Raw genomic sequence first — 222,487 nt, forward strand, 5'->3', positions numbered from 1 at the left:
TGGCAGAAGGTTGGGTAGCAGAGCAAAACGACGAAAAACTCTGGCCCTCAGTGGCAGAAGGTTGGGTAGCAGAGCAACTAAATTCGTTGAGTCATCCAAATCGGCATATAGGATCGTCGCGCTCAACTTCTTCCCGTGGTTGCCTAACCCAATACTCTTAGTTTCAGGGACGACCCGCGCTTCCGCATAACTCCATTGAGAAGAGAGAACACTTCTGACCCGATCTTCCAATTGTTCTTTAAGTGTCAATTTAGAACTCCAGCGCGACGCTTAGAAGCCACAACGGAGTTGCACATGCCAACCAGAAAATCGACAGTCTTATATTCCTATGCTTTTGTTGCGCAATCAGTGCATTTCGGTGAACTTGCTTCAAGATATCTTGGCGGAACGACGCTTCATCTGTTTCCATTACCTGCTTGGCAAAGTCCTCAGCAGTAGACTCTGCAATTCGACCAAAAAATATCACTGATGCTTCTGGGCCGTCCAGCTTGGGAGACAACGCCCACTTTGCAAAAAGCAAACTCACGGAAAGGAGAATAGTCGACATAAAGACAGGAACGTCCATCCAACTGAAATTTCCAAAATCTACCGACGCGCCCGACAATGAAATAGCAAGCATTGCTAATGGAAGTGGTCCTAGCACTGATAGTTTGCTATCAGCTTGTGAAATCCATGAAAGCTGCCTTTCCAACAACCATTCAAAATTCATAAGAATGTATCCATCTAAAGCCAAAAACTCCAAACGAGCGTGGCCGCAATTGGCGGCGCCAACAACTTGCCCGAACGCGCTCTAAAAATGGGCGGCTTTAGCTGTCCATTTTTAGAGCTGAAATAAATGCCTCCTGAGGTATATCAACTTTTCCGAACTGGCGCATCTTCTTTTTCCCGGCCTTCTGCTTGTCCAGCAGCTTGCGTTTCCGTGTCGCGTCGCCGCCGTAGCATTTGGCGGTCACGTCCTTGCGGAGGGCGGAGAGTGTCTCGCGGGCGATGACCTTGCCGCCGATGGCCGCCTGAATCGGGATCTTGAACATGTGGCGCGGGATCAGGTCCTTGAGCTTTTCGACCATGGCCCGCCCGCGCATCTCCGCCCGGTCGCGGTGGACCATCATCGACAGTGCATCGACGGGTTCATCATTCACCAGCACGGACATTTTCACAAGGTTATCCTGCTGGTAACCGGTCATCTGGTAGTCAAAGCTCGCGTAGCCTTTGGTTACCGATTTCAGCCGGTCGTAGAAATCAAACACCACCTCGTTCAGTGGCAGATCGTAGACCACCATCGCGCGGCTGCCCGCATAGGTCAGATCCTGCTGCACGCCGCGCCGGTCCTGGCAGAGCTTTAGCACGTCGCCCAGATATTCGTCCGGGACCAGAATCGTCGCCTTGATCCGCGGCTCTTCGATATGATCCACATGGGTCAGATCGGGCATATCTGCCGGGTTGTGCAGGTCGATCATTTCGCCGTCACGCATATAGACGTGATACACAACCGACGGTGCGGTGGTGATCAAATCAATATTATATTCCCGCTCGATCCGGTCGCGGATGACTTCCAAGTGCAACAGTCCCAAGAAGCCGCAGCGAAAGCCAAAGCCAAGTGCGGCGGATGTTTCCATCTCGTGGCTGAAACTTGCGTCATTCAGGGCAAGCTTTTCAATCGCATCGCGCAGGTCTTCGAATTCGGAACTGTCGACGGGGAACAATCCGCAAAACACCACAGGCTGCGCGGGTTTAAAGCCCGGCAAGGCCACGTCGGTCCCTTTGCGTTCGGATGTAATCGTATCACCCACCCGCGTATCGCGCACCTGTTTGATGGATCCGGTGATAAAGCCGATCTCGCCCGGGCCGAGTTCCGCGACATCCTGCATCTTCGGCCGGAACACCCCGATCTTGTCGATCCCGTGGATGGTGCCGTTGGACATGAATTTAACCCGGTCGCCCTTTTTCATCACCCCGTCGATGATGCGCACCAGCACGATGACGCCAAGGTAGCTGTCATACCAGCTATCCACCAGCATCGCCTTCAGCGGTGCGTCACGGTCGCCGGTGGGGGCGGGTAGCAGGTTAACGATGGCTTCCAGTGTTTCATGGATGCCGATGCCGGTTTTTGCGCTGACCTGAATTGCGCCGGATGCGTCGATGCCGATCACATCCTCGATCTGTTCGGCAACCCGGTCACATTCCGCCGCCGGCAGGTCGATCTTGTTCAGGACGGGTACGATTTCGTGATCCGCGTCAATGGCTTGATAGACATTGGCCAGTGTCTGCGCCTCGACCCCTTGGGTGCTGTCCACGACCAAAAGCGAGCCTTCGACCGCGCGCATGGAGCGGGAGACCTCATAGGCGAAATCCACATGGCCGGGGGTGTCGATCAGGTTGAGCACGTAATTTTTGCCGTTATCTGCAAGGTAGTCAATGCGCACCGTATTGGCCTTGATCGTGATCCCGCGCTCGCGCTCGATATCCATCGCGTCGAGCAGCTGTTCCTTCATCTCGCGGTCTGACACGGTGTTCGTGGACTGGATCAGCCGGTCGGCCAGCGTCGATTTCCCATGGTCGATATGGGCAACGATAGAGAAGTTACGGATATGCGAAAGGTCTGTCATGTGGTGTCACTGGCCTATGCGAGAGTAGTGTCTGTCAATGGCGCGATAGCAGAGCTTTTGCAAGGGGAACGATGCGGATTGCGTAGCGTATCCGGACCCGGCCCTGCATCAATTGCGTGCCATTTCGCTCGCAGACCCACTCCCTAAAAAAGCAAAAGCGCACCACGGTTTCCCGTGATGCGCTTCCCGTCACCATCCGCTATTATTTTACGGTGATACGTCCGTCTGTATATGGCGCGAACGGGCTGTTGGCCGCGATGTATTCTGCCAAAACATCGGCCACATCCGGGCCGAAATCATAGGCATTATTCGCATCAACAAACATTGCATAGCCGTCGCCGCCGTTCCGGACATAGTTGTTCGACACAACACCATAGACCTTTGCAGGATCAATTGGCGCATCGCCGACCATCACGTCGGAAATCCGCGATCCGGCCTCGGCTGCTGGGTCGATTGCGAATGTCATCCCAGCGACCTGCGGGAAGCGGCCTGCGCCCTCTTCCAATTGGCTGACCCCGTTTTCGAGGGCGGCGACGATAGCTTCACCGGTTACTTCGAATGTGGACAGCGTGTTCTGGAACGGCAGCACGGTCAGTACTTCGCCCATTGTGACCTCGCCCGCGTCGATGGAGGCGCGTACACCCCCGCCGTTCTGGATTGCGATTTCAACGCCTTGGTCTTTGACCCGCGCCAGCATCGCGTCGGCCACAAGCGTCCCCATCTGACATTCGCCTGCACGGCAAACCGTGCGGTCCCCTTCGATCGGGGCGGTGGTTTCGGCAACGATGCGGGTCTTCATCTCTTCGATGGGCCCGGCCAGTTCAGCGACCCGTGCCACCGTGTCTGCGTCTTCCTCAACGCTGGCATCCAGCAAAATCGTGTCGCCCGTGGCCGAGGTCACATTGCCGTCGTCGTCAAAGACCAGCGTCAGGTGGCCCACATATTTCGAATAGGCATAGGCCTGCACCACAGGCACATCCCCAACCATCGTGGGATAGGCCATCGCACCTTCTTCGGTGTTGGAAAAACGGGTGTGCGAGTGGCCACCAACAACCGCATCCAGCCCGTCAACCGCCGCGGCGATCTGTTGGTCTTTGGTTACCCCTACATGGGTCAGCGCGATGATCTTGTTCACGCCTTCTGCTTCAAGCGTGGCCACATCCGCGCTGAGGCTTTCGATCTCATCCGTAAAGATAACCGCCGCCGATGGGCTGGAGGTTTCGACCGTATCCACCGCCAGAGCTGAGACGATAGCGATCTTTTCGCCGCCCACTTCAAGCACCGTATGGTTTTCCACCTGACCCGCCAGCTCGTTTGAGCTGGAAACATCAAGATTGCCCGAGATTACCGGGAAAGATACATTGTCAGTCAGCTTGCGCAGACCTGCATCGCCATCGTCAAATTCATGGTTGCCCACGGCCATTACATCGAAACCGATTTGTTCCATGAACTCGGCTTCGACATCGCCTTTGTAGGTCGTGTAGATCAGGCTGCCCTGATATTGGTCGCCCGCGTCCAGAACGATCACGTTTTCGCCGTCCAGTTCTTCGCGCAGCGCGTTGATCTGTGTCACCACACGCGCGATGCCGCCAAAGCATTCGCCAGCGGCGTTATCTTCGGCGCTACAGGTCGAATCATATTTGCTGACCGGTTCGATCCGGCTGTGAAGGTCGTTGATATGGATAATGTGCAAGGTGTAGTCAGCCGCAGCCGTCCCTGCCGTCAGTGCAAGAGCACAGGTTGTAGTCAAAACACGCGAAATCATTGGATCAGTCCCCCAGTGTTGGAATATCGACAGATTGGCAACGCGCTTGGGCAGAGTCAAACGCGCAACGGGCATTCCCCCCTACGCTGACCTAATGTCACTTTGCCAGTGCCCATTGCTTGACCATCTTTCGTGAAACATCCATGACGCTGCCATGCTGATCTACAAAATTTTTCGTGCCGACGAATGGGCGGACCTGCAAGCCGAGGGCGAAACCGATGGCGCGCCTATCGACTTGACCGATGGCTATATCCATTTTTCGACCGCTGAAACGGTGGCAGAGACGGCGGCGAAGTATTTCACCGATATCGAAGGGCTTGTTTTGCTGGCTGTCGAAACCGATGGGCTGGACCCGCTGAAATGGGAACCAGCGCGTGCGGGTGTCCTGTTTCCGCATCTCTATCGCAAGCTGCGGCTGGCGGATATCGTCTGGGACGCACCCCTGCCGCTAATTGATGGCCACCATCAGTTTCCAGATCTGACATGAGCCTGATCGAACAACTGGGCCTGACTGCGCTGCGCCGTATCGATCCGGAAGTGGCGCATGGGCTGGCGCTGAAAGCGCTGAAAGCCGGTTGCGCCCCCCGTGGCGGGCCTTTTGCCAATGACAGGCTGCGCACGACGCTTGCCGGGTTAGACCTGCCCAATCCCATTGGTCTTGCCGCCGGGTTCGATAAAAACGCCACAGCGTTGCACGCGCTGTCTCGTACGGGGTTCGGGTTTGTTGAGGTTGGTGCCGCCACACCCCGCCCGCAGCCGGGCAATCCAAAACCACGGTTGTTTCGCCTGACCGAGGACCGCGCGGCGATCAACCGCTTTGGTTTCAACAATGATGGAATGGATGCCATCGGGCAAAGGCTGGCCGCTGGTCCGAAAAACCGGGTGATTGGCCTTAATCTGGGCGCCAACAAAGACAGTGCCGACCGTGCCGCCGATTTCGCCCGTGTGCTTGCCCATTGTGGTCCGCATATTGCTTTTGCTACCGTGAATGTGTCTTCCCCCAATACTGAGAAGCTGCGGGATTTGCAGGGTAAGGCAGCGCTTGGCGCATTGCTGGCCGGTGTGATGGAAGCAAAAGCGGCTCTGCCGATCCCGGTTTTTCTGAAGATCGCACCGGATCTGCGCGGCGATGAAATTGCTGAGGTGGCCGAGGTCGCCAATGCATCTGGCATTTCCGGCATTATTGCGACCAATACGACGCTCGACCGCGACAACCTGCACGGTTCCCATGCGAATGAGGCGGGCGGGTTGTCGGGTCAGCCGCTGTTCGAGAAATCCACCCGCGTGCTGGCGCAACTGGCCGGGCTGACAGATTTACCGCTGGTCGGGGTTGGCGGTGTCGGCAGTGCTGAACAGGCTTATCAAAAGATCCGCGCCGGGGCATCTGCCGTGCAGCTTTATACCGCGCTGGTCTATGGCGGACTGTCGCTGGTCGATGATATTGCAAAGGGTCTGGATGCCTTACTGGCCCGCGATGGTTTTGCGACCGTCGCTGATGCGGTCGGCACGGGCCGGGGCGACTGGACCTGAGGCTGCGGCCTCTAACCCCGGATATTTCCATGCCAGCGTCGCCCCACGCACGATGAAGCTGAACAACAGCCCCAGCCAGAGCCCGTGGTTACCGAAGGCTGCCATCAGCGGAATAACCGCGACGAAATAGGCGACGGACGAAATTACCATCATGTTGCGCATGTCTTTGGTGCGGGTCGCCCCAATGAATATGCCATCAAACATCCATGCCGCCACGCCAACAATCGGGGCCGCGACCATATAGGGCAGGTAAACGCGGGCGGTATCCTGCACCGCCTCTGCCTTGGCCATGACATCAATGATTGGCCCGCCAAAGACGGCAAAGCAAATCGCCAGAACAACGCAAATCCCCGCGCCCCAAGCAGAGCTGAGCAAGGCACTTCGGCGCAGGGTATCGCGCGCCTGTGCGCCCAGCGCGCGGCCAACCAGCGCCTCGGCCGCGAAAGCAAAGCCGTCGAGCGCGTAGGCGGTGACATTCAGGAATTGCATCAGGATCTGATTGGCCGCCAGTTGCACATCGCCAAAGTCCGACCCGAAGAACAGAAAGCTGACAAAGATCGCCTGCAATAAAACCGACCGGATCAGGATATCGGTGTTCACCAACGCCATATGGGTCAATCGGACCCTGTCAAAGACCAACGCTGCGGTCCGCCATGCCCTGCCGGCAAAGGCATCGCGGCAAAGCCACAGCCCAAGCGCAAGTCCCGCCCATTCAGCCATAAAGGTGGCCCAGGCCACACCCTGCACACCCCAATCGAGCCCCAGCACGAACCAGACGTCCAGACCGATATTTGCGCCATTCATCAGCACCTGAATGGCAAGGACAGCGCGGGTGCGCTCTTGTGCGATCAGCCAGCCCGTCACACCGTATAGCGCGATGGTTGCAGGGGCGGACCAGACACGGATGGCCATATACTGGCGCGCCAAGCTCTCGACCTCTTCACTTGCGGGCGACAGCCGGAAGGCCACGTCGAACAGCAAGACCTGTGCCGCGATGATGACGGCCCCTGCCCCTAGGCCGATCAACAATGCGCGTGATAGCAGCGCCTGCACCTCATCGGTGTCATCGGCGCCGCTGGCCTGCGCGGTCAGCCCTGTGGTGCCCATGCGCAGAAAACCGAAAATCCAGTAGATCGCAGACAGAATGATTGCCCCGATCCCGACCGCCCCAATCGGCGCGGCCTGCCCCAGCTGTCCCACCACCCCTGTATCGACAATCCCCAGGATCGGTACCGTCGCGTTGGACAGCACAATGGGTAATGCGATGGTCAGGACCCGCCGGTGGGTCAGTGGCACTTGGTCAGCCATCGCGTTGCGGCATCAGGAAATGGCCGGTTGCCTGCGCAAAGAGACGGCTGCGGTTATCCTGCCACGCCTCTACATGCACCGATGCATAGCGTCGGCCTGATCGGTTGACCCGTGCGCGCGCATAGGCATCGCGCGGCAGGCCAGAGCGCAGGTAATCCACGGTAAAATCAATCGTCTTCGGCAAGGCGATCCGCGGCGCGTCGTCTGACATCGTGCCGCTTTCCATATCTTCCCAGATCATGGCCCAGCTCAGTTCCATGATCGCCGTGACCTCAAGAAAGGCTGCAGTTACCCCGCCGTGCAGCGCAGGCAGTGTCGGGTTGCCGATCAGCTTGTCATCGTAAGGTAGGATCGCGGTCAATTCATCGCCGCGCCGATCGATCTGGATGCCCAGAAACTGGATGTAGGGTACACCTGAGACCAATTTTTGCAGTGTCGCGTCGCGGCGTTGTTTCACGACCTGTACGGGTTCGGGACGACGGTTCATTGCTTTGCCCTTTCGATGGTAAAGGCCCCGGTCGCTGTGGCAACCGGCCTGTCTGGATCGCCATCAATGGCCGTGGCCCGGATAAAGGCGACAGAGCGGGTGACGTGATAACATTCCGCTTTGGCGATGATCTTGTTGCCGGGCGTGGCGGGGCGCATATAGTCTATCCGCAGATCCAGCGTGGCTGTCGCAATGGGGGCTGCGGGATGCGACATGACTGCCGCGCCGCTGCATGTATCCATCAGCGCCGACACAGCCCCACCGTGGATCACACCGGTTTCGGGATCGCCTACCAGACGTGCATCATAGTCCATTTCGATCACTGCCATGCCATCACCGATTTCGGTCAACATCATGCCCAGCGCCTGAGCATGTGGAATAGCCTCGATGAATTTTCGGGCAATTTGATCAAGGCGCACCTTCTGCTCTGCGGACATCATCACTCCTTCGTGCGTAATTCAGGTCGGCTGCAAGTTGTCACTTGCCGTCAGGACTTCAAGTGCTATATGTGCAATTGAGAACCATTTGCAATAAGGAACACCCCCCGATGGCGACCGCCGCAAATACAGCCAGTTATGATATCCCCAAGCTGGTCGGCCCATTTCGTATGAATCGCTTGATTATCGCGTTGGTGATGCTGGCACTGGCCGTGGCCCCCGGAATATTGGGTGAGCTGACACGCGGCTTGATGACGGATGCCTATGTGCAGGTGTCTTCCTTTGTCGCGGCGACGCTGCTGCTGTTCTATGGGGCAGAACGGGTTTTCAATTTTGACATCGGTACATCGCTGAAAAACGCCAAGGGCTGGCAAGTTCCCCTGTCTGCATTGCTGGGTGCCACGCCAGGCTGTGGCGGTGCTGTCGTTGTGGTTGCGGCCTATTCGTCAGGGAATGTTGGTTTCGGCGCAGTGGTTGCTGCATTGACTGCGACCATGGGTGATGCGGCGTTTCTTTTGATCGCGACCCGCCCCGATGCGGCCATCGTTGTGCTGCCCTTGTCCTTTGCGGTCGGGATTATCTCTGGCTGGATTGTCGATGCAGTGTCGGGTCTGAATATGCCAGCAACAAATACGGGACAATGCGAACTGGCCCCGCTGATCGGGGAAACCCGGATCAAGGATTACCTGTTTCTGGCCTTTGCCATTCCGGGACTTGCCATCGGGGTCACGCAGCTTGCGGGTTATGATGTGGAACAAATCTACGGGTCGGTGCTGCCCGTAGTGGGGCTTGCCGGGACGGCGGTGGGACTGTTCATCTGGTCCACATCAACGCTACAAGCGATGACCAACGGCAATGACAGCCCGGTCACGCGGATGGCCGAGGAGACCGCTTTCATTTCGGTCTGGGTGATCGGGGCCTATCTTGCCTATGACTATCTGGTCGCTTTCACAGGTCTGGATCTTGAGACGACCTTTTCAGCGGTCGCGCCCCTGCTGCCCCTGATTGGCATCCTGATCGGGCTGGTGCCGGGCTGTGGGCCGCAGGTTCTGGTGACAACGCTTTATGTGAATGGGCTCATTCCATTTGCGGCCTTGGTCGGGAACGCGATTTCCAATGATGGTGATGCGCTTTTCCCCGCGATTGCCCTGAACCCCAAAGCGGCGCTGTGGGCGACGGTCTATTCAACCATACCTGCCCTAATTGTCGGCTACGGTTTCTACTTTTTGGCACCGGGTTTCATGAACTAAACCCTCTCTGTGACGTTGCCCCTCTGATACCGAAACGTTACGGTAGTCACCAAGGAGGGTCGCAATGTCCGAAAACCGTTTGTCGTTTAAAGAGATGTGCGCGAAATTCGACGTCACGCCGCGCACGCTCCGCTATTATGAGTATATCGAACTGCTGTCGCCCGACAAAGAAGGCCGTGCGCGTTTTTACGGCCCGAAGGAAGCGGCGCGTATGACATTGATCCTGCGTGGTCGGCGGTTTGGCTTTGCACTGGAAGACATCCGCCAGTGGCTGATGATCTACGAGCACCAAGGCAACGAAGCGCAGATGCGCGAATGGATCACCATGGCCGACAAGCAGATGATCGAACTGGCTGAGCAGAAAAAGCAGTTGGAAGACACGATGGCAGAGCTTCAGTCGTTGCGCGATGAAACCTTGGAAACGCTCGGGTAACTCCACATCATGGCGGCGTGGGTCAAGCGCGACTTCTGCGATTTCAGGCCCTATTCTGCGCTAATCTGAAATCTTGCCCCGTTTTTTTATTATTCCTTACCTTGCGTCATCTTTACTGACCTTTCGTCAACCGCAAAATGACGCCACGTTCCGTTTACGTTAACGTCAGCTTTGCTTGTAAGGTAGTATCTGACTCCGCAAATGCGTGCTTATCGAAACACGCATGAGGAATGAATTGATGACTGCCAACACAATGAATATCCGCGAAATGTGCGACGCCTTTGACGTGACCCCCCGGACGCTTCGTTTCTACGAAGCCAAGGAACTGTTGTTCCCGATCCGCGAGGGCCAGAAGCGTTTGTTCACGAAACGCGACCGGGCCCGTCTGAAACTGATCCTGCGCGGCAAGCGCTTTGGGTTCAGTCTTGAAGAAATTCGCCAGCTTTTGGATCTCTATCACATGAATGATGGGCAAGAGACGCAGTTGGCCAAAAGCTATGAGCTTGCCGAAAAGCACCTTGCCGACATGGAGGCCCAAAAGGCCGAACTGGAAGAGGCGATTGGCGAGTTGAAAGAACAAATGGCCTGGGGCGCGCAGAAACTCGCAGCGCTGGCCAAGGAGAAAACGGTCGCCGCCTGAAAAGCCGCGACCTTATATACAGGACCTGAGGGAGAGAAGCATGCCGATCTATAACGCACCAACCAAGGATATCCAGTTCGTTCTGCATGATCTTTTGCGGGTGAGTGAGCAGGATATCCCCGGCTTTGAAGATCTGGACCGCGAATTCACTGGCGCGGTTGTTGAAGAAGCCGGCAAAGTCGCAACCGAGGTCCTGCACCCGCTGAACGTCGTGGGTGACAAAGAAGGCTGTGTGCTGGAAAACGGCGTCGTGCGCACCCCAAAGGGGTTCAAAGACGCGTTCGAGCAGATGAAAACGGGCGGCTGGACCTCGATGGATTGCGATCCTGAATACGGGGGTCAAGGCCTGCCCTATGTGATGTATACTGCCGCGCAGGAACCGTTTGTATCATCAAACATGGCGTTCAATATGTATCAGGGCCTGACACATGGGGCCTATTCAGCGATCCATGCCCACGGCACTGATGCACAAAAGCAAAAATTCCTGCCCAAAATGGTCGAATGCGAATGGACAGGTACGATGAACCTGACTGAACCGCATTGCGGCACCGATCTGGGCCTGATGCGCACCAAGGCTGCCCCGCAGGAAGATGGCAGCTATAAAATCACTGGCCAGAAAATTTTCATCTCAGCGGGTGAACATGACCTGTCCGACAACATTATCCACCTTGTCCTTGCCAAAATCGAAGGCGGGCCAGAAGGGATCAAAGGCGTATCCCTGTTCATCGTTCCCAAATTCATCGTGAATGATGACGGCTCGCTTGGCGCACGCAATGGGGTTTCTGTCGGCAGCATCGAAGAAAAGATGGGCATCCACGGGAACTCTACCTGTGTGATGAATTATGACGAGGCGACTGGTTACCTGCTGGGCAGCGAGCATAAAGGCATGCGCGCCATGTTCACCATGATGAACGAGGCCCGTTTGGGTGTAGGTCTGCAAGGGTTCGCGCAGGCTGAGAGCGCCTATCAAAATGCGGTTGCCTATGCCAATGACCGCCTGCAAGGCCGCGCCGTGACCGGCGCAGAAAACCCAAATGGTCCTGCTGATCCGCTGATCGTGCACCCCGATATTCGTCGCAATCTGATGGATCAGAAATCCTTCGTCGAAGGCGCGCGCGCATTTACCTACTGGGGGGCTTATCTGATCGACCGCGCCCACCGGAACGATGACAAAGACGCCGACGGGCTGATTTCATTGATGACGCCCGTGTTGAAAGGCTTTCTGACCGACAAGGGTTTCGAATATGCCACTGCTGCGCAGCAGGTTTACGGTGGGCATGGCTACATCGAAGAATGGGGCATGTCCCAATATGCCCGCGACGCCCGGATCGCTATGATCTACGAAGGCGCAAACGGTGTGCAAGCGCTTGATCTTGTGGGCCGTAAGCTGGCGCAGGATGGCGGCAAACATGTGATGGCGTTCTTTGACATGGTGAAAACCTTCATCAAGGAAAACGAAGATAACGAAGCGCTGAAGACTGATTTTCTTGATCCGCTGAAAGCTGCATCAAAGGACCTGCAAGCTGCTGGGATGTATTTCATGCAAAACGGCATGAAGAACCCGAATAATGCGCTGTCCGGCTCCTATGACTTTATGCACATGATGGGCCACGTCTGTCTGGGCCTGATGTGGGCACGAATGGCCAAGGCCGCGATGGAGGCGTTGGAGGGCGGCGCGTCGGACACCGCGTTCTACGAGACGAAGATTGCGACAGGTCGCTATTACATGGCGCGCCAACTACCCGCGACGGCTATGCATTTGGCGCGAATCAACACCGGTGCCGACACTGTGATGGCGCTGGACGCCGCAAACTTCTAAGCTGATCAGAGGGCGCGGAAAACGCGCCCTCTTTCGACGCAAGCGGCGTCATCCGATTGGGTTGGGAGGCCTGTCATATGTCCATGAAACTGCATTGCTTTGCTGAAAGCGGAAACGCTTACAAGGTCGCACTGACCCTGACCTTGGCCGAAGAGCCATGGGAGCCTGTTTTTGTGGACTTCGCCAAGGGTGCCACCCGCAGTCCCGCGTTCCGCGCCCTTAATGTCATGGGTGAAGTGCCTGTTTTGGAAGACGGCGACACGGTGCTCAGCCAGTCCGGCGTCATGCAGGATTACATCAGCTCAAAAACCGGCAAACTGGGTGGCAAATCCGCGGCCGAACGGCGCGAAGTGCTGCGCTGGATGTTTTTTGACAATCACAAAGTCAGTGGCATTGCCGGCCCCTTGCGTTTCAATATGAACTTCCTACCGGAAGAGAAGCGGAATGCGGATGTGAACGCCTTTATGGCGATGCGCCTCGCCTCGGCGCTCAAGGTGATGGAGGCACATCTGGAGGGCCGTAACTGGCTGGCAGGAGACGAGATCACGATCGCCGACATCGCCTGCTGCGGGTATCTGTTCTATACAGAAGACTTCACCTTTGACCGTGCCGACTACCCCAATATCAACCGCTGGCTTGACGGCATTGCTGCGCAGCCCGGTTGGAAACACCCCTATGATTTGATGCAGCCCGCCTTAGGCGCGCCTGCGTAAACGGAGGAAACCATGACCGAAGCTTATATCTATGACGCAGTGCGCACACCGCGTGGCAAAGGCCGCAAGGATGGCAGCCTGCATGAGGTGACATCAACGCGCCTGTCTGCTGGCGTGTTGAACGCGTTGAAAGAGCGTAACAACCTTGACGGTCACGCGGTTGAGGATGTGATCTGGGGCAATGTCACCCAGGTGGGCGAACAGGGCGGCTGCCTTGCACGGACTGCTGTGCTCGCCTCTGATCTTGATCAATCAATCCCCGGCCTTGCCATCAACCGCTTTTGTGCTTCCGGCATGGAAGCCGTGAACCTTGCAGCAAACCAAGTGCGCGGCGGGGCTGGCAGCGCCTATATCGCGGGCGGCGTTGAAATGATGGGCCGCGTGGCGATGGGCAGTGACGGGGCGGCGATTGCCGTTGATCCTTCTATCGCGATGGACAGCTATTTTGTTCCTCAAGGGATTTCGGCTGATATCATCGCCACCGAATACGGGTTCACCCGCGATCAAGCCGACCAACTGGCGATGGAAAGTCAGAAGCGCGCTGCTGCTGCGTGGGAAGACAACCGCTTTGCCAAATCCATCGTGCCGGTGACCGATATCAACGGTCTGACCATTCTGGACCGCGATGAGTACATGCGCCCCGGCACTGATATGCAATCACTTGGCGGGCTGAACCCTGCGTTTCAGCAAATGGGCGAGGTGATGCCCGGCTTTGATAAAGTCGCGCTGATGAAATATCCGCATCTGGAAAAGATCAACCATATCCACCACGCCGGGAACTCTTCGGGGATCGTTGATGGCGCCGCCGGTGTCCTGATCGGGTCTAAGGAATATGGCGAGGCGATGGGCATCAAACCCCGCGCCGTGATCCGGGCGACGGCTAAAATCGGAACCGATCCAACCATCATGCTGACAGGCCCCGTGCCGGTTACGGAAAAGATACTTGCCGATAGCGGCATGGCGATTTCCGATCTGGACCTGTTTGAGGTGAACGAAGCCTTTGCGTCAGTCGTGCTGCGCTTCATGCAGGCTTTCGATGTCGATGACAGCAAGGTTAACGTCAATGGTGGGTCTATCGCGATGGGGCACCCGCTGGGTGCAACTGGCGCAATTATCATCGGAACCCTTCTTGATGAGCTGGAGCGCACCGGCAAAGGCACAGGACTCGCGACTTTGTGCATCGCATCTGGTATGGGGGCGGCAACGATCATCGAACGGGTGTAGGATGGGATGCGGCAGCCAAAATTAACGACGGCGCAGGAGATTTCAGAATACCTGTTGAAAGTAACGGCAGACGCCCTCTTGCAACAGGATTTCGAAAGCCTCGCCGCCGTCTTTGCTCTGCCGCATGTCATGACCACCGCAAGCTCGGAAATCCGGCTTTATACGCGCGATGATCTACGGACGACATTTGACCAGATGTGCCAGCATTACCAATCCCTTGATGTGACCGACTTGCAGCGCGTCTGCGAGGCGGCCGCATTCTACGGCCCGGACGAGGTGCGTGCGACCCATACGTCGCATGTGATTTCGCACGGGCGCGAGGTGACACCGGCCTTTCCGGTTTACTCTGTGCTGCGACGACATGACGGAAATTGGAAAATCATGTCTTCTGATTACGCATTGGGCAGCACTGATCCGATGGCTTCTGCACTGACACCGGCAACCAACCGCAACACCGAAGCGCGCTTGATCTACCAGCGCCATCTTGACCGGGCGACGGATGCAATGATGCGCAAGGATTTTGAAGCGTTTCGCAGGGTTATCGCTTTGCCACAAGATGCAGACCGAAACCGGTGTGCAAATCACGCGCGACATTGATGCCATGCGAAATACTTTTCAGAAATTCGCACGGAAATACGAAGGCATCGGCTTGACGGATTTTGTCAGGGTCGCAACAGAGGCGCATTTCGAAAGCGAAACCGAAATTCGCGGCGTACATGAAAGCCATCTGATCCGTCACGGCAAACGGATCATCGCACCCTACCCCAACCGCATCCGTCTGGTGCTTTGTGATGACGGGCTTTGGCGTGAAACCCATAGCGCCAACGCCATGCTGAACACATCAGACACCATTCATCTTTGGGCCAAGGTGGCCGCGCAACCGCGCCTGCCAGACCTTGACCTCGACTTAGATACAGATCCTGAAAGGACATCCAAATGACTGACTTTACGATGGACAAAGGCGCCGATGGCGTCGCAATCATCACTTGGGACGTGACGGGAAAATCCATGAACGTCATGTCGATGGACGCATGGCCGGAATTGGAGGCATTGGTCGACGATGCGCTGGCCGACGATGCGGTCAAAGGCGTTGTCATTACCTCTGGCAAGGACACGTTTGCCGGCGGAATGGACCTGAACGTTATTGCCAAGATGAAGGAAAGCGCAGGCGATGATCCGGCCCGTGGCTTGTTCGAAGGGCTGATGGGCGCCCATATGATCCTGCGCAAGATCGAACGCGCCGGCATGGACCCCAAAACCAACAAAGGCGGCAAGCCAATCGCCGCCGCCCTGCCCGGCACCGCGCTTGGCATCGGGCTGGAAATCCCGCTGGCCTGTCACCGCATTTTCTGCGCCGACAATCCCAAGGCCAAAATCGGCCTGCCGGAAATCATGGTCGGCATTTTCCCCGGCATGGGCGGCACCACACGCCTGTCCCGCAAACTGGGCGCGATGGGCGCATCGCCCCTGCTACTAGAGGGCAAACTGAACGACCCCAAGAAAGCCAAAGCCGCTGGCGTGATCGACGAAGTTGTCGCAGACCCGCTGGCCGCAGCCAAGGAATGGGTGTTGTCCGAACCGAAGATCGTCAAACCCTGGGATGAAAAGGGCTATAAAATGCCCGGCGGCGCGCCGTATCACCCTGCTGGTTTCATGACATTTGTGGGCGCGTCTGCCATGGTTAACGGCAAGACCCAAGGTGCCTTCCCCGCCGCCAAAGCCTTGCTGTCTGCCGTCTACGAAGGTGCACTCGTCCCCTTTGATACCGCCCTGAAGATTGAGGCGCGCTGGTTCACCAATGTTCTGATGAACCCCTCGTCCACCGCGATGATCCGCAGCCTGTTCATCAACAAGGAAGCCCTAGAAAAAGGCGCCAACCGACCCGAAGCCCCTGACCAGAAGGTCAAGAAGGTCGGCGTGATTGGCGCAGGCATGATGGGCGCAGGCATCGCGCTGGTCTCTGCCCTTGCGGGTATTCAGGTCGTGTTGATCGACAGCACGCAAGAGGCCGCGGATAAGGGCAAGGCCTACACCACGGCGCATCTCGACAAAGGGATCGCGCGCAAGAAAACAACGCCCGAAAAAAAGGACGCGGTGCTTGGCCTGATCAACGCAACGACAGATTACGCTGCGCTTGAAGGCTGCGATCTAATTGTTGAGGCCGTCTTCGAAGATGTGGGCGTTAAAGCTGAGGTCACGCAAAAGGTACAGGCGGTCACCGGGGCTGACTGTATTTTCGCCACCAACACCTCGACCCTGCCGATCACCGAATTGGCCAAAGCCTCGCAAGACGCTGAGAAATTCATCGGCATCCACTTCTTTAGCCCCGTCGACAAAATGCTTCTGGTGGAAATCATCAAGGGCAAGCAGACCGGGGATGTGGCCGTAGCCAAAGCGCTCGATTTCGTGCGCCAGATCCGCAAGACGCCGATTGTGGTCAATGATGAACGGTTCTTCTACGCCAACCGCTGCATCATCCCATACATCAACGAAGGCATTCGGATGGTGAAAGAAGGCGTGGAACCCGCGCTGATCGAAAACGCTGCAAAACTACTGGGGATGCCACTGGGGCCGCTGCAACTGGTTGATGAAACCTCTGTTGATCTGGGCGTGAAAATTGCCAAGGCGACCAAAGCCGCGATGGGCGATGCCTACCCCGATGGTGAGGTCGATGAGGTGCTGTTTTGGATGTATGACCAGAAACGTCTTGGCCGCAAATCCAACAGCGGGTTTTACAGCTATGACGACAAGGGCAAGCGCACGGGCCTTTGGGATGGGCTTGCCGCGCAATACCCGGTGGCAGATGAGCAGCCCGAACTGCACACAGTGCAGCATCGTTTGATGTTCGCACAGGTGCTGGAAGCGGTACGCGCGCTGGAAGAAAACGTATTGGAAGACATCCGCGAAGGTGACGTAGGTGCGATCCTCGGCTGGGGCTTTGCCCCATGGTCAGGCGGCCCGTTCAGCTGGCTCGATATCATCGGCACACCTTATGCGGCAGAACGATGCGACCAGCTAACGGCCGCGTTCGGCCCTCGGTTCACCACCCCCGCCCTGCTGCGCGAGATGGCGGAGAAAAACCAATCCTTCTACAAACGCTTCGGCGAAGACGCCAAAGCAGCGTAATCAATGCGGCGCACCCCGAGCATGGGGTGCGCCGTGATCCGCGCATATGTTGCGACAGCCCGTGAACTTCAATAAAATTACTCAAGTAAAGTATTCAGTGCGGCCTTAAGGGAGCACGGCGATCCCATCAATTTCAATCAATGCGTCTGGATGAAAGAGCGATGCAACCCCGATCAAGGCTGACGCGGGCGGCACATCGGTTATGATCCATTTGTCACGCAACTCCCTCATGACCTCCAACTGTGCTGGGTCGTAGTCCTTGATGTAGAATGTCACACGCGCCACATTGCGCCAGTCTGCGCCTGCGGCCTCGAGCGTTGCCGAGAAATTCGCAAAGGCCTGATCCGCTTGCGCCAAAAGACCGCCTTCGACAAGGCCTTCAGCACCCAAGGGCACCTGACCGGAAATATACAATGTACGGCCACCTTCGACGAGCACAGCTTGTGAAACGCCGGGGATATTCACGAATGGGGGATTGATCGGTGTCATCACTGTCTCTGCGATTAATGTGTGAGGGAAAAAGGAAAGGCCAAGAGCCAAAACAAGGTGTTTCATGCGGTCAGCTCCTCTTGCGACAGCAGCAGGGATTTTAGGTCTGCGTTGGACACGGCTTTGCCAAACTGAGGCACAACATCCGAAAGCACATGCGCGCGCTGCGCTGCGTTGAATGCAGCCGAAGCATCCTTGGCTAAATAGCTGTAATACCCAAGATCATGGGCTGCGCGCAGCGAACTTTCTACGCAGACATGCAAGGCAAACCCGGCAAGGATGACCGTGTCGATTCCGTTATTACGCAACCATATATCCAGGTTGGACCCGGCAAAAGCCGAGCCACCGACGCGACCACTGACGACGAACTCATCATGATGTGGTTCAAAGCCCGGTGCAAACTTACTGGCGTCAGAACCTTCCGGAAATGTGCCAAACTGCTTGATCGCACCGCGAAGCCCAAAGCCACCTGCCCCCATTTCCGGATACCCAGAACGAAACTGCAACCCAACATGCGCGACAGGGATCTGCGCTTTGCGCGCAATGCCCAAAAGTGCCAAGGCACCTTTCGCAGCGCTCTCAAACTGCGTGGGATCTTCAATCACCGCCTGTAGCTTGCCATTGGGCGCAAGCCATTCGTTTTGACACTCGATCAACACCAGCGCGGTGCGCTTGGCGTCAAAATCATGGATAAATTGATGCGTGGTCATACCATCTCCTTTCAATGAGATGGCTTATTAATGTAATACAAAAATCTATAAATCAAGATTTTTGTATTACATTTCCGAATCCATATAGGCAGTCACAAATTCACCGGCTGATTGGACATGGATCAGGGCGGCCTGCGCCGCGCGATCACCATCATGCGCCGCGATTGCATCGATAAGATCGGTAAAATGGTGGATGCCTTGATCGTTTGCCGGAAAATCTGCCAGTATCGTAGACGGCCAAATGATCGCGGTTCGACCCAAGAGTTTGCGCACAACCAAAGCTGTCTCAGCATTATCAGAAAGACGTATAAGCCACTCATAAAATTCAGTCTTGGCCTCAACAAGCGACATACGGTCGCCTTCTGTCATCGCCGCCGTAACCCGACCAGCAACGTCGCGCAACGCGATCAGATCATGCCCTGTCGCCGCCTGCGCCGCCTGTCGCGCCAGATCGGCCTCCAAGACGCCGCGCAGGTGATAGATGTCCTGCGCCTGCTTGCGCGTCAGTTTCGGCACGATAGGACCACGATTGGGGATAATCTCAATCAACCCTTCCGCTTCTAGCTGACGCAACCCTTCGCGAAGCGCGGTGCGCGAGGCACCCGTCATTTCACAAAGCCGCCGTTCCACGAGCTTCTCCCCCGGTGCAAACCGAAGCGAGAGAATTTCAGCGCGCAGAACTGCGACAACATGCTGTCGAACTGGCAGAGTGTCGTCCATATGCGGTATCCAGATGAAAGGCCCGCAGTGTATTACATTTCCGTACCTCTCCATCAAGTTTCATAGGTCATGTGGAACCATTCAGCCCGCATGACCTCGCCGCCATTGGAAACGTCCGCGTCCCTGAATTGCAAACGCTCTCAGATCAAAGAGCACCGGGTCAAGGCCAGTAGCTTTGCAGCAAACATCAACACCAAGTGCCACACAGTCCCGGACTCGATCCGGGACCTCCACCACGCGCTGTTTACAATTTCGTACTTGCCAGCGGCCTGCATCCTCTTGTCAGATGGATGTGTCGGGGAGGGACAGATCATGGGCCAAATGCGTGACGAAACCGGGCTGGGCAAATGCGCAGCGAATTATGTGCCCCTGACGCCCTTATCGCATCTCAAGCGGGCGGCGCGTGTCTTTGCCGGGCGCGAGGCATTGGTCTACGGGACGTTGCGCCGCACCTACGCCGACTACCACATGCGCGTCTCGCAGCTTGCCTCTGCTTTAGTCAAGGCAGGTGTCACGCCCGGCGACGTGGTCGCGACCGTACTGCCGAATATACCCGCCCAGTCAGAGGCCGCCTTTGCCGTGCCTGCCTGCGGTGCAGTCCTGAATACGATCAACACGCGGCTCGACCCCGCTACGGTGGCCTATATCCTAGACCACGGCGAAGCAAAGCTGGCGCTGGTCGATAGCCAGTTTCTACCTATGGTCATGAAAGCGGTCGATCTGATGGACGGCCCTGCCCCGCTGATCATCGAAGTGCCGGACGATCAGGCAGGCGTGCCGGGGCTAGGCGCACAGCAAGATTACGAAGATTTCTTGACCAGCGGCGATCCGGATTTCACATGGATCATGCCAGAGGATGAATGGGAAAGCCTTGCGCTGAACTATACCTCTGGCACCACGGGGAAGCCAAAGGGCGCCGTCTATCACCACCGGGGGGCCTATTTGATGACAATGGGCACGCCGATCAGCTGGGAACTCCCGCTCTTCCTGCGCTATCTGCAAATCGTGCCCTTGTTTCACTGCAACGGCTGGAACCACACTTGGATGCTGCCCGCCCTTGGCGGCACTGCGATCTGCTGTCGCGATATCACCGCTGCGAACATTTATGACGCCATCGCTGATGAAAGCGTGACCCATTTTGGCGGCGCGCCCATCGTGCTGAACATGATCGTGAACGCGAAAAAGCGGCGCGATTTCAGCCATGTGGTTAAACTCTTTACCGCAGGCGCGCCCCCCGCCCCCGCCACGCTAACCGCCATTGGCAAGCTAGGCTTCGACGTCAAACAGGTCTACGGGCTGACCGAAACCTATGGCCATGTGACCGAATGCATCTGGGACCCTGACTGGAACGATCTGTCCGGCGATGAACAGGCAACAATCAAGGCACGGCAGGGTGTCGCCTTTCCGATGGTTGAAGATGTGACCGTCGTGGATGAGCAGATGGAACAGGTCCCGATGGATGGCACGACGCAGGGCGAAATTGTGATGCGCGGCAACCCGGTGATGAAAGGGTATCTCAAGAATCCTGCAGCCACGGAACAGGCGTTCAAAGGGGGATATTTCCATTCAGAGGATCTGGCCGTGCAACACGCGGACGGGATGATGCAAATCTCTGATCGGGCAAAGGACATCATCATTTCCGGTGGTGAGAATATAAGCTCGGTCGAGGTGGAAGGCGCATTGATGCATCACCCCGCAGTCAATCTCTGCGCAGTTGTGGCCAAACCGGATGAAACATGGGGCGAAGTGCCCTGCGCCTTTGTCGAGTTAAAAGAAGGCGCGCAGGCGAATGAGGCAGAGATAATCGCATTCCTGCGCAACCGGTTGGCGGGGTTCAAGACCCCCAAGGCCGTTGTGTTTCAGGAGCTGCCGAAAACATCGACCGGGAAAATTCAGAAATTCGAACTGCGCAATCTGGCAAAACTGCCGTCCCGGACCTGATCCGGGACCTCTTACCGCAAAGAACAAAGCAGTATTCGGCCCGCGACCACGCTTCGTCTAATACCGACATGACAAGCCCGCCTCTGCGCGATACTCTGGCAAAAAAGGGCGGTTGGGGCAATGACGGCACTCGATAAATATGTGCGGCTAGAAAGCGGCGGGCTGTGGCGTGCAGACGCGCAGGCGCAACGCAAAGATGTCGCCGTGTCGTTCGGCGACGCCACTTTGGTTATTGCAGACGGGGCGGGCCGCCCGGTTGCCCATTGGTCCCTGCCCGCGATCCTGCGCCAAAACCCCGGCGTGCGCCCTGCAGTCTTCGCCCCGGACACCGACGCCGAAGAAACGCTCGAAATCGCCGACGATCTCATGATCGACGCGATCGAAGAGGTGCGCAAAGCGCTGGACAAAGCCCGCCCCAAGCCGGGCAAGCTGCGCCATTGGATTACCGCCGGGATCGTGATGGCGCTTCTCGCGCTCGCGATATTCTGGCTGCCCGGCGCGCTGACGCGGCAAACCCTCGCCGTCGTGCCCCAAACCAAACGGGTTGAAATCGGCGCGGCGATGCTGGGCTATATCCAGACAGAAAACGGCAGTCTCTGCCGGGAGCCGCGCGCGACGGCGGCCGCGGCGCAGCTGGCACAACGGCTGTTCGGGGCAGAGACGGACACCCAGATCATCGTGGTGCCCGATCTGGCGCAAGGTTCTGTCGCGATCCCCGGACGCATCATCCTGTTGGACAGTGGCGTGCTGACACTGTCTGACGATCCCGCCGTCGCTGCCGGCTATATTCTGGCAGCGCGTGCGACAGCACAGGATCATGACCCGCTGGATGCGCTGTTACAGCGTGCCGGTCTGCGCACAACATTTCGCCTGCTGACCACAGGCGAGGTTCCGGCAGAGATATTGCAGGAAAACGCGCAGGCGATTGTCGCAGCGGCACCCCCAATTGCGGACCCTGCAAGCATGGATCGGGTATTTGCCGCAGCCCGTGTGCCGATGGGTCCCTACCTTGCGACCCGCATGGCCCCGGGCGAAACTGTGCCCCGTGCAGCGGCAGCACCGGACGCCCCAGCGATCCTCAACGACAGTGACTGGGTGCGACTGCAAAATATTTGCAATCGCTGACGCCGGAAAGATCCGACGCTACTTCGTGCCAAACATCCGGTCGCCCGCATCACCAAGACCCGGCACGATATAGCCTTTTTCATTCAGCTTTTTGTCAATCGCGGCGGTAACAATCGGCACATCCGGGTGGGCCTCTTTCATCCGCGCGATCCCTTCGGGGGCTGCCAGCAGGCAAAGGAACCGAATATTGGTCGCCCCAGCCTTCTTCAGCAGGTCGATAGCAGCGGCCGAGGAATTACCGGTCGCCAACATCGGATCAACGGCGATCACCAGCCGGTCTTCAAGTTCGGTCGGAACCTTGAAGTAATACTGCACCGGCTGAAGCGTTTCCTCGTCCCGATAAAGGCCGACAAAGCCGACACGGGCCGAAGGCACCAATTCCAAAATCCCGTCCAGCAGACCGTTCCCCGCCCGCAAGATCGACACCAGAGCGAGCTTTTTACCATCCAGCACTGGCGCATCCATTGGCTGCAACGGCGTATCGATCCGCCTTGTCGTCATCGGCAATTCGCGCGTCACCTCATAGGCCAGCAACTGGCTGATTTCGCGCAGAAGCTGCCGAAAGACTGCCGTGGAAGTATCCTGCTGCCGCATCAGGGTCAGCTTGTGCTGCACCAGCGGGTGGGTAACATGGGTGACGTGTTCGGTCATGGGGCAGGCTCCAGTCGTTTGGCCACGCGGGCCCGTGTTTTATCATCACAGAATGCGGCGGCAAGAGCGGTGTTGTTCAGCGCCGTGAAATCATCCACGTCCCAGCCAAACGTCTTATGCAGCATGTCGTATTCTGCGGTCATGGTTGTGTGAAAAAAGGGCGGGTCATCGGTCGAAACCGTCACCTTCACCCCGGCATCCCGCAGCTTTGCAATGGGATGGCTTGCCCAGCCACCCACCGCTTTCAGCACAACGTTAGAGCCAGGGCACACCTCTAGCACGATCTCTTTTTCGGCGATTTCCGCCATCAGCGCCGGATCATCTGCCGCGCTGATCCCGTGGCCGATCCGTTCAACGCCCAGATCGCGGATTGTGTCGGCCACCATATCAGGACCGCCCCATTCGCCCGCATGGCAGGTCAGCCGCAATCCGGCCTCGCGCGCCATGTCAAAGCTGTAGGCGTAGTCACCGGGCCGTCCGACCATCTCACCCCCGGCCATGCCGTAGCCGGTGATGAATGATCCTTTGGTTTCTGCCGCGCAACGCGCCGCTGGCTTGGATGCATCCGGCCCAAAATGACGAATACCCGTGACAATACCTTTCAGCGTGATGCCCAGCTTCTCTTCTGCTTCAAGCGCGGCATCCTCCATCGCAGCAAGGTAATCCCGCCACGCGCTCAGATCGCCACCGCCGCAAAAATCGGGCGAGACGAAGGTCTCCATATAAACAACGCCATGGCTGGCGGTTTCTTCCAGCACGGCCATGGTCAGGCGCCGGAAATCCTCGGGGTTTTGCAACGTGGTGCAGGCCGCCTCGTAAACCTGAAGAAAGTGGTCGAAATCGCGGAAGGCATAGCCACCGTCCGGCGCAAAGATCTTGCTGATGTCGATCTTCTTTTCTGCGGCCAGACCTTTGATAAAGGATGGCGGCGCGCAGCCCTCCAGATGGGTATGCAGTTCAGCCTTGGGGATTGCGCGAAAGGTCATAGAAAACTGGTTCCTTCACCATTGTAAGGCACATCAAGATGATCGGCGATGCTGGCGGCCACATCGGTAAACGCCACCTGCCCCAATGTCCGCGCCCCGATCCCATACACCAGCACCGGAACCCGTTCGCGGGTGTGATCCGTGCCAATCCATGTCGGGTCATTGCCATGATCAGCCGTTACGATCAACAGATCATCCGCGCGCAATTTGGGCAGCAGCTTTCCTAATGCGCCGTCGAACCATTGCAGATGATCCGCATAGCCCTTTGGGTCGCGCCGGTGGCCGTATTCGCTGTCAAATTCCACCAGATTGGCAAAGACCAGCGCCCTATCAGCCGCCGTATCCACCAGATCATTCACATGGTCCATCAGCACCGCGTCGCGCCCTTTGCGCAGATCATCAATCCCGCGCATGGAAAAAATATCGCCGATCTTGCCCACAGCATAAACCTTGCACCCGGCGTCGTGCACATAGTCGCAGATGGTCGGTGATGGAGGCGCGATAGCGAAATCCTTGCGATTGCCGGTGCGGCTGAAACTGCCAACATCGCCCACAAAGGGCCGCGCGATGACCCGGCCGACCTTCATTGCGTGCAGCGTGGGGGCAAGGTCTTTGCAAAGCTGCAATAACCGGTCCAGCCCAAATGCCTCTTCATGTGCCGCAATCTGAAGCACGCTATCGGCAGAAGTATAGCAGATCGGCCAGCCAGTTTTCAGGTGTGCTTCGCCCTCATCCTCGATGACCTTAGTGCCAGAGGCGTGGCGATTGCCCAGAATGCCGTCGATGCCTGCTTTCGCGCATATTTCAGCGGTCAGATCGGGCGGAAAGGCCGGATCAGTGTCCGGAAAAACCTGCCATTCCCACGGCACCGGCACGCCCGCCAGTTCCCAATGGCCCGATGGGGTATCCTTACCGGGCGAGATTTCCGTGGCCGCCCCCCATGCGCCAGTGGGTGTGCCCCCCAGCCCCGGCGCATCCAATCCAGAGGCAAGCTGCACCGCAGCCCCCAACCCCAAGGCATCCAAAACAGGCACGTTCAACCCGGCGGTCTGCGCGATATGCCCCACTGTGTTCGCACCCGTATCAGGGACGTCGCCGTTAAAGAACATCTGCGCATCGGGCGCACCACCGATGCCGACGCTGTCGATCACGATTAGAAAGGCGCGGGGCATCAGGTGATCCTTTCGATGATCAGCGGGCCGGTTTCAGGCGCATCGCCAATCCTAATGGCAGCCTGCACAGCGCGGGCGGCTTTGTCTGCAGCGTCTTTGGTCGCAGCATGTACGGTGCAAAGGCGCGCGCCTTGGTCGATTTTCTCGCCAAGGCCAACCATATCGGTGAAACCCACGGCAGGGTCAATCCGGTCGGTTTCCACCCGGCGGCCACCGCCAAGGGCAACCACGGCAAGGCCCAATGCCTCTCCATCAATCGCGCTGATATGCCCTGCCTCTGGCGCGGCGACTGCGTTGACAACAGGCGCTTTGGGTAGATGTGTGTGCCAATCCTCGGCCATGTCAGGCGGGCCACCAAGGGCAGCGACCATCTTTGCAAAACGCTCCATCGCCGCACCAGAGCTGATCGCCTCTTCCACCTGTCCGGTCGCGGATGCATCATCCGCGCCCTGCATCACCAGCAACCGCGCGCCGAGGGCCACGGTCAGATCGTGCAACCGCGGCGCGGCCAGCTTGTTGCCCGACAGGATTTCCATACAGACCGCCACCTCAACCGCGTTGCCCAGTGCTGGGGCCAGCGGTTCGTTCATATCGGTGATCAGCGCCTCTGTGCGGCAGCCTGCACCGTTTGCCGTATCGACCAGCGCCCGAGCCAGCGCGCGCGCCTCCTGCGGTGTTTTCATGAACGCACCAGACCCGCATTTGACATCAAGGATCAGGCTCTCTAACCCTGCGGCAAGCTTTTTTGACAGGATTGAGGCAGTAATCAGATCCGCGCTTTCGACTGTGGCGGTCACATCCCGGATCGCATATAGCCGCTTATCGGCAGGGGCAATCTGCCCCGTCGCCCCGACAATCGCGCAGCCCACATCACGCGTGATGCGACGCAGCTGATCCTCAGTTACGTTGATATTCAGCCCCGGAATGGCTTCCAGCTTGTCCAGCGTGCCGCCGGTGTGACCTAACCCACGGCCAGAGATCATCGGGACAAAAACACCACAAGCCGCCAAGGCAGGTGCAAGGATCAGTGACACGCAATCGCCCACGCCCCCGGTCGAATGCTTATCCAGCACAGGGCCCGGCAGATCCCAGCGCAGCACATCACCGCTGTCGCGCATCCCTTGGGTCAGGGCAACGCGTCCCTCGTCGCTTAGGCCGTTCAAACACACAGCCATCGCAAAGGCACCCGCCTGCGCATCACTGATTGCGCCATCGGCCAACCCCTTGGCGAACCACGTCAGTTCGGCACGATCAGGGGTTTGATGCTTGCGCAGCTTGGCAATGATCGCGCGGGCATCCATTGATCAAACCCGGCTCATATGGTCGGCGTCAAAAACCCCCGGCAGCAACGCGGCAACCGTGGTTTCCTGCGTGACGCCATCAAGCGTCGTCAAAATGACCTTCACTTCGCCCTTTGCGAATTCAGCGATCTTTTGACGGCAACCACCACAGGGGCTGATCGGTTTCGGGCAATCCGCAATCACAGCGATTTCGGCAATCTCGTTGTCCCCAGCTGCGACCATGGCGGCAATCGCCCCGGCTTCGGCGCAAGTACCTTCGGGATAGGCGATATTTTCCACGTTGCAGCCTGCATAGACGGCACCCGATGTGGCCCGCAGCGCGGCACCCACCTTGAAATTCGAATAAGGCGCATGGGCGTTTTCACGCACTTCGCGGGCAGTGTCGATCAGGGACATGAAACCTCCGGCAAATTCAGGTCTCGCCAGAGTGCTGATTTGGAAACCGGTTTGCAAGAGCCCGCAGAACCTTAGCGCGAGCCCTCGAAAATAGCGGCACAGTGGCAGACACAGCCTTAGTTACGACTGGTCCAAATTTCGAACTGGTGATCCGATGCTGGATTGAATCCTGCATCAGACAAGTCCCTTACCTTCAATGCACCGACATCTGTCCAATCCACATGTCCAGCGAATTGCCGCGCCAGTTCCAGCGCAACTGTTTCGTCAGCCTCGTTGAAATAGCGGACCTCGTTCAACCCCGCCGCAATCGCAAGGCGTTCGCCGCCCCGATCGGAGCCTTTCACTTGCCAGCCGGCCTCATTAAGAAGCTCGGCCGCAGCGACCACTTTTTCTCTCTCGATAGCACCGGCAAAGTGGATATAAACCGCATTCGCCGCAGGTGGCGTGTAGGGCGTTTCTGGAAGGATAACGTCTTCAGTCACAATCGCACCACCGGGCAAGGCGCGCGGGCGGCTCACCACCTGCGGCTCCACTGGCGCAGCCAGCGCGACGTTAATGAGCTCCGCCTCCTCCACCGCCTGCCGACCATATTCTGCGCTCAACCCGCAGCCCTGCTGAAACGGATTTGCGAGGCAGGCCGCCCGCGCAACAGGCGGGGTGAAGCGATCAGCGAGTACAAGCTGGGTTACACCCAGCAGGCAATACACTGTCGCCACGCCACCTAAAACTTTGCCCGCGACGCGCCCAATATAAGATCCACGCAAGGCACCGAGCAGGATGATCGCCACTGCCGCGCCCAGCACAACCTTTCCGATCAGCCAGACAAAGGCCTGAAGCCCATCAGCTGAAACCCCCGTCTTTGTCGCCATGATGGCGGAAAAAAGCACTGCCAGCCCAGCAGCAATGTACAGCCCGATATCCCTATCAGCATTGAAAATCTGCACCATGATCCACTTCAGCCAACCAATGGGCTGATCGTCGTTTGCATCAACGTTTGACATAATAGCATCCTATCGAAATGTAGTGGGATTATGCCACAAAGCCCTAGGTTGCGCAAAGTAAGGCTAGCCTTACCGCCACGACGACGGCCCGGTTAGAACACCGGCGATTGCAATCGGAACCAGTAACGACGACTTGCGTTATCACACCAAAGGAGACCGATCATGGCCACACCCCCCAAAACTGTTCTGGATGAACCCGCAGCCTCTACCCCGCACGATCCGGATGCACCGATGACCGGCGATCAGGCCGATCTGCTGCGCGTGCTGTGTGAAAATGCGGGCGAGCCTTATAATGCCTCCTTAACCCAAGGTCATGCGCTGGAACGGATTGAAGCGCTGCGGCGGCACCTGAATCGGAATCAGAACCTCTGATCAACTGTAAGGAATTCAAAAATTCCTATCGCATAGCGGCACCTATTGATAAATGTTGTGTAAACGGCCCGTATAGCGCCCGCTCAACGTAAGGTTCTGCGCATGCATCTTGCTTTCTTGCACACAGGCGATGTTCATGTGGCACGGTTCGATGCGGTGCTGGATACGCTTGCACCGCAGACGACACGCCGACACCATGTGGCGCCTGAACTGCTGGAACGCGCCCGACGGAATGGGATTGATGCGTCTCGCGCCGAAACCATTGCGATCCTGCAAGGATTGGCCAGCGCAGACGCGGTCATCTGCAGCTGTTCAACCTTGGGACCGCTGACAGATGAAGCGGCGGCGCATCATCCGCATATTATCCGGATAGATCGGCCAATGATGGATGCGGCTTGCGCCCACGGAGCGCGCGTTCTCGTCGCGCTTTGTCTGGAAAGCACCCGCGAAGCCACCATGGCTGTGCTTGACGAATGTGCCGCCCGGCAGGGCATAACTATCAGCCCGCAGGTGGTGATCGCCTCAAATGCCTGGACCGCGTTCGAGGCTGGGAATATGGCAGACTATGCCGATGAAATCGCCGCTGCCATCCGGCAATCTATCGCGCAGCAACCCGCAGATTGCATCGTTCTCGCGCAGGCCTCAATGGATGTGGCGGCAGAGAAACTGACCGATCTGGGGGTGCCCGTGCTGACGTCACCGCGCGCAGCGGTCCAGCACGCGCTCGCAATCGCCGCAGAGTGAGCCAATTGCAACGCAACCCGATCCGTGCTTAATCACATGCACAGCTTCCCGCACGAAGAAATGGTTTAACGTTAAACCATATTGAGAGGACCGGATGACAGACGACGCCAAGAAAGGGCTGCGGCAGGCCGCGCTCGACTATCACCAGTTCCCAAAACCCGGCAAACTCGAAATTCGTGCGACTAAGCCACTGGCCAACGGACGTGATCTTGCCCGCGCTTATTCTCCCGGCGTGGCCGAGGCATGTTTGGAGATTAAGTCAGACGCCAAAACCGCCCGCGACTATACTGCACGGGGCAATTTGGTGGCGGTGGTCACGAATGGCTCTGCCGTGCTGGGGCTTGGCAATATTGGCGCGTTGGCGTCCAAGCCGGTGATGGAAGGCAAAGCCGTCCTGTTCAAGAAATTCGCCAATATTGACTGTTTCGACATCGAATTGAACGAACCGGACCCCGAAAAGCTGGCCGATATCGTCTGCGCGCTGGAACCAACCTTTGGCGCGATCAACCTCGAAGATATTAAAGCGCCTGACTGTTTCATCGTGGAAAAGCTTTGCCGGGAACGGATGAACATCCCGGTCTTCCACGATGACCAGCACGGCACGGCCATCGTCGTCGGCGCGGCGGCCACCAATGCGCTGCGCGTGGCGGGTAAGGCGTTCGCGGATATCAAAATCGTCTCAACCGGCGGTGGTGCGGCGGGCATCGCCTGCCTGAACATGCTGCTCAAACTTGGCGTGAAACGCGAAAATGTCTGGCTCTGCGATATCGAAGGGCTGGTCTATGAAGGCCGTGAAACGGATATGACCCCGCAAAAGGCCGAATATGCGCAAGGCACGACACCGGCGACATTGGATGATGTCATCGCCGACGCTGATCTGTTCCTTGGCCTTTCCGGCCCCGGCGTTCTGAAACCCGAAATGGTTGCCAAAATGGCCGCCCGCCCGATCATCTTTGCCCTTGCCAACCCCAATCCGGAAATCGACCCGGAGGAGGCGCGCGCCGTGAACCCTGATGCGATCATCGCCACAGGCCGCAGCGATTTTCCCAATCAGGTCAATAACGTGCTGTGTTTCCCATTCATTTTTCGTGGCGCACTCGATGCTGGCGCGACAGAGATCAATGACGAGATGAAAATTGCCTGCGTCGAAGGCATCGCCGCCCTCGCCCGTGCGACCACCAGCGCCGAAGCCGCCGCCGCCTATCAGGGCGAGCAAATGACATTCGGCGCGGACTACCTGATCCCAAAACCCTTTGACCCGCGCCTGATGGGTGTTGTTGCCAGCGCCGTGGCCGGGGCGGCCTGTACCACCGGCGTCGCCACCCGTCCGATTGACGACATGCCCGCCTATAAGGCGCGGCTTGATCGCTCTGTCTTTAAATCGGCCATGATCATGCGGCCCGTCTTTGACGCCGCGCGCACTGCTGAACGCACAATTGTCTTTGCCGAAGGCGAGGATGAGCGCGTGCTGCGGGCCAGCCAAGCCATCATGGAAGAAACCACCGACACACCGATCCTGATCGGGCGGCCAGAGGTGATCGAACGGCGCTGCGAACGTGCAGGGCTGAAAATCCGCCCCGGCATTGATTTCAGCATCGTGAACCCGGAAAACGACCCGCGTTACCGCGACTACTGGGAAACCTATCACAAGCTGATGGCGCGGCGCGGCGTGACTCCCGATCTGGCCAAAGCGATCATGCGCACCAATACCACCGCCATTGGCGCGGTGATGGTCCATCGGGGCGAGGCTGACAGCCTGATTTGCGGCACGTTCGGCCAGTATCTGTGGCACTTGAAATACGTGAACCAGATTCTGGGAACAGAGCAATATCACCCGGTTGGCGCGCTTTCACTGATGATCCTCGAAGACGGGCCGCTCTTCATTGCCGACACGCAGGTGCATCCGGAACCGACACCGGAACAGATCGCCGAAACGGTGATCGGCGCGGCGCGGCACGTGCGTCGCTTCGGGATGGACCCGAAGATCGCGCTTTGCTCTCATAGTCAGTTTGGCAACCTTGATTGCGACACGGGCCGCCGGATGCGGGCAGCGATGGAGATCCTCGACAGCGCGCCGCGTGACTTTGCCTATGAGGGCGAAATGCATGTGGATTCCGCGCTTGATGTGGAACTGCGCAACCGAGTCTTTCCCGAAGCGCACCTGCCCGGAGCGGCCAACACGCTGGTCTTTGCCAACACCGACGCGGCCTCAGCCGTGCGCAATGCGCTCAAGATGAAGGCGGGCGGACTAGAGGTCGGCCCGATCCTGATGGGCATGGGGAACCGCTGCCATATCGTGACACCGTCGATCACGGCACGCGGGTTGCTCAATATGTCCGCGCTGGCGGGCACACCTGTCGCGCATTACGGCTGAACAAAACGGGGTGGCCTTACGGCGACCCCGCCCTTTCGCTTTCAGGTAGGGAGACAGGGGTAAGAACCCCTATTTTTTCGACGCTGATTTGATCGAAACCGCCGACGGCGCTGGTGTGGGCGCAGCCGGTTGCTTTTTCTTCTTGGGGGATTTGCCTTGCTTATCCATGGCATGTTGTCCTGTGAGTCGGAGGCGGCACAATGCCACCTCACAGCAGTCACCTTATTCGCAATGGAAACAATGGCAAATCAAATCTTCGTTTCATAGCATTTGAAAAATCCGTCTGTCTGGGCTTGAAAAACAACCAACACAACACCTCGCAAATCTGTCAATTTCTTTGCAGCGCAAACCAACCGAAAGCACTCATGTCTTGCCCACCGCCCGCCGCGCGCTTATCCCTTGAGCATTGTTTGTTTTGGGAGGAGCAGCATGACATATGCGGAGGTATATGCCACCTGGCAGAACGACCCGGAAGGGTATTGGATGGACCAGGCCAAGGCGATCGACTGGGTCACTGCCCCGACCAAGGCGCTGGATGATAGCAAAGCCCCGCTTTACCGCTGGTTCACGGATGCAGAGGTTAACACCTGCTACAACGCCGTTGACCGCCACGTCGCGAATGGCTGCGGCGACCAGCCTGCCATCATCTATGACAGCCCCGTCACAGACACCAAGCAAACGATCACCTATGCCGCACTACTGACCCGCGTATCGTCGCTCGCCGGGGCCTTGCGGGCCAAGGGCGTGGGCAAAGGCGACCGGGTCATTATCTACATGCCAATGGTGCCAGAGGCGCTGGAGGCAATGCTCGCCTGCGCCCGTCTGGGGGCTATCCATTCGGTCGTCTTTGGCGGTTTCGCCGCCCATGAGCTGGCCGTGCGGATCGACGACGCAACCCCCAAAGCAATCATCGCCGGGTCCTGCGGGATCGAACCGGGCCGGATTGTGCACTACAAACCCCTACTGGACGGCGCGATTGAGGCGGCAACTCACAAGCCGGATTTCTGCGTGATCTTTCAACGCGATCAGGAACGTGCAACGCTGATCGAAGGGCGCGATTATGACTGGCACACCTTCCAGCAAGGCGTGGAACCTGCGGAATGCGTGCCTGTAAAAGGCGACCATCCTGCCTATATCCTTTATACCTCAGGCACCACAGGCGCGCCTAAGGGTGTCGTGCGGCCCACTGCGGGCCATCTGGTAGCGCTGAACTGGACCATGAAATCCATCTATAATGTCGATCCGGGTGATGTATTCTGGGCGGCTTCGGATGTGGGCTGGGTCGTGGGCCATTCCTATATTTGCTACGCCCCCCTGATCCACGGCAACACCACCGTGGTGTTCGAGGGTAAACCAGTGGGCACCCCCGATGCGGGCACCTTCTGGCGGGTGATCGAAGAACACAACGTGCGCTCTTTCTTCACAGCCCCGACCGCGTTCCGCGCGATCAAACGCGAAGACCCGCAAGGCGACATGATCAAGGATTACGATATTTCGTGCCTCCGCGCGCTTTACCTCGCGGGGGAACGGGCGGACCCGGACACGATCCAATGGGCCCAGCGGGTCATGGGCGTGCCCGTATATGACCACTGGTGGCAGACAGAAACCGGCTACACCATCGCAGGAAACCCCGCAGGGATTGAGCCGCTCCCGGTCAAGATCGGCTCCCCCACTGTGGCGATGCCCGGCTTTGACGTGCAGATCCTTGATGAAGGTGGCAACCCGGTAAAGGCCGGAGAGTTGGGCGCAATAGCAGTAAAACTCCCCCTGCCCCCTGGCACGCTGCCCACGCTCTGGAATGCCGAAGACCGTTTCGTGAAAAGCTACCTGACAACTTTCCCCGGCTACTATGAAACCGGCGATGCAGGGATGATCGACGAAGACGGTTACCTTTACATCATGGCCCGCACCGATGACGTGATCAACGTGGCCGGGCACCGCCTGTCCACCGGCGGTCTGGAAGAGGTGCTGGCCAACCATCCGGACGTCGCCGAATGCGCGGTGATCGGGGTAAGCGATGCGCTCAAGGGCCAGTTGCCGCTGGGCTTTATCTGCCTGAACAAGGGCTGCGAACGGTCGCACGCAGAGATCGCAGCAGAGGTGGTCAAATCCGTGCGCGACACCATCGGGCCGGTGGCTGCATTCAAACTCCTTGCCGTGGTGAACCGACTGCCCAAGACACGGTCCGGCAAGATTTTGCGGGCAACCATGGTCAAGATCGCAGACGGGGAACCGTTCAAAATGCCCGCCACGATTGACGACCCCGCAGTCCTAGACGAAATCAAAGAGGCGCTGGTTCCGCTCGGCTATGGCAGGAGCTAATCGTGCAGGCTATCAGTTAATTGCTGCAACCAAGCTTGCATTTGCTTGGCATCCTCAACGCTTTCGAACAATGCCGGGATCACTCCGACTGCGCGTCCAATGGGCCAGCCTGGATGTGTCAGGCCGAAACCGAACGGTTGGACTGTGTTATCGTCAAGAAGCGAACCAATTTGGACAGCATCATACTTGCGCCCCGGATACAGCAAAAACGCATATCTTGCCTCGAACGGAAACGATAAAAGGTATCTGCGTGACGCAGTTCTATAATTTCCGCCGCGCCGCACGATGTAGGCGCAATTTTCTGTAACCGCATAAAAAAGATTACTCATCACATAGGCGCGCGATGACGCTTTGAACCAGAAGAACGCGAAGCCTGCTGTAGTCAAGATAAACAAGCATGAATAAGCGAGAATTGCGTTTGCGACCGAAGCGTGGTCGGCAAGCAAACCCGCCGTCCAGACGATTACACCGCCAACGAGCATACTGCGGTAATAGACGAGTTCCTGCCCCTCGAATTCCCAGAAGTCACGGCCGTGATCCGGTCGCCCAACCCAGAGCACCTTTTCATCGCCCGCGAAGACGTCGTCCCAAATGGGATCAAGTTCCCTGTGTGGAATCGGTGGACCTATCACGCTGGTCGGACCCGATGAATTGAACGTACAAAGGACAATGACATAGCATGCCTCACGCAAATTGTTCCCTGATCAACCTTTCCTCCAGCCCATGGCCCGGATCAAACAAGATCCGATGGGCCACTTCCGGCGCAGAATGTATCTCGACGCTGGCCACATTGCGCACCGACTTGCCGTCCGCCTCTGCCATCACCGGGCGCTTGGCCGGGTCGATCACATCCAGCCGCACCACAGCGCCCTTGGGCAGCAGCGCCCCACGCCAACGGCGGGGACGAAAGGCAGAAACCGCCGTCAGCGCCAAAACATCCGACCCGATGGGCAGGATCGGACCATGCGCAGAGTAGTTATAGGCGGTTGACCCGGCAGGCGTTGATACCAGCGCCCCGTCGCAAACCAGTTCATTCATCCGCAGTTTGCCATCCACCGTGATCCGCAGCTTGGCCGCCTGCGGGCCACCGCGCAGCAGGCTAACCTCATTGATGGCCAGCGCTTCGTACATTTCACCATCGACGGTCAGCGCCGCCATGAAAAGCGGGTTGATGATCTCTTCCTCGGCAGCATCTAAACGCGCGCGCAGGTCGTCTTCTCCATATTCATTCATCAAAAAACCGACCGTGCCCCGGTTCATCCCATAGACCGGCACATCCAGCCCTTCTGTCGCATGCAGGGTCTGCAACATGAACCCGTCGCCCCCCAGCGCCACAATCACATCCGCATCCGCCGGCGAGACATCACCATACCGTTCGGACAGCAAGACAAGCGCTGCTTGGGCATTCGGCACAGGGCTGGCGGTAAAGGCAATCCGGGGGCGCAGCATCAAAGGTTTTCCTCAGGTTCCGATGATTTGTGCGGTGATCGCACCCGAAACGCAAGCCGCCGATACGAAACCTTCATGACGCGCTCATAAACATCTTGGTCGTTTTGACACTTCTGAACCCCCGCCCATTGCGCTATCAGGGCGCAAACACAGCGCTTTCCAAGGGGATTTATCCATGAATGTCACCGTACGCGACAGCGGCTTTTTCACCGAAAAGCTCGACACCCGCGATCCTGAAATCCACGCTGCCATGCAGGCAGAACTGAAACGTCAGCGCAAAGAGATTGAGCTGATCGCCTCGGAAAACATCGTTTCTGCCGCTGTAATGGAAGCGCAGGGCGGCGTGATGACCAATAAATACGCCGAAGGCTACCCGGGGCGCCGCTACTACGGCGGGTGCGAACATGTGGACGTAGCCGAAAATCTGGCAATCGACCGCGCCAAGCAGCTTTTCGGCTGTGATTTCGCCAACGTGCAGCCCAATTCAGGATCGCAAGCCAACCAAGGCGTGTTTCAGGCGCTGCTACAGCCTGGCGACACGATCCTTGGCATGTCGTTGGATGCAGGCGGCCACCTGACCCACGGGGCGAAGCCCAACCAGTCGGGCAAATGGTTCAATGCCGTACAATATGGCGTACGCCAACAAGACAGCCTGCTGGATTACGATGAAGTTGCGCGACTCGCGACCGAATATCAGCCAAAAATGATCATCGCCGGTGGGTCCGCCATTCCGCGCATCATCGATTTTGCCCGGATGCGCGAGATTGCCGATAGCGTCGGGGCTTACCTGCTGGTCGACATGGCGCATTTCGCAGGACTGGTTGCCGCAGGGCTCTACCCCTCGCCGTTTCCGCATGCGCATGTGGCCACGACCACGACACACAAAACGCTGCGCGGGCCGCGCGGCGGCATGATCCTGACCAATGACGAAGCGATGGCAAAGAAATTCAACTCTGCCATCTTCCCCGGCATTCAGGGCGGGCCGCTAATGCATGTGATCGCCGGTAAGGCCGTAGCCTTTGGCGAGGCGCTGCGCCCCGAATTCAAAAGCTACCAAGAACAGGTGGTCAAGAACGCTCAGGCCTTGGCTGATCAGCTGATGAAAGGCGGGCTTGATATCGTCACCGGCGGCACCGACAGCCATGTCATGCTGGTCGATCTGCGCCCCAAAGGCGTGAAGGGCGACGCGACCGAAAAGGCATTGGGCCGCGCCCATATCACTTGCAACAAAAACGGCATCCCCTTTGACCCCGAAAAACCGACCGTCACCTCTGGCGTGCGTCTTGGGTCGCCCGCAGGTACGACTCGCGGCTTCGGAGAGCCCGAATTCCGCCAGATCGCAGATTGGATCGTCGAAGTGACCGATGGGCTGGCGGCGAATGGGGAAGAGGGCAATGCCGCGGTCGAGGCAAAGGTCAAAGCCGAGGTTGAGGCGCTTTGCGACAAGTTCCCGATCTATTCGGAAATGTAAGGCACGATAACGCCCAATTCTAAGTTCCGCGCATCGTAAGCATCTGAGAGTGCACGATTTCTGCACAAACCGCGCTTTAAATCTGATGGTCTGGTTCATATACCGCAGGTTATGAACCAGACCAGACTATATGAACGGCGCATGGGGCGATGGTTGCGCAGGCGCGTGCCCGCAGCGCTTGCCGAATTCATCCTTTTTACCGCCAAACAAGCTTGGGCCTGCCTGTTCGGGGCCAGTTTGCTGGCGGCGATTATCGGCACGAAACTGTTTTGGCAAAGCGACTGGCCATTGGCACGCTATGACGCACTGTTTCTCTTCGCACTTGCCCTGCAGGCGATCTTTTTGCGGTTCAATCTGGAAACCTGGGCCGAGGCACGTGCGATCCTGATCTTTCACCTGACCGGCACGGCGATGGAGTGGTTCAAAGTCAGCGCGGGATCATGGGTCTATCCCGAAGCCGCATTCTTTAAAATCTACGGCGTGCCGCTGTTTTCGGGGTTCATGTATGCCTCTGTCGGCAGCTATATGGCGCGGGTCATTCGGCTGTTTGACATGCAGTTCGCACCCTTCCCGCCGATGGCGGTGCACTTCGGTCTGGCCATATGCGTCTATGTCAATTTTTTCGCACATCACTTCATCTGGGATGCGCGGTACATCCTCTTTGCGGCGACGCTTGTTTTTTATGTGCGGACGCGCATCTGGTTTCGCATCGGGCAAAGCTGGTATTGGATGCCACTGCCGGTCGCCGCTGGGTTTTCCAGTATTTTCCTATGGTTGGCCGAGAATATCGGCACGCTCACCGGGACATGGATTTACAGCGGGCAAAGCCTGACCGAATTGGTTAGCATGGCCAAGCTTGGCTCGTGGTATCTGCTGCTTTACGTGGCATTTGCGACTGTAACGCTCGTGGATCGCAGCCCGGTCAGATATAGCCCCGTTGCACCAGCACGTAAGCCACCAGCACGACGGTCACGATCAGCACGATTGCGATCGAGGCAAGCATGTTCAACGCCTGGGTGATCCGACGCTCGCGCGGGTCGATATCTTCGAGATATAACTTGATGTTACGATAGGCCGTCTCTGTCTTGGTGGGGTCGACCATGCGCGCGAGTTTGGGGTTCTGCGTGATCTTGGCGCTTTCGATCAAATGCTTCGCATCACGCCGAATTCGGCGCGGCAAAAGACGCCCTGCGCGGCGTACCTGCGCAGGGAAATTGCGGCCCTTGATCCGTAGTTGGCTGATCATGAGGGCGCTGAGTTCGTCGAAGTGATCTTGCGGCAGAGTGCTCATGCCGTCCCGTTAGAATGCTTTGCAGAGTCGCTCAATCCTTCTGGTCATTTCGGCTTGCGAAGGGTTAGAACAGATGCATGTTGAACACGGTTTCTTATGACGGCCCCGACACCACGCCGCTGCTGATCGCCCATGGGCTTTATGGCTCTGCCCGTAATTGGGGTGTGATCGCGAAACGCCTGTCTGCGACCCGCCCGGTGGTCGCTGTCGATATGCGCAACCACGGTACAAGCCCTTGGTTTGAAACGCATTCTTATCCCGATATGGCGGCGGATTTGGCTGAGGTTATTGGCCAGCCGATGGATGTTTTGGGCCATTCGATGGGCGGCAAGGCCGCGATGGTGCTGGCTTTGCAGCACCCCGAAAAGGTCAACAGACTGGTCGTCGTCGATATTGCCCCGGTGACCTACACGCATACGCAAATGGGACCGCTAGAGGCGATGCGCGGGGTCGATCTGTCGTCGCTTACCAGCCGCGCTGATGCAAAGGAACAGCTGGGTGATCTGGAACCCGGCGTTTCGGATTTCCTATTGCAAAGCCTTGATATAAAAGAAAAATGCTGGCGCTTGAACCTTGATGTTCTCGCTAATGAAATGGACAAGATTATCGGCTTTCCCGAAATCTCAGGCCAGTTCGACGGGCCGGTACTGTTTTTATCCGGTGCTGATTCCGACTATGTACAGCGCGAACATCGCGACCGGATCAAGACGCTTTTCCCGCAGGCGAAATTTGCGAAAATTCCAGGGGCCGGTCATTGGCTGCATGCGGAAAAACCCCGCGAATGCGAAGCGGCTATCGCGACCTTTTTAAGCTAAAATCGCCGACCTGAAACGCGTCGGACTTCCATCGGACCAGCGTGCACGCATGATTGATGCATTCTTCATCACTTGGTCGATCCCGAAGCACGGCAATCTACCCAATGCTTGACAGAGGTACGTCGCCAGCGTGATGCTGATCACATTGGAGCATTCGATTAAAGCGTAATACGAAGAATCTGCATCAGCTAGTGCTGTCTGACATAAATGATTTCAAGATGTTAGCAGATACATCATGTCTCAGGTCTTTCGTCAAACGCCATAGACAAAAGGAAACTGCCATGTTGAACCCATTTGAGGTCTGGTCACCCGCGTTCTATGCGCCCTTTTCCGGCGATGTGACCCAAGAAATCACCCCGCGCATTCTGTCCCCTGATATCAAGGGCAGCCCCGTGATTGAACATCGGGTCCAGACCGAAGTTGCCAGTTACGGCAGACAGCTCGGCAAGGTGCTGGACGCGTTGATGCTGCTGGCGGCAAAGACTGAAACTCCTCTGCCTGAGATTTCGCAGCTTCTGACGGAAATCGAAGCGGTCAAACTGGATGCGAAAGAGGCACTACACGACGAAGCGCATGATGCGCTTTCCCGGTTGAAGGCGGTAGATGCTGATGCCCATGCCAAGCTGATCGCAGATCTTAAGGCCCATAATGCGAGTTAGCGGATTCTGTCAGTCACTGATGCAATGTGGTGTCCACAGATGTTGCGTTATACCAGCCATCCCCATGCAGATGCGCGGCGCGATTTTTTACCCTTGTCTGGCGCCGTGATTACACCTAATTTCGCCGCAACATGACGGGAGAACCGGCGACGCCGGTGCCGAAGGAGCAACCGCCCCGGAAACTCTCAGGCCCACGGACCGCCATGTAAGCGAAGACTCTGGAGAGTGGTGCAGCGCACCCGCCGAAGGGATAACGATCTCAGGCGAAAGGACAGAGGGGGCATCACGCGCATGGCTGCATGCGCCAAAGTGGTGCCGATTCTTGTTCCCTTGGGACATTCGGCCTGACAGCAAAGGGTCGAAAGATGTCTGATCTATTGGAAACACCGCTACATGATTTGCATGTGGAACTGGGGGCCAAGATGGTTCCCTTTGCCGGTTATGCCATGCCTGTCCAATACGGGCTTGGTGTGATGAAGGAACACCTGCACACCCGCGAAAAGGCCGGGCTGTTTGATGTCAGTCATATGGGTCAGGTGATTTTGCGCGGTGAAGACCCTGCCACAGCGCTGGAGCGTTTGATTCCGGTCGATATCGTCGGCTTGGCCGAGAACCGACAGCGATACGGGTTTTTTACCAATGACAGTGGCGGGATCATGGATGATCTGATGATCGCCAATCGCGGGGATCACCTGTTTGTGGTGGTCAACGCCGCCTGTAAAGGCGCGGATATCGCCCATATGAAGGCCAATCTTGAACCCGGCGTGACCGTGACCGAAATCACCGACCGTGCGCTGCTGGCCTTGCAAGGCCCTGCGTCAGAGGCGGTGCTGGCCGCATTGAATCCTACCGTCGCCGGTATGGCATTTATGGATGTGGCCACGGTGACCCTGAACGGCGCTGAGTGCTGGGTGTCCCGGTCCGGCTATACCGGCGAGGATGGATTTGAAATTTCCGTGCCTGCGGGCGATGCGGCCGCACTTGCCCGTGCCTTGCTGGCCCATGAAGACGTGGCACCGATTGGGCTGGGCGCGCGCGATTCGCTGCGGCTCGAAGCCGGGTTGTGCCTCTATGGGCATGACATTGATACTGACACCACGCCTGTGCAGGCCGCGCTGACATGGGCCATGCAAAAGGTGCGCCGACCTGGCGGTGCCCGCGCTTGCGGCTTTCCGGGGGCTGCGGCGATTGCGTCAGAGCTGGCCAAAGGTGTCGCCCGCAAACGTGTCGGCCTGCTGCCCGAAGGCCGCGCGCCCATGCGCGAAGGTGTCCCGATTTATGCTGATGCGGACGGCGACGCCCAGATCGGGGTGATCACCTCAGGCGGGTTTGGCCCGACTGTCGGCGGCCCTGTCGCGATGGGCTATGTCGCTAGTGCGCAAGCCCAACCGGGCACCGTGCTTTATGGTGAATTGCGGGGCAAGCGCCTGCCCCTGACCGTAACCAAACTGCCGTTCACACCGGCCAATTTTAAACGCTAGAACAGGAAGTACCCATGAAATTCACTGAAGAGCACGAGTGGCTGCGCCCCGAAGACGATCTGATCGTGGTCGGCATCACCGAACATGCCACCACACAGCTGGGCGATATTGTGTTTATCGAACTGCCCGAAGTCGGCACAACGGTCTCCAAGGATGACGAGGTCGTCGTGATCGAAAGCGTCAAGGCGGCGTCAGACATTCTGGCCCCGCTGGACGGTGAAATTATCGAGGTGAATGACACCCTTGCCGACAATCCCGCCCGCGCCAATGAGGATGCGATGGGCGATGGCTGGTTCTTTAAAATCCGGCCCTCTGATCCGTCGCAGATGGACGAGTACATGGATGAAGCCACCTATAACAAGCTGATCGCATAAGGACCCGCGTCATGCCGTTTACCCCCACCGATTATCTCCCCTACGATTTCGCCAATCGCCGTCATATCGGCCCCTCGCCCGCTGAGATGGCCGAGATGCTCAAGGTGGTGGGGGCGGCAGACCTGAACGCCCTGATCGACGATACCCTACCCAAAGGTATCCGCCAAAAAGAGCCGCTGGATTTCGGCAAGCCCAAATCAGAGCGTGAATTGCTGCATCATATGCAGGTGACGGCCCGCAAGAACAAGGTTCTGACCTCGCTCATCGGTCAAGGCTATCATGGCACCGTCACCCCGCCTGCGATCCAGCGCAATATTCTGGAAAATCCCGCCTGGTACACGGCCTATACCCCCTATCAGCCTGAAATTTCCCAAGGTCGTCTTGAGGCGCTGCTGAACTTTCAGACGATGGTGTCTGATCTGACAGGGCTTGAGATCGCCAATGCGTCTCTGCTGGATGAGGCCACCGCCTGCGCCGAGGCGATGACCATGGCGCAGCGCGTGTCGAAATCGAAGGTGAAGGGTTTCTTTGTCGACGAAAACTGCCATCCGCAGAATATCGCGGTGATGAAAACCCGCGCCGCCCCGCTGGGGATCGAGATTACCGTGGGCAACCCCGATGATCTGGACGCGGATGCGGTCTTTGGCGCGATCTTTCAGTATCCGGGCACCCACGGTCATCTGCGTGACTTCACCCCCGAAATCGCCGCCCTGCATGGTGCCAAGGCGATTGGGATTATCGCCGCGGACCCGATGGCACTGACCCTCCTGAAAGAGCCCGGCGCAATGGGGGCAGATATCGCTGTCGGTTCTACCCAGCGCTTTGGTGTGCCGGTGGGCTATGGCGGCCCACATGCGGCTTATATGGCGACGAAACAGGCCTATGCCCGGTCGATGCCCGGCCGTATTGTCGGCGTTTCCATTGATAGCCACGGCAACCGCGCTTACCGTCTGTCGCTGCAAACCCGCGAACAGCATATCCGACGGGAAAAGGCGACGTCAAATGTCTGTACAGCGCAGGCGCTATTGGCGGTGATGGCGGGCTTTTATGCGGTGTTTCACGGCCCCGATGGGCTGCGCGCCATTGCCCAGCGCATTCACCGCAAGACTGCACGCCTCGCCGAAGGCCTGAAAGAACGCGGGTTTGAGGTCCGCCCAGCGGCGTTTTTCGACACGATCACGGTTGAGGTGGGCTTGCTCCAACGCGGTGTCCTGCAAGCGGCGGTGAACGAAGGCATCAACCTGCGCCCCGTGGGCACGACCAAGATCGGCATCACGCTCGACGAGCGTACCCGCCCCGCCACGATCGAGGCGGTTTGGCGCGCCTTTGGTATCGAACGCGCCGACAAGGATTACACCCCGCATTACAGCATGCCCGAAAAGCTGATCCGCACCAGCGCGTTTCTGACCCATCCGGTGTTCCACATGAACCGGGCGGAGACCGAGATGATGCGCTATATGCGCCGCTTGGCCGACCGTGATCTGGCGCTGGACCGGGCGATGATCCCGCTGGGGTCCTGTACGATGAAACTGAACGCAGCGGCTGAAATGATGCCTGTCACATGGGATGAGTTTTCGCTGCTCCACCCCTATTGCCCTGCCGATCAGGCGGCCGGCTATCACGAGATGATTGATGATCTGTCGGCAAAGCTATGCGATATCACCGGCTATGCCGCGATTTCCATGCAGCCCAATTCGGGGGCGCAGGGGGAATATGCGGGGCTCTTGACCATTGCCGCCTATCACCGGGCCAATGGCGAAGGGCATCGTAATGTCTGCCTGATCCCGATGTCCGCGCATGGCACCAACCCGGCCAGCGCTCAGATGGTGGGCTGGAAAGTCGTGCCGGTCAAATCCGCCGCCAATGGTGATATTGATCTGGATGATTTCCGCGCCAAGGCCACGGCCCATGCCGACACGCTGGCGGGCTGTATGATCACCTATCCGTCCACCCACGGTGTGTTCGAGGAAACGGTGACAGAGGTCTGCCAGATCACCCATGACCACGGCGGGCAGGTCTATATTGATGGGGCCAATATGAACGCGATGGTGGGTCTGTCCCGTCCCGGCGATCTGGGCGGGGACGTCAGCCACCTGAACCTGCACAAGACGTTCTGCATCCCGCATGGCGGCGGTGGCCCCGGCATGGGACCGATTGGTGTGAAAGAACATCTGGTGCCACATTTGCCGGGTGATCCAAATACCGGCACAGGGGCTGTGTCGGCGGCAGCCTTTGGGTCCCCTTCCCTGTTGCCGATTTCATGGGCCTATTGCCTGATGATGGGAGGCGACGGGCTGACGCAAGCGACGCGGGTGGCCATCCTGAATGCGAACTACATCGCAACGCGGCTGCAAGGTGCGTTTGACGTGCTTTACAAAGGGCCGTCAGGTCGTGTGGCCCATGAATGCATCATCGACACCCGCCCCTTTGCCGATAGCGCAGGGGTCACCGTCGATGATATCGCCAAGCGGCTGATTGATTGCGGATTTCACGCCCCGACCATGAGCTGGCCAGTCGCGGGCACTTTGATGATTGAACCCACCGAAAGTGAAACCAAGGCCGAGCTGGATCGGTTCTGCGATGCGATGCTGGCGATCCGGGCTGAGATTGCGCAGATCGAAGAAGGCGAGATCGACACGGCAAACAACCCGCTGAAGAACGCACCACATACGATGGAAGATCTGGTCAAGGATTGGGACCGGCCCTATAGCCGCGAGATAGGTTGCTTCCCCCCCGGCGCATTCCGCGTGGATAAGTATTGGCCACCGGTCAACCGGGTGGACAATGTCTGGGGCGACCGGAACCTGACCTGCACCTGCCCGCCAATGACGGATTACGCCGAAGCGGCAGAGTGATTGCAAGGGTGCGCATGAACGCGCACCCTACGGGCCCTGTGCAACGCAGTCCCGGACTTGATCCGGGACCTCTTGCTGCGCCATATTTACGGGGCCAATTTTGAAAGATTATATCTGATGCCCGTCTTCACGCCCGACACCGTCAAAATTGATGAAAGCGAGGGTGCGGGTAATCCTTGCGGTCCTTATCGCGCGCAGCTTTTCAGTGACAGCGGCGGGCTGACCCAGTTCGGGGCTTTTGTCGAAATCCTGCCGCCGGGATCGTCATCGTCGATCAAGCACTGGCATGTGGGCGAGGATGAGATGGTTTATGTGCTGGCCGGTGAAGTCACCCTGCATGAAGGCAACAGCAGTGTCGTGATGCGTGCTGGTGACGCGGCGACGTTCAAGGCGGGTGATCCCGTCGGGCATTGTCTGGAAAACCGCAGCGCAGCCGAGGTGCGCTATCTTGTCATCGGCACGCGGTCCCCCGGCGATGTGGTCACCTATCCTGATCATGACCGGATGCTACATTGGGATCGCCCCACAAAGAGCCGGCGCTGGACGGATCATGCCGGTGTGCCCAGAGATAGCCCTTATGAGACCCGTTAAAGCGTCAGCATAGCCGCCAGCACCAAAACATAAGGCCGCGGGAATTCCACGGCCTTTGCAAAACATTAAGGGGCGATCAATTACTTGATCTTGCCTTCCTTGTATTCCACGTGCTTGCGCGCAACGGGGTCATACTTTTTGACCAGCATCTTTTCGGTCATGGTCCGTGCGTTTTTCTTGGTCACGTAGAAGTGCCCGGTCCCCGCAGTGGAGTTCAGGCGGATCTTGATGGTGGTCGGCTTCGCCATATCTCATCTCTCCTGGTTGCGGGCCACATCGGGCACTGCGCATAAATCTGGTTGAAGCCGCCTTTTACGCCTGCCTGCGTCCGAGTCAACCGCAAACGCAGTTTTTCCTTATTGCCCCGTCACGTCACGCGACACGGCAAGCACGGATGTGATTGTACCATCCCCGTTATGCACCGGTGTGATCCGCACATCCCAGTCTTTCGGCACGCCCCGCGCAGTCGGGCAATGGCCCATAAATGTTACGTTTTGACCTGCAAGCCCCTGCTGGAAAGCGGTCTTAAGTTGCGCGCGCGCGTCTTCGGGCCAAAGGTCCCACCAGCATTTGCCGGCGACATCCTTATGGTCCGCGATATCCATGGCGCAAAGGCCGTTTTCGCTCATGAAACTGACGCGCCCGGATGCATTCAGCAATTTGACACAATCAGGGCTGTTCCGCAGCATCGCAAGGCTGAGTGTGTCGCCTGCAACAGCGCCGCTGTCGAATACGGTCGCGTCGTGATGGTTCACCATTCGTCTTTTCCTTTAGAGGACTTATTTTTGTTTATAATAGCGTTTGGCATAGTCAAGAATATACGCGGATGGCCTGTAAGCCGGATTCTGTCTAGGTGGCGTAAACCACCCGAGATGACCATTCATCTGGAACGCCTGTTACCAAACGCTCTCTAGCTGCCAACCCGGACCTCCTTGGGCTCAAGCCGCCCAGCCGCAAGCGGCGCGGGGTCCCTATTTGGCATTGCTCCCGGTGGGGCTTGCCGTGCCGCTTTGGTTACCCATCGCGCGGTGAGCTCTTACCCCACCGTTTCACCTTTCCCCTCGTATAGAGGGTAGTTTGTTCTCTGTGGCGCTTTCCCTGGGGTTGCCCCCGCCGGGCGTTACCCGGCACCGTGCTTTGTGGAGTCCGGACTTTCCTCGAACCCGAAGGCCCGCAGCCATCCAGCCATCCGCGCAGGTGCGCAATTAGGCCCAGGCGGCGTTCACGTCAACGGGGAAACGGCGGGCAAGGTCGCAGATCATGCCTGCATCTGTTCCATCCAGCGGACCGGTGGCTTGCGGCCGGAACCGCAGGCGGAAGGTTTTGAGCAGCAGATCAGCATCATCCGTGGCCGTATAGCCAAAGCCGCGCATCGCAGCCGCAAAGCCTGCTGGATCGTCAGAGGACCAGTCTGTCGGCCAAACGCCCAGCCCTTCCAGCGCCAGCCTTCGCCAGTCAAATCGCGCGCCGGGATCAACCTTGCGCCCCGGTGCCATGTCGGAATGGCCAATGACCCGTTCCGGCCTGATCTGCCAGCGCGCGTTGATCCCGCGCAGCAGGTCGGTCAGCGCGTCCATCTGTGCCGCCGCAAAGGGGCTGAACCCGTCATTGGCCAGCTCTATCCCGATGGATCGGCTGTTCACGTCTGTCACGCTGCCCCAGCGCCCCGCACCCGCATGCCACGCGCGCAAATCCTCTGCTACCAGCGAAAGCACCTCCCCATCGGGGGCAATCAGGTAATGCGCTGATACTTCATTTTCTGGATTGCAGAGCGTGTTCAACGCGGCTGTGGCGCTGTTCATGGCGGTATAATGGATCACCACCATATCAGGCCGCGCGCCATTACGCCGCGGCCCGCAATTGGGGGATTTATGCGTGGTCAGTCTCAGTTGCCAAAGGCCTGTCTGAAGGGCGCTGGATCCCAGCCGCAGGCGAACCCATCGCCATCAGGGTCGATGCCCAGCCGATCCCGTTCCGGCCCGCCGCGCGAGAGAAAGTCGCGCTGTGCGTCATCAGGTGTGTTATAGCCTGCGCAGTTGCGCTGGAACCGGCCCTGACCGGACAGCAGCGACCGGCTGTACCATTCCTGACCTTTGACATTCGGCGCGTTGATTGCGTATTCGACAATATTCGGCCCGGTGTTTCCGGGGCGCTGCGGCACCGCAGTGGGCGTGATCTGTTCGCGCGCTGCGGCCTGTGCCGCCCGTCGCTGTGCATCGCTTTCGATGGTTTCGCGCCCGCTGACGGCGTCAAAGTTCTGCTCGTCCGAAATGCCGGGATTATTGGCCAAAGACGGCGCTGCGTTCGCAGGTGACGCATCCAGCCCGTTCCGGCGCAGCGGATCATTGGCGGAGTTCGCTCCTGCCCGCTGCCCGATCCCGGCACGGGCCAGATCGCCGGAAGAGACACCCGATTCACCCTCGATACGCATTGGGGGCACGATACTGTCGCGCGGGGCAGAGAGCGCCGATTCGCGTTGCGCCCGTTCAATTTCGAAAGCGGCGTAATCGTCAAACCCGATACCGCGCGGCATGGGTTGCTGTGTGCATCCCGCCAAGCCAAGGGCCATTACCCCGATCACTAGACCCTTGTTCATCTTTATCTACCCGTCAGACCGCAATCGCGTTTTGCAGCAAGTTACCACCACTTCACCGGCTTGGCTACAAAACCCGCCGCCTGTTCAAGCGCATAACCAGTGTTGAGCAATTCCGCCTCTTCCCAAGGCCGCCCGATCAATTGCAGGCCCAACGGCAGACCCTGCGCATTGGTTCCGGTCGGCACCGCGATCCCCGGCAGACCGGCCAGATTGACCGTGACCGTGAAGACATCGTTAAGATACATCTGGATCGGGTCAGCCTCGGCCATTTCGCCCAGACCAAATGCGGCAGAGGGCGTGGCCGGGGTCAGAATTGCATCCACACCTGCGGCAAAGACAGTTTCGAAATCCTGCTTGATCAGCGTGCGCACTTTGCGCGCGCGGTTGTAATAGGCATCATAGAACCCGGCAGAGAGCACATAGGTGCCGACCATCACCCGGCGTTGCACCTCTGGTCCGAAGCCTTCTGCGCGGGTTTTTTCGTACATTTCAGTGATGCCGTCGCCCTGTGCCAGCTTGGCCCGATGCCCGAAGCGCACACCGTCATAGCGGGCAAGGTTCGATGAGGCCTCAGCCGGGGCGATCACATAATAGGCGGGCAGTGCGTATTTTGTGTGCGGCAGGGTAATCTCGCGGATTTCGGCGCCTGCGTCTTTCAGCATTGCGGTGCCGTCGTCCCAAAGCTTGACGATATCGGCGGGCATGTCATCCATGCGGTATTCCTTGGGAATACCGATCACCTTGCCTTTGATATCGCCGGTCAGTGCGGCCTCAAAATCCGGCACAGCCAGATCGGCGCTGGTGCTGTCTTTGGGGTCATGGCCAGACATGGCTTGCAGCATGATCGCCGCATCGCGCACATCTTTGGTCATCGGCCCCGCCTGATCGAGCGAGGACGCAAAGGCCACAACACCCCAGCGTGACACGCGGCCATAGGTGGGCTTCAAGCCGGTGATGCCGGTAAAAGCGGCGGGCTGGCGGATCGACCCGCCCGTGTCGGTCCCTGTCGCCGCAAGGCAAAGATCAGCAGCGACGGCAGAAGCCGAGCCACCCGATGACCCGCCCGGCGTCAGTTCCCGATCATCCGCTTTCCATGGGTTGACCGCATTACCATAGGTAGAGGTTTCATTGGACGAGCCCATGGCGAATTCATCCATGTTCAGCTTGCCCAACATGACCGCACCCGCATCGAATAGCTGGCTGGTCACAGTGGATTCATATTCCGGCTTGAAGCCTTCCAGAATGCGCGAAGCGGCCTGCGATGGCACGCCCTTGGTGCAGAACAGATCCTTGATGCCCAAGGGGATACCACACATGTCGGGCGCATCACCGGCCTTGATCCGCGTATCAGCGGCGGCGGCCTGCTGGCTGGCGATTTCGGGCGTGTGATGGACAAAGGCATTCAGCGCCCCGGCGCCGTCGATGGCGGTCAGGCAGGCCTGCGTGATTTCGGCGCTGGTCGTGTCGCCCTTACGCATTGCGTCGCGCGCCCCGGCGATGGTTAGTTTGGTCAGATCGGACATTATTCAACCACCTTCGGTACGGCAAAGAACCCTTCACGGGCATCGGGGGCGTTTTTCAACACGGCCTTTTGCTGGCTGCCATCAGTGACAACATCGTCGCGCCGTTTCAAACGTTGCGGTGTGACCGAGGTCATCGGTTCAACGCCGTCAACATCGACCTCGTTCAACTGTTCGATAAACCCAAGGATCGCGTTGAATTCGCCCGCCAGTGCGGGCAGGGCATCGTCTTCCACCTTGATCCGGGCCAGCTTGGCCACGCGGCGGGCGGTTTCGGTGTCAATGGACATGGAACGCGTCTCCGGTAAATTGCTTGCCTGCGTTTATCGCTAGTCCCTGCGGGTCGCAAGCGCATGGCGGCTTGTTTGCGCAATGCAAGGGCTTAAAGCGTTTCAACTTGCGACATCGCGCATCACCAATTGCGTGCGACCAAGAGGGGGATGCAGCGATTGGTATGCCGTTATGAACGAAATGCTCTAAGGTTGCGGAAAATGGATGGAGGGTATCATGAAGATCATATGGCTTGGGCATTCCAGTTTCCGGATCGAAATCGGCGGGCAGGTCCTGCTGGTTGATCCGTGGTTCGATGGCAATCCCGCTTTTCCCGCTGCGCGCCGGGAAGAGGCGGTGAAGGAGGCCACGCATATCCTGATCACCCACGGACATGGCGATCATGCCTCTGGCACTGTCGGCCTTGCAAAAGAATTGGGTATTCCGGTGCTGTGCATTCACGAACTGTCAGAAATCTGGAGCGCCGGCGAAGGATTAGAAACGATGGGGTTTGGGAAAGGTGGCACGCTGACCCTCGGCGATGTCAAAGTGACCATGGTGAATGCGGTGCATTCGTCCAGCCTTGATTCGCAAGGGTTGCCGTTGTTGCTGGCCGGGTCAGAGGCGGGCTTCATGATCAAGGGCGAAGGCCATGTGATCTATGTGTCCGGTGATACGGATATCACGGCCGATATGGACTGGATGGGCGATTATCATAAACCTGATATCGGCATCCTGTGCTGCGGTGGGCATTATACGATGGATATGGCAGGGGCTGCTTATGCGGCAAAGCGCTATTTCAACTTCAAAACCATCATTCCCTGTCATTACAAGACTTTCCCGATTTTGGAGCAATCGGCGCAACCACTGGTCGATGCCCTGCCGGATGTGGATGTAAAAACGCCCGAGGTGATGGAGGTTATTGAAATCTGAGCGGGCAAGTTTTCGCAGAAAGTTTGAAGGCAATTCCTGTGCCAAGAATTGTCAGCGCCGCGCGGCGAAGAAGCGTTTGAGCAGATCCTGCGCTGGTCCTGCGCCGATCCCGTCATAAATTTCAGGCACATGGTGACATTGCGCATGGCTGAAAATGCGCGGCCCCTGCCCGACCCCGCCGGATTTCGGGTCCGCCGCCCCATAATACAGCCGCCCGATCCGCGCGTTGCTGATCGCAGCGGCACACATGGGGCAAGGTTCCAGCGTGACGTAAAGATCGCAGTCATTCAGCCGTTCCTGCCCCAGAGTCGTGCAGGCGGCGCGGATCACCAGCATTTCCGCATGTGCCGTGGGGTCGTTAAGCTCGCGTGTTCGGTTACCCGCCTGCGCGATGACAGACCCGTCGTGGATCAGCACCGCACCAACAGGGATTTCGCCCCGCGCGGCGGCGGCCTCTGCCTCTGCCAAGGCGATATCCATATAGCTGCGAAAAACCACTAGCTGCCGCGATAGGTAGAAAAGCTGAACGGCGAGACCAGAAGCGGCACGTGATAATGCGCTGCCGCATCATTGATGCCGAATCGGATCGGGATATCGTCGAGGAACGGCGTCTCTTCCCCGCGATCAAAATAAGCGCCCACCTGAAAAACCAGCTCATACCGCCCAACGGCGAAATCTTCGGCAGGCAGGATCGGGCTGTCGGTGCGCCCGTCGTCGTTTGTGACCATGGTGACCAGATGCGCGCGGCTGTCGCCTTCGCGCCGGTAAAGGTCGATGGTCATACCAGCTGCCGGCTGCCCGCTGGCCGTGTCGAGCACATGGGTTGTCAGAAATCCGGTCATCGCGCTCTTCTCCTGTTATAGTCCGTATAGAACCTATGCCCGAACGAAGGGGAAAGTCACAGGGGTTGCGCTACTTTAGAATAATTCCAAACGCCGCGATTTGGTGTCGCACCCCGGTGCCGCCACAGTGAATCGGCGTATATAAAAAGCGAGCGGACATGACCGCTTTAGAATCGAGGGCCTTATGGAAACGCTTTTGCTGTCGCGCATCCAGTTTGCGGCGAATATTTCATTCCACATCCTGTTTCCCACAATCACCATCGCGCTGGGCTGGGCGCTGTTGTTTTTCAAATTGCGCTACAACGCCACCGGTGATGACCGCTGGATGGAGGCCTACCGGTTCTGGGTCAAGATTTTTGCCCTGTCCTTTGCCATGGGTGTCGTATCAGGCATCACCATGTCTTTCCAGTTCGGCACCAATTGGCCGGGCTTTATGGAAACCGTGGGCAATATTGCAGGGCCGCTGCTGGCCTATGAGGTGCTGACGGCATTTTTCCTAGAGGCTGTCTTTCTTGGCATCATGCTGTTCGGGTTCAGCCGCGTGCCCAATTGGGTGCATACGATGGCGACGTTTCTGGTGGCCTTCGGTACGATGATGTCTGCCTTCTGGATCATCATCCTGAACAGCTGGATGCACACCCCACAAGGCTACGAGATGATTGACGGTGTCGCCCATGCGACAGACTGGTGGGCGATTATCTTTAATCCCTCCATGCCATATCGTCTGGCCCATATGGTGCTGGCGAGCTTTTTGACGGTCAGCTTCCTGATCGCCGGTGTCAGCGCTTTCCGCTGGCTGATCGGTGGTCGGACCGAAGGCGTGCGGGTGGCGATGAAAAGCGCGATCTTTACTGCCGCACTGCTGATTCCTGTGCAGATTTATGTCGGCGACATGCACGGGTTGAACACCAAGGAATATCAGCCTGCCAAAGTCGCGGCGATGGAAGGTCACTGGGAAACCGGGGGCAATGTGCCACTGTTGCTGTTTGCTCTGCCAGACCAAGAGGCACGGGAAAACCACTATGAAATCGGCATCCCCAATCTGGCGTCTTTTATTCTGACCCATCATTGGGACGGAGAAATTCAAGGGCTGAATGACTTTGTGGCCGAGGATGGCACTGTACTGCATCCCCGCGTCGCCCCGGTTTTCTGGTCGTTCCGCATCATGGTTGCGACGGGCATGCTGATGCTGCTTGTCAGCTGGGGTGCCAGCGCTCTGATGCTGCGCAAACGGCGCGGGGTCGAGGGTCTGCCCAAACCGGTGCTTTATGGTCTTGTCGGGATGAGCTTTAGCGGCTGGCTGGCCACACTGGCGGGCTGGTACACGACAGAGATCGGCCGCCAGCCTTGGCTGGTACAGGGTGTGCTGACGACCGAGCAGGCGGTGGCCGATGTGCCCGCTCCGATGGTCCTGTCGACACTGCTCGCCTATCTGGCGGTCTATGCAGCATTGCTGGCTGCCTATATCTTTGTAATCTTCTATCTGGCGCGCAAAATGTCCGCCGGGGAAGATATTGGAACCACTGTGGCGCCATCACCGGCGGCGCAGCCCAAAGCAATCTCGGAGGCATAGACTATGGATTATTTTGGTGACCCGGCCGTCTGGCTGCCTTTCGTTTTTGCAGGTCTGATGGGGATTTCGATCCTGATCTATGTGGTTTTGGACGGATTTGATCTGGGCGTCGGCCTGTTGTTTCCCTTTGCGGATGACGATGAAAAGGATCGGATGATCGCCGCAATCGGACCGTTTTGGGATGCGAACGAAACTTGGCTGGTCTTGGCCGTGGGACTACTGCTGGTCGCTTTTCCCGCAGCTCATGGGGCGATTCTGACCGCGCTTTACCTGCCGGTCGCAATCATGCTGATCGGATTGATCCTGCGCGGCGTGGCGTTTGAATTCCGGGTCAAGGCCCCTGCGCCGCATAAGCACCTGTGGAACACTGCATTCTTTGCCGGATCGCTGATGACCTCGCTGAGCCAGGGGTTCATGCTGGGCATGTATATCATGGGGCTAACTTGGACCTGGATGCATGCGGGCTTTGCCGTGCTGACAGCGCTTTTCCTGAGTGTTGGTTACAGTTTTATCGGGGCAACATGGGTGATCCATAAGACCGACGAGTTTTTGCAGCGCAAGGCGGTTGGCTGGGCCAAAGGCGGTATCTGGGGCTTGGTTCTGGGGATCGGGGCGATTTCGCTGGCGACCCCATTTGTAAGCGCGCGGATCTTTGACAAATGGTTCAGCTTTCCTGAAATGCTGTATCTGTCGCCGCTGCCGATCCTGTCCGGCATTCTTGTGATCTGGCTCTGGTGGATGCTTCGCCGGATGCCGTTTTATGAAGATCGCCGGTCATGGCTGCCCTTTGCAGCGGCCACCATGTTGTGGGTGCTGGCCTTTGCCGGGATGGCCTATAGTTTTTATCCTTTCGTGGTGCCCGAACAGCTGACGATCTACGAAGCGGCCAGCGCGCCCGAAAGCCTGTTCATCATCCTGATTGGCACAAGTATCGTTTTACCAACTATTCTGGGCTATACGGTGTTGGCTTATACAATCTTTCGCGGCAAGGCGACCGAGCTGCGTTATGATTGACAGGGGCCAAGCCGAAATCCCGCGTCATAGGGGCAGAATCGGTTTGACACCCCTGCCCCCTTTGCGTAATCGGACGCTCGTGGTCCGGCGCGGTAGCTCAGTTGGTTAGAGCGATCGACTCATAATCGATAGGTCGGGAGTTCAAGTCTCCCCCACGCCACCACCACTCATCGTATGTTCAGGTTTCGACGGGCCACATCACGGATGGCCCGACTTACGGGCGTTTGCTGCGCAAGCCACCCTGATTGCACGAGATCGTCCTCGCGCCCTTTCACACAGGCAGATTTGCCGCTAGCGTCCGCCACAACAGCGACGGGGGGTATTATGTCTGATCTTGACGAAATTGCGGCCATCATCGGCGAAACACGTGTATTGACCGGCGCGGATGCTGCCCCTTACGCAACCGATTGGACCGGTGCCTATACCGGCGCGCCGCTCGCCGTTCTCCGCCCGAAGGATACAGCGGAAGTGGCTGCGATCCTCAAGATTGCCAATGCCGCTGGCACGCCGGTGGTGCCGGTCTCGGGCCATACGGGGCTGACCGGGGCGACCATGGGGCAGGATGCGCTGATGCTGTCGCTTGACCGGCTGAACACGATCTACGCAATCGACCCGGAGGCGCGCACCGCCCGTATTGGCGCCGGGGTGATTCTGAGCAGCCTGCATGATGCCGCTGACGCCCATGATCTTATCTTTCCGCTGACCTTTGGCGCGCGCGGCTCTGCCATGATCGGCGGGGTGCTGTCGACCAATGCGGGCGGGTCGAACGTGCTGCGTTACGGCAATACGCGCGATTTGTGTTTGGGGTTGGAGGTGGTGATGGCCGATGGCCGCATCATGAACCTGATGAGCGCGCTGCATAAGGATAATTCCGGCCTGAACCTGCGCCAGTTGTTGATCGGTGCGGAAGGTACGCTGGGGATTATCACTGCGGCAGTGATGAAGCTGAAACCCAAGCCCCGCGCCTATGCGACGGCAATGGTCGCTGTGCCCGCCCTGTCGGACGCGCTCGGTCTGCTCAATACCTTACAGGACGCGACAGGTGGCGCGGTCGAAGCGTTCGAATACATGCCCCGCAGCTATATCGACCGGCATATTGCGCTGATCTCAGGGGCTCGCCCGCCATTTGAAGACGCCTATGATGTGAATATCCTTGTTGAGGTCGGTGCGACCGCACCGCGCGATGCGACCCCCGGCCCGGATGGGCAGGTGCCCATCACCGCGATGCTCGAGGACACTTTGGGCGCGATGATGGAAGAAGGCCGCTTGCTGGATGCGGTGATCGCCCAGAATGACGCGCAGCGGGCCGAGATGTGGGCGCGGCGCGAGGCGGCAGGTGAAATTCTTGTTCAGGGCGGGAATTTCGTGAACACAGATGTCGCAGTACCATTGGATAAAGTAGCCACATTCCTAACCCGCGTGACGCCACGGCTCAAAGCGATTGACCCGGACGCGCATGAGGTAGTCGTGTCGCATCTTGGCGACGGGAACATCCACCATACGACACTATTGAAACGCAACGATCCCGACGTCATGGCCGCACTGGTAGAGGCGGTCGAGGACGTGGTGCAAGAATTGGGCGGCTCATTCAGCGCCGAACATGGCGTCGGCCTGTCAAAGCTGGACACAATGCGCCGCCGCAAGGACCCGGTGGCACTGGACACGATGCGCGCGATCAAGACAGCATTGGACCCGAAGGGCATCCTGAACCCCGGCAAGGTGATCCCTGACTGATGCAAGTTCTGGGCTTGATCTGGCGAGACCCGGTCTTGCGGATGATCGGTGCGGCGACGCTGCTTTACGGCGCATTCTCGGCCACGTTCACGCCCTATCTGTCGCTGATCGGGATCGGGGTGTTCGGCCTGTCCGATTTTGCCTTTGCGGTGCTGATGACTGTCACATTGGTGATATCAGTCACGGCGGCGCTGGGTGTTGGCATCGTCACTGATCAGCGCGCGACGCGCAAACCGCTCGCGCTGGCAGGTGCCGGATGCATGGCGGTTGGGATGGCCTTGGTCTGGCTGGGGAACAGCACCGCGACCTTTGTGATCGCGCACGCCTTGGTGCTGCCGTTCAGCGCGACGGTGGTCGGGCAGATTTACGCGGTGATGCGGCTTTACACAGTGTCGCATCACGCGCCAGAGCTGCGCGACGGCATTACATCAGCGATCCGCGCGCTGTTCGCCGTGCCCTTCGCCATTCTGCTGCCGCTCTGGGCGATTGCATTTGACGCGGGCCTGCCGCTATTGCGGATCTATCCGGCGATGCTGGGGCTGTCGCTGCTGTTTCTTTGGCTGATCTGGCGTCACTGGCCCGCCGATGCGACCGCACCTTGGGTGGAAGAGAAATCCGCTCTGTCACTGCGCGCTTCCTTGGCAGAGGTGCTGGCCTCTTCCATCGTCTGGCGCCTTGTCGCGATGGGGGCCGTGCATTCAGGGTCGGTTCTGATGGGCGTACTGCTGGCCCTGCTTTTCGACACGGCCAGCGGGCGCGGTCCGGGAGATGTCGGGCTGTTTTTTGGCGCATTCGTCTTTTTTGAAGTGCTGGTGATGCTGGGTGTCGGCAGCCTTGGCCGCTATCTGCGCCGCCTGCATATCATTTGCATTGGTGCGGTGTTTTACGCGCTGTTCCTCGGGTTGCTGCCGGTCCTTGCCCCTTTCACCAGCGTCTGGTTCCTGATCCTGCCTGCGGCTCTTGGCGGTGGGATGATCTATGGGCTCTCAATCAGCTATTTGCAGGATTTACTGAGCAGCCGGGCCGGGGCCGGATCGTCACTTGTCGCGTTGCAGCGGCTGGTGTCAGAGGGGATGGCCGCGCTGATTTTTGCCATCGGCACGGCGCTGGCCGGTTACGCGCTGACGGCATTCATCGGCGCGGTATTGATTTTATGCGGGGCTGTGGCGCTGCTATTGCTTGACCGCAATCAGTGATCGAAAAAATCAGGCCCCGCCCGTTCCAGCAGGCGAAGAGCCATCGCGCGCCCCATCTCGGCCCCGTCTTCGATTGCGCCGCTGTCATCGTCTTGGAAAAAGGCCGATCCGTCAGTGCGCAGGATTTCACCGCGCAGCCGTAGCGTGCCGCCGTCGAGTTCGGCTAATCCGCCGATGGGCGTTTCGCAAGACCCGTCAAGCGTGGCCAGAAACGCCCGCTCTGCCGCCAGTCTTTGCCCGGTGGGACCGTCATGGATCGCGGCCAGCATTTCCGCCGCGCGTATATCATCGCCCCGCCGTTCGATCCCGATGGCCCCCTGCGCAACGGCAGGCAGCATGTCGTCAGGCGACAGGGCCGTATGCGGCACATCCCCCATCCCCAGCCGGTTCAGCCCCGCCATGGCAAGGAACGTCGCCTCGGCCACCCCATCGCGCAGTTTCGACAGCCGGGTCTGCACATTGCCCCGGAATTCGACCACATTCAGATCGGGCCGCCGCACCAAAAGCTGTGACCGGCGGCGCAGGGATGAAGTGCCGACCGTGGCCCCGTTTGCCAGATCCGCCAGCCCGGAAGCGTGCAGCGAAACGAAAGCGTCACGCACGTCTTCGCGCGGCAGATAGGTGTCAAGCAACAGGCCAGCCGGCTGCTCCACCGGCATGTCTTTCATCGAGTGCACAGCAATGTCGATGGACCCGTCCAGCAGCGCCTCTTCAATCTCGCGGGTGAAAAGCCCCTTGCCACCGATCTCCTTCAGCGCACGATCCTGCACCATGTCGCCGGTCACTTTGATCACCTGAATGGCAAAGGCTTCGGCAGGCAAATCGAACGCGGCCATCAGCCGGTCGCGGGTTTCATGTGCTTGCGCCAGCGCAAGCGGTGAACCACGGGTGCCGATGGTAAACGGGCTGTCGGGGGTCGGTTTGGTCATTGTCATGTGGCCACTGTTAGCTATGTCAAACTGGCAGGACAACTGTCTTGACATCACCTGTCCCAGTTGGGACCACGCTGACAACCAAAAGGACCGCCCCATGACGCAGAACAAAACGATCCTTCGCGCCCTGCGGGGCGAGACATTGCCCACCCCGCCGATCTGGATGATGCGCCAGGCGGGTCGCTATCTACCTGAATACAAGGCCACGCGGGCCAAGGCCGGGGATTTTCTGTCGCTCTGCTACAATCCGGAACTGGCGGCAGAGGTCACGCTGCAACCGATCCGCCGTTTTGAGTTTGATGCCGCGATCCTGTTTGCTGATATTTTGCTGATCCCGCAGGCGCTTGGCGCGGATCTGTGGTTCGTCACCGGCGAAGGCCCGCGCCTGTCGACAATTACCACGGCAGACGAATTGGCCAAGCTGAAGCCGGTCGAGGACATCCATGAAACCCTGCGCCCGATCTATGAGACAGTGCAGATCCTGTCGCGCGAGCTGCCGTCTGAAACAGCGCTGATTGGATTTGCCGGAGCCCCATGGACAGTCGCCACCTATATGATCGCCGGTCAGGGCACCCCTGATCAAGGGCCAGCCCATGCGCTGAAAGCTGAAAACCGCCCTGTCTTCGAAGGCATGATCCATCGCCTGACAGAGGCCACCATCGAGTATCTGTCGATGCAAATTCAGGCGGGGGCCGAAGTGGTCAAGCTTTTCGACAGCTGGGCCGGGTCGCTAGAAGATGATGATTTCACCGAATTCTCGATCCGTCCGATGCAGAAAATCACGCAAGCGCTGAACGAACGCCATCCGGGCGTGCCCGTGATCGTGTTCGCGCGCGGGGCTGGTTCCCGCTTTGCCGGGGTGCATCAGGCCACCAGGGCGGATTGCGTCGCATTGGATGATGGGGTGGACCCGGTTTGGGCCGCTGAACATGTGCAGATCGACGGTTGCGTGCAGGGCAATCTGGCGTCCGCGCATATGGTGACGGGCGGTCAGGCGTTGGTGGATGACACCCGCCGTATCTGCGATGCTTTTGCCAAGGGCCCGCATATCTTTAACCTTGGTCATGGGATCACGCCTGATGCGGACCCCGACAATGTGCAGCTGATGATCGACACCGTGCGCGGGTCATAGTTTCGGCAAATTCACGCGGCAAAAGAAACTATACGCTGAACCGGGGGTGCCGATGCCACTGACATTTCGCTTGATTTTTCACGGGGTGCGGTCCGTCTCTGTCGCGTCGTTGATAGCCTTGATTGCGTGGCTGGTCTTTGTTCCCGCCTCACCCACAGAGCAAGCAGCACTGGCGCGCGGTCCTTTGGGGGACCAGCGCCACGGGCTCGCGCAGTTACGCTTTGCCCGCACCATGTTACATTTCGCGCCAGAGCGCGCCGCCCGCACTATGAGCCGCGCCACAGATGGGGAAATCTCGCCCGAACTGGCGGGCTTGTTGTTGCGTCAGATGGCGGGGCAAGCACCCGCGACGGCACCATTCGCGACCGGACCCGCGCCCCAACCAGAGTCGGCACAGGATGGTGCGAAATTCATTCGTGTACCGCAGACGCCGCCATCGGGTTCTGCGAACGAATAACCGGTTTCGGTAAGAACCACGCCAGACAGGCCAGCGCACCAAAGGATAGCACCGGATAGGCAATCCCGGTTTGATAGGCATGCACATAGGCCGCATGCATTTCCGCAGCGCTACCTGACGCGGCAAGTCGCGAAAAGAATAGCTGTCCGACAATCGCCACGCCCAATGCGCCCCCGACCTGCTGGAACGCCTGCAACGCGCCAGAGGCCGCGCCGGAGTTTTCACCCGTAACAGAGGCAAGCACCGTGTTGAACAGGGGCGAAATCGCAGTGGCCAAGCCCAGCCCGCAAAACAGCAGCGATGGGAGGAAATGCCAGCTGACGACCGTTTCGCCGACCATGGCCGTGACGATCCAAAGCGACGCCATCCCGCTTGCGATCATCCCGGCCCCGACGCTGATCCGCAGGCGCAGCCAGCGGTTCCCCAACCGACCCGCGACAAAAGACGCCCCAAGCACGCCCAGCGAAAATGGCACCGTTGTCAGCCCCGATTGCAGCGGTGTCAGCCCGAAACCGTTCTGCAAGAACAGCGCGGTGATCAGAAAGAAACCGGGCATGCCTGAAAACAGCAGCGCCGTCAGGAAGATACCCAGCACATAGGCCCGGTTTTCCAATAGATCCGCCGACAATAGCTGTGGCCGCCCTGCTGCCGCCTGCCGCCATTGCCAGCGCACGAACAGAACAGCGACCGGGACAGAGGCAACCATCATCGCAAAGCACCAGAACGGCCAGCCCAACAGCCGCCCTTCGATCAACGGGAAGATCACCAACAGCAATGCGCCCCCGGCCAGCAACACGCCAATCGGGTCATGCTTGGCCCCATCGCTTGGCGGCACCTGTGGCACAAAGCGTAGCGCGAGCAGCACAGCAATGATCCCAACCGGAATATTCACCAGAAAGATTGGTCGCCAGTCCAGCCCCCAAAGATCGGCCCCGATCAGAACCCCGCCCAAAAGCGGCCCCGCGACAGAGGCGAGACCGGCAGACAGGCCGAACAACGCAAAGACCGCGCCACGTTCCGCAGGCGGAAACAAGGCGGGCACCAGCGCCAGCGTCTGCGGGATCATCATCGCCCCGCCAATGGCCTGAATGATCCGCGCCAGCACCAGCATATCAATGCTTTGCGCCAGCCCACAGAATGCGGAGCCGGCGGTAAAGACAGTCACGCCCACCATAAAGACATTGCGGCGCCCATAGCTGTCCCCGGCGCGTCCGGCAGGCAGCAAGCATAGCGCAAAGACAAGGATATAGGCCGCAACGACCCATTCGATCTGCGCCTCGGTCGCGTTGAACGCTGCCTCCATGCTGGGCAAGGCCACATTGACGATAGTTACGTCGATCAGGTTCATAAAGCTGGCAACAAGCAGGACAAGCACGGCGATCCAGCGGTCGCGCTTGGCGACGGTTTCAGCAGGTGTCGGTTCAGCGGCGACGGTGCACGTACTAACGGTCATGGATATATTATTCCTTACGGGGCGGTTGCGCCCCTGCCTTACCTAGCAGTTTTGATTTTCGCGCCAAGGAGCAGAGCCGCTTTAACTCTGTGCGGTGATGCACAGGCCTGCCGCCGTCATATGGCCGTATCCCACACGAACCAAATCGCAACGCAGGCCAAGGCGACGGCCAAAGCACGGCGGATGATCCGGCTGCGCTGCGGATTTTGCAGCAGGGTTGATGCGGTTCCTGCCAGCACAACGATAGTGGAATGGATCACCGTGGCGATGATGACAAAGCTCAGCGATAGCAGGATGGTTTGGGGCACCACAGGGGCTGTCGGAGTCACAAAGCTGGGCAATACGGCCACATAAAACACCGCCGCTTTAGGGTTCAGCAGATTGGTGATCAACCCACGGCGGAAATAGCGCAGCCCGACACGGTCGGTCGGCGCCTCTGCCACAGGCGCATCCGCATCCCGCCAACCATCCCACGCCAGCCAGAGCAAATAGCAGACCCCGGCCACCCGCAGCGCCTGATAAAGCAAGGATGACGCGTTGATCACAGCCGCCAGACCCAGCGCCGTTGCCATGCCGACAATCAGCAATCCCAGCGCCACGCCGCAGACCGTGTAAAAGGCCAGCTTGCGCCCCCGGCTTGCGGCCACAACGGCCAGATAGATCATGTTTGGCCCCGGCGTCAGTTCGATCAACAGGCAGGTGCCGACAAAAGCCAGCAACATGCCCGGATTGATCCCTGTCAGATCCACTTGGCCAGCGGTGGCAGGCTCATCAGGACCGCATTAGCATCATGTCCTGTGGCCAGCCCGAATTTGGTGCCCCGGTCGTAGACAAGGTTATATTCAGCATAAAGCCCGCGATAGATCAGCTGTGTATCCTTGTCTGCCTCTGACCACGGGGTATCGCGCCGCTTTTCGACCAGCGGCAGATAAGCAGGTAAAAACGCCCGCCCGATATCCTGCGTCAATGCGAAATCTGCCTGCCAGTCGCCGGTGCAGTGGTCATCCATAAAGATGCCCCCCACCCCGCGCGCCCGGTTGCGGTGCGGGATATAGAAATATTCGTCCGCCCATGCCTTGAGCTTGGGATAGTGGTCCGCCCCATGCGGATCGAGATGGGCCTTTTGGACTGCATGGAAATGCGCGGTGTCGTCATCGTATTCGATGCAGGGGTTCAGGTCCGATCCGCCGCCGAACCACCAGGCATGAGGGGTCCAGAACATCCGGGTGTTCATATGCACAGCGGGCGCGTGGGGGTTCTGCATATGGGCCACCAGCGAAATGCCCGACGCCCAGAAACGCGGATCATCTGCCATGCCGGGCACACCCCGTGCGGCCATCGCCGCCTGCGCGGGGGCACCCAATGCGCCGTAAACGGTGGACACATTCACGCCGACCTTTTCGAACACCCGTCCATTTCGCATGACCGACATCAACCCGCCGCCTGCGTCCGATCCGTCATCGGTCGCGCGTGTTGTTTCACTCACCTCAAACCGACCTGCGGGGGTATCGGCTTTATCGCTGTCTTCCAGCCCTTCGAACGCCGCGACGATCTGATCCCGCAGGGTCCGAAACCATCCAGAGGCCTGCGCTTTTTGCTGTTCAAACCCGTTTGACATTCCCGTCCCTTGCACCCTGATATTGCATAACAATCTATGCTAGCCTTTGAGCAACATAACGATCACGTCACAATGATCCAGATCAAACCCCGGAGTCAGCCATGCGCGCCGCCCTTGTTTTTCTTCCTATTCTTGCCCTTACGGCATGCGCCACCCCCCGCGAGCAATGTATCAGCGGGGCCACCCGCGATGTGCGTATCCTGCGCATGCTGATCACCGAGGTCGAAGGCAATATCGCCCGTGGCTACGCGCTGGCAGAAGAGCAGGAAATCCGGACCCGCCCCCGCATGTGTCGCGACGAAGAAGCGGACGGCTCGGTGGATCGCTATATTTGCAATGCGGTCGATACTGTGACGGTGACCCGGCCTCAGGCAATTGATTTGCAGGCGGAACAAGCCAAGCTTGATTCATTGCGCGAACGGCTAGCAACGGCTGAGCCCGCCGCGAACCAGACCGTGGCGCAATGCATCGCCACCCATCCCGAATAATTCCAACGCAAACTTACGGAGCCTCATATGCGTTTTATCCTCGTACTCCCCGCCCTGGCGGCACTAACTGCCTGCGCAACCCCACGCGAAAGCTGCCTTTATCAGGCGAATAACCAGCTGCGCAGCCTTGAGGCCCGGATGGCCGAAACACAGGGCAATATCGACCGGGGGTACGCGATATTCGAAAGCTCTGAGACAGTGACAGTCGAACGGACCTGCCGCGACCGCCTGCCCGACGGGACCACGCGCAGCTATGAATGCGACAGGACCGAAACCGTCAACCGGACCGATCCGGTGGCCGTTGATGTCGCTTACGAGCGTCAGAAACTGGCCGAGATGGAAACCCAACTGGCTGCGCTACAGGCAGCAACCCTGTCAGCGGAACGGCAATGCATCATGATGCATCCTGAATAATCAATGCATCGATACGGCGGCCGGATCAATCAGGGTCCGTCCGCCATCGACGGTGATGATCTGTCCCGTCACAAATGCCGATGCATCAGAGGCAAGGTATTGCACCGCGTCTGATACTTCTCCGGGGCTGGCGATGCGGTGCAGTGGTGTATTCTGCACGATGGCCTCGCGGGTTTCGTCGTGATCTTTCAGCGATCCCTTCAGGCTCGCGCTCATCACACTACCAAAAGATACCGCGTTGACCCGGATCCGGTGACTGGCAAACGCCACGGCAAGTGAGCGGGTCATCTGGTCAAGCGCCGCGCTGCTAATGGAATAGCCGAGCAAATCAGGATGCGTACGCCGGGCGGCGATGGAACTGATATTGACGATGGACCCAATGGGGCCGTCCTGGTCATCCCTGGCTTGCTTGATCATGCGGCGGGCCACGGCCTGGCTCATCCGCAGTGCCGTCATCGTATTCTGTTGCAGCAATTCCTCGACCGTATTGTCATCTGGGTCAAGCGGATCGGTTGTGATGCATTGGCGTGAGGCATTGACCAAAATATCCACACGTTCAAAGGCGTCGATCGTGGCCGAAAGCAGATTTGCGATTGTCAGCTTCTTGCGCAGATCGCCTGAAAAGACCCGAACATTTTCCTCTTCATCCGCCTTTTCACCCATCTGCTGGGTGAGCGTCTTTTCATCCATATCGGCAAAGACGACATTGGCACCTTTCTGCGCGAAATGACGACCAATGGCGAGGCCCACGCCATTGGCGGCCCCGGTCACGATTGCGGTTTTACCCGCGATGGAAAATGACATCCCTAGCTCCTTAGGTCCGGCCTAATTGCAGCGGCCGGTTGGCATGAAAAACCTTGAATGCACCATTGCCCCCAATCATGTCCACATTGCGGAAACATTCCGACAAGGTCGTTTCATAGGGAAGGTGTCGATTTGCCACCATCCATAGCTTGCCCTGCGGCGTCAACAGTCGCGCCGCCGCCTGAATAAAGGCGCGGCCAAGCGCGGTATCCGGCGCGCGGCTTGTGTGAAAGGGCGGATTCATGACGATCCCATCATAGCGTGACCCCGATGTGAACTGCGTGGCGTCGGCCCAATGGAACTGCACCCGTGGGTCGGTGACGTTCAACTTTGCACAATCAAGCGATAAGGCTTCTGCCTCGATCAGATCAAGCGTGTTTACCCCGGCGCGCGCCAGAACCGGCGCCGCCAGATAGCCCCAGCCAGCGCCCAGATCGGCCATGCGCGCGGGCAATTTGGGGGGCAATGCGTCAGCCAGCAAGGCCGATCCGGCGTCCACAGTCCCATCCGAGAATACCCCGGCGCTGGTGTAAAACCCATGCGCGCCCATTGCTGGTGGCGGGGCCGCCCAGTCAGCGAAAGCATCACGCGCATCGAACCAAAAGATCCGTCCATGCCCTTTGGTCATCGAAGGCAGATCGCCGATCCGCTTGCGACATTCCTTGAACAGGCTGTCGATGCCATCTGTCTTTTGCCCGTCGACAATCACCAGCTGCGCCTTTGCGCAAGCCTCGGCCACCAGCGCGCGGGCCAGCGCCTTGGACCGGGGCACAACAGCGATAGCTGTCGCCACCTGCCCCATCTCGCGGCTGGTCTGGTATCCTGCATTCTGCCAAGCGGTGAAGTCGGGAAAGAAGCCATGCACAATCTGCACCGAATCACGCGGCAAGGCGGTGACATCATAGGTCGCAGCGGGGCGCAAAATTGCGATATCGCCCTGAGGCAATGTAAATAGCCCGTCAGTCAGGGCCGTGCTTAAGCGGGATCGGGGCATCCGGGATGAATAGCAGCGGGCCGCTATTCCTTCTCCATCGTGCATTGCAGCGGGTGCTGATGGCGTTGGGCGAAATCCATCACCTGCGCCACTTTGGTTTCAGCGATTTCATGGCTGAACACGCCAACAACGGCCACGCCCTTTTTGTGAACGGTCAACATCACCTCAAACGCCTGTGCATGCGACAGGCCGAAGAAACGTTCCAGCACATGGACCACAAACTCCATCGGGGTGAAATCATCATTCAAAATCAGGACCTTATAAAGCGGCGGACGCTTCGTCTTGGGCTTTGTTTCCAGTACAACGCCGACGTCACCGTCGTCGTCGCCCTTTTTATCAGCCATCATGTAAACGTCTGCCAGCATCACTACGTCCCGTTTGATAGGCGTTATATATATGGCACAGGGGGCGCATGAAAACCCCGCTTGAACATTAACATCACATCGCATTTCGGCGGTTTATTGCCTTCATCTTGGGGTGCCAGCGCGCATGATCACTAGATTTGCTAAAAAGTGGTTAATGAACGGCCTAAAAGTGTTTGAATTTAGGGTATTTTATGAAAATTTAAGTTATGTTAGCGTATTGTCACAATAATAAGATCACCGGAAAAATTCGGGATCACTGAGGCAGAAAAAGAGGCAACGACGTGGCAAGTCGTACGGGACAGCAGGCCCTTCGCGGGCTTATTCTATTCGCATTGATGATCACAATCCTGGTTGCGCCGATCCGCGCGACTGCGGCCCCCTATGCGGCCATGGTGATGGACGCCCGCACGGGCGAGGTTCTGCATTCACGGAATGCTGACACCCGCCTGCATCCGGCATCCCTGACCAAGATGATGACACTTTATATCGCATTTCAGGCCATCCAGCGAGGTGAGATCACGCTCGACACGCCCGTCCGGGTCAGCAGGCTGGCCGCGTCAGAGCCGCCGTCAAAGCTGGGGCTGCGCGAAGGTCAGACCATCCGCCTGCGCTATCTGCTGCGCGCCGCTGCCGTGAAATCGGCCAATGACGCGGCCACTGCCATCGGCGAAGCGATTGCCGGTTCGGAAGAGGCGTTTGCCACACGCATGACCCGTACCGCCGCTGCGATGGGGATGCGCAACACAACCTTCCGCAACGCACATGGGCTGACCCAAACCGGCCATATGTCCACCGCGCGGGACATGTCGGTCCTTGGCCGGCACGTAATCTATGACTTTCCGCAGTATTATAACCTGTTCTCGCGCCGCAGCGCAGATGCGGGCATCGCACGGGTGAACCACACTAATCGCCGCTGGCTGGACAGCTATGAAGGTGGTGACGGGATCAAAACGGGCTACACACGGGCCGCCGGGTTCAACCTTGTGGCCTCGGCCCAGCGCGGGCAGGAACGGATTATCGCCACGGTTTTTGGTGGATCCTCGACCGCTTCGCGCAATGCACGGATCACCGAACTGATGGATATGGGCTTTAACCGCGCGCCAGCACGGGCCAGCATCCGGCGGCCAAATCCGCCTGCGGCAATGCCGACCGGCACCCCTGCCAGCCGCGCGACAAGCGCTGGCACAAGTGGGGGCAAGATCATTCGCGTGAACGGGCGCATCGCATCAAGCATTCGCCCGGTTGCCCGCCCCGTGCCTGACGCCACCCCCGATACAGAGCTTCTGATCTCGACGGTGGATAGCGACGCGATCAACGCCGCCCTTGCCAGCGCGGTTGACGGCGCCTTGGCAGAGGCGCTGGCCGAAGACGATGAAGCAGTACCGGTTGTGGTCGCAGCAGCGGCCCCTGCCGTGGTGCCCCGTGTCCGGCCAGCTGATGAGGCAACCGCCACAGCGTCTAGCGCCCCAAGTGCCCCGGCCACTGACATCGTGACTGCCTCCGCCGCCGAAGCCGCACCAGAGGTCGTGACCCGTATCTCAACCTCGGGCGGGCATCACTGGGGCGTCAATGTGGGCCGCTACAACACACGGTATGAGGCAGAGCGCGTTCTTCTACAGGTCGCCCTGAATGAGATGAGCAGCCTCGACGGTGCCCTGCGCCGCGTGGTGCAGCGCGCTGGAGGGTTTGACGCCAACTTCATGGGGCTGTCCCGCGAAGGGGCGGACCTTGCGTGCCGCCGCTTGCAGGCGCGCAATACGACCTGTTTCATGATCGGGTCCGACAGCTAAACACGGCGCGCGCCTATGATGGGCGCGCCCGATCCGGTGGGGCTCAAAAACCTAACGGCTGCTGTCCGATACTCGGACCAGCATCCTAGCTGTTCGTCTGCGCCGCCCGCTTTCGCGATGACAATCCCCCCTACAAGGGCGACATTACATACCGTGAAAACGACAATCCCAATTGCATCCTGTTCTGCGCCCAGCCATACTTGCAACAGGGCAGAAACGGTACGGACCACCTGCACAGACAGGGGCCGGGCAGAGGTGATAACGATGCGGATTTTGTTGGTTTTGGGCGCGATGGTCAGTCTTGGCTCTTGCGGTGGTGGTGGCGCTGTATCCGGCGATATCGGACAGGCCTGTCAGGATGGTGGACGCCGCGATGCGTCGCCGCAGCTTTGCACCTGCGTGCAGCAGGTCGCAAACCAGACCTTGTCAAAGCGCGAGCAATCCCGCGCCGTCGCCTTCTTTGACGATCCGCAATTGGCGCAAGACACAAGACAGTCCGACCGCAGCAGCGACGAGGCTTTCTGGCAGCGCTACAAATCCTTTACCGAACTGGCGTCAGAGATCTGTCAGCCCATAGAAATCTAAAGCGTTATGCGAAAAACCTGAATCAGTTAACGCTGCCTGAAATCATAGATTTCAACGCGTTAACTGATAAGTCATGTCGGGGGTATTTCGTCAAACGCTATAGTGAACTGCTGAGATCGCCCTATCAGCGCAGCACGCCGCGTTTTCGCATCGCGCGGGCATAAAGCCAAAGCGCGATCAGGATCAGCGGAATAGCGATGGTAAATGCGATGGCCGCCGGGCCAGCCACGGCAAGCATGCTGCCCCCGTCGGCGATCCCATAGGTGTAAACGGATGATCCGATCAGCCCCAGCAGGGACACGGCAAAGGCCGCAGCAGCCAAGCGGGGCCGCAAAAGCAACAGCAGCGACCCAAGCACAGCGCCCCACACGCCCAAGGCCCATGTAACGGCAAACCAAAGCGGCGCACTCCCCAGCATCTCTAACCGCTCTGTCGGCATCTGCGCCAGATAACCCGTATCATCGGTCTGCGTCATGACGTAATCAAACGCACCGCCCGCATTCCACAGCAGCGCAAACACGCCGACGACCCAAAGATGGACTGGCGTTTTCATCAATCATCCCCCCCGCGGGAGCGTAACAGATTGTCGCGCGTCAGGCCAGTTGGCCGCGCGCCATCCGATAATGCGCCGGGATAGAGGGAAGAAAGAACAGGATCCAGCCGTAATCCATATAGACCACGATCGCCGCCGGAATCCATAAGATCGACAGCACCAGCCCGACTCGCCCGGCCACCCGAAGCGCGGCGTCCCGCTCTAGCACCCGTAGCAGTATGAGATGCAAGAGCTTTCCCCCGTCAAGAGGCTGTACCGGGATCAAGTTAAAGATGAAGAATGCGAGGTTAAGGAACGCAAAAGTATTCAGCGCCATGTAAATCTGGATCATCATCATGCTTGGCACCGTCGTCATCGACGACAGCATCGCCCATTGCGCCAAAGAGGCCAGCGCCCAAAGCGCCAGATTGACGATGGGGCCCATCGCAACGATCAGCTCTTGTTGATATGCATTGGCAGAGCGCACTCTTTCACAAAAACCGCCGCCGCCATGCAGCATGATCCGCCGGACCGGAATGCGTTGCACCTGGCACCCCCAGGCGTGCCCAAGTTCATGCAAAAAGATCGCAAGAAATAGCAATGCTGCGAAAATTGCGCTTTGCACGATGTCCCCGCCGGAAAAAATCACAATGAATCCAAGTAGAAACACAATGGATTGCCCGATTTCCACCCGTACACCCATCGGGCCGGTGAACTGAAAAACAACGGTATCGTCACGCAACATAGTCAAAAAATTCCGGTGGTTGATGCTGGCTGTGTCAGACCATGATCTGGCGATGGGGCACAAGTATGGCAGGCCGCCAAAGATGCGTTTCCGGTGCTTTGTTCTTTCGGTGCCAGTTGCACCCGCGCCCGCCCTGCCGCATCGTTCGGCGACAGGAGGTGCAGGATGGAGATCGTGGTTTTGACTGGCGCCGGGATATCGACAGAGAGCGGGCTGGGGACGTTTCGCGATGCGGACGGGCTGTGGACCCACTATGATCTGAATGATGTCGCCACCGCCGAAGGCTTTGGCCGCGATCCCGCATTGGTGCATGATTTCTATAATGCCCGGCGCGCCAATTGCGCCGATGCCGCGCCGAACGCTGCACATAACGCATTGGCGAACCTTGAAAAATCCGCAACGCATAATCTGACCATCGTCACCCAGAATGTCGACGACCTTCACGAACGCGCGGGATCGCGCACCGTCATCCATATGCATGGCACGCTGACCGGCGCACTTTGCGCAGCCTGCCAACACCGTTGGCGCGCACCGCTGGTGATGGACCCCACCGACCTCTGCCCTCGCTGCGCGACCCCGGCCACGCGGCCCGATGTGGTTTGGTTCGGCGAGATCCCCTATCAGATGGACCGCATTTCAGAGCTTGTCGCGGCGTCCGACATCTTTGCCGCGATCGGCACCAGCGCAGAGGTTTACCCCGCCGCAGGGCTGGTGGAACTGGCGGGTGGCGAAACACTGGAACTGAACCTTGAACCCTCGGCCCGGACGAACAGTTTTGATCGGCGGCGCTTTGGTCCGGCGACAGAGATTGTTCCTGAATGGGTCGTGGAACTGACGGGCTGAGGCAACATGCGGTGGGGAAAGCGAGGCCGCACAACACCCCGATCACCGCGAATCGCGTCCATCCGGTTAAGACCGGGTTTTGGGAGAAATCAGCGATCAGAAATGCAACGGGTCCGATGATAGTCCGATGCCATTCCGATAGCACCAATCGCCCCTATACTCAGGTGTTCGCAGGCATTTTGCACCCCGGCACCCCACCGTGCCGGGCAGCTCAATTTTATTTTTTCGGCTTCAGATTAGCGATGAGCGCCGCCACAGCAGCCCCCATAAGAAGCAGCCAAAACAGTCCCCACAGAAACAGCAGGCCACCGATAATTTGCATGATCCGCAACAACCAGCGCCCTGATTTCAGCATCTTGTCACTGCGCATCTCGCCCGTTTCCGCGTTGTGGCGCCCGTCAACAACCTCCCCCGCGCGGTGCGGCTGCGGGCTAGACCACATGTTTCCGGCATATTCAGCACGTGGCTCTGGCGCGGCTTCTAAAGCAAAGACCGGGCGATAAAGCCGGTCGCCGTCTGAATCCCGCTTCGTGTCCACCTCCACCACGATCAGCCGCGCAGGTTCCGAATTGGCCACAAACCGTTTGGCAGACCCAATAAAAAACGTCGAAACACCGAAAAAAATCAAACCGACAAATAAGAGTATGATTGCACGCATGAAAAGTCCTTCCTGGTATTGTCTTAATTACTTGCACCTTACGAAATACCCAAGAAACACCTACAATCAGGCACTTTGAAATCACAGGTTTCATATGATGCCTGTTCAAGATGGGCATCCGCCCTGCCGGTGTCACCGGGGAAAAACAGCAGGCTCTTCACCCCAAACGGCGTGTCTCCCGGTCAAAAATACCACCTGCGCACAGGTGTCACCTGCTGCGCGTGATCGGAGACATACCCCCTGCCCACTGGACAGCGCGCCTCTGCCGGATATGAAAGGCTGATGAAGAAGGTGACTGATATCGCCGATCTGGCAGAGAAGCTGCGCGGGGGGAACCGTCGCGCGCTGGCGCGGGCGATTACGCTGGTGGAAAGCGGGCGCGCCGATCATCGGGCCGAGGCTTTGTCGCTGTTAGAGGCTGTTGGCACGGATCGTCAGGCGCTGCGCATTGGGATGTCGGGCACGCCGGGCGTGGGCAAATCGACCTTTATCGAAAGTTTTGGTCTGATGCTGACCGGTCTGGGGCGGCGGGTGGCGGTTCTGGCGGTTGATCCGTCCTCGGCTCGGTCGGGCGGCTCGATTTTAGGTGACAAGACCCGGATGGATCATCTCGCCCGCGATCCAAACGCTTTTATTCGCCCCTCCCCCAGCCAGACCCAGTTGGGCGGTGTCGCCCGCCGCAGCCGCGAAGCTGTTGCATTGTGTGAAGCGGCCGGGTTCGATGTGGTGCTGATCGAAACCGTCGGCGTCGGCCAGTCCGAAACGATGGTGGCGCAGATGGCCGATCTGTTTGTACTGCTGCTTGCCCCGGCAGGCGGGGACGAATTGCAGGGCGTTAAGCGCGGGATCATGGAAATGGCCGATCTGATCCTTGTGAACAAGGCCGATGGCAACCTGCGTGAACAGGCGCTGCGCACCTGTGCCGATTACGCCGGTGCCCTGCGTTTGCTACGCAAGCGCGCGCAGGACCCTGCCGGGTTTCCCAAGGCCCTGACCGTCTCGGCCATAGAAACGCAAGGGTTGGATACAGCCTGGGCCGACATGCAGGCGCTGGCAGACTGGCGGCGCGAGACAGGGGTTTGGGACCAGACCCGCGCAGATCAGGCGGGGTTTTGGTTTGCCGAGGATGTGCGCCAAGGTGTACTGCAATGGCTGCAGGAAGATGAGGCGACCCGCACCCGGATGCAGGCGGCAGAGGCGAGGTTGCGGGCTGGGGAAATATCCCCTGCTGTTGCGGCGGCAGAGGTGCTGGCACCCTTGCGTGGGGAGAAGCCATAGATGCGCGACCCAGATGGGTTGAGCAGGTTTTTCACAAAACCTGCCTAAAAGTTTGAAAAACTTTTGTTCAAATCCTTGTAAGGATTTGGGACGTCAGGCGAGAACCTCGCTCTTACAGGCCTTGCCCGGAACAAATTGATCATGCCAGCCGGGCCAAATCGGGTTGACGGGCGTTCGGAATCCTCCTATCTGGCGCTGATCTTATTCAGGCCCTGTCATGTGCGGGGCAGAACCCCGTATCACAGGATGTCCCGCCCACTGGCGCTGATGTCCCAAAAGACAAGGAACACGCCCATGTCGCGCCGTTGCGATCTGACCGGAAAAGGCCCGATGTCGGGCAACAATGTAAGCCACGCCAAAAACAGAACGCGCCGCCGCTTTTTACCGAATCTGCAGGATGTCACCCTGCAGTCGGACGTGCTGGGCCGCTCTTTCAAGTTCCGAATCTCTAACGCTGCCCTGCGCACTGTTGATCACCGTGGTGGTCTGGATGCCTTCATGGCCCGCGCCAAGGAAGCCGAGCTTTCCGCAGACGCGCTGAAAGTGAAAAAAGAGATCGCAAAGGCGACTGCGGCCTAAACGGTTGGCATTATTGATGTTTTAAGGACCCGGTTGCATTGCGCAGCCGGGTTTTTTCGTGTCGCAGGCGCATCGCCTCTTGAGAAAACGCCACATTTCAATCACAATATTGCCCAATAGACTTTAAAACGGCAAATTTCTGCTCATATTTATAAATGAGATCGTAATGATCTGTATTTTTACGGCTGCCTGGGGGCGTAATGATGACATATTTTGTGAAAGCAATAGCTGCTGCGCTACTGACTGGACTGTCCGGCCCGCTTCCGGCGCTGGCCCAAAGCGCTGTTGATCCTAACGTCCAGCATGTTCTTGACCATATCAACGCCCATGGCGTGTCGGTCGTCCGGACCAGCGATGGCGGGGCGATGGTGATTCTGGAAACCGACTTTGCGACCCGCGGCTTGCCTGAACTGCGGGTCAGCCTTGGCCGCGATGGTGTGTTCATGCCCGATACAGATCTGGGCACGCTGCGTAAAATCACCGGGCTACAGGTTTTCACGGCCCCTTCTTCGATCAATATTGAAGAATATGACACGCTGTTCATCTGGGACCCCCGCGCGGCGACCCCCGTCGGACTGGCCCCGCTTGGCTGATCCACGCGCGCGAGGTTGCCGCCTGTAAGGTGGTGTCTTGACCCACCTTATGGCAAAGCATCACCCATGACTGCCTTGCCGATTGATCCCGTCCTGCCCGAATTGATGGCGGCGCTGCGCACCAATGGCCGCGCTGTGTTGCAGGCCCCACCGGGGGCGGGCAAGACGACCCGCGTGCCGCTCGCCATGTTAGATGCCGGGCTAACCAAAGGTCGCATCATTATGCTGGAACCACGCCGTCTGGCCGCCCGCGCGGCGGCGGCCCGTTTGGCCGAAGGGTTGGGTGAGCAGACTGGTAAGACGGTCGGTTACCGTATGCGCGGCGAAAGCCAGCCGGGCCGCCGTATTGAGGTTGTCACCGAAGGTATCCTGACTCGCATGATCCAGTCGGACCCGGAATTGACGGATGTCGGCGCGGTGATCTTTGACGAATTCCACGAACGCTCTCTGAATGCCGATCTGGGCCTTGCGCTGGTGCATGAATTGCGCAGCGTATTGCGCCCTGATTTGCTGCTGCTGGTCATGTCCGCCACGCTGGACGCCGCCCCGGTTGCCGCCATGTTGCAGGACGCGCCGGTGATCACGTCCGAGGGCCGCTCTTTTCCCGTTGTCACACATTATCTGGATCGCGCAGTTCCCAAAGGCGTGCGGTTGGAACAGGCGACCGCTGATCTGGTGGTGCAGGCTGTTTCAGCGACGACAGGCGGTGTGCTGGTGTTCCTGCCCGGTGAGGGTGAGATCAGGCGTGTCGCGGCGGCGCTGAAAAGCCGCCTGCCTGCGGATTGCGAGGTTCGCCCGCTTTATGGCGCCTTGCCCTTCAAGGATCAGCGCGCGGCGATTGCGCCGACGGCCAGCGGTCGCAAGGTGGTGCTGTCCACCTCGATCGCTGAAACATCGTTGACGATTGAGGATATCCGCGTTGTGGTTGATGCGGGCCGTGCCCGCCGTGCGAAATTCGATCCCGGCTCGGGCATGTCCCGGCTGGTGACCGAGCGCGTCAGCCGGGCAGAGGCGACACAGCGCGCGGGCCGTGCGGGCCGGGTGGCACCGGGCGATGCCTACAAGCTCTGGACGAAGGGAGAGGATGGCGCCCTGCCCGCCTTTGCCCCTGCGGAAATCGAAGTGGCTGATCTGGCCGGGCTTGCGCTGGAATTCGCGCTTTGGGGCGGTGATAATCTGGCATTTCTGACCCCGCCTCCTCCCGGTGCACTGGCAGAGGCGCGCGCGTTGTTGCAAGGGCTGGGCGCGCTGGATGCAGGATTGCGGATCACGGCGCATGGCCGTGCGCTGGCGGCCCTGCCGATCCATCCGCGTCTCGGCCACATGTTGCAAATCGCGGGCGCGCAGGCGGCCCCGGTCGCTGCACTGCTGGCCGGGCGTGACCCGCTGCGCGGTGCGCCGGTGGACCTGTCGCTGCGCGTGGCGGCGATCAAAACCCATTATAACGGGCCGGGTGTGGTGAACCATGCAGCCCTTGGCCCGATCCGGGTTGAGGCAAAGCGGCTTGCAAAGGGTCTGCCCAAGGGGGACCCCATGCCGCTGGCCCAGCAAGTGGCGCTGGCCTATCCCGACCGTATCGGATTGCGCCGCAAAGGCGATGATCCCCGCTATGTGCTGTCCGGCGGCAAGGGTGCTGTGATGAATGCTGCCGACCCACTGGCGGGGCAGCGTTTGATCGTGGCCACTGATCTGGACGGCGACACGCGCGAGGCGCGGGTTCGGCAAGCGGTGCCGATTTCGGAACGTGATCTGCGGGCGGTCTTTCCCGATCAGATCGGCTGGGCGGACGTCTGTGAATGGTCCCGCCGCGAAAGTAAGGTGCTGACCCGCAGGCAAGAGCGTTTCGGCGCGCTGGTGCTCGATGACCGGCAATGGCCGGATGCGCCGGATGATGCTGTTGCCGTAGCGATGCTGGAGGGCGTGCGCCAGCTAGGGTTGCGTCCGTCTGATGCGGCGAACCGATTTCGCGCCCGGGTCGCGCTGGTGGATGACCTGCCCGCAATGGATGATGACAGCCTGATGGCTGATCTGGAAACCTGGCTGCTGCCGCATTTGCAGGGCGTACGCTCGGCTGCGGATTGGAAGCGATTTGATCTGCTGCCCGCCTTGCGCGCCATGCTGGACTGGGACCAAAAGCAGCGGCTGGACCGTGCGGCCCCCGCCCATTTCGCAACGCCGCTGGGACGCAAGATCCCAATTGATTATGCGGGTGAGGCACCGGGGATCACGCTGCGCTTGCAGGAAATGTTTGGCGTGACCACGCACCCGCTAGTGGGGCGCACCCCCTTACGGGTCACACTGCTGTCACCGGGGCAAAAGCCGGTGCAGGTCACCCAAGATATCGTTGGGTTCTGGGCCAGTTCCTATGCGGATGTGCGCCGCGATATGCGCGGCCGCTATCCGCGCCATCCCTGGCCAGAGGACCCAACCCAGGCCGATCCGACATTGCGCGCAAAACCGCGCGGCACCTGACGCAAAAACAGGCAAGCCGCCGCCGAACGGCTGTTGCCACAATCATAGATTGCCGCCAAATTTGCATCCCGACTCAGCCCATGCTAATAAAAACGCAATAAAATAAGTCTATTGGCAGGTTCGCAAATGACATCAATGTTCCAGTCCTTTTGGGCGGGTGCCCTGCGCCCGTTCTTTCAACGTCCTCCGGCGCTCCAAGTGGCCGCACTTTGCCATCGTCATGGCAAGGACGGGGTCGAGGTTTTGTTGGTCACCAGTTCATCCGGTCGCTGGATCCTGCCCAAAGGCTGGCCCATTGATGGGCTAAGCGCGGCAGAGGCCGCCAAACAGGAAGCCTGGGAAGAAGGCGGGATCAAAAAGGGCACCACCGAAGAAACAGCCATTGGCAGTTTTCTGGCGGAAAAGCATTTTGACAGCGGCGCGGTGATCCCTTGTGAAACCCGTGTTTATGCCATCGACACCGCCAAGGTGGTGGCCGATTACCCCGAGGCGGATCGCCGTGATCGGATTTGGGTCAGCCCTGCCAAGGCGGCCACAATGGTGACAGAGCCCGGATTGCAGGACATTCTGACAGGCTTTATAGCGGATTGATTCATCTAGATTGATCGCGACGGCCCGGGCGACCCTCGGCCCATGTCGAGGGGGAGACACCACTTGCCTGACAGCAAACCGACATATCAGTGGAAAACGCTTGATCGCGATCTGGGTCGCATCAACGCGATGGAATTCGCGACGCAATATGTATCGCAGCCACTGGTGGGGCTGGGCATCGCGATGGCGTTTATCGTCGTTGCGGCATTGGCGAGCACAGTGTTCTTTGGCGGTGCATCCACATCCTACATCGTGATCGCGGCCGCCGCATTTGGTGCCTATATGGCAGTCAATATCGGCGCGAATGATGTGGCCAACAACATGGGTCCTGCCGTGGGGGCCAATGCGCTGACCATGACCGGTGCCATCGTGATCGCCGCCCTGTTTGAAAGTGCGGGCGCGCTGCTGGCGGGGGGCGATGTTGTATCGACCATTTCCAAAGGCATTATCGACCCGGCCAGCGTTGCAAGCGACAGCGTCTTTATCTGGGCGATGATGGCGGCGCTGATATCCTCTGCGCTTTGGGTGAACCTTGCCACATGGATCGGCGCGCCTGTTTCGACCACCCATGCGGTGGTGGGCGGCGTGATGGGTGCGGGCATCGCTGCGGCGGGCTTTGCTGCTGTGAGCTGGCCGACCATGGGTGCGATTGCGGCCAGTTGGGTGATCTCACCGGTGTTGGGCGGCGTGATCGCCGCGCTGTTTCTGGCCTTTATCAAACAATTCATCATCTACAAAGATGACAAGATCGCCGCCGCCCGCCGCTGGGTGCCCGCGCTAATCGGGATCATGGCGGGGGTTTTTGCGGTCTACCTCGCGATGAAAGGGCTGAAAAAGATCGTGACGGTCAGCCCACCTATGGCGCTGCTTGTTGGCGCTATATTGGGGCTGGCGGTCTATGCCATCGCCCGGCCGCTGGTCCGCCGCCAGTCCGAAGGCTTGGAAAACCGCAACAGGTCTCTGAAGGTGCTGTTCAACATCCCGCTGATCCTGTCGGCAGCGCTGCTGTCCTTTGCGCATGGGGCCAATGATGTGGCCAATGCCATCGGCCCGCTGGCCGCCATCGTGCATACCGAACAATTCGGCGATGTGGCGGGCAAGGTGGATATTCCCAGTTGGGTGATGGTCATCGGCGCGCTGGGGATTTCATTTGGGCTGGTCCTGTTCGGCCCCAAACTGATCCGTATGGTGGGCAGCCAGATCACAAAGCTGAACCCGATGCGCGCCTATTGCGTGGCCCTGTCGGCAGCGATCACCGTGATCCTAGCAAGCTGGCTGGGGCTGCCGGTGTCTTCGACCCATATCGCCGTAGGCGGTGTCTTTGGCGTCGGATTTTTCCGCGAATGGGAAGCAGAGCGGCTTGCCCGCAAATCTGCGGCCAAACGCCCCGAGGCCAAGCGCATCGCCCCCGAAGAACGCCGCCGCCGCAAGCTGGTGCGCCGGTCGCATTTCATGACGATTATCGCCGCATGGGTCGTGACCGTCCCTGCCGCCGCCCTTATGTCAGGGCTGATCTTCTGGGTGTTGCATGGGATCTTTGTCTGAGGGGGCTTATTTCCCCAAGCAGTACCGCATGATCGCTTTTTGCGCATGCAGCCGGTTTTCGGCCTCGTCGAAGATCACTGAATGCGGGCCGTCCATGACGGAACTTGTTGCCTCATCGTCCCGGTGTGCCGGTAGGCAATGCATGAACAGCGCGTCATCCTTTGCCTTGGCCATCAGCGCATCATTCACCTGATAGCCGCGCAGCTGGTTGTGCCGCCGTTCGCGCGCGGATTGCGGATCGTGCATGCTGACCCATGTATCCGTCACCACCAGATCGGCCCCCTGCACTGCCTCGTCGGGATTACGTACAGTGGTATAAAGGCCCGCCAGTTCCGGTTCTGGGTCAAGCGGTGGCGGACCGGTGAAGACCAGATCAAAATCAAACTGTTTGGCCGCATGGGCGAAACTGGCAAAGACGTTGTTGCCATCGCCGGACCAGACGACCTTTTTGCCTTTGATCGGGCCGTTATGTTCTTCGAACGTCATGATATCAGCCATGATCTGGCAGGGGTGGGTCCGGTTGGTCAGCCCGTTGATCACCGGCACTGTGGCATGTTCTGCCATATCCAGCAGGGTTTGCTCCTCGAACGTGCGGATCATGATCAGATCCACATAGCGCGACAGCACCCGCGCTGTGTCTGCGATAGTTTCGCCGTGGCCCAGTTGCATGTCTGCCCCTGACAGTACCATCGTCTGCCCGCCCATCTGGCGCACGCCCACATCAAAGGACACGCGCGTCCGGGTCGATGGTTTTTCAAAGATCAGGGCCACCATATGCCCGGCCAGCGGCTGGTCCGCATCGGGTGTGCCCTTGGGCTGTCCGGCGCGGGCATCTTTGATGGTCCGCGCATCCTGAATGATCTGATGCAGATCATCGGCGGGGGTCACGTTGATATCAAGAAAATGTTTCATAAGCGTCGCTTTGTTGTTGGGCCTTGTCCGGGCCAGAATATCTTATTTGTAGGTCATCACCTGAATGTGCTTGCCCGTGCGAGAAGTCGCAAGTCGTCGTCGCTGAAACCCCGCTTGCGTAAACGTCGCAATCAACCGTTGGTCATGCGAGCGCGGTCCGACAGCGACCAACGGGCATGAACGGCGAAGTTCGGCAATCCGGTCCTTGAGGTAGCCCACAGAATGGCCCGGCCCCATGAATTCGGCTTCACCCACAAACGTGGTGATCACACGCGACCCGCGCGGCAGATCGGCATATTGCGGCATGCCGAAGGTTTCAGCATCATGATCGTGGATATAGGCGAAAGGCCTTTCCCGAAGGCAGACCTTTCGCATGTCGATCAGGTCATCTTCCATGTCATGTTTCATCAGCTCCAATTCCATTTCTGTATCGGGCAGCCATGAGCGCACATGCGGCATCATCAGCCACTTCCGTATCAAGGGAAGGTCGGCATAGGTCAGCGTATGAAAGATGTAGTTTTGCATAGGATTTCTAAAATTGTCGTGCTGCGGCATCAAGCTTGTCGACTGCGGCACCTATATCTGCGTCAGGGATGTTCAGCGCGGGCAACAGCCGGATCACATTATCGGCGGCGGGCACGGTCAGCAGCCCCTGATCGAACCCTGCCTTGACCAGATCGCTGTTGGCCACTTTGCATTTCAGCCCCAGCATCAGCCCTGCGCCGCGCACCTCTTCGAACACCTCCGGATGGCTGGCCACCAAGCCTTCGAGCTTTTGCCGGAAGAGACCCGCCTTACGCCCCACCTCTGCCAGAAAAACCTCGTCCGCGATGATTTCCATCACTTTGGCCCCGACTGCACAGGCCAGCGGGTTGCCCCCGTAGGTGGAGCCATGCGTGCCAGCGGTCATGCCGGACGCGGCATCTTCGGTCGCCAGCACGGCCCCCAGCGGAAAGCCCCCGCCGATGCCCTTGGCAACCATCATGATATTAGGCGTGACCCCGGCCCATTCATGGGCGAATAGCTTGCCCGTCCGACCCATGCCGCATTGCACCTCGTCTAGGATCAGCAGGACACCGTGTGTGTCGCAGAGCGCGCGCAACGCCCGCAGGTCATCATCGGATACCGAGCGGATGCCGCCTTCGCCCTGGATCGGCTCAATCAGCACAGCGGCGACACTGTCATCCATCGCAGCCTCGGTCGCCGTCAGGTCGCCGAATTCCAGATGGATAAATCCAGGCAGCAGTGGCCCGAAACCTTTGGTCATCTTCTCGGACCCGGCGGCAGCGATCCCGGCGCTGGAGCGCCCGTGAAAAGAGTTGGAATAGGTGATGATACCGGTCCGGTCAGGCTGGCCTTTGTCGTACCAGTATTTCCGGGCCATCTTGACCGCCAATTCGCAGGATTCGGTCCCTGAATTGGTGAAAAAGACCGTGTCGGCAAAGGTCTTGTCCACCAGCATTTCCGCCAATCTCTGCTGGGCAGGAATGTTGTAAAGGTTCGACACATGCCACAGCGCATTCGCCTGTCCGGTCAAAGCGGCCACCAGTGCCGGATGCGCATGGCCCAGCGCATTCACCGCGATGCCTGCACCGAGGTCAAGGAAGCGTCGCCCGTCAGCCTCTACCAGCCAAGAGCCTTCACCCGATGTAAATGTCAGGGGGGCACGGTTATAGGTCGGCAAAATAGGTGCGATCATGGTGATCTTCCTTGTGGATAAGCCCGATTGGTGCAGGACCAAAAGGCAGGTGTCAACGATTTAAGGGGTTTAGGATGGATATGACAACGGGCGACGCAAATTAGCGTCGGCGTCGGTTCAAAGCTGTCATACGGATCATCATGCGCAATTGATAACAGAGCTTTTTTGATCAGGGAAGCCAGAACCGCAATAATCGGTTTTTGACCACAGCGGGGCCCTGTTCGCATCTGCGACTTGGGCGTGTTGCCGTGTGACAGAGCCATATAGGTGCGCCGCCCGCTTCATGCTAATCTGCCCCATATTTCAGGAGGATTCTGATGGCTTTGGATGGCGTGAAAGTGCTTGTTGGCACAACAAAGGGCGCGTTTCTGGTGTCCGGCGATGCGCAGCGCACCGGCTGGACGGTTAAGGGGCCGTTTTGTGATGGCTGGCCGATCAACCATGTGGTGGGCGATGTCGCAAGCGGCCAGATTTGGGCCGGAGGCGGTGGTGACTGGCATGGTGCGGGTGTCTGGTGTTCTGACGACGGGGGCGAAAGCTGGCAGGTGACCCGCCTGACCAAGGGCACGATGGATGACTGGGCCGCCGAAGATCCCGATTTCGCCGCGATGATCGGCTGGACCGATACGCCGCTGCCCTTTAAGGGGTTTTCACAGATCTGGTCCCTCGCCCACGCCCATGGCGCGCTTTACGCGGGTACGAAACCGGCGAGCCTGCTGAAGAGCGCCGATCACGGCAAGACGTGGGACAAGGTAGAGGGGCTGACCAGCCACCCTTCAGCTGACAGCTGGCAACCGGGCGGCGCAGGCCTTGTGTTGCATACGATTGTGCCTGCGCCGGATGATCCCAAAAAGCTTTGGGTCGGGATTTCGGCGGCGGGCGTTTTTGCGACCGAGGATGGCGGCACCACATGGGACCGCCGCAACCGGTTGTCCAACGCCGAAAGCTGTGCGGCGCATGACCACCCTGCCGCCCCCTCTGACGGTGAGCTGGGCCACTGTGTGCATAATATGGTGCGCGCGCCGGGCGATGCGGATGTCATGTATCAGCAAAACCATCACGGGGTGTGGCGGTCGACGGATGGTGGCCGCAGTTGGGATGATATCAATGGGGGTCTGCCTTCGACATTCGGATTTCCGATCCGGGTCCATCCGCGTGATCCCGATACCATCTGGACCCTGCCCCTGAACGGTGACAGTGCGGGGCGCTATCCGCCGGATGCTGCTGCGGCTGTCTGGCGATCCCGCGATGGCGGGCAAAACTGGCAAGCACTGCGCGACGGGCTGCCGCAAGACAGTTGTTTCTTTACCGTTTTGCGGCAAGCCATGGGCGGGGATACCTGCGATCCTGCCGGGGTCTATTTCGGCAGCAATAGCGGATCGGTCTTTGCCAGTTTCAACGAAGGCGACAGCTGGCATGAAATCGCACGCCATCTGCCCACTATTTTGGCGGTAGAGGTGCTGGGTTAAACACCGCGCCGGGTGGTGGCGTTTTCGCGATTGTCATTGCTGCGGGCAGCGCGCAAAAGCGCGCGATGACAACGCGAACGCCGAACCCAACCATTGCGATACTCTTCATGCTGGCCGCAACCACGTTCATCGCAGGCACCATGCTGCTGGCCAAGATGTTGGGCAGCGATCTGCTGGGGCCGCCCTTGCATCCGTTGCAGATCAGCCATGGCCGGTTCCTGTTTGCCTTTCTCGCTATCAGCAGCGCTGTTGCAGTATTACGCCCGCGCTTTACCCGCCCACATCTGCCACTGCATATCGGGCGCAGCGCCTTGGGCTGGTGCGGTGTAACGCTGATGTTCGCGGCAGTGGCGTTCATCCCGCTGGCAGATGCCACCGCGATCAGCTTTGTGAACCCTGTGTTCGGTATGCTGCTGGCGATCCCATTATTGGGAGAGCGGGTCGGCCCGTGGCGCTGGCTGGCGGCCCTCATGGCCTTTTGCGGAACACTGATCCTGCTGCGCCCCGGTGCTGATACGTTTCAGATCACCGCTTTGCTGCCCCTTGGCGCGGCTGTACTGTTGGGGTTGGAATCGATTTTCATCAAGAAACTGGCCGACCGCGAAGCCCCCTTGCAGATCCTGCTGATCAATAATGCCATCGGACTGACCATTGCAACCTGCGCTGTGGTGCCGGTCTGGATGCCCCCGACCCCGGCGCAATGGGCAGGGCTTGGCGCGCTTGGCATCATCGTGGCCGCGGCGCAGGCTTGCTATGTCAATGCTATGGCGCGGGCAGATGCCAGTTTTGTGACCCCGTTCAGCTACCTGACGCTTGTCTTTGCCGCTACCTACGACGCTGTGCTGTTTGATGTGATCCCGGATCGTATCAGCGTGACCGGTGCTGCGGTGATCCTGACGGGTGCAAGCCTGCTGGCTTGGCGCGAAAGGCGGTTACAGGTCTGAGTTTATGAGTGTTCCGTCCTGCAGTCTTTGTTTAGATTGCAGCTACGGTCTTGGTTTATGTGTGCAAATATGGACGAAGTTTACGAGTATCGGAGGGAGCCCGGTAAGGGAGTGATATGGTTGTCGGCCATCACCTTGGTGTTGCTGATCACATTCGTGTCGCTCACCGATGCGCATCAGTTTGACTGGCTGATCTGGGCTCTTGGTGCGGTAACGCTATTTTGGATGCTGGTGCCGAAGCCAGTGTCAGGCATGCGCGTGACCAAATCCCACCTGATTCTGTCAGCATGGCGCGACCCTTATGTCATCCTTCTGGATGACATCGCCTATCTGCGTGCAACCGAAGCCAGCGCAGAAACCAACATGGCCCTCGTCTTCAAAAACGGGATAGAGGCCGGCGTTTTTGTCGGTGACCTGCCGGATGTGGAAACCCTTGTGATGGTGATGGCTGCACGGGGTATCCCCGTGCGCGATGTTTATTAGGGTCAGGCCTTGAGCCTGTAGCCGGTGCGCATCCACCGCCAGCAGATCATCAACACAACCAGACAGGCGAAAGACACCACGGCAAGCCCCAGCCACGGGCTGCTGTCGCTGACCCCGATCATCCCGAACCGCACCCCGTCGATGATATAGAAAAACGGGTTGGCATGGCTGAGCGCCTGCATCACCGGCGGCAGCGCGTCGATGGAATAGAAAGTGCCCGACAGAAAGGTGAGCGGTGTCACCAGAAAATTCGAAATCGCGGCAAGCTGGTCGAATTTATTGGCGAAAATCCCCGCGATCATGCCCAGTGCGCCCATCAGGACAGACCCCAGCAGCACGAACACAAGCGTCCAAAGCGGATGCACCAGCCCGGTGCCCAAAAAGATTGCGGCCCCCACGGAAATCACTACGGCAACCAGTGCGCCACGTGCTACGGCCCCACTGATATAACCGGCCACCAGCTCTGACGCTGACAGCGGTGGCATCAGCGTGTCCACGATATTGCCCTGCACCTTGGCCGACGCAAGGCTGGAGGATGTATTGGCAAAGGCGTTCTGGATCACAGTCATCGTCAGGATCCCCGGCACGAGGAAAGTCATGAAGGGCACGCCCATCACATCACCACGTTGCCCGCCGATGGCGATGGTGAAAATCATCAGAAACAGCCCGGCGTTGATCAGGGGCGCCATGATCGTCTGCGACCAGACATTCATGAACCGCCGCACCTCGCGCCGGGTCAATGTCCATGTCCCCAGCCAGTTCACGCGCCCGAAGCGACGCACACCCATCGTGGCTTGCTCTGCCATTGCCATCGTCCTTCTTTTTCCTGTGCGTTGGACATAACCGATTGTTCGGATTTGGCCAGTGCCAGGCGTTTGCTTTTTAGCGCTATCGGGATAGCCTTGCGGCGTAACATGCGGGACGTTCCGATGCGTTTTATCCTGATCACCCTTGCTTTTCTCTGGTCCGGGCTTGCCCACGCCGATGAACTGCGGCCCGCGCTGCCAGCCCTTTACCGGGTGATTGGGGTTACCATCGATGATGTGTTGAACATTCGCGCCGCACCGGATGCGAGTGCGTCGACGGTCGGTGAATTTGCCAGTGACGCAAAGGATATTGAGGTCACCGCGCTCAGCCTCAGCGGCAGTTGGGCGCGGGTGAACACAGGCGAAAACACGGGCTGGGTCGCTTTTCGCTATCTCGCCCGCCAACCCATGGTGATCGGTTTTGCGGGGCTGCCGGACAGTCTGTCCTGCTTTGGGGCAGAACCTTTCTGGAACCTGCGCCTGACAGCGGAAGGCCTGCAATTAAACCGCCCCGACGGCAGCAGGACCTTTCCCATGAGTGTGATCGGGACATCCGCCCCGGTGTCGCTCGGTATCACGGGCTTTCACTTCACCTGGATGGCAGATGACGTGCACGTGCGGGCCTGGATTCTGCCCGGTCAGTGCAGTGACGGGATGAGCGACGCGATCTATGCGCTTCATTATGTTGACACCTACTTGGGGCATCATGGCTGTTGTCACCTGTGATCGCGCAACAGAAGGCCAAAAAGACCGGACCCGGCCTTCACATCAGCGCCCACAAGGACTAATATCATAGGCTGATAAAGAATGATGGCACGGATGCAGCGCATCCCACCGACCGATAACCAGAGGAACGCATATGTCCTGGACTGACGAGCGCGTCGAGACGCTCAAGAAGATGTGGAGCGAGGGCCAGTCGGCTAGCCAGATCGCCAAAGAGCTGGGCGGGGTAACCCGCAATGCAGTGATTGGCAAAGTGCACCGGCTGGGCCTGTCGAACCGGGCCGGATCCGGGACCGCGACGCCCACCAAAGCGCCCGCCAAGGAAAAACCGGCAGCACCCGCAGCCGCGACAAAACCTGCTGTGGCAAAGCCGGCCCCAAAGGCCATGCCGGACCCGGTGCCTGCCATTAAAGAAGAACCCGAAGTGGATGAAAACGGTATTCCGATTTCGGCCGCACGCCGTGCGATCATCCCTGCCGGGCAGCCCCTGCCCCCGCAGCCATCCGCGAATGAGATCAGCCCCGAAGCACTGGCCAAGGTGAGTGAGGTCGAAAAGACCGCCAAGCGGCTGACGTTGATGGAACTGACCGAAAAGACCTGCAAATGGCCTGTGGGTGACCCGGCCACCGATGATTTCTGGTTCTGCGGTCTGGCGGTACAGCAAGGCAAACCCTATTGCGAAGCACATGTAGGCGTGGCGTTCCAACCAATGTCATCGCGGCGTGATCGCAGGCGCTGACAGACTCCACACCGTAAGGTGGGTCTTGACCCACCCACGCAAGGTCGCCCACGGGCGGCCTTTCTTTTGACGCGTTAAGGTTGGTTGCTGATCCAGCGGCACTGATAAGGTGCAAGGGTGATGTCAGACGCCATGCTATCGATCCGTTCCCCGGTCAGCAGATCCACCCAAGCTTCATCATCAATCAGATTGACCGAAACCGCCGGGATGCTGACCGTTTCGTCGCTGACGTTGTGCAAGGCAAAGATCGACTGTCCGCGATCAAGGCTCTGTCGCCAGAGTCCGAAAACCCTGTCTTCCAGCGCCATGGTGAATTGGGTGGCATTGGGATGGAAGGCCGGTTGTTGGGCCCGGATGCGCAACCGCGCCGATAGATCGGCCAGTACCGATGCTTGCGGGCTGTTCGGGTCAGCCAACAGATCACGCAGCGTGGGATAATCCCATCGGTGGCGGTTGATTGCGCGGCTCATGCCCCGCCGGGTCACGTCCTCATGATCATTCGGCGTGGCCAGTAGTGCGTGAATGTAAAACGCAGGGATCCCTTCCATCGACATCACGATGGTTTGCGAACAGATGAACCGGTCATGGTGATGATCATCCGCGCCTTTGAACGTGCGGCTGGTCGCGGCATAAAAGGTCGTGTTCAGCTCATAGGGGGACTGGCTGCCATCGGGCATTGTCCGCATCGACACCAGCCCGCCCAGATCGCGCACGGTTTGGATCATCTGCTCTTTTTCATCCTCAGGCAGCAGACCTTCGGCGGGGCGCATACCGATCCCGTCATGGCTGGCAGTGAAATTCAGATAGGCGCAGCCCAATTGTGCCGGGGGCATCCCGCTTTGCCAGCGCCGCAAATGCCGGGCGGACCCTGCCATCATCGCGTGCAGGATCAATGGCGGCAGGGGAAAGTTATAGATCGCATGCGCCTCGTTCCGATTGCCGAAATAGCTGAGGTTTTCAGCCTTGGGCACATTGGTTTCGGTCAGCAGAATGATCGTTTCGGCCGCATAGTCGCAAAGCGCCCGCATCAGCCGGATCACCGCATGGGTCTGGGGCAGATGGATCGACGGCGTGCCGATTTCTTTCCACAAAAACGCCACTGCATCCAGCCGGATGATCCGCACCCCATTATCCACATGCAGCCGGATGATCCGCAAGAATTCCAGCAGCACCTCTGGGTTGCGGAAATCAAGGTCGATCTGATCATGGCTGAAGGTACACCAGACATGGCGCGGCCCGTTGGAGGTCTCTACCTTGCGCAACAAGGGGGTCGTGCGTGGCCGGACAACGGCAGACAGATCAGCCTCGGGTGAGGCTTCAAAGAAATATTTGTCGTAAGGCGCCTGCCCCTGCCGGTACGCATTGAACCAAGTCCCTTGGCTGGACACATGGTTCAGCACCAGATCAGACATCAGGTGAAACTTGTCACCAATCCGGTTGATATCGGCCCAATCCCCCAATTGCGGGTTCACCGACCGGAAATCAGAGACCGCAAACCCATCATCCGACGTATAGGGAAAAAACGGCAGGATATGCACACCGTTGATCACGCCCTTAAGGTAGCGCAGCAGGAAATCATGCAGCAGATCCAGCGGCTTATGCACACCGTCCACGACCGAATTACCATAGGTGATCAGCACCGCGTCAGCTTGGCTCCAGAGTGAATTGCCGGGCATGCGGCTGCGCTTGCGCGGATGCGTCCCCTCCGGCCAGAACGCGTCGATCACCGCGCGGGTCAAGGCGCGGGTATCCTGGTCCGGGTAGATCTGAGAGATAAGCGCAGTCAGACGTCGGTGTAATGAGATCGGGCTTGCCTTCATGTCACTTAATTCTGCTGCCGTGATTGCCTTACGTCCATGTCCTGAGACCCAGAAAACAGGTTTAAGCGCATTTTCCCAGCCAAAACCCGTCTCGCAGCGCTAGTAATGGGCAGATATGCCGCATGTGGTCAAAACTTCAGCAGTCCGCCGGTCAAAAAGCGCGCCTCGACGCCCAGCACCTACGCTCCGTTGCGTCGTTTCTCGGCGCTGCGGAGCATTTCGATAAAGGTGCTGACTTTGGCGGGGCGGAATTTTGCGGCCGGCAGCACGGCGAATATACCGCCATCCGCAAGCGACCAACCGGGCAGAACCTGTGTCAGCACACCGTTCTGCACATCCTCATGAACCAAAAAATCGGGAAGCACGGCAAGCCCTGCCCCATCTTTCACTGCGCGCAAGATGGCGGGCGCACTGTCGATGGCCAAATTGCTGTCAAGTTTGACCGAAGCCGCCTGTTGGGAACTGTGTGTAAAGTCCCAGTTGTAAGGATCAGAAAGCGCGCCGTTGGCAATAAAATCAACGCCGCGCAGGTCGTTCGGATGGGTGATCGGGCCAATCTGGGCGATCTTGTCAGCCCGCCCCACCAGCAACTGTTGAAAACTGCCAATCTTGCGCGCCCGCAGGCCAGAATCACGTAGCCACCCGACACGTATCGCCAGATCAAGCTCCCCTGCCATCAGATCGCTATGGGTATCGTTCAGATATAAGGCGACGTCGCACGCAGGGTATGCACGCTGAAACGCAGCAGCAACGGGGGTCACGACGGTAATGCCATAATCGTTCGGCGCGGTCATACGCAATGTGCCTACAGGTTTTTGCGTCAACTGCGAGATTTCGTTAAAGGCATCCTCGGCCTCGTGCAGGATAGCGGCGCAGCTGCTGTAAAAGCCAAGCCCCGCCTCGGTCGTGCTGACTTTGCGCGTGTTGCGCACCAGAAGCGTTGTCTTCAACTCCTGCTCCAGCTGCGTCACCTGCGAACTGACCACAGCTTTGGTCACGCCCAGACGGTCCGCGGCCTTCGTGAATGACCCGGTTTCCACCACGGCGGTGAAATAAGCCAATCTGTTCAGATTACGTGCTTTTGACATAGGTTCACTGTTAGCTTCTAGCAAACAATGTGTCAAAAATGTTTGTCTTATCAAAGGTAATGAAAGCCCACATATAGGGGCCAAGGAGACACAACATGACACAGACCGTTAAATTGCAATATCTCTTTGATCCACTATGTGGCTGGTGCTACGGCGCATCCGGCACGATCAAAAGCCTTGCAAAACATCCCTCTATTGATCTGCAACCGATGGCCACAGGGTTGTTTTCCGGCACCGGCGCGCGCCCGATGAGCGGCTTTGCCGCCCAAGCTTGGGCCAATGATCAACGCATCGCCGCGCTGAGCGGGCAGGTCTTTAGCGAAGATTACCGCCGTGATGTGCTTGGTGACAAAGATGCCTCTTTGGATTCAACCGTCACAACACTTGCCGTCACCGCCGTGAATGAGACCACACCAGACCGCACGATTGATGCGCTCGCGGCGTTGCAGGCCGCGCGTTACGTGGACGGGAAAGATGTGACCTCGGCCACAGTCGTTGCCACCATCCTGAGCAATATGGGGCTGGCAAATGCCGGTGCGCGTGTTGTGGCCGCAGACGACAGCTTGCTGCAAGCAGCCAGCGCCCGCATGAGCGCCGCACGCGATCTGATGTCCACCTTTGGGCTGCAAGGCGTTCCGGCCATGATCGCAACAATTGACGGCGCACAAAGCGTTCTGGACGCAAGCGCACTCTATGCAGGAACTGACGACATTCTGGCCGCCCTGAAGCGCGCCTAACCCCACATAAACAAGGACTTACATAATGGACCGCCGTACCCTACTCAAACTGACCGCCGCCGCTGGGGCAACAACTCTGTTGGCCCCTCACATGTCATTGGCAGATACCAATGGCCTAAGCTGGACCCACTTTCCAGCGGGTGAAAATGGCTTCTTCCGCGCACCTGTTCTGCTTTCCGGCCCGACCGAGGCCGTCTTGATCGACGGCGGCTTTACCCTGCCCGATGGCCAAGCGCTGGCCGCAGCGATCAAAGCCACCGGCAAAACGCTGACCACCATCTATATCAGCCAAAGTGATCCCGATTTCTATTTCAGCCTGCGCCCTATCACAGAGGCATTCCCAGAGGCACGGGTGATTGCCGCCAGCGAAACTGTAGACGCGATCTACGCAAATGTTGCCAAGAAAGTTGAAACATGGGGCCCTCAACTGGGTGAAAACGGCCCGCAATCGGTCGCAGACGTCATCTTTGCAGAAGCCGATGACAGCGCGACCCTTACCATTGACGGCCATGTTATCGACATCATTGCCGCAGAGGGTCTAGCCAATCGCCGCTATCTCTGGAGCGAAGACCTGCAAGCCGTCTTCGGTGGCGTGATGGTGTTTTCCGGCACACATGTTTGGACCGCCGATACCGCAACCAAAGAACAGCGCGCCGCATGGGTCGCCAATCTGGACGCCATTATCGCCCGCGCCCCCAAAGTTGTCGTTCCTGGCCACATGACATCTGACGCGCCATTAGGTCTTGAGGCTGTCGCCTTCACCAAAGCCTATCTGCTGGCAATTGATGAAGAGCTTGAAAAAGCCAACGGTTCGGACGAACTGATCGCAGCAATCCAAGCCCGTTACCCCGATTTGGGGATGGGCATCGCGCTGAATATCGGCGCGAAGGTTCTGACCGGCGAGATGGAATGGGGCTGACCTGAACAAGCGTGCCGCTGCAAACGGGATCATCGCGACGGATAGCGCGGTGATCTCTCGGTCGTAAGCAATAAACGCCCTGAAACGCGGGGCGTTTTTCATTGTAAATCCATGCATTTGCACCGGTTATTTGCGCATTAATCTTTCGCCGATATCACGGATCGCAAGGGGTGTACCATTATACCGTAAGCGTCCCTTTTTGCTTCGCGTTTCGCAAAGAAAAGGTGTCCTGCATGCGTATATGGTCGATTGTCGGTCTCTTGGTCGGGTTCACCATGCTTGCAATCGCGGTCGGGCTGACGGCGCAGGACCCGATGATGTTTGTGAATATTCCGGGCTTTGCACTTGTTCTTGGCGGGACCTTTGCGGCGACATTGACCAGTTATTCATTGCAGGAAATCTGGGCGGCTATCCGTGCCTTGGCCATGCACAATGGCTCTGACGGGAATCTGGAACACGCGGGGCTGCGCGATATCATGCATATCGCCAAGGTGATGGATGCCAAAGGCGCACGCGCCGCCGAGGTCGCGATCAAACGCGTCCGCTCACCCTTTCTGCAAACCGGGCTGCAACTGGTCATTGATGAGGTCCCAAGCCGCCAACTGATCGAGGTGACGGATTGGCGCATCGCACGCATCCGCGCCCATGGCCGGGCGCAGGCCGATGTCTTTAATGTCATGTCAATCTATGCCCCCGCTTTTGGCATGGTCGGCACGCTTCTGGGGTTGGTGAATATGCTGCGCGGGATCGGCGGGGACATCACAGAGATCGGCATCAGCCTGTCGCTTGCACTGGTCACAACCTTTTACGGTATCGTCATGGCCAACGCGGTCTTCAAACCCTTCGCGGTCACCTTGCAGCGCCAGGTCGAAGATCGCATGGCTGTGCTATCCGTGGCGCAGGAAGCTTTGGTGCTGCTGGCGGATCATCACAGTCCGGTACAGCTGAAATACAGCATCAGTTCTTATGTCGATCCACAGGACGTTGATCTGATCGAACAGCCATCAGGGGGAGAGCCAAAAGATGCCCCGCGCGCCTGATGCGATGGAACCGGAAGAAGTACCACCAACAGATGCTGTGTCGCCGCCGCTTCATCTCTGGCGGCGCCACGCTGTGACGGTCCACCCGTCATCTGTCGTGGGCGAACAGGACAGGTCAGCATGGGCCGTCCCCTATACCGATCTGACCATGTTGTTGATGGTTTTCTTCGTGATCATGCTATCGCAGGCCGGGCAGCAGATCGGGCGCGCCGAAAGCACTGTGCGCGATCGGACGGATTATTCTTATCTTTTCGCCGCGACAAGCGGATCAGAACGGCCCGCACGCAGCACACTGCTTCTCGGTGGTCAGGGTATTATGAATGGTCAAAACGGGCTTTTGCCCGGTGGCGACAGTCTGGTCGCACAGGCGGGCAGCACGGTATCGCGCAATCAAGTGGAGGATTCGAATGATCGCATCGCTGCCGATCAGGATAATTTCGCCGTCGAATGGGCGCGGCGGGTTCGCGAGCTTGAAAATACGGCAGCTGCGTTCCTTGCTGACAGCGTGTCTGACGATCAGGTGACGCTGGTGACTAATGCACGTGGGATTGAGTTGCGTATGGCAGAGGACGTGCTGTTTGCCAGCGGATCGGACACGCTGCAAAACAGCGGCGAAGCCCTGATTTCCAGCCTCGCGCCGCTGCTGCGCCGCATTGATGGCGATATCGAGATTTCAGGACATACCGACAACATACCGATCAACACGCTGCGGTTTCCATCCAACTGGGCGCTTTCATCCGCAAGAAGCATCGCTGTTGTGCGTCTTTTACGTGATCTCGGCGTGCCCGAACGGGACATGCAGGCGGTCGGGCATGGTGACAACAGGCCAATTGCGTCAAACAGTACCGCAAGCGGTCGTGCGGCGAACCGACGTGTGACAATCGATATTACGCCCCGCCCGGACGCGCAGCCAGACAACCCATCCCCGCCGTAAGCACCTGTATAAATTGCGCGCATATAACTATCGCCCGCGCAACAGCCCATCGCAGATAGGACCCTGTCCGATGGGTTAAATTTCACATGCCCACCAATCCAACAACCGCAAGGATATGATGCAAAAGACTGCCGCCACCCGCAGATGACGTATCCGCGCCTTGCGCCCTGCCACTGCCTTGCCTTACATGGGAACCAACAAATGCAAGGGAGGCCATATGCGCCGCGTCGTCATCACTGGACTGGGGATCGTGTCCCCCATCGGGAACAATGCCACAGAAGTCGCCGCCGCGCTGAAGGCTGGTAAATCCGGGATTGAGGCTAGCCCGGAGATGGCTGAGCATGGCTTTCGCAGCCAGATTGCCGGCACGCTCAAGATTGATGTGGCCGAACATGTGGACAAGCGCACGTTGCGGTTCATGGGGCCGGGTGCCGCCTATGCGCATATCGCGATGCAGCAGGCGATTGCGGATGCCGGGCTGGGCGAAGACGTGGTTTCTAACCCGCGCACCGGGCTGGTTGCCGGGTCCGGCGGGCCGTCCACATCGGCCATGCTGACCGCGCATGAGGTGGTGAAAAACACTGGCGCGACCAAGCGGATCGGGCCGTTTGCGGTGCCGAAATGCATGTCTTCGACCGTATCGGCGAACCTGTCGACAGCCTTTAAAATCAAGGGCATCAACTATTCGATCACCTCGGCCTGTTCGACCAGCCTGCATTGCATCGGCAATGCGGCGGAACAGATCATGATGGGCAAGCAGGATGTGATGTTTGCAGGCGGCGGGGAAGAGCTGGACTGGACCTTGTCTTGCCTCTTTGACGCGATGGGCGCGATGTCCAGCAAGTATAATGACACGCCCGAAAAAGCCTCGCGCGCGTTTGATGCTAACCGCGACGGGTTTGTGATCGCAGGCGGCGGCGGGATCGTTGTGCTTGAAAGCCTTGAGCACGCGCAGGCGCGCGGTGCCAAGATCTATGCCGAGGTGACAGGCTTTGCAGCCACATCCGACGGGCACGATATGGTCGCGCCTTCTGGTGAGGGCGGCGAACGGGCGATGCGTCTGGCCTTGCAGGACCTGCCCGAAGGCAGAAAAGTCAGCTATATCAATGCCCACGGCACATCGACGCCGGTTGGCGATGTGGGTGAAGTACAGGCCGTGCGCCGTGTCTTTGGCGAGGGCAGCACGCCGCCAATCAGCTCCACCAAATCAATGACGGGCCACAGCCAAGGTGCCACCGGCGCGCAAGAGGCGATCTATTGTCTGCTGATGTTGCAGGATGATTTCATTGCACCGTCAATCAATGTGGAAACGCTCGATCCGGCGCTCGCGCCGGAAGAGATCGCCACCCAATATGTTGAAAATGCAGGGCTGGATACGGTGATGACAAACTCTTTCGGGTTTGGCGGCACCAATGGATCCATGCTTCTGTCGAAATTCCGGGAATAGAATATGACCCTTTCACTACAGGGCAAACGTGGCCTGATCATGGGCGTCGCGAATGAACGTTCTATCGCGTGGGGCATCGCCAAGGCGATGGCCGAGGCCGGGGCCGAGCTGGCCTTTACCTATCAGGGCGAAGCCTTTGGCAAACGCCTGCAGCCGCTGGCGGAAAGCCTTGGCTCGGACATCATGGTCGACACCGATGTGACCGATGACGCCAGCATGGACGCGGCTTTTGCCACGCTGAAAGACCGCTGGGGCACGCTGGATTTTCTGGTTCATGCCATTGCTTTTTCAGATAAAAATGAGCTGTCAGGCGGCATCGCCAGCACGACGCGGGGCAACTTTAAAACCTCGCTCGAAATCTCATGCTATTCCTTCATCGATGTGGCGCGCCGCGCATCCGAAATGATGCCAGAGGGCGGGACGCTGTTGACGCTGACCTATCAGGGCAGCAACCGGGTGACCCCTTATTACAACGTGATGGGCGTGGCCAAAGCGGCGCTGGAAAGCGCAACGCGCTATCTGGCAAATGATCTGGGGCCAAAGGGCATCCGGGTGAACGCGATCAGCCCCGGCCCGATGAAAACCCTTGCAGGGGCAGCGATTGCCGGTGCCCGCCGCACCTATCGCCACACAGAAAATAACGCCCCCCTGCGCAGCAATGCCACGCTGGAGGCGGTGGGCGGCACGGCTGTCTATCTTGCCTCGGACGCAGGTGCCTTCACCAGTGGTGAAATCATCCATGTTGATGGTGGCTATCACGTGCTGGGGATGCCGCAGCCTGACAATCTGGCCTGAGGTCACGCAACGCGCGCTGCGGTGATCCGGGGCGCGCAACACCAACCCCATCCGAATCGCCCTGATATGGTTAATGGCACGTGATTTGCCGAAAATCAGGGGGTGCATGCGCGTCGGACAATCGTCGGACTTGCATCGGACCTTTGCACCCGCACAGGCGGGATTAACGCGGCGCGCGCTACAAAGCTAAACGCCGCGTTAAGGATCGCCGGTCAGAGCGGAAAGAAGAACTGGATCGCCGTGATCGAGCTGAGCCCGACGAAAATGTTCATCGGCACACCGATCTTGAGGAAATCCAGAAAGGTGTAGTTCCCCGCCCCATAGACCAGCGTGTTCGTCTGGTAGCCGATGGGTGTCGCAAAGCTGGCGCTGGCCGAAAACATCACCGCCACCACAAAGGGCCGCGGGTCCACCTGTAGCTGTTCAGCCAGTGAAATGACGACAGGGGTAAAGATCACAGCCACCGCGTTATTTGTGACCAGTTCGGTCAGCAGCGACCCCAGAAAATAGATCGCGGCCAGCATCAGGATCGGGGGCAGCATGCCCAGAAATGGCGAAACCGTTTCAGCAATTAGCGCAACCGCCCCGGTATGGTCCAACCCTGCCCCAACGATCAGCATCGCAAAGATCAGGATCAGGATAGAGCCATCAATGGATTCCCAAGCCTCGTCATTGTCGATGCAGCGCAGAAGCAGGATTGCAGCGACCCCGATCAGGGCAAGGATGCCGATTGGCATCACATTGAATGCGGCCAGCACCACAATGCCGATCAGCGCAAGGATGGCGACAGGCGCCTGACGCCGCCGATAGGCCCGCCCGATGGGGGCCGTGACTGACACCACATCCCCTCCCCGCGTCAGTTCCTGAAACCCTTCTGCGGTGCCTTCCAGCAGCAGCTTGTCTGCGGGGCGCAGTCGTACGCTGGACAGGTCTGGCCCGGCCACATGCCCCGGTCGGAACGCGCCCAGCACGCGCATCCCGGCCCGCCGCCCCAGCGCCAGATCGGAAATTGAAATGCCAGAGCTGCGCCGCGAGGGTGTGACGATGGCCTCGGCCACGCGAATTTCAGCCTCTGGGTCAAGCTCTACACTGCGCCGCAGTCCCAGACGCAGCCCCGCCTGTTCGGCAAAGGTCAGCAATTCCGATGTGGCGGCCACGACGATCAGCGCGTCACCTTTTTGCAAGATCATTTCGTCCAGGTCAGCCCGTTCAATCCGCCCGCCCCGGCGGATGCCGGTCACCCGAACGCCGGAGCGTTGAAAATCACCGATCTGTGCAAGTGGCTGACCGATTTGCGCGTAATCGGCCTGCACCGTGACCTCTGACAGAAACGCGGTTTCGCGCGGTTCCCCCGCCCCGTCTTTGGGCGCGCGCGCGGGCAAAAGCCGTGGCCCCAGTACTAGCATCACCAGCCCGCCCACAAGGGCCGCGCAGATGCCAACCGGTGCGATCTCAAAAATGGAAAACCCTGCGATCCCGTTTTCCCGCGCAACCCCATCGACGAGCAGATTGGTCGAGGTGCCGATCAGCGTGCAGGTCCCGCCAAGGATCGCCGCATAGGACAGCGGGATCAGCAGCCGTGTCGGCGCGAGCCCCAGACTGGTGGCAAGCCGGATCACAATCGGGATCAGCACCAGCACGACAGGCGTGTTGTTCATAAAGGCGGATGCGGCAATGGTGGCAAAGACAAAGACCCCGATGGCCAGCACAGGCCGCTGTTCAGCCCGCCCGATCACCAGATCCGCCAGTGCGTCCAGCACACCGGTTCGGACCAGCGCGCCCGAGACCACGAACATTGCCGCGATAGTGATCGGTGCTGAATTGGAAAAGACCGCCATCACATCATCCTGCGGCACAAGCCCCAACACGATAAACAACGCCGCCGCGCCGGTGGCCGTGACCTCTGGCGGGTATTTTTCGATGGCAAATGCCGCAAAAAGAAGGATCAGGATGATGATCGCAAGAACGGGTTCGCTAACCCCTGTAAGCGCCGTCATCATGACATGTCCTTTGACCTGAATGCTGTGGCACCGGAAATTCCGCCGGAGCAGTGGGGAAACTGTGCAGCATGTAAATAGTTCCGTGGAATCACGATCCCGACCTACTCAACGGCGTGACCGATTCCATTGCCAGCGTGAGAGAATCCTTTACGGAACAGTTCAGTGCGGCAATCATCAGCGCAGACATTTGGAAAGGACAGTCATTGGACCAGCACGCCCCCTATCGGATCGACGGTATTTTCGACGCCGCGTTATATCGCCAACGCACGCAACGCAGCGAGGTGTTCCTTGGGTTGGACCGGGCGCAGATGCAGGTTTCACAGGGAAAGATCGCGCAGGCGACCGTGGGCATTGCCGGGTTGGGTGGCGTGGGCGGCGGCGTTGCGATGTTGCTGGCGCGTCTGGGGGTGCGCCATTTGAAAATAGCCGACCCGGATGCATTCGATATCTCGAATATAAACCGTCAGCTTGGGGCGTCAGCTGCGACTGTCGGCCAAAGCAAGGCCCGCGTGATCGCAGAGATGATCCATGAAACCACCCCAGATGTGACGCTTGACGTTTACCCGGCAGGTCTGTCTGTCGCGAATGCACCGGACTTCGTGGCCGATTGCGATTTACTGATCGATTGTATTGATTTTTATACCATCGCAGAGCGCTACGCCCTGCATAAGGCGTTTCGCACCAATGGGCGCTGCAAGGGCTGCCTGTCATCCAAGATGGTTGGCTACGGGGCGAACCTATATTTGTTCACACCCGACGGGCTGACACTGGAAGACTTCTATGGGATCGCCCCGGACGCCGAAATTGACGCCGCCCTGAGCGACCGATTGGTCCGTTTGCAGGCTGCCGTATTGCCCCGCTTTCCCGATTTGCCGGTGATTTATGAATGGATGCAAGAGAATGACGCCGCCCCGATGATGGCGGTTGCCCCCCCGCTGACCCATTATCTGATCGGGTCACGTGCCGCACTGATGCTTGCCGGGCTGGATCACCCGCCCTTTTGCGCAGAATTGCCGCCGATGCCGCATTATCTTTGGATCGACGCAACCCGGATGCAATGCGAAGTGTATCAGTTTGATGGCAATTTCGCGAACCAAGGTGAATTCGAACGCCACTTTGGCGACGCCCAACCCGGTTGATACTGCTCCGTTGATGCGGGCGCTGTGTCAGCGCCTGTGTCAGGCCGCATCGATCCCCATGATCTCAATCGCGAAGATCAGGTCTTGGTCGGCCAGCGGGTGGTTCGCGTCGAGTGTGACGCTTTCCTCGGTCACTTCGGCCACGGTGACCTGTATCACTTGGCCTTGCGGGGTCTGCATCTGGAGCTGGGTGCCAAGTTCCAGCGGGATGTTGTCGGGGATTTCCGAACGGGGCACGGATTGCCGCGCATCGGGGTTGCTGCTGCCATAGGCCTGCGCGCAGGGGACTTCGACCGTTTTCTTGTCGCCGACGGCCATGCCGGGGATCGCCGTATCAAGCCCGGGGATGATCTGACCAGAGCCGACCACGAATTCCAGTGGGTCGCGCCCTTCGGAACTGTCGAAAGTGTCCCCGGTTTTCAGTGTCCCCACATAGTTGATCCGTACCGTATCGCCTGCTTTTGCCTGGCTCATCTGGGCCCTCTTTCTCTTCCATCCTTGGTTGCGGCGCACGCTATGCGCCATGCCTTTCCATTGCAATCGCCTTTGCCTCTTTTCCCTGCCGTTTTCGCATGACACGATGCAACAGCAAGCGGAGGGGCAAATGCCGATCACCACATGTGTTTTTGATGCCTATGGGACCTTGTTCGATGTGAATGCAGCGGCAGCACAAGCCGCGCAGGAGCCGGCCCATGCGGCGCTGGCCAAGGTCTGGCCTGCCCTAGCCCGTGACTGGCGGTTAAAGCAGCTGCAATATACGTGGCTGCGCGCAGTGGCCGGGCGGCACTGCGATTTCTGGCGGGTCACGCAGGACGGGCTGGATTGGGCGATGGAAGCGCAAGGAATTGCGGATGAGCCGACCCGCGCCCGATTGCTGGAATTATATTGGGAATTGGCCGCTTATCCAGAGGTCCCTGCGATGTTGCAGGCGCTGAAAGCCCGCGGGTTGGCGACCGCGATCCTGTCGAACGGATCGCCGGATATGCTGGATGGCGCGGTCCGCTCTGCCGGGATCACTGATCGGCTGGATGCGGTTTTATCGGTTGAAGACGTGGGTATCTTCAAGCCTGATGATCGGGTTTATGATCTGGTTGGCGCGCGGTTTGGCTGCGCCCGGTCCGAGGTGTTGTTCGTGTCCTCCAATGGTTGGGATGCAGCGGGCGCAGCCGGGTATGGGTTTGAAACGGTCTGGGTGAACCGTGGCGGCGAGCCGGTGGATCGGCTTTATGCGACCCCGACCCATGTGCTGCCTGACCTGACCAAAATACCGGAGCTTGTCTGATGCCCGATTATACCGCCGGTGACGGCACCCGTTTGCACTATGTGGATCAAGGCGACGGTCTGCCCGTGATCGCGCTGGCGGGGTTGACCCGGAATGCCGCTGATTTCGATCACGTGGCCCCGCATTTGCCTGTCCGCCTGATCCGCCCCGATTACCGGGGGCGCGGCCAATCGGATTGGGCCGATTATCGCACCTATACCATCCCGGTTGAGGCGCAGGATGTGCTGGCGTTGATGGATCATCTGGGTTTGGACAAGGCCGCGATCCTTGGCACCTCGCGCGGTGGGTTGATTGCGATGATGCTGGCCGCCACGGCCAAGGACCGCCTGCTGGGCGTGGCGTTGAACGATATCGGACCTGAGATTGCCCCGGAAGGTCTTGAGATCATCAAGAATTACATTGGCCGCAAACCAGCACAGGATACCTATGCCGAAGCTGCCGCGTTCCGGGATCGCAACTGGGTGCATTTCAAAGGCGTGCCGATGGACCGCTGGCTGGCAGAGGTCGCCGCCCATTATGAGGAAACCCCGGAGGGGCTGATTGTGCGGTACGATCCCAAGCTGCGCGATGCGGTGCTGGAAGCGGGCGCGCAGCCTGCCCCTGATCTATGGCCCCTGTTTGATGCGTTGCACGGGCTGCCGCTGGCGCTGATCCGGGGGGCGAATTCCGATCTGCTGAGCGTGGCGACTGCCGACAAGATGGCCGAACGCCGCCCGGATATGATCCGTGTGGACGTGCCGGGCCGTGGCCATGTGCCGTTTCTGGATGAACCGCAGGCGCTGGACGCGCTGCATCAATGGCTGGAGAGACTAAAATGAATATCGAGATGATCCGCGCGGCGGCGAAACGGCTGGAAGGCCATGCAAGGCGCACGCCGATCCTGACCTCGCCCTTTCTGGACGAGATCGCTGGCCGCCGGGTCTTTGTGAAACCCGAATGCCTGCAACATACCGGATCGTTCAAGTTTCGCGGCGGCTGGTCGGCGGTGTCTGCGCTGGAGCCGGAGGCGCGCAAGGCCGGTGTGATCGCCTTTTCCAGCGGCAACCACGCGCAGGGTGTGGCGCTGGCGGCCCGCGAGCATGGCGCGCCTGCCGTCATCGTGATGCCCGCCGACGCCCCGGCGATTAAGATCGCCAACACTCGCGCACTGGGGGCAGAGGTTGTGCTGTATGACCGCGCGACAGAGGATCGCGATGAGATCGGTGCGCGTCTGGCCACCGCGCGCGGCCTGACGCTGATCAAGCCGTTTGATGAGCCGCAGGTGATTGCCGGGCAAGGCACATGTGGTCTGGAAATCGCCGCCGATATGCAGGCGACTGGCGTCACACAGGCCGATGTGGCCGTGTGCTGTGGTGGTGGCGGTCTGACCTCTGGCATTGCGCTTGCTTTGGCTGCGGATGCGCCGGGTCTGCGTGTCCGCCCTGTGGAACCGGAAGGGTTTGACGATGTCACCCGGTCGCTGGCCAGCGGCCAGATCATGCGCAATGACCGCCTGTCCGGGTCGCTTTGCGATGCCATCATCACACCGCAACCCGGTGACATCACCTTTCCGATTATGCAGGAACACTGCGGACCGGGTGTGGTGGTCAGCGAAGATGACTGCCTGCGCGCGGTCAGGCTGGCGTTTGAGCGGCTGAAAATCGTGGTGGAACCCGGCGGGGCGGCAGCGCTGGCCGCAGCGCTGTTTCACCCCGACGCATTTGCAGGTGACGCTGTGATCGCGGTTGCGACCGGCGGCAATGTGGACCCGGAGGTTTTCATCAAAGCACTGGAGACAACAGATTGACCCGTTTCACGATTGCCAGTTTCAACGTTAAAAATCTGATCGAGGCGGATCAGGAATATTATAAATTCGAACACTACACGCCGGAAGAATACGCGTGGAAACGTGCTTGGCTGGCTGATCAGCTGCTGACAATGAACGCCGATATTGTCTGTTTTCAGGAAATCTTCAGCGAAGCCGCCCTGCGTGATGTAGTGATCGAAACCGATGAATTGGGACAGGCCGCGAATGAGGCGAATATCCCGCATCGGTCCAAAGGCTATGCCCGCAAGGCGATTTTCCGCAAGCTGGCCTATGAGCCTTATACCGAATCCGCGCTGGCCTATGCGCCGAACCTGTTTGACGGGGGGCCGGGTGATCGCCGCCCCGGTGTCGCGATCCTGTCCCGCTTTGGTTTCGCGGGTGCCCCGGAAATCATTCAGGAATTGCCCAAACCGCTCGCCATTCCCTTTACCGATCTGGATGGCGATGAGGGCGGGCATTATCGGATCAAACGCCTGAGCCGTCCGATCCTGAAGGTCCGTGTCCCGATTGGCGATACGGTCGTCACGGTGTTCAATTGCCACCTGAAATCCAAGCTGGGCGAGCTCCCCCGGCCTGAGGGTGCCGCCTTTCCGCCTGCGGCTGATCTGGTGAATTACGATCCTGCCGCCCGCGCCATGGGTTCGCTGCGCGCCGGGCTGCGCCGCATGGCAGAGGCTTGGGTGTTGCGTCAGGCGGTTTTGGAAGAGCTGGAGGCAGGCAAGCCGGTGATGGTACTGGGGGATTTCAACGATAGCGAACATGCTGTCAGCTCTGAAATTATCAGTGGCGAGACACCGTTTCGCAACTATGCTTGGATGCGCCGCCACGACGCCGAAACACGGCGGGATCGCTACACGGACGCCGAAAATGAGATCATTCAGGAAAAGATCGACCGGGTCCGTCTGCATTCTGCCGAAAAGCTGTTCGTGCGCAAATCACTGCGCGACATGGTCTATACATCGGCCTTTGGCGGCGTGTTCGAAAGCATCGACCAGATCCTGATGTCGCGCCATTTCCACCCGGATTATGCCAGAAAAATCGGGGAGATGGAGTATTTCAGCGTGTTGAATGATCACCTGACTGATGGGTCACATCCAGAGGCCCCTTATAACAAGCTTGCCTCGGATCATGGGCAGATCGTGGCGCATATGGCCATTGGTGAACCGGATGCGTGAACCTGTCCAAAAGGATAGGTTGAAGGGAATCGCTAATATTACCTTTCTATCACGCGGGAGGGTTGTCTGCGATTGCTTCGGTTTGATCGCGACAACAAGTGAGAGCCGCGCGGGGGAACGCCCCCTTAGCGCGGCTTGATCTTTGTACAGGGAAAGACATCATGAAAATTCAAAACAACGGAATTGATCTGCATATGCAGGTCGATGGGCCAGACGACGCGCCTGCGGTGGTGTTTTCCAACTCTTTGGGGACAACCCTGCATCTGTGGGACCCGATCCTGCCGTATCTGCCAGAGGGGCTGCGGATTATCCGCTATGATATGCGCGGCCATGGGGTATCTGACGTGCCGGAACCGCCCTATACGATGGGTCAGCTGGTCAGCGATGCCGAGGCGGTTTGCGATGCAGCCGGTGTCCGCGATGCGATGTTTGTGGGCCTGTCGGTTGGCGGGATGATCGCGCAGGGGCTGGCCGTCAAACGCCCTGACCTGATCCGCGCGCTAGTCCTGTCCAACACTGCGGCCAAAATCGGCAACCCCGCCCTATGGGACGACCGGATCAACGCGGTCAAGACACATGGGCTGGCCGGGATCGCTGATGCGGTGCTGGAACGCTGGTTCGGCAGCGATTTCCGCGCCTCTTCCGCGTTGCCGCACTGGCGTCAGATGCTGATCGACACGCCGCAGGCAGGTTATATCGGGGTGTGTGCGGCGATTGCAGGCACGGATTTCTACACCCCCACCAGCGGGCTGCGCATTCCGACCCTGGGCATCGCCGGATCAGAGGATGGGTCCACCCCGCCAGATCTTGTGCGCGAAACCGTCGACCTGATCCCGGGATCGCAGTTCACGCTGATGCGCCGTGCTGGCCATTTGCCCTGCGTCGAGGACCCACAGGCGTTTGCCGCCCTGCTGAACCGCTTTCTGACAGATACCGGCCATGTCTGAATTCCTGCTGGTCCACGGATCGTGCCACGGGGCATGGTGCTGGGATGATCTGACCCCGCATTTACAAGCCGCAGGCCACACCGCCCGCGCCATTGATCTGCCCGGCCACGGGCAGGATCAGACCCCGCCGCAGGATGTGACGCTGGATCTTTATGCCCGTGCCATTGTCGACGCGATCACTGATCCGGTGGTGCTGGTCGGCCATTCCATGGCGGGCTACCCGATCACCGCAGCGGCCAATCTGGCACCCGAAAAGATCAGCAAGCTGATCTATCTGTGTGCTTATGTACCGATGGCCGGAAAATCACTGGCTGACATGCGCCGGATGGCCCCATCGCAGCCCTTGCTAGAGGCGGTGGTGGTTGACGACGACCGGGTGACATTTCACGTCGATCCATCCAAAGCGGTGGACAAATTCTATCACGATGTGGCCCCGGACCGGGCGGCATGGGCGGTCTCGAACCTCTGCCCGCAACCGATCCTGCCGCAGGAAACCGCGATGACGCCCGCCCATGACCTGCCCCGCCATTATATCCGGTGCAGCGACGACCGGACGATCCCGCCCGCCTTTCAGGTCACCATGACGGAAAACTGGACCGCTGGCAGTGTCACCACACTGCCCACATCGCATTCGCCGTTTCTGAGCGATCCGAGGGGACTGGCGGCAGAACTGATCGCCGCGGCCCAATAAGGGACTGGTCCCGTCACGCGGGTCAGTCTAACCCTATGCGAATGAACAACCGCCTGCCTGTGATCTTTATTCTTGTGACGGTGGTGCTTGATGCCATGGGGGTCGGGCTGATCCTGCCTGTGATGCCCGATCTGATCCAGCAGGTCGAAGGTCAGGGGCTGGCGGATGCGGCACTCTGGGGCGGGATGCTCGCCACGATCTTTGCCGCGATGCAGTTCCTATTCGGGCCGACGGTGGGCAATCTGTCAGACCGATTTGGCCGCCGCCCTGTGCTGCTGATCTCACTGGTGATCATGGCGTTTGACTATGTGCTGATGGCACTGGCGCATACGATCTGGCTGTTGATCATCGGGCGGGTGATCGGCGGCATTACGGCGGCGACGCAATCGACCTCGGCCGCTTATATGGCCGATATTTCCAAGCCAGAGGAGAAAGCCGCAAACTTTGGGCTGATTGGCGCAGCCTTTGGCGTGGGCTTTGTATTGGGGCCGCTCTTGGGCGGGGTGCTGGCCGAATATGGCACCCGCGCGCCATTCTGGGCCGCCGCAGGACTGGCCGCAGCCAATGCGGTGTTCGGATATTACGTGCTGCCCGAAACGGTCACCGACCGTATCCGCCGACCGTTCGCGTGGCGACGGGCCAACCCGCTGGGTGCGTTTCGCAATATTGGCGCCTTGCCGGGACTGAAGCGGCTGATGGTGATCACTTTCGTCTACAGCGTCGCGTTTTTCGTCTATCCCGGTGTCTGGGCCTATTTCGGGGCGGAACGGTTTGGGTGGAGCCCGCGGATGATTGGCCTGTCGCTCGGCCTTTTCGGGATTTCGATTGCGGTGGTGCAAGGGCTGCTGATCAAACCGATCCTGCATTGGATGGGCGAGCGCAATGCGGTGATCGCAGGCATGGCGATTGATGTACTGGCCTTTGTGCTGCTGGGTCTTGTCACGCAAGGATGGATCGCCCTTGCGTTGACGCCGCTGACCGCGCTTGGCTCCATCGCGGGCCCTGCCCTGCAGGGGATCATGTCGCGCACCGCGTCGGACGATCAGCAAGGGGAATTGCAGGGGACGGTGACCTCGATCAATGCGGTGGCGACGATTGTCGCGCCATTGGTTGTGACGCAGACCTTCTGGTATTTCACCGCGCCCGAAAACCCCTATTACCTGCCCGGCGCGCCTTTCCTTCTGTCGGCGCTGCTGACGGTGTTCTGTATTGTGGTTTTTATGCAAACGCCCCGGCCAAAGCGCGCACGGATCGCGTAACGTCATAACCTGGCTTGCAGTACAGCCCCTCGGATGGAACATCTGTGGTCAGGACACCTTATGCAGGACAACACCATGCCCCAGATCAAAGCCGCCATCTGCCACGCATTCGGCGAACCGCTGACCATCGAAACGGTGACCCTTGCGGCACCTGACACGGGTCAGATCGAGGTCACGCTGAAAGCCTGCGCGATCTGTCATTCGGATATTTCCTATATGGACGGCGCATGGGGTGGCGTGCTGCCAGCGGTCTACGGGCACGAGGCAGCAGGTCACGTATCCGCCGTTGGCGACGGAGTGCGCGGGCTGCAACTGGGCGATCCGGTGGTGGTCACACTGATCCGCGCCTGCGGCACCTGCCCATCCTGCGCCGGAGGCAAACCTGTAGCCTGCGAAACCGGGTTTGAAGGCAGCCCGCTCAGCCGTACGGACGGGACGCCGGTACATCAGGCGATGTACACAGGCGGCTTTGCGGAACGGGTCGTTGTGGATCAAAGTCAGGTGGTCAAACTGTCCGACACAATCGCGATGGAAACCGCCGCTCTGCTGGCCTGTGGGGTGATCACCGGCGTGGGCGCTGTGGTGAACGCCGCACATTTGCGCGCCGGGCAGGACGTTGTGGTGATCGGCGCAGGCGGCGTGGGACTGAACGCCATTCAGGGGGCCCGGATTGCCGGGGCCCGCCGGATCGTGGCGGTTGACATGACCGAAGAAAAGCTGGCCATCGCCAAGGAATTTGGTGCGACTGATGTGGTGCTTGCCACCGATGAAAAGCCGTGGCGTGCGGCAAAGGCAGCAACGGGTCGGGGGGCGGATGCGGTCTTTGTCACCGTCGGCGCGATCCCCGCCTATGATCAGGCCCCCCGCTATCTGGCCAGCGGCGGCAAAGTGATCATGGTCGGCATGCCCCATTCGGGCGGCATGTCCAGCTATGAACCTGTGATGCTTGCGGCAACAGGGCAAGGCATGGTCGGGTCAAAGATGGGCGATGTGGTGATTTCGCGCGATATTCCATGGATGATCGACCTTTATGAGCAAGGGCGGCTGAAACTGGACGAACTCATCTCGGGCCGCTGGACGCTGGCGCAGATCAACGAGGCGATTACCGATACCCGCACCGGATCAGCGAAGCGCAATGTGATTGTGTTCGACTGACAGACGCCACGTCGTAAGGTGTATCTGGATCCACCTTACATATCCATCGCGCCGTCCCAGTCATAGACGACAATGCCATCCGTTTCCCTCGCAGCAAGCGATCGGTAGAGCGCGCAGGCGGCGTGATTATCGGCTTCGGTCGCCAGCCAGATGCCTTGGCATCCGCGCGCGCGGGCAACCGCCATCAGTTCCGCGCAGAGCCGCCCCGCGATCCCGCGCCGCTGATACGCCTCTCGTACCCCGACCTCGTTGATAAAAAAGGCGGGCGGCTTGTCCGGGTGCAGCATGATTTGCCCGGATGCCATGCCGACCGCCTCTGCCCCCGCATGGGCGAGGATGGTTTCATGATACGGGTCCTGCAAAAACGCCTGCGCCTGCGCGGGTAGGATCGCATTGTCAAACAGCCCTTTGCCGACCGCCAGCAGCAAATCCAGATCATCTGGACCTAAGTGTCGAAAGCTGATTGTGTCGCGCATGACTGCCCCCTGACGACAGGTTCGCCCATGAAGCTCGCCGATCTTGACATCATTGTCACCGCCCCGCCTGCCCCCGGCTGGGGTGGGCGTTACTGGATCATTCCCAAAATCACGACCGATACCGGCATCGTGGGTTATGGGGAGTGTTATGCATCCTCCATCGGGCCAGATGCAATGAAAGCGGTGATCCGTGATGTCTTCGCCCGCCACATGGCAGGTGAAAACCCCGAAAATATCGAACTGATGTTCCGCCGGATTTATTCCGCCGGGTTCACGCAGCGCCCTGATCTGACAGTGATGGGCGCGTGGTCGGGTCTGGAGATCGCCTGCTGGGATATTCTTGGCAAGGATCGTGACCGCCCTGTACATGCGTTGATCGGGGGCCGGATCAATGATCGTATCCGCGCCTATACCTATCTGTATCCCCGGCCCTCCCATCCTTTGCCGGATTTTTGGGCCAGCCCGGAAATGGCCGCTGAAGTGGCGCTGGATATGGTGGAAAAGGGCTATACAGCCGTGAAGTTCGATCCGGCTGGCCCTTATACGATACGCGGCGGGCATATGCCCTCTATGCATGATATTTCGCTTTCAGTCGCTTTTTGCGAAGCCATCCGCGACGCTGTGGGTGATCGCGCTGATCTGCTTTTTGGCACCCATGGCCAGTTCAGCACCGCAGGGGCGATCCGGCTGGGTAAGGCGTTAGAGGCTTACAGTCCGCTGTGGTACGAAGAACCGATCCCGCCGGATAATATCGCTGAAATGGCAAAGGTTGCCGGGGCGGTGCATATCCCCATCGCCACCGGTGAGCGCCTGACCACCAAGGCCGAATTTGCCCCCATCCTGCGCGCCGGTGCCGCCAGTATCCTGCAACCCGCACTGGGCCGTGCGGGCGGCATCTGGGAGGTCAAGAAAATCGCCGCCATGGCCGAGGTCTATAACGCGCAAATCGCCCCGCATTTATACGCAGGCCCGGTGGAATGGGCCGCAAATGTGCAGCTTGCGGCGTCGATCCCGAATATCCTGATGGCGGAAACGATTGAGACCCCGTTTCATCACGACCTGATCAAAGGCACGATCACGGTCGCGGATGGCTATATCCCCGTGCCCACCGCCCCCGGCCTTGGCATTGATTTCGACGAAGACCTCGCCCGTGCGCATCCCTACGAAGGCGACGGGCTGCATCTGGAAATGCAAGAAGCCCCGATTGGCTATCATGGCGTGAATAATTTTGCAGGCGGCGCGCCGGTGAAGATGGGGTAGTTGCGCGCATAATGAATGCTAGCATCCCGGAAAACGCAGTCGGCGCATAGTATTTGCGGCGGGATTTCGTGAGGGATGCGTTGAAGTGGAATATTGTCTGCTGCTGAGAAGCTCAGCGGTCTTGTCAAAAGCGCGAACCCGGTCAGATTATTCCAACTCTGACATAAGGTCCTGAGGGGCGCTCTATACGCTTGCATCGGCGACAGTGAATATGGTTTGGTCACCCTGTGTAGTGTTTAGGTTGTAAGTTGATGGTCAAGGTTAGCATTTCGCATGAGAGCGTTTCAGACGCTAATTTTCTGATTTATTCCTTGGCTGCACTCTGGCGTGAACGCGGTATTACCGTGGAAATCGGGCAGGATTTCGCATCCGATGCCGATCTTGGTATTCTGCACCACAACTACACACGCCTGAACCCGTCAGATATTCCGCCTGCACCTGATGGTGTGAAAATTCTGAATGGCACCGTCTTGGACATATCCAAACGAAACTATTCAGAGCTGATGCTAGGCCCCTCTGATGATTGGGACGGGCCGGTGATCGTCAAAACCAACGACAACCACTTTGGCGCACCTGATCAAGCTGGCGTATCCCGTAGTCTGTGGCGCAAGGCCCAGAAACGTCTTGCGCGCCATCACTGGAAAATTGCGCGCCATCTGCCGCATAAGCAATATCCCGTGCTGGACACCCTGCGTGACGTACCCGACTGGGTTTGGCAGCGTGAGGACCTGCTGGTTGAGCGGTTCCTGCCAGAGCGTGAAGGGGATCTTTATGCGATCCGGGGTTGGATATTCTTTGGGGCCGCTAGCTACGGATACCGCATGTATGCGACCGATCCTGCGGTCAAAGTGAAATCAATTGTCCGACACGATTACATTTACGACGTCCCGCCAGAGCTTGAAGCCGCGCGGCAGCGGATGGGGTTCGACTATGGCAAGTTCGACTATGTGATCCACGACGGTCGCGCCATCTTGTTTGACGCCAATAAAACACCCACCTTTGCCGGTGACCCGAAATCAGAACGCATCCGTGCCTTGGCCGATGCCGTGACCGGGTTTCTGCCATGAACCCGCTTGCCCCTGTCGTGCCGACCGACCAGCTATTGCCCGCCAATGCGGCCTTTATGGCGCGCAGTGACCTGCATCAGACCAGAATGCTGGGCTATACCTCTTTGAATGTTGATGCTGTCACAACGCTTTTGCTCGGATTGCTGGAGGATCGTGCAACAATCCGGCATCTCAGCTGTGCAACAGACGATATCCTGACATGTCTTGGTGATGCCGGTTTGCAGATCACCGAGGAGATGCATCGGTTCGAAACCGGCGCAGAGGCCGAAGCGATTGCAGACCGTCTGATCGCGCAGGGCAAGCAGCTTTTCTGGCCCTACCCCTTGCGTGAAGGCCGTTTCGCCGATGCCGCTCATCTGGTTCCGCCTGCGCTTTGGGCCCGCTTGAACAGCAAGGAGCGCCTATCCGACCTTGCCCCTGCGGAGGCGTTGCCCGTACGCAGGGTGATCTCTGTTGCTGATCTGGGGCCTGACCTGCCCGACCGCCCTGTGTTCCTCAAGGCTGCGGGGACGGACGCCACCGGCTGGGGGTATGCTGTGCGCCATGTGCAAAGTGATGATGACATGCGTGCGGCGCGGACCCATTTTGAGACCAAAAATGTGGACCGTATCCTTGTTGAAGAAGCCGTCGATGTTTCTGTTTGCTGGTGCGCCAATTTGGGGGTCACCGATGATGGCGTGACTTATCTGGGCGCCGCAGAGCAGTTATTTGCAGCCCCCGCGCGACAGGCAGGCAGCATGATTGATCCTGCCGTCGCCTTTCCCGCAGCAGGAATCGCGCTGGCGACAAAGATTACCGAAACCGCCCGGCAACAGGGCTTTCGTGGTATATGCGGCCTGGATATTGGCATTTCGCCCGATGGTCGCCTGACGGTGTTTGACCCGAACTTTCGTTTCAATTCCTCCACGCCGCAGGTGATGCTTCATCCCGCCGCCGCAGCGCGCAGCGGTTTGCCTGTTAGCCTGTCCTTTGGCGGGCAGTCGACCAGAGCCATGGCTGAGATCATATCCTGCATCAAAGACCCGATTGCGGATGGCTGGTTTGTTCCGACGCGCCTGCTGGATGCTGCATTATTGCCCGCAGCTGAGGGCCAAAGCCGTGTCACAGGTTTTGTTTTGGGCGCGTCCCGCGACGCGGCCCATGCCCGTGCGACTGCACTTGCTGAGCTTTTAGCATAGCGCGATCCGGGGCTACGGCGTTTCGATTTTAACTTGAGGCATCGGGCATCACAAATTGCGTTCGACCGATAGGGAGAGGTAGCGAATTGTGATTCTAGTAAAAATCGAAGTGCTTTAGTGTCGCTTTTTCACAGCCACACCCGCCATTGCCGTCCGCCCACACGACGTCAGCTGTCGTGAACCGATGCCCGCATTCTACCCAAATGATCGTCCCAGCCTTTGTCCAACGCGAGCACGAGGTCGAATGCTTCTTCTCCTTGTGGCAGCCCTTCGTGGCGCAAGGACAGTTTTGTGCCGCCTGCGACCTCTTCCAGTGCCCATTTCACAGTGCTGGTTTTGCCCCCCATCGGCGTAATCGAAAATGTGTATTCGAGACGCGTGAATGGTTCGGCAACCAGCACCTGCCCCCACATGAGCTTGTCGCCGCTTTCGCTGCCAAACATCTCGTATGCGCCTGCCTCCAAAGCTGTCTTTGGCTTGTGAAACCAGATCGCGAGCTTGTCCGGGTCAGTGAGGTAGGCCCAAACTTTGGCTGGTGTCGCCCGCAGGTAAATCGTCTTCGTCAAGGTCGTGTCGGTCATTGCAGATCCTTCTCAATTTCAGATTTCAATTTTGTCAGGCGCACGTCCCAGAATGCATCGAAGTAGCTGAACCAATCGAACAGCTGTCTTAGGCCGTCGGGGTTGAGCGCATTCACCCGTGATCTGCCGTGTGTTTGAACGGTGATCAGGTCGCCTGCGCTTAGGATTGAAAGATGTTTCTTTACCGCCGCGCGGGTCATGTCGAAGTTTTCGGCGACTTCTCCAATTGTCATGTCCGCGTCTGCGAGCAGCCGCAGAATGTTGCGTCGCGTTGGGTCGGCCAATGCGCGAAACCCCATCTGTTCGGCCTCTGTCATTGATCCACCGGCAGAAAGTCAAACGCGCCATCCTGATAGAGGTAGGTAATACAAGGCGTTTCGGACACGCAAGCCGAGATATGCGCAGTCCCTGCGACGATGCTGTAGAAAGCGCCCGGACCAATTTTGCGCGCAGAGTTCGGGGCGGTGTCATGCTTATAATGAATCATCTCCCCTTCGAGCATGACGCCGAACATATTCGCTGTTTTGACATGCGGCGGGCTGATCGTGCCGGCGGGAAGGCGGACCAATGCCTGATAGGCCGCAGCGAACCGATCACCTTGCAATGCTGCAAAGGCGACACCGTCCGGCGTTTCTTGCCATTCAAATTCAGCGGGTCCGAGCAGCCGGATCGGATCAGCGCTGGCTTGTGTGGTTGTCGTGAACAACATGATCAGGAACGTTTTGTATAAATATTTCATGGGGTCTCCATAAGTAATACCGTTTAGTATCATTTCTGAATATAGAACCAAATGGTATCACGTCAAGGAAAAACGCGCAGACCCATTATCCCCCTCACAGCGCATATGTTATGTGAGGGCCGCCGCCCCTCTTTCTTTCTGCGCCATCTCGCCCTACAACTGAACTACGTTCAATCGGGGGAAAAGATGGCAGGCAAAGTGGCAGAGCGGCGCGCGGCGTTGCGTGAAAATCTGGTGGTGATCGCAGAGCGGACCATCGCACAAAGCGGGCTGAGCGCCCTGCGCGCCCGTGATCTGGCGGCCGAGGCCGGTTGCGCGGTGGGGGCGATCTATAATGTGTTCGGCGATCTGACGGATCTGGTGCTGACGGTCAATGCCCGCACCTTTCACCGGCTGGGCGCGGATGTGGCGGCGGCGCTCGCCGATGCACCGCAGGACCCGGTGGAACAGTTGGTCGTCATGGCCCAAGCCTATCACCGCTTTGCCGCTGAAAACCATCAAAGCTGGCGCGCGCTTTTTGATGTGGAACGTGCACCGGGTGAGGCCGCACCGGATTGGTATCTGCAGGAAATGGGGCGGCTCTTTACCTATATCTCGGATCCGCTGGCGGTGATTTTCCCGAATCGCGACCCGCAGGATCACGCGCTTCTGACCCGTGCGCTGTTCTCTTCGGTGCATGGAATCGTGCTTTTGGGTCTGGATGAGGCGAGTGCAGGTGTCCCGACAGAGGATATCGACCGGATGATCGCCCTTGTTTTACGGCAGATGACGCATTCTGCTTAAATTTTTGAACATCGTTCAATAAATTCCTTGATCGCAGCTCCCCGTCTTGCTATCCCTATTTTATGAACAGCGTTCAAGCGCTGAGGGAAAACGGAGAGCACCGATGTTCAAGACACTTGCCACGCTGATCAACGGGCAGCACGCCCGGGCCGAAGACCGGGTCCGCGATGCCTTTGCCATCGAATTGATCGACCAGAAAATCCGCGAAAGCGAAGCCAGCCTGCGCGCTGCCAAGGCAACACTGGCCAGCCTGATCCAGCGCCAGCGGTCCGAACAACGCCAGCATGACGGGCTGAAATCCCGGATCAATGATCTGATGAAACGCGCGAAAGAGGCGCTGGACAGCGACCGCGACGATATGGCTGCCGAAGCCGCCCGCGCGATTGCGTCAATGGAGAACGAACTGGCGGGCCGCGCAGAAACGCTCGGGCGGTTGGAACAAAAGGTCATGCGCCTGCGGTCGTCCATCGAAAGCGGCCACCGCCGGATCATCGACCTGAAACAAGGCGCGATACAGGCCCGTGCAGTGCGCCGCGAGCAAGACCTGCAATCGCGCATGGCGATCCACAGCGAAACAGGCAGCGTGGAAGAAGCGGAAGAGCTGATCAGCCGCGTGCTGGGCAAAGATGACCCATTTGAGCGCAGTGAAATCCTTGCGGATATCAACAGCGACCTGAACCACGACACGCTGACCGACCGGATGGCCGATGCGGGCTTTGGCGCTGCCACCCGGTCAACCGCCGATGATGTGCTGGCCCGCCTGAAGGCCGCCAAGAAATAACGCAATCCCCCCCAACAAACGACGACAAAAGGAAAATTCAAATGGAAAACGCACGTTCTGACAACGCAATGATCATGTTCTTTAATGGGGCCGCTGTCGTGGTCGCCTATGGGATGCTGGGCCTGTCGCTTTGGCTGTCGCCCGATGTGCCACTGTCCACCAAAGGCTTCTGGGGCATTGGTATCCTGATGCTGACACTCGCCTTGGTGAATTTTGTGAAATACCGCTTTGATGATCGCCTGTCCGAGGATCGGATCATGCGCCTAGAGGCCGCCCGCAATGAAAAACTGCTGTCTGACTATGTCAGCAGCGACAAGGAAATCTGATCCTGCCGGCCCTGCCCCCATCACCGGGGGCAGGGTTCGCCCTTTCCAAACGCCCCACCCTTCGCCAAAGTCGAGATCATGACATATCTGCGCAAACTCGCCGCCCGGATCGTGGGCCATTCCATCCGCATCTTTGCCCGCGCTGTCACAGCGGTCCGGGCCGATTGGCAGGGGATTGAACCTGTCCCGAAACAGCGCGTTTACTTTGCCAATCACACCAGCAATGGCGATATGCCGATGATCTGGTCCTGCCTGCCCCCCGCGCTGCGCCGCACGGTCCGCCCTGTCGCGGCGGCTGATTACTGGCTCAAGACGAAACTACGCGCCTTTATTGGCCCCGAAGTCTTTAACTGCGTCCTGATTGATCGCCGCCCCGAGGTGAATGACAAACCGATGGATAAAATCATCGCCGCACTGGACGACGGATCGTCCCTGATCATCTTTCCCGAAGGCAACCGGAACATGACCGAAGACCCGCTGCTGCCGTTCAAGGCGGGACTATACAACATGGGGCTTGCCCGGCCCAATGTGGATCTGGTGCCCACATGGGTGGCCAATCTGAACACGATCATGCCCAAGGGCGAGGTCATCCCCCTGCCCCTGATCTGCACCGTCACCTTTGGTGCCCCGATCCATGTGCAAGAGGGCGAAAGCAAGGATGATTTTCTGAAACGCGCCTCTGACGCGCTGCGGGACCTTGCGCCGGAGGTCAGGTCATGAACGACACAACCAGTGATATCCTGCTTTTGGCCCTTGGCAGTTTCGGCATTCTGATCGCCCTGACCTTTCTGGGAGAGGTGATCCGCGCCCGTCAGCCCGCCACTTTCGACAACCCGGTGCTGGACACCTATATGACCCGCGTCCAAAGCTGGTGGGGCATGGTCGCTTTTGTCGGCATCGCGCTGCTGCTGGGCAAGGTGGGGGTTATGGTGCTGTTTGCATTTGCTTCTTTCGCGGCCCTGCGCGAGTTTCTGACACTGACGGCCAAGGCACAGGCCGACCATATCTCACTCGCACTGGCGTTCTTTGTGGTGCTGCCGTTGCAATATGTCTTTGTCGCGATGGAATGGGCGGGGATGTTTACGGTATTCATCCCGGTCTACGCCTTTCTGCTGCTGCCCATCGTGTCCGCCCTGCGCGGCAACGCACAGCGGTTCCTTGTCCGCGTGGCCGAAACCCAATGGGCGCTGATGATTACCGTGTTCTGCGTCAGCCATGTGCCTGCGCTGATGACGCTGGATTTTCCCGGCTACGAACACCGCGCCGTTCTGTTGATCGCCTTTCTGGTCATGGTGGTTCAGTTCGGCGACCTGCTGGAATATTTCTTTGGTCGCCGGATCGGGCGGCGGCGTGTCGCGCCGGGGCTGTCGCCGAAAACGTGGGAAGGTATGATCTGTGGTGCCGCAAGTGCTGCGCTGATTGGCGGGCTGCTGAGCTGGATCACACCCTTTGGTGTCTTCGGCGCGATGCTGATGGCGGGGGTCGCGTCGCTTGTGGGGATGCTGGGCAGCCTGGTGATGGCCGCGATCAAGCGTGACCGGGGCGTCAAGGATTGGTCACATCTGATCCCCGGCCAAGGCGGTTTTGTGGAACAGTTGGACAGTGTGATCTTTGCCGCGCCGATCTTTTACCATCTGACCAATTACCTTTACGGCTAACCTTTCACATCACTCCCGCCGCGTGGTGAATTGCGGCAGTTTGCTCAGGTTCTTGGCCATCAGCGTGCCAAGCCCGCCAACCTTGTGCCGCCGGATTGCGCGATAATCCTCGCGGCTTTTCTGTACCATCTGCGCAAAAGACCGGTTCGAGGCCCCGCCGATCCGCATCCGCACCATCACCTGTGGAATATAGGCCAGCCGCACCTCGCCGGTCGTCAGCCAGCGCAGCATGCCATCGTAATCCCCGGAAATCCGATAGCTGGTATCGTAAAGCCCGGCGCGGGTGAACACCGCGCGCCGCAGGTAAAGCGTCGGATGGGGCGGCATCCAGCCGCGTTTCAGTCGGCCCTGCGCGTAGGGTCCGGCCCGCCAATAGCGGATCACCCGGGTTTCATCCTGCCGCGCAACATATTCCAGATCGCCATAGACACCGTCGATCGTCGCGTCTTGCAACGCATTGGCGACCCAAGACAGCACTGCGGGACCGGCAAGCGTGTCATCGGCATGTAGCAAGCCAATCACATCGCCCGTCGCCCGCCTGATCCCCGTATTGATCCCGTCATAAATTCCGCCATCCGGGGCAGAGACCAGCGCCATCTTCGGGTGACCATGCGCCCGCAGATAGGCGCATGTCCCATCGGTCGATCCCCCATCCTGCACAACGTGTTCCACGTCCGGGTGGGTCTGACTGCACAGACTGTGAAGGGCACCGTGCAGCGCCTCGCCCCCGTTTTTGACGGCGGTGACCACGGAAATCTTCATTCTGCGGCCTTGTTGGTCAGCAGCAGCGGCGGCACAAGGTTGATCCCCAGAACAGAGCGGATTGCAATCACCGGATCGGCGTTGGTTCGGCGCATATGCTGTTCCAGCTCTGCCAGTTTGGCGTCCACAAGGTAACGATACCAAAATCCCTGTAGCACATGAAAAGCCCGCGCCTGTTTGCCATCGCGAAAGCCGCCGCGCAGCATGAAACGATACAGGAAATAAAGACCAGCGCGAGCACCGTTGGGCAGGCGCTGATAAAGCTGTTCTTTGATCCAGCGTTTAAGACCTGGGCGCCCGCGCATGCGTCCGATACTGTTGCGGGGCAGAAAACCGTAGCGCTGGTTCAGGATATCCACGACCTCGCGGCTGGCATAGGCGTTGTGTTTGGCGATCCACCAATCCAGCGGGCGGCGGTTGTCGTCGATGATCAGGCCGGGCAGCGTGGCTGTGCGTCCTGCGACAATGATGTGTTCATCCATCCAGCGATCCTCGCACCGCCCCGCACCATTGCGGAACAGGCGCAGCACCCGGACCGGGAACACCCCGCCGAAACGCACCGGATGCCCCATGAAATGCATGCGCCGCGCCACATAGATGCCCGCCACATCCGGCAGGCCCGCGCTGATCTGGGCGGCAAGGTCCGGGGTCACCACCTCATCCGCGTCCAACCGCATGACCCAGCCTTTGTCACCTGCGATCTGGTCAAGCGCCCAGTTGAACTGACTTGCGTGATTGACCCAGTCATGATGCAGCACCTGCGCGCCCGCCGCCCAGGCCCGCGCCACCGTGCCATCGGTGGAGCCACTATCGACCACGATCACCCGGCTGGCGAACCCGATCACCGATGCGATGGCCCGATCGATATGCAGCGCCTCGTCCTTGGTCAGGATAATCACGGTGATATCCGTCATGTTTGTGGCCTCAACTGTAGGGGGTTTCCAAAACCGATATAGTCAGCGGGCATGTCGCACATCGCCACACCGCGCGCGCCAAGGATCGCCCGCGCACCGATCCGCACACCGGGGCCGACAAAGGCATCGGCACACACCCAAGCATCCGCGCCGATATGGATCGGTGCCCGGATCAAAGGGCGCGCCGGGTCGCGCCAGTCATGGCTGCCTGCACAAAGATGTGCATTTTGCGAAATCGTCGCCCGCGCCTCGATCTGGATCGAGCCCAGCGCATAGAGGATCACCCGGTCGCCAATCCCGACCTGATCGCCAATCGCCAGATGCCACGGGATCATGATCCGCACCGTGGGGTGGATATGGACCTGCCGCCCGATCTGCGCCCCGAAGCAGCGCAAAAGCCAGACCCGCCAGCCCCAGAAAATCCGGGGGCTGCACCGAAAAAACGGCTGGCAAAACCCCCACAAAAGACGGCCCAGCATCGCGCGCTTGTCCCAGTTGCGTGTCTGACGGTTGGCGGTAATATCGGCCTGCACGCTCATGCAGTCACCTTGCGGCCGCGCGCCGGGTCAAGGTCGCGGTACAACCGCGCAAAGGCCGCAACCATCGCATCGGCCGAAAAGTCGCGGATCATCCAGGCCCGCCCCCGCGCGCCCATTGCCGCAAGATCAGACTGCCAGAGCTGCGCGATAGTATCGGCCAAATCCTCTTGCGCCAGATCAATGCATGCCCCGCAGCCATGCAAGGCAAGGTCCTGCCAAGGGGTTGCGCTGGTGGTGATGACAGGCACGCCATGGGCCAGCGCCTCGGCCACGGCGATGCCGAAGTTTTCTGAATGGCTGGGCAGCACGAAAAGGTCAGCATTGGCAAAGGCGGCCCGCTTTGCGGCACCTTCCACATGGCCCATAAACCGCACACGTGTTCCCAGCCCCGACGCCTGCTGCAACAGCCGCGTCACATGGAACGCCATGCCTGTGCCGTAGATATCCAGATGCACATTATCGGGCAGCCGGGTCATCGCCTGAAACAGCCGTGCGAGGCCCTTCTTGGGGTGCAACCGCCCCAGATACAGCAGCCGCAATCCATCCCCCGGCGCACGCTGGCGCGGGCCGATATTCGGGATGCTCACGCAGTTCGGGATCAGCGTGGTGGCGATGCCTTGCAGCCGGGCCACGCTTTGCGCACCTTCAGCGACCGAGGTCACATGCAGGATGCTTTTGCGCCCGCGCAGTCCCTGTGCCAACCGTTCAAACCGGTGTTTGAGCCGCCGCCGGGGGGCCTGCGCCCAGCCCGCCGTGGCCTGCAACGCGCCGCGCGGTGACCAGACCACCGGCCGTCCGAACAGATTGGCCAGCGCCAGCGTCGGCAACGTGGGCATGTTATATGTCGCCGTCAGATGCACCACATCGGCCCAAGCGATGGCCGCCGGCAACCGCGCGAGCAATCCAGGCGCCACGCTATGTCCGCCGATGCGGCGCGCGTAGTGCACCCGGTAAGGCAATGCGGCAGGCGTAACCCGGTCACCCCGTTCCGGGCTGGCCGCATCCGTGGTCAGCACCCGCAACGTCATATCCGGCAGGGCCGCGATCCCGTCGCAGATCGCCTTGGTTGACCAGATCGGACCACCCCACCATGTGGCGGGATAGAATGATGGGGTAACATGGAGCACCTTCATGCGGCCACCTGCACGTCAGGGGCGCACCCCCGCAAAACGCGCGCCGGGTTACCGCCCACTGTCGCCCCATCGGGCACGTCGCGCGTGACCACAGCCCCCGCCGCGATGATTGCCCCTACCCCGATTCGGCGGCATTGCGGCAGGATGACCGCCCGCGCGCCGATCCAGACATCTGCCCCGATGGTCTTGGGCAGCGGCAACGGCACAGACCGTGGATCATCCCCGTGATCATGGGTGTAGATCACCACCCTTTCCGAGATCAGGACCCCGTCGCCAATCACCAACCCGCCTGTCGTGTCCAAATGCACATCGCGGTTGATCTGAACGGTGTCGCCAATCACCAATGGCGCGCCCAACAGCTCTGCCGAGGCCGCGCAGCCCCGCCAGAAATAACAGTGCGCGCCAACGCTGACGATGCCGGGCTGGTCAAACCGCACGCCGGGCTGAAACCGACTGCCCATGCCAACACAGGCCAGTATAGCGCGATGCCACCGGGTCGCCAGCACCATAAGAATGCGGCGGCGCAGGGCGCTGGCCAACCGCCGGATGCGGAACATCTGACGCAGACAAGGATCAAGCAACATGGGCTGCCCCCCTTATCCCTGACTGCCTTGGCACCCATAGCGCATAGCGGGTGACAAAAACCGCGATCATCATGGTGATCAAAACCAATTGCGCCGCAGCGCCCACGATAAAAGCGCTAAAGGAAGACTGCAGGGTGGCCTGAATGAACGGGTAGAACAGCATCGGATACAGCAGAAAACTGCCATAGCGCATCACCCAGAGGGGCGACAGCAACAGCACCTCGCCCTTGCGATAGATCCAACCCAGCACAAACCCGACGCCGATCCCGGCCCAGCTGAAATTGATAAACGCCTCACCCGGACCGGTCACGTTGAACGCCCCGCCCGTATAGATCTGCATGATGTCGCGTTTGAAAAACATGCCCAGATCAATGGCGGGCTTGTCCAGCCAAAACGCCCGCGGGATCCAGCCAAAGCGCCACCACGTATAGCTCTCTCCGAACAGCAGCATCGACGGCGTGACACGATCCGTCACCATGATTGCCACGTTGATGTCCAGAAAATATGTCGAACTGACGATCTGCAGGATCAACGCCTGCCAAAGCGCTCCTTCGCCCAGCCGCAACTGGGTCATGTACGCACCCAGCCCGGCCATCGCGACAGCGCTCACCCCCAATATCACAACGGTGCGCAGCCTGATCCACCCACCCAAAATCATATGGGTGGCAAGGGCGAAGATCATTAACTCGATCAGCTCAAACCGGTCGCCCGAGATCAGCGCGATCAGCACCAAAAGCGCACCCAGCAGCGCCGCCTGCATCTGAGCCCCCCGCGCGCCCGTGGCGATGCCATGCGCCAACAGCAGCACAAAGGCGCATTTCGGCACGACGAAAAACGATTTAATTCCCGCCAGCGTCGCACCAACGCCATCATGGTTCACGTTGATCTGTTTGGTACTGTTCAGCGCCGTCAACAGCCCGGTATCAATCCCCGTCGCCCCCCGCGCATGCAGGATGCTCAGCATCGTACCCAATGCCACCGCAAGCGCGACGACAAATAGCGTACCGCGCCGCGTGATCCCCGCCGCCACAAGCCGCGCCGCGCCCGTATCGTTCGCATGGCGGGTCCGCCCGCAGGCCAGCCGGTATCCCAGACAGAGCATCATAATAAACACACTCAGATAAAGTGCGCCCAGCAGATCACCCCACGGGTTTGCGACAAAGCGCCTGTAAAATGCCAAGTCTGGCGCCGCGGCGTAGACTGCAACCTTTAGCAGGAAACCGAACAGGCAAAAATAGCATAGCAGATGCATAGGCGAGACGAGCCGCAGCACACCGTGCCGTTGGCCAATCCAGAACGGCAGCACCGTGCAGATGACCGCCAAAAGGATGATCAGGACAGTTTCCATCCCCCCTCCTTTCCACGCAAAAGCAGGGCGGCGGATGTGTCCAGCGCCAACCGCTGCCGCAGCATTTGCCACAACATAATGCTGCCGAAACTGATCCCCGCCACATAGGCCGCAGCGTTCAGCGCGGGGCTCAGCATTGTACCCGCAAGCCCGGTAGCGGCCAGATAGACCAGCATGCTGATCATCCGCGCGGCGGCGGCAAAATGCGGCAACCCGCAAAGCGTGGCGACCGTAAAGCCAGAGGCGAAAATCACCTGCCCCAGCGCACCCCACAGCAGAATGGCAAAGGTCAGACCGCCAGTCCCTGCCGGTGTCAGCCATGGCAATGCGGGGATCATGGCACAGCCCAGCGCGAACAAAACAACACCGGGGACCACGGCGATCAGGCTTCCGTTAAGGCTGGCTTGTCGCAGCGCCTCCGGGTCGCGCTGCGTATATGCCTCTGACACCGGTCCGGCGCTAACCCATGTGGCCACGCTGACCGGCAGCGCGACAAGGTTCGCAACGCGGCGCAAAACAGCATAAAGCCCGATCTGTTCAGGCGTTAAAAACGCGCCACCGATGATGATGTCGACCTGCGCCACTCCCATCCCCAGCACGGCGGTGCCCCACATGGCGACGGAAGGGATCGCACCCTGTGTTTTGTGCCGCAAAAACGCGGTGCAGCCGGGATGGCGCAAGCACCAGATCACTGCCAACGCCGCTAAAATGCCCATGCAGATCGCAGCACGGATCAGGATTGCCTCAGCCTCACCGCTTGCCACGCCCAACGCCGCACAGAGCAGCGCCAGCGCAGGCCCGGCATCGCGCAAAGCCATCGACAGATGTAGACTACCCAGCCCCCGCATGAGGCTGGCAAGACAGGTCAACAAGTTAACGCCAAACGCCGTCATCAGGATCACCATCCACGGCAGCCCAGGCCAAAGCGGCATCAGCAGAACTCCGCAGATTAAACAGGCAAAAGCCGGGATGATCAGCATATGGCGCAGGATATCCCCCACTGGCAGACCCGCCCCGCGTGTCGCACCCGCAAGCAGGCAAAGCGGGCCACCAACTGAAATCAGCGTCGCCGCGATCAGGGTGGCGCCCCAAAGCATGATAAGCCCCCCGAACACATCGAGCCCCAGCAGCGCGGCAAGCGCCAGCATCACCGTGAAATTCAGCCCGACAATCAGGGCGCGCAACACCAGCGCGGGTGCGGCCCGTATTTTTGTCAGCCTGATGATGGCAGATGCAATCATACCCCTTGTCCCCGGCCCTGCACAGCAGCGTTAACCCTGCGCGTCTTCGGATTCAGTGGTCATTCATCGTGATTAAGATCAGGTTAACCCTTCTGTGGTTCATTCTTATTTAAGCAAATTATTAGAGAAAAAGTTGTTCTGCTATGGCGAATGTCATCATTGATGCGCCGCCGGGGGGGAAACCCCTCTCTGCGGTGACACTGGAACAGATTGCGCCGCTGGACTTTCTTGGTCTTTTGCGGGCGCTTTGGCATGGCAAATCGACGATTGCGTTTACGACGATACTCGCCGTCCTGCTGGCCGGGTATTACGCCTTTGCCGTGGCCACCCCACATTATGCTGCCACAACGACATTGCAGATGGCGCCAACACCCGGCCCGATGGCCGATATCGCCCCCCTCACGGGTGCGGCGGCCAGCGATCAAGCCCGGATCAACACAGAAATCGCAATTCTGCAATCCGATCGCCTGTTGGGTCAGCTTGTGATCCAACACGGGCTGCTGCACGATCCAGAGTTCAATCGCCACCTGATCCCCGTCCCTGCCCTGTCTGTCAGCGGCCTGCGGACCCGCATCCGCGACACGCTGACCGGACAGCCTCAGCCAGCCCCGGACCCGCAAGCGATCTTCGAAAAAACGGTAGAAAACCTGCGGGATGCGATCACCGCCGGGCCACAGCGCGACAGCTATATTTTCAAGATCACAGCAACGACAGAGGCCCCCGCGAAATCGGCGCAAATCGCCAACGCACTGGCGCAGCTTTACTTGGCCGATCAGGTGGCCGCCAAACACGGCGCGACCGAGGCTGCGGTGACATGGCTGTCGGACCGGGTTTCGCAGCTCCAAATGGATCTGGAGGCAAAGGAAACCGCGATCAACGCCCTGATCACCCGCACGCCGGTGCAGGACGGGGCCGCGCTTGACGCGCTCAGCCGGCAGGCCATCGACACCGGGCAGCGGCTTGCCCAAGCGCGCAATGCACTGGCCGAAGCGCGCAATCGCGCGACAGCAACAGCCCGCATGTCGCCCGCCACCGCCTCGGACGCCCGGCACGAAGACACCGATATCACCCGGCTGACCAGTCAGGTCGCTGCGTTAGAGATGTTCCAAACCAGTCTGAACAATCAGCTGGCCGCGCAGTCCGAAGGGCAGATTCGCCTGCAACAGCTGCACCGCGAAGCGGACGCAACGCGCGTGATCTACGAGACATTCCTGACAAGATTGCAGGACACCCAGATCAGGCGCGGCACGCAGCACCCCGACAGCCGGGTGCTTTCGCCTGCCAATCCGGGGCGCTATGTCGCCCCGCGCAAGCTGCTGATCCTGATCATTGCCGCGCTGCTCGGCGGCGTGGCCGGGCTGGTCTGGGTGCTGGTCCGACGCAGCCTGGGAACCGGATTCGACGATGCGCGCGCACTGATGGATCGCATGGGTCTGCCGGTGGTCGGGCAAATCCCCCTGATGCCGCTGCGCCGCCGCGATCAACTGCTGACCTATCTGCGCGACAAACCCGCTTCTGCCGCCGCCGAAGCGATCCGCAATCTGCGCACCCGCCTGTTGCTGGATAATCCATCCGCGCCGCCGCAGGTGATCCTCTGCACCTCCAGCGTGCCGGGCGAGGGCAAGACGACGCAGTCCATCTGCCTCGCACAAGACCTTTCACGGCTGGGCCGCAAGGTTTTGCTGATTGATGCCGACGCGCGGCGCAGTGCTTATCAGGATTATTTTCAGAAACATGCGCCGGGCTCGCTGGCGCAGGTAGTGCTGGGCCGGGTCCCCTTCCAAGAGGCGATCCTGCGTGATCCCCGGCTGGATGCAGATATCCTGTGCAGCGCGCAAATGGCGCGATCCCCGGCTGATCTGTTTTTCGGGGCCGCCTTCAAGGCCTTCATGTCCGAGTTGCGAGCGACCTATGACCACATCATCCTTGATGCGCCGCCGGTCTTGCCCGTGCCCGATGCCCGCCTGCTGGCACCGCTGTCTGACGCGGTGCTGTACACCGTGGCATGGCGGACCACGCCGGAAAAACTGGTAGAGGCCGGAATTGCAGAACTGCGCAGCCTGCATGTGCCGATCACCGGACTGGTGCTGTCGCGGATCGACATGCGCAAGGCACGGGCGGCGGGCAGTGCCTATTACGCCGATTACAGCCGCGCATATCATCAAAATTAACGTTTAATCCGCTCCGTCTCTACGGCGCTGCCTAAATTCGGAACCCATTGGCGCGACCACCAAACCGTGTCGTCCGCAGCCACATGATAGATGTTTTCATAATTCCGAGCGCCATTGCAGCTTTCACGATAGCGGGTCACGTGGACCGGCCCCAGCGGCGCCTCATGCAGCCTTGCGCCCTCCCGCGTCATCACGCAATCATGCCGCTGGATAACAGTCTGATACGCACCGTTAATCGTACTTAGCAAACGCGCGTAATGCATTGGAGCGCCGCGCAACGCAGCCAGCGTTCCGCCCACATCCGCCGCCATCAAATCGTGCCCCAGCCCACGGGTCGCCACAAGCACGCCCAGATCATAGGACAATTGCACGCCATCCCGGCTGCCCCAACTGCGCACCGGCCCGTTCTGGCCGCTGGGCACAAGGGTCGCTGCCAGCTGCCGATCAGGGACCTGCACAAAGATCACCGGCACGCGGATTTGCGCGACACTGTCAGCAGTGAGCGATGCGCGCAGTACCGCCGGATCGGGCCCGGCATTGCAGGCGCAGAGCATGATAAGCAGCAATGCTAAGTATCTCATCGCCAGAACCGCCCCCAGCTTTCACCTATGGCATCCCTGCTTAGGGGCTGCGTCATGTCGTAAAGCCGGTCGCGCATGATCACCCGCGCGCCGCCGTCGCGGGTGACAGGTCGTAACGTCGTATCGAACGCATCCCGCCGCGCCTGTCCACTGATCCACGACAACGGCACGGTCAGCGTGATGCCCTTGTCAAACGACCCTTCGCCGAACCGGTCAAACGGCACATCCGTCAGCGTCATAAAAGCCCCCAGCGCCCAGCCATTGGCAAAGCGGCGCGACAGGTGCAGTGTGCCGCCCCAGTCGCCGGCCAGATAGCGGCCCAGATCAACCTGCGCCGTGTAACCCGACCCGAATTGCCAATAGGCAGAGCCATGGCCGGACAGCACCCGATAATCCCGCAGCCCAAACCCGCCATCATAATCGCGCTGTTGCAAGGCGTTAAGCTCCACCCCGAAAGCCAAATCGCTGTCAGGCGGTCGCCAAAGCACCTCTGCCGAGACACCGGCGAACATCGTCTCAAACACACCAAGCGTCAGGCGTATGGTGAACTGCGGCACAGGCTGGGCATAAAAGGCAAGCGTCAGGTCGTTCACATCAGCATCGCCTTCACGGTCATACAGCCGGAAATCACTGCGCACACGTGGCAACTCGGAATCCGAGGTCCGCGTCGTTTGATCCAGATTACCAGCAAGGCGCTGCCGCAGCGTGCCACGGACAACAACACGCGGCGCAACCTCCCAGCGACCATGCACCGCGAGCCCGAAATCCGCGCGCAGCGGGTCATCTGGGTCGAAAAGATTGGGCGTAATATACGGGCTGATGCCCCATTCCGGGCGCAGCGGCCCCGCATCGCGCAACACATGTGGCGCAAAATACGCGGCGACGCGGCTGTCTGCGCTGCCAGTCAATCTGAACTCAGACCGTTCAAGCATAGCGCGCGGCAGGATCACCGCAGGCCCACTAAGACCGTTCTCTGTCATAGCGATGGCAAACTGCGTGACATCAGACGGGGCGAGAACCGACAAGACACGGGCGGCGCGGCCGACGGCCTGCGCGGCGGCTTGATAGCGGGTGTTTTCAATCGCGATCCCCAATTGCGGACCTGCGCGGCTGACACTGCGCAGGATCAGCCCCTCTGCCGCCAATGCCCGCGCCAACCGCGCCCGATCCACCCCAGACGGATGTGTGCCCGCTTCGCGCGGACGGACAGGCGGCGGGCCAAGGTCATAACCGCTGCCCGCAGGCGGATGCAGCGGGTTCAGGCGATAGCTTAGCTGGAACCCAAATTCCGATCCGTAAAGATAATGCGCCGACAGCTGCAGATCGGGGCGCGGGGCATAGGTCAGCCCGACATTCAGCGGGCTGCGGCGGGTAAAGGCGCTGCCATGCTCAAACGGATAAGCGTCCGCGGAATATTCCAGCACCAGCCCAAGCTGTTCATGCGGCTGCCAGTGCAGCCCGCCGAAAAATGCAGTATCGCCCTGAAAAAACGGCAGTGAAGACAGCGTGCCCCCTTGGCCGGTATCATGGGTAGGACGTTCCGGCAGACCGAACGGGCTGGCAAACCCGCCAACGCCCGCCAACCGCCCCCAACCAAGACCAAGCGTCGCGGACAAATCAGGCCGCACCGCCTTGGTCGCGACAAGATATTCGCCCGCATAGATGCCGGTTCCCAGAAAATCACTGACTTCGATGGCCAGCGCCGGGCGATCCTGTCTTTCATCAATCAGACGATAATGCAGCGACAGGCTTCGGTCGCGGATCGTATCGTGCAGCGCCCCTTCTTGGCCCCTGACATCATGCAGATCAGCATAGCGCAGGCTGGCTGACAGGCGGGGCGTCACCTGAAAACTGGCGGTGGCCCGGCTTTGCCCGGCAAAACTGGAAAGCGAAAACGCCAGCTCCGCATCAGGGGCGGAACTGGCGGCGGGCATATCGATCAAGCCGGGCGCACCGTAGCTGTTATAGCGCAAGGGCCCGTCCTGCGCCGTGACCAGCCCCGGCCACAACACGCATAGACTGAACCAAACATAACGCATCATCGCCCCGCCCGTTTGCCTGATCCGATGCGGGGCAATCGGCTAGAGGTCGACCCGCAACACGTGGCGGCTAAAGAAACCCAGCATGTCGCCCGCGCCCAGCGTCATCCCGCCTGATGCAGAGCCCGACACATAGGCTTTCGCTTGCCAATCAAGACCACCGCTTTCCGAAGCGGCCCCCAAGTTTGGGCGCAGTATGGTGTTAAATTGGTTAAGAATGGCACCGGGAACCGAAGCCGGACCAGATTCCATCCCATAGATCAGGTCTGTGCCCAACAGATCCGCCGTGATGCCGACCCGGCGCGCATCTGGGTAATCCAGATTGGCAGGTGTGGTCCCCGCATAGCTCGACAGGGTCACCGGAGGGCTGTCTGCCACCGCGACCGTACCGACAACCGTCGTGGCGCTTTCACCATCCCAACGCACCATCGGGGCCATGCCCGTATATAGCCAGTCCACATCCGCCGCAGGCCCGGTGCCGGTCACCGTAACATCATGGCGGACAGCGCCGGGGGTAATGCTGCGCCGCAACTGTCAGGATGCCACGTCAGCACCGCTTGCCTGTTGCCATGTGGTGTCTTCCGTGATGGTGATCTGCGCACCCACGCTCAGCCCGGCGCCGGACGGCAGCCAAGGCTCCCCGTCCAGCAGGATCGTGCGCCTCTCCAGCATTTCATGCCCATGGGTCTGGCCACCCAATTCCGTCGCCGCGCCGCCCACTGTGAAACGAGCCGCATATTCCCGCTCTGAGGCATAGTCGATCGCCACAAATTTCGGATAGGTCGGCCGGTTATCCGCACGCCAATCCAGCGCCCCGTCAGAGGCGATACTATTTGCATGGGTCGGCCCGATCACCCCGCTGGTGCCCGCGGCGCGCGCCGCGTAAAAGATGCCGCCATGCTGCACCTCATCCCCCGGCGCATAGGTGGCCCCCGGCTGCCATGCAGGCGGCAGAATATATGGGTCCGAAAGCGCACCACTGATGCCCACAGCCTCGATCACAAGAGCGCTCCCGCCCGGGCTGGCCACCCCGCCAATGCGCAGGTTCACAGTGTGGCTGCCCGTCAATCCGCTGGCCACCTTGACCGACAAACGGCGCTGCGTATCGGTGGCGCTATGGGTGGAAAAGGCCTTAAACCCCAGCCCCGCCGGATCGCCGATCTCGTTCACCAGCGCTTGATCGCCGTCAATCTCCACCCGGCAATAGCCACCACTTGTGCGACCTGTGTAGTAGATCCACAGATCATAAGGGGCACCACGATCCACCGTCACGGATGCCTCGGCTGACGCAGAATAGGCGCTGATCGCGCGGTTGCCGGTATAGCTGCCCGCCAAACCAGAGCCAGAGGATTGCAGCTGCGACCAGCCGCTCGTCAGGGTCAGCGCGCCCACCGGAAAGATATTGCGCAGCTCGGCGACCAATGTTTCGCGCCAGGACAGGCGGAACGCCGGATTGCTGTTGTCCAAACGCAGCATGGCCGCGTGCTGCGGCCCGATTTCCGTCCAGACAGTGATATCCCCCTCGGTGGTTTCCGCCAGCGCGACCTGCTGGCCCGCGCTAGGCTGAAAGAACTCACGAAGATTCTGCACCGGCGGCGGCGCGGCACCCATGCCCCGGCAGAGCACCGGGGTCAGCGCAAACCCGAACATGGGTTAATACCACGCGATCAGCTGGGCCGTGGTGCCCGTGGCAAGAACTCGGACCGCACGCAGGCTGAGGACCGCACCCGCGCCCAGCTCATAGGTGACAGTTTCGCCGTCATTGTCCTGCAGCACCGCCGTGCCACCGATATTCGCATAGATCGCACGGGGGCGCACCGGCAGATCAGCGCCGTCCGACGGCACAATCGCGTAATGGGATACGGCGGGCGAGGTCAGGTTGACGTAATCGGAATCAAAAGGATCGAACATTGGTTTCTCCACTTGGCTGTCTTTGGAAATGACTAGCCAAGCAGCCTTACCATCGGCTTGGGGCTGCGCACGCAAGCACGGGCAACTCCCCCTTGTGGCCAAATCGGGCGGCGGCGCGTTAGGATGCGGGCATGACACTGATCGACACGACCACCAGCACCATCTTTTCAGGCAACCCGCCCGCACCTGCGCAGCCGTTTTTCGCGGTGGGCGACGTGCATGGGCGGCTGGACCTGCTGGAACCGGTGATAAACCGGCTGGGGGAGGCCAGGCATCCGATCATCCTTGTCGGCGACTATATTGACCGGGGGCCGGACAGCGCGGGCGTGCTGCGCTATCTGCAACAGCAGTCAGCGACAGGACAGGTGATCTGCCTGCGCGGCAACCACGAAGACATGCTGCTGAAATTCCTTGACAGACCACGCAAACACGGGCGCGTCTGGCTGCGCTTTGGCGGGGTGCAAACCCTTGAAAGCTTTGGCATCACCGGGGTGACAGCACAGTCAGAACCCGGCGCGTTGATCGCGGCCCGCGACGCATTGCTGGCCGCACTGGGGGACACGCGCGACTGGCTCAGCACCCTGCCCTATGCGTGGCAAAGCGGAAATGTCGCGGTCGTCCACGCCGGGGCCAACCCGCATCAACCGCTGGAAACGCAATCGCAACCGGCACTGGCCTGGGGGCACCCGGATTTCCGCCATGTGGCGCGCAGTGACGGGCTTTGGCTGATCCACGGCCACACGATTGTCGCAGCCCCGCATATTGTGGATGGGCGGGTGGCAATCGACACCGGCGCCTATGCAACAGGGCAGCTGACCGCCGTGCACGTCACAGCCGGGGCCATCAGCCCTGTCTAAGCGCCACGCCGCGTCAAAACCACAACCAGCGTGCGCCAAACGATCCACAGGTCAAAACCAAACGAACTATGCGCGATGTAGTGCCGGTCCGCCATCACCTTGCGACAAAACGCATCCCGACCATCCGCATAGCCAAGCTCTGTCTGGGCATAGCCACTGATGCCCGGCAACACGCTGTGCCGGGCGGCATAGCCGGGAATTTCGCGCAAATAGACCCGCGCATGATCATAGGCGTCAGGGCGCGGGCCGATCAGGCTCATCTCGCCGCGCAGCACGTTGATGATTTGCGGCAACTCATCAATCCGGGTGATGCGCAGCCAGCGGCCCAGCGCGGTGATACGCTCTGTCTCCAGCGCATCAAACGCGCCGCGCGCTGTGCCACTGGCCCCGGTCATGGTGCGAAACTTGATCGCCATAAACGGACGGCACCCATAGCCCATGCGGCTTTGCACAAAAAACAGCGGTCCTTTGTTCAGCAATAGATTCACCGGCAGCAGAGCAGCCACAAAGACCCCAAGCGGGATCAAAAGCAGAGCCGCTACGCAAAGGTCAAACACCCGTTTCTACAGTGGCATCCGAGGCGAATTGTCAGAGGCAAAATACACTGACGGATCAAATTCAGCCGGATCACCTAGATAATCAAACATCGCAAAACCCACTTCTGACACTGATACCGCCGGGCGCAGATCGCCCGAAACATGATTAAAAATCTGTAACTTTGTGGTTAAGAAGTGATTAATTCATCGGTGTTGAAGCCACCTTAGATGACGGCAGTGACACGATTTTTGCGGTCATCCGTTAAGATTCACACGCATAGCGTGCCAACACCCCCATTAACACCGATGCAGCATTATGCAGCGAAACTCTTGCGGGAGCCAACGACATGGGGTGCGCATAAACAATGTCAGCAATCAACGATCTGACAAAAGCCATGCACCGTCATCTCTGGCGCATCGCCTGCCTGATCCTGCTGGGCCAGCCCATCACCGCGCAAGGTGCGGTGCAGGTAATCGGCAATGATCGGGGCGGGTTCATTGGGTCGCGGGCCATCGAAATCACCGAACTCAACCGAACCGGCACGCGGGTAGAGCTGCGCGGCCGCGTCTGTTATTCCGCATGTACGTTATATCTGGGGGCCGATGATCTTTGCATCAGCGCAGGAACCACTTTCGGCTTCCACGGACCAAGCCAGCACGGGCAACCACTGCCGCCCCGACAGTTCGAACATTGGTCACAGGTGATGGCCAGCCACTACAACCCAGCCCTGCGCCGCTGGTTTATGGCACAGGCGCGCCACAGGATCAGCGGCTATTACCGGTTCAAAGGGACCGAACTGATCGCGATGGGTTATCCGGCCTGCTGATCGGCGACACGGATTATTGTGTATCCGGCGTGGCATTGCCATTGGAAATTGCAGCCACAGCCATCGCAGCCGCCCCTGCCCCCAAAGCAGGGCCAAGCCCACCCAACAGCGGGACAAAGGCCGTCGCATCCGCATTGCAAACCACCCTTATGGTTCCATCACCGCCCCGGCGGGCAGACGCCACACCAAACGGAACACAGGCACCCTGCATCTCTGCGATCATGCGCAGATCAGGCCCTTCTTGCGCGTGCAGCGCGGTCGACAACAGCACGCCAACCACCACACACACCTTTACCAGCAATCCCATTCTGACCCTCCACCATCGTTTTACACCCACATGCCTTCCCTAACGGAATGGCATTAAAGGGCGGTGAATCGGGGCAAAACCATGCTTCTTTGACCAAAACAGCCCAAGATGAGTTTCCTTTCCGCTGCTGCAACGATAGTTTGGCTGTGCACAGTTTCGTCGCTCTGCGGCAGGTCAATGAATTGGAACACAATGTCAAAATCCATTCTGTTTGTGACGGGGACCCGGGCCGATTTCGGAAAACTCGAACCGCTTGCCATCGCCGCAAAAGAGGCAGGGTTCGCGATCAGCTTTTTCACCACCGGCATGCATATGCTGGACCGCTACGGGCTGACCAAGCTAGAGGTGCACAGGCTGCCCGGCGCGCAAGTGCATGAATTCCTCAACCAGCGGGCGGGTGATCCGCAGGACATGGTGCTGGCAAAAACAGTCATGGGGTTTTCCGACTTCGTGAAAGAACACAAACCCGACCTTGTGGTCATCCACGGCGACCGGGTCGAAGCACTGGCCTGCGCGCTGGTCTGCGCCACCAATTACATTCGCTGCGCCCATATCGAAGGTGGCGAAGTGTCCGGCACGATTGACGAGATCTACCGCCACTGCAACACCAAGCTTGCCAGTCATCACTTTGTGTCCTCAGACGACGCCGCGCGGCGCGTCATGACCCTGGGCGAAGCGGAAAGCAACATCCACAGCATCGGCTCGCCAGAGCTTGATTTCCATGCAGGCCCCTCCGGTGTTACAATTGAACAGGTCAAAGCGCGCTACGATATCCCTTTTGATGACTTCGGCATAAGCGTGTTTCACCCCGTCACATCCGAAGCCGCCACCATGGGCGCGCAGGCCTGTGCCCTACATGGTGCGCTGATCAAATCCGGGCGCAACTTTGTGCTGATTGCACCGAATAATGATCCGGGGTCTGCGGATATCTTTGGTGTGATTGACGGGCTGCCCGACAATCAATTCCGGGTGCTGCCTTCGATGCGATTCGCCCATTTTTCGGAGCTGATGAAAAACGCCGCCGTCATGGTTGGTAATTCCTCTGCAGGGGTGCGCGAGGCGCCGTTTATCGGCCTGCCGTCGCTGGATATTGGTACCCGGCAAACCAACCGCGCAAAATCGCCCTCTGTCTTCTTTGCCGAAGCATCGGATGACGCCGCCATTGCCCAATTCCTGACCGAACAATGGGGCAAATCCTATCCGCGCAACGATGCCTTTGGCGGCGGCAGCGCGGCCACACGGTTCGCCGAGGTGCTGGGGCAAGACAGTTTCTGGGATGCGCCGTTGCAAAAGACATTTCATGACGTCGCCCGGTGACATGCATCGCGGCCCGCTGTTGCGGCTTTATCTAGGGCTCAGCTATCTTTTCCCACTGATCGCATCGCGGCTGCTGCGCAAACGTCTGGCGCGCGGCAAGGAAGACGCGACGCGCTGGCCTGAAAAACTGGGCAAGGGCCTCGCGCCCCGCCCCGAAGGACGGCTGATCTGGCTGCACGCCGTCGGACTGGGCGAGGTGTTATCCCTGCGCGGGCTCATCGCCGGGCTTGCCGCGCGCGATGCCGATCTGTCGTTTCTAGTGACTTCCACCACGCGCGCCTCGGCACAGGTGTTTACCGCGAACCTGCCCCCGCGCACGATCCACCAGTTTCTCCCCTTGGATGCGCCCACCTATCGCAAACGGTTTTTGGATCATTTCCAGCCTGATCTGTGCGTCTGGGCAGAGCAGGACCTCTGGCCCGGCTTCGTCAGCGACATCGCCGCGCGTGACATCCCGCAGGCGCTGATCGCCGCACGGATGAACGAACGGTCTTTTCAACAACATGATCGCGCGCAAAGCCTTTACCGTGATCTGTACCGCGCGATGGCCTTGCTGACGGCACAGGACACCGGCACCGCCGCGCATATCTCCGCGCTCAGCGACAGCACCGCAGAGGTCACAGGCTCTCTAAAACCAGCGGCCCCGGCGCTGCAACATGATGCGGCAGAAACCGACGCACTCAAGGCATTGCTTGCGGATCGTTTCATCTGGGCGGTGGCCCCATCACATGCGGCGGATGAAACACACGCCCTCGCAGCTCATACGCAGCTACGACAGACCCACCCAGACGCATTGCTGATCATCGCCCCCCGCTTTCCGGAGCGCGGGGCAGCCATCGCGGGCAGTATAGACGACCCCGTGCCGATGCGATCCCGCGCAGAGCAACCCAGCCCGCAGGATCCGATCTGGCTGTGCGATACATTCGGCGATCTGGGAATGATCTATCGGCTCAGCCAGGCGGTCCTGATCGGCGGCACGTTCGATGACACCGAAGGGCATAACCCGTGGGAGGCAGCCGCCCTGCACACAGCAATTCTGCACGGCCCCCGCATCGGTAACTTCACCACCGACTACGCCCAACTGGGGCAGGCAAAGGGGGCCATCGCCGTGAGCGACGCAGACGCGCTGGCGCAAGCCCTGATCGGGCCGGATCTGGACACAACCGCCCAAAACGCCCTTACCGCCACCAAAGCCGCCGGGGCGCAGACCAACCAGCTCTGCAGCGCATTGCTGCGCCTGATGGACAAGACACATGGCTGAACGCTTTCCCAATCTGAAAATGCGGTTCGCACTGGCGGGCTATGCGGTGCTCTGGTGGGTGCTGCTGCCGGTGATCCTGATCTATCTCTGGCGGCGGGGGCGCAAGGACCCGCTTTATTTCCAAAAACTCGGTGAACGGTTTGGGCGCTATGACAACCCGCTGAAAAACCCTGTCTGGGTCCATGCCGTGTCACTGGGCGAAATGCGATCAGCCACGCCGCTGATCCGGGCACTGCTGGCGCAGGGCGAAACGATTGTCACCACCCATTTCACCCCCGCCGGACGGCGCGAGGCGATGCGCGAATTCGCCGATGAAATCGCCGCCGGGCAAGTGCAGGTCCTTTGGGTGCCATTTGAATACGGGTTTGCCTATCGGCACTTCCTGCGCCGTGTCGCGCCCAAATACGGGCTGGTGATGGAAATCGAAATCTGGCCACGCATGATCGCGGCCTGCCGCAAACATGGCACGCCGCTTTTCATTTGCAACGCGCAATACCCGGCGAAAAGCTATGCCAAAGACACCACCGGATTGGGCCTGCGGGCCGGGTTGCTGGCTGGATTTGCCGGGGGCTTTGTCAAATCAGAAACGCAGCGCGAACGGTTCGCCAGCGCCGGTATGCCCAACATCCATGTCACCGGCGAGCTGCGCTTTGACCAGCCGATCCCGCAGGCACGGTTGGACGCAGCAGCAGCGACACGGCAAGCACTGACCAAAGGCCGCCCCAGCTTCACCCTAACCAGCGTGGTCGAAGGCGAAGACGCGCTCTATATTGACATGATCCGGCAGACGCAGGGCATCTTCTTTGTCTACGTCCCCCGCGCGCCGGAACGGTTTGATGAGGTCGCGCAAATGCTGACTGACGCAGGCCTGCGCTTTGCCCGACGCTCGGTCCTACTCAATTCCGATCTTATTCCGACAGACCCGAACCCACAGATTGATGTCCTTCTTGGCGACAGTATGGGAGAGATGTATTTCTACCTCGCGCTCTGCGACCGGGCCATTGTCGGCGGCGGATTTGTCACCAAGGGCGCGCATAATGTGATCGAACCGCTCGCGCTGAAAAAGCCCGTCATCGTCGGCCCGCATATCTGGACAATCGAATACCCGGCGACAGAGGCGATCACCGCAGGGGTCTGCCACCACGTGCAAACGCCCGACGCGTTGTTGGCCGCAGTGCAAAATCCAACGCCGGTCACAGATGCCCAGATCACCGATTTTTTCGACGCGCACGCCGGCGGGGTCAGGCGAACGCTGGGCGCCATCCGCAAGGCGTTGCCCGGTTAACGGCCCACATCCTCTGGCCCGATCGCTGTGGCCTTGATGATCGCATAAACCTGCTGACCCACCTGTAAACCCAGCCGGTTGGCACTGCGCCGGGTGATCCGCGCCAACAGTGGATCGCGCCCGGCCAAAAGCCCCACCGCCACGCCGGGACCGCGCCCTTGTTCCAACGCGGTGATGGTCACGGACAGCACGTTCAGCGCGCTCATCCCCTGCGGCTTTTCACGTGCGATGATCACATCCTGCGCCGGAACCCGCACCCGCACCCGTTGACCCAGCAGACCAAACTGCCCCGGCATAATGATCCGGCCGCCGGAAAAGGCGAGCTCGGTCAACCCATCATCCAGCAGCCGCCCCGCCACTTTGGCAGACAACACCGCGCCCGCATCGCGCACGCCTAACAACGGCACGGCCTCTGGGCTGGACAGCACGTCGCCCACCGGGCCGCTGGCAACGTCACGGCCTTGGTCAAGGATCACCACAGTGGTTGCCAGTCGCGCGACCTCTGACACATCGTGGCTGACATACAGAATAGGCACCTGCAATTCGTCGCGTAGCCGCACGATATAAGGCAGGATCTCGGCCTTGCGCGGCGCGTCCAGCGCGGCCAGCGGTTCATCCATCAACAACAGCTGCGGATCACACATCAGCGCCCGGCCCAGCGCCACGCGCTGACGCTCCCCCCCGGACAGCCCGCCCGGTTTGCGCTGCAACAAGGGCGCAAGCCCCAGCATATCAATCACACGGTCCGCATCGTGACTGCCGCCATAACGCAGGTTACGCTGCACGCTCATATGCGGAAAAAGGCGTGCATCCTGAAAGACATAGCCCACGCGCCGACGGGGCACCGGCAGGTTGACTCGCGCCGCCCGATCAAACAGCACCGTATCGCCAAGGGCGATCCGTCCGGCGTCTGGCCGTAACAACCCGGCAACCGCGTTGATCAGTGAAGTCTTGCCAGAGCCAGACCGCCCGAAAACAGCCGTTACACCCGCAGGGGCCGCGAATTCGACATCCAGCGTGAAATCCCCCAGCCGTTTTTGCACCGTGATTTCCAACATCAGCGGGCCATCCTGCGGGCAAGCCATTCCGACACCAGCAGCGCGCCCATCGCCAGCACGACCGAAACAATCACCAGCCGCAGTACCGCCGGTTCTGAACCCGGCACCTGTAGCAAACCGTAGATCGCGGATGGGATCGTTTGCGTTTGGCCGGGGATGGCCGCGACAAAGGTGATCGTCGCCCCGAATTCTCCCAGCGCCTTGGCAAAGCCCAGCACGCCACCCGCCAATATCCCCGGCAGTATCAGCGGCAGGGTAATTGTCGTGAAAACGCGGGTGCGCGACGCGCCCATTGTGGCCGCCGCGTCCTCTAGCCCCGCATCAACCGCTTCGATCCCCAGCCGGATCGCGCGCACCATCAATGGAAAGGCCATAACCCCCGCCGCCAGCGCAGCGCCCGTCCAGCGAAATGCAAGGGTGATGCCAAATGTGTCATACAGAAAGGCACCCACGGCCCCTTGTCGCCCGAAAACGATCAACAACAGATAGCCGGTCACCACCGGCGGCAGCACCAGTGGCAAATGCACCAACCCATTCAGCAACTGCCGCCCCGGAAAGCGTTTCCGCGCCAGCAGATGCGCCACCCAGATCGCCAACGGCAGCGCGCAAAGCGTGGCGACAATGGCCACCTGTAGCGACAACCGGATGACACCCCATTCCGCAGGGCTAAACGGATCACTCATCAGCACGCCCTAACGGTGGCAGAAACCCCGCCGCTGCAAAGGCATCCTGCCCTTGTGCCGACAAGATCAGATCAACAAATTCCTGTGCTTCGCCCGATGGTTCTGTCGTCAGGGCCAGCATATAACGGATCGGCATATGGCTCCCTTTGGGAAAGCGGGCGAGCACCCGCAGGCCCGGCGTCACGCGCAAATCGGTTTCATAGACAATACCCAAGGGTGCCTGCCCGCGCGCGACCAGCGCCAGCGCGGCGCGAACGTTATCCACTTCGGCCAGCCGGTCAGAAAACGCATGCCACAGCCCAAGTGTGGTCAGCGCTTGCTTGGCATAAATCCCCGCCGGGACGGCCCCCGTCATGCCCACCGCAATGCGCCCGCCCGCCAGTGCGCGGTCAATCTCGACCGTTTCTAGCGCAACATCATCCATTACAGCAGACCCAATCAGCACCAGCCGGTTGCTTGCCACATCCGCGATACTGTTCTGCTGCACGAACCCGCTTTGGGCCAGATGATCCATCCAATCCACATTGGCCAAAAGCACGATATCCGCCGGTGCGCCAAGGCTGACCTGCCGCGCCAAAGCGCCGCTGCCGCCATAGGATACAACCACATCATCTGCCGTAGCTGCCAGCGCATCCATCGGCTGTTTCAGACTGGCCGCCGCAAAGACCAACACCTCTGCCCGCGCGGCAGAAAGCGGGACCAGCAAGGTCAGAAACAATGCGGCGAAATGGCGGATCATCATGGCGCGACTATCCGGCGCTTGGCCGACCAGCGCAAGGGTCAGACCCACGCGCGGGCGCGATGTTTCAATGCGTCGGCACGATGTCGCACATCATCGGCAATCGGGCCAAAACGCGGGGCATCGCGCAGGGTGGTGATCCAGTGATCCTCTGGCAGGCGGGTGCGCATCGGGCCCCGCCAATGCAGGGCGCGCAATATGTCCTGCGCGTCGGGCGGCAGGCGGTCCGGCAGCGCTTGATCGGTCAGCGTGGCCCAAACACCGGTCCACAACCGCCCGACCGACCACGGATTATACCCGCCCCCGCCCAGCACAAGATAACGCGGCGCAATCGGCTTCAAAGCAGCAACAACCGCCCAATGGGCGTTGTTCGACAGGGTCAGGCGGGATTGCGGATCCTCGGCCACCGCATCCGCACCGCATTGCAAAACAATTGCATCCGGGCGGAAATCACTGACAAGGGGCAGGATCACCTCCTCCCGGATCAATGCCATATCATCATCATGCAGCCCGGCTGGGACAGGCAGGTTAAACACCTGCCCTGCCCCACAATCGGTCAGCGCCCCTGTACGAGGCCAGCGGTTTTCTTCGTGTACTGAAATCAACAAGACATCAGGATCATCGGCAAACGCATGTTCCACCCCATCCGCGTGATGGGCGTCAATATCCACATAAGCGACCCGGCCCGCGCCATTGCGGCGCAGCGACTGGATGGCAAGGACCGGATCGTTGAGATAGCAAAACCCATTGGCGCGATCGGGCATGCCATGATGGGTGCCGCCAGCGGGGGAATAGATGATCCCGCCTTTCGCCAACAGCTCGCCCGCCAACAGCGATGCCCCTGCGGCGGTCGCAGGGCGACGGTACATTTCAGCGAAAACCGGGTTCGACGGGGTGCCCAACCCATGACGCAGGCGGGTTTCTTCGCTCACCGATTGATCCGCCTCAGCCCGCTGCAAGGCCGTGATATAGCGCAGGGTATGATAACCCGTCAGCGCGGCAGGCTTCGCACGGGGCGAAGTGATAAACTGCGCCCGTGGCAGCCAGCCCAGCGCGCGCGACACATCCATCACCGTCGAAACACGGGGCACGCGCAGCGGATGCCAGGCACCATAGCTTGAATGCCGGTAAATCTCGGACCCGATAAATCGCGGCAGTGGGGTTGCCGGTATTTGTGAAGCAAGGATAAGGTTTGCCATGATGCGGATGTATCGCAGATTGAGACCGGAACCATGACGAAATCATCCGCCCTGCAACTTCCGCTAAAACTTCGGGCGGGCCGCAAGACCGACGCGCGGGCGCAATTCGGGGCGCTGTGCTGGCGTGAACGCAAAGGCAAGATTGAAATCTGCCTGATAACCAGCCGGACCCGCAAGCGCTGGATCATCCCCAAGGGTTGGCCGATGCACAAACAAACCCCGGCCGAGGCTGCCGCCGCCGAAGCCTTTGAAGAGGCAGGCTTGTCGGGGGATTCGTCAGATCAATGCATCGGGGCCTACAGCTATGCCAAACCGCTGCATGGCAATGTGGCGCCCTTTATCGCGATGGTCTACCCGGTGCATGTGCGCAACGTGCACAGCACATGGCCAGAACAGCATCAGCGCCGACGCAAATGGTTCAGCCAGAAGAAAGCGGTCAAGAAACTGTCGGAACCGGAACTCAAGCACATTGTTGCAAATTTCCGACCACAACCGCGCGTGCTATAACGCCACCTTGTCTGCGCCCGGAAAACGCTTATTTAACTAGTGAGTAATAATATCAGGCTGCCATGATACGTTTCCATCTCAGGTGTGATCAGGACCACGTTTTTGAAAGCTGGTTCCAGTCCGGTGACGCGTTCGACAAGCTTGTGGCTGCCGGCATGGTCAACTGCACGACCTGCGGATCGACCGATGTGTCAAAATCCATCATGGCACCTGCGGTCAGCACCTCCAACCAGATCAGCGCGCCGAAACAGAGCGAAACAGCATTGGCCGAACTGCGCCAAAAGGTTGAAGCGAATTCCGACTATGTGGGTAGCGGCTTTGTGAAAGAAGCGCGCGACATGCATGACGGCATCGCCCCCGAACGCCCAATCTACGGCGAGGCAAAGATGGAAGAGGCTAAAAAGCTGCTGGATGATGGCATCCCGGTGATGCCGCTGCCCTTTGTGCCGCGCAAGAAAACCAACTGATACCCGTAGCAAAGGCACCCCATGACTGTTCTGATCACAGGTGCCAATCGGGGCATCGGCAAAGCGCTCTTTGATGGTTATGCACAACGCGGCCAGCCCGTGATAGGCACCCATCGGGCGGCGGATAACGGCGCGATGCGGCAGTTAGACGTGACCGATGCGACCTCTCACGCGGCGCTGGTTGACAGGCTGGGCGAAACCTCCCTTGATCTGCTGATCTGCAATGCCGGGATATATCCAGACAAGGGGGAAACCCTCGATACCGGTTACGCTGCCGCAATGTGGGCCGAAGGATTTGCCACCAATGTCACCGGGGTCTTTCTGACAGTACAGCATCTGCTGCCCGCCCTGCGCCGGGCCGGATCAGCAAAAATCGCGATTATCTCCTCCCAGATGGCGTCAAATACTCGCGCACCGGGTAGCAGCTATATCTACCGGGCCAGCAAGGCGGCAGCGCTCAACCTCGGGCGCAACCTTGCGACCGATCTGGCCGCTGACGGGATTGCGGTTGGCATCTATCACCCCGGCTGGGTCCAAACGGATATGGGCGGCGACACAGCCGACATTGACACCGCAACCTGCATAGCGGGGTTGATGGACCGTTTCGATGCGCTGTCGCTTCGCACAACCGGTTGCTTTGAAACATGGGATGGCAAAGCGCACCCCTATTAAGCCCGTGACATGGCCCGAAAGCGAAGCGCTATAAATGATTGCTCTTCCCGCAGACCGCCAGTAAAGGAAACGCGGATCAAAGCACCGCGCGCCGCAAGGAAGACTAATGCCCACGCTCGTGATGAAATTCGGCGGCACCTCTGTCGCCAACCTGGACCGGATCGCCCGCGCCGCCAAGCGCATCGCGGTCGAGGTCGCCAATGGCTATGACGTGATCGTCATCGTCTCGGCCATGTCGGGCAAGACCAATGAACTGGTCGGCTGGGTCGCGGAAACGTCCCCGCTCTATGACGCCCGCGAATATGATGCGATCGTGTCATCGGGCGAAAACGTGACCGCCGGACTGATGGCACTGCGGCTCCAGGAAATGGATATCCCCGCACGCAGCTGGCAAGGCTGGCAGGTCCCGGTCAAAACCACATCCGCCCATTCCAGCGCCCGGATCGAAGAAATCCCAACCGACAACATTCACGCCAAATTCGGCGAAGGAATGAAGGTGGCCGTTGTGGCGGGTTTTCAAGGGATCAGCCCCGAAGGCCGGATCACCACGCTGGGGCGTGGCGGATCGGATACAACAGCCGTGGCCTTTGCCGCCGCATTCGGGGCCGAACGCTGCGACATTTATACCGATGTCGACGGCGTCTATACCACCGACCCGCGCATTGCGTCCAAAGCGCGCAAACTGGACAAGATCGCCTATGAGGAAATGCTGGAGCTAGCCTCGCTTGGTGCCAAGGTCCTGCAAACCCGCTCGGTCGAACTTGCCATGCGCTACAAGGTGCGCCTGCGGGTGCTTTCGTCATTCGAAGAACCATCGGACAGCGCCGGAACGCTTGTCTGCGATGAGGAGGACATCATGGAATCCAACGTAGTGGCCGGTGTGGCCTATTCCCGCGACGAAGCGAAAATGACACTGATTTCTGTCGCTGACCGGCCGGGGATCGCCGCCGCGATCTTTGGCCCGCTATCTGACGCCGGGGTCAATGTTGACATGATCGTGCAGAACATCTCGGAAGAGGGGCGCACGGATATGACCTTTTCCTGCCCCACCGATCAGGTGCTGCGCGCAGAAAAAGCCATGAACGACGCCAAAGAAAAAGGCGAGATCAACTTTCACGATCTGGTCGCCGATGAAGGCGTGGCCAAGGTCTCTGTCGTGGGCATCGGAATGCGCAGCCACACCGGTGTTGCGGCAAAAATGTTCCGGGTTCTGTCCGCCGAAGGGATCAACATCAAGGTCATCACAACCTCTGAAATCAAAATTTCTGTGCTGGTTGATCGAAAATACATGGAACTTGCCGTGCAAGCCCTACATGATGCTTTCGAACTGGAAAAAGCTGGCTGACCCCACTCACATACCGGTCGGTCCGCAAAAAGGGGGACCATGCCTGATAGCTTGGAAACGGAAAGTCGCAAGCTGCTAGGGCGTTTGCGGGAAGCAATGGCTGCCGATAATGAAGGTCAGGCACGTCTTGATTCCGTCGTAAATCTGATCGCCGATTCGATGCTGACAGAGGTCTGCTCGATCTACCTGTTCCGGGACGATGAAACGCTCGAACTTTGTGCAACGCGCGGTCTTCAAACCGAAGCCGTACACCAAACCCGCATGCGACTGGGCGAAGGGCTCGTTGGGCGCACCGCCAAAGAACGTAAAGTCATCAACGCCGCCGATGCCCCCGCGGCCAAAGGTTTCCGCTACATGCCCGAAACCGGCGAGGAACGATATTCCTCTTTCTGCGGCATCCCGATCCAGCGTCTGGGCGAAGTGCTGGGCGTGCTTGTCGTGCAATCCAAATCCGCACGCGAATTTACCCCGGATGAAATTTACGCGCTCGAAATCGTCGCCATGGTCATCGCCGAGATGACCGAACTCGGCACTTTTGTCGGCGAAGGGGCTGCCCTCTCTGCGCGGCACCAGCAACCGGTCATGGTACGCGGCTCTGTCGCGCAGGAAGGCGTCAGCGAAGGGCAGGTGTTCCTGCACGAACCGCGTGTTGTGGTCACAAATCCGATTTCAGACGACCCGGCCAAGGAACATGAAAGACTGAACGTCGCGATAGAAGAGCTGCGCAAAGCGGTCGATAACATGCTGATCGGCGCGCGCTCTGTCGATGCCGACCAAATTCAGGTGCTCGAAGCATACCGCATGTTCGCCAATTCCGACGGCTGGCTGCGCCGGATGAAGGCCGACGTGGAAAACGGGCTCTCGGCAGAGGCTGCGGTGGAAAAGGAACAATCCCACGCCCGCGCCCGGCTGTCGGGATCGACCGACCCCTATATGCGCGAACGGCTGCATGATCTGGACGACCTGTCAAACCGGCTGCTGCGGATCCTCACCGGGCAAGGTGCTGATGCCAAGGCAGAAATGCCGGACAATCCGATCCTGATCGCGCGCAATATCGGACCGGGGGAATTGCTGGATTACGGCAAGAAACTCAAAGGCATCGTGCTCGAAGAAGGCTCTGTCGGCAGCCACGCCACCATCGTCGCCCGCGCCTGGGCCATCCCGCTGGTGATCAACGCCAAAGGCATCGTGGGCGAGGCATTGAACGGCGACACGATCCTTGTTGACGGTGAACAAGGGATCGCCCACCTGCGCCCGGATGACAGCGTGCATTCTGCCTTCCGCGACAAGATCGCGATGCAGACAAGGGCGCAGGAACGCTACGCCTCAATCCGCGACCTGCCCGCCGAAACCAAATGCGGCAGCGTGATCTCATTGCAGATGAACGCGGGTCTGATGGCCGATCTGCCATCGCTGGATGGGTCCGGTGCCGAAGGCGTGGGGCTGTTCCGCACCGAACTGCAATTTCTGATCCGCAACCAGATGCCGCGCCGGGGCGAATTATCCGCGCTCTATTCCCGGGTGATCAAGGCCGCTCACGGCAAGCGGATCGCGTTCCGCACGCTTGATATCGGGTCAGACAAAGTGTTGCCCTATATGAAACGCAACGACGAACCCAACCCGGCGATGGGCTGGCGAGCGATCCGCGTAGGGCTCGACAAACCCGGCGTGCTGCGGATGCAATTGCAAGCGCTGCTGCGCGCGGCAGACGGCGGGCCATTGGCTGTCATGTTCCCTTTCATAACGCAGCTAGACGAATTCCGCAGCGCCAAAGCAGAAATGGACAAAGCGCTGGAACGCGAAACAAAGTTGGGTCACAAACTGCCCGAAAAGCTCGAAGTCGGCGCGATGCTCGAAACACCCTCGCTGGCCTTTGCGCCTGATGCGTTTTTTGAAGAGGTCGATTTCATCTCCATCGGCGGCAATGATCTGAAACAGTTCTTCTTTGCCGCCGACCGCGAAAATGAACGGGTGCGCAAACGCTATGACACGCTGGATGTCAGCTTTCTGTCGCTGCTCGAACAAATCGTGCAGCGCTGCGGGGCCCATGACACACCTGTATCGTTCTGCGGCGAAGATGCTGGCCGCCCGGTCGAGGCGCTCTGCTTTGCAGCCCTCGGCCTGCGCACCCTGTCGATGCGCCCCGCCTCTGTCGGACCGGTGAAACATCTGCTGCGCAGGGTCAGTCTGGACGAGGTCAAGGAGGTGATGGATGAATCCATCGCCAATGGCGATCAATCCGTGCGGCGGGCCGTAGCGGATTGGCTAGTCTATCAAGTTTAGGGCAATTTCCGTGCGGCCAGCGCGCGGTGAAATTCATCCATCACCACCTCTTCCCCATAGAGGCGGGTCAGCCTGCGCAGCGCAAAATGCACATGCGCCATCGAGACATAGTAATCGACGAAGGCATAATTCGTCCCCGCGCCCGCAGCAGCGCCCAACACCGGCACGGCCTGCGACGCCAGCTTTTGTGACAGGACCGCCGCAAATTTCGGGGCCACCTTCGAAATCAGCTTGTTCACCGCCGCCCCGGACAAGCTCAACCGTGCGCCCAGAAAGGATGTATCGACCCCATCATCCGCATCCCCCGGCCCGCCAGAGCCGAAAACCGCAAGACATTCCATACGTGTTTCATCGGAAAGCGGATCCTCACCATGCTGGGCGGCGACGCTTTGAACAGAGCGAAAGATCAGCGTGGTCGCCACGGGCAATTCGGCAAGCGCGGTCGGAATACCCCCGACGCCGCCCACAGCCCCGGTCAGCGCTGCAATGAAACGGTGCATCCGGTCAGATTCGACACGTTCGCCAATTCCCCCGCGCGATTTACTGGCCACATCATAGCTTTGGCGCAGCGCCTGCCGGGCCAGTTCATTCACTTGGCCCCGCACCGATTTCGGCAGCAGTTTCAGACCGTCTTCGACCTGATGCCCCACGAAACTGATCGCGGTCATCAGCATGCCGCGCGCCCTGCGTTGCCGGTCGGCAATCGCCGCGATCTCTGCGCGGGCGTCATCGGTCAGCGGCGGTTTCGGCTGGGCCGGGTTGATCTCTTTCATCGCGATGCGGTCTTTGTTCATGGCAATAAGATGGGCGCGCGGCGATGAAATTTCAATCGCGCATGGATGTGACCTCTCCGGTGATCCCATCCCAGGCCCCTTCGACAAGGGCTATTCCCAGCACACGATCCGGATTTGTCGGCGGCGGCATGGCGATATTTTCCAGCTTTTCAAACCCGAAACGGCTGTAATACGGCGCATCGCCAACCAGCATGATCCGGGGCCAGCCCGCAGTCTTGGCCCGTTCCAGACAGCGCCACATCAAAAATGCCGCGATGCCTTCACCCTGCCGGGTCGGGTGCACCGCAATCGGACCCAGCAGCACCGCTGTCTCGGCCCCGATCCGAACAGGCCAGTTGCGCACTGCACCCGCCAGAATGCCATCCTGATCACGGGCTGTCAGGCAAAGCGGTGCAATCGGGGCGACACCCTCACGCAGGCGATAAGATGACAAGGCCGTGCGACCGGGCGCAAAGCACAAATCATAAAGCGCCTCGACCTCCCACCAGTCATCCGCCGCTTCCTCGGCCAACAGTATTGCGGCTTGCTGCATATTTCTTTCATGTGGCCAAGAATGTTTCGGCACGCTAACTCTACGGCAAAGCAAGGAAAAGACCCCAGATGTTCTACGAACCGAAAAATGGCCACGGCCTGCCGCATAATCCGTTCAACGCAGTCGTGTCACCACGCCCCATCGGCTGGATTTCAACGCGCGGCAAGGATGGGCAGGACAATCTGGCCCCCTATTCCTTTTTCAACGCCGTCGCCTATGTGCCGCCGCAGGTCATGTTCGCCTCCACCAGCGCCAAAGAAGACCGCGGCGATACCAAAGACAGTGTCGCCAATATCCGCGACACTGGCGTTTTTGCGGTGAATATCGTGGAATATGCGGCGCGCGATCTCATGAACCAAACATCCGGCTCATGGGAAAAGGACACTGATGAATTCGCGCTCGCCGGGGTGGAAAAAGCCGCCTGCGAAACAATCCCCTGCCCGCGCGTCGCCAATGCACCCGCCACGCTGGAATGCACGTTGACCCAAATCGTGCAATTACCGGGCGAGGCGAATTTTGCGGTTTTCGGCGAGGTGACCGGCGTGCATCTGCGCGACAACTGTATCGTCGATGGCAAATTCGATGTGACCCAATTCAACCCGCTCACCCGGTTGGGCTATCGCGATTATTCCGTCATCCGCGAGGTCTTTAGCCTGCAACGGCCCGACGATAGCTGACGCAAGCGCGCCTCCACATGCACCGCAGTCCCGGACCCCGATCCGGGACCTCTGCCTGATTTTTACATGTCTTAACGGCGCATTAACATTTTGCGCCGCGCGCCGCGTTAACCTGCGCATTTCACCACAGCAGTCCGACGGAAGTCCGATGTGTTTCCGATCACCGTTTCTGCCTGTTTTACATAAAAATGAACGCGATTCGGTGGGGTCTGCGCATGCACCCCCACCGAACGTTGCGCAGGGATGGTCAGTGGCCGCCGATAATCCCGGTCCGCACACCGTAATCCACCGCGAGCGCATAATCAGGATCATCATCGCTATCCACGATCAGATGCCCGGCCTTTGACAAAAGCCGGTGGCAGTCATGGCTCAGATGCCGCAGCTGAATCTTCTTGCCCGCGTTTTCATATTTCTGGGCAATCGCCTCAATCGCCTGCAAGGCAGATTGATCCACCACGCGGCTGTCATCAAAGTCGATGATCACCAGCGATGGATCGTTCGCAATCTGAAACAGCTCTGTAAACCCTTCGGATGACCCAAAGAAAAGCGGCCCTTGGATCTGATAGACCTTGGCCCCTTCAGGCGTCTCATAGGTCTTGGCATGAATACGGGTCGCATTGTTCCACGCATAGGCCAGCGCCGAAACGATCACGCCCACAACAACCGCTGTTGCCAGATCCGTCGCAACGGTGACAATTGTCACTAGGATTGTCACAAACGCATCAGTGCGGGGTACTTTGCGCAGGATCGTCAGCGAATTCCAGGCGAATGTCCCGATCACCACCATAAACATCACACCAACCAATGCAGCCAGCGGGATTTGTTCGATCAGGCTACTGGCAAACAGGATGAACGCCAGCAAAAACAGGGCCGCCGCAATCCCGGCCAGCCGGGTGCGGCCACCTGATTTCACATTGATCATCGACTGACCAATCATCGCACAACCACCCATACCACCGAAAAATCCGGTCACCGTATTTGCAGCACCTTGGGCAATACATTCCTGGCTGGCCCCCCCGCGCTTGCCGGTCATTTCGCCCACAAGGTTCAATGTCAGCAGGCTTTCGATCAACCCGATCGCAGCAAGGATCACCGCATAAGGCAGAATGATTTCAAAGGTTTCCCAGTTCAGCGGCACGATGGGCAAATGGAACGGCGGCAGGCCACCTTCGATATCGGCCATGTCGCCCACCAGCGGCACGTCAATGCCAAAGCCGATCACGATAGCCGCGACAATACCAATCCCCGCCAGCGGTGCAGGGATTGCATTGGTCAGCTTAGGCATGACCCAAATAATCGCCATGGTCAGCGCCACCAGCGCCAGCATGATCGCCAAGGACGCACCTGACAGCCATTCACCGCCACCAATGCCATGGCCCACAGCCTCTGCCGTACCAGGCACCTTGAACTGGCCCATCTGCGCCAGAAAGATCACAATGGCCAGCCCGTTCACAAAGCCAAGCATGACCGGATGTGGCACCAGCCGGATGAACTTACCCCAGCGCATTACGCCGACAACGATCTGGATCAACCCCATTAAGACAACGGTGGCAAACAGATATTCAACCCCATGCTGCGCAACAAGGCTGACCATCACGACAGCCAGCGCGCCGGTCGCGCCGGAAATCATCCCCGGACGGCCACCGAGACAGGCGGTAATCAGCCCCACGATAAAGGCCGCATAAAGTCCGACCAACGGTTCCACCCCAGCCACAAAGGCAAAGGCCACAGCCTCAGGCACCAGCGCGAGGGCGACGGTCAGGCCTGACAAAATCTCTGTACGCATCTGCGATGGCGTCAGTGGCGCGTCCGGGTCACGAAGCGAAAGGCTGTCGGCGAAACTCGCCAGTAATGCGCGGGCCATTGATCGTCCTGTCTATTACGGGGATTGTTAGTGCGGCACTAGCGAAGGCTGCCGGTCTTGTCACCCCTGCAAACAGCCCCAAAACGCAGTGTTGCAGTATCGGCACGGCATACGGGGTTCACATTCGCGGTATACAGGGTAAATCACATGGCACGTATTAACATGAGGTTCACGATGAAAACCAAAATCGGCGTGATCGGTGGATCCGGCATCTACGACATGGATGGTTTGCAGGATGCGGCTTGGGTCAGCGTGGACAGCCCCTGGGGCACACCGTCGGATCAGATCCTGACCGGCACGCTTGATGGCGTTGCCATGGCCTTTCTGCCCCGTCACGGGCGGGGCCACGTGCATTCGCCCAGCACTGTGCCCTATCGGGCCAATATCGACGCCCTCAAGCGGCTTGGCGTGACAGATATCATCAGCGTCAGCGCCTGCGGATCGTTCCGCGAAGAGATGGCACCGGGGGATTTCGTCGTCGTTGATCAATTCATCGACCGGACCTTTGCGCGCGAAAAATCCTTTTTCGGTACAGGCTGCGTGGCGCATGTGAGCGTCGCACATCCGACGTGCCCGCGGCTTTCCGAGGCCTGCGGAGAGGCCGGGCGCGCGGCGGGCATCACCATACATCGCGGCGGCACATATCTTGCCATGGAGGGGCCGCAGTTTTCGTCGCAGGCCGAAAGCAGGCTTTACCGCGACTGGGGCTGCGATGTGATCGGCATGACCAATATGCCCGAGGCAAAGCTCGCCCGCGAGGCCGAGATTTGCTACGCCTCTGTCGCGATGGTCACGGATTATGACAGCTGGCACCCCGATCACGGGGCCGTGGACATCACCGAAATCATCGCGACCCTGCAAGGCAATGGCACCAAGGCCCGCGATCTGATCGGGCGCTTGCCCACCCTTCTTGGGGCCGCTCGCGCGCCCTGCCCGCATGGCTGCGACCGGGCGCTGGAATATGCGATAATGACCGCACCAGACAAGCGCGACCCTGTCCTGATCTCTAAACTCGACGCCGTTGCTGGCCGTATTTTGTGAAAGCGTAAACTGATGAAAACCGTCCAAGACTACATCCGCACGATCCCCGATTTTCCGCATGAAGGGATCATGTTTCGCGATGTCACCACATTGTTCAGCGATCCGCGGGGCTTTCGCATTGCCATCGACCAATTACTGCACCCCTATGCGGGCCAACCGATTGACAAAGTCGTGGGGTTGGAAGCACGCGGTTTCATCCTTGGCGGGGCCATCGCGCACCAGCTTTCGCTCGGCTTTGTGCCGATCCGCAAGAAAGGCAAGCTGCCCGGCAAAACCATCGAACAGGCCTATAAACTGGAATACGGCGAGGCAGTCATGGAGGTTCATGACGACGTGCTACAGCCGGGTGAAAAGGTTCTGTTGGTTGATGACCTGCTGGCCACCGGCGGCACGGCCGAGGCCGGGATCAAACTGATCGAACGGATGGGGGCCGAGGTGATCGGCTGCGCCTTTATCATCGACCTGCCCGATCTGGGCGGACGCAAAAAGCTTGCAGCATTGGGCATGGATGTGCATGCGCTCTGCGCCTTTGCCGGGGACTAAAGCGTTTCGGTTTTAACCTGAAACATCACAGATCACCAATTGAGTTTGAGCCGCAGGCGAAAGGCAGCGATTGATGATTCAGGTATAAATCGAAATGCTCTAGCCTTTTGTCCTGCGCGTGGCTCAGCCTTGGCGCAGGACCGCGCCGGGGTTCATGATGCCTTGCGGGTCCAGCGCCTGTTTGATCGCACGCAGCATCGCCAGCTTTACCGGGTCACCATAACGTTCAAGATCGCCGACCTTGAGTCGCCCAATGCCATGTTCGGCGCTGACCGACCCTTGCATTTCATGCACCAGATCATGCACGACCTCTTTCACACGGGGGCGTTCTGCCTCGTAATCTGCGCGGCTACGGCCCTGCGCCGGAAAGACGTTATAATGCAGATTGCCATCGCCCAGATGACCAAAGCAATTGATCCGGAAATCACCAACCTCGGCCAATCGCTGCTGCCCTGTCGCGATAAACTCAGGGATCGCGCCAAGCGGCACCGAAATATCATGCGAACTGACCGAACCGATCAGGCGGTTTGCCTCTGGAATGCTTTCACGGATATGCCAAAATGCCTGTCGCTGGGCGACGTTTTGCGCGATCACCCCGTCGGTCACCAGTTCATCTTCAAATGCAGCGGCAAACAGATCTTCCAGCGCGTCCTCTGGTGCCAGCCCGGCGGGCAGGCCCAGCTCGATCAGCACGGTCCATTCCGGAGCCTCTGCAAAGGGCGGTTTCACCTCTGGCCCGACTTCAGCCAGAAAATCCATGCCCTGACGGTGCATCAATTCAAATGCGGATATGCCTTCGCCGATCCGTTCGCCAGCCATCGCGAGCAGCGCAAGTGCCGCAGCGGGCGACGGCACGGCCATCATCGCGGCACCGGTGCGCGCAGGACGCGGCATTAGTTTAAGCGCGGCGGCGGTGATCACGCCCAGCGTGCCCTCTGCACCGATCATCAGATTGCGCAAATCGTATCCGGTGTTGTCTTTACGCAGCCGGGTCAGCCCGTGCCAGATGGTACCATCCGGGCGCACAACCTCTAGCCCCAGACACAGCGCGCGCGCATTGCCATAACGCAGCACATTGACGCCACCAGCATTGGTTGCCAGCAGCCCGCCAATCCGGGCAGAGCCTTCGGACGCAAGCGAAAGGGGAAATAATCGATCGACATCTTCTGCGGCGCTTTGCACGTCGGCCAGAATAACCCCCGCATCACAGACCAATACGTTTTCCATCTGATGGATCGCCCTGATTTTGTTCATCCGCTCCAGCGACAGCACCACAGGCAGTGGCCCGTCTGGCATCAACTGCCCACCCACCAGCCCGGTGCCCCCGCTATAGGGGACAATCCCCACACCTGCATCAGCACAAGCCTTGACCACCTGCGCGACCTCTTGCGTGCTGCCCGGTGCCACGACCATCCCCTGCCCGGCCCAACGGCCGCGCGGTTCAGACATATACGGCGCCGTGTCGTCACGAAAAGCAGCGGCGGGTAAAGCCGCGCGCAGGCTGGCCTCAAAATCGACGGTAGCGGCGTTCAACATAGCAGTATCCAATTTGCAGTCTCGGCCAATTATAACGTAGCTTTGTGCCGGACCAACAGCCCAAAAGCAGGGCTTGCGGTGAGCGGGGACCGCAGTGATACTCTACTCACGCGAGCAAAAATGAGGCGCATTAATCGCATGAAGATATACGGGATTTACAGTGCGGGAGGGTTCGGGCGCGAGGTCGATAACTTCTTGGCAACCCAATTGTGCGAGCAGGAAAAACACCCCTACCAAATTGTATTCATTGACGACGACCCGGCAGTATCGGGCCAACAGATACATGGCTATGACGTCATGACCTATAATGCGTTCCTGCAATTGACCGATAAGCAAATCAACGTCGCCTTCGCATCCCCTGCCCTTCGTCGCGCCAAAGTCGCGCAGGTCACGCGCGATGAGCTATCATTCTTCTCAATCCGTGCGGCGTCACTGCATCTTGGTCCGGGGGTAGAGATCGGCGAAGGTGCAATTTTCGCCCATAATACCATCGTCACATGTGACGCGAAAATCGGTGCACATTTTCACTGCAATATGTTTTCCTATGTCACCCATGATTGCGTCGTCGGGGATTTTGTGACCTTTGCCGCGCGCGTTTCCCTGAATGGGAGGATCGTGGTCGAGGATGATGTCTATATCGGCTCCGATGCCACGATCCTGCCAGGCAAGATCGACCGGCCGCTGACCATAGGCAAAGGGGCTATTATTGGCGCAGGTGCGGTCGTTACGCGGGATGTGGAACCCGGCACAACGGTGGTCGGCAGTCCTGCACGTCCATTGAAATGACCCTAACCGACGTCCGTGCGCCCGCGCCGGTCGTGGCGCAGGTTGGCGTAAAGCACGTGATTGCGCCAGCGCCCGTTGATTTGCAGATAGCTTTGCGCGACGCCTTCGTATTTATAGCCGCATTGTTCCAGCAGTTTGCGCGAGGCATCATTTTCCGGCAGGCAGCCTGCTTCCATCCGGCTTAGATCCAGCACGGTAAAAGCGTGGTGCACGACTGCTTCGATTGCCTCGCGCATGAAACCCTGCCGGGCAAATGGCGCGCCGATCCAGTAACCCGTCGTGCCAGCCTGCGCCGGTCCGCGCCGGATGTTATCAAGCGTAATCGCCCCCAGCAGCATACTGTCCGCGCGCCGGATCAGGAACAGGGGCAGCGCCGTGCCATTCGCGACAGAGCGTTGCGCCCAATAGACCCGGTTCGTAAATGCCTTGCGCGACAGGTGATCGGCTGCCCATGTGGGTTCCCACGGGCGCAGGAACTCTTCGCTTTGGCGGCGCAGCGCGGTCCAGGCGCGGAAATCCCCGTGCATCGGCGGGCGCAGCGTCAGCCGCTCCGACTCGATCCGGAGTTTCCGTCTGGCGCCAAGCATCAGGCGGCCAGCCTGGCTTTCAACGCCTCAAGCCTTGGGGCCGCTTCTGCCGGGCCGTAAAGCGCCATCGCCGCACCCGCCTGCCCGGCCATTTGCCCGCCGAATGCTTTCACATCACCGGTGGTCACCGCATCAATGCGAGCGATGGTTTCTTCGATCGTCGGGATACGGCCCCAGATTGACAGGAGCCGCGCAAGACGTTCCGCCCTGTTCGACGGGCTTTCCAAGCCCATCAGCAGGCCAGCCTTCATCTGCGCACGGGCGCGGGCGACCTCTGCCGCTGTCATGTCGTCTGCGGCGCGCTTCATTTCATCCATGGTGATATGGGCCAATGCCTCGATCTGTTCGGCACTGGTGCCCGCATAGATCGTGGTCAGGCCGGTATCTTCATAGGCGCCCGCTTGCGCAAAGATCGTGTAGCAAAGCCCACGATTTTCCCGCACTTCCTGAAACAGACGTGACGACATGCCGCCGCCCAACGCGCTGGCGTAAATCTGCGCGGTATAAATCGCCGGATCGCGATAATCCGGTCCTTCCAGCGCCAAGGCGAAATGAACCTGTTCCAGATTGCGAATTTCGCGATGCTCGCCACCGACAAAAGCCGCAGGCTGCAACAATTCCGGTGCACGCGGCACGGCGGCCAGATGCCCGAACAACGCCTCGGCCTGACGGACAATCGCATCGTGATCGACCGCACCGGCCGCTGAAAGGATCATCTGGTTCGGACCGTAATGTTCGCCCACGAACCCTTGTAAATCAGCGCGGGAAAAGGCGCTGACGCGATCCGACGGGCCAAGGATCGTGCGGCCAATGGATTGATCCGGATAGGCGACCTCTTGCAGCCAATCAAAGATAATGTCGTCAGGCGTATCCAATGCTTGCCCGATCTCTTGCAGGATGACGCCACGCTCTACCTCGATCTCGGCAGGGTCAAACACGGGGTTGAGCAGGATATCGGCAATCACGTCGAGCCCCAGCGCAACATCATCTTCAAGCACGCGGGCGTAATAGGCTGTCATCTCGCGGCTGGTATAGGCGTTGATGTAGCCGCCCACATCTTCGATGCTTTCGGCAATCTGCAGGGCGCTGCGCGTTTTGGTGCCCTTGAACGCCATATGTTCAAGAAAGTGGGCAACCCCATTCTGTTCCAGCCGTTCATGGCGTCCGCCAGCCTGAACCCATATTCCGATACTGGTGGATTTCAGGCCGGGCATCTGCTCGGTCACGATTTGAAATCCGTTGGACAGGGTGTGCAGTTCAATCGTCAATGCGTAATCCGTTCTCTGATAACCGCCTGAATCGCGGACAGATCGCCCGTGACGCGGGTGACGCGTTCGGGGCGGTCATACAGGTCTGCCATGCGTGGTGGAAGGGGAGCTGCAACGCCAGATGCGGCTTTGACCGCGTCGGGGAATTTGGCCGGATGGGCGGTGGCGAGCGTCACCATTGGGGTTTTGCCCAGATGCGCCTCTGCCACATGCACACCGACTGCGGTGTGCGGGCAGAGCAATTCGCCATGGTTCAGGCGGTATGCCTTGATCGCCGCTTGTGTTTCTTCTTCTGAGGCGCGCCCGGATTTGAAGGTATCCTTCAGCATCTGATAAGCCCCCTGACTGATCTGGAAACCACCATGTTTCAAGTCATCCATCTGTCCGGCAACAGCCGCACCATCCCGCCCATAAGCGTCAAACAATGCCCGTTCAAAGTTGGAACTGACCTGAATATCCATCGACGGGCTGATCGTCGGCGTCACGCCTTCTTTGGTATAGGCCCCGGTTTCCAGCGTGCGGTGAAGAATGTCATTGCGGTTGGTTGCGACGATCAAATCGGCAATCGGCAAGCCCATCTGCTTAGCGATGTAGCCTGCAAAGATATCGCCGAAATTGCCTGTGGGTACGGTAAAGCTGACGGCGCGATGCGGTGCGCCAAGGCTGACCGCTGCGGTGAAATAATAAACAACCTGCGCCAGCACGCGGCCCCAGTTGATGGAGTTCACGCCCGCCAGTCTCACCTCTTCCCGGAAGGTGAAATCGTTGAACATGTCTTTCACGGCGGCTTGGCAATCGTCGAAATCGCCGTCCACCGCCAGCGCATGCACGTTGCTTTCGCTCGGGGTTGTCATCTGGCGGCGCTGCACCTCGGACACCCGGCCATGCGGGAAAAGAATGAAGACATCCACCGCCTTTAAGCCGCGAAACGCCTCGATCGCAGCCGAGCCGGTGTCGCCGGAGGTCGCCCCGACGATTGTCACCCGCTCGCCCGAGCGTGACAGGGCTGCCTGAAACATCTGGCCGATCAGCTGCATGGCGAAATCTTTGAACGCAAGCGTCGGCCCGTGGAACAGTTCCAGTAGGTAGTGGTTACTGTCCAGCTGCACCAGCGGCGCGCGGGCGGCATGGCCAAAGCCGGCATAAGCCTGCGCGATCAATGTTCTGAACGTCGCATCGGTGAATGTGTCCCCAATAAAGGGGCGCATCACTTCAAAGCCGACCTCTTCATAGGACTTGCCCGCCATCGCCCCGATCTGCGCTTGGGTCAGCGTCGGCACCTCTTCGGGCACATAGAGGCCGCCGTCACGGGCCAGCCCTGTCAGCATTGCCTCTTCAAATGTCAGTACGGGTGCCTGCCCGCGGGTCGAGATATAGCGCATCGGTCAGACGTCCTTTGGCCGGGTCACACGAAAGATCAGGAAAAATGTCATCATGGCCCAAACGAGGGCCAGCGAAAACCAAGTAATCGCATAGTTCAGGTGGTCGTTGGGGATGCCCGCGCTTGTCACCGGCAGTGGTGTCGATGGCAGGCTTGTGTCTGACACTGTGCGCGCGATCAACATGATCTCTTCAGTATTCAGGGCTGCCGCCATGGCGGGCACGTCGCGGGCAAACCAGATGCCCGATGGGTCCGGCGCAGGCGTCCAGCTATCCACCTCGTCCGGCCAGTGCAGATTGCCCGTGATGGTCAGTGTTTCGGCGACAGGATCAGCCCCCAGCGTTTGAAGCGGGACATAGCCCAAATCGACCATGATCCGCCGGTCGCCGGTTTGAAAAGGCGAAATCAGACGATACCCCGCGCCCAGATCCTTGGCAGAAATGAGCACATAAAGCGGCGTGCCAACGGTTTCACCCGTGAGCGTCACAGGCAGATACCGATCCGCCTCTGGCTCTGGGCTATCAGGCAGGGCGACAGGGACCGCCGTGATCCGCGCGTCGATATCGTCCAGAATTGCAGACTTCCATGTCAGCCGCTGCATCTGCCAGACGCCAAGGCTGATCAGCACCGCACAACCGGCGATCCCGAGCAGAAGAGGGAAGAAAATTTTGCGGAGCATCTTTGACCTTTGATGCAAAAACGCGCGAACGGTGCCGCGCGTTGTTCTTTCAAGGTAAGGTGGATCTGGATCCACCTTACGTCGCGACATCTGTGGTTATCCGCCCCAGACGTAGACCGCCGCAAAGAGGAACAGCCAAACCACATCGACGAAATGCCAGTACCATGCCGCCGCTTCAAACCCGATATGTTTCTCAGGGGTGAAGTCGCCGCGTTGCAGCCGCAGCAGACAAACAAAAAGGAAAATCGTCCCGATCAACACATGCACACCGTGGAACCCGGTCGCCATGAAGAAGTTCGCGCCATAGATATTGCCGGAGAAGCCAAACGCGGCATGAGTGTATTCATACACCTGGAAGACGGTGAACAGCGCGCCCAGCCCGATGGCAAGGATCAGGCCCCACTTCATATCCTGACGGTTGTTTTCATGCACTAGCGCATGGTGCGCCCAAGTAGCAGCCGCACCGGAACAGAGCAGGATCAGCGTGTTGATCAGCGGCAGGTGCCAAGGGTCAAAGGTTTCGATCCCGGCGGGTGGCCAGACGCCATCCTGAATTGGGCTCATCGGGCCCATCGGATACATGGCATGCTTGAAGAAAGACCAGAACCAAGCGGCAAAGAACATCACCTCGGACATGATGAACATGATAAAGCCATACCGCAGGCCGATCCGCACAACGGGGGTGTGATCCCCCACCCGGCTTTCGGCCACGACGTCGGACCACCATCCAAACATCACATAAAGCACGGCGGCGAGACCGATCAGGAACATCCAAGGGCCGGAACCCTGCATCCACAGCACAGCGCCAAACAGCATGATAAACGAGCCTACACCGCCAATCATGGGCCAGATCGAGGGTGGCAGAATATGATAATCGTGATTTTTTGCGTGCGCCATGTGGTGCGTTCCCTATAGGCTGGTCGTTAGTTTGTTTCTATGGCGTTTTGCGGCGCCGTTGTCAAAGCAGCAGGCGCCAGTGCGGCCTGCATTTCATCCTCGGGGAGGTCGATCTGGTAGAAGGTATAGCTGAGCGTGATCGTGTGCACATATTGCCCTTCGCGGTCATCCACGATGGCCGGATCCACGAAGAAACTCACCGGCATCATCATCGTTTCGCCGGGTTGCAGGACTTGCTCGGTGAAGCAGAAGCATTCGATCTTATCAAAGAAACCGCCCGCTTCATATGGGGTGACATTATAAGACGCCTGACCGGCGATCGGCACATCAAGTGGGTTATGCGCTTCGTAGAAGGCCAGCCCGGTTTCACCGATCCGAAGCTCCATCTCGCGGACTGCCGGTTTAAAGCTCCATGGCATATCCCGGTCCAGCGAGCCATCAAAGCGTACCTTGATTGTCTGATCCAGAATCACGTCGCTGCCACTGTCAGCCACATTGGTTATGCCGCCAAACCCGGTGACCCGGCAGAACCAATCGTAAAAGGGAACAGACGCCCAAGCGAGAGAGCCCATCAGCAGGACGACACCGACTGTCATGGCAGCAGTGCGCTGCGGACCGTCGAGGTTTCGAAAGATATTCACTCCGCATCCTCCGCCGGTATGATTTGCGGCCGACTGACATGGTCGAAGGTTTCGAACTTACGAGCATCACCCAGTTGCAGAACCTTTACGACGGTCAAGCCAAAGACAATGGCGATGAAACCAACAAGCAATAGCCCAACACCGAAATTGCGGCCTTTGCGCCGCTCGTGCATCTCATGCTCAACCCGGATCGCCATTACCAGCCCCCCAGCCCGTATGGGCGCAGCGCAGCCTCGGCCAGCAGCGCGCCAAAATGCAGGAAAAGATAGTAGAGCGACACTTTGAAGGCGTTGATTTCCACCGCGTGTTTATCCGCTTCGCAATCCGCATCAGTACGCCGCCAGATGTCATAGCTCCCTTTGAGAAACCATGCGTTCATGATGACTGCCACGCTCATGTAGATCGGCCCGCCAATGGACGTCAGGCCCAGACCCAGCGCCACGGGTACCAGAAGCAACATGTAGATCAGAATATGCCGACGCGTCGCGTCCCGCCCGTGCGTTTCGGTCAACATCGGTACACCCGCATTGCCGTAATCGGATTTGACAAAAAGCGCGAGAGACCAGAAATGCGGCGGTGTCCACATAAAGATCAGGCCAAACATTAAGACGCTTTCAATGCTGACCCCACCCGTGGCGATGGCCCAGCCGATCATTGGCGGGAAAGCACCTGCGGCACCGCCAATCACGATATTCTGCGGCGTAGAGCGTTTGAGCCACATCGAATAAATGACCGCGTAGAAGAAAACGGTGAACGCCAGCAGGAAAGCCGCGAGGAAATTAGTGGCCAGCGCCAGAAGGACGATGGCGAAACTGGACAGCGCAAGGCCGATGGCCAGCGCTTCACCTGGGGCAACACGGCCAGAGGGAATTGGGCGACCTGCAGTCCGCTTCATCTGCGAATCAATGTCGGCATCCCACCACATGTTCAGCGCACCGGATGCCCCTGCCCCGACGGCGATACAAAGAATGCCGACAAAGCCGATGAAAGGGTGGACCGGAACCGGTGCGACGAGCAGCCCGACCAACGCGGTAAACACAACCAATGACATCACACGCGGCTTCAACAGGGCGAAGTAATCCCCCATGTTAGCCTCGTAAACACTGTCATTCACACTGATATCGCTCATCCGGAACCTTCGGGGGCGGTGGGTCAAGACCCACCTTACGGGGTTGATCTGTCGTAAGGTGGGTCTTGACCCACCCTACCTGAAAGGCTCAGCTTTGGGCTTCTGCCAGCCATGTATCATAGGTTTCCTGGCTCACGACTTTAACCGTGATCGGCATATAGGCGTGATCCTTGCCGCAAAGCTCTGAACATTGGCCGAAATAGATGCCCTCACGCTCTGGCGCGAACCAGAGCTGTGCCAGACGACCGGGCACCGCATCCTGCTTTACGCCAAAGGCGGGAATCGTCCATGAGTGGATGACGTCTGCACCGGTCACCTGCATGACGACCGTCGCACCCACAGGCAGGACAATCGCCCGATCCGTTGCCAGCAGATATTCATTCTGACTGTATCCGTAATCTTCCAGTTCCTCACGGGTCAGCATGAAGCTTTCGAACGACACGCCTTCATCCACATATTCGTAGCCCCAATACCACTGGTAACCGGTCACCTTGATCGTGATGTCGCCTTCTGGAATTTCCTGCTGTTTGAACAGAACCGGCAGCGAGAACGCCCCGATAAAGACCAGAATGACGATAGGCACGACAGTCCACGCGACCTCAAGCGGAGAGTTATGGGTAAAGGTCGCCGGTGTCTTGTTCCGTTTTTCATTATACCGCAGGATCACCCAGATCATCAGGCCAGTGACAAAGAGTGTGATCGCCGTGATAATGACCAGCAGCATCCCATCCAGCCACTGTGCATCGCGGGCAAGCTCGGTCGCGGCAGGCTGAAACCCGGTGGCCCCATCGCGCGGCGCGCCAATAATCTCCAACGGCTGATTCACTTCCTGCGCCAGACTTTGCGATCCGGCCATGATCAGACCCGCTGTTGCCCACAGTGAAGTTGCAAAGGTTTTCAGTCGCATATTCTACCCTAACATCATGGCGCCAAACGCGCGGCTTGCTGGCGGGACCGCCCGACTGCGGACGGAAACCCGTTGTATTCAGGTGCCCATGTCCCATATCCTGATTAACAACTCAAGAACCACTGTTGCGGCAAACGGACGCTTTTACCGCAAATATGCGCGCTGCGCGGGGAAACTACATGTCATCAGATCCGTTCCGGCCGTTTGAAACCAATATTGATCAGGATCAGGCGCATGCACTTCTGCGCGCCGCGACCGATGGGGCCGACGATGGCGAGCTGTTTCTTGAACGGCGCAAGTCAGAGGTGCTGTCCTTTGATGATGGCCGGGTCAAGACCGCCAGCTTCGACGCGTCAGAGGGTTTCGGCCTGCGCGCGGTCAAAGGCGAGACCGTCGGTTACGCCCATTCCACAACAATTGATGAACATGCGCTAAAGCGTGCAGTTGCCACCGCCCGGCTGGCGGTCGGCGATGGCGGCGGCACCTTGGCGGCGGGTCCTGCAGGCACCAATCGCAAACTTTACAGCGACGATGACCCGATCATGGCCTCCACATTTCCTGCGAAAATTGACGTGCTGCGCGAAATCGACGCCTTCGCCCGCCATTTGGACAAGCGGGTCGTGCAGGTTAGCGCGACCCTCGCGGCCTCGCACCAAGAGGTGCTGATTCTGCGCCCTGATGGCACGCTGGTCACAGACACGCGCCCCATGTCCCGAATTAATATCGGCGTGATCGTCGAACAGGACGGGCGGCGCGAAAGTGGCTCAGCTGGCGGCGGTGGTCGCGCGGGGCTGACCCAATTGATCGCCCGCGACAATTGGGAACCTGCCGCGCGCGAGGCTCTGCGTATCGCCTTGGTCAACCTTGAAGCAGAGCCCGCCCCCGCCGGTGTCATGGATGTGGTACTTGGCCCCGGCTGGCCCGGTATTTTGCTGCACGAGGCAATTGGCCACGGGCTGGAAGGCGATTTCAATCGCAAGGGGTCCAGCGCCTTTGCCGGGCTCATGGGCCAGCAGATTGCAGCGAAGGGCGTGACCGTGCTTGACGATGGCACGATCCCGGATCGGCGCGGTTCGATCACCGTTGACGACGAGGGGACACCCTCTGGCAAGAACACCCTGATCGAGGATGGTGTGCTGACCGGCTACATGCAGGATCGACAAAACGCGCGGCTGATGGGCGTCGCCCCGACCGGCAACGGACGCCGCGAAAGCTTTGCCCATGCGCCGATGCCCCGGATGACTAACACTTATATGCTGGCCGGAAATACAGCGCCCAAAACGCTTGTCGCCGACCTGAAAGACGGGATCTATGCGGTTGGTTTTGGCGGTGGGCAGGTCGATATCACAAGTGGAAAATTCGTCTTTTCCTGCACCGAAGCTTATCGCGTGAAAAACGGCGTTGTCGGAGCACCGGTTCGCGGGGCCACCCTGATCGGTGACGGTGCGACCGCGCTACAAAAAATCCGGGGGATCGGTAACGATCTGCAACTCGACCCCGGTATCGGCAATTGCGGCAAGGCGGGTCAATGGGTCCCCGTTGGGGTGGGCCAGCCCAGCCTGCTGATTGGCGGACTTACGATTGGCGGTGCCGCTGCTTGACAGGCAGGGTGGGTCAAGACCCACCTTACGTAAGACCACGTTACGGGTTTAATTGCTAAAGTGTGCGTTGTGTAAGCGGAGTGCAGGCACCCACTTGTCCGGCATCTCGAAATTCAGCTTGCAGAGCTGACACGCCGCAATACCTTGAAGACATGGTTCAGCATCCGCGCCCCATCCCCCATCAAGAGCAAACTGCCGTGGCGTGGCTATGGCACGACGCTTGGCATGAAGCGCATGCCCTGCATGTGCCCTCTGCGCTGACCGCCCTGCGCAATATCCCTTCATTTCTGCGCCGGGTTGTTGACGCGGGTGATCAAGCCCGGACCATCGGAGCTGATGGGAATCCGCTGGGCTTTTGCGCGATCACTGGTCGGCAAATGGAACAACTTTTCGTCGCATCAGCGGCGCGCGGGTCGGGTGTGGCAGCGGCATTGCTAAAAGATGCTGAACAGCGTTTGTATGCCACAGGCGTAGTATCGGCCTATCTGCATTGCTTACCACAGAACACGACGGCCATCCGGTTTTACGAAAAGATGGGCTGGGTCGGCACCGACCTGCATCCAGTCGAGCTGACAACCAGTGCAGGGCCATTCGTTTTAGACTGCATCGTTTTCACGAAGTCGCTTTCGTGACTAAGGGGCGGTCACAGGATCAGTCTGGATCTGGCGCGCATGCCAGATTTCGCTAAGCATCGCGCGACCCGTTCTTTGCGACAAATAATTAGCGATGCTGTTCAGCATGTTAGCATGGCGCCGCGAAAATATCGAAAATTCACAGAGCCCCGTTCATATCTCATTAACCCTAACGATCTAATTCTGATCGGGCAATATGGCGGAGTTCAACGGATGGCTGGAACAAAGACTTCTTCCACTCACCCCCCACTCCTACCCACCACGGAAGAGGATACGGTCGACCGGCTCCGCCTATTGCGCTCACGTCGGGTTGGCGTGGTGACCTACCGTCGGCTGCTGGCAGAACACGGCAGCGCGCGCGAGGCGCTGAATGCGCTGCCCGAGGTCGCACAAGCCGCTGGTGTGTCGCACTATGAACCCTGCCCGCCAGGTGTTGTGCTTGCCGAAATGAAAGCAGGTCAGGCCGCCGGGGCGCGGCTGATTATGGAGGGTGATGCCGACTACCCTGTCGCACTATCCGATATCTCTGACGCGCCACCAATACTGTGGATCATTGGCAATGCCACCCTGTTGCGTAGGCCGATGATCGCGCTTGTCGGCGCACGCAACGCATCCTCCCTTGGGACACGCATGGCCAAACGGCTTGCTGAAGACCTGACACTTGCGGGCTATGTCGTTGTGTCGGGCCTTGCTCGCGGCATAGATACTGCCGCCCATCACGGTGCGCTGCAAGGCGGGACCGTGGCCGTGCAAGCTGGCGGTGTCGATGTCATCTACCCGGCCGAAAACACGCAACTGTCAGAGGATATCGCAAAGTCCGGGCTGCGCCTGTCGGAAATGCCCATCGGGCTGAAACCGCAGGCGCGCCATTTTCCGGCACGCAACCGGATTATCTCAGGCCTATCGCAAGCAGTTGTCGTCGTCGAAGCCGCCGCCAAATCCGGCAGCCTGATCACCGCACGCAACGCGCTGGATCAAGCGCGTGATGTGCTGGCCGTGCCCGGCCATCCGTTTGACGCGCGCGCCTCTGGCTGCAACATGCTGCTGCGTGACGGGGCAACGCTGATCCGCAACGCCGCTGACGTGATCGAGGCCCTGCAACCGGTGGCACCAATAGAACCTGAACGGCCGGTCACGATCGAAAAACCAGCGGCCAAACCATTGCATGACGTTGCGCGCCTGCACGACGAAATCCTGTCGCGGCTTGGCCCCGCCCCCATGGCCGAAGACCAGCTGATCCGCGATGTTGCCGCCCCCGCAACCAAGGTCGCACCGGTGCTCGTCGATCTTGAACTGGAAGGCAAAATCGCGCGCCAGGCAGGTGGGTTGCTATCCCGCGTGGTTTGAAAACCCGCCCAAAATGGTCAAAGATTTTTCGCCTCATTGACATTCACAATCGAGACGCCACATCTTGCGCGACTTAATAACCCACTCACATATCAAGGATTCTCATGCCTGTTGTCGTCGTCGAATCCCCAGCCAAGGCAAAGAAAATAAACGGTTATCTGGGTCAGGACTATACGGTTCTGGCGTCATATGGGCATGTGCGTGATCTGCCGCCCAAGGACGGATCCGTGCTGCCTGACGATGATTTCGCCATGAAATGGGAGGTCGCAAGCGACAGTAAAAAGCATCTCAAGGCGATTATTGACGCGCTGAAAGACGACCCTGCACTGATTCTCGCCACCGACCCCGACCGCGAAGGCGAAGCGATCAGCTGGCACCTGACCGAGGCCCTGACCGCCCGCAAGGCGATCAAGAAAGACACCCCCGTCAGTCGGGTTGTGTTCAACGCCATCACCAAATCGGCCGTGACCGAAGCGATGAAAAACCCACGCCAGGTCGACCAGCCATTGGTCGATGCTTATCTGGCGCGGCGCGCGCTGGACTATCTGGTGGGTTTCAACCTGTCCCCGGTGCTCTGGCGCAAATTGCCCGGCGCGAAATCAGCGGGCCGCGTGCAATCCGTCTGTCTGCGACTGATCGTCGAACGCGAGATGGAGATCGAAGCGTTCCGTAATCAGGAATATTGGACAGTTAAGGCGCTGCTTCAGACACCGCGCGGCCAAACATTCGAAGCACGGCTGACCACTCTTGCGGGCAAGAAGCTCGACAAATTCGATCTGGCCAATGCGACGCAGGCCGAAATGGCCGTTCAGGCGATCAACTCTCGCGATCTGATCGTCAAATCGGTTGAGGCGAAGCCTGCCACCCGCAACCCCTCGCCGCCTTTCATGACCTCGACCTTGCAGCAGGAAGCCAGCCGCAAGTTCGGCATGGGCGCGCGGCAAACGATGAGTGTCGCACAGCGTCTGTATGAGGCAGGGTTGATCACCTATATGCGGACCGATGGGATCGACATGGCCCCAGAAGCCGTGACCAGCGCCCGTGATGCGATAAAGACCAAATTCGGCGCCGAATATCTGCCCGACCAGCCGCGCATCTATAAAAACAAGGCGAAGAACGCGCAGGAAGCGCACGAATGTATCCGCCCGACAGAAATGTCCGTCAGTACAGAAGACGCGAAAATCGCCGATGCGGATCAGCGCAAACTTTATGATCTGATCTATAAGCGCACCATGGCCAGCCAAATGGCAGCGGCGCGGCTTGAACGTACCGTGGTCGATATCGCCAGCAAAGACGAACAGGTCATCCTGCGCGCTAATGGTCAGGTCATGCTGTTTGAAGGTTTCATCGCGGTCTATGAAGAAGGCAAGGATGACAGCGTCATTGATGATGACGACAAGCGCCTGCCACAACTCACCGAAGGCGATACAACCGACAAGAAGTCCGTCGATCCCGAACAGCACTTCACCCAGCCCCCGCCGCGTTATACCGAGGCGACGCTCGTCAAACGGATGGAAGAGCTCGGCATTGGCCGCCCATCAACCTATGCGTCCATCGTGACGACAATTCAGGATCGCGGCTATGTGGAAAAAGACAAGAATCGCCTGATTCCGCAGGATAAGGGGCGGCTGGTGACGGCGTTTCTTGAAAACTACTTCCGCAAATATGTGGGCTATGATTTCACCGCCGATCTGGAAAACCAGCTGGATGAGGTCAGCGCAGGCGACGCCAACTATAAAAAGGTGCTGGGGCAATTCTGGCGCGATTTTTCCGCAGCGATTGCTGAAACTGCCGATCTGCGCATCACAGAGGTGCTGGAAAAGATTAACGAAGTGCTTGAACCACATCTTTTCCCACCGTTAGAGGATGGCGGCGACCCACGCCTGTGCCCCAATTGCGGCGCGGGCCGCCTGTCAATGCGCACCGCGCGGTCCGGCGGGGCATTCATCGGCTGTTCGAATTATCCCGAATGCCGCTATACTCGCCCATTCGGTCCACCCGATCCGGAAGCCGAAGCCAGCGCGATCCCCCCCGAAGGCAAGCTGCTTGGCACTGATCAGGACGACGAAATCCGTGTTTTCAAAGGTCGATTTGGCCCTTACGTGCAGCGCGGTGCTGTGACCGAAGATAACAAAAAGCCCCCGCGCACCGGTGTGCCCGAAGGTTGGCAACCGGAAGAAATCGGTCTGCCAGAGGCACTGAAACTGCTGGAACTGCCCCGGTTGCTCGGGACGCACCCCGAAGACGGGGTGAATGTCTGGGCCAATCTGGGGCGCTACGGTCCCTACCTTAAGCATGCCGAAAGCACATCTTTCAAAGGCGGCACCAACGCGAATCTCGAAACCGTCGAAGATGTCTGGGAAGTCGGGATGAACCGTGCGGTGCAGTTGCTGGCCGAAAAGGTCGCCTCGCGCGGGTCACGCGGCAAGGCGGCGACGCCGATCCGCGAACTCGGCGACCACCCAGAGGCGGGCGGCCCCGTCAATATATATGACGGAAAATATGGACCCTACGTCAAATGGGAAAAGATCAACGCAACGATCCCCGACACAATTGAAACGGACGAACTGACCCTCGCACAGGCGATCGACCTGATCGATGCCCGCGCGGCGAAATCCGGGAAGAAAGTCACGAAGAAGAAAGCCCCGGCTAAAAAACCTGCAGCCAAAAAGAAGACAGCGGCCAAAGCACCTGCGAAGAAGAAAGCTTCGAAAAGCTGAAGCGAGAACCTTTTGATGTGATCGCGACTTCATTCTTCAGTAACAATGGAGAATTGACATGCCTATCATCCTTTGGCTTCTCGGCGTGCCCCTCGGTCTGATCATCCTACTCGCGCTGTTCGGATTTTTCTGATTCAGGGGTAATGCTGCACTGCCGCAACTTGACATCGCCTGCAAAGCCCCACAGGTTTTGCAGGCGTTTTCACAAGGGGGGAGCACATGCAGAAAATTTATCCCGACGCCGCATCCGCACTAGATGGTCTTTTGCGCGACGGTATGTTCATTGCGGCGGGGGGCTTTGGCCTATGCGGCATTCCGGAACTGCTATTACAGGCGATCAAAGAGGCAGGGACCAAGGACCTGACCTTTGCGTCCAACAATGCCGGTGTCGATGATTTCGGTATCGGAATTCTGTTGCAAACGCGGCAAGTCAAAAAGATGATTAGCTCTTACGTCGGCGAAAACGCCGAATTCATGCGCCAGTATCTGAGCGGTGAGCTGGAGCTGGAGTTCAACCCCCAGGGCACATTGGCCGAACGTATGCGCGCCGGTGGCTGCGGCATTCCCGGCTTCTATACCAAGACCGGCGTTGGCACGGTGATTGCCGAGGGCAAGGAACACAAAGATTTCGACGGTCAGACATATATCATGGAGCGCGGCATCTTTGCGGACCTCGCCATCGTGAAGGCCTGGAAAGCGGATGAGACCGGTAACTTGGTTTTCCGCAAGACCGCCCGCAACTTCAATCCACCCGCCGCTATGTGCGGCAAGACCTGTGTGGTTGAAGTGGAAGAGATCGTACCTACCGGCAGCCTTGACCCCGATCACATCCACCTGCCCGGCATCTATGTGCACCGGATCATTCAGGGTGACCATGAAAAGCGGATCGAACAACGCACAACCCGCAAGCGGGAGGACGCATAATGCCTTGGGATCGTAATCAGATGGCCGCGCGCGCGGCGGAAGAACTGCAAGACGGCTGGTATGTGAACCTTGGCATCGGCATCCCGACGCTGGTGGCCAACTATGTCGGCGAAAAGGATATCACCCTGCAATCCGAAAACGGCATGCTGGGCATGGGCCCCTTTCCTTTCGAGGGTGCCGAAGACCCGGACCTGATCAATGCAGGCAAGCAAACCATCACAGAGCTGAACCGGACATCCTATTTCGATAGCGCCACGTCCTTTGGGATGATCCGTGGAGGCAAGATTGCCGCGGCGATTCTGGGCGCGATGGAGGTGGCTGAAAACGGTGATCTCGCGAACTGGATGATCCCGGGCAAGCTGGTCAAAGGCATGGGCGGGGCCATGGACCTCGTCGCAGGTGTGGGCCGCGTGATCGTGGTCATGGATCACCAGAACAAAGCCGGCGCAAGTAAGCTGCTCAAGGAATGTACACTGCCGCTCACGGGTGCAGGTGTCGTGGACCGGATCATCACCAATCTGGGCGTGTTGGATGTAGTCAAGGGCGGATTGAAAATCGTCGAATGCGCTGATGGCGTGACAGAGGACGAGCTGCGCGCCGCGACCGAGGCAACGATTATCTGACCTTGCCAGCGAACTTGTGGGCTACGCCCGCGAAAACCACTCTTTCATCCGCACGGGGCGGGTGAAAGAAAACTGACCGCTCATATCGCCGAACAACGCCATCACTTACAGCGTTTCGATTTCAACTTGAGGTACCAGGCATCACAAATCGCGTTCGACCGATAGGAAGAGGCAGCGAATTGTGATTCAAGTAAAAATCGAAATGCTTTAGAATGGCGAGACTGTTCGCGGCCTAAATCCCGCCCACATGGAATACACAGCCATCCGTGATCAGCTCGGGCGGCGTCTGGCACAGCCCCTTCGCCACCTGCCATGCAGCAAGTACCTTGGGCACATAGGCACGTGTTTCCGCGAATGGCGGCACCCCTTCGTGGCGGGCCACATTTCCCTCGCCCGCATTATATCCGGCCAAAACAAGGACTGGATCATTGCCAAAATGTCCAAGCAGCCACGAAAGATAGGCAACACCGCCCTTGATGTTGTCAGCCGGGTCCGTCCTGTCCACGACGCCGAAACGGGCTGCCGTCGCGGGCATAAGCTGCATCAGCCCGGTCGCACCCGCAGAGCTGACAGCGTCGGCATGCCCCGCGCTTTCAACTGAAATCACGGCAAGGACCAGCGCGGGGGATACATTCGTTCCAACCGTCTCGCGCAGGATCTGTGCGCCGTGCAAGGCCGCGAGGTCCTGCAAGCGCTGCAACCGCGGCGCACTAACACCCCTGCCCCCTGGTGGGTTATTAATCTGGTTCATCGCCAGTTCCAGCCGGGCCGGGCTCGCGTCAAAAAGGCTGGCAGATACTTTTTCCCAGAACCAGTCAATTTCGGGGTTTACCGGCAGCGATGGGACCTGCGCCGCAGCGGGAATAGCCTTCTCGGGGTCGGCGTAAACCGGACCCAGCCGTGGGGCGTTCGGATCAACCTGTACATTGATACGACCAGAGGTCGTCGAAGGCAGGCCAACGCGCCTGAAAGTGAAGTCCGGCTGCAACCGTTCAACCTCTGCCATCACCGGCGTTGTGACGGCAATCATGGTGATTAGGGCCAACCCTATGATCTGACGACTCATTTTTCTGTCCCGCTCGACTTTTTGTTAGACTCAGCATGGCATATTCCCGCCAAAACGCCAGTTTAGGGCGAACAATTGCGATTATTTGCACCGATTGCGGACTTTTAAGCAACGCTCAACCGGTGGCATTAAGGAAATTATGGTAAAAAATAACCTACAAAACAATATCTTAACGATTTTTTGGTAAAAAATTTGGGGCCGTCAGAAAAAACGCCAAACGCGTCAAACTCCCGCCCCATTCCCAAGGCTATATAAGCTCATCCAAGACGGGAAGCGATCATCGCAAAGCCCGGCGAGGAAGAGAATGAACCCTAGCAATACCCTGAGGAGGGACTAACATGCTTAACTTTATCAAAAACTTCCGCAACGACGAAGACGGTGCCGTGACTGTTGACTTCGTGGTTCTGACTGCTGCCATCGTTCTGATGGGTCTGGCTGTTGGTACTGCTATCAGCGGTGCCGCACAAAACCTGGGTGGTGCCATCGCTGACAACGTCAACGCTCAGAACGTTGCACCACCAACAAACTAAGCACATACTGCACATCACTGCAAACCGTGCAGTGTCGTAAATATAAAAAGCGCGGCACAACAGTGCCGCGCTTTTTTTAAGCCTAACAGCGTTGGAATTTAACATTTGTTAATCTGCTGACGTCTAAGTGTTTACGACAAAAGGAAGCCTACAGTGCTACACTATACACACCAATATCTGCGCAGATTTCGCACATCTGAAAGCGGTGCAGTTACGACGGACTTCGCTGTCTTGGTCGCTGCCACAGTTTTGATGGGCTTTGCCGTTGTTGGCACTTTCAACGACGAAACCGTGGCTAAATCTGATGAAATCGCCAAGGCGATTGATGATCAAAAAGTACAGTAGACATCGCCGAAAATGCTTCGAACTTTGCGATAGCGCACCAGATGCCTCGCTTGCTGCGTGGCAATTTAGCGTTGTTAAAACAACGAAAATCAGGCGACGAGTGCCGTTCCGCCATCATCTGGTGTATGGTTGAGCATCAAATCGCCGAAGTTAGCCCCACACAACTGAAATCGTGTCTAAAGTGATAGACGCATACCTAACGAAGGTAATAGACCATTGGTACTTCTGGTCTATGGTTTACAAGTGAACAGCCACAAACGAGGCCGAGATACTCACTGTCGTCTTGCCCGCTACGAGCAAGTCAATACAGGCTGAGCAGGACTAGATTTTTGCTGTGGGTCGTGTCACGCCGAAGAACGTGACCCATTCTCACGAAACGGACAAAACGAGGTAAAATAATGCGCGCAGTTTTTGGATTGGTGCTCTTGGTAGGGATGGGTCTGGCCGGTTTCGCCGTGTATATGGTGAAAGGATATTTTGACAGTCAGTCAGTGGCTCTTGAGAGAGAGCGTCAGAGATCCGCGAGCGCGATCGTCACTGTCGATGTATATGCGCCAAACCGCGTACTCACATATGGTGACGTGCTGACACCTGAGGATGTCAAGATCATACAATATGCGCGAGAATATCTTCCAGAAGGAACATTCCAGACCGAAGAACAGTTATTTTCGGCTGGTCCAGAGATTCCCCGTGTTGTGACCCTTCCCATGCAGATCAACGAGCCTATCCTGATGTCGAAAGTGACCGAACCCGGCGCAAGCCGTGGGTTGACCGCTCTGGTAGACCCAGGGATGCGCGCCTTTCCAATTTCGGGGCGGGTTGCGTCGGGTTTCGGTGCGCTACGGCCGAATGATCGAATCGACATCTATTGGACCGGACGCCTGCGCAACGGTCGCGAGGTTACAAACCTGTTGAAATCTGGTCTGGAAATTATTGCCGTTACAGGCGACGACGCCCGTGGCAACGCTCAGAATGTCGTGGTGCAGGTCACGCCGGAAGAAGTCGCTCTTCTCACGCAAGCGGATAACAGCGGTAGCCTTACGCTGTCCCTCGTCGGCAGTGGAGATGTCAGCACCGCAGAGGCGATTACAGTCGACACATCCGCCATTACAGGCGAGGAGGACGTTGTCGTAGAGCAGGCACCTGAGCCAGAGCCCGAAGCGCAGGTCTGCTACCGCACAGAGCGGCGTGGAACCGAGCGCGTGCAGATCGAGACCGCATGCACCGACTACTGAAAAAGCTACATTTGGAGTAGACTTAAGAGGCGCCCCGATCTTCAGGGCGCCTTTTTCATTGTTACGCTGGAAGTAAAGTGTTGCGCGTTATCCACATTCGTTTCACCTGCCAACCTATTGATTATTGCAATAAATGCGGAACTACCGCATGGTCAGAAAATCATGGGCACTTAAGACCCGTAAACGAGGCGTGATCGGAGAGGCAGGTCACTTATGAAGTATGATAGATTTATCAAAGCCGCACTTACCGGCTTGACGCTGTCGCTTTCTGCGGCAGCACCAACCATGGCACCGGCCGAAACGTTGCGCGTTCTGCGCGGCGCGGCATCCAGTGCTCTTAACGTCCCGATGAATCGGGCCGTTGTTGTGGAAAGCGATGTTCCTTTTACTGAACTATCCATTGCCAATCCCGGCATCGCAGACATTTCTTCCTTGTCTGACCGGACAATTTACGTGCTTGGGAAAGAACCAGGCCGGACCACGCTGACCCTTCTGGGGACAGATGGCCGTCTGATCACCAATGTCGACGTACATGTTTCCCCGGATATGGCAGAATTCAAAGAGCGTCTAACGCAAATTCTGCCCGGCGAAAACATCGAAGTCCGCACTGCGAATGATGGCATTGTGCTGTCGGGCACAGTCAGCTCGATCGCAAGGCTTGACCGGGCGCTTGATCTGGCGAACCGCTATGCACCTGATCGGGTGTCCAACCTGATGACAGTTGGCGGCACACAGCAAGTCATGCTGAAAGTACGTTTTGCAGAGATGCAACGCACAGTCAGCAAGGCGCTTTCGTCTTCGATAGCCCTGAATGGCCGCACAAATGCGACCAATATCATCGGCGGCACAGGCTCTGGTGGTGTTGGCTCTCTTCCTGCGGGTGAGAATGAATCCGATGGCTTCCGTGCTGTGCCGAATTTGCTTACGTCAAGCAATGATAGCACCGGGGCATTCAGCTTTGGGTTTGGCGCAGGCAATTTGGGCGTCGAAGTCCTGATTGAGGCTCTTGAGTCAAAAGGCGTTGTGCGCTCGTTGGCAGAACCCAATCTGACAGCACTCAGCGGTCAGCAAGCAACCTTCCTTGCCGGCGGAGAATACCCCGTTCCGGTCAGTCAGGATGACGGTGCAGTCAGCGTCGAATATAAACCATTCGGTATTGAGCTGAACTTCATTCCCCGTGTTGTCGACGGTGACGTCATCAATCTGGAGCTTGTGGCTGCGGTCTCATCCATCGACCCATCCAATGGTGTTCAGCTTGGTGGGTTTGCCATTGATGCCTTCAGCCGTCGGGAAACATCGACTACGGTGGAAATGCGCGATGGTGAAAGCTTCGCCATTGCCGGCCTGCTACAGGATGATTTCACTGACCTGAATGGTCAGGTGCCATGGATCGGCGACGTGCCTATCTTGGGTGCCCTGTTCCGCAGCTCGGAATATCGTCGGAACCAAACCGAACTGGTCATCATCATCACACCGCATCTGGTAAGCCCGACACGTGGGCAGGCCTATGCGCTGCCGACTGACCGAGTACGCCCCCCGACCGAGCAGGACCTGTTCCTCTTTGGCCGTGTGGCTAGGAATGATGCACCCACACGTGGTGGTGCAGGCGAAGTGGCACGCCAGGACTTTAGCGGGTCCTACGGCTATGTCCTGGATGAATGATTGGAGTGCATGTCAATGAAATACCTGATGACAACGGCAGTTGCCGCAATCGCACTCGCAGGGTGCGCCAATACGGACCCGAATTCGAACTTCTATAACGAAGCGGGTGCACAGCTCGACAGTGGTGACTTTGGCAACGCCACCATGAACAACTTGTTGGTTCAGACTGGGCAGCAGGACTATACGATCAATCTGGCGCGTCGTTTTGCGTCAGACGTGAACTCCACCGTGAACTTTGCTTTCAACTCGACGCAGTTGGATGCGGATGCCCGGGCTATCCTGCTACGCCAGGCGGACTGGATCCGTCAGTTTCCAGAGGTCCACTTCCGGGTCTATGGGCACACTGACCTTGTAGGCGGCAATGCCTACAACCGGTCGCTGGGTCTGCGCCGTGCACAGACCGTCGTGGCATTCCTGACATCTCAGGGAATCGACCGTAGCCGTCTGGAAGCAGTCGCTTCCTTTGGTGAAACACGCCCCGTCGTGGAAACACCAAACCCTGAACGCCGTAACCGGCGGACAGTCACAGAAGTCTCCGGATTCGTTGAAAGCGATCCGATGCTTTTGAACGGAAAATACGCGCAAATTATCTTCCGTGACTACGTGGCAAGCGCCATTCCGCCGCAAGGTGTGCAAGAAACGGCAATCGCCACCGGCGCAGGCGGCTAAATTCTGCCTATTGTTGACGCCGCACATACAGTGCGGCGTCAACACTCTTACGAGATTCCCAAGATCGTCGCATTAAACCGCACAATTACGATCTTTTTGTCCAAATCTGGACATTATTACCCCCGATAGTTGACCTAATATTCGATCTGCCGCCTTCGGGCGGCTGGCGTGCTCATTTGATCCCTTGGCCCTCACCGTCAAACGGATCATAAATGAACATGCCACAAACTGATGAGGACGATTGACCATGAGCACCAGCCCGGTCGTTCAACACGACCCACCACCGATTGTCGCTTGCACAATCAGCCGCGATGTTCAGATTTTTGATCTACTGATCGAGGATATGGAGGCCGCGCTCGGTGATTCATGGGGTGACCTGAGCTTTGACGACGCAGCTGCGTTTCTGAGCCAGCCAGAGGCACGCAGCCTGCAATTTGTTACTATCGCGATGGACGCGAATGATGAAGATGACCTTACCAAAGTCTCTGAAATCATCAGCACAGCCAAAGCTGCGAAAATTAAAGTCATCCTGATCGCAGAGGATGTCAGCCCAACAGTATTGCACCAGTTGCTGCGCGAAGGCGGCGATGAATTCGTCCCCTACCCTCTTCCGGAAAATGAACTCGCCCGCGCGATTGAGCGGGTACTGACCGCCGAAGAGCCGACAGTCGCGACCGATGGAACGAAGAAATTCAAACCAACGGGCGACCGCTCCGGCGTCGTGATCCCGGTCCATGGACTGGCAGGCGGCACAGGCGCTACAATGATGGCAGTCAATCTGGCCTGGGAACTGGCGAATATCCAAAAGGACGACGCTCCCAAAGTCTGTCTACTTGATCTCGATTTCCAGTTCGGAACCGCATCAACCTATCTCGATCTGCCGCGCCGTGAAGCCGTGCTTGAAATGCTGACCGACACCGAAAACATGGACAGCGAGGCCTTCATGCAGGCCCTGCTGACGTTTGGCGAAAAGCTTTTCGTACTGACCTCGCCCACGGATATGATCCCGCTAGACATGATCACGCCCGAAGATATCGAACGCGTGATTGAAATGGCCCGCGTCAATTTCGATTATGTGATTGTCGATATGCCGTCCACAATGGTGGAGTGGTCCCAGACGGTTCTCGAGATGGCCCACGTCTATTTCGCAATGATCGAACTGGACATGCGCTCTGCTCAGAACACGCTGCGGATCAAACGCGCGCTGCAGTCAGAGGATCTGCCCTTCGAAAAAATCCGCTTCGTGCTGAACCGTGCGCCCGGCTTTACCGATCTCAATGGGAAAAGCCGGGTCAAACGCCTCTCGGAAAGCCTTGGGATCGCGATTGAGGTTCTTTTGCCTGATGGCGGCAAGCCTGTGATGCAAAGTGCAGACCATGGTTCCCCCATGGCGGAGGGGATTCCTAAGAACCCGTTGCGTAAGGAAATTTTGAAACTTGCGACGTCAGTGCATGAAGTCAACCAGGCCGACGTAGTAGACCGCAGAGCTTAAGAGGCAATCAGATGTTTTCGAAATACAAGAAACCCAACGCGCCAAAAGACGCGCCGGGAAGCGGGGCTTCCAAGCCTGCGGCAGGCAAGATAAATGTTGCGCCAGTTGCTGCGGCCAAGCCTGACCCGTCGCGCCAACAACTGATGAAAGCGATGCCGCCCAAACGCGCGGCAGAGGCCGGTTCCGGAGACAAGGAAAAGCGGCGCAAGCAGCGTCTGGGCGAAATCAAACTGGAACTGCACAAATCGCTTCTCGACAATCTGAACCTTGCCGCGCTTGAAACCGCGACGGAACAGGAACTGCGTCAGGAAATCAACGCGATTGCCAACGAATCCCTCGAAGAAATGGGAATCGTGCTGAACCGCGATGAACGTCAGACGCTCAGCCAGGATCTGTTCTTCGAGGTGACGGGCCTTGGTCCGCTAGAGACCTTGCTGAAAGACGAAACCGTCAACGATATCTTGGTAAACGGCCCACAACAGATTTTCGTAGAACGTGACGGTAAGCTGCAACTGACCGACATCACCTTCAAGGATGAACGGCACCTGCTGCGGATCATCGATAAGATCGTGTCCGCGGTCGGCCGACGGGTCGACGAAAGCAACCCCTATGTTGACGCCCGTCTTGCTGACGGTTCACGTTTCAACGCAATGGTTCCGCCCATCGCGGTGGATGGGTCGCTCGTCTCCATTCGTAAGTTCAAAAAGGACAAGCTCGGCATCGAAGAGCTGGTTAAATTTGGCGCCTTCACCGAAGAAATGGCCGCCTACCTTCAGGCCGCCGTCTCGACCCGTCTGAACGTGATCGTGTCAGGCGGTACGGGTTCTGGTAAAACGACCACACTGAACGCATTGTCAGGCTTTATCGACGATGCCGAACGTATTCTAACGATCGAGGATACGGCGGAACTTCAGCTGCAACAGACCCATGTGGGCCGGATGGAAAGCCGCCCACCAAACGTTGAAGGCAAGGGTGGCGTCAGCCAGCGCGATTGTCTGAAAAACGCCCTGCGGATGCGTCCTGACCGGATCATTGTGGGGGAAACCAGGGGCGAAGAAGTTATCGACATGTTGCAGGCCATGAACACGGGTCACGATGGATCAATGACCACGATCCACGCCAACTCGGCCCGTGATGGTGTATCGCGTCTGGAAAACATGATCGCCATGGCCGGGATCGAAATGCCCATCAAAGCGATGCGCAGCCAGATTTCATCGGCTGTTAACTTGATCGTGCAAGCTTCGCGCTTGCAAGATGGTTCGCGTCGAATGGTCTCGATCACCGAGATTACCGGGATGGAAGGTGACGTTATTTCCATGCAGGAAATCTTTCGCTACCAGCGTGTTGGCCTGACGCCAGACAACAAAATTATCGGGCACTTCACCGCAACGGGCGTGCGCAGCCACTTCTCTGAACGCTTCAAGCTGTGGGGCTACGATCTGCCGCCTGCAATCTTTGAACCGATGGTCGCGGAGTAACACGCATGATTTCTGCAGAACCAATCATCTACATTTTGATCTTTATTGCCGTTCTGGCGCTTGTCCAAGGGGCGTATCTCGTCATTTTCGGCAAGTCGATCAGCATGGACGGCAAGGTCAACCGCCGCCTTGATATGCTCGACAAGGGCGGCAACCGCGAACAAGTGCTCGACCAGCTGCGCAAGGAAATGACGCAGCACATGAAGTCGCAAAGCATCCCGATCTATTCGATCCTTGCGACGAAGGCGCAGAAGGCAAATATCGCTTTCACGCCGCCGCAAATCATACTCGTGATGGCTGTCGTCAGCTTTGCAGCATTCATCATGCTGACGATGCTGACCCAAGTCGGCTTTGCGGTTCGTCTGCTGGTTGCAATCCTGATGGGTGTGGGTGGCGTCTATGTCTGGATCAACAACAAAGCGACCAAACGGATGGCGATGCTGGACGAACAGCTGCCCGAAGCAGTGGAACTAATGGTGCGCTCGCTGCGTGTCGGTCACCCTTTCTCCAATGCGGTTTCAATCGTCGCCAAAGAGGTAGCCGATCCGCTCGGCACTGAAATGGGGATGATCTCGGATGAGGCCGCATATGGCCGCGATATGGGCGAGACACTGAAAGCCATGGCCGAACGTCTCGACAGCCAAGATATGCGTTTCCTAGCGGTCGCTGTGACCATTCAGCAGACATCTGGTGGTAACCTCGCGGAAATTCTTGACGGTCTGGCCAAGGTGATCCGGGCGCGCTTCCGGCTTTTCCGCCGGGTGGCCGCGATCACGGCAGAAGCGAAATGGTCAGGCAAGTTGCTATCGGCTTTCCCGATCCTTGCACTGATCTTGATCACGCTTGTCAAGCCGGACTATTTCGATGAGGTCATGGAAAGTTCGTACTTCATTCCAGCCTGTTTCGTCATCTCGATCTTCCTCGTGCTAAACCTGATCGTCATGCGCGCGCTCGTTAACATCAAAGTCTGAGGAGATTCGCATGGAAAATCTGCAAACCATGGTCACCGATATGCTGGGACCGTTTGGCGCCTTCATTATCGTTGGTCTTCTAGGCTTTCTGCTTATTCTGCTCACGCTGCCAGTATTGCTGAAGCGCGAAGTCGATCCGCTCGACAAGCTTAAGGCCAGTGCACGCCAGAACGACAAAAAGGGCGGCAAGGGCGACCGGCTGCGGAGTGCGACAAGCAAGGACAAGCTCGAAAAATATTCGAACTTCCTCGAACCGCAGAACGAAGAAGAGTATTCCGCGATCAAGCAAAAGCTGATGCAGGCTGGCTATCGTGGCAAGAACACTGTCCGTATCTACCACTTTCTGCAATTCGCGCTGGGTATCTTCGGGCTTTTTCTCGGCGGCATCTATGCCATGGTCAAGATGTCCCAAGGCGACGTTGGATCGCAGGAACTGATGATGACCATCCTCGTACCAGGTGGTATTGGCTATATGCTTCCCAAATACTGGGTCGCACGGCGTCAGCAAGCGCGTCAGCAAGCCATCACCAATGGGTTCCCCGACAGTCTCGACCTGATGCTCGTCTGTGTGGAAGCCGGGCAATCGCTCGACCAATCCATCGTGCGGGTCTCGAAAGAGCTGAAATCAGGCTTTCCTGAAATCGCAGAGGAATATGATATTGTCAGCCAAGAGGTAAAAGCCGGTAAGGATAAGACCACGGTTCTTAAGGACATGTCTGAACGTTGCGGCGTGCAAGATATCACCAGCTTTGTAACCGTTCTGATCCAATCCCAGCAATTCGGGACGTCGATTGCTGACGCGCTTCGGGTTTATTCGTCCGAAATGCGCGACAAACGCGTGATGCGCGCCGAAGAGGCCGCCAACAAGCTCCCGACAAAGATGACACTTGCGACAATGTTGTTGACGGTGCCGCCGCTGATGGCCATTTTGATTGGCCCGTCGATCTATGCCATCGTGAAAAACCTCGGCACGTAATGCGACAGAGACGGGCACTTAGCGCAGGCCTTCTTTCAGTAACATTGGCCGCCTGTTCTACAGGCGGCCTTGATCGTTCGCCGGACGGTGTTTTCGCCCCACCCGCCTCCGGGCCGAGCCAGGTCGACGGGTTGGTCGTCGGGCACCGGCTGATGGATGCTGGCGAATACGAACTGGCTCTCAAGGCCTATCAGCGCGCAGCGGTCCAGCAAGGCATGAATGTCGACACATTGTCGGCCATCGGCTCTGCGAACCTCAATTTGGGACGCCTGAACCAGGCCGAACGCTGGCTACGCCAAGCCGTCGATGAAGACCCAACTTTTCCCCCGGCCTGGAACAATCTGGGCGTTGTACTCATGGAACGGGGTCAAATGGGCGAAGCGGTCGAGGTTTTCCGACGCGCATATGCCGCAGATAACGGAAATTCCGACGAAATTCGCGATAACTTGCGCTTAGCGCTCGCAAATTTGGCAAACTTCGATAATAATACGGTAGAAGAAAATCAGAACTATAATCTGATCCGGCGGGGCGCAGGCGATTTTGCCCTTCAGTCGGACTTGTAAGGTAGAGCAGCAAAAGGACGCAGAAACATGCGCCACCATATCTCTTTGACGCTTTGTGCGGCGGTCATTACCCTGTCCGCATGTGCAAAAGACCCCGAGGCCGACGTAGAACGTGCACTCAAGGATCTTAACGTCGTCGACGAAAGCAATCTCAATGACGTGATGCTTACCGTGGGTGACCCCAATGAGGCGGTTGAATATTTCGCCCGCGCCAATGCCAATGATCCGGGGCGGATCGACCTGCAACGCGGGCTGGGTAAATCGCTGATCCGCGCCAGACGCGCGGCCGAGGCAGTCACCATCTGGGAAACCGTCGTGGCGCATGACGACGTGGAAAACATGGATCGGGTCGAACTGGCCGGTGCTTATGTCCGCAATAACCGTTGGGATGATGCGGCGAATATGCTGAACACGATCCCGCCAACCTACGAAACCTTCAAGCGTTACCGGCTTGAGGCGATGGTCGCAGACAGCCGTCAGCAATGGGAAAAAGCCGACAGTTTTTATGACACTGCGGTCTCGCTGACCACAACACCCGGATCGGTCTACAACAACTGGGGATATTCAAAGCTGACCCGCGGCGACTATGCCGACGCAGAACGCATGTTCTCTGATGCGCTACGCTATGATGACGATATGTTCACCGCCAAGAACAACCTTGTTCTGGCCCGTGGTGCACAACGCAACTACACGCTGCCTGTGATTAAAATGTCCCAGATTGAACGGGCGCAACTGCTGCACACCATGGCGCTTGCGGCCATCAAACAAAACGACGTCACGATGGGTAAATCGCTGCTTGCGGACGCTATCGAAACGCATCCACAGTATTTCGAAGCCGCCGTACGCGCGCTCGAAGCGCTGGAAAACAACGTGGCGAACTGACGATATGGGACTGACGGCATGGGCTGCATATTGGTTTTTGCCGGCAGTCATACCCATCGCGATCTTCGTATCATTCAGCGATATGCGGCGGATGAAAATCCCTAATATCGCGAATGATGCGCTGCTGATCTACTATGCAATCATCGGGCTCATCGCCCTCCCCTTCGTCGACTACCTCTGGCATTGGAGTCATTTTATCGTGGTGCTGGCCGCAGGCATCCTGATGAACGCCGTAAGGCTTATTGGGGCTGGCGACGCGAAGTTCATGGCCGCCGCGGCCCCCATGGTCGCCTATGAGGATCTGCGCCTGATCATCGTATTGCTGTGTGCCTGTCTTCTGGCCGCCTATGCGACACATCGACTGGCCCGGATCAGCCCGCTACGCCGGATGGTGCCGGATTGGGAAAGCTGGGAAACCGGCAAGAAATTCCCGATGGGCTTCCCGCTCAGCATGTCGTTGCTGTTCTATCTCCTGATCGTGGCGATATACCGCTGACCCGCGCCTCAGATGCCTTGGACAGGAACATCTTTGTTCACTATTTCGCCATAATGGGCTGTAATCCTATATGGTAACATCGCTTCAAAGCGATCTTTTTCTTTTGCGACAGGTGGGACAACGATGAACATGCAAAGCTCTGGCGTATTGGCCCCTCCGGCACCGCGTAGCCTTGAGGCGATGCTGCTGCCGATGGCCATGATGCGCGACATTCTGATCAAGACCATGTTCCGCATGAACCTTGATATGGTGTCCGGCCTCAGCCGCGCCATCTGCCTGCCCATTCCGGTGACCCAAGAACTGGTCGACATGGCACGCGGACAGCGCCTGCTAGAGGCAACCGGTACGCTAAACGCCAACAGCGGCAATGAAATGGGCTACCAACTGACCGAAGCAGGGCGCGCGCGCGCGCTCGACGCATTGGCGCAGTCGGAATATTACGGTGCGATGCCGGTGCCGCTGGATATCTACCGCGAACAGATCCAGCGCCAGTCGATCCGGAACATCCAGATCACGCGCGATCAGCTGACCACCGCCATGGGCCACCTTGTGCTGCCCGACGATCTGCTCAGCAACCTCGGCCCAGCTGTCAGCGCCGGCCGCTCCATCCTGATGTATGGCCCGCCAGGCAACGGGAAATCGTCGATCTCAAACGGCATTCGGGACGCGCTGGGTGACAAGATCTATGTGCCGCGCGCCATCGAATATTCTGGTCAGGTGATTACCGTCTACGACCCGATCGTGCATAGCGCGGCAGAGGATGACGTCGACGATCCAAATAGCCTGCGACGTACATCCGGCCGTTTCGACACGCGCTATGTGCGCTGTGAACGGCCTACAGTGATCACCGGTGGTGAATTGTCGCTCTCTATGCTGGACCTCGTCTACAACCCCACAGCGCGGACCTATCAGGCCCCGCTACAGCTGAAATCCACCGGCGGCATCTTCATCGTGGACGACCTTGGCCGTCAGGCCGAACCGCCGCAGACACTGGTCAACCGCTGGATCGTTCCGCTGGAAGAAAGCAAGGATATTCTTGCCCTGCAATCGGGCGAAAAGTTTGAGGTCCCGTTTGACACGCTGGTCATCTTCTCAACCAACTTCCACCCCAACGCGATCTTCGATAAAGCGGCGCTGCGCCGTATTTTCTTCAAGATCAAGATCGACGGCCCACATCAGGAAGACTACCTGAAAATCTTCGCCATGGTGGCCCGCAAGCGCAAGATGCCACTGGATGAAGATACGCTCGTACATTTGCTGAACGTGCGCTATCCTGAAATCGACAATGTTTATGCGAACTACCAGCCGATCTTTTTGATCGACCAGATGATTTCCATTTGCGAGTTCGAGGGTATCCCGTACCAAATGTCTCCCGAGCTGATCGATCGGGCCTGGGCGAACATGTTCGTCAAGGAAGAAGAGATTATTCACTGATCCCTTCGAGACATTCCCAAGCAACTGGCTTCCCCAAAACATCGGGGAAGTCTTTTTCGTTTAAAGCGAAATGCGCTAGCCCCAATCGCCACTGTTCGCCCCTCCCACAACCTTACAAACCGTAAGGTGGGTCTTGACCCACCGCCCCTGCGGGGTAGGTCAGATCTATGACCACCCTGCCCGCCCCTTTCCAGACTTGGTTCGACAGCCGCGACTGGCAGATCCACCCGCATCAGCAGGCCATGCTGGACCGGGCTGATGCGCCCGCGCTGATGCTGATCGCCCCCACAGGCGGCGGCAAGACACTGGCCGGTTTCCTGCCCACCCTTGCCGAACTGGCCGATGGGCAGCACCAAGGGTTGCACACGCTCTATGTCTCCCCGCTCAAAGCGCTGGCGGCGGATATCAAACGCAACCTGCGCACCCCAGTCACGGAAATGGGCCTACCCATCCGGATTGAGGACCGGACCGGCGATACCTCCTACACACAAAAGCGCAGGCAACGGGCTGACCCACCTCATATTTTGCTGACCACACCTGAATCGCTCGCACTGCTGATCAGCTACGAAGACGCCCCGCGCATCTTCAAAGGGTTACAGCGCATCGTGATTGATGAAATTCACGCCCTCGCCGAAAGCAAACGTGGCGATCAGTTGATGCTCGCCCTCAGCCGCTTGCAAAGCCTCGCGCCCGGCCTGCGCCGCGTTGGCCTCTCTGCCACGGTGGAAGACCCTGCCGCCATCGCCGAAACCCTCGCCCGCCACCCCGACCCCTGCGAGATCATCCATGCCGTCCCCGGCCCCGCCCCCGATATCGCCATGCTCACCACCGAAGAAAAGCCGCCCTGGTCCGGCGGCGGCGCGGCCTATGCGATCCCTGCTGTGCTGGAACAGGTGCGGCAACACAAAACCACACTGATCTTCCACAACACCCGCGCGCAGGCAGAGCTGTTCTTTCACAACCTCTGGCTGGCCAATACCGATGACCTGCCCATCGGGATCCACCATGGCAGCCTCGCCCGCGAACAGCGCGAACGGGTAGAGGCGGCGATGGTCGCAGGCGCACTGCGCGCCATCGTCTGCACCGGCAGCCTTGATCTGGGCATCGACTGGGGCGATGTGGATCTTGTGATCCAGATCGGCGCGCCGAAAAACGTCAAGCGACTGGTCCAGCGGATCGGGCGCGCCAACCACCGTTACAACGCCCCTTCCAAGGCACTGCTCGTGCCCGCCAACCGGTTCGAGGTCGTGGAATGCGTCGCCGCACTTGAGGCCGTGAAAGAACATGACCTCGACGGCGACCCCAAAGGCCCCGGTCCACGCGATGTGCTTTGCCAGCATATCCTGATCACCGCCTGCGCCGGGCCATTCGACGCCGATACACTCTACCGCGAAATCAAGACCGTCGGTGCCTACCACACGCTCAGCCAGGCGGGCTTCGATGACTGCCTCGACTTCTGCGCCACCGGCGGGTACGCGCTGCGGGCCTATGACAAATGGAAACGGCTGCTACAAAATGCGGACGGACAATGGCAACTCCGCGACCCGCGCGCCGCCCAGCGGATCCGGATGAATATCGGCACGATCCAAGACACCGACACGCTCAAGGTCCGGATGAAAGGCAGCTTCAAACCGCTGGGCGAGGTCGAAGAAAACTTCGCCGCGACGCTCACCCCCGGTGACACTTTCCTGATCGGGGGGCAGGTTGTGCGCTACGAAGGCCTGCGCGAAATGACGGTAGAGGTCAGCCGCCGCGCTGACAAAACACCCAAAATCGCCACGTTCATGGGCACGAAATTTGCCAATTCGACACAGTTGTCGCAGCGCATTCTGCGGATGTTCCGCCAAGACAGCTGGCCGGAATTACCGCGCCACACCGCCGAATGGCTCGCCCTGCAACGGCAGGTGTCACAGCTGCCCGAAGCCGACCGGCTGCTTGTCGAAAGCTTCCCCCATGACGGGCGGCAGCATATTTGCGTCTACGGTTTCGCAGGGCGCAACGCGATGCAGACGCTCGGCATGTTGCTGACCCAACGGATGGAAGAACTGGACCTGCACCCGCTCGGTTTTGTTGCCACCGACTACGCCACACTGGTCTGGGGGCTGGACCCGGTCAGCGACCCCGCCCCGCTCTTTCGCCCGCCTGACCTGCGGGCGGGGTTTGAGACATGGCTGTCCGGCAACGCCGTCATGAAACGCACTTTCCGGGGTGCTGCGACCATCGCAGGCCTGATCGAACGCAACCTGCCCCAAACCCGCAAAAGCGGGCGGCAAGCCACGTTCTCCTCCGACATCCTCTACGATACGCTGTCCAAATATGACCCCGACCACCTGATGCTGCGGATCACGCGGGAAGAAGCAATGCGCGGGCTTGTGGACTTCGGGCGGATTGAGGAAATGCTCGCACGCACCGATGGGCGGGTGGATCACGTGATCCTTGACCGGGTCACTCCCCTCGCCGCGCCACTTTTTCTTGAGGTCGGCAAGATCGCCGTCGCCGGGGCTGCGCAGGACAGACTACTGGAAGAGGCCGCACTGCATCTGATGGACACTGCGGGCGTTGGCGATCTTTGACCCTTGCATCCACGCAGCATAGGCCCCAAAGAACAGAGCATGAACGCATATAATTTCACATTCTGCGGCACCGCCTGTCAGGCCCTCCCGACCGGTGCGCTCTATCTTCCGGATCAACGAATACTCTGCGTCTCAGACCTGCATCTGGGCAAATCCGACCGGATCGCCCGGCGCAGCGGCGTCATGCTGCCGCCATACGATGTGCAGGCGACGCTGGAAAAGCTGGAAAACGATATCGCAGCCACCCGGCCCGAAACGCTGATCTGTCTCGGCGATAGTTTCGACGACCTGGCCGCCGCCGAAAGCCTGGACGAAGACGCACGGCTCTGGCTCACCCGGCTACAGGCTGGACGGCGCTGGATCTGGATCGAAGGCAACCACGATCCCGGCCCGGTCGATCTGGTCGGCGACCATCTGGCGCAATTCCAAACCGGCACGCTGACCTTCCGGCATATTGCCACAGACGCCCCGGCAGAGGTTTCGGGCCACTACCACCCCAAACACCGGCTCGCCGGACGCAGTCGGCCCGCCTTTCTCTATGACAGTACGCGCATGATCCTGCCCGCCTACGGGGCCTACACCGGCGGGCTTACCAGCGGCGCCCCCGATCTGCGGGGGCTTTTGGGCACCAACCCGGTGGCAATCCTCACCGGACGAAAAGCCATTCCCGTGCCGCTTACAGAAACCCGGCGCGCCGCACGCTTTCCCGGTAGGTCTTGGTAACCGGCACCTTCGCCCCGGTTTCCAGCAGCAAAAAATCGCGCCGGCTTTCGCGCACCGCTTCGCGCACATAGGCACTGGCCACCCAATGCGACCGATGGGTGTAAAACCCGGGCGTGTCATCCATTTCACTGACCGCATCGGCAAAGCGCATCAGGATACGATGTTTGCTCGCGTCATCCAGAAACACTTCGACATAATGATCATCAACGGTCAGGCGCACGATAGCCGCATCACAGCCATCAGGCAGGCGCGCATACAAGCGCGGCAGCGCCTCTGCTGCGTCCGCGTCCTGCTTGCCACCATGATGCGTCACGAAATAAGAAATCAGCCCCACAACCATCGTAACACCAGAGACTTGAACCGTCATCAGGACAAGCGTGTGCAGCCCGTCAAAGCGATCCGAAAACAGTTTACTATAGCCCCAGACCGTCGGCGAAAATACCGTTGAAAAGACAGTAATCGCCGCAAATTGCCATTGTAGCGGTGTCGCACTAGGCCAAAATTTATCCACAGCAGAATGTGCCAGCTGCACAATGAAATATGCTGAAAACACAATCGGCATCCAATAGGCGAACCGCATCAGCAGGCCCAGCTCCTGATACGATCCAAAGGGTCCAATCAGCGCGAGAAACACAGATATTCCCAATAGGAAAATCCACGCAGAATGCGAAAAGAATGTTTCGACGGATTTGATTAAAAAGGTCAGCATGACACTTTAGTTAGCGAACCCCGCCAGTTTGAACAACTGACACAGAAACAAATATGGACAACGCTTTTCGCTTCGCGGTCAAGACACGGCAGCACCGCAAATCGCAGCCGCGCTGACGTGTGTCAGACGGTCAAACCATCCGGCTCCGCCAGCCCGTTTGCACGGCAACAAGCAGTCACCGTATTGGCCAACAGGCAGGCAATTGTCATCGGGCCCACCCCGCCCGGCACAGGTGTAATCGCCGCGGCTACAGCCGCACAGCTGTCATAATCCACATCACCCACCAACCGGGTGCCGCCCTCCGGCTTGTCGATCCGATTAATGCCCACATCAATCACCGTCGCGCCCGGCTTGATCCAGTCGCCCGGCACCATCTGCGGGCGGCCCACGGCCGCCACGACAATATCCGCCTGACGGACCACACCCGGCAGGTCCTTGGTGCGGCTATGGGCCATGGTTACCGTGCAGCTTTCACCCAGCAACAACTGCGCCATCGGCTTGCCCACGATATTCGACCGGCCGATCACCACCGCATTCATCCCCGACAGTGATCCGTGATGACCACGCAGCATCATCAGGCATCCCAGCGGCGTGCAGGGCACCATGCTCTTCTGGCCCGTGCCCAGCAAACCCACATTCGAAATATGAAACCCATCCACATCCTTGGCCGGATCAATGCTGTTGATGACAAGATCGCTATCCAGATGATCCGGCAGCGGAAGCTGCACCAGAATGCCATGCACGCTGGCATCACTGTTCAACTGATCAATCAGGGCCAGCAGATCCGCCTCGGACGTATTCGCATCAAGGCGATGCTCGAAAGAGGCCATACCGACCTCAACCGTCATCTTCCCCTTGGACCGCACATAGACCTGACTGGCCGGATCCTCGCCCACCAGCACCACCGCAAGGCCGGGAGTGATCCCATGATCCTGCTTCAGGCGATCCACATGGCCCGCGACCTTCTCGCGGACCTTGGCGGCAAAGGCTTTTCCATCAATTACTGTCGCAGTCATGTCGTCTCTTTCATTATGCGAGAGGGAGGGCGGGGCGATGTCCCGCATAAGGGACGAGCGTCGCCCCGCCCGATCTTAGAACAACCCTTCGATTTGCCCATCCGCATTCAGCATGATCGCCTCGGCAGAGGGCACACGCGGCAAACCCGGCATCGTCATGATCTCACCACAGATCGCCACGATGAACCCAGCGCCTGCGCTCAGTCGCACCTCACGCAGGGGCACACTATGCCCGGTGGGGGCGCCCCGCACACTGGGGTCGGTCGTAAAACTATATTGGGTCTTTGCCATACAGACTGGCAGATGGCCATAGCCCTGCTCTTCCCACTGTTTCAACTGATTGCGGATCTTGCTATCGGCGATCACCTCATCAGCGTGATAGATACGTTTCGCAATCGTGTCGATCTTGTCGAACAATCCCATCTCATCCGGATAAATCGGCGCGAACGTGGCCTCATCCGCATCGGCGATCTCGGCCACGCGGGTGGCCAGATCCCGCGTGCCCTCTGACCCCAATGCCCAATGCTTGCACAGGATCGCTTCGGACTCTTGGGTTGCCACATAGGCCCGTACCGCATCCACTTCTGCATCCGTATCCGTGACGAAATGATTGATCGCCACGACCACCGGCACGCCAAAGCTTTTGACGTTCGCGATATGACGGCCAAGGTTCGCGCAGCCCGCTTCCACCGCGGCCACATTCTCTTCCCCCAGATCAGCTTTGGCCACGCCGCCATTCATCTTCATCGCACGAACAGTCGCCACAACCACCACGCAGGACGGGGCTAACCCCGCCTTGCGGCATTTGATATTCATGAATTTCTCGGCGCCCAGATCCGCCCCGAATCCAGCTTCGGTCACAACGTAATCCGCCAGCTTCAGCGCCGTAGTCGTCGCTGTGACCGAATTACAGCCATGGGCGATATTGGCAAACGGACCGCCATGTACAAAGGCCGGGTTATTTTCCAGCGTCTGCACAAGGTTCGGCTGCATCGCATCCTTCAGCAACACAGTCATCGCGCCATCAGCCTTCAGATCGCGGCAATAGACCGGCGACCGATCACGACGATAGGCCACGATGATATCGCCCAGACGTTTTTGCAAATCGGACAGATTTCGGGCCAGACACAGGATCGCCATGACCTCGGACGCGACCGTAATATCAAACCCGGCTTCACGGGGAAAACCATTGGCCACGCCACCAAGGCTCGTCGTGATCTGACGCAGCGCCCGGTCATTCATATCCAGCACCCGGCGCCAAACGACGCGGCGGATGTCGATATCCAGCTCGTTACCCCAGTAAATATGATTGTCGATCATCGCCGACAGCAGATTATGGGCCGAGGTGATGGCGTGGAAATCACCCGTGAAATGCAGGTTCATATCCTCCATCGGCACCACTTGGGCATAGCCGCCACCTGCGGCACCGCCCTTCATGCCGAAACAGGGACCCAGCGACGCCTCGCGGATACAAACAGCCGCCTTTTTGCCAATCGCGTTCAGCCCGTCACCCAGCCCCACAGTGGTTGTGGTCTTGCCTTCACCCGCCGGGGTCGGATTGATCGCGGTCACAAGGATCAACTTGCCGTCCGCGCGGTCCTGCACGCTGTCGATCAGGCGCTGGCTGACCTTCGCCTTGTCATGGCCATAGGGCAGCAGATCGTCGCTTGTGATGCCCAGCTTTGCCCCAATCTCTTGGATCGGGCGCTTTGACGCAGCGCGCGCAATCTCGATATCCGACTTATAGTCCATGAAAAATATCCCTGTGTCAGGCAAAGCCACTCTTGTTCAAACCGGTTCTAACGCGGCAATACCGGAATGCGCAGAGTGATTGCGACATTTTCGCCCGCAGAATCGGCGGGCAAAGCGGCAGTGGTTTCGGATCAGAAACCTAAGACCGCCATGCACGCTGATCGGGCACATGCAGCTGGACCGGATCGCCAAGGCGGCACTGCCCTTCACGCTCAACCCAAGCCGTGATGCCGCGCCGGCCCTTGGCAGCCGCCTTGAACCGGGCACCGGCCCCGGGGTGATCCGTGTTGATCGGTTTGGCAGGCAGGTGACAGGGGCGGTTTTCCATATCCACCACAAGCGTTGCGCCATCCGGCATTTGTAACCGCGACGATGGCGAAAGATGGGTGAAATCCGGGATGCCCTTAATAACCATCGACGCCCCAACCAGCGCAGGATCAAGCGCCTCCAGCCCGCAGGCGCTGGCAATCTCGTCCAGTTCTTCCTGCGATACGATGCTTAGCTGACGCACATTGCGGATCTCTGTTCCCTTGGGATGTTGGCTTGTCACGCGCGAACAGGATGGGCGGGTCAAGCCGCCATGCGCTTCGCCCGAAATGCCGGCGTAGGTCAGTGCAACCGCATCCAGCGGAGCCGACCGCAACGTGACATCCCTGTCCGCCACACGCCCAAGCCAAATAACCTCGCCTACGATATCGGTCGGTTTCAAGGCTGGCATCACACATACTCCTGCTATTCCGGCACAGGGCTAGCCCATCCGCGCAACGGGTTCCAATCAGGATTTGTGTGATAAGATTTCAATCAAACCAGCAAAGTAAAACGCCGCCCCAAAGGGACGGCGTATTTTGTCATTCAGGCCGACGGTTCCGGCTCCATCCCGCCATCAGAAGCGCGCGGCTTCTTCGGCTTGGTTTTTGGGATCGCCGTGATCGACGGCGTCCCGCCAGAGGGCGGAGTGTCATCCGCATCGTCATCCACATGTGGCGACTCACCCGCAATCACGCGTTTGATTTCATCACCAGTTAACGTCTCATATTCTAACAAACCCTGCGCCAGACGCTCGAACTCTTCATTCCGCTCCAAGATGATCTCTCGCGCGCGTTCATAGCCAGCCTGAATGAAACCGCGGACCTCTTCCTCAATCATCTCTTTCGTATGGGCCGACACGGACAGGCCAGCAGTGTTGCCCTGATAGCCTTCATGCGCTTCGGCATAGTCGATATTGCCGATCTTGTCGGACATACCCCATCGCAGCACCATCGCGCGGGCCAATTGGCTGGCCTGCTGGATATCACCCGCAGGGCCGTTCGACACCTGTTCAGGCCCGTATTTGATGATCTCAGCTGCCTTGCCCGCCATCGTCATCGCCAGACGCTGATGGCATTCATCCTTGAACATGTTCAAGCGGTCCATTTCGGGCAGGCTCATCACCATACCCAGCGCACCACCGCGCGGAATGATTGTCGCCTTATAGACCGGATCGCATTTCGGCAGCGTGATACCCACAATCGCATGGCCCGCTTCGTGATAGGCGGTCATTTCCTTTTGCTCGGCGGTCATCACCATCGACCGGCGCTCCGCGCCCATCATCACCTTGTCCTTGGCCGATTCGAAATCGATCATGGTGACAAAACGGCGACCCACGCGCGCTGCCATCAACGCGGCCTCATTCACAAGGTTCGCCAGATCAGCGCCAGAGAATCCGGGCGATCCACGGGCAATGATGCGCAAATCGACATCAGGACCCAGTGGAATCTTGCGGGCATGCACGCCCAAAATCTTTTCGCGGCCTTTGATATCGGGATTTGGAACCGTGACCTGACGGTCAAAGCGACCGGGGCGCAAAAGCGCGGGGTCCAGCACATCACGGCGGTTGGTGGCCGCAACGATAATCACACCTTCATTGGCCTCAAAACCATCCATCTCAACCAGAAGTTGGTTCAATGTCTGTTCACGCTCATCATTGCCGCCGCCATACCCGGCCCCACGGGACCGACCAACCGCGTCGATCTCATCAATAAACACGATACATGGGGCATTTTTCTTAGCCTGCTCGAACATGTCTCGGACACGGGATGCACCAACACCCACGAACATCTCGACAAAGTCAGAACCGGAAATCGTAAAGAACGGCACGCCCGCCTCGCCCGCAATGGCACGGGCCAGCAATGTCTTACCCGTCCCCGGAGGGCCCACCAACAGCGCACCCTTTGGGATCTTACCGCCAAGACGCGAGAATTTCTGCGGGTTGCGCAGGAACTCAACGATCTCTTCCAGCTCTTCCTTGGCCTCATCAATGCCCGCAACATCATCAAACGTCACACGGCCGTGTTTTTCAGTCAGCAGCTTCGCGCGCGATTTGCCAAAGCCCATCGCGCCGCCTTTGCCGCCACCCTGCATGCGGTTCATGAAATAAATCCAGACACCGATCAGCAGCACGAATGGCAGGATCGCCATGATAAAGGCCTGAAACGCAGATTGCTCTTGGCTGCGGGCCTCGACCGGGACGTTTGCATCAATCAGCAGATCGGTGATTTCTGCATCTTCAGGTTTGATCGTCGTGAAGGTGCGACCGCCCTGCGTATAGCGGACGGTTTCGCCGTCAATGATCACATCAGTGACGCTACCAGCGTCAACAGCTTCTACAAATTCCGAATAACTACGCGCGTCGCTGCCGGCGGTACCGGGCGGGCTGCTGAACAGATTAAAAAGCGCCAGGACCATCAGGAACAGGACGACCCAGAATACGACGTTGCGCGCGTTGCCCAAGGGGATCTCCTTTGAAATCGGGGAACGAGACGACAGAGTCGGCCCGTAAGCGTTTCATCTAAAATAGAGGCAAAAGCTTAATCTTCAATGCGCAAACGCAGTTGAATGGAAATCTGCGACGATCTGTGCTGTCCATCCGTTGCGTAACCCGGCCAATGGCGCGGCCAGCAAGGTCTCTCCGTTCCAAACGGACGGTGACGCCAGTAGCGATTTCCGGGGCAAACCGCTTTCCCGCCAGTCCGGACAATGGCGGATCGCATCCGCCAGCGCGCGCACTTCAAGCCCCGGCGTCAGCGGTCCTGCCAAATACCAGCGCCGATCCCACATGATTCCATTTACATCACGCACAGCACTGGCATCGCGAAACAGCGGCGTGGTCGCCGACGTCTCGCGGGTCAGGCGCACCGCGCCGCGATGTGGCAACAAAACACAGCCGCCCAGCGTGACCGTATGCCCTTTCGCAGCCTGCGCGACCACGTCCAGCATGCGGTCAAAGCGGGGGCGATACATATTCCCGCTGACCCAGCCGAACGCCGCCGCCATCACCCGGCGCGGGGCGTCTTCCTTGTCCAGCTTCAGCGCAACAGGTGCAAAAACCAGATCGCCGCTATCCTGCCGCACATGGATCCGGGCAAAATCCAGCGCAGCACGTTGAAGCGACCGATGCGCCGCCTGCACATGTTCGACCGTTTGCAACAAACGCTTGCGGGTCAGACCAAGCTTTTCAAGCTGGCTATACATCTGACGCGCACGGACACGGTCAAAGCGGGGATCATCATTGCTGGGATCATCGCACCAGCTGATCCGCTCCCCCCGCAGCCAGTCGCGCAGACCCGCTCGCGGCACATCCAGCAAGGGGCGAACCACGCGCAACCCGTCGCGATAATCTGCGCGCGCCATTGCGGCCAGACCATCAATCCCGGATCCGCGCGCAAGGCGCAGCAGAACGGTTTCGATCTGATCATCCTCGGTATGGCCCATGAAAATCATGTTCAACTCACGCGGTGCCGCCCAGTCGAGGATCGCATCCCAGCGCCCCGCACGGGCCGCAGCCTGCAAGTTGCCCTTCATGTCCCAGCTCCAGCGGGCAACATCATGTGAAAGGCCCAGCGCCTTGGCTTGGTCAGCGACAAGCGCGATTTCGTCCGCCGCCTCCGGGCGTAACCCGTGATCGACCGTCAGAACATACAAATTGGCCGGGTCGATGATCCGGGCCGCCATATGCATCATCGCAATGGAATCACCGCCGCCAGACACCGCCAGCCCGACCCGGTCCGACTTGCGGCACCCGGCAGCCCGCAAGGCCTGCTGAAATCGGCGAAAATGGGCAGCGTTACGCTGACTTACTGGCATCCCAGATTTTGCATCGCAAACTGCGCATCTGCCACAGCCGGATCACCGGGAAAGCGCACATCGACCTCGGCCAGTGTCAGACAAGCATCCTGCGTCTGGCCAATTTCACCAAGCGACGCACCCAGCTTGAACAATGCATCCGGCGCTTTCGGTCCGGTCGGATTGCCCGAGAATGCCGCAAGATACGCACGCGCAGCCTCAGTCATCTGGCCCAGCCCTTCCAGAGCCTCGCCGCGCAGGTAATTCGCATCGGTTTCTAACGGGCTTCCCGGATAGGTCTCGGCAAAGGTCGCAAGCTGGTCCGCAGCCCCACGAAAGTCACCGGATGCGAGCGCCTCCTGCGCCCGCTCAATGTCAGTCTGTTCGCCAATGGCAACAGCAGGACCGCCGGTCGCCGGGGCGGGAATGGCCGTGGGCACACCCGCACCATTATCAACGCCGCCCAACGACGGTGTGTCACCCAGCTGACCAATATCGCAGGTCGTTTCCAGCTCGCACAGTCGGAATTCCAGATCACCGATCCGGTTGGTGCCATCAACCGTGATGCGGTTCACCCGAAACTCCAGCTCCTCAGTTTTTGAGGTGAGGCGCTGAAGCTCGGATTCAATCGCATTCAACCGGTCCAACGGCGTATTTCCGATCACCCCTGAACTGACACCACCTGTGGTGGACAATTCACGTTTCAAACGCTGCACGTCCGAATAAAGGACAGTCAACTGCTGACGAATGTCAGCCAGCGTTTCCTCTTGCGCCATAGCAGGCAGCGGGGCCAGCAAAAGGGCGCAAAGGGCGGCGATACGGTGCATCATGGGTCTTCCTTAGGTCAGTATCAGCTTGTCATTGCCGAGAATGACAACACGGTAACGGCCCGACGGTTCTTCGCATAGCAGGATTCTTCTGAACAGACCTCAATCGGGCGTTCTTTGCCGTAGCTCACGACCTCAAGACGACCCGCAGGAACACCGCGCGACACCAGATATTCGCGGACAGCATTGGCGCGGCGGCTACCAAGGGCAAGGTTGTATTCACGTGTGCCCTGCTCATCCGCATGGCCTTCGATCACGGCGCGATAATCGGCATTGGTCAGCAGCCATTGGGCCTGACCATCCAGAATTTGGGCACCCGTGGGGGTAATGGTCGATGTATCTACGGTAAACAGCACACGGTCGCCAATTGTCTGGTTGAAATAGACCGGGCTCGCAGGATCACTGGCTGATCCGGCCAAGCCACCCGCAGCGCCGGCACCACCTGCCCCGCCTGCGCCACCTGCCCCGCCACCAAACCGGTCAGGGTTGGTGCAGGCCGCCGTGGCCAGCGCCAAAAGTATCACCGTCGCGCGTGTTATCATTTTCATCGGATGTGTTCCTGTTGTTATCTGCTCTTTTGGACAGCATAGCATGGCTTTGTTGCCGTGGGAATCATGCTTGTTTACGGTTGCAGCGGACCCCATGACGGGTCAGAGGCACCGCCTTGAATAGGCACGGCCTTTAGATTGCGGCCCGAAATATCCACGGAATACAGCGAAGACGTCCCGCCCGCACCTTGGGTTTCACGGCTGAACATGATCACACGACCATTGGGGGACCATGTGGGGCCTTCATCCAGAAAGGATGAGGTCAGCAAACGCTCTTCCGATCCGTCCGTGCGCATGACACCGATATGAAAGCGGCCTGCATTCTGCTTGGTAAAGGACACAAGATCACCGCGCGGCGACCAGACGGGGGTGCCATAGCGCCCCTCGCCAAAGGATATGCGGCGGGGCTCTCCGCCATTCACGGACATGATGTAGATCTGCTGAGTACCCGACCGGTCGCTTTCAAACACAATCTGCGTGCCATCGGGGGACAGGCTGGGTGCTGTCTCGATCGATGGGGCAGAGGTCAGACGCACATGCTGACCGGTGGACAGATCAGTGCGGTAAATATCGGTATTGCCGCCGGTCGACAACGAATAGATGACCGACTGGCCATCACGGGAAAAACGCGGGCTGAACGCCATCTCACCCGGCGCGGTGGTCAACTGCTGACGGCCCACAGTGGCCACATTCAAAACGTTGATGCGGGGAAATCCAGTTTCATAACTGGTATAAAGCACACGGTCTCCGTTGGGCGAAAAGCGCGGGGCCAGCACGATGGAGCTGCTATCCGTCAGATATTGCAAATTCGCCCCGTCAAAATCCATGACGGCCAGACGCTTTTGACGATTATCCTTTGGACCAGTCTCAGCCACAAAAACGACGCGGCTATCGAAATAACCACCCTCGCCGGTGATACGGCTGTAAACAGCATCAGCGACTTTATGGCTCATCCGGCGCCATCCGGCTGTTGTGCCCGCAAACTGCAAACCGCTGCCCAGCTCTTGGCCAGAGAACACATCATACAGGCGAAATTTCACAACCAGTTGATTGCCGCTGACCGTCACGGCCCCGGTAATCAGCGCCTGCGCATTGATCGCGCGCCAATCAGCAAAGGCAATGGGCTGGGCAAAGGACGACACCTGCGAAATAAAGGCGGTCGCGGGCACTTCACGGAACAGACCAGTTCCGGCAAGATCCTGCACCACAAGGCGGGACAAATCCGACGCCACCTGCTGCGCCTGTGGGCTTTCGGCCTCAAAACTGGGCACAGCAAAGGTGATGGGCTCAATCACACCATCCGTAATTGTCAGCCGCAACGGGCTGCTTTGGGCCAGCACCGGCCCCGAAAGGATCAGGGCCAACAAAATAGTCAGAAGTCGTTTCATTCTTATCGCCTCGCTCCGCACGTCCGGGTTCAACCCCGAAACTTCGCTACCGTTCCGTCATAGCAGGGCTGTGACAGCATTTCACCTCACCTGCGCGTGTATTTGGCGAAATCATACCGATCACCGCAGCCGCATCGTGCTGGGGTCAAAAGTCAGCACGACCTCTCTCCACCGATCATATTTCTCTGGCGGCAACGGAAATCCACCGCCTTCCACAGCGCATCGCAAAATCGCACGGCGCGCCGACGCAAAAGCCACATCCGTCGCACGGGGATCCCCCCCCGAGGACGAAATCAACCGCACCTCGCCGTTCACCACCTTGCCCTGACGATCCAAAGCAAAGCCCACCTCGACAGTCACATTCGCAGAGGGAGAGCCATTATCAACGATCCAGCATTTGCTGACAGCCAGTCGGAAACTGGATTCTTCCAAACCGGTCAGCGGCGGACCAACCGCAGCAGCAGGGGCCGGGGCTGGCTGGTTCTGCGCAGCGGCAAGAGCCGCAGCAACAGCATCATCTACAGACGTATCCGCAGGGGGCGTCGGCGGGGTTTCCACCTCGGGCTCCGGCTCTGTCGCGGCCACTTGCGGCTCTTCGGATTCAGGCTCAGGCGCAGGGGGCACAGGCCGGCTGGGTCGCGCACTCGGACGGATTGACGTCTGAACAGCACCAGAAGGCGCTTCATCTTCAATCACGATCTCTGTTGTAGATTCCTCGGGCGCAGTCGGTTGCTGCTCCTCTGCGACAATCTCAGGCTCTGCAATCGGATCAGGTACAACTTCTTCGCGCACACTGTCATCCACCTGCGCATCCGGTGGCGGCGGTGCGACGATCTCTGATGTCACACGGTCCGCCTGCCGCGGGGTCGGACGCTGGGACAGGTTCACATCTGGCGTCGCCGGCGGGGCGGCGGGCGGGGCCGGTTCAATCGGCGGAGCATCCGCCACGTCCGTCGCCGGGGGCGCTGGTGGTGGCGGTGGTGGCGGGTTTTCGTCCACAGGGGGTTGTACCTGATCAGGTGGGGACGCCTGCTCGGTCGGTTGCACCTCGACCGGTTGCGACGGCGGCGTCGGATCGATTTCAGGTGGCACAGGGGCATCCGGCTCGGCTTGTCCGGGGTCGGGCGTCGTTGCCCGCCGCTGCAATGCCTCAAACTCTTCGCCGGTTACGACAGACACATCCATCGTATCAAATTGCAACGGCTCTGCGCTGAACCCCCAACCAAGGATCAGCCAGCCAATCAGCCCGACATGGCCAACAGCAGAAATGTAGGTGCCCGGCGTCGCCATGCGTTACCCGTCAGATCCATCCGCAGCGGCCATATCCGTGACCAGCCCGATATTGGAAAACCCGCCAGCGTTCAGATCACCCATGATCTCGGCCACACGGTTCCAGTTATTTGCCCCATCAGCACGCAGGAAAATCCGGTCGCTGCTACGCTCCGCCGCGATCCCGCGCAGACGGTCCACCAGATCAGCCTCGTCAACCTCGGTCTCCTGGATCATGACGACACCATCAGCGGTGATTGTCACCGTCAATGGCTCTTCTTCGTCGCCGGGCAAAGCGTCGGCCGTTGTCTTGGGTAGCTCTACTGGCACGCCCACGACCGACAAGGGGGCCGCGACCATAAAGATGATCAGCAACACCAGCATCACGTCCACGAATGGGGTGACGTTGATCTCGGACATCGGCTGCGCGCGGCGGGACCTGCGGCGACCACGCCGCCCGCTCCCCCCGCCTGATTTCATGACACCTGCGCCCACGTTCAGCTATCCAACTGTCTGCTAAGGATCGTCGCAAACTCATCCGCAAACGCCTCATAACCTGCAACGATGCGATCACTATCAGCCGACAGCTTGTTATAGAATATCACGGCAGGAATAGCCGCCAGCAGACCAAGTCCCGTGGCCAGCAAAGCCTCGGCGATGCCCGGCGCGACAACGGCCAGATTGGTATTCTGGGCCTCTGCAATTTCGATAAAGGCATTCATAATGCCCCAGACGGTCCCGAACAGACCGACAAACGGGGCGGTCGAACCGACAGTCGCCAGTACCGGCAACCCCTTTTGCAGGCGGTTCGCCTCTTTCACGATGGCGACATCCATCGACCGGTCAATGCGCGAGGTGGCGTTGGCGATCAGACCACCATCCTGCTTATGTGACCTGCGCCATTCCAGCATCCCCGCGACAAAGATCTTTTCAGACGGGCCATTCGGCTCTGTCCCGATCTTGTCAAACAAGGCATCCAGCGGTTCACCCGACCAGAATGACCTGTCAAAGACATCCGCCTCAGCCCGCGCGCGGCGGTACTGCATGATCTTGTCGACGATCACGGCCCAGCACCACACGGATGCGGCGATCAGCATGATCATGACGATTTTTACGGTGATTGTGGCGCGCGCAAAAAGCGCCCACATCGTGTAGTCGGTTGCTGCTTCCATATGCCTGCTCTGCCTCTAGGCCCGATTTTGGGCTCTGATTGCAATCAGACATAGCGCAAGCTGAAACGGAAATCCAATCAATCCGACGTAACCCGGCAGGAAACCGATACTTTTCAATGCACCGACCGGCGAATCGCGCTCGGAAGGCGCGCCACAGCGCCGCTTTGGTTCATGCAGATAATCGTGATCGTCGCCCCAAAAATCAGCACATCCGCGCGCTTGACCTCTTGGCGGACCATCAGACGCACGCCGGAATTCTCGATCATCATGGTCTCGACCACCAGTTTATCGTCAAACCGGGCGGGAACCAGATAATCCGCCTCAACCCGGCGCACGGCAAAGACATAACCCTCGGCTTTCATCTCCACCTGATCAACGCCCAACTCACGCACCCATTCCGACCGGGCGCGTTCGATGAATTTCAGGTAATTGGCATAGTATACAATCCCGGCCAGATCAGTGTCTTCATAATAAACGCGAATGGGAAATCTGTGTATCATGACACCCTCGATATCCTTGCCGCCAGGCGCAACGCATGGCTGGCATCGCGATCCATCACCGGCATGACAGGATCGTAGGCGGCACGGACCACATGCGCAATCTCAGGGCGCAGAACCGCATTGCCATCCACCATGGCCAGCGGCGGCGTGTCATCAAACGCCTTGTCCGACCACAGCAAGATCGTCTGCACCGCTTGGCTCAGCGCCAAAGTATCTGCTGACACCTCTGCCAGATGATCATCCAGCCGCAAGAACACAAAAACAGCGCGAATAGCCCCCACTTCATCAAAGCGGAAAATGCGGTATTGATTGGCATCCGCCTGCGTCAGACGCGCCACCAGCGGGATCAGATCGGGGACCAGATCATCCAGATGGGGCACCTCCGGCAGTTCCGACCAGTCGCGGCAGAAAAACACCATCAGATTGGCACCCAGCTCCGGATCCGTCTCGGCCATCTGATGCCCGGCCAATGTGACCACAGCCTCAATCGCGCCTTTGAACACCGCCAGCGTCGCGTCATCGACGCCAAAAACAACCGGAACAATCGGGCGGCCCCAGCGGGCGCACAGGTAATCACCATCGGCACGGGTAAACAGCGCCGCAATATCCTGAGTTGTGTCTTCCATGCATCCCTCCCGACGGTCATGCCCTGTGCCGGTCAGAGATCCGGCAAATATCGGCCCCACTTCACGCGAAGCGCCTCCGGCAGATCAATCCCCTGATGATCCGCAAAGAGCAAGATCTGCGCAAAAAGATCCGCCACCTCATCGGCAACCGCACAGCGTGTATCCCCGCCCCTATCGCGCCCGCGCCCGGTTTCAGACAAATATGCGCTGGTCAATTCCCCCAGCTCTTCCTGCATCTTGGCCAGATACCAAAAATCATCGCGGGTGATGTTGCACCGCGCCGCATAGATATCAGACACACGTTTCGAAAGAATGGTCGCGGCGGCGATATCCATCACTCAAACAAATCCGTTTGTGATTTCGGTGGTGCCAAGCCCAGATGCGCCCAGGCAGCCTGCGCCAGCATCCGGCCACGCGGCGTGCGCTGAATCAAGCCCTTCTGTAACAGATAAGGCTCGATCACATCCTCCAGACTGTCGCGGCTTTCGGACAGCGCAGCGGACATGGTCTCAATCCCCACCGGGCCGCCAGCATAGCTTTCAGCGATCAGGCGCAGATAGCGACGGTCGGCGGTATCAAGACCCAGATTATCGACACCCAAGCGGGTCAGAGCGCGATCCGCGATCTCTTGCTTCACAGTCCCGTCACCCTCCACAATCGCGAAATCCACCACACGGCGGAGCAGACGGCCCGCAATCCGTGGCGTGCCGCGCGCACGGCGGGCAATCTCGCGCGCGCCCCCGTCAGAGGCAGGGGCCCCCATCAACCGCGCACCGCGGGTCACGATCTGATGCAGCTCTGTCTCATCATAAAATTCCAGCCGGGTCGGGATGCCAAAGCGATCACGCAGCGGGGTGGTCAACAACCCCATCCGGGTCGTGGCCCCCACCAGCGTAAAGGGCTGCAATTCGATCCGCACAGTGCGGGCGGCGGGGCCTTCGCCGATCACCAGATCCAGTTCAAAATCTTCCAGCGCCGGATAAAGCACCTCTTCCACCGCCGGGTTCAAACGATGAATTTCGTCAATGAACAACACATCGCGGGCTTCCAGATTGGTTAGGATCGCGGCCAGATCGCCCGCTTTCGCCAGCACCGGACCGGATGTCATCCGAAAATTCACCCCCAATTCGCGGGCCATGATCTGCGCCAGCGTGGTCTTGCCCAATCCGGGGGGGCCGTGAAACAAGGTGTGGTCCATCGCCTCGCCGCGGCGGCGGGCACTTTCGATGAACACTTTCAGGTTCGCACGCGCGGCACGTTGACCGATGAACTCATCAAGGGTCTGCGGGCGCAAAGCACGGTCCGCATCCTCTGGCTGCGGTGCCGGGCGAAGTGTGGGATCAGGCTCTGACATCGACCGCCCCTACCCCTTTGGGGCCAGCAGTTTCAAGGCGGCGCGGATCAGGGCAGAGGTCTCCAGATCAGGGTCATCCCCCATCGCCTGTGCCACGGCCCCTGCGGCATCGCTTGGGGCATAACCCAAATTGGCCAGTGCCGACAGCGCCTCGGATTGCGCGGGGTTCGTCTTGGGCGGGGCGGCACGCCGGGCCTGACCCGGCGTCTCCACCTCGATCACCGTATCGCCCAACGCATCGGGTACACTGCCGCCCATGGCCATCACGCCGGGGGCCTTGTCCTTCAGTTCCAAAATCACCTTCTGCGCCGTCTTCGGGCCAACACCTTTGGCCTTGGCCACCGCGCTCCAATCACCCAGCGCCAGCGCACGGCTGACACCATCCGCACCCAAAGTCCCCAAGATCGCCAGCGACGCTTTCGCCCCAATACCCTGCACACTCATCAGCAGGCGATGCCATTCCTTTTCCACCAGCGTGGTGAAACCGAACAGCTGCAAATTATCCTCGCGGACCAGTAAATCAGTATAAAGCGCAACAGCCTCACCATTCCCCGGCAAACCGGCCATCACCCGTTCTGAGACATAAACCACATAGCCCACGCCGCGCACATCAATCAGCACGTGGTCCGCTGCGCGATAGATCAGCGTGCCTGCAATCCGGCCAATCACGCGCCTGCCCTCGCCAAGGCTTGCGTCAATGTGCCCGCAGATTGCAAATGATGGGCGTGACAGATCGCAATCGCCAGCGCATCCGCCGCATCGGCTCCGGCAATCTGTACGCCGGGCAGTTGTAGCTTCACCATATGTTCGATCTGGCGCTTATCCGCATGACCAACCCCGACGACCGCTTTCTTCACCGCATTGGGGGCATATTCCCCCACCGGCAGACCGGCCTGCGCCGGCACCAACATCGCGATCCCCCGCGCCTGCCCCAGCTTCAGCGTACCTGCACCATCCTTGTTCACAAATGTCTGCTCCACCGCAGCCGCATCAGGGGCCAGTTCGGCCACAATGGCAGAAAGCTGATCATGCAAGGAAAGCAGCCGCATCGCGAGATCCGCACCTTCGGAATGGCAGACACCATTGGCCACATGGGCCAACCGCGATCCAGACGTGTCGACCACGCCCCAGCCCATATTACGCAGGCCCGGATCAATCCCCAATACACGCATCACTGCCCCGTTTTCTTATTCTCGGATCAGGGCTAGCACAAAACGCGAACAAAGACCAAGAGCGTTTCGCGATGCACCAATAACCAGCACATCATCGGTCACAAGATTGGCTATACAATCATGGTTAAAACGCGGCGGCTGAAAGCCTTTTAAAATAGGAATATAAGCGGGCATCCGCCTAAAAATTAGGCATTCTGAAAACGCATACGCGTTATGCAAAAACGCGTCTAGTCAACGTAAAAAATACTCCCTAAATGCGCGGCATGAGAATAACGCTGCATTGCAGCATGAATAAGGAAAAGGCCATGGCCAATCTTGACACCCTCCGCCCCGCTGCTGGCCTCTCCAACGGTGGAATCTCCGCAGTTTTCGCACGCGTTTTCAACGCCGTCGCAACTTGGAATGATGCCCGCGTCACGCGCAAAGCACTCTCCAAACTATCCGCACGCGAATTAGACGATATCGGCCTGTCCTATTCCGACATCGCAGCCATCGCAGCACGCAGCACCCGCTAAATTACTTATAGCGTCTGACAAAAAGCCTGAGGCGTGACGTATCCGCTAACGCGTTGAAATCTATGATTTCAGGCCGCGTTAGCGGATACAGGTTTTTCGCATAAAGCTTTAGGTAAAGCCCAGACAATTGATCGCTGGCCTCGTCCTTGCGGCGACACAATAACAAACAGTCCACTCACGGCAGCAAAAAGGCCGCTTCATTCGAAGCGGCCTTTTCGTCGTATATACGCCGGGTAGAGACGTATGGAACTCTAATAGATAAATCAGGGCAGGATATTCTTCACCATATCCGCGATCAGCACTGTCGCAGGATCAGCATGCATCACCCATGCGCCCGCCTGCTCCATGATGGACCCTTGCTGCAACGATGCAACGCGGTCAGCATAGGCCGCTTCACCGAGCGAGGCGAAAAGGAAGCCTTTGAACAGGAAGCCGATGACAAGCAGCGTGACCAGGCCTTTTAGCGGAAAGCGTGGGCGGTAGACGCGGGGGCGGGCGACAATCAAACCGTCAGAGTTGACGGCTTTCACGTAGCCGTGTTGCATCCGGTCATGGCGACGCACAATACGCTTCATTCTTTTTTCAAATGGGACATGCGCCTGCGCCATATCACCCTCCTGGTACATTGGCAGAAATGTAAATGTTAACGCTACGATCACGTTCAACCCGGACAATAACAAGGCATTTCCCTGCCACCTGTGCCAAACCGCACTAAATGAGAGAATTCTTGCTCATCACCAAGGTTGTCCACTCAACAATCATACCCCTTGAGGCCAGATTGAACCCATTTCGTTGATAAACGGTTACCACCTCATAAGCCTGCTCATTTAAAATACCCGAAAGAATCACATGGCCGCCCGGCGCAACATGTTTCGCCATCTCCGGTGCCAGCGCGATCAGCGGCGGCTTTAGAATATTGGCGAAAACCAGATCAAACGGCGCATTGTCCTGCAGCACAGGCGCGTCAAACCCGGCACCCACAGCGCACTCCACCCGCCCGGTCAGACCGTTCGCCGCCACATTGGCCGCCGCGACTTCAATTGCGACCGGATCAATATCACTGGCCAGCACCTGACCCGGCAAAACCTTGCCCGCCGCCATCGCCAGCACAGCCGTGCCGCAGCCGATATCAGCGATGCGGTCCAGTGTCGCGCCAGACTCCAGCAGCTGATCAAAGGCCTGCAGACAGCCCAGCGTGGTGCCGTGGTGGCCAGTGCCAAACGCCATCGCCGCCTCGATCAGCAGCGGGACCGCATCGGCGGGCACCTTATCGGCATCATGTGCACCATAAACAAAAAATCGGCCCGCAACCACGGGGGCCAGCTCGCGCTGCACCTTGGACACCCAATCCTGCTCTGGGACGTCAGAGATGTTGAAAGGTTCAGCCCCATGCAGCGCCGAAAGAACCGCCAGCGCGCCGGCATCCGGGGTTTCGGTGAAATAGACACCAACCTCCCACAGACCCGATCCATCCTCGATCTCGAACACGCCAACGCCCGTCGGCTCAGGCACGATACCTTCCAGATCGTCAGCCAGACGATAGGCGGCGTCCTCTCCGGTAATCGTGGTCAGTGCAGTATATGTCATCATCGGAAAAGCCTTTCTAAGGTTGGCTCTCCGTTAGGCGCTCACCCCGATCTGGTCAAGCAATGGCGTGTCCGCCAGCACAGCAGCGCAGATCGCATCGGCCCAGGCGGCATACACGGCAGGACCGGGATGAAAGCCATCGGCAGACATATTGGTCGCATTCAGCCCCATCGTCAGGGTCACCGGGGTACAGGCAGGTCGGCGGGCGACCAGACGCAGCAGATGGCGGTCAAAAAGCCGCGCACGGCACCCCATCGCCCAGCGCAACGGCTGCGGAAGCAGGGGAAACTGACCCATTGGTGGCAGACGAGACACGATAATGCGCCGCGCGCCATGTTCCGCGCGCAGACGGTCCAGCAACTGACCCTGCAAGGCACGCCAGCGGAACAGCGGGGTGGCCTTGGTCACGTCATTCACACCCAGTGATGTCACGACAACATCATAACGGTCGCGGGGCAGATCACCCAGCCAGCCCAGCGCCTCTGCCGTCTTGGCCCCGGTGCGGGCGACCAGATCAAACTCAACGCGGGCCACCCCAGCCAAACGCTGTGACACCAAACCCAGCAACGCCTCATTTTGTGTTCGCACCCCCACACCGGCGGCAGATGAATCGCCAATGATCAGCAATCGCAGAACCGGGCCATCGCCCATCACGCCACTGCGGGCACCCTCAGGCTCTGGCAAATGCAAAACATGCCGCCGGACATATGCGGCCTGCAGCAGCAGAACTGGCAGCAGCAAGGTGTGCGACAACACATTAGCGATCACCAGAAGGCCCCGCAGTTCAGCAAACCACTAGACGCCGACACCAATCGGACAGGTCACACCAGTGCCCCCGATCCCACAGTAGCCCTGCGGGTTCTTTGCCAGATATTGCTGATGATAATCCTCGGCAAAGTAGAAGGGCGGCGCAGCAATAATCTCGGTCGTGATCGCGCCATAGCCCGCCGTACTCAGGCGTGGGGCAAAAGCGGCTTTTGCGGCTTCAGCCGCAGCTTTCTGGTCGGACGTATAGGTATAAATGCCAGACCGATACTGTGTGCCCGCATCATTGCCCTGACGCATGCCTTGGGTCGGATCATGGCCCTCCCAGAAAACCTGCAACAATTGGTCATAGGAAATGATCGACGGATCATAGATCACGCGGACGACCTCATTATGGCCGGTCTTTCCGGTGCAGACCTCTTCATAAGTCGGGTTGGGGGTATAGCCACCGGCATAACCGACCATGGTCGACTGCACACCATCAAGGGACCAGAACATACGCTCCACACCCCAGAAACAGCCCATGCCAAACATGGCCTCTTGCAGGCCCTCGGGAACCTTGCCCGTCAGGGGGGTGCCATAAACGAAATGGGTAGGGGCAGTGGGGATCGGGGCGGCACGACCCGGCAGAGCCTCGGCCTCGGCCACCATTTTGGATTTATCACGGTTCATGAAAAGCATCACGGGTCTCCTGTCAGGGCGTACCCGCAATATAAGGCGGGGCGCGGCGATTTCTACTCTGCGGCGGCTAGCAAACGGCGCTCAAACACGGTCTCGTGACCGGGGGCGGGATGACGGGGGATCAGCAGGGACAACAACAGCGACACAACCGCCATACCGGCGGCCAGCAAAAACACCATCCCCGGCGATTGCAGCCAAAGCAGCCCCAGCAACACAGGCAGGAACACTGCGGCGATATGGTTGATGGTAAAGGCCACAGCAGCCGTCGGGGCGATATCCTGCGGATCGGCGATCTTCTGAAAATAGGTTTTGATCGCCAGCGCAAGGCTAAAGAAAATGTGGTTCACCACATAAAGCGCCATCGCCAGCATCACACCCCAGCCGAAATAATAGATCCCGCCATAGGCAAAGAACACAATACACAGACCTGCGTATTCAAAGACTAGGGCGCGGCGCTCCCCGAACACAGCAACGACACGGCCCAGAAACGGGGCGGCGACCATATTGATGACAAGGGTCAGAAGAAAAAGCTGGGTGATCTCATGCACGGCAAAGCCGAACTGTTCCACCATCATGAACCCGGCAAAGACGACAAAGACCTGACGGCGGGCACCGGACATGAACTGCAACGCATAATAAAGCCAGTAACGCTTGCGCAGGACCATCTTTTTGGTTTGCGGATGGGGGGCCTCAAACTGCGGATAGGCCAGCAGACAGAACACAGCGACAAGGGCCGTAAAGCCACCCGACAGCCAATAGACAATGCTATAGCTCAGCCCAAGGCCTTCCCACGTCAGCACGATCAGCACATAGACAATCAGCGTCGCGGCAGAGCCAGCCGACAAAATCCAACCCAGCGTCTGGGGGGCGTGTTTCTTTTCAATCCACTGCAACTGAAGCGACTGATTGACCGTCTCGTAATAATGAAACCCGATGGACGACAGCATCGTCACCGTCAGAATACCACCCATCGTCGGAAACTGCGCCGTCACCGCCGTCGCCACGCCCAGCATCGCCAGCGCCACCAGCCCCAACACCTGTTCGCGGATAAACATGATCAGCGCGATTACACCGATGGCAAAAAAGCCGGGGATCTCGCGCACCGTATGCAGCCAGCCGATATCCGACCCGTCGAAATCCGCCACTTCAATCACAAAGTTATTCAAAAGTGCTGACCACGTGGCAAAGGCCACGGGCATTGCCATCGCCATGACAAATAGCAGCGACGTCGGCCTACGCCACAAGGGCAAGTGGCGGGCATCTTCAAGGCGGATGATTTTCATAGGCACGCAATTACGCCCATTCCGTCACCTTGGCGAGTGAATAACGACGCAAAACGGCCGATCTGGTGTATAGTACAGATCAGGCGATATTGTCAGGGCTGCGTGCCCGCCCGCCCCTGTCAACATCGAAAATTGCCGACAGGGCAAAGGTTAACGCGACCTTCACACTCTGACCGTGCGGCGCATTCATCCGCCCCAGCGCGCGCAAAGGTCCGATGAAAGTCCGACGTTTGTCCGACGGCATATCGGCCCGCGAAAACCACCGATTAACCTTATTTTCGGGGTTCCGCGTGCGATTCGACCAAACGACCATCATACCCCCCACCGCGCGTTGCGTCCCCTCGCTGCAATAGAAGCCGAAAGGTTCTGGACGACATCGCAGCCAAGCTGCGGGTCCCAACGAAAAGCGGGCGTGCCAGCTATAATGATCTGTGCCAGATCGCCCCGCATGCAGCAAACATCCGCCCGGTAAATCGATTTCTAAAAATATTCGAAACCTAGGACCTAAGTGCTGTTGACACGTGTTCGGGGCGTTTCTATCTAAGCCATGTTAGCACTCGAAGGGAGTGAGTGCTAAAATCAATGAAACTCAAACTGGAGACGTTTTGAGATGGCATTTAAACCACTTCACGACCGCGTACTCGTTCGTCGCATTGAAAGCGACGAAAAAACATCTGGCGGCCTGATCATTCCAGACAGTGCAAAAGAAAAACCAGCTGAAGGCGAAGTCGTCAGTGTTGGCGAAGGCGCACGCAAAGACAGCGGCGAACTGATCGCGATGGCCGTTAAGGCGGGCGACAAGGTCCTGTTCGGCAAATGGTCCGGCACCGAGGTCAAGATCGACGGTGAAGAACTGCTGATCATGAAGGAAAGCGACATCCTCGGCATCATGTAAGCCGAAGTTTCGCACTCATTCACTTATCTAATGCAAGGAGCACATGAAAATGGCTGCTAAGGACGTCAAATTTAACACCGATGCGCGCACACGCATGCTCAAAGGTGTCAACACTCTTGCCGACGCGGTAAAAGTGACACTCGGCCCCAAAGGCCGCAACGTGGTACTGGATAAATCCTTTGGTGCGCCCCGCATCACCAAGGACGGTGTATCGGTTGCCAAGGAAATCGAACTGGAAGACAAGTTCGAAAACATGGGCGCGCAGATGGTCAAGGAAGTTGCTTCCCGGACCAATGACGAAGCCGGTGACGGGACAACAACAGCAACAGTTCTGGCTCAGGCCATCGTGCGCGAAGGCATGAAATCTGTGGCTGCTGGCATGAACCCAATGGATCTCAAGCGCGGCATTGATCTGGCAACTGCAAAAGTTGTTGAAGCGATCAAAGCTGCTGCACGCCCCGTCTCCGACAGCGACGAAGTTGCACAGGTTGGTACGATCTCTGCCAACGGCGAAACTGAAATCGGCCGTCAGATTGCGGACGCGATGCAGAAAGTCGGCAACGAAGGCGTGATCACTGTTGAAGAAAACAAAGGTCTGGAAACAGAAACCGATGTTGTCGAAGGCATGCAGTTCGACCGCGGTTACCTGTCCCCTTACTTTGTGACCAACACAGAGAAAATGACGACAGAGCTGGAAGATGCGATCATCCTGCTGCATGAAAAGAAACTGTCTTCACTGCAGCCAATGGTGCCCCTGCTGGAATCTGTGATCCAGTCCGGCAAGCCTTTGCTGATCATCGCAGAAGATGTCGAAGGCGAAGCGCTGGCAACACTGGTTGTCAACAAACTGCGCGGCGGCCTGAAAATCGCAGCTGTCAAAGCACCTGGTTTCGGCGATCGCCGCAAAGCCATGCTGCAAGACATCGCGATCCTGACAGGCGGCCAGGTGATCTCTGAAGATCTCGGCATGAAGCTGGAAAACGTCACCATGGACATGCTGGGCTCTGCCAAGCGCGTCGCAATCACCAAAGACGAAACAACCATCGTCGACGGTGCTGGTGAGAAAGCCGAAATCGAAGCTCGTGTTGCACAGATCCGCGGCCAGATCGAAGAAACCACTTCCGATTACGACCGTGAAAAACTGCAGGAACGCGTAGCCAAACTGGCTGGCGGTGTTGCTGTGATCCGCGTTGGCGGCATGTCCGAAGTCGAAGTGAAAGAGCGCAAAGACCGCGTTGACGATGCACTGAACGCAACACGCGCTGCTGTGCAAGAGGGCGTTGTCGTTGGTGGTGGTGTTGCCCTGATCCAGGGCGGCAAGGCACTTGACGGTCTGAAGGGTGCGAACTCTGATCAGGACGTTGGTATCGCGATCGTCCGCAAAGCAATCGAAGCGCCCCTGCGCCAGATCGCTGAAAACTCCGGTGTTGACGGCTCTGTTGTGGCTGGCAAAATCCGCGAAAGCGACGACAAGGCATTCGGCTTTAACGCGCAGACCGAAGAATATGGCGACATGTTCAAATTCGGCGTGATCGACCCTGCCAAAGTTGTGCGCACAGCACTGCAAGACGCCGCATCTGTGGCTGGCCTGCTGATCACCACCGAAGCGATGGTTGCTGACAAACCTTCCAAAGAAGGTGCTGGCGGCGCTGGCGGCGGCATGCCCGACATGGGCGGCATGGGCGGCATGATGTAAGGTCAAATCCGTCAGGATTTGACCGGTCAGGTGGCAGGCGTTTTCACAGGAAATGCCGAGAACCTGCTCCGTCTAAAACCAAAGAAGGGCGTCCCACATGGGGCGCCCTTTCCATATCCGCCTCTGACATATGCGATCAGAATTTCCACGAAATTCTGCATGCGAAATCTCTGCGAGATTTTGACACCCTTACCCGCTGGACGCCGCGCCAAGGCCCGGATACCGTCCGCCGATGATGACCTTACAATCCCCTGACTTTAGTCGCGACATGCGCCCCGGCGAAGAACCCGCAGTTGACGCATTGCTGCGCGCGGCTTTTGTCGGCGGCGAAGACGAGGTGGCGCTTGTGCGCAAATTGCGCAAAAGCCGCGCCATCGCAGGCGAAACGGTGCTGCCTATGGGCGACCGTATTGTTGGCTATTATGCGCTGTCTCGGCTGGTCAGCCCCAAAGGCTGGCTCGTGCTTGCGCCAGTGGCGATAGACCCCGATATGCAAGGGGCCGGGCATGGCAGGCGCATGATCGGAATGCTAACCGAATGGGCGCGGCTGACTCGTACACCTGTCGTCGTTCTGGGCCAGCCCGCGTTTTACGAAAAGGCGGGGTTTTCCAAAGAGCAGGCAAGCCGCCTACGCAGCCCTTACCCGCCTGAATATATACTGCTCGCAAGCTGCGCGGGCGGGCAGCCCGCAGAAACGCTGGTCTATCCGACCGCTTTCGCGGCCGCCTGAGCAATGCAGTTGTTCCTGATCACCGCGCTGACGATGACAGCCTTTGCCGCGAACTCTGTGCTGAATCGCATCGCCGTGGCGGATTATGGCATGGATCCAATGGATTTTGCAGCGCTCCGCGTCGTTGCGGGCGCGGTGATGCTCTGGGCGCTGGTTCTGCCCCGTCGGGCGCCCCGCCCCGCTTTATGGACGGCAAAACGTATCGCAGGGGCTGCGGCACTGGCGCTTTATATGTTTGGTTTTTCCTGGGCCTACATCAGCCTTGGGGCAGGCCCCGGCGCGTTGATCCTGTTTGGGGTGCTACAGGTGATCGTTTTCGGCTGGGCGGTGGTCGAGCGGCAGCCCATTCCGCCGCTGCGTTGGGTCGGCGCGGCCATTGCCTTGGTTGGGCTGTTCATCCTGCTATGGCCCACAGGTGCGGCAAGGCTGCCGGTGGGTGGCACGCTTGCCATGACACTCGCCGCAATCGGCTGGGCCGCATACACGCTGCTGGGCCGGGCCGAGGCGGATGCATTGGGTGCAACCGCCAGCAATTTCCTGCTGTGCGTGCCGATCACCGGGCTGGCGATGCTAATCACCGGGCCGGGCATGATGAGCCTGCCGGGGGTCATCACCGCGCTGATCGCCGGGGCGATCACCTCTGGCCTTGGCTATGCGCTGTGGTACCGCGTCCTGCCATCGCTGCCGACCACAATTGCCGGGATCGCGCAGCTAAGCGTGCCGGTCATTGCCGTCGTTGCTGGCGCCGCATTGCTGGCCGAGCCGATCAGCACCCGCATGTTGCTGTCAGGCACGCTCGTCTTGGGGGGCATCGGCGTTTCCGTGCTCAAACGACGTTAGGTTTTCAAATATATGATCTTTCGTAGGGGGTATTTGATGCTAGGTATCCGCAGATGAGACAGTTGTTTTCGACCATCGCCTTGATGCTTTGCAGCACGATCGCCACTGCGCAGGATTGCGTTGTCTTGCTGCACGGGCTGGCACGGACCGAGATTTCATTGACCCCGCTGCAATTCGTGTTGGAGGACGCAGGGTACAAGGTCGTCAATCGCGGTTACCCCTCGACCTCTGCCACCATACAAACATTGGTTGATGAACATCTGGCCGAAGATGTCGCGGCTTGCGGCGATACGCGGGTACATTTTGTCACCCATTCCATGGGCGGTATTCTTGTGCGGGCGTGGCTGACCAATCACAGGCCCGATCAGATGGGCCGCGTTGTGATGCTCGGGCCACCGAATAACGGTTCGGAGCTTGTCGATATCTTCGGTGATTACGAACCATTTCAATGGGTCAACGGCCCCGCCGGACTGCAGCTCAGCACCAATCCCGACAGCATTCCGAATACATTGGAAGCGGTGCCCTATGAGGTTGGGGTGATTGCCGGTAACCGAACCCTGAACCCCATCTATTCGGCCCTGATTGACGGGGCGGATGATGGCAAAGTTTCAGTCGCCTCAACCCGGCTGGAAGGGATGCGCGACCACATCGTGCTGCCCGTCACCCACACATTCATGATGAATAATCCACTGGTGATCGAAGAGGTACTGCGCTTTCTCCGCGATGGGGAATTCGACCATTCCATCAGCTTGACAGACGTGATCCTAGGAACGGATTAGGCTTTCACCACCCGGTTCACATGCCCCATCTTGCGGCCCGGTTTGGCCTCTGCCTTGCCATAAAGATGGATCGCCGCATCGGTCTTGGCCAAATCAGGCAGCCGGTCCATGTCCTCGCCGATCAGGTTCTCCATCACCACGTCGCTATGCCGTGACCCATCGCCAAGCGGCCAGCCTGCGACAGCCCTGATATGCTGCTCAAACTGACAGATGGTGCAGCCATTTTGTGTCCAATGACCAGAATTATGCACACGTGGCGCGAATTCATTCACGATCAGCCCGCCGGGGGTCACAAACAGCTCCACCCCCATCACACCAACATAATCCAGCGCATTCAGTATTCTGGCGGCGATCAGCACGGCGTCGGTTCGCTGCGCGGCGGTCATACGCGCGGGCACGGTGGTGGTGCGCAGAATGCCCGCCTCATGCACATTCTCACCCGGATCGTAGCAGGCGACCGCACCATCCGCCCCGCGCGCGCCGATTACCGACACCTCGTGGCTGAAATCCACAAAGCCTTCGAGGATCGCAGGTGCGCCTTGCATATCGGCCGGTGCCTGCGCTGCGTCATCCGGTGCCATGATCCGCGCCTGCCCTTTGCCGTCATATCCCATCCGGCGGGTTTTCAGGATGGCGGGTGTGCCGATCTCTGCAATGGCTGCGTTCAGGCTGTCCATATCGGTGACATCGGCAAACGGGGCCGTCTGAAGCCCCAGATCGCGCAGGAATGTCTTTTCGGTCAGCCGGTCTTGGCTGGTTGCCAGCGCCGCCCGGCCGGGGTGGATCGGGGCCAGGCTTTCGAGCAGATCAAGCGCGCTGGTCGGGATGTTTTCAAATTCATAGGTGATCACATCGACCGATTGGCCAAAGGCGCGCAGTGCCACGGCATCTTCATAATCCGCCGTCGTCACCTTATGCGCGACATCACCCGCAGGTGCGTTCGCTTCTGGTTCAAAAATATGGGTTTTCAGCCCCAGCCGTGACGCAGCAACCGAAAGCATCCGCCCCAGTTGCCCGCCACCAAGGATCCCGATTGTCGCCCCGACCGGCAGAGGTTTAGTCATCTGTCGGCTCTTCCGGGATTGAGGCGGATAGGTCGGCACGCCACTGGTCAAGCCGGGCGGCCAATGCAGGGTCCTGCAGCGCAAGAATACCTGCCGCCATGAGACCGGCATTTTTGGCGCCTGCCGCCCCGATGGCCATGGTCGCAACGGGATAGCCGCGCGGCATTTGCAGGATGGAATAAAGGCTATCGACGCCGGACAGCGCCTTGGTCTGCACTGGCACACCGATGACTGGTACGCGGGTTTTGGACGCCATCATGCCGGGCAAATGGGCAGCACCCCCTGCCCCGGCGATGATCACTTGCAAGCCCCTGTCCACCGCAGTCTTGCCGTAGGTCCACAGACGATCCGGTGTGCGGTGGGCCGAAACGATCTTTGTCTCGTAGTCAACGCCCAGCTCTGCCAGTACGTCTGCCGCTTCGCGCATAGTGGGCCAGTCCGACTGACTGCCCATGATGATGCCGATCAAGGGTTGGGTCATGCTGTCTTTCCCGCGTCAAAAGTGAAGCGGCACTATAGCCGAGCCAAAAGCGGCTGCAACGGGCGATCAGGCAATAATATCCGGGAAAATACGGTCTTCGAGCGTGACGATCTTGTCTTTGAGCGAAAGCTTTTGCTTCTTGAGGCGTTTAAGGGTGAGCATATCGGCAGATCCGTGCCCATGCAGCGCGGCAATCGCCTCGTCCAGATCCCGATGTTCGCGCTTGAGCACTTCAAGCTCGACGCGCAGCACTTCAAGTTGTTCCATCTTGGCAGAAGTATTCATCGAGAGTAGGTCCAAATTTCACTATTCATGTTCATAAACATAGGACGTTAACAGGAAACTTCCTACACCTTCCTCTTGATCATACCCCATCACTACCCCATATTTTTCATAACTGCCGCCGAAATCGGGGCAAAATCGACAGTCGCTTACGTGAAGGACATGTCTTATGACGAAACTGGCTTTGGGAACGCACCCGTTCCTTCTGGGGTTTGAGCAGCTTGAACGGCTGGTTGAACGGACTGCAAAACACGGGAATGACGGCTACCCACCGTATAATATCGAACAAACCTCTGACAATTCCTATCGGATCACGCTCGCCGTGGCAGGTTTCGCGGATGAAGATCTGGCGATTACGGTTGAGGATAGTTCCTTGGTCATTCGCGGTCGCCAAAGCGATGAGACCGACGGGCGTATTTTCCTGCACCGCGGTATTGCCGCACGACAGTTTCAGCGGTCCTTTGTTTTGGCAGATGGCGTCGATGTCGGTGAGGCAGTGATGGAAAATGGTTTGCTGCATGTTGATCTGACCCGTTCGGTCCCGGATCGCATCGTGCAGACTATCAATATTCGGAAAGGGTAAATGATGAATACCAAGTTTGATTTCGATACCGTGGACCAAGGCATCGTCTATGTGAAACCCGTTTCCGTAGCTGACCTGCCCGAGGACGTGAAATTGCAGGCTGGCGATCTGGATACGCTGTTTGCGGTGCATAACGCCGAAGGCGAACAGCTGGCATTGGTCGCCAATCAAAAGCTCGCGTTTCACCTCGCCCGCGAAAACGACATGACCCCGGTGACGGTTCACTAAAATGCAAGCTTTGACGGCGCCGATGTCAGGCGTCGTCTCTGAATTCTTTAGAAGCTGTTAACTTTTTCCTGCGATTTCCGACTTTCATAGGGGCGAAAGCACCTGAATTGAAAGTGAACCTTCGAGTGGCCGCGGAAAAAGTTTTGACGGATCACGTGCCATCTATGGACAGGTGGCTTCGCTTCGATTCAATCACGGAAAAGCATTACGAACACGCACGTGGCAACGCGCGCCGCAAGCATTTGCAGTACACGATCTTATTCGGTTTGATTTTTTACAACGTCTATAACCTCACATCATTTTTTCTAATGCCTGATATCGTTTGGCTGACGATTGCTATGCGTGTCGCTCTTGTCACCCCAGGGTCCTGTATTTTGGCTTATCTTGTTCTGCACGCCTCTCCGCGCATGAGGGAATGGTTGGTGACGGTCGGGATGATCAATGCGTTCACCCTGCCGCTGATAGCGTTCTGGTATACGACTGCCCCGCTGGGGGCCTATGCATTTAGCGAACAAGCCTTGACCTTGACCTATGGAAACATGCTGCTCGCGCTGCGGTTTCGCCATGCGGTCATGTTCTCGATTGTTTCTGTGGCAACAGCCTGTCTTTTCGCAGCGACAAAAGCGGGGCTTCCGGATGGGCTTATGTTTGCCCTGTGCATCCAGATGATTACGGCGGGCTGCTTTACGCTCGCTGGCAACTATCTGATCGAGCGACGACGTTGCGAAGATTTTCTGACAACACTACACGCCAAGATTAATGCGGAAAATGCACAAACAGCGTCATATGCGTTAGAAGTGCTGACCAAAACAGATCCGCTCACAGGCTTGCTCAATCGCCGAGGGTTGGATGAATTGTTGGATCAGGCTCATGCCAGTGATCAAAGCTTGGCCGTGATGATGATAGACGTCGACCACTTTAAAATGTTCAATGACACGTGTGGTCATCCGGCAGGCGATAGCTGCTTGATACGCCTAGCAGAGACACTAAATGCATGCACCCATCAACCGGGTGTCTATTGCGCGCGATATGGCGGCGAAGAGTTCACCATATTGGTGATCGACAAACCGCCGCTTGAGGTGGTCCGGATTGCAAAGCAACTGATCCAGTCGGTGCGCACCCTCAATATCACCCACCCCGGTCGGTCAGATGGCAAACCATATGTCACTATCAGCATTGGTATTTCTGCGCAGGACGGCAGCACCACACAAACGATCGCCGAAGTAATGAATGCAGCAGATGATGCGCTCTACCTAGCGAAAACGCTTGGAAGAGACCAATATCGTTTTTCCGATCAGATCGAGGCGAAACTGGTTTCCGGCGGATAAATGCGGTGGCACCGTGATGGACGCCACCCGCAATCATTTTGGAATTCAGCCCTTGATCAAGCCAAGGCTTTCAAGCTTCAACAGCACTTGGTGGGCGCAGTTATCGACCGGGACGCTTTCGGTCTCAATACGCAGTTCTGGATTTTCCGGCACATCATACGGGTCTGAAATCCCCGTGAATTCTTTGATCTTGCCTTCCCGCGCCAGCTTATAAAGCCCCTTGCGGTCGCGCCGTTCGCATTCTTCGATGCTGGTCGCGACATGGACCTCGATAAAGGCACCGAATTGCTCGATCTCTTCGCGCACAGCCCGCCGCGTCGTTGCATAGGGTGCAATCGGCGCGCAGATGGCAATGCCGCCGTTCTTGGTGATCTCTGATGCGACATAGCCAATCCGGCGGATGTTCAGATCGCGATGTTCCTTGCTGAAACCAAGTTCAGATGACAGGTTCTTGCGCACGATATCGCCATCCAGCAGCGTCACCGGACGCCCGCCCATCTCCATCAGTTTGACCATCAGTGCATTGGCAATGGTGGATTTACCGGACCCTGAAAAACCAGTGAAGAACACGGTGAAACCCTGCGCGGCGCGGGGTGGGCGCGTCTTACGCAGCTCTTCCACGACGGCGGGAAAGCTGAACCATTCCGGGATTTCCAATCCTTCGGACAAGCGGCGGCGCAATTCCGTGCCCGAGATATTCAGGATCGTGACATCGTCCTTATCCGTGATCTCATCCGCCGGTTCGTATTGGGCGCGGTCCTGCACATAGACCATATGTTTGAAATCGACCATTTCGATGCCCATTTCGTCCTGATGTGCGCGGAACAGGTCCTGCGCATCATAGGGACCATAGAAATCCTCGCCTTGGCTATTTTTGCCGGGGCCAGCGTGATCGCGGCCAACGATGAAATGGGTGCAGCCGTGATTCTTGCGGATCAGCCCATGCCAGACCGCCTCGCGCGGGCCAGCCATGCGCATAGCGAGGTTCAGCAGGCTCATGGTTGTGGTTGAAGACGGGTATTGATCCAGCACCGCCTCGTAGCAGCGCACGCGGGTGAAATGGTCGATATCGCCCGGTTTGGTCATGCCGACAACAGGGTGGATCAACAGGTTGGCCTGCGCTTCTTTCGCGGCGCGGAACGTCAGTTCCTGATGCGCGCGGTGCAACGGGTTGCGCGTTTGAAAGGCGACAACTTTGCGCCAGCCTAGCTTGCGGAAATAGGCCCGCAGCTCGTTTGGTGTATCGCGGCGCGCCCGGAAATCGTAATGCACCGGCTGCTGAATACCGGTGATCGGCCCGCCCAGATACACATCACCCGCCGTGTGATGCAGGTAGTTCACCGCCGGATGCGCAAGATCATTGGCGCCAAAAACCTTTTCCGCCTCATGCGCTTTGTCCGGGGACCATTTGTCTGTCACCGTCATTGTAGCAAGGATCACGCCTTCCTGATCACGCAGCGCGATATCCTGACCCAGCGCGATGTTTTCTGCAAAATCCGCCTTCACGTCGAGCGTAACGGGCATTGGCCAAAGTCTGCCGTCCGCCAGGCGCATATCGTCCACGACGCATTCATAATCGGCTTGCGACAGGAAACCCTTCAGCGGATTGAAACCGCCATTCATCAGCAGTTCCAGATCGCAGACTTGGCGCGGGCTAAGATCGTGGCTGACCAGTTCCGCCGCCTCAAGCTTCATTTTCTGCGCGCTCTCGTAAGAGACGTAGAGTTCGGGGATCGGGGCGAGGTCCTGGGGCATTTTGCAATCTCTATCATCGGCATTTGTACAAAGGGGGCATAGCCCCCTGTTCGGGCCATTGTCTAGCTGGGGTTGAAGAAAAGATGGATATTCGCCGCGTGCGGTCAGCACCGGAATGTCACAACTCTTTGCATAAGATCACGCGAACAGACAGATGCCATGCTGCGGCGGAAGCAGCACAAGGTTCCGTCTGACAGCGAGATTTGATGCAAATTCCAAACACCAGGTCAGCACAGCGCAGCGATAGAAATCTTGATCGGCATTGCTATGAACCGCCGGTTTGACCGCTTTCAGTCCAGATGCGGCAGTGCTTCTTATGAACAAGGCAACGGGTCATCAGCCCCTGTTACACGGGCGGTGGTATCCGCTGTATTCCAGCGCAAAAGCGTCAGATGGGTGATCTGCGGATCCGTGCGCGAGGCATAAAGCATTCCGTGCAGTCCCAACGCCCGCACCCTGTCAGCGATATCCTAGGTGGGCGAATGCCGTCGCCTATCCATCCCGCGCCATCTGTCGATTATTCGGCAGCGTCGACCGTCACCGCCGTATCTTCAAGCTCTGCGATGAAACGCTCCGCGTCCAGCGCGGCCATGCAGCCCATCCCTGCGCTGGTGACTGCCTGACGGTACACGTGGTCGGTAAGGTCACCTGCCGCGAAAACGCCGGGAATGGCTGTCCGTGTGGTGCCTGCTTCCACCTTCACATAGCCGCCCGAATGGGTTTCCAGCTGATCCTTGACCAGTTCTGATGCCGGCGCGTGGCCGATGGCGATAAAGACGCCCTTGGCGGGGATTTCCGTGATCTCGCCGGTTTTGGTGTGCTTCACACGCACGCCTTCGACGCCCAGCGGGCTTTCACCGCCGAATACCTCTTCCACCTGATGGAACCAGAGCGTTTCGATTTTGGGGTTTTTCATCAGGCGATCCTGCAGGATCTTTTCAGCCCGCAACTCATCACGGCGGTGGATCAGCGTCACCTTGCTGGCGAAGTTGGTCAGAAACAGCGCCTCTTCCACGGCGGTGTTGCCGCCGCCCACAACAACGATTTCCTGCCCGCGGTAAAAGAACCCGTCACAGGTCGCGCAGGCGCTGACGCCAAAGCCTTTGAACTTGTCCTCGGTCGGCAGGCCCAACCATTTGGCGCGGGCACCGGTGCACAGGATCACGGCATCAGCGGTATAAACCGTGCCGCTGTCAGACTGCGCTGTAAAAGGGCGGTTTTGCAGGTCCAGCGATGTGATGATATCGCCCACGATGTCACACCCCATTGCGCGCGCATGTGCTTCCATCCGGACCATCAGGTCGGGGCCTTGTACTTCGGTGTCACCGGGCCAGTTTTCCACCTCGGTTGTGGTGGTCAATTGGCCGCCGGGTTCAAGGCCTTGCACAAGGATCGGTTCCAGCATAGCACGCGATGCATAGACGCCCGCCGTATAACCGGCAGGGCCGGAGCCAATGATCAGAACTTTGGTGTGGCGGGTGACAGTCATTTTCAGGCCTCATTCACTGATGCCCGCTTGATATAGCGTTGCTGCGCAACAGTTAAAAGATCAGATGCTGCGTTCTTTTGTTGCTGAATTGCGAAATATTATTGCGCACAAGCAAGTCATGGCGTAGTATTCGGAATAATCACCGGAGTGGCGCATGCCTGGAACAAAACTTGACGAAATTGACCGTATGATCCTTGCTGAATTGCAAGCAGACGGCAGAATGACAAATGTGGAATTGGCCAAGCGGGTTGGCATTTCAGCCCCGCCCTGCCTGCGCCGCGTGCGCACGCTGGAAGAACAGGGTTTCATCCAAGGATATCACGCCGATGTCGATGCCCGCGAGCTGGGTTTCGAAGTACAGGTCTTTGCAATGGTAGGGCTAGCCAGTCAGGCTGAAACGGACCTGAGCGCATTCGAAAACCGCTGCAAAGGTTGGCCCTTGGTTCGCGAATGCCACATGCTGAATGGCGAGGTAGATTTCATCCTGAAATGCGTAGCCCCGGACTTGCGCACCTTTCAACGCTTTCTGACCGAAGAGCTGACCAGCGCCGAGAACGTCGCCTCGGTCAAGACATCGCTGGTCATTCGCGGCGCGAAAGATGAACCCGGCGTGCCTTTTGACGTATTGGAAGAACGGCTCGCGCAACGCGCCTGAGCCAGCCCCCACCCGCGCGACAAGGCCTATTCGGACCGCGGGAAGCTGGGACGGCCCACGGCGATATAAGCCTCAAACCCGGCATCTTGCGCGTGTGCGGCGGAATAGATGTTACGCAAGTCGGCCATGCGCGGGGTTGCCATGGATTTGGCCATTGCCGTCAGGTCGAGCGCGCGGAACTGGTTCCATTCTGTCAGCAACACCACCGCATCCGCGCCTGCGGTCGCCGCATAAGCGTCATCACACCATGTGACACCGGGCAGCATCGTGCTGGCCTCGCGGTAGGCTTCGGGGTCCACGACGTGGACCTTGGCCCCCTGCCCGATCAATGCGGGCACGATGGTCAACGACGGCGCATCGCGCATATCATCGGTTTCGGGTTTGAAGGTCAGGCCAAGCACCGCAATTTTCTTGTCCCGCACGGTGCCGTCACACAGATCGATGATCTTGTCGATCATCGTGCGTTTGACCTCTTCATTGATCTTGATCACCGCCTCTACGATTTGGAGTGGTGCTGCGTGATCCTGCCCGATACGGGCCAGCGCCTTGGTGTCTTTTGGAAAGCAAGACCCGCCATAGCCCGGCCCTGCGTGCAGAAACTTGCGCCCAATCCGATTGTCGAGCCCCATGCCTTCGGCGACAGATTTCACATCGGCACCCGTCCGTTCGCAAAGGGCGGCAATTTCATTGATGAATGTCACTTTGGTCGCCAAGAATGCGTTAGCCGCGTATTTGATCATTTCCGCGGTTTCCAGATCGGTGGTGACAATCGGAAAATCGCGCAGCGACAGGGGACGGTAGATGTCCGCCATAACCTCTGCCGCGCGATCAGACTGGACGCCAACGACAACACGGTCGGGCCGCATGAAATCCTCAATTGCGGCGCCTTCGCGCAGGAACTCCGGGTTGGACACAACGTCGAATTTGAGCCCCGGGCGGGTTTTTTCGACTAGTTCTGCAACCTTACGATTGGTCCCGACGGGCACTGTGGATTTAGTCACGATCACCGCGTAATCGGACATATTGGTCGCGACCTCTTCGACCGCCCCAAACACAAAGCTCAGATCGGCATGACCGTCACCGCGCCGGCTGGGCGTACCCACCGCAATGAAAATCGCATCGGCCCCGGCAATCGCATCTTTCAGGTTATTTGTGAAAGACAGGCGGCCCGCACCCATGTTTTTAGCCATCAGCACATCAAGCCCCGGCTCAAAAATCGGCGTCTTGCCGTCGCGCAGCAGTGCAAGCTTGCTTTCGTCCTTGTCGACGCAGACAACTTCATGCCCGAAATCTGAAAGACAAACCCCTGAGACAAGCCCAACGTAACCCGTACCGATCATTGCAATTTTCATGGTAATCTCTTCACTGTTATCTGCGTTGTCTGGCGCCGGTCAAAGACCCGGCCGGTGTCCGGTTAAACGTCGTAGTAGCTGCGATACCAGCTGACGAATGCTGCGATGCCCTCTGCGGTGCTGGTCTGCGGTCTGTAGCCGGTCAAATCCTCAAGCAGAGTGGCATCGGCCCATGTTGCAGGCACATCGCCCTTTTGCATATCCATGAAATTCTTCCTGATCTCAAGACCAAGGCATTTTTCGATCTCGCGGATGAACTCCATCAGCTGCACCTTTGTGCTGTTGCCGATATTCACCACGCGAAACGGGGCGGCAGGGCTGAGGCTGTCATTTTCGCCAATATCGCCTGGGTCCGCCGGTTGTTCCGGTGGGGTATCAATCAACAAACGGATCGCCCGCACAAGGTCAGAGATATAGGTGAAATCTCGTGCCATATCGCCATGGTTATAGACGTCGATCGCCTCTCCGTTCAGCCCTGCCTTCACAAACTTAAACAGCGCCAGATCGGGGCGACCCCACGGACCATAGACGGTAAAGAACCGAAACATCGTGGTCGGAATTTTCCACAAATGGGCGTAGCTATGGCCCATCATCTCATTCGCTTTCTTTGTCGCGGCATAAATCGTCAGCGGCGTGTCGGCCTTGCTCGTCTCGACAAAAGGCATCTCAGTATTCGCGCCATAGACAGAAGAGGTAGACGCCATCAGCAGGTGATCCACCCCGCATTCGCGCGCGCATTCCATCACATTGAATGTGCCGACGATATTGGCATTGATGTAGGATCGCGGCTCTTCCAGAGAATAGCGGACCCCTGCCTGCCCAGCCAGGTGCACGATCACGTCCGGCTTTTCGCGCGTCACCAGACCGTGCAGCAGATCGAAATCTTCCAGCATGCCTTCGGTACAGGTGAAATTGGCATTCTGCAGCAGCAACTGGTGCCGCCGCTGTTTCAGCATCACATCGTAATAATCGGTCATCCCGTCATAACCGACCACCCGGAACCCTTCGTCCAGCAGAAGCTGGGCAAGGTGGTAGCCGATGAAACCGGCGGTTCCTGTGATCAGGACAGTACGCATGGGGTCGCTTGCTTTCGTGAACGCTGACAGCTTTGACAGGCTGTTAAACAGAAATAGGGGCCGCTGTCAGGCCCCTATTCTGCACCAAAATGCAATCTGCGGTGTCTATTGTGTGGTGGCCGTAAAGCATTCGATCCGCACATTGACACAAACCTGACTTGCAGCTTCGCGCGACATCGGGCCGACCGTGACCATCGTCAGCCCACTGGCCTGCCGATAGACGGGCCGCATGTTGCCAAGGGTCGCGGCGTATTGACCAGATATGTTGGACCAGTGGGTCTGTGCATTTTCCTGCGTGCTGAAGGACCCCAGTACCGCAACGTGATTGCCAGCGGGAACCGCAGCAGCCTGCGCCACGGCCCGGTTTACGGTGCCCGCGTTCGAGATGATATCGGAATTGCGTGTCCGCGTTGATGGTACGTTAATCTGCGTGCTGAGCGAGGCATCATAAGTCCGCAGGCTTTCAACCCTTTCGCGCAATTGCTGGGTCACACGCCGTGCATCCATTGTATCATTCACGATCCGCGGCGTAATCAGCACCAAAAGCTCTGTCTGGGCACGGCCCCGGCTGGTATTGCCGAACAGGCCACCGGCCACCGGCAAATCCTTGAGCACCGGAATCCCGCCACCGCCACTGGTCCGCCGATCTGAAAACAGACCGCCCAGCACAATGGTTTCGCCGCTATCGGCCGAAACAGAGCTGTTGATCAAACGTTGCGAGATGATCGGGTTGCCTGTCGCCTCGTCCGTTTCGCCGACAAGGCTGACCTCTTGCCCGATGTTCAAGATCACTGAACCCGAGGAATTGATGCGCGGTGTCACCTCAAAGATCACGCCGGTATCGCGGTATTCCACTGTCGACACAAAGACCTGATCATCGGAACTGCCCGCATCCTGCGCGGTGCGCACGGATGTGGGGACCTGATCACCGACGACCAAACGCGCAGATTCATTGTTCAGGATCATCAGGTTCGGAGACGAGACCACATTGATTGATGTCACGGATTCAAGTGCGTCGATCACTGCGTTGGCCGGGCTGCCCCCGAGCGACACGCTAAAGCCGGGCAGGTTCGGGGCGATATTCACGGCATCGCCACGCGACAGCCCCAAACGACCGCCGCCATTTTCAAGGAAATACTGCACACCGTAGCGCAGGTCTTCGTTCAAAGAGACCTCGACAATTGTGGCTTCGACCAGCACCTGCCGCTGGGGCACGTCCAAGCGATGCAAAATGCCAAGCACACGCTGGTATTCATCCGGCGTTGCGTGGATCAGCAGGGTATTGGTCGGCGCGCTTGCCACAACGCGGGTCGCGTTCAGCGTGCCTTGGCTGCCCATAAATATGTCACCGGCCTCAATCGCTTGCGGGGCCTGATCCGATGTTTCGACGGCCACACCAAGGATTTGCGACAAGGTCGGCGCAATCGTGTCGGCGCGGGCGTATTTCATATCATAGGAATAGACCTGCGCGTCATTGCTCCCTTCGCGGGTCAGCCGGTTGATCCAGACTGATACGCTTTCCAGCGCACGGGGGGTCTTGGCCACAGCAAGGATAGAGTTGTTTTCGGGGATCACCTCAAACACAACAAGCGGCTGATAGCTTTCATCCGTTTCGACCAGCCGTTCGAGACCCGTCACAATGGACTGCGCAGAGCGCCCGTTGATTGGAAAGATGCCAACTGATTTGTTGGACAGCCAATCCACGTCAAAGCTTTGGATTGTCTTATCCCAAGATTGCTGATCGACCGATGTCCCGGCCAGCACCAGAATGTTGCGCTGCGCGTCGATACCGACAATGCCTTCGCCTGCAAAAGGTTGCAGAATCGCCGCCATCTCTTCGGCCCCGATGTTGCGCAGCGGGATAACACGCAGCGTGTAGCCCGGCAGCACATCGCGGGATGTCGTTGGCGCAATCGACAGGTCGGCAGAGAATGGCACAATCGCAAAGATATCACCGCGACGGATCAACACCGCGTTGTTTTGTTTCAGCGCAAGTTCAAAGACCTCAATGGCAGTGGTTCGGCTGACCGGCTGGGATGATCGGATGTTGACGGTGCCCTGCACGCCAGGATCAATCACATAATTGACTTGCAGTAATTCACCCAGAATGGCAGCGGCGGCGGATTCCACATCTACGTTCACCAGATTAAGCGAGACTGTACGCTCGCCGCCTGCATTGACGAAATCACTGTCGATCAAAAGCGGCTGGCGACCCGGAAAGATTGTGCCCTGTCCGGCTTGCACCTGCTGACCGCTGGTCACCCGGCCTTGCCGCCGGTTCTGCCCGCCGCCATCGCTGTTTCGCCCAAAGATATTTGCAAGCTGCCAGCCACGCAGTTCAACAGGTTCACCTGAACGGTCCACCTGAGGCGTATCCTCACACGCCCCCAGAACCGCGACGCATGCCGCGAGTGCCAGTAGTTTCTTCATGCTCTGCCTCGTTACCTGCGCCCCTGATCTTTTGCCCGGGTGCGCATTTTTTTATGATTAGGAATACTTTAGCAGCCAATCCTCATACAAAACGCCATAAATAGTGGGATATCGCAAAAACAGCACAAAGGTGTGTCCCGTATGACACGCCGAAACGCTGCCCGTGTTTTGAGCCGAAAACGCGGCGCAGCACCACTTCGATCAACCCCGACAGCGCGGCAAAGCCGATCATTGCGAAACTGGCGAAAGGCGTCAAAAAACCGCCCAGACCAGTGACAAGCCAGACATCGCCGAGCCCCAGCGGCTCTTGCCCGGATCGCCAGAACAGCAACTGCCGCATGATCAGCAGCGACAAACCGGGGATAATCATGCCGATCGCGACTTCGCCAATCGTACCAGTTTGCATACCCCCCATCAGCGCCAATGCAATGACCGCAACCGTCCATTCCAGTGGCAGCCAGCGCCAGCGCCAGTCAATCGCCCCCAGCAAAACTAGTAAAGACAGCAAGGCAATATCTATGACCTGCGCGCGCGCCATGACGAAACAAACGGCAAGCGCCGCGATGACCCCGATAATCACGCCGCATGTAGCCGCCCGATACCATCGCCGCGCCGTGACCGGCCCTGCCAAGCCGCGCAGCACCGTGCGCGCCACCATCTGCGTTGGCCCCATGATCAGTGCCAAGCCGACGACGATGACAGGTACAACACCCGTAAGCATCCCGACGCCCCACGTCATCATCGCAGAATTTCAAC

At 58.7% G+C, this 222,487-nt stretch carries 232 protein-coding genes, 1 tRNA gene, 1 other RNA gene and 1 riboswitch (1 of these 235 cut by a window edge); of the genes, 118 read left to right on the top strand and 116 right to left on the bottom strand.

Annotated elements, in window-relative coordinates; genetic code table 11:
- From ACJ5NV_RS00005 to ACJ5NV_RS00020, 4 genes are all read right to left on the bottom strand, one after another.
- On the bottom strand, window positions 1-249 hold a 249-nt coding region (locus tag ACJ5NV_RS00005), incomplete at its 3' end, for a hypothetical protein (protein ID WP_411641269.1).
- Window position 250: 1 nt separating this feature from the next.
- Complete coding sequence (locus ACJ5NV_RS00010) at window positions 251-709, bottom strand: Pycsar system effector family protein (protein ID WP_411641270.1); 459 nt, start codon at window positions 707-709, stop codon at window positions 251-253.
- Between the two features lie 97 nt (window positions 710-806).
- Window positions 807-2,606 (bottom strand): translation elongation factor 4, encoded by a 1,800-nt coding sequence (gene lepA / locus ACJ5NV_RS00015; RefSeq protein ID WP_411641272.1) that lies wholly within the window; start codon window positions 2,604-2,606, stop codon window positions 807-809.
- 202 nt (window positions 2,607-2,808) lie between these two features.
- Entirely contained in the window at window positions 2,809-4,371 is a 1,563-nt protein-coding gene (locus ACJ5NV_RS00020; protein ID WP_411641274.1) for a bifunctional metallophosphatase/5'-nucleotidase, read from the bottom strand.
- A 154-nt stretch (window positions 4,372-4,525) separates the two neighbouring features.
- Between ACJ5NV_RS00020 and ACJ5NV_RS00025 the strand changes: the two genes are divergently transcribed.
- A complete protein-coding gene (locus tag ACJ5NV_RS00025; RefSeq protein WP_411641276.1) occupies window positions 4,526-4,858 on the top strand; it encodes a DUF952 domain-containing protein in 333 nt (110 codons plus the stop codon).
- A complete protein-coding gene (locus ACJ5NV_RS00030) occupies window positions 4,855-5,901 on the top strand; it encodes a quinone-dependent dihydroorotate dehydrogenase (RefSeq protein WP_411641277.1) in 1,047 nt (348 codons plus the stop codon). The genes ACJ5NV_RS00025 and ACJ5NV_RS00030 overlap by 4 nt, the downstream gene beginning before the upstream one ends.
- Here ACJ5NV_RS00030 and ACJ5NV_RS00035 read toward each other — a convergent pair.
- From ACJ5NV_RS00035 to ACJ5NV_RS00045, 3 genes are read right to left on the bottom strand one after another with little or no spacing between them, the layout of a single operon-like run.
- Entirely contained in the window at window positions 5,833-7,209 is a 1,377-nt protein-coding gene (locus ACJ5NV_RS00035) for an MATE family efflux transporter (protein ID WP_411641279.1), read from the bottom strand. The two genes, ACJ5NV_RS00030 and ACJ5NV_RS00035, sit on opposite strands and share 69 nt — an antisense overlap.
- On the bottom strand, window positions 7,202-7,696 hold the full coding sequence (locus ACJ5NV_RS00040; protein WP_411641281.1) for a PaaI family thioesterase: 495 nt from the start codon (window positions 7,694-7,696) through the stop codon (window positions 7,202-7,204). The genes ACJ5NV_RS00035 and ACJ5NV_RS00040 overlap by 8 nt, the downstream gene beginning before the upstream one ends.
- Window positions 7,693-8,133 (bottom strand): PaaI family thioesterase, encoded by a 441-nt coding sequence (locus ACJ5NV_RS00045; protein ID WP_411641283.1) that lies wholly within the window; start codon window positions 8,131-8,133, stop codon window positions 7,693-7,695. The genes ACJ5NV_RS00040 and ACJ5NV_RS00045 overlap by 4 nt, the downstream gene beginning before the upstream one ends.
- A 110-nt stretch (window positions 8,134-8,243) precedes the next feature.
- On the opposite strand from ACJ5NV_RS00045, the gene ACJ5NV_RS00050 reads away from it, so the two are divergent.
- The 9 genes from ACJ5NV_RS00050 (at window position 8,244) to ACJ5NV_RS00090 (ending at window position 17,338) form a co-directional block, all read left to right on the top strand.
- Window positions 8,244-9,383, top strand: coding sequence for a putative manganese transporter (locus ACJ5NV_RS00050; protein ID WP_411641285.1), 1,140 nt, complete (start codon window positions 8,244-8,246; stop codon window positions 9,381-9,383).
- Window positions 9,384-9,447: 64 nt separating this feature from the next.
- A complete protein-coding gene (locus ACJ5NV_RS00055) occupies window positions 9,448-9,816 on the top strand; it encodes a MerR family transcriptional regulator (protein WP_411641286.1) in 369 nt (122 codons plus the stop codon).
- A gap of 238 nt (window positions 9,817-10,054) precedes the next feature.
- On the top strand, window positions 10,055-10,456 hold the full coding sequence (locus ACJ5NV_RS00060; protein ID WP_411641288.1) for a MerR family transcriptional regulator: 402 nt from the start codon (window positions 10,055-10,057) through the stop codon (window positions 10,454-10,456).
- Between the two features lie 40 nt (window positions 10,457-10,496).
- Complete coding sequence (locus ACJ5NV_RS00065) at window positions 10,497-12,275, top strand: acyl-CoA dehydrogenase C-terminal domain-containing protein (RefSeq protein WP_411641290.1); 1,779 nt, start codon at window positions 10,497-10,499, stop codon at window positions 12,273-12,275.
- Window positions 12,276-12,352: 77 nt separating this feature from the next.
- Complete coding sequence (locus tag ACJ5NV_RS00070; protein ID WP_411641291.1) at window positions 12,353-12,988, top strand: glutathione S-transferase family protein; 636 nt, start codon at window positions 12,353-12,355, stop codon at window positions 12,986-12,988.
- 12 nt (window positions 12,989-13,000) lie between these two features.
- A complete protein-coding gene (locus tag ACJ5NV_RS00075) occupies window positions 13,001-14,212 on the top strand; it encodes an acetyl-CoA C-acetyltransferase (RefSeq protein WP_411641293.1) in 1,212 nt (403 codons plus the stop codon).
- Between the two features lie 6 nt (window positions 14,213-14,218).
- Window positions 14,219-14,809: a hypothetical protein gene (locus ACJ5NV_RS00080; protein ID WP_411641294.1), complete on the top strand. Its 591-nt coding sequence runs from the start codon at window positions 14,219-14,221 to the stop codon at window positions 14,807-14,809.
- Window positions 14,810-14,813: 4 nt separating this feature from the next.
- Window positions 14,814-15,152: a hypothetical protein gene (locus ACJ5NV_RS00085; protein WP_411641296.1), complete on the top strand. Its 339-nt coding sequence runs from the start codon at window positions 14,814-14,816 to the stop codon at window positions 15,150-15,152.
- Window positions 15,149-17,338: a 3-hydroxyacyl-CoA dehydrogenase NAD-binding domain-containing protein gene (locus ACJ5NV_RS00090; protein WP_411641298.1), complete on the top strand. Its 2,190-nt coding sequence runs from the start codon at window positions 15,149-15,151 to the stop codon at window positions 17,336-17,338. The genes ACJ5NV_RS00085 and ACJ5NV_RS00090 overlap by 4 nt, the downstream gene beginning before the upstream one ends.
- Before the next feature lie 105 nt (window positions 17,339-17,443).
- Here the strand turns inward: ACJ5NV_RS00090 and ACJ5NV_RS00095 are convergent, their stop codons facing one another.
- From ACJ5NV_RS00095 to ACJ5NV_RS00105, 3 genes are all read right to left on the bottom strand, one after another.
- Window positions 17,444-17,893 (bottom strand): RidA family protein, encoded by a 450-nt coding sequence (locus ACJ5NV_RS00095; protein ID WP_411641300.1) that lies wholly within the window; start codon window positions 17,891-17,893, stop codon window positions 17,444-17,446.
- Entirely contained in the window at window positions 17,890-18,537 is a 648-nt protein-coding gene (locus tag ACJ5NV_RS00100) for a cysteine hydrolase family protein (protein WP_411641302.1), read from the bottom strand. Before ACJ5NV_RS00100 ends, ACJ5NV_RS00095 begins: the two co-directional genes overlap by 4 nt.
- A 66-nt stretch (window positions 18,538-18,603) precedes the next feature.
- Complete coding sequence (locus ACJ5NV_RS00105) at window positions 18,604-19,257, bottom strand: GntR family transcriptional regulator (RefSeq protein WP_411641303.1); 654 nt, start codon at window positions 19,255-19,257, stop codon at window positions 18,604-18,606.
- Between the two features lie 312 nt (window positions 19,258-19,569).
- Between ACJ5NV_RS00105 and ACJ5NV_RS00110 the strand changes: the two genes are divergently transcribed.
- Together ACJ5NV_RS00110 and ACJ5NV_RS00115 are read left to right on the top strand one after the other, a co-directional pair.
- Window positions 19,570-21,198 (top strand): AMP-binding protein, encoded by a 1,629-nt coding sequence (locus ACJ5NV_RS00110; RefSeq protein WP_411641305.1) that lies wholly within the window; start codon window positions 19,570-19,572, stop codon window positions 21,196-21,198.
- A gap of 120 nt (window positions 21,199-21,318) precedes the next feature.
- Window positions 21,319-22,323: a hypothetical protein gene (locus ACJ5NV_RS00115; protein WP_411641307.1), complete on the top strand. Its 1,005-nt coding sequence runs from the start codon at window positions 21,319-21,321 to the stop codon at window positions 22,321-22,323.
- A gap of 18 nt (window positions 22,324-22,341) precedes the next feature.
- On the opposite strand, the gene upp is transcribed toward ACJ5NV_RS00115, so the two are convergent.
- The 6 genes from upp to ACJ5NV_RS00145 form a co-directional block, all read right to left on the bottom strand.
- Window positions 22,342-22,974, bottom strand: coding sequence for a uracil phosphoribosyltransferase (gene upp / locus ACJ5NV_RS00120; RefSeq protein ID WP_411641309.1), 633 nt, complete (start codon window positions 22,972-22,974; stop codon window positions 22,342-22,344).
- Window positions 22,971-23,960, bottom strand: a complete 990-nt coding sequence (locus tag ACJ5NV_RS00125) for an adenosine deaminase (RefSeq protein WP_411641311.1) — start codon at window positions 23,958-23,960, stop codon at window positions 22,971-22,973. The genes upp and ACJ5NV_RS00125 overlap by 4 nt, the downstream gene beginning before the upstream one ends.
- Window positions 23,957-25,132, bottom strand: a complete 1,176-nt coding sequence (locus ACJ5NV_RS00130; RefSeq protein WP_411641312.1) for a phosphopentomutase — start codon at window positions 25,130-25,132, stop codon at window positions 23,957-23,959. Before ACJ5NV_RS00130 ends, ACJ5NV_RS00125 begins: the two co-directional genes overlap by 4 nt.
- Window positions 25,132-26,433, bottom strand: a complete 1,302-nt coding sequence (locus tag ACJ5NV_RS00135; RefSeq protein WP_411641314.1) for a thymidine phosphorylase — start codon at window positions 26,431-26,433, stop codon at window positions 25,132-25,134. The genes ACJ5NV_RS00130 and ACJ5NV_RS00135 overlap by 1 nt, the downstream gene beginning before the upstream one ends.
- A gap of 3 nt (window positions 26,434-26,436) precedes the next feature.
- Window positions 26,437-26,829 (bottom strand): cytidine deaminase, encoded by a 393-nt coding sequence (locus ACJ5NV_RS00140; RefSeq protein WP_411641316.1) that lies wholly within the window; start codon window positions 26,827-26,829, stop codon window positions 26,437-26,439.
- Window positions 26,830-26,945: 116 nt separating this feature from the next.
- A complete protein-coding gene (locus ACJ5NV_RS00145; protein ID WP_411641318.1) occupies window positions 26,946-27,830 on the bottom strand; it encodes a hypothetical protein in 885 nt (294 codons plus the stop codon).
- Window positions 27,831-27,992: 162 nt separating this feature from the next.
- On the opposite strand from ACJ5NV_RS00145, the gene ACJ5NV_RS00150 reads away from it, so the two are divergent.
- The 4 genes from ACJ5NV_RS00150 (at window position 27,993) to ACJ5NV_RS00165 (ending at window position 33,642) form a co-directional block, all read left to right on the top strand.
- Complete coding sequence (locus ACJ5NV_RS00150; protein ID WP_411641319.1) at window positions 27,993-28,202, top strand: DUF3072 domain-containing protein; 210 nt, start codon at window positions 27,993-27,995, stop codon at window positions 28,200-28,202.
- A 102-nt stretch (window positions 28,203-28,304) separates the two neighbouring features.
- On the top strand, window positions 28,305-28,946 hold the full coding sequence (locus ACJ5NV_RS00155) for an aspartate/glutamate racemase family protein (RefSeq protein ID WP_411641321.1): 642 nt from the start codon (window positions 28,305-28,307) through the stop codon (window positions 28,944-28,946).
- Between the two features lie 94 nt (window positions 28,947-29,040).
- The gene (locus tag ACJ5NV_RS00160) at window positions 29,041-31,320 is read left to right on the top strand and encodes an NADP-dependent malic enzyme (protein ID WP_411641323.1); all 2,280 of its coding nucleotides are present in this window, start codon (window positions 29,041-29,043) and stop codon (window positions 31,318-31,320) included.
- 429 nt (window positions 31,321-31,749) lie between these two features.
- The gene (locus tag ACJ5NV_RS00165; RefSeq protein ID WP_411641325.1) at window positions 31,750-33,642 is read left to right on the top strand and encodes a propionyl-CoA synthetase; all 1,893 of its coding nucleotides are present in this window, start codon (window positions 31,750-31,752) and stop codon (window positions 33,640-33,642) included.
- On the opposite strand, the gene ACJ5NV_RS00170 is transcribed toward ACJ5NV_RS00165, so the two are convergent.
- Together ACJ5NV_RS00170 and ACJ5NV_RS00175 are read right to left on the bottom strand one after the other, a co-directional pair.
- Window positions 33,639-34,334, bottom strand: a complete 696-nt coding sequence (locus ACJ5NV_RS00170) for a hypothetical protein (RefSeq protein WP_411641327.1) — start codon at window positions 34,332-34,334, stop codon at window positions 33,639-33,641. The genes ACJ5NV_RS00165 and ACJ5NV_RS00170 overlap by 4 nt on opposite strands.
- Entirely contained in the window at window positions 34,327-35,091 is a 765-nt protein-coding gene (locus ACJ5NV_RS00175; RefSeq protein WP_411641328.1) for an NAD kinase, read from the bottom strand. The genes ACJ5NV_RS00170 and ACJ5NV_RS00175 overlap by 8 nt, the downstream gene beginning before the upstream one ends.
- 175 nt (window positions 35,092-35,266) lie before the next feature.
- On the opposite strand from ACJ5NV_RS00175, the gene glyA reads away from it, so the two are divergent.
- Both glyA and ACJ5NV_RS00185 read left to right on the top strand, forming a co-directional pair.
- Entirely contained in the window at window positions 35,267-36,562 is a 1,296-nt protein-coding gene (gene glyA, locus ACJ5NV_RS00180; protein WP_411641329.1) for a serine hydroxymethyltransferase, read from the top strand.
- Between the two features lie 141 nt (window positions 36,563-36,703).
- A complete protein-coding gene (locus tag ACJ5NV_RS00185) occupies window positions 36,704-37,582 on the top strand; it encodes a DUF817 domain-containing protein (RefSeq protein WP_411641331.1) in 879 nt (292 codons plus the stop codon).
- Here ACJ5NV_RS00185 and ACJ5NV_RS00190 read toward each other — a convergent pair.
- Window positions 37,485-37,853 (bottom strand): hypothetical protein, encoded by a 369-nt coding sequence (locus ACJ5NV_RS00190; RefSeq protein ID WP_411641332.1) that lies wholly within the window; start codon window positions 37,851-37,853, stop codon window positions 37,485-37,487. The genes ACJ5NV_RS00185 and ACJ5NV_RS00190 overlap by 98 nt on opposite strands.
- Before the next feature lie 77 nt (window positions 37,854-37,930).
- Here ACJ5NV_RS00190 and ACJ5NV_RS00195 point away from each other — a divergent pair, with 77 nt between their 5' ends.
- The 6 genes from ACJ5NV_RS00195 (at window position 37,931) to ACJ5NV_RS00220 (ending at window position 44,628) form a co-directional block, all read left to right on the top strand.
- Complete coding sequence (locus tag ACJ5NV_RS00195; protein WP_411641334.1) at window positions 37,931-38,668, top strand: alpha/beta fold hydrolase; 738 nt, start codon at window positions 37,931-37,933, stop codon at window positions 38,666-38,668.
- Window positions 38,669-38,949: 281 nt separating this feature from the next.
- Window positions 38,950-39,327 carry a hypothetical protein gene (locus ACJ5NV_RS00200; protein WP_411641336.1) on the top strand — a complete coding sequence of 126 codons (378 nt, stop codon included), beginning with the start codon at window positions 38,950-38,952 and terminating at the stop codon, window positions 39,325-39,327.
- 125 nt (window positions 39,328-39,452) lie between these two features.
- Window positions 39,453-39,538, top strand: a riboswitch (glycine riboswitch).
- A 154-nt stretch (window positions 39,539-39,692) separates the two neighbouring features.
- Window positions 39,693-40,808 (top strand): glycine cleavage system aminomethyltransferase GcvT, encoded by a 1,116-nt coding sequence (gene gcvT, locus ACJ5NV_RS00205; RefSeq protein ID WP_411641337.1) that lies wholly within the window; start codon window positions 39,693-39,695, stop codon window positions 40,806-40,808.
- A 14-nt stretch (window positions 40,809-40,822) separates the two neighbouring features.
- Window positions 40,823-41,182: a glycine cleavage system protein GcvH gene (gene gcvH / locus ACJ5NV_RS00210; protein WP_411641339.1), complete on the top strand. Its 360-nt coding sequence runs from the start codon at window positions 40,823-40,825 to the stop codon at window positions 41,180-41,182.
- An 11-nt stretch (window positions 41,183-41,193) separates the two neighbouring features.
- On the top strand, window positions 41,194-44,037 hold the full coding sequence (gene gcvP, locus ACJ5NV_RS00215; RefSeq protein WP_411641340.1) for an aminomethyl-transferring glycine dehydrogenase: 2,844 nt from the start codon (window positions 41,194-41,196) through the stop codon (window positions 44,035-44,037).
- A 117-nt stretch (window positions 44,038-44,154) separates the two neighbouring features.
- On the top strand, window positions 44,155-44,628 hold the full coding sequence (locus tag ACJ5NV_RS00220) for a cupin domain-containing protein (RefSeq protein ID WP_411641342.1): 474 nt from the start codon (window positions 44,155-44,157) through the stop codon (window positions 44,626-44,628).
- 80 nt (window positions 44,629-44,708) lie between these two features.
- Here ACJ5NV_RS00220 and rpmG read toward each other — a convergent pair whose 3' ends face one another.
- The 7 genes from rpmG to gatC all read right to left on the bottom strand — a co-directional run bounded on the left by rpmG (window position 44,709) and on the right by gatC (window position 49,034).
- Entirely contained in the window at window positions 44,709-44,876 is a 168-nt protein-coding gene (gene rpmG, locus ACJ5NV_RS00225; protein WP_411641344.1) for a 50S ribosomal protein L33, read from the bottom strand.
- A 108-nt stretch (window positions 44,877-44,984) separates the two neighbouring features.
- Window positions 44,985-45,386, bottom strand: coding sequence for a PAS domain-containing protein (locus ACJ5NV_RS00230; RefSeq protein ID WP_411641346.1), 402 nt, complete (start codon window positions 45,384-45,386; stop codon window positions 44,985-44,987).
- Window positions 45,387-45,446: 60 nt separating this feature from the next.
- Window positions 45,447-45,821: RNase P RNA component class A (rnpB, locus tag ACJ5NV_RS00235), an RNA gene on the bottom strand.
- A 12-nt stretch (window positions 45,822-45,833) separates the two neighbouring features.
- Window positions 45,834-46,454, bottom strand: a complete 621-nt coding sequence (locus ACJ5NV_RS00240; protein WP_411641348.1) for an N-acetylmuramoyl-L-alanine amidase — start codon at window positions 46,452-46,454, stop codon at window positions 45,834-45,836.
- A 59-nt stretch (window positions 46,455-46,513) separates the two neighbouring features.
- On the bottom strand, window positions 46,514-47,224 hold the full coding sequence (locus ACJ5NV_RS00245; RefSeq protein ID WP_411641350.1) for a hypothetical protein: 711 nt from the start codon (window positions 47,222-47,224) through the stop codon (window positions 46,514-46,516).
- Window positions 47,225-47,265: 41 nt separating this feature from the next.
- A complete protein-coding gene (gene gatA, locus ACJ5NV_RS00250) occupies window positions 47,266-48,747 on the bottom strand; it encodes an Asp-tRNA(Asn)/Glu-tRNA(Gln) amidotransferase subunit GatA (RefSeq protein ID WP_411641352.1) in 1,482 nt (493 codons plus the stop codon).
- On the bottom strand, window positions 48,747-49,034 hold the full coding sequence (gene gatC / locus ACJ5NV_RS00255) for an Asp-tRNA(Asn)/Glu-tRNA(Gln) amidotransferase subunit GatC (protein ID WP_411641353.1): 288 nt from the start codon (window positions 49,032-49,034) through the stop codon (window positions 48,747-48,749). Before gatC ends, gatA begins: the two co-directional genes overlap by 1 nt.
- 217 nt (window positions 49,035-49,251) lie before the next feature.
- On the opposite strand from gatC, the gene ACJ5NV_RS00260 reads away from it, so the two are divergent.
- Entirely contained in the window at window positions 49,252-49,947 is a 696-nt protein-coding gene (locus ACJ5NV_RS00260; RefSeq protein WP_411641355.1) for a metal-dependent hydrolase, read from the top strand.
- Between the two features lie 51 nt (window positions 49,948-49,998).
- Here the strand turns inward: ACJ5NV_RS00260 and ACJ5NV_RS00265 are convergent, their stop codons facing one another.
- Both ACJ5NV_RS00265 and uraH read right to left on the bottom strand, forming a co-directional pair.
- Window positions 49,999-50,445, bottom strand: a complete 447-nt coding sequence (locus ACJ5NV_RS00265; RefSeq protein ID WP_411641357.1) for a nucleoside deaminase — start codon at window positions 50,443-50,445, stop codon at window positions 49,999-50,001.
- Window positions 50,445-50,789, bottom strand: a complete 345-nt coding sequence (gene uraH / locus ACJ5NV_RS00270; protein ID WP_411641359.1) for a hydroxyisourate hydrolase — start codon at window positions 50,787-50,789, stop codon at window positions 50,445-50,447. The genes ACJ5NV_RS00265 and uraH overlap by 1 nt, the downstream gene beginning before the upstream one ends.
- Window positions 50,790-50,973: 184 nt before the next feature.
- Here uraH and ACJ5NV_RS00275 point away from each other — a divergent pair, with 184 nt between their 5' ends.
- The 5 genes from ACJ5NV_RS00275 to ACJ5NV_RS00295 all read left to right on the top strand — a co-directional run bounded on the left by ACJ5NV_RS00275 (window position 50,974) and on the right by ACJ5NV_RS00295 (window position 56,306).
- Window positions 50,974-52,362 carry a cytochrome ubiquinol oxidase subunit I gene (locus ACJ5NV_RS00275; protein WP_411641361.1) on the top strand — a complete coding sequence of 463 codons (1,389 nt, stop codon included), beginning with the start codon at window positions 50,974-50,976 and terminating at the stop codon, window positions 52,360-52,362.
- A gap of 3 nt (window positions 52,363-52,365) precedes the next feature.
- A complete protein-coding gene (locus ACJ5NV_RS00280) occupies window positions 52,366-53,376 on the top strand; it encodes a cytochrome d ubiquinol oxidase subunit II (RefSeq protein ID WP_411641363.1) in 1,011 nt (336 codons plus the stop codon).
- A gap of 86 nt (window positions 53,377-53,462) precedes the next feature.
- Window positions 53,463-53,539, top strand: a tRNA-Met gene (locus ACJ5NV_RS00285).
- 161 nt (window positions 53,540-53,700) lie between these two features.
- Entirely contained in the window at window positions 53,701-55,110 is a 1,410-nt protein-coding gene (locus ACJ5NV_RS00290; RefSeq protein ID WP_411641365.1) for an FAD-binding oxidoreductase, read from the top strand.
- Complete coding sequence (locus ACJ5NV_RS00295) at window positions 55,110-56,306, top strand: MFS transporter (protein ID WP_411641367.1); 1,197 nt, start codon at window positions 55,110-55,112, stop codon at window positions 56,304-56,306. The genes ACJ5NV_RS00290 and ACJ5NV_RS00295 overlap by 1 nt, the downstream gene beginning before the upstream one ends.
- On the opposite strand, the gene hemC is transcribed toward ACJ5NV_RS00295, so the two are convergent.
- Entirely contained in the window at window positions 56,300-57,241 is a 942-nt protein-coding gene (hemC, locus tag ACJ5NV_RS00300; RefSeq protein ID WP_411641369.1) for a hydroxymethylbilane synthase, read from the bottom strand. The two genes, ACJ5NV_RS00295 and hemC, sit on opposite strands and share 7 nt — an antisense overlap.
- A gap of 94 nt (window positions 57,242-57,335) precedes the next feature.
- Here hemC and hemE point away from each other — a divergent pair, with 94 nt between their 5' ends.
- Together hemE and ACJ5NV_RS00310 are read left to right on the top strand one after the other, a co-directional pair.
- Entirely contained in the window at window positions 57,336-58,370 is a 1,035-nt protein-coding gene (gene hemE, locus ACJ5NV_RS00305) for a uroporphyrinogen decarboxylase (protein WP_411641371.1), read from the top strand.
- A gap of 52 nt (window positions 58,371-58,422) precedes the next feature.
- Complete coding sequence (locus tag ACJ5NV_RS00310; RefSeq protein WP_411641373.1) at window positions 58,423-58,827, top strand: hypothetical protein; 405 nt, start codon at window positions 58,423-58,425, stop codon at window positions 58,825-58,827.
- Here ACJ5NV_RS00310 and ACJ5NV_RS00315 read toward each other — a convergent pair.
- The 3 genes from ACJ5NV_RS00315 to hemF all read right to left on the bottom strand — a co-directional run bounded on the left by ACJ5NV_RS00315 (window position 58,781) and on the right by hemF (window position 61,898).
- Window positions 58,781-60,280, bottom strand: a complete 1,500-nt coding sequence (locus ACJ5NV_RS00315) for an MFS transporter (RefSeq protein WP_411641374.1) — start codon at window positions 60,278-60,280, stop codon at window positions 58,781-58,783. The two genes, ACJ5NV_RS00310 and ACJ5NV_RS00315, sit on opposite strands and share 47 nt — an antisense overlap.
- A 116-nt stretch (window positions 60,281-60,396) precedes the next feature.
- Window positions 60,397-61,002 carry a LysE family translocator gene (locus tag ACJ5NV_RS00320; RefSeq protein ID WP_411641376.1) on the bottom strand — a complete coding sequence of 202 codons (606 nt, stop codon included), beginning with the start codon at window positions 61,000-61,002 and terminating at the stop codon, window positions 60,397-60,399.
- Window positions 61,003-61,019: 17 nt separating this feature from the next.
- Window positions 61,020-61,898: an oxygen-dependent coproporphyrinogen oxidase gene (gene hemF / locus ACJ5NV_RS00325; RefSeq protein WP_411641378.1), complete on the bottom strand. Its 879-nt coding sequence runs from the start codon at window positions 61,896-61,898 to the stop codon at window positions 61,020-61,022.
- A gap of 101 nt (window positions 61,899-61,999) precedes the next feature.
- On the opposite strand from hemF, the gene ACJ5NV_RS00330 reads away from it, so the two are divergent.
- Together ACJ5NV_RS00330 and ACJ5NV_RS00335 are read left to right on the top strand one after the other, a co-directional pair.
- Window positions 62,000-62,386, top strand: a complete 387-nt coding sequence (locus ACJ5NV_RS00330) for a hypothetical protein (protein WP_411641380.1) — start codon at window positions 62,000-62,002, stop codon at window positions 62,384-62,386.
- Between the two features lie 27 nt (window positions 62,387-62,413).
- Window positions 62,414-62,800: a hypothetical protein gene (locus ACJ5NV_RS00335; protein ID WP_411641381.1), complete on the top strand. Its 387-nt coding sequence runs from the start codon at window positions 62,414-62,416 to the stop codon at window positions 62,798-62,800.
- On the opposite strand, the gene ACJ5NV_RS00340 is transcribed toward ACJ5NV_RS00335, so the two are convergent.
- From ACJ5NV_RS00340 to clpS, 3 genes are read right to left on the bottom strand one after another with little or no spacing between them, the layout of a single operon-like run.
- Entirely contained in the window at window positions 62,801-63,604 is an 804-nt protein-coding gene (locus ACJ5NV_RS00340) for an SDR family NAD(P)-dependent oxidoreductase (RefSeq protein WP_411641383.1), read from the bottom strand.
- Between the two features lie 10 nt (window positions 63,605-63,614).
- A complete protein-coding gene (locus tag ACJ5NV_RS00345) occupies window positions 63,615-64,598 on the bottom strand; it encodes a class I SAM-dependent methyltransferase (RefSeq protein ID WP_411641385.1) in 984 nt (327 codons plus the stop codon).
- 23 nt (window positions 64,599-64,621) lie between these two features.
- Entirely contained in the window at window positions 64,622-64,963 is a 342-nt protein-coding gene (clpS, locus tag ACJ5NV_RS00350; RefSeq protein WP_411641387.1) for an ATP-dependent Clp protease adapter ClpS, read from the bottom strand.
- A gap of 281 nt (window positions 64,964-65,244) precedes the next feature.
- On the opposite strand from clpS, the gene ACJ5NV_RS00355 reads away from it, so the two are divergent.
- Complete coding sequence (locus tag ACJ5NV_RS00355; RefSeq protein ID WP_411641389.1) at window positions 65,245-66,753, top strand: D-alanyl-D-alanine carboxypeptidase family protein; 1,509 nt, start codon at window positions 65,245-65,247, stop codon at window positions 66,751-66,753.
- Window positions 66,754-67,017: 264 nt separating this feature from the next.
- On the top strand, window positions 67,018-67,338 hold the full coding sequence (locus ACJ5NV_RS00360) for an arginine transporter (protein WP_411641390.1): 321 nt from the start codon (window positions 67,018-67,020) through the stop codon (window positions 67,336-67,338).
- Window positions 67,339-67,462: 124 nt separating this feature from the next.
- On the opposite strand, the gene ACJ5NV_RS00365 is transcribed toward ACJ5NV_RS00360, so the two are convergent.
- Both ACJ5NV_RS00365 and ACJ5NV_RS00370 read right to left on the bottom strand, forming a co-directional pair.
- A complete protein-coding gene (locus ACJ5NV_RS00365) occupies window positions 67,463-67,891 on the bottom strand; it encodes a hypothetical protein (RefSeq protein WP_411641392.1) in 429 nt (142 codons plus the stop codon).
- A 40-nt stretch (window positions 67,892-67,931) separates the two neighbouring features.
- Complete coding sequence (locus ACJ5NV_RS00370; protein WP_411641394.1) at window positions 67,932-68,615, bottom strand: site-2 protease family protein; 684 nt, start codon at window positions 68,613-68,615, stop codon at window positions 67,932-67,934.
- Window positions 68,616-68,780: 165 nt separating this feature from the next.
- Here ACJ5NV_RS00370 and ACJ5NV_RS00375 point away from each other — a divergent pair, with 165 nt between their 5' ends.
- On the top strand, window positions 68,781-69,458 hold the full coding sequence (locus ACJ5NV_RS00375) for an NAD-dependent deacylase (RefSeq protein ID WP_411641396.1): 678 nt from the start codon (window positions 68,781-68,783) through the stop codon (window positions 69,456-69,458).
- A gap of 217 nt (window positions 69,459-69,675) precedes the next feature.
- On the opposite strand, the gene ACJ5NV_RS00380 is transcribed toward ACJ5NV_RS00375, so the two are convergent.
- Window positions 69,676-70,116, bottom strand: a complete 441-nt coding sequence (locus tag ACJ5NV_RS00380; protein ID WP_411641397.1) for a DUF3592 domain-containing protein — start codon at window positions 70,114-70,116, stop codon at window positions 69,676-69,678.
- 282 nt (window positions 70,117-70,398) lie between these two features.
- Between ACJ5NV_RS00380 and meaB the strand changes: the two genes are divergently transcribed.
- The 6 genes from meaB (at window position 70,399) to ACJ5NV_RS00410 (ending at window position 77,174) form a co-directional block, all read left to right on the top strand.
- Window positions 70,399-71,394: a methylmalonyl Co-A mutase-associated GTPase MeaB gene (gene meaB / locus ACJ5NV_RS00385; protein WP_411641399.1), complete on the top strand. Its 996-nt coding sequence runs from the start codon at window positions 70,399-70,401 to the stop codon at window positions 71,392-71,394.
- A 294-nt stretch (window positions 71,395-71,688) separates the two neighbouring features.
- On the top strand, window positions 71,689-71,973 hold the full coding sequence (rpmB, locus tag ACJ5NV_RS00390; RefSeq protein WP_411641401.1) for a 50S ribosomal protein L28: 285 nt from the start codon (window positions 71,689-71,691) through the stop codon (window positions 71,971-71,973).
- Window positions 71,974-72,173: 200 nt separating this feature from the next.
- Complete coding sequence (locus ACJ5NV_RS00395) at window positions 72,174-72,566, top strand: hypothetical protein (RefSeq protein WP_411641403.1); 393 nt, start codon at window positions 72,174-72,176, stop codon at window positions 72,564-72,566.
- A gap of 66 nt (window positions 72,567-72,632) precedes the next feature.
- Entirely contained in the window at window positions 72,633-75,038 is a 2,406-nt protein-coding gene (gene hrpB, locus ACJ5NV_RS00400) for an ATP-dependent helicase HrpB (protein ID WP_411641405.1), read from the top strand.
- A gap of 126 nt (window positions 75,039-75,164) precedes the next feature.
- A complete protein-coding gene (locus ACJ5NV_RS00405) occupies window positions 75,165-75,629 on the top strand; it encodes an NUDIX hydrolase (protein WP_411641407.1) in 465 nt (154 codons plus the stop codon).
- A gap of 129 nt (window positions 75,630-75,758) precedes the next feature.
- Window positions 75,759-77,174, top strand: coding sequence for an inorganic phosphate transporter (locus ACJ5NV_RS00410; protein ID WP_411641936.1), 1,416 nt, complete (start codon window positions 75,759-75,761; stop codon window positions 77,172-77,174).
- Window positions 77,175-77,180: 6 nt separating this feature from the next.
- Here ACJ5NV_RS00410 and argF read toward each other — a convergent pair whose 3' ends face one another.
- From argF to ACJ5NV_RS00425, 3 genes are read right to left on the bottom strand one after another with little or no spacing between them, the layout of a single operon-like run.
- Window positions 77,181-78,086 (bottom strand): ornithine carbamoyltransferase, encoded by a 906-nt coding sequence (gene argF / locus ACJ5NV_RS00415; protein ID WP_411641408.1) that lies wholly within the window; start codon window positions 78,084-78,086, stop codon window positions 77,181-77,183.
- 42 nt (window positions 78,087-78,128) lie between these two features.
- Window positions 78,129-78,641, bottom strand: coding sequence for a GNAT family N-acetyltransferase (locus tag ACJ5NV_RS00420; RefSeq protein WP_411641410.1), 513 nt, complete (start codon window positions 78,639-78,641; stop codon window positions 78,129-78,131).
- Window positions 78,619-79,785, bottom strand: coding sequence for an aspartate aminotransferase family protein (locus tag ACJ5NV_RS00425; RefSeq protein ID WP_411641412.1), 1,167 nt, complete (start codon window positions 79,783-79,785; stop codon window positions 78,619-78,621). The genes ACJ5NV_RS00420 and ACJ5NV_RS00425 overlap by 23 nt, the downstream gene beginning before the upstream one ends.
- Before the next feature lie 317 nt (window positions 79,786-80,102).
- Between ACJ5NV_RS00425 and ACJ5NV_RS00430 the strand changes: the two genes are divergently transcribed.
- The 3 genes from ACJ5NV_RS00430 (at window position 80,103) to ACJ5NV_RS00440 (ending at window position 82,681) form a co-directional block, all read left to right on the top strand.
- Window positions 80,103-81,254, top strand: a complete 1,152-nt coding sequence (locus ACJ5NV_RS00430; protein WP_411641413.1) for a beta propeller repeat protein — start codon at window positions 80,103-80,105, stop codon at window positions 81,252-81,254.
- 65 nt (window positions 81,255-81,319) lie between these two features.
- On the top strand, window positions 81,320-82,198 hold the full coding sequence (locus tag ACJ5NV_RS00435) for a DMT family transporter (protein ID WP_411641415.1): 879 nt from the start codon (window positions 81,320-81,322) through the stop codon (window positions 82,196-82,198).
- Between the two features lie 111 nt (window positions 82,199-82,309).
- On the top strand, window positions 82,310-82,681 hold the full coding sequence (locus ACJ5NV_RS00440; protein ID WP_411641416.1) for a hypothetical protein: 372 nt from the start codon (window positions 82,310-82,312) through the stop codon (window positions 82,679-82,681).
- A 2-nt stretch (window positions 82,682-82,683) separates the two neighbouring features.
- Here the strand turns inward: ACJ5NV_RS00440 and ACJ5NV_RS00445 are convergent, their stop codons facing one another.
- Window positions 82,684-83,493, bottom strand: a complete 810-nt coding sequence (locus tag ACJ5NV_RS00445; RefSeq protein WP_411641418.1) for an ABC transporter permease — start codon at window positions 83,491-83,493, stop codon at window positions 82,684-82,686.
- 117 nt (window positions 83,494-83,610) lie between these two features.
- Between ACJ5NV_RS00445 and ACJ5NV_RS00450 the strand changes: the two genes are divergently transcribed.
- Both ACJ5NV_RS00450 and ACJ5NV_RS00455 read left to right on the top strand, forming a co-directional pair.
- A complete protein-coding gene (locus tag ACJ5NV_RS00450) occupies window positions 83,611-84,213 on the top strand; it encodes an SH3 domain-containing protein (RefSeq protein WP_411641420.1) in 603 nt (200 codons plus the stop codon).
- Window positions 84,214-84,346: 133 nt separating this feature from the next.
- Window positions 84,347-84,949 carry a GcrA family cell cycle regulator gene (locus tag ACJ5NV_RS00455; protein ID WP_411641421.1) on the top strand — a complete coding sequence of 201 codons (603 nt, stop codon included), beginning with the start codon at window positions 84,347-84,349 and terminating at the stop codon, window positions 84,947-84,949.
- Window positions 84,950-85,023: 74 nt separating this feature from the next.
- On the opposite strand, the gene ACJ5NV_RS00460 is transcribed toward ACJ5NV_RS00455, so the two are convergent.
- Together ACJ5NV_RS00460 and ACJ5NV_RS00465 are read right to left on the bottom strand one after the other, a co-directional pair.
- On the bottom strand, window positions 85,024-86,769 hold the full coding sequence (locus tag ACJ5NV_RS00460) for a sugar phosphorylase (protein ID WP_411641423.1): 1,746 nt from the start codon (window positions 86,767-86,769) through the stop codon (window positions 85,024-85,026).
- A gap of 179 nt (window positions 86,770-86,948) precedes the next feature.
- The gene (locus ACJ5NV_RS00465; RefSeq protein ID WP_411641425.1) at window positions 86,949-87,857 is read right to left on the bottom strand and encodes a LysR family transcriptional regulator; all 909 of its coding nucleotides are present in this window, start codon (window positions 87,855-87,857) and stop codon (window positions 86,949-86,951) included.
- Between the two features lie 95 nt (window positions 87,858-87,952).
- Between ACJ5NV_RS00465 and ACJ5NV_RS00470 the strand changes: the two genes are divergently transcribed.
- The 6 genes from ACJ5NV_RS00470 to ACJ5NV_RS00495 all read left to right on the top strand — a co-directional run bounded on the left by ACJ5NV_RS00470 (window position 87,953) and on the right by ACJ5NV_RS00495 (window position 93,729).
- Window positions 87,953-88,594, top strand: a complete 642-nt coding sequence (locus ACJ5NV_RS00470; RefSeq protein ID WP_411641426.1) for a DsbA family protein — start codon at window positions 87,953-87,955, stop codon at window positions 88,592-88,594.
- 25 nt (window positions 88,595-88,619) lie between these two features.
- On the top strand, window positions 88,620-89,513 hold the full coding sequence (locus ACJ5NV_RS00475; RefSeq protein WP_411641428.1) for a hypothetical protein: 894 nt from the start codon (window positions 88,620-88,622) through the stop codon (window positions 89,511-89,513).
- A gap of 233 nt (window positions 89,514-89,746) precedes the next feature.
- Window positions 89,747-90,553, top strand: coding sequence for a motility protein A (locus tag ACJ5NV_RS00480; protein WP_411641429.1), 807 nt, complete (start codon window positions 89,747-89,749; stop codon window positions 90,551-90,553).
- The gene (locus ACJ5NV_RS00485; protein WP_411641430.1) at window positions 90,537-91,487 is read left to right on the top strand and encodes an OmpA family protein; all 951 of its coding nucleotides are present in this window, start codon (window positions 90,537-90,539) and stop codon (window positions 91,485-91,487) included. Before ACJ5NV_RS00480 ends, ACJ5NV_RS00485 begins: the two co-directional genes overlap by 17 nt.
- Before the next feature lie 217 nt (window positions 91,488-91,704).
- On the top strand, window positions 91,705-92,934 hold the full coding sequence (gene fabB, locus ACJ5NV_RS00490; RefSeq protein ID WP_411641432.1) for a beta-ketoacyl-ACP synthase I: 1,230 nt from the start codon (window positions 91,705-91,707) through the stop codon (window positions 92,932-92,934).
- 3 nt (window positions 92,935-92,937) lie between these two features.
- On the top strand, window positions 92,938-93,729 hold the full coding sequence (locus ACJ5NV_RS00495) for an enoyl-ACP reductase FabI (RefSeq protein WP_411641434.1): 792 nt from the start codon (window positions 92,938-92,940) through the stop codon (window positions 93,727-93,729).
- Between the two features lie 212 nt (window positions 93,730-93,941).
- On the opposite strand, the gene ACJ5NV_RS00500 is transcribed toward ACJ5NV_RS00495, so the two are convergent.
- The gene (locus ACJ5NV_RS00500; RefSeq protein WP_411641937.1) at window positions 93,942-95,726 is read right to left on the bottom strand and encodes an SLC13 family permease; all 1,785 of its coding nucleotides are present in this window, start codon (window positions 95,724-95,726) and stop codon (window positions 93,942-93,944) included.
- A 206-nt stretch (window positions 95,727-95,932) separates the two neighbouring features.
- Here ACJ5NV_RS00500 and ACJ5NV_RS00505 point away from each other — a divergent pair, with 206 nt between their 5' ends.
- A complete protein-coding gene (locus ACJ5NV_RS00505; RefSeq protein WP_411641436.1) occupies window positions 95,933-96,868 on the top strand; it encodes a HesA/MoeB/ThiF family protein in 936 nt (311 codons plus the stop codon).
- Between the two features lie 39 nt (window positions 96,869-96,907).
- On the opposite strand, the gene ACJ5NV_RS00510 is transcribed toward ACJ5NV_RS00505, so the two are convergent.
- Window positions 96,908-97,342: an FKBP-type peptidyl-prolyl cis-trans isomerase gene (locus ACJ5NV_RS00510; RefSeq protein WP_411641438.1), complete on the bottom strand. Its 435-nt coding sequence runs from the start codon at window positions 97,340-97,342 to the stop codon at window positions 96,908-96,910.
- 130 nt (window positions 97,343-97,472) lie between these two features.
- Between ACJ5NV_RS00510 and ACJ5NV_RS00515 the strand changes: the two genes are divergently transcribed.
- The 8 genes from ACJ5NV_RS00515 (at window position 97,473) to ACJ5NV_RS00550 (ending at window position 105,184) form a co-directional block, all read left to right on the top strand.
- Complete coding sequence (locus ACJ5NV_RS00515) at window positions 97,473-98,150, top strand: haloacid dehalogenase type II (protein WP_411641439.1); 678 nt, start codon at window positions 97,473-97,475, stop codon at window positions 98,148-98,150.
- A complete protein-coding gene (locus ACJ5NV_RS00520; RefSeq protein ID WP_411641441.1) occupies window positions 98,150-98,968 on the top strand; it encodes an alpha/beta fold hydrolase in 819 nt (272 codons plus the stop codon). Before ACJ5NV_RS00515 ends, ACJ5NV_RS00520 begins: the two co-directional genes overlap by 1 nt.
- On the top strand, window positions 98,965-99,936 hold the full coding sequence (locus ACJ5NV_RS00525) for a threonine ammonia-lyase (RefSeq protein ID WP_411641443.1): 972 nt from the start codon (window positions 98,965-98,967) through the stop codon (window positions 99,934-99,936). The genes ACJ5NV_RS00520 and ACJ5NV_RS00525 overlap by 4 nt, the downstream gene beginning before the upstream one ends.
- A complete protein-coding gene (locus ACJ5NV_RS00530) occupies window positions 99,933-101,132 on the top strand; it encodes an endonuclease/exonuclease/phosphatase family protein (RefSeq protein WP_411641445.1) in 1,200 nt (399 codons plus the stop codon). Before ACJ5NV_RS00525 ends, ACJ5NV_RS00530 begins: the two co-directional genes overlap by 4 nt.
- A 161-nt stretch (window positions 101,133-101,293) precedes the next feature.
- A complete protein-coding gene (gene pcaD / locus ACJ5NV_RS00535; RefSeq protein WP_411641447.1) occupies window positions 101,294-102,079 on the top strand; it encodes a 3-oxoadipate enol-lactonase in 786 nt (261 codons plus the stop codon).
- Window positions 102,072-102,770, top strand: a complete 699-nt coding sequence (locus ACJ5NV_RS00540; RefSeq protein ID WP_411641448.1) for an alpha/beta fold hydrolase — start codon at window positions 102,072-102,074, stop codon at window positions 102,768-102,770. The genes pcaD and ACJ5NV_RS00540 overlap by 8 nt, the downstream gene beginning before the upstream one ends.
- The gene (locus ACJ5NV_RS00545) at window positions 102,767-104,029 is read left to right on the top strand and encodes a TCR/Tet family MFS transporter (RefSeq protein ID WP_411641938.1); all 1,263 of its coding nucleotides are present in this window, start codon (window positions 102,767-102,769) and stop codon (window positions 104,027-104,029) included. Before ACJ5NV_RS00540 ends, ACJ5NV_RS00545 begins: the two co-directional genes overlap by 4 nt.
- Window positions 104,030-104,104: 75 nt before the next feature.
- Window positions 104,105-105,184 (top strand): zinc-binding dehydrogenase, encoded by a 1,080-nt coding sequence (locus ACJ5NV_RS00550; protein ID WP_411641450.1) that lies wholly within the window; start codon window positions 104,105-104,107, stop codon window positions 105,182-105,184.
- A 35-nt stretch (window positions 105,185-105,219) separates the two neighbouring features.
- Here ACJ5NV_RS00550 and ACJ5NV_RS00555 read toward each other — a convergent pair whose 3' ends face one another.
- Window positions 105,220-105,660, bottom strand: a complete 441-nt coding sequence (locus ACJ5NV_RS00555) for a GNAT family N-acetyltransferase (RefSeq protein WP_411641452.1) — start codon at window positions 105,658-105,660, stop codon at window positions 105,220-105,222.
- A 27-nt stretch (window positions 105,661-105,687) separates the two neighbouring features.
- Here ACJ5NV_RS00555 and ACJ5NV_RS00560 point away from each other — a divergent pair, with 27 nt between their 5' ends.
- Complete coding sequence (locus ACJ5NV_RS00560) at window positions 105,688-106,920, top strand: mandelate racemase/muconate lactonizing enzyme family protein (protein ID WP_411641454.1); 1,233 nt, start codon at window positions 105,688-105,690, stop codon at window positions 106,918-106,920.
- Window positions 106,921-107,171: 251 nt separating this feature from the next.
- Window positions 107,172-107,987 carry a hypothetical protein gene (locus tag ACJ5NV_RS00565; RefSeq protein WP_411641456.1) on the top strand — a complete coding sequence of 272 codons (816 nt, stop codon included), beginning with the start codon at window positions 107,172-107,174 and terminating at the stop codon, window positions 107,985-107,987.
- A gap of 32 nt (window positions 107,988-108,019) precedes the next feature.
- On the opposite strand, the gene ACJ5NV_RS00570 is transcribed toward ACJ5NV_RS00565, so the two are convergent.
- Window positions 108,020-108,343, bottom strand: a complete 324-nt coding sequence (locus tag ACJ5NV_RS00570; RefSeq protein ID WP_411641458.1) for a hypothetical protein — start codon at window positions 108,341-108,343, stop codon at window positions 108,020-108,022.
- A gap of 180 nt (window positions 108,344-108,523) precedes the next feature.
- Here ACJ5NV_RS00570 and ACJ5NV_RS00575 point away from each other — a divergent pair, with 180 nt between their 5' ends.
- The gene (locus ACJ5NV_RS00575) at window positions 108,524-109,165 is read left to right on the top strand and encodes a hypothetical protein (protein WP_411641459.1); all 642 of its coding nucleotides are present in this window, start codon (window positions 108,524-108,526) and stop codon (window positions 109,163-109,165) included.
- Between the two features lie 167 nt (window positions 109,166-109,332).
- Here the strand turns inward: ACJ5NV_RS00575 and ACJ5NV_RS00580 are convergent, their stop codons facing one another.
- The 3 genes from ACJ5NV_RS00580 to ACJ5NV_RS00590 are packed head-to-tail and all read right to left on the bottom strand — an operon-like array spanning window position 109,333 to window position 110,485.
- On the bottom strand, window positions 109,333-109,746 hold the full coding sequence (locus ACJ5NV_RS00580) for an SRPBCC family protein (RefSeq protein WP_411641461.1): 414 nt from the start codon (window positions 109,744-109,746) through the stop codon (window positions 109,333-109,335).
- Entirely contained in the window at window positions 109,743-110,063 is a 321-nt protein-coding gene (locus tag ACJ5NV_RS00585; RefSeq protein WP_411641463.1) for an ArsR/SmtB family transcription factor, read from the bottom strand. Before ACJ5NV_RS00585 ends, ACJ5NV_RS00580 begins: the two co-directional genes overlap by 4 nt.
- Window positions 110,060-110,485 (bottom strand): cupin domain-containing protein, encoded by a 426-nt coding sequence (locus ACJ5NV_RS00590; protein WP_411641464.1) that lies wholly within the window; start codon window positions 110,483-110,485, stop codon window positions 110,060-110,062. Before ACJ5NV_RS00590 ends, ACJ5NV_RS00585 begins: the two co-directional genes overlap by 4 nt.
- Before the next feature lie 186 nt (window positions 110,486-110,671).
- On the opposite strand from ACJ5NV_RS00590, the gene ACJ5NV_RS00595 reads away from it, so the two are divergent.
- The 5 genes from ACJ5NV_RS00595 to ACJ5NV_RS00615 all read left to right on the top strand — a co-directional run bounded on the left by ACJ5NV_RS00595 (window position 110,672) and on the right by ACJ5NV_RS00615 (window position 114,033).
- Window positions 110,672-111,268 (top strand): TetR/AcrR family transcriptional regulator, encoded by a 597-nt coding sequence (locus ACJ5NV_RS00595; RefSeq protein ID WP_411641466.1) that lies wholly within the window; start codon window positions 110,672-110,674, stop codon window positions 111,266-111,268.
- Window positions 111,269-111,371: 103 nt separating this feature from the next.
- Complete coding sequence (locus ACJ5NV_RS00600) at window positions 111,372-112,049, top strand: PspA/IM30 family protein (RefSeq protein WP_411641467.1); 678 nt, start codon at window positions 111,372-111,374, stop codon at window positions 112,047-112,049.
- 41 nt (window positions 112,050-112,090) lie between these two features.
- The gene (locus tag ACJ5NV_RS00605) at window positions 112,091-112,375 is read left to right on the top strand and encodes a hypothetical protein (RefSeq protein WP_411641469.1); all 285 of its coding nucleotides are present in this window, start codon (window positions 112,091-112,093) and stop codon (window positions 112,373-112,375) included.
- A gap of 78 nt (window positions 112,376-112,453) precedes the next feature.
- Window positions 112,454-113,095 carry a lysophospholipid acyltransferase family protein gene (locus ACJ5NV_RS00610; RefSeq protein ID WP_411641471.1) on the top strand — a complete coding sequence of 214 codons (642 nt, stop codon included), beginning with the start codon at window positions 112,454-112,456 and terminating at the stop codon, window positions 113,093-113,095.
- Window positions 113,092-114,033, top strand: a complete 942-nt coding sequence (locus ACJ5NV_RS00615) for a phosphatidate cytidylyltransferase (protein ID WP_411641473.1) — start codon at window positions 113,092-113,094, stop codon at window positions 114,031-114,033. The genes ACJ5NV_RS00610 and ACJ5NV_RS00615 overlap by 4 nt, the downstream gene beginning before the upstream one ends.
- A 9-nt stretch (window positions 114,034-114,042) precedes the next feature.
- Here the strand turns inward: ACJ5NV_RS00615 and ACJ5NV_RS00620 are convergent, their stop codons facing one another.
- The 7 genes from ACJ5NV_RS00620 to ACJ5NV_RS00650 are packed head-to-tail and all read right to left on the bottom strand — an operon-like array spanning window position 114,043 to window position 120,554.
- Entirely contained in the window at window positions 114,043-114,795 is a 753-nt protein-coding gene (locus ACJ5NV_RS00620) for a glycosyltransferase family 2 protein (RefSeq protein ID WP_411641474.1), read from the bottom strand.
- Window positions 114,792-115,709 carry a glycosyltransferase family 2 protein gene (locus ACJ5NV_RS00625; RefSeq protein WP_411641476.1) on the bottom strand — a complete coding sequence of 306 codons (918 nt, stop codon included), beginning with the start codon at window positions 115,707-115,709 and terminating at the stop codon, window positions 114,792-114,794. The genes ACJ5NV_RS00620 and ACJ5NV_RS00625 overlap by 4 nt, the downstream gene beginning before the upstream one ends.
- Window positions 115,706-116,248, bottom strand: a complete 543-nt coding sequence (locus ACJ5NV_RS00630; RefSeq protein ID WP_411641478.1) for an LbetaH domain-containing protein — start codon at window positions 116,246-116,248, stop codon at window positions 115,706-115,708. Before ACJ5NV_RS00630 ends, ACJ5NV_RS00625 begins: the two co-directional genes overlap by 4 nt.
- On the bottom strand, window positions 116,245-117,381 hold the full coding sequence (locus ACJ5NV_RS00635; RefSeq protein WP_411641480.1) for a glycosyltransferase: 1,137 nt from the start codon (window positions 117,379-117,381) through the stop codon (window positions 116,245-116,247). Before ACJ5NV_RS00635 ends, ACJ5NV_RS00630 begins: the two co-directional genes overlap by 4 nt.
- Window positions 117,378-117,965: an acyltransferase gene (locus ACJ5NV_RS00640; protein WP_411641481.1), complete on the bottom strand. Its 588-nt coding sequence runs from the start codon at window positions 117,963-117,965 to the stop codon at window positions 117,378-117,380. Before ACJ5NV_RS00640 ends, ACJ5NV_RS00635 begins: the two co-directional genes overlap by 4 nt.
- Window positions 117,955-119,313: an oligosaccharide repeat unit polymerase gene (locus tag ACJ5NV_RS00645; RefSeq protein WP_411641482.1), complete on the bottom strand. Its 1,359-nt coding sequence runs from the start codon at window positions 119,311-119,313 to the stop codon at window positions 117,955-117,957. The genes ACJ5NV_RS00640 and ACJ5NV_RS00645 overlap by 11 nt, the downstream gene beginning before the upstream one ends.
- Window positions 119,298-120,554 (bottom strand): lipopolysaccharide biosynthesis protein, encoded by a 1,257-nt coding sequence (locus tag ACJ5NV_RS00650; protein ID WP_411641484.1) that lies wholly within the window; start codon window positions 120,552-120,554, stop codon window positions 119,298-119,300. Before ACJ5NV_RS00650 ends, ACJ5NV_RS00645 begins: the two co-directional genes overlap by 16 nt.
- A gap of 143 nt (window positions 120,555-120,697) precedes the next feature.
- Between ACJ5NV_RS00650 and ACJ5NV_RS00655 the strand changes: the two genes are divergently transcribed.
- Window positions 120,698-122,725 carry a GumC family protein gene (locus ACJ5NV_RS00655; RefSeq protein WP_411641486.1) on the top strand — a complete coding sequence of 676 codons (2,028 nt, stop codon included), beginning with the start codon at window positions 120,698-120,700 and terminating at the stop codon, window positions 122,723-122,725.
- On the opposite strand, the gene ACJ5NV_RS00660 is transcribed toward ACJ5NV_RS00655, so the two are convergent.
- Genes ACJ5NV_RS00660 through ACJ5NV_RS00680 form a run of 5 tightly spaced genes read right to left on the bottom strand, consistent with a single transcriptional unit; the run spans window position 122,722 to window position 127,256 of the window.
- Entirely contained in the window at window positions 122,722-123,306 is a 585-nt protein-coding gene (locus ACJ5NV_RS00660; protein WP_411641488.1) for a YjbF family lipoprotein, read from the bottom strand. The genes ACJ5NV_RS00655 and ACJ5NV_RS00660 overlap by 4 nt on opposite strands.
- Window positions 123,303-125,348: a YjbH domain-containing protein gene (locus ACJ5NV_RS00665; RefSeq protein WP_411641490.1), complete on the bottom strand. Its 2,046-nt coding sequence runs from the start codon at window positions 125,346-125,348 to the stop codon at window positions 123,303-123,305. The genes ACJ5NV_RS00660 and ACJ5NV_RS00665 overlap by 4 nt, the downstream gene beginning before the upstream one ends.
- A gap of 39 nt (window positions 125,349-125,387) precedes the next feature.
- Window positions 125,388-125,876 (bottom strand): hypothetical protein, encoded by a 489-nt coding sequence (locus tag ACJ5NV_RS00670; protein ID WP_411641491.1) that lies wholly within the window; start codon window positions 125,874-125,876, stop codon window positions 125,388-125,390.
- A gap of 3 nt (window positions 125,877-125,879) precedes the next feature.
- A complete protein-coding gene (locus tag ACJ5NV_RS00675; RefSeq protein WP_411641492.1) occupies window positions 125,880-126,995 on the bottom strand; it encodes a hypothetical protein in 1,116 nt (371 codons plus the stop codon).
- 3 nt (window positions 126,996-126,998) lie between these two features.
- Entirely contained in the window at window positions 126,999-127,256 is a 258-nt protein-coding gene (locus ACJ5NV_RS00680) for a spike base protein, RCAP_Rcc01079 family (RefSeq protein WP_411641493.1), read from the bottom strand.
- 131 nt (window positions 127,257-127,387) lie between these two features.
- Here ACJ5NV_RS00680 and ACJ5NV_RS00685 point away from each other — a divergent pair, with 131 nt between their 5' ends.
- A complete protein-coding gene (locus ACJ5NV_RS00685) occupies window positions 127,388-128,113 on the top strand; it encodes a metallophosphoesterase (RefSeq protein WP_411641494.1) in 726 nt (241 codons plus the stop codon).
- On the opposite strand, the gene ACJ5NV_RS00690 is transcribed toward ACJ5NV_RS00685, so the two are convergent.
- Window positions 128,110-128,670: a sugar transferase gene (locus tag ACJ5NV_RS00690; protein WP_411641495.1), complete on the bottom strand. Its 561-nt coding sequence runs from the start codon at window positions 128,668-128,670 to the stop codon at window positions 128,110-128,112. The two genes, ACJ5NV_RS00685 and ACJ5NV_RS00690, sit on opposite strands and share 4 nt — an antisense overlap.
- A gap of 344 nt (window positions 128,671-129,014) precedes the next feature.
- Between ACJ5NV_RS00690 and ACJ5NV_RS00695 the strand changes: the two genes are divergently transcribed.
- Window positions 129,015-129,476 carry a hypothetical protein gene (locus tag ACJ5NV_RS00695; protein WP_411641496.1) on the top strand — a complete coding sequence of 154 codons (462 nt, stop codon included), beginning with the start codon at window positions 129,015-129,017 and terminating at the stop codon, window positions 129,474-129,476.
- A gap of 13 nt (window positions 129,477-129,489) precedes the next feature.
- Here the strand turns inward: ACJ5NV_RS00695 and ACJ5NV_RS00700 are convergent, their stop codons facing one another.
- Entirely contained in the window at window positions 129,490-129,783 is a 294-nt protein-coding gene (locus ACJ5NV_RS00700) for a hypothetical protein (RefSeq protein WP_411641498.1), read from the bottom strand.
- Between the two features lie 177 nt (window positions 129,784-129,960).
- Here ACJ5NV_RS00700 and neuC point away from each other — a divergent pair, with 177 nt between their 5' ends.
- The 3 genes from neuC to ACJ5NV_RS00715 are packed head-to-tail and all read left to right on the top strand — an operon-like array spanning window position 129,961 to window position 133,646.
- Entirely contained in the window at window positions 129,961-131,100 is a 1,140-nt protein-coding gene (neuC, locus tag ACJ5NV_RS00705; protein ID WP_411641500.1) for a UDP-N-acetylglucosamine 2-epimerase, read from the top strand.
- Window positions 131,084-132,361, top strand: coding sequence for a 3-deoxy-D-manno-octulosonic acid transferase (locus tag ACJ5NV_RS00710; RefSeq protein WP_411641501.1), 1,278 nt, complete (start codon window positions 131,084-131,086; stop codon window positions 132,359-132,361). Before neuC ends, ACJ5NV_RS00710 begins: the two co-directional genes overlap by 17 nt.
- On the top strand, window positions 132,354-133,646 hold the full coding sequence (locus ACJ5NV_RS00715) for a 3-deoxy-D-manno-octulosonic acid transferase (protein ID WP_411641502.1): 1,293 nt from the start codon (window positions 132,354-132,356) through the stop codon (window positions 133,644-133,646). Before ACJ5NV_RS00710 ends, ACJ5NV_RS00715 begins: the two co-directional genes overlap by 8 nt.
- Here the strand turns inward: ACJ5NV_RS00715 and modC are convergent.
- Genes modC through ACJ5NV_RS00735 form a run of 4 tightly spaced genes read right to left on the bottom strand, consistent with a single transcriptional unit; the run spans window position 133,643 to window position 137,325 of the window.
- On the bottom strand, window positions 133,643-134,731 hold the full coding sequence (gene modC / locus ACJ5NV_RS00720) for a molybdenum ABC transporter ATP-binding protein (protein WP_411641504.1): 1,089 nt from the start codon (window positions 134,729-134,731) through the stop codon (window positions 133,643-133,645). The genes ACJ5NV_RS00715 and modC overlap by 4 nt on opposite strands.
- The gene (modB, locus tag ACJ5NV_RS00725) at window positions 134,704-135,387 is read right to left on the bottom strand and encodes a molybdate ABC transporter permease subunit (RefSeq protein WP_411641506.1); all 684 of its coding nucleotides are present in this window, start codon (window positions 135,385-135,387) and stop codon (window positions 134,704-134,706) included. Before modB ends, modC begins: the two co-directional genes overlap by 28 nt.
- Window positions 135,380-136,177 (bottom strand): molybdate ABC transporter substrate-binding protein, encoded by a 798-nt coding sequence (modA, locus tag ACJ5NV_RS00730; RefSeq protein WP_411641507.1) that lies wholly within the window; start codon window positions 136,175-136,177, stop codon window positions 135,380-135,382. Before modA ends, modB begins: the two co-directional genes overlap by 8 nt.
- Window positions 136,168-137,325, bottom strand: coding sequence for an acetoin utilization protein AcuC (locus ACJ5NV_RS00735; RefSeq protein ID WP_411641509.1), 1,158 nt, complete (start codon window positions 137,323-137,325; stop codon window positions 136,168-136,170). The genes modA and ACJ5NV_RS00735 overlap by 10 nt, the downstream gene beginning before the upstream one ends.
- A gap of 33 nt (window positions 137,326-137,358) precedes the next feature.
- Between ACJ5NV_RS00735 and ACJ5NV_RS00740 the strand changes: the two genes are divergently transcribed.
- From ACJ5NV_RS00740 to ptsP, 5 genes are all read left to right on the top strand, one after another.
- Window positions 137,359-137,832, top strand: coding sequence for an NUDIX hydrolase (locus ACJ5NV_RS00740; protein ID WP_411641510.1), 474 nt, complete (start codon window positions 137,359-137,361; stop codon window positions 137,830-137,832).
- A gap of 62 nt (window positions 137,833-137,894) precedes the next feature.
- Window positions 137,895-138,299, top strand: coding sequence for a DUF1178 family protein (locus ACJ5NV_RS00745; RefSeq protein WP_411641512.1), 405 nt, complete (start codon window positions 137,895-137,897; stop codon window positions 138,297-138,299).
- A gap of 21 nt (window positions 138,300-138,320) precedes the next feature.
- The gene (locus tag ACJ5NV_RS00750; protein ID WP_411641514.1) at window positions 138,321-138,971 is read left to right on the top strand and encodes an SDR family NAD(P)-dependent oxidoreductase; all 651 of its coding nucleotides are present in this window, start codon (window positions 138,321-138,323) and stop codon (window positions 138,969-138,971) included.
- 106 nt (window positions 138,972-139,077) lie between these two features.
- Window positions 139,078-140,316, top strand: coding sequence for an aspartate kinase (locus tag ACJ5NV_RS00755; protein ID WP_411641515.1), 1,239 nt, complete (start codon window positions 139,078-139,080; stop codon window positions 140,314-140,316).
- Window positions 140,317-140,355: 39 nt separating this feature from the next.
- The gene (gene ptsP / locus ACJ5NV_RS00760) at window positions 140,356-142,599 is read left to right on the top strand and encodes a phosphoenolpyruvate--protein phosphotransferase (RefSeq protein WP_411641517.1); all 2,244 of its coding nucleotides are present in this window, start codon (window positions 140,356-140,358) and stop codon (window positions 142,597-142,599) included.
- On the opposite strand, the gene ACJ5NV_RS00765 is transcribed toward ptsP, so the two are convergent.
- Together ACJ5NV_RS00765 and ACJ5NV_RS00770 are read right to left on the bottom strand one after the other, a co-directional pair.
- Window positions 142,596-143,393: an EcsC family protein gene (locus ACJ5NV_RS00765; protein WP_411641519.1), complete on the bottom strand. Its 798-nt coding sequence runs from the start codon at window positions 143,391-143,393 to the stop codon at window positions 142,596-142,598. The two genes, ptsP and ACJ5NV_RS00765, sit on opposite strands and share 4 nt — an antisense overlap.
- A gap of 31 nt (window positions 143,394-143,424) precedes the next feature.
- Window positions 143,425-143,925, bottom strand: a complete 501-nt coding sequence (locus ACJ5NV_RS00770) for a GNAT family N-acetyltransferase (RefSeq protein WP_411641521.1) — start codon at window positions 143,923-143,925, stop codon at window positions 143,425-143,427.
- Between the two features lie 68 nt (window positions 143,926-143,993).
- On the opposite strand from ACJ5NV_RS00770, the gene ACJ5NV_RS00775 reads away from it, so the two are divergent.
- Window positions 143,994-144,602: a flavin reductase family protein gene (locus ACJ5NV_RS00775; RefSeq protein ID WP_411641522.1), complete on the top strand. Its 609-nt coding sequence runs from the start codon at window positions 143,994-143,996 to the stop codon at window positions 144,600-144,602.
- Window positions 144,603-144,849: 247 nt separating this feature from the next.
- Here the strand turns inward: ACJ5NV_RS00775 and ACJ5NV_RS00780 are convergent, their stop codons facing one another.
- Window positions 144,850-146,466 carry a SulP family inorganic anion transporter gene (locus tag ACJ5NV_RS00780; RefSeq protein WP_411641524.1) on the bottom strand — a complete coding sequence of 539 codons (1,617 nt, stop codon included), beginning with the start codon at window positions 146,464-146,466 and terminating at the stop codon, window positions 144,850-144,852.
- A gap of 174 nt (window positions 146,467-146,640) precedes the next feature.
- On the opposite strand from ACJ5NV_RS00780, the gene ACJ5NV_RS00785 reads away from it, so the two are divergent.
- Together ACJ5NV_RS00785 and ACJ5NV_RS00790 are read left to right on the top strand one after the other, a co-directional pair.
- Complete coding sequence (locus tag ACJ5NV_RS00785) at window positions 146,641-147,507, top strand: S-methyl-5'-thioadenosine phosphorylase (protein WP_411641526.1); 867 nt, start codon at window positions 146,641-146,643, stop codon at window positions 147,505-147,507.
- Between the two features lie 12 nt (window positions 147,508-147,519).
- Window positions 147,520-148,050 (top strand): adenine phosphoribosyltransferase, encoded by a 531-nt coding sequence (locus ACJ5NV_RS00790; RefSeq protein ID WP_411641528.1) that lies wholly within the window; start codon window positions 147,520-147,522, stop codon window positions 148,048-148,050.
- 123 nt (window positions 148,051-148,173) lie between these two features.
- On the opposite strand, the gene ACJ5NV_RS00795 is transcribed toward ACJ5NV_RS00790, so the two are convergent.
- A complete protein-coding gene (locus ACJ5NV_RS00795) occupies window positions 148,174-149,586 on the bottom strand; it encodes an FAD-binding oxidoreductase (RefSeq protein WP_411641530.1) in 1,413 nt (470 codons plus the stop codon).
- 138 nt (window positions 149,587-149,724) lie between these two features.
- Between ACJ5NV_RS00795 and ACJ5NV_RS00800 the strand changes: the two genes are divergently transcribed.
- Window positions 149,725-150,372: a NeuD/PglB/VioB family sugar acetyltransferase gene (locus ACJ5NV_RS00800; protein ID WP_411641531.1), complete on the top strand. Its 648-nt coding sequence runs from the start codon at window positions 149,725-149,727 to the stop codon at window positions 150,370-150,372.
- A 2-nt stretch (window positions 150,373-150,374) separates the two neighbouring features.
- Here ACJ5NV_RS00800 and ACJ5NV_RS00805 read toward each other — a convergent pair whose 3' ends face one another.
- The 9 genes from ACJ5NV_RS00805 to coxB form a co-directional block, all read right to left on the bottom strand.
- Window positions 150,375-150,959, bottom strand: a complete 585-nt coding sequence (locus ACJ5NV_RS00805; protein WP_411641533.1) for a GNAT family N-acetyltransferase — start codon at window positions 150,957-150,959, stop codon at window positions 150,375-150,377.
- A complete protein-coding gene (locus ACJ5NV_RS00810; RefSeq protein WP_411641535.1) occupies window positions 150,959-152,227 on the bottom strand; it encodes a M16 family metallopeptidase in 1,269 nt (422 codons plus the stop codon). Before ACJ5NV_RS00810 ends, ACJ5NV_RS00805 begins: the two co-directional genes overlap by 1 nt.
- Window positions 152,224-153,609, bottom strand: a complete 1,386-nt coding sequence (thrC, locus tag ACJ5NV_RS00815) for a threonine synthase (protein WP_411641537.1) — start codon at window positions 153,607-153,609, stop codon at window positions 152,224-152,226. Before thrC ends, ACJ5NV_RS00810 begins: the two co-directional genes overlap by 4 nt.
- A 3-nt stretch (window positions 153,610-153,612) precedes the next feature.
- Complete coding sequence (locus ACJ5NV_RS00820; RefSeq protein ID WP_411641539.1) at window positions 153,613-154,287, bottom strand: SURF1 family protein; 675 nt, start codon at window positions 154,285-154,287, stop codon at window positions 153,613-153,615.
- Window positions 154,288-154,383: 96 nt separating this feature from the next.
- Window positions 154,384-155,184: a cytochrome c oxidase subunit 3 gene (locus ACJ5NV_RS00825; protein WP_411641541.1), complete on the bottom strand. Its 801-nt coding sequence runs from the start codon at window positions 155,182-155,184 to the stop codon at window positions 154,384-154,386.
- Window positions 155,185-155,210: 26 nt separating this feature from the next.
- Complete coding sequence (locus ACJ5NV_RS00830; RefSeq protein ID WP_411641543.1) at window positions 155,211-155,825, bottom strand: cytochrome c oxidase assembly protein; 615 nt, start codon at window positions 155,823-155,825, stop codon at window positions 155,211-155,213.
- Window positions 155,822-156,022, bottom strand: coding sequence for a hypothetical protein (locus ACJ5NV_RS00835; protein ID WP_411641545.1), 201 nt, complete (start codon window positions 156,020-156,022; stop codon window positions 155,822-155,824). Before ACJ5NV_RS00835 ends, ACJ5NV_RS00830 begins: the two co-directional genes overlap by 4 nt.
- Entirely contained in the window at window positions 156,022-156,954 is a 933-nt protein-coding gene (gene cyoE, locus ACJ5NV_RS00840; protein WP_411641546.1) for a heme o synthase, read from the bottom strand. Before cyoE ends, ACJ5NV_RS00835 begins: the two co-directional genes overlap by 1 nt.
- 88 nt (window positions 156,955-157,042) lie before the next feature.
- Complete coding sequence (gene coxB, locus ACJ5NV_RS00845) at window positions 157,043-157,861, bottom strand: cytochrome c oxidase subunit II (RefSeq protein ID WP_411641548.1); 819 nt, start codon at window positions 157,859-157,861, stop codon at window positions 157,043-157,045.
- Window positions 157,862-158,040: 179 nt separating this feature from the next.
- Between coxB and tldD the strand changes: the two genes are divergently transcribed.
- The 6 genes from tldD (at window position 158,041) to ACJ5NV_RS00875 (ending at window position 165,708) form a co-directional block, all read left to right on the top strand.
- Window positions 158,041-159,462, top strand: a complete 1,422-nt coding sequence (gene tldD / locus ACJ5NV_RS00850; RefSeq protein ID WP_411641550.1) for a metalloprotease TldD — start codon at window positions 158,041-158,043, stop codon at window positions 159,460-159,462.
- 197 nt (window positions 159,463-159,659) lie between these two features.
- Window positions 159,660-160,094 (top strand): GNAT family N-acetyltransferase, encoded by a 435-nt coding sequence (locus tag ACJ5NV_RS00855; protein ID WP_411641552.1) that lies wholly within the window; start codon window positions 159,660-159,662, stop codon window positions 160,092-160,094.
- 213 nt (window positions 160,095-160,307) lie between these two features.
- A complete protein-coding gene (gene dprA / locus ACJ5NV_RS00860) occupies window positions 160,308-161,441 on the top strand; it encodes a DNA-processing protein DprA (protein ID WP_411641554.1) in 1,134 nt (377 codons plus the stop codon).
- A 104-nt stretch (window positions 161,442-161,545) separates the two neighbouring features.
- Window positions 161,546-164,161 carry a type I DNA topoisomerase gene (topA, locus tag ACJ5NV_RS00865; protein ID WP_411641555.1) on the top strand — a complete coding sequence of 872 codons (2,616 nt, stop codon included), beginning with the start codon at window positions 161,546-161,548 and terminating at the stop codon, window positions 164,159-164,161.
- A gap of 219 nt (window positions 164,162-164,380) precedes the next feature.
- Window positions 164,381-165,085, top strand: coding sequence for a CoA transferase subunit A (locus ACJ5NV_RS00870; protein WP_411641557.1), 705 nt, complete (start codon window positions 164,381-164,383; stop codon window positions 165,083-165,085).
- Complete coding sequence (locus ACJ5NV_RS00875) at window positions 165,085-165,708, top strand: CoA transferase subunit B (RefSeq protein ID WP_411641558.1); 624 nt, start codon at window positions 165,085-165,087, stop codon at window positions 165,706-165,708. The genes ACJ5NV_RS00870 and ACJ5NV_RS00875 overlap by 1 nt, the downstream gene beginning before the upstream one ends.
- 232 nt (window positions 165,709-165,940) lie before the next feature.
- Here ACJ5NV_RS00875 and ACJ5NV_RS00880 read toward each other — a convergent pair whose 3' ends face one another.
- Complete coding sequence (locus tag ACJ5NV_RS00880) at window positions 165,941-166,774, bottom strand: lytic transglycosylase domain-containing protein (RefSeq protein ID WP_411641560.1); 834 nt, start codon at window positions 166,772-166,774, stop codon at window positions 165,941-165,943.
- A gap of 338 nt (window positions 166,775-167,112) precedes the next feature.
- Between ACJ5NV_RS00880 and ACJ5NV_RS00885 the strand changes: the two genes are divergently transcribed.
- The 15 genes from ACJ5NV_RS00885 (at window position 167,113) to pdeM (ending at window position 182,803) form a co-directional block, all read left to right on the top strand.
- Window positions 167,113-167,304: a Flp family type IVb pilin gene (locus ACJ5NV_RS00885; RefSeq protein ID WP_411641562.1), complete on the top strand. Its 192-nt coding sequence runs from the start codon at window positions 167,113-167,115 to the stop codon at window positions 167,302-167,304.
- A gap of 153 nt (window positions 167,305-167,457) precedes the next feature.
- Window positions 167,458-167,649, top strand: coding sequence for a hypothetical protein (locus ACJ5NV_RS00890; protein WP_411641564.1), 192 nt, complete (start codon window positions 167,458-167,460; stop codon window positions 167,647-167,649).
- A gap of 398 nt (window positions 167,650-168,047) precedes the next feature.
- Window positions 168,048-168,884, top strand: a complete 837-nt coding sequence (cpaB, locus tag ACJ5NV_RS00895) for a Flp pilus assembly protein CpaB (protein WP_411641565.1) — start codon at window positions 168,048-168,050, stop codon at window positions 168,882-168,884.
- Window positions 168,885-169,097: 213 nt separating this feature from the next.
- Window positions 169,098-170,546 carry a type II and III secretion system protein family protein gene (locus tag ACJ5NV_RS00900; RefSeq protein WP_411641567.1) on the top strand — a complete coding sequence of 483 codons (1,449 nt, stop codon included), beginning with the start codon at window positions 169,098-169,100 and terminating at the stop codon, window positions 170,544-170,546.
- A gap of 15 nt (window positions 170,547-170,561) precedes the next feature.
- Entirely contained in the window at window positions 170,562-171,215 is a 654-nt protein-coding gene (locus ACJ5NV_RS00905; RefSeq protein ID WP_411641939.1) for an OmpA family protein, read from the top strand.
- A 247-nt stretch (window positions 171,216-171,462) separates the two neighbouring features.
- Window positions 171,463-172,707 (top strand): AAA family ATPase, encoded by a 1,245-nt coding sequence (locus tag ACJ5NV_RS00910; RefSeq protein ID WP_411641569.1) that lies wholly within the window; start codon window positions 171,463-171,465, stop codon window positions 172,705-172,707.
- A gap of 11 nt (window positions 172,708-172,718) precedes the next feature.
- Window positions 172,719-174,185 (top strand): CpaF family protein, encoded by a 1,467-nt coding sequence (locus ACJ5NV_RS00915; RefSeq protein ID WP_411641571.1) that lies wholly within the window; start codon window positions 172,719-172,721, stop codon window positions 174,183-174,185.
- A 5-nt stretch (window positions 174,186-174,190) separates the two neighbouring features.
- Window positions 174,191-175,156: a type II secretion system F family protein gene (locus ACJ5NV_RS00920; protein ID WP_411641573.1), complete on the top strand. Its 966-nt coding sequence runs from the start codon at window positions 174,191-174,193 to the stop codon at window positions 175,154-175,156.
- A gap of 10 nt (window positions 175,157-175,166) precedes the next feature.
- Window positions 175,167-176,132 carry a type II secretion system F family protein gene (locus tag ACJ5NV_RS00925; protein ID WP_411641575.1) on the top strand — a complete coding sequence of 322 codons (966 nt, stop codon included), beginning with the start codon at window positions 175,167-175,169 and terminating at the stop codon, window positions 176,130-176,132.
- Entirely contained in the window at window positions 176,132-176,695 is a 564-nt protein-coding gene (locus tag ACJ5NV_RS00930) for a tetratricopeptide repeat protein (protein WP_411641577.1), read from the top strand. The genes ACJ5NV_RS00925 and ACJ5NV_RS00930 overlap by 1 nt, the downstream gene beginning before the upstream one ends.
- Before the next feature lie 27 nt (window positions 176,696-176,722).
- Window positions 176,723-177,577, top strand: coding sequence for a tetratricopeptide repeat protein (locus tag ACJ5NV_RS00935; RefSeq protein WP_411641579.1), 855 nt, complete (start codon window positions 176,723-176,725; stop codon window positions 177,575-177,577).
- 4 nt (window positions 177,578-177,581) lie between these two features.
- Entirely contained in the window at window positions 177,582-178,073 is a 492-nt protein-coding gene (locus ACJ5NV_RS00940; RefSeq protein ID WP_411641581.1) for a prepilin peptidase, read from the top strand.
- A gap of 123 nt (window positions 178,074-178,196) precedes the next feature.
- Window positions 178,197-179,507: an ATPase gene (locus tag ACJ5NV_RS00945; protein ID WP_411641583.1), complete on the top strand. Its 1,311-nt coding sequence runs from the start codon at window positions 178,197-178,199 to the stop codon at window positions 179,505-179,507.
- Between the two features lie 167 nt (window positions 179,508-179,674).
- Window positions 179,675-182,080, top strand: a complete 2,406-nt coding sequence (locus ACJ5NV_RS00950) for a ligase-associated DNA damage response DEXH box helicase (protein ID WP_411641585.1) — start codon at window positions 179,675-179,677, stop codon at window positions 182,078-182,080.
- 39 nt (window positions 182,081-182,119) lie between these two features.
- Window positions 182,120-182,803 (top strand): ligase-associated DNA damage response endonuclease PdeM, encoded by a 684-nt coding sequence (gene pdeM, locus ACJ5NV_RS00955; RefSeq protein WP_411641587.1) that lies wholly within the window; start codon window positions 182,120-182,122, stop codon window positions 182,801-182,803.
- Here the strand turns inward: pdeM and ACJ5NV_RS00960 are convergent.
- The 18 genes from ACJ5NV_RS00960 to ruvC all read right to left on the bottom strand — a co-directional run bounded on the left by ACJ5NV_RS00960 (window position 182,757) and on the right by ruvC (window position 199,237).
- Window positions 182,757-183,512 carry a LytTR family DNA-binding domain-containing protein gene (locus tag ACJ5NV_RS00960; RefSeq protein WP_411641589.1) on the bottom strand — a complete coding sequence of 252 codons (756 nt, stop codon included), beginning with the start codon at window positions 183,510-183,512 and terminating at the stop codon, window positions 182,757-182,759. The genes pdeM and ACJ5NV_RS00960 overlap by 47 nt on opposite strands.
- Window positions 183,513-183,634: 122 nt before the next feature.
- Window positions 183,635-184,528, bottom strand: coding sequence for a bifunctional methylenetetrahydrofolate dehydrogenase/methenyltetrahydrofolate cyclohydrolase FolD (folD, locus tag ACJ5NV_RS00965; protein ID WP_411641591.1), 894 nt, complete (start codon window positions 184,526-184,528; stop codon window positions 183,635-183,637).
- Between the two features lie 75 nt (window positions 184,529-184,603).
- Window positions 184,604-186,280, bottom strand: a complete 1,677-nt coding sequence (locus tag ACJ5NV_RS00970; RefSeq protein ID WP_411641592.1) for a formate--tetrahydrofolate ligase — start codon at window positions 186,278-186,280, stop codon at window positions 184,604-184,606.
- Window positions 186,281-186,419: 139 nt separating this feature from the next.
- Entirely contained in the window at window positions 186,420-186,998 is a 579-nt protein-coding gene (locus ACJ5NV_RS00975) for an MOSC domain-containing protein (protein ID WP_411641594.1), read from the bottom strand.
- Between the two features lie 134 nt (window positions 186,999-187,132).
- The gene (ftsH, locus tag ACJ5NV_RS00980) at window positions 187,133-189,049 is read right to left on the bottom strand and encodes an ATP-dependent zinc metalloprotease FtsH (RefSeq protein ID WP_411641596.1); all 1,917 of its coding nucleotides are present in this window, start codon (window positions 189,047-189,049) and stop codon (window positions 187,133-187,135) included.
- A gap of 84 nt (window positions 189,050-189,133) precedes the next feature.
- Window positions 189,134-190,402, bottom strand: coding sequence for a tRNA lysidine(34) synthetase TilS (tilS, locus tag ACJ5NV_RS00985; protein WP_411641598.1), 1,269 nt, complete (start codon window positions 190,400-190,402; stop codon window positions 189,134-189,136).
- Window positions 190,393-191,211 carry a tol-pal system protein YbgF gene (gene ybgF / locus ACJ5NV_RS00990; protein WP_411641599.1) on the bottom strand — a complete coding sequence of 273 codons (819 nt, stop codon included), beginning with the start codon at window positions 191,209-191,211 and terminating at the stop codon, window positions 190,393-190,395. Before ybgF ends, tilS begins: the two co-directional genes overlap by 10 nt.
- 20 nt (window positions 191,212-191,231) lie before the next feature.
- Entirely contained in the window at window positions 191,232-191,756 is a 525-nt protein-coding gene (gene pal / locus ACJ5NV_RS00995; protein ID WP_411641601.1) for a peptidoglycan-associated lipoprotein Pal, read from the bottom strand.
- Window positions 191,757-191,830: 74 nt separating this feature from the next.
- A complete protein-coding gene (gene tolB, locus ACJ5NV_RS01000) occupies window positions 191,831-193,144 on the bottom strand; it encodes a Tol-Pal system beta propeller repeat protein TolB (protein ID WP_411641603.1) in 1,314 nt (437 codons plus the stop codon).
- A 120-nt stretch (window positions 193,145-193,264) separates the two neighbouring features.
- Complete coding sequence (locus tag ACJ5NV_RS01005) at window positions 193,265-194,434, bottom strand: cell envelope integrity TolA family protein (protein WP_411641605.1); 1,170 nt, start codon at window positions 194,432-194,434, stop codon at window positions 193,265-193,267.
- 3 nt (window positions 194,435-194,437) lie between these two features.
- Window positions 194,438-194,908 (bottom strand): ExbD/TolR family protein, encoded by a 471-nt coding sequence (locus tag ACJ5NV_RS01010; RefSeq protein ID WP_411641607.1) that lies wholly within the window; start codon window positions 194,906-194,908, stop codon window positions 194,438-194,440.
- A gap of 2 nt (window positions 194,909-194,910) precedes the next feature.
- Window positions 194,911-195,585 (bottom strand): protein TolQ, encoded by a 675-nt coding sequence (gene tolQ, locus ACJ5NV_RS01015; RefSeq protein ID WP_411641608.1) that lies wholly within the window; start codon window positions 195,583-195,585, stop codon window positions 194,911-194,913.
- Window positions 195,586-195,698: 113 nt separating this feature from the next.
- Window positions 195,699-196,085: a tol-pal system-associated acyl-CoA thioesterase gene (ybgC, locus tag ACJ5NV_RS01020; protein WP_411641610.1), complete on the bottom strand. Its 387-nt coding sequence runs from the start codon at window positions 196,083-196,085 to the stop codon at window positions 195,699-195,701.
- Entirely contained in the window at window positions 196,082-196,711 is a 630-nt protein-coding gene (locus ACJ5NV_RS01025; RefSeq protein WP_411641611.1) for a hypothetical protein, read from the bottom strand. Before ACJ5NV_RS01025 ends, ybgC begins: the two co-directional genes overlap by 4 nt.
- Window positions 196,712-196,743: 32 nt before the next feature.
- Window positions 196,744-197,046 carry a pyrophosphohydrolase domain-containing protein gene (locus ACJ5NV_RS01030; protein ID WP_411641940.1) on the bottom strand — a complete coding sequence of 101 codons (303 nt, stop codon included), beginning with the start codon at window positions 197,044-197,046 and terminating at the stop codon, window positions 196,744-196,746.
- Entirely contained in the window at window positions 197,046-198,065 is a 1,020-nt protein-coding gene (gene ruvB / locus ACJ5NV_RS01035) for a Holliday junction branch migration DNA helicase RuvB (RefSeq protein ID WP_411641613.1), read from the bottom strand. The genes ACJ5NV_RS01030 and ruvB overlap by 1 nt, the downstream gene beginning before the upstream one ends.
- A gap of 9 nt (window positions 198,066-198,074) precedes the next feature.
- Window positions 198,075-198,734, bottom strand: a complete 660-nt coding sequence (gene ruvA, locus ACJ5NV_RS01040) for a Holliday junction branch migration protein RuvA (protein WP_411641615.1) — start codon at window positions 198,732-198,734, stop codon at window positions 198,075-198,077.
- Window positions 198,731-199,237 carry a crossover junction endodeoxyribonuclease RuvC gene (gene ruvC / locus ACJ5NV_RS01045; protein ID WP_411641617.1) on the bottom strand — a complete coding sequence of 169 codons (507 nt, stop codon included), beginning with the start codon at window positions 199,235-199,237 and terminating at the stop codon, window positions 198,731-198,733. Before ruvC ends, ruvA begins: the two co-directional genes overlap by 4 nt.
- 305 nt (window positions 199,238-199,542) lie before the next feature.
- Here ruvC and ACJ5NV_RS01050 point away from each other — a divergent pair, with 305 nt between their 5' ends.
- Window positions 199,543-199,752 carry a DUF1127 domain-containing protein gene (locus ACJ5NV_RS01050; protein ID WP_411641618.1) on the top strand — a complete coding sequence of 70 codons (210 nt, stop codon included), beginning with the start codon at window positions 199,543-199,545 and terminating at the stop codon, window positions 199,750-199,752.
- A 263-nt stretch (window positions 199,753-200,015) separates the two neighbouring features.
- Here ACJ5NV_RS01050 and ACJ5NV_RS01055 read toward each other — a convergent pair whose 3' ends face one another.
- The 5 genes from ACJ5NV_RS01055 to ACJ5NV_RS01075 form a co-directional block, all read right to left on the bottom strand.
- Window positions 200,016-200,327 carry a hypothetical protein gene (locus ACJ5NV_RS01055; RefSeq protein WP_411641620.1) on the bottom strand — a complete coding sequence of 104 codons (312 nt, stop codon included), beginning with the start codon at window positions 200,325-200,327 and terminating at the stop codon, window positions 200,016-200,018.
- Between the two features lie 136 nt (window positions 200,328-200,463).
- Window positions 200,464-201,342, bottom strand: a complete 879-nt coding sequence (locus tag ACJ5NV_RS01060; RefSeq protein ID WP_411641622.1) for a 50S ribosomal protein L11 methyltransferase — start codon at window positions 201,340-201,342, stop codon at window positions 200,464-200,466.
- Between the two features lie 30 nt (window positions 201,343-201,372).
- On the bottom strand, window positions 201,373-202,107 hold the full coding sequence (locus ACJ5NV_RS01065; RefSeq protein WP_411641624.1) for an SGNH/GDSL hydrolase family protein: 735 nt from the start codon (window positions 202,105-202,107) through the stop codon (window positions 201,373-201,375).
- Between the two features lie 27 nt (window positions 202,108-202,134).
- On the bottom strand, window positions 202,135-202,785 hold the full coding sequence (gene msrA / locus ACJ5NV_RS01070) for a peptide-methionine (S)-S-oxide reductase MsrA (RefSeq protein WP_411641625.1): 651 nt from the start codon (window positions 202,783-202,785) through the stop codon (window positions 202,135-202,137).
- Between the two features lie 53 nt (window positions 202,786-202,838).
- A complete protein-coding gene (locus ACJ5NV_RS01075) occupies window positions 202,839-204,068 on the bottom strand; it encodes an MFS transporter (RefSeq protein ID WP_411641627.1) in 1,230 nt (409 codons plus the stop codon).
- Between the two features lie 610 nt (window positions 204,069-204,678).
- Between ACJ5NV_RS01075 and groES the strand changes: the two genes are divergently transcribed.
- The 5 genes from groES (at window position 204,679) to ACJ5NV_RS01100 (ending at window position 209,008) form a co-directional block, all read left to right on the top strand.
- Complete coding sequence (gene groES / locus ACJ5NV_RS01080) at window positions 204,679-204,963, top strand: co-chaperone GroES (protein ID WP_411641629.1); 285 nt, start codon at window positions 204,679-204,681, stop codon at window positions 204,961-204,963.
- Between the two features lie 49 nt (window positions 204,964-205,012).
- Window positions 205,013-206,659 carry a chaperonin GroEL gene (gene groL / locus ACJ5NV_RS01085; protein WP_411641631.1) on the top strand — a complete coding sequence of 549 codons (1,647 nt, stop codon included), beginning with the start codon at window positions 205,013-205,015 and terminating at the stop codon, window positions 206,657-206,659.
- Window positions 206,660-206,891: 232 nt separating this feature from the next.
- Window positions 206,892-207,389, top strand: a complete 498-nt coding sequence (locus ACJ5NV_RS01090) for a GNAT family N-acetyltransferase (protein WP_411641633.1) — start codon at window positions 206,892-206,894, stop codon at window positions 207,387-207,389.
- Window positions 207,390-207,392: 3 nt separating this feature from the next.
- Window positions 207,393-208,229 carry a DMT family transporter gene (locus ACJ5NV_RS01095; RefSeq protein WP_411641635.1) on the top strand — a complete coding sequence of 279 codons (837 nt, stop codon included), beginning with the start codon at window positions 207,393-207,395 and terminating at the stop codon, window positions 208,227-208,229.
- 53 nt (window positions 208,230-208,282) lie between these two features.
- Window positions 208,283-209,008, top strand: a complete 726-nt coding sequence (locus ACJ5NV_RS01100) for an esterase/lipase family protein (RefSeq protein ID WP_411641636.1) — start codon at window positions 208,283-208,285, stop codon at window positions 209,006-209,008.
- Here the strand turns inward: ACJ5NV_RS01100 and ACJ5NV_RS01105 are convergent.
- The 3 genes from ACJ5NV_RS01105 to ACJ5NV_RS01115 all read right to left on the bottom strand — a co-directional run bounded on the left by ACJ5NV_RS01105 (window position 209,005) and on the right by ACJ5NV_RS01115 (window position 210,838).
- Window positions 209,005-210,072, bottom strand: coding sequence for a 5-(carboxyamino)imidazole ribonucleotide synthase (locus ACJ5NV_RS01105; protein ID WP_411641638.1), 1,068 nt, complete (start codon window positions 210,070-210,072; stop codon window positions 209,005-209,007). The two genes, ACJ5NV_RS01100 and ACJ5NV_RS01105, sit on opposite strands and share 4 nt — an antisense overlap.
- A complete protein-coding gene (purE, locus tag ACJ5NV_RS01110; protein ID WP_411641640.1) occupies window positions 210,065-210,553 on the bottom strand; it encodes a 5-(carboxyamino)imidazole ribonucleotide mutase in 489 nt (162 codons plus the stop codon). Before purE ends, ACJ5NV_RS01105 begins: the two co-directional genes overlap by 8 nt.
- Before the next feature lie 66 nt (window positions 210,554-210,619).
- Window positions 210,620-210,838 carry a YdcH family protein gene (locus tag ACJ5NV_RS01115; protein ID WP_411641641.1) on the bottom strand — a complete coding sequence of 73 codons (219 nt, stop codon included), beginning with the start codon at window positions 210,836-210,838 and terminating at the stop codon, window positions 210,620-210,622.
- Window positions 210,839-211,004: 166 nt separating this feature from the next.
- Here ACJ5NV_RS01115 and ACJ5NV_RS01120 point away from each other — a divergent pair, with 166 nt between their 5' ends.
- From ACJ5NV_RS01120 to ACJ5NV_RS01130, 3 genes are all read left to right on the top strand, one after another.
- Entirely contained in the window at window positions 211,005-211,418 is a 414-nt protein-coding gene (locus tag ACJ5NV_RS01120) for an Hsp20 family protein (RefSeq protein WP_411641643.1), read from the top strand.
- Window positions 211,419-211,421: 3 nt separating this feature from the next.
- Window positions 211,422-211,646 (top strand): DUF1150 family protein, encoded by a 225-nt coding sequence (locus ACJ5NV_RS01125; protein ID WP_411641941.1) that lies wholly within the window; start codon window positions 211,422-211,424, stop codon window positions 211,644-211,646.
- A 113-nt stretch (window positions 211,647-211,759) separates the two neighbouring features.
- Entirely contained in the window at window positions 211,760-212,974 is a 1,215-nt protein-coding gene (locus ACJ5NV_RS01130; protein ID WP_411641942.1) for a GGDEF domain-containing protein, read from the top strand.
- Between the two features lie 45 nt (window positions 212,975-213,019).
- Here ACJ5NV_RS01130 and ACJ5NV_RS01135 read toward each other — a convergent pair whose 3' ends face one another.
- Window positions 213,020-214,729, bottom strand: coding sequence for a bifunctional sulfate adenylyltransferase/adenylylsulfate kinase (locus tag ACJ5NV_RS01135; RefSeq protein ID WP_411641645.1), 1,710 nt, complete (start codon window positions 214,727-214,729; stop codon window positions 213,020-213,022).
- Between the two features lie 517 nt (window positions 214,730-215,246).
- Complete coding sequence (gene trxB / locus ACJ5NV_RS01140) at window positions 215,247-216,218, bottom strand: thioredoxin-disulfide reductase (RefSeq protein WP_411641649.1); 972 nt, start codon at window positions 216,216-216,218, stop codon at window positions 215,247-215,249.
- Between the two features lie 154 nt (window positions 216,219-216,372).
- Between trxB and ACJ5NV_RS01145 the strand changes: the two genes are divergently transcribed.
- Window positions 216,373-216,873: an Lrp/AsnC family transcriptional regulator gene (locus ACJ5NV_RS01145; protein ID WP_411641651.1), complete on the top strand. Its 501-nt coding sequence runs from the start codon at window positions 216,373-216,375 to the stop codon at window positions 216,871-216,873.
- A gap of 26 nt (window positions 216,874-216,899) precedes the next feature.
- On the opposite strand, the gene ACJ5NV_RS01150 is transcribed toward ACJ5NV_RS01145, so the two are convergent.
- The 5 genes from ACJ5NV_RS01150 to ACJ5NV_RS01170 form a co-directional block, all read right to left on the bottom strand.
- Window positions 216,900-218,225, bottom strand: coding sequence for a UDP-glucose dehydrogenase family protein (locus ACJ5NV_RS01150; protein WP_411641653.1), 1,326 nt, complete (start codon window positions 218,223-218,225; stop codon window positions 216,900-216,902).
- A 62-nt stretch (window positions 218,226-218,287) separates the two neighbouring features.
- Window positions 218,288-219,301, bottom strand: a complete 1,014-nt coding sequence (locus ACJ5NV_RS01155; protein WP_411641654.1) for a GDP-mannose 4,6-dehydratase — start codon at window positions 219,299-219,301, stop codon at window positions 218,288-218,290.
- A 105-nt stretch (window positions 219,302-219,406) separates the two neighbouring features.
- Window positions 219,407-221,731, bottom strand: coding sequence for a type II secretion system secretin GspD (gspD, locus tag ACJ5NV_RS01160; protein WP_411641656.1), 2,325 nt, complete (start codon window positions 221,729-221,731; stop codon window positions 219,407-219,409).
- An 82-nt stretch (window positions 221,732-221,813) separates the two neighbouring features.
- Window positions 221,814-222,473 carry a prepilin peptidase gene (locus ACJ5NV_RS01165; protein ID WP_411641657.1) on the bottom strand — a complete coding sequence of 220 codons (660 nt, stop codon included), beginning with the start codon at window positions 222,471-222,473 and terminating at the stop codon, window positions 221,814-221,816.
- A protein-coding gene (locus ACJ5NV_RS01170; RefSeq protein WP_411641659.1) for a type II secretion system minor pseudopilin crosses the window boundary here: on the bottom strand, window positions 222,470-222,487 show its 3' end. Its footprint extends 834 nt past the window's final position; only the last 18 of its 852 coding nucleotides appear in the window; the start codon falls outside the window, past its right edge; the stop codon is at window positions 222,470-222,472. The genes ACJ5NV_RS01165 and ACJ5NV_RS01170 overlap by 4 nt, the downstream gene beginning before the upstream one ends.

Origin of the sequence: Loktanella agnita (assembly GCF_046640325.1) — a bacterium.
Classification (GTDB): domain Bacteria; phylum Pseudomonadota; class Alphaproteobacteria; order Rhodobacterales; family Rhodobacteraceae; genus Yoonia; species Yoonia agnita.

What these genes read in the sequence shown, in the direction of transcription:
- ACJ5NV_RS00010 (WP_411641270.1), bottom strand. Translation starts at nt 709, where the DNA reads ATGAATTTTGAATGGTTGTTGGAAAGGCAGCTTTCATGGATTTCACAA.
- lepA (WP_411641272.1), bottom strand. Translation starts at nt 2,606, where the DNA reads ATGACAGACCTTTCGCATATCCGTAACTTCTCTATCGTTGCCCATATC.
- ACJ5NV_RS00020 (WP_411641274.1), bottom strand. Translation starts at nt 4,371, where the DNA reads ATGATTTCGCGTGTTTTGACTACAACCTGTGCTCTTGCACTGACGGCA.
- ACJ5NV_RS00025 (WP_411641276.1), top strand. Translation starts at nt 4,526, where the DNA reads ATGCTGATCTACAAAATTTTTCGTGCCGACGAATGGGCGGACCTGCAA.
- ACJ5NV_RS00030 (WP_411641277.1), top strand. Translation starts at nt 4,855, where the DNA reads ATGAGCCTGATCGAACAACTGGGCCTGACTGCGCTGCGCCGTATCGAT.
- ACJ5NV_RS00035 (WP_411641279.1), bottom strand. Translation starts at nt 7,209, where the DNA reads ATGGCTGACCAAGTGCCACTGACCCACCGGCGGGTCCTGACCATCGCA.
- ACJ5NV_RS00040 (WP_411641281.1), bottom strand. Translation starts at nt 7,696, where the DNA reads ATGAACCGTCGTCCCGAACCCGTACAGGTCGTGAAACAACGCCGCGAC.
- ACJ5NV_RS00045 (WP_411641283.1), bottom strand. Translation starts at nt 8,133, where the DNA reads ATGTCCGCAGAGCAGAAGGTGCGCCTTGATCAAATTGCCCGAAAATTC.
- ACJ5NV_RS00050 (WP_411641285.1), top strand. Translation starts at nt 8,244, where the DNA reads ATGGCGACCGCCGCAAATACAGCCAGTTATGATATCCCCAAGCTGGTC.
- ACJ5NV_RS00055 (WP_411641286.1), top strand. Translation starts at nt 9,448, where the DNA reads ATGTCCGAAAACCGTTTGTCGTTTAAAGAGATGTGCGCGAAATTCGAC.
- ACJ5NV_RS00060 (WP_411641288.1), top strand. Translation starts at nt 10,055, where the DNA reads ATGACTGCCAACACAATGAATATCCGCGAAATGTGCGACGCCTTTGAC.
- ACJ5NV_RS00065 (WP_411641290.1), top strand. Translation starts at nt 10,497, where the DNA reads ATGCCGATCTATAACGCACCAACCAAGGATATCCAGTTCGTTCTGCAT.
- ACJ5NV_RS00070 (WP_411641291.1), top strand. Translation starts at nt 12,353, where the DNA reads ATGTCCATGAAACTGCATTGCTTTGCTGAAAGCGGAAACGCTTACAAG.
- ACJ5NV_RS00075 (WP_411641293.1), top strand. Translation starts at nt 13,001, where the DNA reads ATGACCGAAGCTTATATCTATGACGCAGTGCGCACACCGCGTGGCAAA.
- ACJ5NV_RS00080 (WP_411641294.1), top strand. Translation starts at nt 14,219, where the DNA reads ATGCGGCAGCCAAAATTAACGACGGCGCAGGAGATTTCAGAATACCTG.
- ACJ5NV_RS00085 (WP_411641296.1), top strand. Translation starts at nt 14,814, where the DNA reads ATGCGAAATACTTTTCAGAAATTCGCACGGAAATACGAAGGCATCGGC.
- ACJ5NV_RS00090 (WP_411641298.1), top strand. Translation starts at nt 15,149, where the DNA reads ATGACTGACTTTACGATGGACAAAGGCGCCGATGGCGTCGCAATCATC.
- ACJ5NV_RS00095 (WP_411641300.1), bottom strand. Translation starts at nt 17,893, where the DNA reads ATGAAACACCTTGTTTTGGCTCTTGGCCTTTCCTTTTTCCCTCACACA.
- ACJ5NV_RS00100 (WP_411641302.1), bottom strand. Translation starts at nt 18,537, where the DNA reads ATGACCACGCATCAATTTATCCATGATTTTGACGCCAAGCGCACCGCG.
- ACJ5NV_RS00105 (WP_411641303.1), bottom strand. Translation starts at nt 19,257, where the DNA reads ATGGACGACACTCTGCCAGTTCGACAGCATGTTGTCGCAGTTCTGCGC.
- ACJ5NV_RS00110 (WP_411641305.1), top strand. Translation starts at nt 19,570, where the DNA reads ATGGGCCAAATGCGTGACGAAACCGGGCTGGGCAAATGCGCAGCGAAT.
- ACJ5NV_RS00115 (WP_411641307.1), top strand. Translation starts at nt 21,319, where the DNA reads ATGACGGCACTCGATAAATATGTGCGGCTAGAAAGCGGCGGGCTGTGG.
- upp (WP_411641309.1), bottom strand. Translation starts at nt 22,974, where the DNA reads ATGACCGAACACGTCACCCATGTTACCCACCCGCTGGTGCAGCACAAG.
- ACJ5NV_RS00125 (WP_411641311.1), bottom strand. Translation starts at nt 23,960, where the DNA reads ATGACCTTTCGCGCAATCCCCAAGGCTGAACTGCATACCCATCTGGAG.
- ACJ5NV_RS00130 (WP_411641312.1), bottom strand. Translation starts at nt 25,132, where the DNA reads ATGCCCCGCGCCTTTCTAATCGTGATCGACAGCGTCGGCATCGGTGGT.
- ACJ5NV_RS00135 (WP_411641314.1), bottom strand. Translation starts at nt 26,433, where the DNA reads ATGGATGCCCGCGCGATCATTGCCAAGCTGCGCAAGCATCAAACCCCT.
- ACJ5NV_RS00140 (WP_411641316.1), bottom strand. Translation starts at nt 26,829, where the DNA reads ATGTCCCTGATCGACACTGCCCGCGAAGTGCGTGAAAACGCCCATGCG.
- ACJ5NV_RS00145 (WP_411641318.1), bottom strand. Translation starts at nt 27,830, where the DNA reads ATGTCAAACGTTGATGCAAACGACGATCAGCCCATTGGTTGGCTGAAG.
- ACJ5NV_RS00150 (WP_411641319.1), top strand. Translation starts at nt 27,993, where the DNA reads ATGGCCACACCCCCCAAAACTGTTCTGGATGAACCCGCAGCCTCTACC.
- ACJ5NV_RS00155 (WP_411641321.1), top strand. Translation starts at nt 28,305, where the DNA reads ATGCATCTTGCTTTCTTGCACACAGGCGATGTTCATGTGGCACGGTTC.
- ACJ5NV_RS00160 (WP_411641323.1), top strand. Translation starts at nt 29,041, where the DNA reads ATGACAGACGACGCCAAGAAAGGGCTGCGGCAGGCCGCGCTCGACTAT.
- ACJ5NV_RS00165 (WP_411641325.1), top strand. Translation starts at nt 31,750, where the DNA reads ATGACATATGCGGAGGTATATGCCACCTGGCAGAACGACCCGGAAGGG.
- ACJ5NV_RS00175 (WP_411641328.1), bottom strand. Translation starts at nt 35,091, where the DNA reads ATGCTGCGCCCCCGGATTGCCTTTACCGCCAGCCCTGTGCCGAATGCC.
- glyA (WP_411641329.1), top strand. Translation starts at nt 35,267, where the DNA reads ATGAATGTCACCGTACGCGACAGCGGCTTTTTCACCGAAAAGCTCGAC.
- ACJ5NV_RS00185 (WP_411641331.1), top strand. Translation starts at nt 36,704, where the DNA reads ATGGGGCGATGGTTGCGCAGGCGCGTGCCCGCAGCGCTTGCCGAATTC.
- ACJ5NV_RS00190 (WP_411641332.1), bottom strand. Translation starts at nt 37,853, where the DNA reads ATGAGCACTCTGCCGCAAGATCACTTCGACGAACTCAGCGCCCTCATG.
- ACJ5NV_RS00195 (WP_411641334.1), top strand. Translation starts at nt 37,931, where the DNA reads ATGTTGAACACGGTTTCTTATGACGGCCCCGACACCACGCCGCTGCTG.
- ACJ5NV_RS00200 (WP_411641336.1), top strand. Translation starts at nt 38,950, where the DNA reads ATGTTGAACCCATTTGAGGTCTGGTCACCCGCGTTCTATGCGCCCTTT.
- gcvT (WP_411641337.1), top strand. Translation starts at nt 39,693, where the DNA reads ATGTCTGATCTATTGGAAACACCGCTACATGATTTGCATGTGGAACTG.
- gcvH (WP_411641339.1), top strand. Translation starts at nt 40,823, where the DNA reads ATGAAATTCACTGAAGAGCACGAGTGGCTGCGCCCCGAAGACGATCTG.
- gcvP (WP_411641340.1), top strand. Translation starts at nt 41,194, where the DNA reads ATGCCGTTTACCCCCACCGATTATCTCCCCTACGATTTCGCCAATCGC.
- ACJ5NV_RS00220 (WP_411641342.1), top strand. Translation starts at nt 44,155, where the DNA reads ATGCCCGTCTTCACGCCCGACACCGTCAAAATTGATGAAAGCGAGGGT.
- rpmG (WP_411641344.1), bottom strand. Translation starts at nt 44,876, where the DNA reads ATGGCGAAGCCGACCACCATCAAGATCCGCCTGAACTCCACTGCGGGG.
- ACJ5NV_RS00230 (WP_411641346.1), bottom strand. Translation starts at nt 45,386, where the DNA reads ATGGTGAACCATCACGACGCGACCGTATTCGACAGCGGCGCTGTTGCA.
- ACJ5NV_RS00240 (WP_411641348.1), bottom strand. Translation starts at nt 46,454, where the DNA reads ATGGTGGTGATCCATTATACCGCCATGAACAGCGCCACAGCCGCGTTG.
- ACJ5NV_RS00245 (WP_411641350.1), bottom strand. Translation starts at nt 47,224, where the DNA reads ATGAACAAGGGTCTAGTGATCGGGGTAATGGCCCTTGGCTTGGCGGGA.
- gatA (WP_411641352.1), bottom strand. Translation starts at nt 48,747, where the DNA reads ATGTCCGATCTGACCAAACTAACCATCGCCGGGGCGCGCGACGCAATG.
- gatC (WP_411641353.1), bottom strand. Translation starts at nt 49,034, where the DNA reads ATGTCCATTGACACCGAAACCGCCCGCCGCGTGGCCAAGCTGGCCCGG.
- ACJ5NV_RS00260 (WP_411641355.1), top strand. Translation starts at nt 49,252, where the DNA reads ATGAAGATCATATGGCTTGGGCATTCCAGTTTCCGGATCGAAATCGGC.
- uraH (WP_411641359.1), bottom strand. Translation starts at nt 50,789, where the DNA reads ATGACCGGATTTCTGACAACCCATGTGCTCGACACGGCCAGCGGGCAG.
- ACJ5NV_RS00275 (WP_411641361.1), top strand. Translation starts at nt 50,974, where the DNA reads ATGGAAACGCTTTTGCTGTCGCGCATCCAGTTTGCGGCGAATATTTCA.
- ACJ5NV_RS00280 (WP_411641363.1), top strand. Translation starts at nt 52,366, where the DNA reads ATGGATTATTTTGGTGACCCGGCCGTCTGGCTGCCTTTCGTTTTTGCA.
- ACJ5NV_RS00290 (WP_411641365.1), top strand. Translation starts at nt 53,701, where the DNA reads ATGTCTGATCTTGACGAAATTGCGGCCATCATCGGCGAAACACGTGTA.
- ACJ5NV_RS00295 (WP_411641367.1), top strand. Translation starts at nt 55,110, where the DNA reads ATGCAAGTTCTGGGCTTGATCTGGCGAGACCCGGTCTTGCGGATGATC.
- hemC (WP_411641369.1), bottom strand. Translation starts at nt 57,241, where the DNA reads ATGACAATGACCAAACCGACCCCCGACAGCCCGTTTACCATCGGCACC.
- hemE (WP_411641371.1), top strand. Translation starts at nt 57,336, where the DNA reads ATGACGCAGAACAAAACGATCCTTCGCGCCCTGCGGGGCGAGACATTG.
- ACJ5NV_RS00310 (WP_411641373.1), top strand. Translation starts at nt 58,423, where the DNA reads ATGCCACTGACATTTCGCTTGATTTTTCACGGGGTGCGGTCCGTCTCT.
- ACJ5NV_RS00315 (WP_411641374.1), bottom strand. Translation starts at nt 60,280, where the DNA reads ATGACCGTTAGTACGTGCACCGTCGCCGCTGAACCGACACCTGCTGAA.
- ACJ5NV_RS00320 (WP_411641376.1), bottom strand. Translation starts at nt 61,002, where the DNA reads ATGTTGCTGGCTTTTGTCGGCACCTGCCTGTTGATCGAACTGACGCCG.
- hemF (WP_411641378.1), bottom strand. Translation starts at nt 61,898, where the DNA reads ATGTCAAACGGGTTTGAACAGCAAAAAGCGCAGGCCTCTGGATGGTTT.
- ACJ5NV_RS00330 (WP_411641380.1), top strand. Translation starts at nt 62,000, where the DNA reads ATGCGCGCCGCCCTTGTTTTTCTTCCTATTCTTGCCCTTACGGCATGC.
- ACJ5NV_RS00335 (WP_411641381.1), top strand. Translation starts at nt 62,414, where the DNA reads ATGCGTTTTATCCTCGTACTCCCCGCCCTGGCGGCACTAACTGCCTGC.
- ACJ5NV_RS00340 (WP_411641383.1), bottom strand. Translation starts at nt 63,604, where the DNA reads ATGTCATTTTCCATCGCGGGTAAAACCGCAATCGTGACCGGGGCCGCC.
- ACJ5NV_RS00345 (WP_411641385.1), bottom strand. Translation starts at nt 64,598, where the DNA reads ATGCCCCGATCCCGCTTAAGCACGGCCCTGACTGACGGGCTATTTACA.
- clpS (WP_411641387.1), bottom strand. Translation starts at nt 64,963, where the DNA reads ATGCTGGCAGACGTTTACATGATGGCTGATAAAAAGGGCGACGACGAC.
- ACJ5NV_RS00360 (WP_411641390.1), top strand. Translation starts at nt 67,018, where the DNA reads ATGCGGATTTTGTTGGTTTTGGGCGCGATGGTCAGTCTTGGCTCTTGC.
- ACJ5NV_RS00365 (WP_411641392.1), bottom strand. Translation starts at nt 67,891, where the DNA reads ATGAAAACGCCAGTCCATCTTTGGGTCGTCGGCGTGTTTGCGCTGCTG.
- ACJ5NV_RS00370 (WP_411641394.1), bottom strand. Translation starts at nt 68,615, where the DNA reads ATGTTGCGTGACGATACCGTTGTTTTTCAGTTCACCGGCCCGATGGGT.
- ACJ5NV_RS00375 (WP_411641396.1), top strand. Translation starts at nt 68,781, where the DNA reads ATGGAGATCGTGGTTTTGACTGGCGCCGGGATATCGACAGAGAGCGGG.
- ACJ5NV_RS00380 (WP_411641397.1), bottom strand. Translation starts at nt 70,116, where the DNA reads ATGCGTGCAATCATACTCTTATTTGTCGGTTTGATTTTTTTCGGTGTT.
- meaB (WP_411641399.1), top strand. Translation starts at nt 70,399, where the DNA reads ATGAAGAAGGTGACTGATATCGCCGATCTGGCAGAGAAGCTGCGCGGG.
- rpmB (WP_411641401.1), top strand. Translation starts at nt 71,689, where the DNA reads ATGTCGCGCCGTTGCGATCTGACCGGAAAAGGCCCGATGTCGGGCAAC.
- ACJ5NV_RS00395 (WP_411641403.1), top strand. Translation starts at nt 72,174, where the DNA reads ATGATGACATATTTTGTGAAAGCAATAGCTGCTGCGCTACTGACTGGA.
- hrpB (WP_411641405.1), top strand. Translation starts at nt 72,633, where the DNA reads ATGACTGCCTTGCCGATTGATCCCGTCCTGCCCGAATTGATGGCGGCG.
- ACJ5NV_RS00405 (WP_411641407.1), top strand. Translation starts at nt 75,165, where the DNA reads ATGACATCAATGTTCCAGTCCTTTTGGGCGGGTGCCCTGCGCCCGTTC.
- ACJ5NV_RS00410 (WP_411641936.1), top strand. Translation starts at nt 75,759, where the DNA reads ATGGAATTCGCGACGCAATATGTATCGCAGCCACTGGTGGGGCTGGGC.
- argF (WP_411641408.1), bottom strand. Translation starts at nt 78,086, where the DNA reads ATGAAACATTTTCTTGATATCAACGTGACCCCCGCCGATGATCTGCAT.
- ACJ5NV_RS00420 (WP_411641410.1), bottom strand. Translation starts at nt 78,641, where the DNA reads ATGCCGCAGCACGACAATTTTAGAAATCCTATGCAAAACTACATCTTT.
- ACJ5NV_RS00425 (WP_411641412.1), bottom strand. Translation starts at nt 79,785, where the DNA reads ATGATCGCACCTATTTTGCCGACCTATAACCGTGCCCCCCTGACATTT.
- ACJ5NV_RS00430 (WP_411641413.1), top strand. Translation starts at nt 80,103, where the DNA reads ATGGCTTTGGATGGCGTGAAAGTGCTTGTTGGCACAACAAAGGGCGCG.
- ACJ5NV_RS00435 (WP_411641415.1), top strand. Translation starts at nt 81,320, where the DNA reads ATGACAACGCGAACGCCGAACCCAACCATTGCGATACTCTTCATGCTG.
- ACJ5NV_RS00445 (WP_411641418.1), bottom strand. Translation starts at nt 83,493, where the DNA reads ATGGCAATGGCAGAGCAAGCCACGATGGGTGTGCGTCGCTTCGGGCGC.
- ACJ5NV_RS00450 (WP_411641420.1), top strand. Translation starts at nt 83,611, where the DNA reads ATGCGTTTTATCCTGATCACCCTTGCTTTTCTCTGGTCCGGGCTTGCC.
- ACJ5NV_RS00455 (WP_411641421.1), top strand. Translation starts at nt 84,347, where the DNA reads ATGTCCTGGACTGACGAGCGCGTCGAGACGCTCAAGAAGATGTGGAGC.
- ACJ5NV_RS00460 (WP_411641423.1), bottom strand. Translation starts at nt 86,769, where the DNA reads ATGAAGGCAAGCCCGATCTCATTACACCGACGTCTGACTGCGCTTATC.
- ACJ5NV_RS00465 (WP_411641425.1), bottom strand. Translation starts at nt 87,857, where the DNA reads ATGTCAAAAGCACGTAATCTGAACAGATTGGCTTATTTCACCGCCGTG.
- ACJ5NV_RS00470 (WP_411641426.1), top strand. Translation starts at nt 87,953, where the DNA reads ATGACACAGACCGTTAAATTGCAATATCTCTTTGATCCACTATGTGGC.
- ACJ5NV_RS00475 (WP_411641428.1), top strand. Translation starts at nt 88,620, where the DNA reads ATGGACCGCCGTACCCTACTCAAACTGACCGCCGCCGCTGGGGCAACA.
- ACJ5NV_RS00480 (WP_411641429.1), top strand. Translation starts at nt 89,747, where the DNA reads ATGCGTATATGGTCGATTGTCGGTCTCTTGGTCGGGTTCACCATGCTT.
- ACJ5NV_RS00485 (WP_411641430.1), top strand. Translation starts at nt 90,537, where the DNA reads ATGCCCCGCGCGCCTGATGCGATGGAACCGGAAGAAGTACCACCAACA.
- fabB (WP_411641432.1), top strand. Translation starts at nt 91,705, where the DNA reads ATGCGCCGCGTCGTCATCACTGGACTGGGGATCGTGTCCCCCATCGGG.
- ACJ5NV_RS00495 (WP_411641434.1), top strand. Translation starts at nt 92,938, where the DNA reads ATGACCCTTTCACTACAGGGCAAACGTGGCCTGATCATGGGCGTCGCG.
- ACJ5NV_RS00500 (WP_411641937.1), bottom strand. Translation starts at nt 95,726, where the DNA reads ATGACGGCGCTTACAGGGGTTAGCGAACCCGTTCTTGCGATCATCATC.
- ACJ5NV_RS00510 (WP_411641438.1), bottom strand. Translation starts at nt 97,342, where the DNA reads ATGAGCCAGGCAAAAGCAGGCGATACGGTACGGATCAACTATGTGGGG.
- ACJ5NV_RS00515 (WP_411641439.1), top strand. Translation starts at nt 97,473, where the DNA reads ATGCCGATCACCACATGTGTTTTTGATGCCTATGGGACCTTGTTCGAT.
- ACJ5NV_RS00520 (WP_411641441.1), top strand. Translation starts at nt 98,150, where the DNA reads ATGCCCGATTATACCGCCGGTGACGGCACCCGTTTGCACTATGTGGAT.
- ACJ5NV_RS00525 (WP_411641443.1), top strand. Translation starts at nt 98,965, where the DNA reads ATGAATATCGAGATGATCCGCGCGGCGGCGAAACGGCTGGAAGGCCAT.
- pcaD (WP_411641447.1), top strand. Translation starts at nt 101,294, where the DNA reads ATGAAAATTCAAAACAACGGAATTGATCTGCATATGCAGGTCGATGGG.
- ACJ5NV_RS00540 (WP_411641448.1), top strand. Translation starts at nt 102,072, where the DNA reads ATGTCTGAATTCCTGCTGGTCCACGGATCGTGCCACGGGGCATGGTGC.
- ACJ5NV_RS00550 (WP_411641450.1), top strand. Translation starts at nt 104,105, where the DNA reads ATGCCCCAGATCAAAGCCGCCATCTGCCACGCATTCGGCGAACCGCTG.
- ACJ5NV_RS00555 (WP_411641452.1), bottom strand. Translation starts at nt 105,660, where the DNA reads ATGCGCGACACAATCAGCTTTCGACACTTAGGTCCAGATGATCTGGAT.
- ACJ5NV_RS00560 (WP_411641454.1), top strand. Translation starts at nt 105,688, where the DNA reads ATGAAGCTCGCCGATCTTGACATCATTGTCACCGCCCCGCCTGCCCCC.
- ACJ5NV_RS00565 (WP_411641456.1), top strand. Translation starts at nt 107,172, where the DNA reads ATGGTCAAGGTTAGCATTTCGCATGAGAGCGTTTCAGACGCTAATTTT.
- ACJ5NV_RS00570 (WP_411641458.1), bottom strand. Translation starts at nt 108,343, where the DNA reads ATGAGCGGCATCGGCGAAACGGCCTTCACGCAAGGGGTAGGGCCAGAA.
- ACJ5NV_RS00580 (WP_411641461.1), bottom strand. Translation starts at nt 109,746, where the DNA reads ATGACCGACACGACCTTGACGAAGACGATTTACCTGCGGGCGACACCA.
- ACJ5NV_RS00585 (WP_411641463.1), bottom strand. Translation starts at nt 110,063, where the DNA reads ATGACAGAGGCCGAACAGATGGGGTTTCGCGCATTGGCCGACCCAACG.
- ACJ5NV_RS00590 (WP_411641464.1), bottom strand. Translation starts at nt 110,485, where the DNA reads ATGAAATATTTATACAAAACGTTCCTGATCATGTTGTTCACGACAACC.
- ACJ5NV_RS00595 (WP_411641466.1), top strand. Translation starts at nt 110,672, where the DNA reads ATGGCAGGCAAAGTGGCAGAGCGGCGCGCGGCGTTGCGTGAAAATCTG.
- ACJ5NV_RS00600 (WP_411641467.1), top strand. Translation starts at nt 111,372, where the DNA reads ATGTTCAAGACACTTGCCACGCTGATCAACGGGCAGCACGCCCGGGCC.
- ACJ5NV_RS00605 (WP_411641469.1), top strand. Translation starts at nt 112,091, where the DNA reads ATGGAAAACGCACGTTCTGACAACGCAATGATCATGTTCTTTAATGGG.
- ACJ5NV_RS00610 (WP_411641471.1), top strand. Translation starts at nt 112,454, where the DNA reads ATGACATATCTGCGCAAACTCGCCGCCCGGATCGTGGGCCATTCCATC.
- ACJ5NV_RS00615 (WP_411641473.1), top strand. Translation starts at nt 113,092, where the DNA reads ATGAACGACACAACCAGTGATATCCTGCTTTTGGCCCTTGGCAGTTTC.
- ACJ5NV_RS00620 (WP_411641474.1), bottom strand. Translation starts at nt 114,795, where the DNA reads ATGAAGATTTCCGTGGTCACCGCCGTCAAAAACGGGGGCGAGGCGCTG.
- ACJ5NV_RS00625 (WP_411641476.1), bottom strand. Translation starts at nt 115,709, where the DNA reads ATGACGGATATCACCGTGATTATCCTGACCAAGGACGAGGCGCTGCAT.
- ACJ5NV_RS00630 (WP_411641478.1), bottom strand. Translation starts at nt 116,248, where the DNA reads ATGAGCGTGCAGGCCGATATTACCGCCAACCGTCAGACACGCAACTGG.
- ACJ5NV_RS00635 (WP_411641480.1), bottom strand. Translation starts at nt 117,381, where the DNA reads ATGAAGGTGCTCCATGTTACCCCATCATTCTATCCCGCCACATGGTGG.
- ACJ5NV_RS00640 (WP_411641481.1), bottom strand. Translation starts at nt 117,965, where the DNA reads ATGTTGCTTGATCCTTGTCTGCGTCAGATGTTCCGCATCCGGCGGTTG.
- ACJ5NV_RS00645 (WP_411641482.1), bottom strand. Translation starts at nt 119,313, where the DNA reads ATGGAAACTGTCCTGATCATCCTTTTGGCGGTCATCTGCACGGTGCTG.
- ACJ5NV_RS00650 (WP_411641484.1), bottom strand. Translation starts at nt 120,554, where the DNA reads ATGATTGCATCTGCCATCATCAGGCTGACAAAAATACGGGCCGCACCC.
- ACJ5NV_RS00655 (WP_411641486.1), top strand. Translation starts at nt 120,698, where the DNA reads ATGGCGAATGTCATCATTGATGCGCCGCCGGGGGGGAAACCCCTCTCT.
- ACJ5NV_RS00660 (WP_411641488.1), bottom strand. Translation starts at nt 123,306, where the DNA reads ATGAGATACTTAGCATTGCTGCTTATCATGCTCTGCGCCTGCAATGCC.
- ACJ5NV_RS00665 (WP_411641490.1), bottom strand. Translation starts at nt 125,348, where the DNA reads ATGATGCGTTATGTTTGGTTCAGTCTATGCGTGTTGTGGCCGGGGCTG.
- ACJ5NV_RS00675 (WP_411641492.1), bottom strand. Translation starts at nt 126,995, where the DNA reads ATGTTCGGGTTTGCGCTGACCCCGGTGCTCTGCCGGGGCATGGGTGCC.
- ACJ5NV_RS00680 (WP_411641493.1), bottom strand. Translation starts at nt 127,256, where the DNA reads ATGTTCGATCCTTTTGATTCCGATTACGTCAACCTGACCTCGCCCGCC.
- ACJ5NV_RS00685 (WP_411641494.1), top strand. Translation starts at nt 127,388, where the DNA reads ATGACACTGATCGACACGACCACCAGCACCATCTTTTCAGGCAACCCG.
- ACJ5NV_RS00695 (WP_411641496.1), top strand. Translation starts at nt 129,015, where the DNA reads ATGTCAGCAATCAACGATCTGACAAAAGCCATGCACCGTCATCTCTGG.
- ACJ5NV_RS00700 (WP_411641498.1), bottom strand. Translation starts at nt 129,783, where the DNA reads ATGGGATTGCTGGTAAAGGTGTGTGTGGTGGTTGGCGTGCTGTTGTCG.
- neuC (WP_411641500.1), top strand. Translation starts at nt 129,961, where the DNA reads ATGAATTGGAACACAATGTCAAAATCCATTCTGTTTGTGACGGGGACC.
- ACJ5NV_RS00710 (WP_411641501.1), top strand. Translation starts at nt 131,084, where the DNA reads ATGACGTCGCCCGGTGACATGCATCGCGGCCCGCTGTTGCGGCTTTAT.
- ACJ5NV_RS00715 (WP_411641502.1), top strand. Translation starts at nt 132,354, where the DNA reads ATGGCTGAACGCTTTCCCAATCTGAAAATGCGGTTCGCACTGGCGGGC.
- modC (WP_411641504.1), bottom strand. Translation starts at nt 134,731, where the DNA reads ATGGCTTGCCCGCAGGATGGCCCGCTGATGTTGGAAATCACGGTGCAA.
- modB (WP_411641506.1), bottom strand. Translation starts at nt 135,387, where the DNA reads ATGAGTGATCCGTTTAGCCCTGCGGAATGGGGTGTCATCCGGTTGTCG.
- ACJ5NV_RS00735 (WP_411641509.1), bottom strand. Translation starts at nt 137,325, where the DNA reads ATGGCAAACCTTATCCTTGCTTCACAAATACCGGCAACCCCACTGCCG.
- ACJ5NV_RS00740 (WP_411641510.1), top strand. Translation starts at nt 137,359, where the DNA reads ATGACGAAATCATCCGCCCTGCAACTTCCGCTAAAACTTCGGGCGGGC.
- ACJ5NV_RS00745 (WP_411641512.1), top strand. Translation starts at nt 137,895, where the DNA reads ATGATACGTTTCCATCTCAGGTGTGATCAGGACCACGTTTTTGAAAGC.
- ACJ5NV_RS00750 (WP_411641514.1), top strand. Translation starts at nt 138,321, where the DNA reads ATGACTGTTCTGATCACAGGTGCCAATCGGGGCATCGGCAAAGCGCTC.
- ACJ5NV_RS00755 (WP_411641515.1), top strand. Translation starts at nt 139,078, where the DNA reads ATGCCCACGCTCGTGATGAAATTCGGCGGCACCTCTGTCGCCAACCTG.
- ptsP (WP_411641517.1), top strand. Translation starts at nt 140,356, where the DNA reads ATGCCTGATAGCTTGGAAACGGAAAGTCGCAAGCTGCTAGGGCGTTTG.
- ACJ5NV_RS00765 (WP_411641519.1), bottom strand. Translation starts at nt 143,393, where the DNA reads ATGAACAAAGACCGCATCGCGATGAAAGAGATCAACCCGGCCCAGCCG.
- ACJ5NV_RS00770 (WP_411641521.1), bottom strand. Translation starts at nt 143,925, where the DNA reads ATGCAGCAAGCCGCAATACTGTTGGCCGAGGAAGCGGCGGATGACTGG.
- ACJ5NV_RS00775 (WP_411641522.1), top strand. Translation starts at nt 143,994, where the DNA reads ATGTTCTACGAACCGAAAAATGGCCACGGCCTGCCGCATAATCCGTTC.
- ACJ5NV_RS00780 (WP_411641524.1), bottom strand. Translation starts at nt 146,466, where the DNA reads ATGGCCCGCGCATTACTGGCGAGTTTCGCCGACAGCCTTTCGCTTCGT.
- ACJ5NV_RS00785 (WP_411641526.1), top strand. Translation starts at nt 146,641, where the DNA reads ATGAAAACCAAAATCGGCGTGATCGGTGGATCCGGCATCTACGACATG.
- ACJ5NV_RS00790 (WP_411641528.1), top strand. Translation starts at nt 147,520, where the DNA reads ATGAAAACCGTCCAAGACTACATCCGCACGATCCCCGATTTTCCGCAT.
- ACJ5NV_RS00795 (WP_411641530.1), bottom strand. Translation starts at nt 149,586, where the DNA reads ATGTTGAACGCCGCTACCGTCGATTTTGAGGCCAGCCTGCGCGCGGCT.
- ACJ5NV_RS00800 (WP_411641531.1), top strand. Translation starts at nt 149,725, where the DNA reads ATGAAGATATACGGGATTTACAGTGCGGGAGGGTTCGGGCGCGAGGTC.
- ACJ5NV_RS00805 (WP_411641533.1), bottom strand. Translation starts at nt 150,959, where the DNA reads ATGCTTGGCGCCAGACGGAAACTCCGGATCGAGTCGGAGCGGCTGACG.
- thrC (WP_411641537.1), bottom strand. Translation starts at nt 153,609, where the DNA reads ATGCGCTATATCTCGACCCGCGGGCAGGCACCCGTACTGACATTTGAA.
- ACJ5NV_RS00820 (WP_411641539.1), bottom strand. Translation starts at nt 154,287, where the DNA reads ATGCTCCGCAAAATTTTCTTCCCTCTTCTGCTCGGGATCGCCGGTTGT.
- ACJ5NV_RS00825 (WP_411641541.1), bottom strand. Translation starts at nt 155,184, where the DNA reads ATGGCGCACGCAAAAAATCACGATTATCATATTCTGCCACCCTCGATC.
- ACJ5NV_RS00835 (WP_411641545.1), bottom strand. Translation starts at nt 156,022, where the DNA reads ATGGCGATCCGGGTTGAGCATGAGATGCACGAGCGGCGCAAAGGCCGC.
- cyoE (WP_411641546.1), bottom strand. Translation starts at nt 156,954, where the DNA reads ATGAGCGATATCAGTGTGAATGACAGTGTTTACGAGGCTAACATGGGG.
- coxB (WP_411641548.1), bottom strand. Translation starts at nt 157,861, where the DNA reads ATGCGACTGAAAACCTTTGCAACTTCACTGTGGGCAACAGCGGGTCTG.
- tldD (WP_411641550.1), top strand. Translation starts at nt 158,041, where the DNA reads ATGTCATCAGATCCGTTCCGGCCGTTTGAAACCAATATTGATCAGGAT.
- dprA (WP_411641554.1), top strand. Translation starts at nt 160,308, where the DNA reads ATGGCTGGAACAAAGACTTCTTCCACTCACCCCCCACTCCTACCCACC.
- topA (WP_411641555.1), top strand. Translation starts at nt 161,546, where the DNA reads ATGCCTGTTGTCGTCGTCGAATCCCCAGCCAAGGCAAAGAAAATAAAC.
- ACJ5NV_RS00870 (WP_411641557.1), top strand. Translation starts at nt 164,381, where the DNA reads ATGCAGAAAATTTATCCCGACGCCGCATCCGCACTAGATGGTCTTTTG.
- ACJ5NV_RS00875 (WP_411641558.1), top strand. Translation starts at nt 165,085, where the DNA reads ATGCCTTGGGATCGTAATCAGATGGCCGCGCGCGCGGCGGAAGAACTG.
- ACJ5NV_RS00880 (WP_411641560.1), bottom strand. Translation starts at nt 166,774, where the DNA reads ATGAGTCGTCAGATCATAGGGTTGGCCCTAATCACCATGATTGCCGTC.
- ACJ5NV_RS00885 (WP_411641562.1), top strand. Translation starts at nt 167,113, where the DNA reads ATGCTTAACTTTATCAAAAACTTCCGCAACGACGAAGACGGTGCCGTG.
- cpaB (WP_411641565.1), top strand. Translation starts at nt 168,048, where the DNA reads ATGCGCGCAGTTTTTGGATTGGTGCTCTTGGTAGGGATGGGTCTGGCC.
- ACJ5NV_RS00900 (WP_411641567.1), top strand. Translation starts at nt 169,098, where the DNA reads ATGAAGTATGATAGATTTATCAAAGCCGCACTTACCGGCTTGACGCTG.
- ACJ5NV_RS00905 (WP_411641939.1), top strand. Translation starts at nt 170,562, where the DNA reads ATGAAATACCTGATGACAACGGCAGTTGCCGCAATCGCACTCGCAGGG.
- ACJ5NV_RS00910 (WP_411641569.1), top strand. Translation starts at nt 171,463, where the DNA reads ATGAGCACCAGCCCGGTCGTTCAACACGACCCACCACCGATTGTCGCT.
- ACJ5NV_RS00915 (WP_411641571.1), top strand. Translation starts at nt 172,719, where the DNA reads ATGTTTTCGAAATACAAGAAACCCAACGCGCCAAAAGACGCGCCGGGA.
- ACJ5NV_RS00920 (WP_411641573.1), top strand. Translation starts at nt 174,191, where the DNA reads ATGATTTCTGCAGAACCAATCATCTACATTTTGATCTTTATTGCCGTT.
- ACJ5NV_RS00925 (WP_411641575.1), top strand. Translation starts at nt 175,167, where the DNA reads ATGGAAAATCTGCAAACCATGGTCACCGATATGCTGGGACCGTTTGGC.
- ACJ5NV_RS00930 (WP_411641577.1), top strand. Translation starts at nt 176,132, where the DNA reads ATGCGACAGAGACGGGCACTTAGCGCAGGCCTTCTTTCAGTAACATTG.
- ACJ5NV_RS00935 (WP_411641579.1), top strand. Translation starts at nt 176,723, where the DNA reads ATGCGCCACCATATCTCTTTGACGCTTTGTGCGGCGGTCATTACCCTG.
- ACJ5NV_RS00940 (WP_411641581.1), top strand. Translation starts at nt 177,582, where the DNA reads ATGGGACTGACGGCATGGGCTGCATATTGGTTTTTGCCGGCAGTCATA.
- ACJ5NV_RS00945 (WP_411641583.1), top strand. Translation starts at nt 178,197, where the DNA reads ATGAACATGCAAAGCTCTGGCGTATTGGCCCCTCCGGCACCGCGTAGC.
- ACJ5NV_RS00950 (WP_411641585.1), top strand. Translation starts at nt 179,675, where the DNA reads ATGACCACCCTGCCCGCCCCTTTCCAGACTTGGTTCGACAGCCGCGAC.
- pdeM (WP_411641587.1), top strand. Translation starts at nt 182,120, where the DNA reads ATGAACGCATATAATTTCACATTCTGCGGCACCGCCTGTCAGGCCCTC.
- ACJ5NV_RS00960 (WP_411641589.1), bottom strand. Translation starts at nt 183,512, where the DNA reads ATGCTGACCTTTTTAATCAAATCCGTCGAAACATTCTTTTCGCATTCT.
- folD (WP_411641591.1), bottom strand. Translation starts at nt 184,528, where the DNA reads ATGACTGCGACAGTAATTGATGGAAAAGCCTTTGCCGCCAAGGTCCGC.
- ACJ5NV_RS00970 (WP_411641592.1), bottom strand. Translation starts at nt 186,280, where the DNA reads ATGGACTATAAGTCGGATATCGAGATTGCGCGCGCTGCGTCAAAGCGC.
- ACJ5NV_RS00975 (WP_411641594.1), bottom strand. Translation starts at nt 186,998, where the DNA reads ATGCCAGCCTTGAAACCGACCGATATCGTAGGCGAGGTTATTTGGCTT.
- tilS (WP_411641598.1), bottom strand. Translation starts at nt 190,402, where the DNA reads ATGCCAGTAAGTCAGCGTAACGCTGCCCATTTTCGCCGATTTCAGCAG.
- ybgF (WP_411641599.1), bottom strand. Translation starts at nt 191,211, where the DNA reads ATGATGCACCGTATCGCCGCCCTTTGCGCCCTTTTGCTGGCCCCGCTG.
- pal (WP_411641601.1), bottom strand. Translation starts at nt 191,756, where the DNA reads ATGAAAATGATAACACGCGCGACGGTGATACTTTTGGCGCTGGCCACG.
- tolB (WP_411641603.1), bottom strand. Translation starts at nt 193,144, where the DNA reads ATGAAACGACTTCTGACTATTTTGTTGGCCCTGATCCTTTCGGGGCCG.
- ACJ5NV_RS01005 (WP_411641605.1), bottom strand. Translation starts at nt 194,434, where the DNA reads ATGGCGACGCCGGGCACCTACATTTCTGCTGTTGGCCATGTCGGGCTG.
- tolQ (WP_411641608.1), bottom strand. Translation starts at nt 195,585, where the DNA reads ATGGAAGCAGCAACCGACTACACGATGTGGGCGCTTTTTGCGCGCGCC.
- ybgC (WP_411641610.1), bottom strand. Translation starts at nt 196,085, where the DNA reads ATGATACACAGATTTCCCATTCGCGTTTATTATGAAGACACTGATCTG.
- ACJ5NV_RS01025 (WP_411641611.1), bottom strand. Translation starts at nt 196,711, where the DNA reads ATGGAAGACACAACTCAGGATATTGCGGCGCTGTTTACCCGTGCCGAT.
- ACJ5NV_RS01030 (WP_411641940.1), bottom strand. Translation starts at nt 197,046, where the DNA reads ATGGATATCGCCGCCGCGACCATTCTTTCGAAACGTGTGTCTGATATC.
- ruvB (WP_411641613.1), bottom strand. Translation starts at nt 198,065, where the DNA reads ATGTCAGAGCCTGATCCCACACTTCGCCCGGCACCGCAGCCAGAGGAT.
- ruvC (WP_411641617.1), bottom strand. Translation starts at nt 199,237, where the DNA reads ATGCGTGTATTGGGGATTGATCCGGGCCTGCGTAATATGGGCTGGGGC.
- ACJ5NV_RS01050 (WP_411641618.1), top strand. Translation starts at nt 199,543, where the DNA reads ATGGCCAATCTTGACACCCTCCGCCCCGCTGCTGGCCTCTCCAACGGT.
- ACJ5NV_RS01055 (WP_411641620.1), bottom strand. Translation starts at nt 200,327, where the DNA reads ATGAAGCGTATTGTGCGTCGCCATGACCGGATGCAACACGGCTACGTG.
- ACJ5NV_RS01060 (WP_411641622.1), bottom strand. Translation starts at nt 201,342, where the DNA reads ATGATGACATATACTGCACTGACCACGATTACCGGAGAGGACGCCGCC.
- msrA (WP_411641625.1), bottom strand. Translation starts at nt 202,785, where the DNA reads ATGCTTTTCATGAACCGTGATAAATCCAAAATGGTGGCCGAGGCCGAG.
- ACJ5NV_RS01075 (WP_411641627.1), bottom strand. Translation starts at nt 204,068, where the DNA reads ATGAAAATCATCCGCCTTGAAGATGCCCGCCACTTGCCCTTGTGGCGT.
- groES (WP_411641629.1), top strand. Translation starts at nt 204,679, where the DNA reads ATGGCATTTAAACCACTTCACGACCGCGTACTCGTTCGTCGCATTGAA.
- groL (WP_411641631.1), top strand. Translation starts at nt 205,013, where the DNA reads ATGGCTGCTAAGGACGTCAAATTTAACACCGATGCGCGCACACGCATG.
- ACJ5NV_RS01090 (WP_411641633.1), top strand. Translation starts at nt 206,892, where the DNA reads ATGATGACCTTACAATCCCCTGACTTTAGTCGCGACATGCGCCCCGGC.
- ACJ5NV_RS01095 (WP_411641635.1), top strand. Translation starts at nt 207,393, where the DNA reads ATGCAGTTGTTCCTGATCACCGCGCTGACGATGACAGCCTTTGCCGCG.
- ACJ5NV_RS01100 (WP_411641636.1), top strand. Translation starts at nt 208,283, where the DNA reads ATGAGACAGTTGTTTTCGACCATCGCCTTGATGCTTTGCAGCACGATC.
- ACJ5NV_RS01105 (WP_411641638.1), bottom strand. Translation starts at nt 210,072, where the DNA reads ATGACTAAACCTCTGCCGGTCGGGGCGACAATCGGGATCCTTGGTGGC.
- purE (WP_411641640.1), bottom strand. Translation starts at nt 210,553, where the DNA reads ATGACCCAACCCTTGATCGGCATCATCATGGGCAGTCAGTCGGACTGG.
- ACJ5NV_RS01115 (WP_411641641.1), bottom strand. Translation starts at nt 210,838, where the DNA reads ATGAATACTTCTGCCAAGATGGAACAACTTGAAGTGCTGCGCGTCGAG.
- ACJ5NV_RS01120 (WP_411641643.1), top strand. Translation starts at nt 211,005, where the DNA reads ATGACGAAACTGGCTTTGGGAACGCACCCGTTCCTTCTGGGGTTTGAG.
- ACJ5NV_RS01125 (WP_411641941.1), top strand. Translation starts at nt 211,422, where the DNA reads ATGAATACCAAGTTTGATTTCGATACCGTGGACCAAGGCATCGTCTAT.
- ACJ5NV_RS01135 (WP_411641645.1), bottom strand. Translation starts at nt 214,729, where the DNA reads ATGCCCCAGGACCTCGCCCCGATCCCCGAACTCTACGTCTCTTACGAG.
- trxB (WP_411641649.1), bottom strand. Translation starts at nt 216,218, where the DNA reads ATGACTGTCACCCGCCACACCAAAGTTCTGATCATTGGCTCCGGCCCT.
- ACJ5NV_RS01145 (WP_411641651.1), top strand. Translation starts at nt 216,373, where the DNA reads ATGCCTGGAACAAAACTTGACGAAATTGACCGTATGATCCTTGCTGAA.
- ACJ5NV_RS01150 (WP_411641653.1), bottom strand. Translation starts at nt 218,225, where the DNA reads ATGAAAATTGCAATGATCGGTACGGGTTACGTTGGGCTTGTCTCAGGG.
- ACJ5NV_RS01155 (WP_411641654.1), bottom strand. Translation starts at nt 219,301, where the DNA reads ATGCGTACTGTCCTGATCACAGGAACCGCCGGTTTCATCGGCTACCAC.
- gspD (WP_411641656.1), bottom strand. Translation starts at nt 221,731, where the DNA reads ATGAAGAAACTACTGGCACTCGCGGCATGCGTCGCGGTTCTGGGGGCG.
- ACJ5NV_RS01165 (WP_411641657.1), bottom strand. Translation starts at nt 222,473, where the DNA reads ATGATGACGTGGGGCGTCGGGATGCTTACGGGTGTTGTACCTGTCATC.